The organism is Klebsiella sp. RIT-PI-d (assembly GCF_001187865.1).
In the GTDB taxonomy this organism is placed as follows: Bacteria; Pseudomonadota; Gammaproteobacteria; order Enterobacterales; family Enterobacteriaceae; genus Superficieibacter.
In genome coordinates this window covers 115,343-346,028 of record NZ_LGIT01000017.1, presented here as the reverse complement: position 1 = coordinate 346,028, position 230,686 = coordinate 115,343, and the positions used below count along the sequence as shown (strand labels likewise).

Genomic DNA, 230,686 nt, shown 5'->3' with positions numbered 1-230,686 from the left:
TGAAGTCCGTCCGCGTTTTGGCGTAATGCGTTCCCGCGAATTCCTGATGAAAGATGCTTATTCTTTCCATACTTCTCAGGACTCTCTGCAGGAAACTTACGACGCAATGTATGCGGCCTACAGCAAAATCTTTACCCGCATCGGGCTTGAGTTCCGTCCGGTTCAGGCTGATACCGGCTCGATTGGCGGCAGTGCATCTCATGAGTTCCAGGTGCTGGCGCAGAGCGGCGAAGATGATATCGTCTTCTCTGATACCTCTGATTATGCAGCCAATATCGAACTGGCCGAAGCCGTAGCGCCGAAAGCGCCGCGGGCGGCTGCGACTCAGGAAATGACCCTCGTCGATACGCCAAACGCTAAAACGATCGCCGAGCTGGTTGAGCAATTTGCTTTACCGATTGAGAAAACCGTTAAAACCCTGCTGGTGAAAGCGGTTGAAGGTAGCAGCGCTCCGCTGATCGCGTTACTGGTACGTGGCGATCATGAACTGAACGAAGTCAAAGCAGAAAAACTGCCGCAGGTTGCCAGCCCGCTGACGTTCGCCACGGAAGATGAGATCCGTGCTGTCGTTCAGGCAGGTCCGGGGTCTCTGGGGCCGGTCAATATGCCGATCCCGGTAGTCATCGACCGTACCGTGGCGGCAATGAGCGATTTTGCTGCAGGCGCTAACATTGATGGTAAGCACTATTTTGGCATCAACTGGGATCGCGATGTCGCAACGCCGACCGTTGCCGATCTGCGCAACGTGGTTGCAGGCGACGCCAGCCCGGATGGTCAGGGTACGCTGCTGATCAAACGCGGTATCGAAGTCGGGCATATCTTCCAGCTGGGAACCAAATATTCCGAAGCGCTGAAAGCCTCTGTTCAGGGCGAAGATGGCCGTAACCAGACGCTGACGATGGGCTGCTATGGTATTGGGGTGACCCGCGTCGTTGCAGCGGCGATTGAGCAGAATTTTGACGATCGCGGCATTGTCTGGCCAGATGCTATTGCGCCGTTCCAGGTGGCTATTCTGCCGATGAACATGCACAAGTCTTTCCGCATTCAGGAACTGGCTGAAAAACTGTATGCCGAACTGCGCTCACACGGCATTGACGTCCTGATGGACGATCGTAAAGAGCGCCCTGGCGTGATGTTTGCGGATATGGAGCTTATCGGTATCCCGCACACCATCGTACTGGGCGATCGCAACCTTGATAACGACGATATTGAATATAAGTATCGTCGTAACGGTGAAAAACAGCTGATTAAAACCGGCGACATTGTTGATTATCTGGTAAAACAGATTAAAGGTTAATTACCAGAAAAGGCCCTGATTTCAGGGCCTTTTTTTATCTACCTCGGGCAGCGCTTTCGCGTAGTCCCACAAAATAAGTACGACGCTATCGCAGGTTCACCTGAGAAGGCTTAATCGCCACACTTTTCATTGGTGCTAAACGCAATCGCCTTGTCCGCGGCGATCGCTTTTATCTCGTTGCCGCTTTTGACCTGCATCGTATAGTGCGCATCCATCGTCAACAGCAGTGGTCTGTTGCCGGTAACACCCGTCGCGGAATAATCATGCTCCAGTTGTGTATTCGGCACTACCGCAAGACGTTGACCGGTGGAGCAGTCGGTAAATTGACCGGCGCTGTACATTCCGCGCATCGCCATTGGCGTGACCGGCAAACTGGCCGTCACCGGTGTGAGCGTACGATTAAACTGCGATGCTACCGGCTGACCTTCACTGTCGAGCATTTCCAGCGCATTGCCTTTGACATGATAATACGACTTCTCACCCTGCGCGTCGGTCAAAACCAGTTTATCGGCGGTCCGCGCCCAGGTACCGTAGGTAGCAAATGAGGCATTTTTGTCTGCTGTTCCCAGGTAATGAAGATTCATCACCCAGCTTCCGTCCTTCTCCAGAAACAGAGAAGTTTCAATGCCTTCGCAGTCGGCACAGGGCAATATGCCACGCCAGCTTTGCTGCATCGGTTTTAATTCGGCCTGAACAGGTTGCAGTGAGTCAACATTAGAACGATGGTTACAGCCAATCAGACTCACCAGGGTCCAGGCTGCAACAGCTGCGAATATCGCTTTTTTCACCTTCTTTTCCTTATACTTTTATGCGGGCGTTCCTACTCCGGTGAACGCCTGACTTTTCCGCGCAGTGCTTTTACCGACGATTTTTGCGATTTCGACGTCAGCCTGCGCTCTTTTGATGCGCGCGTCGGACGCGTCGGACGACGGCTTTTCTGTACGACAGTTAGCGCCTGAATCACCGAAACCAGTCTCGCAATAGCCGCATCCCGGTTCATCTCCTGGGTTCGATGCTCCTGCGATTTAATGACGATGGTGCCATCATCGGTAATCAAATGATGGCTGGCGGCAAGAAGCCGCGCTTTATAATACTCTGGCAGCGTAGAGGCCCGGATGTCAAAACGTAAATGTATAGCTGTTGAGGTTTTATTCACGTTTTGCCCGCCTGCTCCCTGGGCGCGAATAGCCGTGATGGTAAATTCGTCTTCACCAAGCATAATACTGCCGGAAATAGCGATCATGCGGGCTGCTGCCAGGGCGTAAACTGAATTTCCAGCGTATTATCACTGTCTGAGAGCCAAATAGTCCCCTCCTGAATCGTCGCCTGTAGCGTCATAGTCCGCGTGGCGAAAGCGCTTAATTGTGCCAGCTGGGCGTCATCCAGAAACCAGATGCTCAGATTTTTAAAAGTAGCCAGTTTACTCTGATTTTGCTGCCACCAGATATCGGCCGCGCGGCTGTTATAGGTAAATAAAGCAACCTCAGCAGACTGGTTACAGGCTTTTTTTATCCGACGCTCGTCCGGCAGGCCCAGCTCTATCCATAAATCAATCCCGAGATGATCGTTACGTAGCCAGGCTTCTGGCTCATCTTCAGCACTCAGCCCGCGCGTAAACTGAAGACGCTCATTGGCATACTTAATCCACGCCAGCAAACGCAGCATCATACGTTCCTGCGTTTCAGAAGGATGACGAGCCAGAGTAAGCGTCGCATCAAGATAATGATGACGATCCATATCGGCTACATTAACTACCGCTTTATAAATTGTCGCTTTCAGCGCCATGAAACTGCTCCTTCAAAATGTAGCCGCTATTGTAGCGAAAATGTGGTCAAAAGACTGTTTCATGTGAGCCATACCTATTTTCATCGTGGTGAAATGACGCAGTGGGTTATGGTACAGTTGCCTTGCTAAACAAGGTTTATCTTCGTAGGCTTAAACTTACATCCACGGTGAAGTCGGAGCATTGACAGGAGGGAATGTGGAACAATATTGTGAGTTAGTACGCAAGCGGTATGCACAAATCGCCAGCGGAGATTTAGGGTATATTCCGGATGCGCTGGGTTGCGTACTTAAAGTACTCAATGAAATGGCTGCGGATGATGCCCTTTCAGAGTCGGTCAGAGAAAAGGCGGCGTATGCAGCCGCAAACTTACTGGTGAGCGATTATGTCAATGAATGAAACGTATCAACCCATCAATTGCGATGACTATGACAATCTCGAGCTCGCCTGCCAGCAGCATCTATTGCTGACGCTGGAAATGAAAGACGGTGAAGTGTTGACGGCAAAAGCGGCTGATGTAGTCTCGCGCAAAAATGTTGAATATCTGGTTGTTGAGGTGTCCGGGGCTTCCCGTGAACTGCGCCTTGATAAGATTACCAGCTTCAGCCATCCGGACATCGGTACCGTGGTGGTGAGTGAATCCTGATCCTGCTCGTCGTCGGGTAGCCAATGTTACCCGACGCTCTCTGGATAATGCATCAGCGTTACCCCTGTCCCGCCGTCAGCCTGCCCTTCCCGCGTCGTAAAATATCCCGCCGCTGCCACCAGCGTTTCACCATAAAACAGTAATGGAGTCGTATCGCGCAGCCAGGGAGCAACGCCCAGCTCCTGCCAGATTTTCTTTAGCTTACGTCCCCCGTTACGCCCGACGATGTGTAATGTCCCCTGCGCGGTGAAACGGACTGATACCGCTTCATGCGTCTGCGGCAGGCGCAGGTTACCACCACAAACCAGCGCCAGCTGTCCCAGACCATCGGGTAACGTTAAGGACTGACCTACATCCGGCCATGGCAAAACGGCCGTGGTCTGGCCCGGTAGCGGCTGGATCAACCAGAGTTTATGCTGATAACGGCGTAGCTCGAAAGCCCCGAGCCGCAGAGAAGGAGAAGCATCGTCCCTGGCCTGCACAATCTCCTGCCAAATCCGCGCGAGCATGTCACGTGATGGCATCGCCGCTCCTCGGCTTGCCAGCCAGCGGCGCAGCACGGCAGCACGAAATACCGGACTTTTGGTCGTCAGCGGCAGCAGGCTTAGCGCCCCTTTTTCATCTACCAGCGCCCGCAATTCGTCACCGAGCAGTTCATCCAGCAACTGTTCCTGCTCGGCACACAGCGCCGCGCTGCGCGCCGTAGCCTGCGCAAAATGCGGCCAGCGAGCATTTAACTGCGGCAACACCTGAAGACGCAGAAAATTGCGATCGTAGGCATCGTCCTGATTACTCTCGTCCTCAATCCAGCGCAGTTCATGCTCTGCAGCCCACTGGTTCAGCGCGTCGCGACTTTCCTCTAGTAAAGGCCGGATCAGCACGGTTCCCGAAAAGGGTGAAACACGAGCCATGGCGGAAAGCCCTGCCGGGCCGCTACCGCGCTTAAGTGCCAGTAAGAATGTCTCACATTGATCGTCAAGATGCTGAGCCGTCACCAGAACCTCCCCCGGCAGCAGCGCTTCACGAAAAGCCTGGTAACGCGCCTGTCTGGCGTGGGCTTCGTTTCCCAGTCCTTTATCAACTAACGTCACGCGCTCAACGATCAGCGGAATCTGCCACTGCTGACACATCTGCTGGCAGTGTGTGACCCAGTCATCGGCATACGGGCTTAACCCATGATGAATATGAATTGCACGCAGGGAAATATCCGGCGACTGCCTGCGCCAGCACACCATCTGATGTAGCAGAACGGTAGAGTCGAGGCCACCGCTGAACGCAATCAGGAACTGGCGGTGAGGATAAAGAGAATGGGCAATCGCTGGTGCTGTCATGATCGAACGAACTTAGGAAAGAGTGCCCGGAACGTTACCGGGCAATAGTCATATTGGCAAGCTTTACTGCTGGTATAACTCCAGCGGCAGACCATCGGGATCGTTAAAGAAGGTAAAACGCTTGTCGGTAAAAGGATCGACACGCACTGGTTCGCAGGCAACGCCGTGCGCGTGCAGATGATCCACCGCCTGCTCGATATTCTCCACGCTAAAGGCCAGATGGCGTAAACCACATGCTTCCGGACGACTCGGGCGCGCAGGTGGAGATGGAAATGAAAAAAGCTCAATCACATACTGGCCATTCAGCGCCAGATCGCCTTTCCAGGAGTCGCGTTCAGCGCGGTAAAACTCGCCCTGCAGGGTAAAGCCAAGAATATCGCAGTAAAATGCCTTACTTTTGGCATAGTCAGTAGCAATAATGGCAATATGGTGAACCTGTTTTAAACCCAGCATCGTCTTCTCCTTAACCTTTTGCAGCACGTTACTGTCCTGCTGATAACTCTGCAAGCCTTCAGGCACTTTTTAAGACTCTCACACGATATACGCCTTCTTCATCGCGCTTTGCGCCGTGAATATCGGTTTCAAATCCCGGATAATGACGGCCAATTGAACAAAGCATCAGCAGGAAATCAAGCACCGCGCGGCTCTCTTCAGTGATCATCTCGCCCGGCATCAGGAGCGGCACGCCCGGCGGATAGGGCAGGATCATATTTGCTGAAATGCGCCCTGTCAGTTTCTCCAGCTCGATCGTTTCAACATCGCCTCTGATTTGGCGCTGCCACGCCTGATGCGGGGTCATTTTCATCTCTGGCAGGACGTCAAATGCCCGCAGCATGAGTCTGGAGAGATCGTGCTGGCGGATTAAACGATGAATACCCTGGGCCAGATCCTGAATACGCATATTGCGATAAAAATCAGGATCTTCTGCATAAAGATCCGGCAGCATATTTTTCACGCGAAGGTTAAGATCGTAAGCGCGTTTGAATTCGGTAAGTCCACGCAGCAGTCCCATCGCCCGGGTTTTATCGATGCCGATGCTGAACAGAAATAGCAGGTTATAAGGCCCGGTTTTTTCCACCACCACGCCGCGTTCATCAAGGAATTTAGCCACCAGCGCAGCCGGTATTCCCTCTTCGCTCATGTGTCCCTGTTCATCCATCCCCGGCGTCAGAATAGTCACTTTAACCGGATCGAGGAACATATGGTCGGCATCTGCGTCGTTAAATCCGTGCCAGTTTTCACCGGGAGCCACAGGCCAGCATTCCGCGTCGTCCACGTCTTCCGGCTGCCAGATATCAAAAAACCAGCCTTCTGATTCTTCACGCAGCCGCTGTACTTCTTTACGAAAATGCAGCGCCCGTTCGACGGAACGATTGATAAGTCGTTTTCCCGGATTCCCACGCAGCATCGCCGCTGCTGTTTCGATAGAGGCCACGATCGGATAACTCGGCGATGTTGAGGTATGCATCATAAAGGCTTCGTTAAAGGTATCTTCGTCGTAGTCACCTTTAATATGGATAAGCGAGGCCTGAGAAAGCGCGGCCAGCATTTTATGCGTCGATTGTGTTTCGAAGATGACTTTTCCCGGCACGCGCTCGCCGCTCATGCCACTTTTCCCCTGATAGATTGGGTGGAAATGGGTATAAGGCACCCAGGCCGAATCGAAATGAATCGACGGTACATCCAGCGTTTGCTTGATCCAGTTAGTGTTATACAGCAGGCCGTCATAGGTCGAGTTGGTGATCACCGCGTGTACCGGCCACTGCGCCTGTGGCGTACTCGCCACTTTCTCACTGAGGCTGTCGCGGGTAAACTCACGTTTCGGAATGCCGCCGAGTATCCCCAGAGCGTTGCGGGTTGGTTTTAGCCACAGCGGGACGACATCACTCATCATCAGCAGATGAGCCAGCGACTTATGACAGTTACGGTCAATCAGCAGCGTACTTCCGGTCGGTGCAGCGTACATGCCGACAATTTTATTTGAGGTCGACGTGCCATTGGTCACCATATAGCTCTGCTCCGCGCCAAAGGTACGGGCAATATACTCTTCGGCTTCGAGATGTGGACCAGTATGATCAAGCAGCGATCCCAGCTCGGTGACTGAAATCGATACATCGGCTTTGAGCGTATTGCCACCGAAGAAATCGTAAAACAGGCAGCCTATCGGGCTTTTTTGATATGCGGTTCCCGCCATATGTCCGGGGGTACAGAAAGTGTATTTCCCCTCTTTGACATAATTGAACAACGCTTTGGTAAACGGCGGGGTAATATTGTCCAGGTACTCACCGGTATATTGATGAATACGCCCTGCAATATCATCAGCCACGCCGAGAGAATATTCGAAAAACCACAGTGCCATACGCATATCATGGACGCTGACGTCCATCGTCGAATGGGTATTAATGAACGCATACAGTGGAAGATATTCGTTGAGCTGGTTGATATCGCTGCATAAATCAACGGAGTACTCATCCCAGTCAAAAATGACGCCGCAGATACGCGGGTTATGCTCAATAAACTTCAGCAGATCGGAACTGTTTTGTGGCCAGATGATTTTAAAGCCCTGCGTAACAAGCGCACTCTCCAGCTCTTTGATTGGCTCGTCTTTGTAATAGACCCCGTGCGGGCCCATGATAGCTATGATATTCACGCGTTTCTCCTGAAAAACCATAGCTAATCATAGTAACAATCACGCCAGCGCGTTGCACTGGCGTGATTTATTTCATTACAGCGCTTTCCACGCATCCTGCCAGGCAATACCTGCACCAGGTTCATAGTAAGCCGGTGCAACATTACACCATGCGCCAGCCGGCAGCGGTTTGCACTGATACAGTACGCCGTGGTTATTAACGATATCGTCAGCTTTCCACTGCGTGGTCGCATTCCACGCCGGGTAAACCACGGAACCGTCTGCTGCAGCTTTCGCTTTTACGTTCAACGTATAGCTGGTCGTGCTGCTCAGCGAGCCGTCGCTCACTTTCAGACTAATAGCATACTGCGCATCCTGATCTTTCTCAGGCGCGTTGAACACGATAACTGATTTGTCCGCGCCGCTTACTGTCTGGCCATCTTGCGACATCCAGGTATAGGTAAGTTTGTCACCATTTGCATCAGTAGAGCCGGCACCGCTCAGGGAGACGGCGCTTCCTGCTTCAACTGCACCCACAGGACCAGCAATGTGTGCGACCGGCGCAACGTTGGCGGCAGGCGTCGGTGCTGGCTCAGGAGCAGGGGTCGGCTCTGGCTTCGCGTTGCCGCTATCATCAACGATGTTAACGTTGAAATAGTGCTGAACGCATTTGGTGTAATCACCTTCTTTGAAGGCAGTATACGGCGTTTGATAGCCCACCAGCTGGCAGGCGTTGGTTTTGCCGTCGGCCGTGTCTGCGCTCCATCCCCAATCCTGTTCCCAATAAATAGGCAGTGCGCCCGCACCGTATTCATCGAACTGCTTCATATTTTTGCAGCCCAGAACTTCATCAGCAGGCACCGGCACTTTCAGGTAGTTAGCAAACTCTTTGTAGTAGGCAATACGGTTGAGAGACTGCGCCATCTCGTCAGCGCCACCGCATTCTACGCCGCCGTTGATTATCTGAATGGTAACGCCAAAGCCGGTAACCAGCCCGTTCGCTTTGTCATGATCGTTTGGCTGCCAGGTACCATCAATAACGTGCAGCATGGACGGTTTCGGCGGCTGCGGATAAACAAAGAAGAAGACTGCGCTCGCCAGGTTCATCCAGGTGTCAGCAACCAGTTCAGGTTTGTCTAATAGCGGACGCACGTCGCCGTACATGGCGTCAGAGAACGGACCATAGTTGTAGTTATAGGAGAGCTGTTTTGCTCCACGACCGAAGTAGCTGACATAATCGCCATCTTTATCTTTTCCGCAAGGCCAGGTCTGTCCCTGCCACACATCCGGATTACATTCGCCGTTATAGCCGCCTTTCTGGCCTTCTACCCAACCCACTTCACGCAGGTACACCAGCGCCTGACGCCATTCTGGAATATCTCTCCAGCTTTCATGTCCACCCGTTTCCTGAGCAAAGTGGGCAAACATGGTTGCCAGTGTTTTGCGGCAAATCGCGTCGCTGTCACGACCATCAGTATAAGTACCGCAGACGGCCGGGAACTTACCGATGGCTTTCAGGAAGTTAAGATACGTGTATTCCGGCGCGCGCATCGGAAAAAGGAAATCCCAGTCTTTTTCGCTCAGAATGCTTTCAACGCGTTTTACGTTAGCCGGGTTTGCCGCACGTCCGACAGCAATTTTTTCTACCTCAGCATTATCAAGCGTCGCAATAGATGATTTGACTGCCGACATTAACGGGAAATCGGTGAGTGCCTTTTCTTTGGCAGCCAGTTCACTTGTTGTCATCGTTGCTGGTGCACTGTCGCCCAGTAATGCCGCATGCGCGGTTGATAAGCTGAGCAGGATCCCTGCCGCTACGGTGCTAAGCACCATTCTTTTTTGCAATGCCATATTCTTCTCCTTGATGGTATTCACTGCCGAATGCCTGGCAGCGATCGCAGTCTCAGGGAGAATCAGTCTCATTGACTAATCATATGGTCTCACTACATTCTCATTTTTTTGGCGTAAAAAAATCATAAAAAAAGGCCGGAAAATCCGGCCCTGAACGATGGTGTGAGTATAAAAATCAGGCGTAACCGTAGCTCATCAGACGATGATAACGGCGATTGAGCAAATCATCTTTACCCAGTACGTCGAGGTCGGCCAAATCTTCCAGCAATTGAGCTTTCAATGATGCAGCAATGGCTTCCGGATTACGGTGTGCACCACCCAGCGGTTCCGGAATGATTGAGTCGATCAGCTTCAACTCTTTCAGACGCGGCGCAATGATACCCATTGCATCAGCAGCCAGCGGTGCTTTATCAGCGCTTTTCCACAGAATAGAGGCACAGCCTTCCGGGGAGATAACGGAATAGGTGCTGTATTGCAGCATATTCACTTTATCGCCCACGCCAATCGCCAGTGCACCGCCGGAGCCACCTTCACCAATAACGGTACAGATGACCGGCACGCTCAGGCGTGACATTTCACGCAGGTTGCGTGCAATGGCTTCTGACTGACCGCGTTCTTCTGCGCCAACGCCGGGATAGGCACCTGGCGTATCAATAAAGGTGATGATGGGCATATTGAAACGCTCAGCCATCTCCATTAAGCGCAGCGCTTTACGGTAGCCTTCCGGAGCCGGCATCCCAAAGTTACGGCGAATTTTCTCTTTGGTTTCACGTCCTTTTTGATGACCAATGATCATCACCGGACGTCCGTCCAGACGCGCGATACCGCCGACAATAGCTTTATCATCAGCGTAAGCGCGATCCCCTGCCAGCTCATCGAATTCATCAAACGCCAGGCGGACATAATCCAGGGTGTAGGGGCGCAGCGGATGTCGCGCCAGTTGGGCTACCTGCCATGCGCCAAGATCGGCAAAGATTTTGCGCGTCAGCTCTACGCTTTTTTCGCGCAGACGATGCACTTCTTCGTCGATGTTAATATCCAGTTTCTCATCCTGACGGCTCACCGCAGTCAGAGAATCGATTTTCGCTTCCAGCTCTGCAATCGGCTGTTCAAAATCTAGGAAATTCAGACTCATAGTATTCCTGTATTAGTCAAACTCCAGTTCCACCTGCTCCGAACCAATGAGGCCACGGAGATCGTTAAGTAAACGATCGCTCGGAGAGACGCGCCACGTTGCGCCAAAGCGCAGCCGCGCACGCGCATCCGTCCTCTGATAGTAGAGATGTACTGGAATGGTCCCCGAGCGATGGGGTTCCAGAGACTGACGGAGTCGGTTTAAAAGCTGGTCATCAATTTGCCTGTCCGTCAGCGAGATAGCAAGCCCGCGAGCATATTTTTCACGAGCTTCGTCAATATCCATGACTTCACGGGCCATCATTTTAAGCCCGCCGCTGAAGTCATCAAAGCTGACCTGTCCGCTGACGATAAGTATGCGGTCGTTTTCCAGCAAATGCTGGTATTTCTCCAGCGCTTCGGTGAATAACATCACCTCCAGCCGCCCGGAACGGTCATCGATGGTGCAGATGCCGATGCGATTGCCGCGCTTGGTGACCATAACCCGCGAAGCAATGACGAGCCCCGCCGCCGTGGTCATTTTACCACGTTCGGTTGGATGCATGTCTTTTAGCCTCAGGCCGCCGACATAACGCTCAATTTCTTTCAGATACTGGTTGATAGGATGACCCGTCAGATATAAACCTAACGTTTCACGCTCACCTTCCAGTACCGTATGTTCCGGCCACGGCTGGCAGTTAGCATATGATTGCTCAATCTGCTCCGGTTCTTCTGCCAGCACGCCGAACATATCTGCCTGACCAATAGCCTCCGCTTTCGCGTGCTGATCGGCCGCTTTTAACGCGTCGCCAAGCGAATTCATTAGCGCCGCACGGTGTGGACCGAGGCGGTCAAATGCCCCGGACATAATCAACTTTTCCAGCACCCGACGATTCAGTTTCTTGGTATCAGTACGGGCACAGAGATCGAACAGCTCGCGGAAATAGCCGCCGTTATTACGCGCCTCGATGATAGCCTCAATTGGCCCCTCACCGACACCTTTAATCGCACCAATACCGTAGACAATTTCCCCGTCATCGTTGACATGAAAATGATACAGCCCTGAGTTAATGTCCGGCGGCAGGATTTTTAGCCCCATTCGCCAGCACTCATCGACCAGGCCGACCACTTTCTCCGTGTTGTCCATATCCGCGGTCATCACCGCCGCCATAAATTCAGCCGGATAGTGTGCTTTTAACCACAGCGTCTGGTAAGACACCAGCGCGTAGGCCGCAGAGTGCGATTTGTTAAAGCCGTAGCCGGCAAATTTCTCCACCAGGTCAAAGATTTTTATCGCCAGCTCGCCGTCCACCCCACGACTTCTGGCACCCTCTTCAAAGGTGCCGCGCTGTTTGGCCATCTCTTCCGGTTTTTTCTTACCCATCGCACGACGCAGCATATCCGCGCCGCCGAGCGTATAGCCGGACAGTTCCTGCGCGATCTGCATGACCTGTTCCTGATACAGAATAATGCCATACGTCGGTTCCAGTACCGGCTTAAGACACTCGTGCTGCCACTGGACATCCGGATAAGAGATCTCTTCACGGCCGTGCTTACGGTCAATAAAGTTATCTACCATGCCCGACTGCAGCGGACCGGGACGGAACAAAGCCACGAGGGCTATCATATCTTCGAAGCAGTCTGGTTGCAGACGCTTGATAAGATCTTTCATGCCGCGCGATTCAAGCTGGAAGACCGCCGTCGTTTCGGAGCGTTGTAGCATATCGAAACTTTTCTTATCTTCCAGCGGAATGGCGGCGATATCCAGCGGCGGCTCGCCGTTTTTCTCACGGCGCTTGTTAATCATCTCCAGCGCCCAGTTGATGATGGTCAGGGTACGCAGGCCGAGGAAGTCAAACTTCACCAGCCCTGCATACTCAACATCGTTCTTATCAAACTGGGTAACCGGGTGCAGCCCTTCTTCATCGCAATACAGCGGCGCGAAATCAGTAATTTTAGTCGGCGCAATGACCACGCCCCCGGCATGCTTACCGGCGTTGCGCGTGACGCCTTCGAGCTTACGCGCCATATCAATGAGCGCTTTAACTTCTTCGTCAGCCTCATAGATTTCCGGCAGCTGCGGCTCGGCTTCAAACGCTTTTGCCAGCGTCATGCCCGGATCGGGCGGCACCAGTTTGGAAATGCGATCGACAAAACCATACGAATGACCGAGCACGCGGCCCACGTCGCGAATAACCGCTTTCGCCGCCATCGTACCGAAGGTAATGATCTGCGATACCGCATCGCGACCGTACATCTCCGCGACGTGCTCAATAACCTGATCGCGCTTTTCCATACAGAAATCGACGTCGAAGTCGGGCATCGAAACACGTTCCGGATTAAGGAAACGTTCGAACAGCAGGTCAAATTCCAGCGGATCGAGATCGGTAATTTTCAGCGCATAGGCCACAAGCGAACCCGCACCGGAGCCACGACCTGGCCCGACCGGTACGCCGTTATCTTTTGACCACTGGATAAATTCCATAACGATCAGGAAGTAGCCGGGAAAACCCATCTGGTTGATCACCTGGAGTTCAATATCCAGACGCTCATCATAAGGTGGACGCTTTTCAGTGCGTACGGCTTCATCCGGGAACAGAAATTCGAGACGTTCCTCCAGCCCTTCCTTCGATTTCACCACCAGGAAATCTTCGGTGGTCATTTCACCGGTCGGAAACTGTGGCAAAAAATATTCGCCAAGCCGCACGGTGACATTACAGCGTCTGGCAATTTCGACGCTATTTTCCAGCGCTTCCGGAATATCGGCAAACAGTTCACACATCTCATCTTCGGAACGCAGATACTGCTGCGTGGAGTAGAGGCGAGGCCGTTTGGGATCGTCAAGGGTGTAGCCATCATGAATGGCAACGCGAATTTCATGGGCGTCAAAATCATCGGTGCTGATAAAACGCACATCGTTGGTTGCCACTACCGGCAGGCCACGCTCTTCTGCCAGTTGAATAGCCGCGTGAAGATAGCTCTCTTCATCTTGTCTGCCGGTGCGGATCAGTTCGAGGTAAAAGCGGTCCGGGAAGTGCTCTTCGTAAAAAGAGAGGCACTGATCGACCAGCGCGCTATTGCCGCGCATCACGCTACGCCCGACATCGCCCAGTCGCCCACCGGAGAGTAAAATCAATCCCTCACCCAGCTCTGCAAGCCACTCACGATCGATCCACGGCCCAAGTGCGCCATAGCCACGCTGATAGGCCCGCGAGATTAACAGCGTCAGATTTTGATAGCCGACGTTATTCATTGCCAGAACGGTAAGCTGGGTCATTTCGTCAGCCAGCAACTCGCTCTGGACGTGAAAATCTGCCCCAACAATAGGCTTAAGCCCTGCGCCGTGCGCCGCTCCGTAAAACTTCACCAGACCGCACAGGTTCATAAAATCGGTGATCGCCAGCGCAGGCATACCCATAGAGGCCGCCTTTTTTACCAGCGGCCCGGTTTTTGCCAGCCCATCGATCATGGAATAGTCGCTATGCACCCGCAGGTGAACGAAACGTGGTTCAGCCATTTGTAGAGAGATTCCGGTTTATTAAGTTACGTCACAAGAATCAGGACACCAGGCCCAGTGCGCGTTTTACAGGCGCAAAGCTACGCCGATGATGCTCTGTCGCACCATGCTCCACCAGTTTTTCAAGATGAAAAGCGGTTGGATAGCCTTTATGCTGCGCAAAGCCATATTGAGGAAAGGTCAAATCCAGCGCCGTCATTTCTGCATCACGCGTGACTTTAGCAATGATAGAGGCCGCACTAATTTCTGCCACTCGGCTGTCGCCTTTGACCACGGCCATGGAAGGCATGGCCAGCGCCGGACAGCGATTACCGTCGATCAGTACATACTCAGGCACAATACTTAACCCGGCAACGGCGCGCTGCATCGCCAGCATCGTCGCATGGAGAATATTGAGCTCATCAATTTCGTGCGGCTCGGCGCGTCCGAGACTCCAGCATAATGCCTTTTCGACAATCTCATCAAACAGCGCCAGACGACGTTTCTCGGATAACTTTTTTGAATCATTCAGGCCAACAATGGGTCGGGCGGGATCGAGGATCACCGCCGCGGTGACCACTGCGCCTACCAGCGGACCACGGCCGACTTCATCCACACCGGCGACCAGGTGCGTGTGTGGATAAACAAATTCTATCATGGGGCTAACTCCAGTACCGCATCGGCTGCCTGCTCATCGGCATTACAGCGGATCTGTTGATGCAGCTCGCGGAATGTGTCATGCATCACATGGCGGGTATGGCTGTTCGCCAGCAGCGGTAATAGCGCATCGGTGAGTTTTTGCGGTTCGCACTCTTCCTGCAGAAGCTCTTTGACCAGTTCCCGGCCGGCCAGCAGATTCGGCAGCGAAACATAATCCGTTTTAACCAGCCGCTTTGCCAGCCAGAAGGTAAAGGGCTTCATACGATATCCCACCACCATCGGGCATTTTGCCAGCATACACTCCAGCGCGGCGGTGCCGGATGCGAGCAGTGCGGCATCGCTTGCGACCATTGCTTCGCGGGCCATGCCGTCCAGCAGATGCACCGTAAGCGCCGGCGCAACGTCAGCCTTTATACGCTCAAACTGCTCGCGACGTTTCGCATTTGCCAGCGGCACGACCACTTCAAGGTCAGGATACGTTTCGCGCAATCGCTCTGCGGTACGCAGGAAATCGGCACTGAGCATCTCGACTTCTGCTCCGCGACTGCCGGGTAACAATGCCAGACAGCGGGCATGATGGGGGATCCCCAGAACATCGCGCGCCGCGTTCTTATCCGGATCAAGCGGCATTGCATCCGCCATGGTATGTCCGATGAAACGACAGGGTACGTTGAATCTGTCATAAAACGCTTTTTCGAAAGGCAGAAAAGCCAGCACCATGTTGGTGGATCTGCCTATTTTGAAAACGCGTTTCTGTCGCCATGCCCAGACGGACGGGCTGACGTAGTGAATGGTCTTAATGCCCTGCTTTTTAAGATTACCCTCAAGGGTGATATTAAAATCCGGCGCATCAATACCGACAAATACATCTGGCCTGAGATCCGTGAATCGACGGGTTAAATCGGCGCGAATATGCAGCAGGCGGCGTAAGCGACCAAGCACCTCGACAATGCCCATTACCGCCAGCTCTTCCATCTCATACCAGACTTCACACCCTTCTGCCTGCATACGGGGACCCGCCACGCCGACAAAACGCGCGTGCGGAACACGGGCTTTGAGCGCGCGGATGAGACCGGCACCAAGAATATCGCCGGAGGTTTCTCCGGCGACCAGGGCAATCGTTAATGGGCGAGGTTCAGCCATTAACGGATAAGACCGCGCGTTGAACGGGCGAAGAAATCAGTAAAGGCCTGCACTTGCGGATATTGTCCGGCCAGCTCAGCGATTTCTGGTTTAACCTCTTCCAGCGTTTTTCCGCTGCGGTAGAGCAGTTTGTAGGCATTACGGATAGCGGTAATCGCTTCCCGGCTAAACCCACGACGCTTCAGCCCTTCGATGTTGACACCGAATGGCGTAGCGTGGTTGCCCTGCGCAATGACATACGGAGGAACGTCCTGCGCCACACCGGAGCAGCCGCCGACCATCACATGTTCACCGATAATGCAGAACTGATGGACAGCCGTCATGCCGCCAATGATGACGAAGTCATCCAGCGATACGTGCCCCGCCAGCGTTGCGTTGTTGGCGAGGATACAGCGATTTCCGACGTTACAATCATGCGCGACGTGAGCGTTGATCATTAACAGGTTGTCGCTGCCCACCTTCGTCAATCCACCGCCCTGTACTGTGCCACGATGAATGGTGACGCTTTCGCGGATGCGGTTGCGATCGCCAATTTCTACCCGAGTCGGTTCACCAGCATATTTCAGATCCTGGTTAACTTCTCCAATAGAAGCGAACTGATAAATCTCGTTGTCGCGGCCAATTTTAGTGTGGCCATTCACAACAACATGGGATTTCAGTACGGTTCCCTCGCCGATTTCGACGTTGGATCCCACAATACAAAACGGGCCAATATGGGCGCTGGCACCGATAACGGCGCCCTCTTCCACAATGGCGCTCGGATGAATAAAGGCGGTATTATCAATCACGTATCAGGCCTCCCGGCTACGCGCACACATCATCGTAGCTTCGCAAACAACTTTACCATCAACCAGCGCCACGCCTTTGAAGCGGGTCAGGCCACGGCGGGTTTTCTCGAAAGTGACTTCCATGATCATTTGATCGCCAGGCACGACGGGACGCTTAAAGCGCGCTTCATCGATACCTGCGAAATAGTACAGCTCGCCCGGCTCCAGTTTCCCCACGCTTTTAAACGCCAGAATACCGGTAGCCTGTGCCATTGCTTCCAGAATCAGCACGCCAGGTAAAATCGGCTTGCCCGGAAAATGGCCCTGGAAAAACGGCTCGTTAACCGAGACATTTTTTACTGCGCGCAGAAAACGACCTTCTTCAAAATCCAGCACGCGGTCAACCAGAAGAAAAGGAAAACGGTGCGGCAGAAGCTCAAGAATCTCTTCAATATGCAGAGTATGAGTGTCAGTAGTCAAAATACTCTTCCTGTCTAAATATAATGAACAGCAATAATAACACGGCCCGTGGCAATCTGATGAATGCCAGCAGGCCGGAATGTACAGACGTTTTCGGGTGAAGCTTTAGTCTTGTTGATTGACCTTGCGTTCAATAGCTTTGAGACGCTTACTCATATCATCAATATTCATCACCAGAGCGGCGGTTTTACGCCATGTCTTATTGGGCTGCAGCGGGATACCGGATGAGTAGACGCCCGGCTCAGTAATAGGACGCATAACCATGCCCATACCGGTGACCGTCACCTTATCGCAGATTTCCATATGCCCGTTGATTACGCTGGCGCCGCCAATCATACAGTAACGGCCAATTTTCAGGCTGCCTGCCATGATAACGCCGCCCGCAACGGCGGTATTGTCGCCAATCACGACGTTATGTGCAATCTGACACTGATTATCAATAATCACCCCATTACCAATAAGGGTGTCATCCAGCGCGCCGCGATCGATGGTGGTACATGCGCCGATCTCGACGCGATCGCCGATAATAACGCGACCTAACTGCGGGATCTTCACCCAGTTACCGCGATCGTTCGCATAGCCAAAGCCATCAGAGCCGATTACGGTGCCGGACTGAACCAGGCAGTTTGCGCCAATCTCAATCTCATGGTAAATGCTAACGTTGGCCCACAGTCGGGTGCCCGCGCCGATTTTCGTCTTTTTACCAATGAAGCAACCGGCACCGATTACCACGTTATCACCCAGTACAACATCGGATTCGATAACGGCATTCGCACCGATCGACACGTTGTTGCCCAGTTGCGCAGTAGGATCGATAACGGCACCCGGCGCGATATTCTGCGCAGGCTGAGGTGTGGTATCAAGGATCTGAGCCATACGCGCATAGGTCAGGTAGGGATTTTTCACTACCAGCGCCGCGCTGTTGGCAAAAGGAAGATCGTCAGGGGTCATCACAACGGCGGACGCCTGGCAAGCCGCCAGGTGCTCACGGTATTTAGGATTTACCATGAAAGTGATATGACCTGCTTGAGCAGATTGCATGGACGCGACAGCGGTGATGACGATATCGCCATCACCGTGTAACTCTGCATCCAACTGCTGTGCTAAATCAGCGAGTCGAATTGAAGGCATTACTTATTTAACCTGTTTCAGCACATCAGCAGTGATGTCTTTAACATCGCTGCTGTTATAAGCAACGGTATTTGCGTCGACAACCAGGTCGATGCTCTGGCTGCTGGCAACAGATTTCACCGCGCTCTGAATGCGGGTAACCAGTTTGCCACGCTCTTCGTTAGAACGACGCGCACGATCTTTCTCAAATGCCTGCGCTTTCTGAGCGAAAGTCTGACGCTGCGCCATCACGTCTTTTTCCAGTTTGCTACGGTCAGAACCGGCTTTCATAGACTGCAAGCGCTGCATTTTGCTCTGCAGATCGCCTTCCATTCTCTGAAGCTCGGCTGCGCGGCCTTTAAACTCATTTTCCAGAGAGTTAGAAACACCTGTTTTCTGAGCCACCTGCTGGAAAAGACTACCCATGTTAACCACTGCAATTTTGTCTGCTGCCTGCGCAGAGGTAACCATTGCTAAACCGAGACCTGCCGCTAATAACCACTTTTTCACAATAAACTCCTTACCATCCCATTGATACCCGAAGGCACCGTTCTTTGCGTGACCAACCTACCCCTTACGGGAAAGGTTGATGTCAGCGCGACACTGCTATTGCATTCCTTTGCTGGGTGCAATTACCAGGTTTTACCTATGTTAAACTGGAACTGCTCTGCCTTGTCTCCATCGTACTTTTTAAACGGCTGGGCGTAGGAGAAGACCAACGGCCCCAATGGGGACATCCACTGTAATGCGATACCCGCAGACATACGGATATTATTCGGATCGCTGTAATCTGGCACATCTGATGGTGCTGAAGAGGTATCCCATTTGGTATCCCACACGGTACCCATATCCCAGAAGAACGAGGTTCGAACCGAGTTAGCATATTTTTCGCTGATAAACGGCGTTGGCGTGATGAACTCAAGGCTTGCCACTGCCATCGCGTTACCGCCTACCGCATCATTGGATTTACAGATATCCGTTGCGCCATTTTCTACCGCGCAATCATAGTCGTTATCGTTGTCGTAGTTATTAACCGAGTGCGGATAATAAACGGCTTTTGGACCGATCGTGTTCGACTGGAAACCACGCACGGTGCTGGAGCCACCGGCATAGAAGTTTTCATAGAACGGCAATTCTTTACTGCCTATGCCATCACCATAACCCACTTTAGTACGGCCCAGAACGACCCATTTATGGTCGTCGTCGATGGGTACGTAGGTTGCGGTATCCAGCGTGGCTTTGTAATACTGGTTATCAGAACCTGGAATAGTCACTTTACCATTCAGGTTGACACGCGAACCCTCAGTCGGGAAGAAGCCACGGTCCAGTTTGTTATAGGTCCAGCCATAGTTAAAGGTGAAATCGTCTGACTTGAAGCTGTTGTCTTCATCAGTGGTACTCGGGCGCTCACCCATCGATTCCAGATAACGCCACATTGCAACCTGCGGTTCCATATTGGACAGGGAGTTATGAACATAGCCCAGTCCGCCACGCAGCGTGTTGTACTCGTTAATCGGGAAGCCCAGCGTTAAATCGGTGCCATAACTTTTGTTGGTATAGCCAGACAGATCCGCATCGTCTGCTTTAAAGTCGTTATAGAACACACGACCGCCGAGGCTGACGCCGTCAACGGTGAAGTACGGATCGGTAACCGAAAGCTCTGTATAGGTCTGATAGTCATTCTTGGTTCCGTTGATACCAACGGAGTAGCCTGTACCTAACCAGTTATCCTGCTGTACCCCGGCCTGGAAGCTAACGCCGCTTTCGGTGCCGTAACCGACACCGAAGTTGAAGCTGCCGGTATTACGCTCTTTCACTTTATAAACTACGTCAACCTGATCCGGACGACCCGACACGCGCTGCGTATCGGTATCAACCGTTTCAAAATAGCCAAGACGGTTCAGACGCTCTTTACCCTGGTCAACGAGATCGCTGCCCAGCCACGCACCTTCCATCTGACGCATCTCACGACGCAGGACGGCATCTTTGGAGGTATCGTTACCTTCAAAGCGGATCTTGCGCACGTAGTAACGGTTGCCGGCGTCAACATTCACGCGCAGTTTTACCGTCTTGTCAGCATCGTTAATTTCCGGCTGCGACTGTACGCGCGGGTAGGCGTAACCATAGCGACCCAGAAGCTTTTTGATATCGTCTTCCATTTTGGTCACTTTGGTGCCGTTGTAGAGTTCACCCGGCTCAATTTTGGTCAGTCTTTCAATGTCAGTAGAATGACCGGCCAGATTACCGCTGACTTCAACGCTTTGCAGTTTATACTGATCGCCCTCGGTGATATTCACCGTCACGTAGATGCCTTTTTTATCCGGCGTCAGACTGACCTGGGTTGAATCAATATTGAAGCGCGCGTAGCCGCGGTCAAGATAGTAACTGCGCAGGGTTTCAAGATCGCCCGCCAGTTTCTGCTTCTGATATTTGCGATCGCCGACCACGTTCCACCACGGCACTTCATCACGCAGTTGGAAATGCGAGATCAGTTCTTCCGTACTGAAGGCTTTATTGCCGACAATGTTAATTTGTTGGATTTGTGCCGAGACACCTTCCTGGAAAACCAGCTTCAGGTCAACGCGGTTACGCGGCAGCGGTGTTACCACGGCTTTCACGCTGGCGCTGTATTTACCGACGCTGTAATAGAAGTCTTCCAGACCCTTCTCAATGTCAGAGAGAGTAGTACGGTCCAGTGATTCACCCACGCGTACGCCAGAGGCTTCAAGGTTTTGCTTGAGCATGTCGTCTTTCACCGATTTGTTACCGGAGAAAGTGATACTGGCAATGGTTGGGCGTTCTTTGACCTGAACTAACAGCGTATCGCCGTCGCGCAGGACACGAACATCCTCAAAGTTGCCGGTAGCAAACAGAGCACGGATGGTATTACTGATATCTTCATCATTTACCGTGTCGCCTGTGCGCACTGGCATACTGAGAAGGGCCGCACCAACGGCGACTCGCTGCAAGCCTTCGAAATGAATATCTTTCACTACGAAGCCGTCAGCACCGTATACGGTCGCGCTGCTAAACAGCAGCGACGCTATGAGCAACTTTTTCATCGCCATCGTTATTATGCATTCTTCCTAACACTCTCTCTTACAACCGAGAGAAATCATTGAAAAGTGCAAGCCCCATTAACAACACCAGCAAAATCGAGCCAATGCGATAAGTAAAGTCTTGAACTCGCTCGGATACCGGGCCGCCTTTTAGCTTTTCAATCGCTAAAAAGAGCAGATGACCCCCGTCAAGAACGGGCAGCGGGAACAGGTTTATAATGCCCAGATTCACACTGATGAGCGCAAGGAACATCAGATAAGGAACCACCCCATACTCCGCTGACATCCCAGCCCCCTGGGCGATAGAGATCGGCCCGCTGAGGTTGTTCAGTTTTAGATCACCGGTTATCAATTTTCCCAGCATTCTGACCGTTAGCGACATCAGCTGCCACGTTTTCTCCGTGGCCTGTGCGATGGCGCTGAATGGCCCATACTGGCGAACTGTTTTGTACTCGTCCGGAAGCGGGATAACTGTTGGTACAATTCCCGCAAACCCTTCAGCCTTATTACCCGGTTTTGTATCTGGTATTAAGGTTAATGACAAGGGGCTTCCCTGTCTTTCTATCTCAAGAGCCAATCCTTTACCAGGATGACTGCGCACCAGTGTGACTAATGTCGCCCATTGCGTCAGCGGCTGGCCATCGACTTTAACGATCCTGTCGCCGACTTGCAAACCCGCTTTTTGTGCAGCGGAGTCAGCCTGTACTTCTGCCAGCACAGATTCTATCTGCGCGCCGCGCGGACGTATACCCAAAGACGCAATTGGATCTTCCTTATCCGGAGCAAAATGCCATTCCCGTAAATCGAGAACTTTATTTTGCCGTTGATCGCTACCTACGGGCGCCACGCTGAGCGTCGTCTGTTCCTCGCCGATTTTTGCGACCAGTTCAAGACGAACGGCATCCCAGTCAGGCGTTTCGATACCGTCAACCGCTTTAAGTTCCATTCCTGGTGCAATTTGTGCTTCTGCTGCTACCGAACTGGGCGTTATTTCACCAATTACCGGACGAACGCCAGGCACGCCGATGATAAACACCAGCCAGTAGGCGAAAATGGCGAAGATGAAATTGGCGACGGGACCGGCAGCAATAACGGCCGCACGCTGGCCAACCGTTTTATTATTGAACGCGTAGTGGCGCATCTCCGGGGCAACCGGTTCAATGCGCTCATCCAGCATTTTGACATAGCCGCCCAGCGGAATAAGCGCGATAACGAATTCCGTACCCTGGCGATCGGTACGCCGCCACAACGCCGTACCAAAGCCAATAGAGAACCGCTCTACGCGAACGCCACAGCGGCGAGCAACCCAGAAATGGCCAAACTCATGCACCGTGATCAACACGCCCAGCGTAACGATGAACGCGGCCAGGTTCCAGAGAATGCTCAGCATAAAACCTTCCGTTAAACCATCCTGAAAACTAACAGCAGCAGGCAGGCAAAGACCGGTACCGCCGCCGTCAGGCTGTCGATACGATCAAGAATGCCGCCGTGTCCTGGGATCAAATGACCACTGTCTTTGATACCGGCTTCACGCTTAAACATACTTTCTGTCAAATCACCGAGCACTGATGCCAGTACGGCAACAATTGAGCAAATGAGCAGCGTAGCCGGTGCTACGTCCAGATTAGCCCATTGACCATAAGCCCAGGAGATAATGGCTGCGGTAAACAGTCCACCCAAAAAGCCCTGCCAGGTTTTACCCGGTGACACTTTCGGCGCCAGCTTATGCTTGCCAAATAGCTTGCCAAACATGTAAGCACCCGAGTCAGCGCCCCAGACGAGGATCATAACATAGAGTAGCCACAGTGCGCCGCTATAGGGATTAGTAGTGTAATGCCAGGCACGTAGCACCAGCATACCCCAGAAAAAAGGAATAATAGTGAGCACGCCGAAAATCAGACGCAGGGTTTTTGAGTGTCGCCATACCGCGGCTGAAGACGGATAAAATAACACCAGCACCAGCGCCACAATCCACCAGGCAAGTGAGGCCCAGAGCGACATTTCAATCACCGGCTGATGAATATTATTGTGGTATTCCGGTAGCATAAACAGCATCAGAGCCAGCAGCAAACCGCACAGTACGGCCAGCCACACACGCTGTGTTCTGGAGGTAAAACCGCTCAGTTGTCCCCACTCCCATGCCGCCAGCATACACACGACCAGCGTAACGATGCCGAAAGCCACGGGTGGCAGTAAAAATAGCGCCGCAATAACGACGGGTATTAATACAAAAGCAGAAATCAGGCGATACTTCAGCAAAAGCGACCCCCATCAGGCGTTGTCAACACCGGGCTCCGTGCCGCCGAAGCGACGCTCTCGATTGGCAAAGGCATGCAGCGCACCTTCAAAGTCTTGTTCATCGAAATCAGGCCAGAGAACATCTGTAAAGTAAAGCTCGGCATACGCAATTTGCCAAAGCAAAAAGTTACTGATGCGATGCTCCCCACCTGTCCTAATTACTAAATCTACAGGAGCCAGTTCATGCATACAGATTTGCTGACTTAGCATCTCTTCACTGATTTGGTCCGCACGGAGAAGTCCCTGCTGGACCTGAGAAGCAAGGTGCTGCACTCCCTGAATAATATCCCATCGTCCACCATAATTAGCCGCGATATTTAACGTCAATCCGGTATTTTTTTCGGTTAACGTTTCGGCTTTATGGATACGCTCCTGCAGACGAGGGTTAAAACGATTGATATCGCCGATAATACGCAAACGAACATTGTGGCGGTGCAGGCTTTTTACTTCGCTATCAAGCGCCCACACGAACAGCTCCATCAATGCACTTACTTCCTGCGCCGGACGATTCCAGTTTTCACTGCTGAAAGCGTAAAGGGTCAACGCATCAATGCCATTATTCGCGGCGAAAGAGACTGCGCGACGGACGGATTTTGCCCCGGCCTTGTGTCCGAAGGCCCGGATCTTGCCCTGTCTCTTCGCCCAGCGCCCATTGCCATCCATGATTATCGCGACGTGGCGGCAGCCATGCGCAGGCAAACTTTCGCCGATTGGTTGATTAGCAGACAACATAACGCGTTTTAGTCCATGAAAAGGGATTAGCGATGCTCCGGAATAGTGACGCTCTCTCGTAAAAAAGCCGTGTTTCATCACGGCTCGCCTGATAACAAACGATAAATTATCCGTCATCAGGTGGCGCAGACTATATCACTGAAGCACAGCGCTAACAAATACCACAACGACAGCGGTGTGGATTATGGTCAACACGTGAGTTGCCTGACCTGACGGTGGGCAATCTCACGCGCCATCGCATCAACGGCCAGCACATCCTCAATGCTCTGCGGCTCCGGTACGTTAACCGTCTCAAGCACAGCCAGATTCAGGGCGGCAATATCCGTAAAGCGGATCTGCGAGGCTAAAAACGCAGCCACAGCGATTTCATTCGCCGCGTTCAGCGCCGTTGTTAACGCCTGCCCCTGTTCAAATGCATCCATAGCCAGTTTCAGGCACGGATAACGATCGTAATCAGGCGCAGCAAAACTTAACTCGCTCAGCGCGCAGAAATCCAGCGGCTTCACGCCGGACGCGACGCGTGCAGGCCAGCCCATAGTATGAGCAATAGGCGTGCGCATATCCGGCTCGCCCAACTGAGCCAGTACACTGCCATCGCGATAGCGGACCATCGAATGGATAACCGACTGCGGATGGATAAGCACTTCCATCTGGCGTGCTGAAGCGTTAAAAAGCCAGCGTGCTTCAATGTATTCCAGACCTTTGTTCATCATGGTGGCCGAATCAACGGAGATTTTACGCCCCATTGACCAGTTCGGATGACGGCAGGCCTGATCCGGCGTCATTGCGACCAGTTCGGCAATTGCAGTCTCACGAAAAGGGCCACCTGACCCGGTAAGCAGAATGGATGAAACACCATTCTCTTCAAGGTCAGCGTATCCCAGGTTGTGTTGAATTGTTTCCGGCAAACTCTGAAAAATCGCATTATGTTCACTATCGACCGGTAACAGTTGCGCATTACTGTATTTTACCGCCTCCATGAACAGGCGTCCGCAGGTCACCAGTGACTCTTTATTCGCCAGCAGCACGGTTTTTCCGGCGCGGATCGCTGCAAGCGTCGGCACCAGCCCGGCGGCTCCAACGATTGCGGCCATAACTTGATCGACATCGCTCAGCGCCGCCATATCGCTGGCCGCCTGCTGACCACTGAGAACCTCGGTACGGCAGCCATGCTCGCTCAGCGCAAGCGTTAACGCCTGCGCGCTTTGCGCATCGTCCATCACCGCGTAACGGGGGGAGAATTCCAGACACTGCTGAGCCATGCGCTCAACGTTTTTGCCTGCCACTAAAGCCGTTATAGCGAATACATCGGGATTATGGCGAACTACGTCAAGCGTGCTGCATCCGATAGAGCCAGTCGAACCCAGAACGGTTAATTGCTTCATGAGGCGTCCAGAAAATAAAGAAGACGTTCACCACGTCGCATCGCGCGGGTGGCGTATAAAAAGCAAAACGCCGCCAGCAAAGCCCAAAAGCCCTCTGTACGGCGTTTACAGTATTACGGCAAATATCAGAACTGCATCAGTTCCGCTTCTTTTTCTGCCAGCGCCGCATCAACCTTCTTGATGGCGACATCAGTCATTTTCTGCACGTCTTCCTGCGAACGACGATCGTCGTCTTCGCTGATTTCTTTCTCTTTCAGCAGTGCTTTCACTTTGTCGTTTGCGTCGCGGCGTACGTTACGCACGGCGACACGAGCCTGCTCAGCTTCACCGCGTACAATTTTGGTCAGATCTTTACGGCGCTCTTCGGTCAGGGCCGGAAGCGGAACACGAATATCGCTACCCGCAGAGCTTGGATTCAGACCGAGATCGGAAGCCATAATCGCCTTTTCGACCGCTGCACTCAGGCTACGGTCGAAAACGTTGATTTTCAGGGTACGGGAATCTTCTACGGTCACGCTAGCCAGCTGACGTAGCGGGGTTGGCGCGCCATAATAAGGAACAACGATCCCGTCCAGCAGGCTTGGAGAAGCACGGCCAGTACGAATTTTGCTGATTTGGTTTTTAAATGCTTCAACGCATTTATCCATGCGAACTTCAGCATCTTTTCTGATTTCGTTAATCACGTTACGAATCCTTGAAAACTTGTCTCATACAGACCAGACGATAGCATTCCGCCAGGCAGATTTGCTAAGTATAGCCTTGTTTACATTATGCCACCGGGTAAGTGACCCACGTAATTAAAGCGGAATATTACCCGGATTTGGCCTCTACGGAAATTATTCCGTGATCAGTGTGCCTTCTTTTTCACCCATGACAACGCGGCGCAGCGCACCAGGCTTGTTCATGTTGAAGACACGAATCGGCAGTTTATGGTCACGGGCCAGCGTAAACGCCGCCAGATCCATGACTTTGAGTTCTTTATCCAGCACTTCATTATACGACAGCTGCTCGTACATGGTAGCGGTTGGATCTTGTGCCGGATCGGCAGTAAATACGCCATCAACTTTGGTCGCTTTCAGTACCACATCCGCTTCGATTTCAATCCCGCGCAGGCACGCGGCTGAATCGGTAGTAAAGAACGGATTGCCGGTACCGGCCGCCAGGATCACAACGCGGTTGTTACGCAGCAGGCTGATTGCTTCTGCCCAGCTATAGTTGTCGCACACGCCATTCAGCGGGATCGCTGACATCAGGCGGGCGTTCACATAGGCGCGGTGTAGCGCATCACGCATCGCCAGGCCGTTCATGACGGTGGCCAGCATGCCCATGTGGTCGCCCACAACGCGATTCATACCCGCTTTCGCCAGACCCGCACCACGGAACAGGTTACCGCCGCCAATGACTACACCCACCTGAATACCCAGTTCAACCAGTTCTTTGATTTCCTGAGCCATGCGGTCGAGTATGCTTGCATCAATACCGAAGCCTTCTGAACCCTGTAAGGCTTCGCCACTTAGCTTAAGCAGAATGCGTTTATAGACGGGTTTTGCATTGGTAGCCATGTTTCTTTCCTGAGACTGTCAACGAGTGAGATGAATGAATTCTGGCGACATTGTACGTCGCATTCCAGCGCCACCTCTATAAGGTTTGGCTGATTTTACAAGACGGGTGCAAAAAGAAGCCGCCCTCAGGCGGCTCCTTATAAAATTAAGACTGCTTGGACATTGCAGCAACTTCTGCTGCGAAGTCAGTCTCAACTTTCTCGATGCCTTCACCCACTTCAAAGCGGATGAAGCTTGTTACGTCAGCGTTATGCTCTTTCAGCAGCTGACCAACAGTTTTGCTCGGATCCATCACGAAAGGCTGGCCGGTCAGAGAAACTTCACCGGTGAATTTCTTCATGCGGCCTTCAACCATTTTCTCAGCGATTTCTTTCGGCTTGCCAGACTGCATGGCGATGTCCAGCTGAACCTGGTACTCTTTTTCTACCACTTCAGCAGACACGTCTTCCGGCTTAACGAATTCTGGCTTGCTTGCAGCAATGTGCATTGCCAGATGCTTAACCAGCTCTTCGTCAGCGCCAGTTGCAGCAACCAGAACACCGATACGCGCACCGTGCTGGTAGCTACCCAGGATATCGCCTTCCAGAGAAGAAACGCGACGGATGTTGATGTTCTCACCGATTTTAGCAACCAGTGCAACACGCTCTTCTTCGAACTGTGCTTTCAGAACTTCAACGTCAGTGATTTTGCCAGCAACAGCTGCGTCCAGTACTTTGTTAGCGAAAGCCTGGAAGCCAGCATCTTTAGCCACGAAGTCAGTCTGGCAGTTAACTTCCAGAATGATACCGTAGGTGCCGTCGATACGCGTGATGATCACGCCGTCAGCAGCAACGTTGCCTGCTTTTTTGGCTGCTTTGATTGCGCCAGATTTACGCATGTTTTCGATTGCCAGCTCGATGTCACCGTTAGCTTCGGTCAGTGCTTTTTTGCAATCCATCATGCCTGCGCTGGTACGTTCGCGCAGTTCTTTTACCAGGGATGCGGTAATTTCAGCCATTCTAAAATCCTCGGGAGATGATATCTGCCCGGCCACAGACCGCACAGATGTAAAAGTGAAAAAGGGGGCCATATACAGGCCCCCTAACCAAACGTGATACTACCTGGTCTATAAGGGCTCGAAAGAGCTTTCCTTATTACTCAGCTTCTACGAAGCTTTCTTCCGCCTGAGAAGCCAGATCCTGAGAACGGCCTTCACGAACGGTGGTCGCAACAGCGCTCAGGTACAGAGTAACAGCACGGATTGCATCGTCGTTACCCGGGATAACAAAGTCAACGCCATCCGGATCGGAGTTGGTATCAACGATAGCAAATACCGGGATACCCAGGTTGTTTGCTTCTTTGATAGCAATGTGCTCATGGTCAGCATCGATAACGAACAGAGCGTCCGGCAGACCGCCCATGTCTTTGATACCGCCCAGGCTGTTTTCCAGTTTGGCCAGCTCACGGGTGCGCATCAGCGCTTCTTTCTTGGTCAGCTTCTCGAAAGTGCCATCCTGAGACTGAGATTCCAGGTCTTTCAGACGTTTGATTGACTGACGAACGGTTTTCCAGTTAGTCAGCATGCCGCCCAACCAGCGATGGTTCACGAAGAACTGGTCGCAGCTGTTAGCAGCTTCTTTCACCGCTTCGCTTGCAGCGCGTTTAGTACCAACGAAAAGGATTTTACCTTTGCGAGAGGAGATCTTGTTCAGTTCAGCCAGCGCGTCGTTGAACATCGGTACGGTCTGCTCAAGGTTGATGATGTGAACTTTGTTACGTGCGCCGAAGATGAAAGGCTTCATTTTCGGGTTCCAGTAACGGGTCTGGTGACCGAAGTGAACACCAGCTTTGAGCATGTCGCGCATGGAAACAGTTGCCATGATTTAAAACCTCTATATAAAAGTTGGGGTTAAGCCTCCACGTATCCCATATTACCGACCCCAAAGGGCACCCCGGAATATGTGCCGATACGTGTGTGTTATTACACAAAGTGAGATTTGTCGCTTCCGTCCACCCTGTGTATTACAAATGGATCAGAAGTCCGGCGCGCTTTATACCATAAATTCGCTGCGGACACCAATAGTTGTTGGCGACATGTGCGCTTACTCATTCTCAATTTGGCAGGCGATGCCCCACGCTGTTAACATTGACATTACTAATACACAATTATTGTCGACACGCTCGACGCTACTGGACATCATCCATGGCTATTTCTATTAAGACCCCTGAAGACATTCAAAAAATGCGCGTTGCTGGCCGCCTGGCCGCCGACGTGCTGGAAATGATTGAGCCTTTTGTAAAACCGGGCGTGAGCACCGGTGAACTGGACCGCATCTGCAACGACTACATTGTTAATGAACAGAAAGCCGTTTCTGCTTGCCTGGGCTATCACGGGTTTCCAAAATCAGTGTGTATCTCTATTAATGAAGTGGTGTGCCACGGCATCCCTGACGACGGCAAACTGCTGAAAGATGGCGACGTGGTTAATATTGATGTCACCGTGATTAAAGATGAGTTCCACGGTGATACTTCGAAAATGTTTATCGTCGGTAAACCCACTATTCTGGGCGAGCGACTGTGCCGCGTTACGCAGGAAAGTCTGTATCTGGCGCTGAAAATGGTCAAACCTGGAGTGAACCTGCGCGAAATTGGCGCGGCAATTCAGAAGTTTGTTGAAGCAGAAGGCTTCTCCGTGGTGCGCGAATACTGCGGGCACGGTATCGGTCGCGGTTTCCATGAAGAACCGCAGGTACTGCACTATGACTCCAGGGAGACGGACGTGGTCCTGGAAGCAGGCATGACGTTTACTATCGAACCGATGGTCAACGCGGGCAAAAAAGAGATCCGCAGCATGAAAGACGGCTGGACGGTGAAAACCAAAGACCGTAGCTTGTCCGCACAGTATGAGCATACTATTGTGGTAAATGAGAATGGCTGCGAGATTTTGACGTTGCGTAAAGATGACACTATTCCTGCGGTGATCGCACACGACGCATAAAAGCAGCCGGAACAGCTGGCCTGATGTGGGTGACAAACCTGATTACTATTGCGAAGCCGGCTTACGCCGGCTTTTTTTGTGGTCATCATTTTTTCTTATAGGTGGCACAACGATGAGTTACATCCTTCCTGAACAGTATGCGAATACGGCGCTTCCTACCCTGCCCGGCCAGCCGGAACACCCGGGAGCGTGGCCAGAGAACGTGCTGGTATGCGCAGAAATAAAATCCCGCATCGATGATTTTCAGCGCTGGCTCGGTCAGGCTTTTGACAGCGGAATATCTGCTGAACAACTGATTGACGCGCGCACCGAGTTTATTGATCAGCTATTGCAGCGCCTGTGGCTGCACTATGGTTTCGGACAAATTGGCGATATCGCGCTGGTGGCGGTCGGAGGCTACGGTCGCGGTGAACTGCATCCACTTTCAGATATTGATCTGCTGATCTTAAGCCGTAAAAAGCTGTCAGACGATCACGCGCAAAACGTCGGCGAACTGCTTACCCTGCTGTGGGATGTAAAGCTGGAGGTAGGCCACAGCGTGCGTACGCTGGAAGAGTGCTTGCTGGAAGGACTTTCCGATCTGACGGTGGCGACTAACCTGATTGAAACGCGCCTGCTGATTGGCGATGTAGCCCTGTTTCTTGAACTGCAAAAGCATATTTTCAGCGAAGGTTTCTGGCCCTCAGCCACCTTTTTTGCCGGTAAGGTCGAAGAACAAAATGTGCGTCATCAGCGCTATCATGGCACCAGCTATAACCTTGAGCCAGATATTAAAAGCAGTCCCGGCGGACTGCGCGATATCCACACCTTACAATGGGTGGCTCGCCGTCATTTTGGCGCAACGTCGCTGGATGAGATGGTCGGCTTCGGCTTTTTAACCCAGGCTGAGCGTGCGGAACTGAACGAATGCCTGCACATTCTGTGGCGGATACGTTTTGCGCTGCATTTAGTGGTGACGCGTTATGATAATCGCCTGTTGTTCGACCGCCAGCTCAGCGTCGCCCGACGTTTGAATTACAGCGGCGAAGGCAACGAGCCGGTAGAACGCATGATGAAGGATTTTTTCCGCGCCACGCGTCGGGTCGGCGAGCTTAACCACATGCTGCTGCAACTGTTTGATGAAGCGATCCTCGCTCTGCCCGCCGATGAAAAACCACGGCCGATTGATGATGAATTTCAGCTGCGCGGAACCTTAATTGATCTGCGCGACGACACGTTATTTATCCGCGAGCCCCAGGCGATCCTGCGCCTGTTTTACACCATGGTACGCAACAGCGCGATCAGCGGAATTTATTCAACCACGCTGCGCCACCTGCGTCATGCCCGCCGTCATCTGACTCAACCGCTGTGCTATATCCCTGAAGCCCGCGCGCTGTTTTTAAGTATGCTGCGCCATCCGGGTGCCGTCAGCCGTGGATTATTGCCGATGCACCGTCACAGCGTACTGTGGGCCTATATGCCACAATGGTCGCATATCGTCGGTCAGATGCAATTTGATCTGTTCCACGCCTACACGGTGGATGAGCACACGATTCGGGTGATGCTAAAGCTGGAAAGTTTTGCCAAAGAAGAAACCCGGCAGCGTCATCCGCTGTGTGTTGATCTTTGGCCCCGACTGAATCATCCGGAACTGCTGCTGATTGCCGCCCTCTTCCATGACATAGCGAAGGGACGCGGCGGCGATCACTCGGTTCTCGGCGCACAGGACGTTCTGACGTTTGCCGAGCTGCACGGACTGAACTCGCGGGAAACCCAGCTGGTAGCCTGGCTGGTGCGGCATCATCTGCTGATGTCCGTCACGGCCCAGCGCCGGGATATTCAGGATCCGGAAGTCATTAAGCAATTTGCTGAGGAAGTACAGACGGAAAGCCGCCTGCGCTTTCTGGTCTGTCTGACCGTCGCAGATATCTGCGCCACAAATGAAACGCTGTGGAATAGCTGGAAACAGAGCCTGCTACGGGAACTCTATTTCGCGACCGAAAAACAGCTGCGTCGGGGCATGCAAAATACGCCTGACATGCGTGAACGCGTGCGGCATCATCAGCTTCAGGCGCTGGCGCTGCTGCGGATGGACAACATTGATGAAGAAGCGTTGCATCATATCTGGTCCCGCTGTCGCGCGAACTATTTCGTGCGCCACAGCCCAAACCAGCTGGCCTGGCACGCACGTCATTTATTGCAACACGATCTCAGCAAACCGATGATCCTGCTCAGCCCGCAGGCGACGCGCGGCGGGACCGAAATATTCATCTGGAGCCCGGATCGGCCTTATCTGTTCGCCGCCGTCTGTGCGGAACTGGACAGGCGTAATCTTAGCGTCCACGATGCGCAGATCTTCACCACCCGCGACGACATGGCGATGGATACCTTTATTGTCCTGGAGCCGGACGGCAGTCCGCTGTCGGCCGACCGTCATGACGCGATCCGGTTTGGTCTGGAGCAAGCCATCACACAACGTAGCTGGCAGCCACCGCAGCCGCGTCGACAGCCTGCCAAACTTCGTCACTTTACGGTTGATACCGAAGCCAACTTTTTACCAACGCACACCGATCGTAAATCGTTTCTTGAGCTGATTGCACTCGATCAACCTGGCCTGCTGGCGCAGGTCGGAAAAATTTTTGCCGATCTGGGAATTTCGCTTCATGGCGCCCGAATTACAACCATTGGTGAGCGAGTAGAAGATTTATTCATAATCGCTACGGCAGACCGGCGTGGACTTAATAATGCGCTGCAACTTGAGGTACAACAACGGTTGACAGCGGCCCTCAATCCAAACGATAAAGAGTAGTGTGTTTATTTATATGGAAAGAGTTTAACAATGCAGCAGTTACAAAACGTTATTGAAGCCGCTTTTGAGCGCCGTGCCGACATTACTCCGGCAAATGTGGATACCGTTACCCGTGAAGCGGTTAATCAGGTTATTTCCCTGCTGGACTCCGGCGCCCTGCGCGTCGCAGAAAAGATCGACGGCCAGTGGGTAACACATCAGTGGTTGAAGAAAGCGGTACTGCTCTCTTTCCGTATCAACGACAACCAGGTTATCGACGGAGCGGAAAGCCGCTACTTTGACAAAGTGCCGATGAAATTTGCCGAGTATGATGAAGCACGCTTTCAGAAAGAGGGCTTCCGCGTAGTGCCACCGGCGGCAGTTCGTCAGGGCGCATTTATTGCGCGTAATACCGTGCTCATGCCCTCTTATGTCAACATTGGTGCTTACGTAGATGAAGGCACAATGGTAGATACCTGGGCCACCGTCGGTTCCTGCGCGCAGATTGGTAAAAACGTGCACCTGTCCGGCGGAGTCGGTATTGGTGGCGTTCTGGAGCCGCTCCAGGCTAATCCGACCATCATCGAGGATAACTGCTTTATCGGCGCGCGTTCTGAAGTTGTTGAAGGCGTCATCGTCGAAGAAGGCTCCGTGATCTCGATGGGCGTTTATATTGGTCAGAGCACCCGCATCTACGATCGCGAAACCGGCGAAGTTCACTACGGTCGCGTTCCGGCCGGCTCAGTGGTAGTTTCCGGCAACCTGCCGTCAAAAGATGGCAAATACAGCCTGTACTGTGCGGTTATCGTGAAAAAAGTCGATGCGAAAACGCGTGGTAAAGTCGGTATCAACGAGCTACTGCGTACTATCGAGTAATCATCCGGAGCCGGGAGTAAAATACTTCCGGCTCTGTTTCTTAGCCCGCCCCATCCCACCCGTTTTCCGCTCATTGCTATTCACTCCCCGTCGACTTTCCGCTGCTCATATTTATTTCCTAAGACCCGGACGATCCTGATGAGTATTGCTAAGATAAAACAGGTAATTTTTTAAAAATTAAGCCATTATAAAACCCTGGGAAAGACGCTAACCTGCGATCCCACTATCACAAGACCTGATGCGCTAAATGTTAAGATAAGTAAAACTCACCGTTCTCTTTGAGGTACCGCTATGTACGACAATCTGAAAAGTCTGGGCATTACTAATCCTGATGAAATTGATCGTTACAGCCTCCGGCAGGAAGCCAACAACGACATCCTGAAAATCTACTTTCAAAAGGATAAGGGCGAATTCTTTGCCAAAAGCGTGAAGTTTAAATATCCGCGCCAGCGTAAAACCGTGGTTGCTGATGGTATTGGTCAGGGCTATAAAGAAGTACAGGAGATTAGCCCAAACCTGCGCTATGTTATCGATGAACTCGATCAAATCTGCCAGCGCGATCGCAGCGATGTCGATCTGAAACGTAAGATCCTCGACGATCTGCGTCACCTGGAGAGCGTAGTAGCTAACAAGATCACGGAGATTGAATCTGATCTGGAAAAGCTAACCCGCAATAAATAAGTTTCCGGGCCAGTAAATGGCCCGTTATTTTTTATTATTCTTTTTTTCAACGAAACCCTGTTAGCACATTTGAAATTTAGCGTATTCGTTAAGCCGACCCTCTTTTGTATTAAAAAAGGTCGACCTAATAACGGAAATTTATATCAGCAAAATTGTCTATGCTGACAGCGGCAGGGTTTAATGCTGTTCGTCCAGCTGTAGCGCAACGTACAGTAATAGCCGGTCATCAAAGTTACCCAGGTCCAGCCCGGTTAATTCGGAGATTCGGTTAAGACGATATTCCAGCGTATTACGATGGATAAATAACGCTTTTGAGGTGGCCAGCGGCTGCACATTATGACGAAACCACGCCTGTAATGTACGGCGCAATAAACCGTTATTATCCATTGCCTTAAGGCGCGTCAGCGGACGAGCCAGTTCATTCGCTTGCCAGCCGCCGCGCAGGCTATCGAGCAGCACCGGCAACATCAAATCCTGATAGAAATAACTGCGGTTTTCCGGCATCCGCTGTTTGCCAACCATTAAGGTAGTACGTGCAGTACGATACGAGCGGGCAATGCTGCCGGGACCGGTAAAAAAGTTGCCGAGCGCAACGCGAAAACGCAGCTGACCGTTCTCTTTCATTCGTGAAATAAGCTGTTCAACACGTTTACGATGGTCTTCAGCATCCCAGCGGCCAAACTGATTAAGCGCAGGTTTTAGCACTACCATTTCGGTCAATGAAACGATCGCGATGAGGTTGTTGCGCTCCGGGGTGGTGAGTGCACTCTGAAGCTGCTGAAGCTCTGCCATGGCGCTGTCGACGCCCAGCTGACCGCTATCAACCTCCAGAACGGCAACAACGCGCGGCTGATTAAGATCGATACCCAGCCTCTGCGCCCATTCGGTAAGCGCAGGCGTATGTTCCTCAGCCTGAATAAGATTCATCACCAGCTCTTCGCGCAGGCGGCTGTCCTGAGCGAGCAGGTGCATTAAGCGGGATTGCTCAAGCATCATTTCGGCGGTCATGCACACTAGTTCGCCGTATTTGCGTAGCGTTTCCGGTTCGCCGGTCAGGCCAATAACGCCGACGATTTCGCCCTCCAGACGCAGCGGCAGGTTTATCCCCTGACGTACGCCGTGCAGATGCCGCGCCACGGCATCATCGATATCGACAACCCGACCCTGAGAGAGCACCAGCAGTGCACCTTCGTGCAATTCCCCAATCCGCTCCCGATCGCCGCTGCCAATGATGCGTCCACGGGCGTCCATTACGTTAATATTGGTATCAATGATGCGCATCGTTCGCGCGACAATATCCTGCGCCATTTTGGTATCAAGATGCCAACCAGCCATAATTCCTCCCGTAAACAGCGCTCAAGCATAATGAAGATATTATACGGTCGCATTGTGCAAATGCACAAAGCCGGGCGGGGAAGTATGGAGTTGTGGAAAGGGTCACATATTAGAAGGGGAAAGGCCCTCCCCGTAGCGAGGAGGGCACACAGATTATTGCATCAACAGGTAAATAGACGTATCACCACGCTGAATGTTTAATGCCAGAACGCCAGGTTTGGCATCGAGGATTTTACGCAGGTCGGCAATGTTTTTCACCGGCTGCTGATTCGCACCCATAATCACATCGCCTTTTTTAAGGCCAATTTTTGCAGCAGGTGAATTTGCTTTTATGCTGCTTACCGTCACCCCTTTATCCTGGCCTGCATTGCTCATTTCAGCTCCTTCGATGCCGCTGAAAATGGTGCTGGAATCAACCTGGTTCTGGCTGCTCTGCTGCAGCTCCAGCGTCACGGTGACAGGCTTGCCGTCGCGCAGCAGTCCCAGCGTCACTTTGCTACCAATCGGCATAGTGCCGACCTGAGCGCGCATTGCAGCGAAGCTGCTGATCGGTTTGTCATTCAGGGAGGTGATCACATCACCTGCTTTGATACCCGCTTTCGCTGCCGCTGAATTTGGCATCACCTGGCTGACAAAGGCACCGCGCTGAGCGTCAACCTTCATCGCTTTTGCCAGCTCAGAGTTTAGCTCTGTCCCCATGATACCCAGTTCACCACGGCGGACCTGACCATACTCCACCATCTGAGCCGTCAGGCTTTTCACCATATTACTCGGGATTGCAAAACCAATACCGATATTGCCGCCGTCCGGCGCCAGTATCGCAGTGTTAATGCCAATTAGTTCGCCGTTCAGGTTCACCAGCGCGCCGCCGGAGTTACCGCGGTTAATCGCCGCATCGGTCTGAATAAAGTTCTCATAGTTTTCGGCATTCAGGCCGCTACGACCCAGCGCGGAAACGATCCCAGAAGTGACGGTTTCGCCAAGACCAAACGGGTTACCGATAGCGACCGTATAATCTCCGACACGCAGAGCGTCGGAGTCAGCAATTTTAATCGCCGTCAGGTTTTTCGGATCCTGAATCTGGAGTAACGCGATGTCGGAGCGTGGATCTTTGCCAACCATTTTCGCGTCAAGCTTACGGCCATCGCTCAGTTGCACTTTAATCGTGGTCGCGTTATCAACAACATGGTTGTTAGTCACCACGTATCCTTTGGCGGCGTCAATGATCACCCCGGAGCCCAACGCCATAAATTTTTGCTGCTGGCCTCCGCCGTTATCGCCCGGTCCACCCTGGCAGAAAGGTGAGTTCTGAAAAGGCGAACCGTCCTGGCAGAACGGCGAGTTATCACCGAAAAACTGCTGGAAATTACGCGACATACGTGGTGTATTAACGCTGGTACTGCCCTCAACGCTAATACTCACCACAGAAGGCATGATTTTTTCAAGCATGGGGGCAAGGCTCGGCATTTGCTGTGCAGTGGCCGCAGGAGAAGCGTTTGCGGGCGCTGATGACGCCGTTTCCGCTGCATTTGCAGCGACAGAGGACAATGCCAGACTTAAACTTAATGCCAGTGTACTCATTGCTAATGTGGTCTTTTTCATCTTTTTTCCGTCTCAATATCAGCTAAGATCAATCGCTGTGTCTAGTCCTGAGAGTCATTTTATAGCGCTAAGTTCCGGAACTGCACGACTGGAAAAAGTAAAAATTTATTGTCGGTCTTTACAATTCTCAACCTTATTCAACGGCCATTAATCGCCGATATTCATCCCAGGCATACAGATCGGTCATTCCACTAATATAGTCCTGAATCAGCCGACAACGATAATAATATTCCATGATCGGAAAATCTGCTGAATCGCGTTCGAGTTTGTTCACGGCATCAACGTAGGCCAGTCGATGGCAGGTCGAAAGTTTATTAAATAATCGAGATTCGATTGGCAAACGGCGCAGGCGTTCTTTTTCTACCAGTTCGCTGAAGTCAGTTAACGGCAATTGTAATAGCGGCTGATAAATCTCCAGTAGCCCACGAATAACGCGATAGCCCTGTAATTCCAGCTGTTCGACGTCAGGATGGCTAAAGACGTGCCTGACCGCGATATTTTTATACAACTCAAGGAGTTGGCTAAAATCGCTATCATCTTCCAGCAGCGCCTGATTAAATTCACCATCAAAAATTTGGGGTAGGTGCTCAATAAAGCGTGAGGCCGCGTGAGGCACCAGCTTATTAAGCGTATTTACCCGCAAATACATAAAGAACTGATCTTCAGCACTGCGGCTCAGCGAATTAGAGCGGGATTTCTCCCATGCATTTTCTACCACCAGCTCGAACAACGATCCTTTTTGATGCTCACCCCAGGCGTCATATAAATGTTGATAAAGCTGTTCAACATTAAAAATACGTTTTTCGACGGCATCTTCTAAATCAGCAACACAATATGAGATATCGTCTGCGGCTTCCATAATCCACGTTAGTGGAAAACGACTGTAAGGAGCCAGCTCCAGTTCCTGACGCAGCCGCTCAATATAGGCCTGCTCAGAAAGGTAGTAACCCGGTTTTTTCATCAGGTAAGAGTGTGAAGCGGGAATATCGCCTGCCCACCAGGCCGGTCGGGTATATTTTAGAATGCAGCCTACCTGCGCCCAGGTCAGGTTCATACGCAATAAGGCCTGCACCATGCGTATCCCCTGAGCGTTACCTTCAAAATGGCACAAATCCTGGCGCACGTTGCGGCGAAGATCGTTCAGCGTCTCCTCACCCTCACGCAAACGGAGGGTGATCGCCTGACAGCGATCGTCATCGAGCGCCTGGCTGGCAGCATCCGCAGGCTTCAGGCACTGACTAAACCAGTCGTTAATCGCCGCCTCACCAAAATGGCCGAACGGTGGATTACCGATATCATGCATCAGGCACGCCATCTCAACGATGCTTTCAAATGGTCCGGTCAGTTCATCAAGTCCGTAAGGAACCAAAAGATCCTGCTCTTTAAGACGGCTTAGTACTTCTTTCGCGATATAACGCCCGACCTGCTGAACTTCCATAGAATGGGTAAGCCGGGTACGTACTGCAGCATTACGTTCCAGCGGAAAAACCTGCGTTTTCTGCTGTAAGCGCCGGATCGCCGGTGAATTAATAATGCGTCCGCGATCGCTTTCAAAAATACGCAGGATTTCATGTTCCGTCTTCACCCCGACCGGCGAGCGATAACGACGATGCCAGTTAATTTTCCTGCGAAAATCGATGTGTGCCATATGCTCTCCCGCACGAGAAATGCGCTTCCCCTTACCCGCATGATAGACTATGCCTTTAAACATGACACATCGCGAGTAAATCAATGAAAATCGGCATTATTGGTGCAATGGAAGAAGAAGTTACGCTACTGCGTGACAAAATCGAGGATCGCCAGACGTTGACCTCAGGCGGATGCGAAATTTACACCGGTAAACTCCACGGCACCGAGGTTGCACTGCTGAAATCCGGGATCGGCAAGGTTGCTGCGGCGCTGGGAACCACGCTGTTGCTGGAACATTGCAAACCTGATGTCATTATTAATACCGGTTCTGCGGGCGGTCTGGCATCAACACTTCGCGTGGGTGATATCGTGGTGTCCGATGAAGTGCGCTACCACGATGCTGACGTCACTGCCTTTGGCTATGAATACGGTCAGATGGCGGGCTGTCCGGCAGCATTCCAGGCCGATCGGACGCTGATTGAGGCTGCTGAAGCGTGCATTAGCGAATTGAATCTGAACGCGGTTCGCGGGCTTATCGTCAGCGGTGATGCCTTTATTAATGGTTCAGTACCGCTGGCGAAAATTCGTCATCAGTTCCCGCAGGCGGTAGGTGTTGAGATGGAAGCGACGGCGGTTGCTCACGTTTGTCATAACTTCAACACGCCGTTTGTGGTCGTGCGGGCAATCTCAGACGTGGCCGATCAGCAATCTCATTTGAGTTTTGATGAGTTCCTGGTGGTGGCGGCTAAACAGTCCACGCTGATGGTCGAAACGCTGGTGCAGAAGCTGGCGCGTGGCTAATTTTTTACGCAAAGCAGCCGTCCTTCTGCTGCTGATCCCGGCATGGCTGCTCGCTGCGCCGAGGGTTATTTCGCTCTCGCCTGCCAATACCGAACTGGCCTTTGCTGCCGGGATCGTTCCGACAGGCGTTAGTAGCTACTCTGATTATCCTCCGCAGGCCGCTGAAATCGAAAACGTAGCCAGCTGGCAGGGAATGAATATTGAACGGATTGTTGCCCTTAAACCCGATATCGTTCTGGCCTGGCGCGGCGGCAATCCTGAACGTCAGGTGAATCAACTCTCCGCGCTCGGTATTCATGTCATGTGGATTGACAGTAACTCCATTGAACAAATCGCCGGGGCATTACGCCAGCTGGCGGACTGGAGTCCTGTACCTGAAAAAGCACAACAGGGCGCGCAGGCACTGCTGAATGACTATCAGGCACTTAAATCTCGTTACGCCGGCCACGCTAAAAAGCGCGTATTCATGCAATTCGGCATGACGCCTTTATTTACCAGTAATAACGCATCTATACAAAATCAGATTCTGGAAACCTGCGGTGGCGAAAATATTTTCGCCGACAGCCGCGTGCCGTGGCCGCAGGTCAGTCGTGAGCAGGTGCTGATGCGCCAGCCACAGGCCATTGTTGTCGCCGCGAACGCGGGCGAAATTCCGAAAATAACTCAGTTCTGGCAAAAACAGCTCAATATCCCGATTATTTCTCTTAACGGTGACTGGTTTGAGCGCCCAGGCCCGCGTATCATCCTCGCCGCAAAACAACTCTGCGATGCGCTCTCACAGGTAAATTAAGCATGCTGGTCTACTGGCTTGATATTATAGGTACAGCCGTGTTCGCCATCTCTGGCGTCCTGCTGGCAGGAAAATTACGTATGGACCCGTTTGGCGTGCTGGTGCTGGGGGTCGTCACCGCCGTCGGCGGCGGGACTATCCGGGATATGGCACTGGCGCACGGTCCGGTATTTTGGGTAAGAGATCCCACCGACCTGGTGGTGGCGATGGTCACCAGCATGTTGACCATTCTGCTGGTTCGCCAGCCGCGTCGCCTGCCCAAATGGATACTGCCGGTATTAGATGCCGTCGGCCTGGCCGTTTTCGTCGGTATAGGGGTGAACAAAGCGTTTCTGGCAGAAACCGGCCCGCTGGTAGCAGTGTGCATGGGCGTGCTTACCGGCGTTGGCGGCGGAATTATCCGTGACGTCCTGGCACGGGAAATCCCGATGATTTTACGCACCGAAATTTACGCTACAGCCTGTATTGCGGGCGGTATTGTCCATGCAACCGCGTTTTATAGCTTTGCCGTGCCGCTGGAAAGTGCCAGTATGATGGGAATGGTGGTTACGCTGGTGATTCGCCTGGCGGCGATCCGCTGGCATTTGAAACTGCCCACGTTTGCACTGGATTAACCGATTACGCTGCCCGAAAATGCTTCCGGGCAGGTCAGGATCATACGCTGAACGACGATCCGCACCCGCAGGTGCTTTTGGCGTTCGGGTTGGTAACGATAAAGCGAGAGCCTTCCAGCCCTTCAGTGTAATCAACCGCACCACCGACCAGATACTGTAAGCTCATCGGATCGACGACCAGACCAACACCCTGTTTTTCAATGGTCATATCGCCATCGTTGACCTGATCGTCAAAGGTGAAGCCATACTGGAAGCCGCTGCAACCACCACCGGTGATATAGACGCGCAGTTTCAAATTCGGGTTATCTTCATCAGCAATCAGGTTTTTTACTTTGCTGGCGGCTGCATCGGTAAATTGCAGGGGCAGCGCTACGTCATCACTCATTTTTTACTCCCAACGACATTGGTAATTGGGTAAATATTGACCCAACCATGTTTGGCATTATCTAATACCCTGGTAATTCGTTCAAGTATTCTCGCCTGTCGGCCGCACGGACTGTTCTGCTTCCTGCTTTGCCAGCGTTCGGGCAAGGATGGTGGAGTATAGCGGTTTTCCACCGACAAACTGGGCTAATAGTGTTGCGCCAAGGCAGGTAATAATCATTGGCAAAATGAGCTGATAGTTGTCTGTCATCTCCAGTACCAGTATCGTTCCCGTTAATGGTGCACGTACCGATCCCGCCAGCAGCGCCCCCATCCCGGCGATAGCGAACGTTCCGGCATCAAGATGATAGGCGGGAAAAATACCGGCAGCGGCCATGCCAAATGCCGTCCCCAGCAGCGTACCCAGCGCCAGCATTGGGGCAAAAATTCCGCCCGGCGCGCCGGAACAAAAGCACAGTAGTGTGGTCACCACGCGGGTGATGAAAATGACCAGCAGCACGCCGAGGGTATAATGCCCTGCCAGCGCCAGTGGGATCAGTGAAAAACCGCCGCCCGTCGCTTCAGGATCGACCAGGCCCATCACGCCGCACATTCCGCCGATCAACCCGCCCAGCAATACCCACTTTTTAATATTGCCGCCGTGAATACGGGCAAAAAGATCCTGGGTGCGTAATACCAGCATGTTGAACAGCGGGCCAACCAGACCAAAGATCATACCCAGCACCAGATACAGCCACAGCGTGTTGACCGGCGCATCACTCAGTTTACCCACGTCGATCACCGACCCCTGGCCGTTAAACAGGCGAAAGACGATGCTCGACATAATGACCCCGGTAAATACTGCCTTAATGGAAATCAGGCTATAGCGAAACTGAGGGCGCATTTCTTCGAGAATAAACAAAATCCCCGCCAGCGGTGCATTAAAGGCAGCCGACAGCCCTGCCGCCGCCCCGGTTGCCAGCAGCGTATGACGCGCTTCACCGCTGCGCAGCCGGGAAATATCCAGTACCATGCGGCCAATGTTACCGCCAATTTGCACCGTTGGGCCTTCACGACCCAGCACCATTCCGGCTCCGAGGGTGCCTATCCCGCCAATAAATTTGGCCGGCAATACCCGCCACCAGCGTACAGGGCGCAGCTCTTCCAGCGCGCCTTCGATTTCAGGAATGCCTGAACCGCCGGCCTCCGGGGCATAGCGCCGCACCAGAAAATAGCCGACCATGGCGAGCAATGCGGATAACATAAACGCCAGTGGCCAGCGCCAGACGCTGTCGCTGGCCGTTTCGGCAAGCAGGCTCAGTCGCATCGCCTGCATGCCATTAACGGCCCTTTCAAAAGCGACGGCCGCCAGGCCTGCAAGGATACCAACCAGGGCCGCCAGCAACAAAACGGCAAGGGGTGTTTTGTCGCGTCGTAATAGCTGACGGATTTGTTCACCGCGTCTTAAACGGCCAATGCGCTGGTTTTTCAGGGAGGTGTTTTCAACGTTCATGATTAATCATTTCAGGGTAAGACCAATTCCGGAACCGCATTGTACCCATGCATTGACTAAAAATCCCTCTTAAAACGTGTTGTTTCAATTGGGCAAAACTTTCGTAACCTTTCTGGAATACTTTAGAATAGAGTTGATTAACTTTTCGATAAACCGGGAACTATGCCATGAGCAATTCTGAAAACCTTTACAGCGCTGCACGCCGGGTGATCCCCGGCGGCGTCAATTCTCCTGTTCGCGCCTTTACCGGCGTCGGCGGCACGCCGCTGTTCATTGAGCGCGCCGACGGTGCCTGGCTGTATGATGTCGATGGCAAAGCCTATATTGACTATGTTGGCTCCTGGGGGCCGATGGTGCTGGGGCACAATCATCCGGCAATCCGTAATGCCGTCATCGACGCTACCCAGCGTGGATTGAGTTTTGGCGCGCCGACCGGCATGGAAGTAAAAATGGCCGAGCTGGTCACCGAACTGGTCCCCACGATGGACATGGTACGGATGGTAAACTCTGGCACCGAAGCCACAATGAGCGCGATTCGCCTGGCGCGAGGCTTTACCGGCCGGGACAAAATTATCAAATTTGAAGGCTGCTATCACGGTCATGCAGACTGCCTGCTGGTAAAAGCGGGTTCCGGCGCGTTAACGCTCGGCCAGCCTAATTCCCCCGGTGTGCCGGCTGATTTCGCGAAGCACACGCTGACCTGCACGTATAACGATCTTAGCTCGGTGCGCGAGGCATTCGAACAATATCCGCAGGATATCGCCTGCATTATTGTCGAGCCGGTAGCAGGCAATATGAACTGCGTGCCACCGCTGGCGGAGTTTCTGCCGGGCCTGCGTTCATTGTGCGATGAATTTGGCGCACTGTTGATTATTGATGAAGTGATGACCGGCTTCCGCGTCGCGCTGGCTGGCGCACAGGCTTATTACAATGTGGTTCCCGATCTGACGTGTCTGGGTAAAATCATCGGTGGCGGGATGCCGGTCGGTGCGTTTGGCGGACGTCGCGAGGTGATGGAAGCGCTGGCCCCGACCGGCCCGGTCTATCAGGCCGGCACGCTTTCCGGCAACCCTATTGCGATGGCGGCAGGTTTCGCCTGTCTGACTGAAGTTGCCCAGCCGGGTATTCATGAAACGCTGGATGCGTTAACGACGAAACTGGCTAATGGATTGCTGGAGGCTGCGCAGGATACGGGTATTCCGCTGGTGGTGAATCATGTAGGCGGAATGTTCGGGATTTTCTTTACTGAGGCAGCAGCGGTGACCTGCTACCAGGATGTTGTCACTTGCGACGTTGAGCGCTTTAAGCGATTCTTCCACCTGATGCTGGAAGAAGGCGTTTACCTGGCACCCTCTGCGTTTGAAGCCGGCTTTATGTCCGTGGCACACAGTGAAGACGATATTAATAACACTATTGACGCTGCGCGACGGGTGTTTGCGAAACTGTGAGTGTCTGGCCCTGAGGGTTGTGTAAAGGGGCATAACCAAGAGTGCATATCAGGACGTTTCCCCCTCACCTCACCCTCTCCCTGAGGATGGGGTGAGGGGGAAACAACGCCTGCCGGACTCACCCGCTACCGGCTTTGCTTTCTCAATAAATAGACAAAATACGGCGCGCCGATAAACGTTGAAAGCAGTCCTGCCGGGATCTGAAACGGAAACATCACCATTCTGCCGCACCAGTCGGCAAACACCAGAATCAAACCACCAACCAGCGCCGAGATAACAATATGCGGAATAGTGCGGCGGAATCCCATCATCCGGGCAATATGCGGTGCCATCAGACCAATAAAGCTTAGCGGCCCGATGGTCAGGGTGGCAGTAGCAGTTAGCGCCGAGGCGAGCAGCAGCAAGGCGATGCGCGACGGGGTTAATGCCACACCTACCGAGCGGGCTGTATCGCCGCCCAGCGGCAGGATGGTCAGCCAGCGGCTGCACAGCGGCACCAGCGCCAGCAGAATAATCATGATCGCAAAGGTTTGCACCGCCTGAAGCCCGGTAGCGCTGTAGGTGGAGCCGGAGATCCACGTCAGGATCTGCGCCATGCGCGGATCGCCGCTGGCTTGCAGCATCATCAGCAACATCGTAAACGCGGTACTGAGCGCCATCCCGGCCAGCAGCATGCGATGCGGGGAGAAACCGCCGCGTCCGGCAGCAAGCATAATGATCAGCAGCGTACCGGCCGCGCCGAGGCTGCCGGCCGGCAGCAGCCAGCCGAAGGCATTGCCGGGCACCAGAAACAGCATTAATACAATACCGAATGCCGCACCGGAGCTGATCCCCAGCACTTCCGGGCTGGCCATCGGGTTACCGGTCAGCCGCTGAATAATACAGCCCGCGACCGCCAGTAAGATCCCGGCGAACAACGCCACCAGAATGCGCGGCCAGCGCCACGGCATTAATTCACGCAGCATATCGCCGCTGGCCCACTGCCAGCCCTGCGCATCGCGCCCAAAAGCAAGTGCGGCAAACACCGCCAGCAGCAGAACGATAAGCCCGATCCCCACATAGCGCATCACATGCTGGCGCTCAATGGCAACAGTGTCTCCGGCGTTCATGGCCGGCGCGCTCATACTGCGCAGGCGCGGCAGCAACCATAGCAGCAACGGCGCACCGATAAGCGCGGTCACCGATCCGGTTGAGACTTCCATCCAGACCTGCGTCAGCCAGATAACCACCTGGTCGGAAAGCCAGAGGATCAGTGCCCCAATCAACGGGGCCAGCAGAAGGCGGGAAAGAAGCCGACGCGCGCCCAGCATTTTCGCCAGCAGCGGCGCAAACAGGCCGATAAAACCGATGATGCCCACCGCGTTAACCAGCAATGCGCTGATGACGATAGCCAGCGTTAGCGCCGCCAGCCGCGCCAGCGACAGTGCCAGACCAAGATTACGCGCCACGCCATCGTCCAGCCCCATCAGGGTTAACGGACGCAGTAACAGCACGGTCAGCATGACGCCGCCGAGCAGCTGCGGCCACAGCCGCTGAACAATGCTCCAGTCGGTCTGGGTCAGCGTACCGGTACTCCACAGGAACATACTCTGTAGCTGGTCGTGATGGAAAAGGACCAGAAGCTGATTAATTGCGCCGCAGTAGAGACTGACCACCAGCCCCGCGAGGATCAGCGTTACCGGCGAGAGCCGTTTACCCCATGCGACGCCAAACACCAGCGCGCCCACAATGCAGGCTCCCGCCAGAGCAGCAAATTGGGAGACCATTACGCCAGGAATAGCCCATAGCGCAATAATGGTCATGCCCAGTTGTGCGCCGGTTGCTACGCCAAGCGTGGTGGGTTCTGCCAGAGGATTACGCAGTACCTGCTGGAACAAAACCCCGACCAGTCCAAGACCGGCGCCGACCAGCAGAGATATCGCCAGACGCGGCAACAGGCTGTAGTGGAATAACATCTGCTCCACGACATCAATGTTGGGCGTCCACAGTGCCTCATGCCACTGCGCACGTGGCAGAGCCTGGGTGAGATTAAATCCGGTCAGCGCGAGGGAAATAATAAACAGTAATAGCAGCAGTCCCGCCGGTAAGGGGGCGATTTTAGGTTTCATGCTTTCCCTCCCAGCGCACTGTCCAGCACGCGGGCGAAGTGCATCGCAGAGAGCGTGGCACCGTAAAACCAGACGGCCGGAACGCGCTGAAAACGACCGCTGCGGACAAACGGCATGGATTGCCACAGCGGCGTGGCGGCCAGCTGGCGCATTTCCACGTCGTTACCGTGATCGAAGCATAATACATCCACATCTTTAAAAGCGGCCAGGCGATCGACGCCAATCGGCGTACTGCCCCAGAAAGTCGATTCGCCATGCCAGGCATTTTTAATACCGTAGCGATCGAGCACTTCCTGAAACAGACAGTTTTGCCCAAACACCAGTACATGCCGTACATCCATCACCGTGATCATCAGGAGCGGACGGTCGCCGCGCCCGGCAAAACGGGGGATCAAGGAATCAATAAAACTGTCAAAGTCGGCCAGATGTTGCGTGGCTTCTTTTTGACGACCAATAAGCTCAGCCATTTCCATCAGCGAACCGCGCGCTTTCGCCAGCGGTTTTTTACCGTCGCTAAAGGTAAATCCGCGCCCCGGTGCGATTTTTGCCAGCTGCGTATCCGAAGGACCGTAGCCTGCCGACCAGACCAGGAACGACGGTTTCATTTGCGCCAGCAGTTCAAGGTTCGGTTCAGTACGCAGCCCCACATCAATCACCGATTCCGGGAGGGAGGGATCGTTAACCCACAGATTGTAATTTTGCACGTCGGCGACGCCGTAAGGCATCACGCCCAGCGCCAGCAAAAGCTCGACCGGCAGCCACTCCAGCGCCACAATACGGTGCGGATCGACACCGCTCGCCCGGGCCGTATTCATGTGCCACATGAGCGGTGAGAGCGCCATCGCCGTCAGCAAGCGCCGACGCGTCATTGAAGTTAACATCGTCATCAGTAAACAAAGCTCACCGGAGCTGCCCCCGCTGGATGCGGCAGAATCCCCATTGGAATACCGTAAATTTGCTCCAGCGTGTCAGCCCGCATCAATGCTTCCGGCGTCCCCTGAGAAATCATTTCGCCGCCGCGCAGCGCTACCAGATAATCACAGTAGCGGGCCGCCATATTGATATCGTGCAGCACGGCAATGACCGTTAGCCCGCGCTGCTGGCTAAGACGATGTACCAGGGCCAGCACGTCGACCTGGTGCGCAATATCCAGCGCCGAGGTCGGTTCATCAAGAAGCAGGCAGCGGCTATCCTGCGCCACCAGCATGGCAATCCACGCCCGCTGGCGCTCACCGCCGGAGAGGCTATCCACCAGGCGGTGGGCCAGCGGTTTTAATCCTACCAGCGCGATGGCGTCATCGACTTTCTGCCGATCGGCAATGCCAAATCGTCCCAGCGCCCCGTGCCACGGATAGCGCCCGATAGCCACCAGTTCACGTACTGTCATCCCTTCTGCCTGCGGCAACTGCTGCGGCAAATAGGCCACTTTGCGGGCAAATGCCTTGCTGTTCCAGCTCATTAACGGCTGGCCATCAAGCAGAATATCTCCGTCTGAAGGCGGCTGATGGCGTCCGAGCATTTTAAGCAGCGTGGATTTACCGGATCCATTATGCCCAATAAGCCCGGTCACTTTTCCGGCCGGAAAGGTCAGCGAAAGTGGGTGCAGCAACGTCCGTCCCGGCACGCGGAACGTCACGTCAGACAGTGAGAATGTGGTATCGGGTTGGGAGATTTTTTCCTGCATGTTAGCCAACTTGACAGATAAAAAAGGGCACGCCGCAACGTGCCCTTAAAGGAGAATTAGAAACGGAAAGTCGCGGTGGCAACCACCTGACGCTCTGCCCCCCAATAGCATGCATATTCGCTATAACAGCTGGAGACGTATTCGCGGTCAAAGATGTTATTCACGTTGACGCCGACTGAAGAACCCGGCATTCCAAAGCGTGCCAGGTCATATTTTACCGTCGCATCTGCGATGGCATAATCCGCAACGTTGAATGACTGGTAAGCCTTTGGCGATGCGGCTGAATAGTAAGAAACGGTATTGCCAACATAGCGAGTACCTGCACCGACGGTCAGACCGCTCAGCGCCGTTTCGTGGAAAGTATAATCTGCCCACAGTGAGGCCATATTACGCGGAATCTCTGCCGGACGACGGCCTTCATACCAGGTATCGTGCGTGTATTCTGCATCGGTGTAGGTGTAGGACGCCGTCAGGTTGACGTTAGCCGATACCGCCGCTTTCGCTTCCAGTTCAACACCACGCGAGCGAATTTCACCCCCCTGCACGCTAAAGCCACTGGTTGGGTTCGCCGGATCGGCAGTCAGATTGTTGTTTTTGGTCAGCTGGAATACCGCTGCCGTGACGACAACAGGTCGATCTTTCGGTACGTATTTTACGCCCGCTTCATATTGCTTACCGCGTGACGGATCAAAGGGCTGACCGCCCTGGGTGACACCCGAGAGCGGCTCAAATGATTCGCTGTAGCTAAAGTATGGTGTAATACCATTATCAAACAGATAGTTAATACCCCCACGCCATGTAAATGCCCGATCGTTAATTTCAGCCGTCGTATCTGAGGAACGGGTCAACGTTGACGTTTTAGCAAAATCATAACGTCCGCCAAGAGTAAGCACCCACTTATCCCATTCCGCCTGATCCTGGGCATACAGGCCCGTTTGTTCCTGACGATTTAGCACGGCATAGGGGAAATTCACGTTGATATTCGCATTGTCGTGCTGCGGGTTAGTCATGCTGATAGGATCAGCGCTACCGTAGTCAGCATCAATATCGTTACGCATGCGCAGGTAATCAACACCCGTTAACAGAGTATGATCGACCGCGGCGGTTGCAAATGTAGACTGCAGCTGCGTATCAACGGTGAACGCGTTAAGATCTTCATCAGAGCGCACGTAGGCACGGCTGATTTGCGCCGGGGCGATATAGCCGTTGCCGTAAACAGAGCGATAGAGCGTATTAACTTTGGTATAGCGCAGGTTTTGACGCACGGTAAAGGTATCGTCAACCTGGTGCGAGAAGCTGTAACCGACCATTTTCTGGCGACGGGAGATCTTGTTATCCGCATCCCCTTCGTTAAAATCGGTCGGCAGTTTGTGCGCGTGTCCGTTGGCATCATAATAAGACGTTACGGTCCCTTCCCGCGGCAGCCAACCGTAATAGCCCGCATCGGGATCGCTCTGGAAGTTGCTCAGGAAAGTGAAATCCGTTTTATCGTCCGGACGCCAGCTAAAAGCAGGGGCAATCGCGTAGCGGGTGGATTTGACCCTCTCCTGCTGCGCATTTTCACTGTGCCCCAGTCCTGTCAGGCGGTATGACCATACGCCGTCGTCATCAATCGCATCGCTGAAATCAAACCCGGTTTGCCACAGGTTATCGGTACCCATTTTAAACTGAACTTCTTTCAGCGGCTCGGTAGTTGGACGCTTGCTGACCATGCTGACCACGCCGCCCGGATGGCTTTTACCGTACAAAACGGACGTTGGACCGCGCAGCAGTTCGACACGTTCAAGGAAATATGGGTCCATAGACACTTCAGAGTAGTTATCACCCTGTAGTTTCATACCATCCAGATACTGGTTGGTATTCACGGTAGTGGACGTGGTGAAGCCACGAATAGAAACCACATCATACGTTGTGGACGCACCGCGTGTCGCAAAGACGCCAGGCGTGTAAGCCAGCGCCTGCTTCACCGTATTCGGCTGCTTCATTTCTATCTCTTCACGCGTGACAACAGAAATAGACTGCGGTGTTTTTTCAATCGGCGTATCGGTTTTGGTGGCCGTTGCCGATCGCTTTGCGGCGATGGTCGGTGCCGGTCCCCAGGCGCTTTCCTGCGCGGCAGGTGCTGCGGTGACGGTGAGGGTTTCTTCTTTCGGTTCAACCGCTGCCTGTGCATAGACAGACATGCCGCTAACCGCTGTGGCTACTACAACTGCGAGTGCACGCAGTGAGGAGTTTGGCTGAGCAGTTTCAGGACGCGCCATGGGTATATCTCTGATAAAAAGTGAATGATAACGTAAACGAGAATTATTATTATGACCGCAGCATAATATTCGAAACGCTGAACGCATAGCAAGCAATATGCGCCCCTGGAAAAACTAAGGGGATAATAAATAACCAGATAAGCAGTGTGGCTTAGCAACAAGGCCTTCAGATATAAAAAAGCCCCCGATGGACGGCACCATCGGGGGCATCTACTCATGACACGTTAGTTACCGCCAAACATATCCTTAATCCAGCCGGCAACACCATCGCTCTCTTTTTTCTCCTGCTGAGGCGGCTGTTGCTGCTGCTGTTGTTGCTGTTGCTGCTGCTGTTGTTGCTGCTGCGACGACTGATCGAACGGGTTACCCTGCTGCTGTTGCTGCTGTTGCAACATTTCGCTCTGCTGGCACAGCGCCGTCGGATCGGAGGTCCAGACCGGCAGCACGCGCGATCCACCGCTGCACAGTAAGTTACCGCTGTCGTCCACGCCCATATCGACCACGTCTTCCGGCGGCGTCATTACCAGCGGGATCGGCGACTGGTTAGTCAGATAACGCTGATAGATGGACATCGCACCGCTGGCACCGTACAGCTTCGTTGGCTGGTTATTGTCCCGACCAACCCAGGTGATCACTACTTCACGGCCGTCAATTCCGGCAAACCAGGTATCCACATTATTGTTGGTGGTCCCGGTTTTACCTGCCAGATGCAGGCCAGGATATTTTGCCCCCAGTTGACGACCCGTTCCGCGCTGTACCACCTGCTGCATTGTCCACAAGGTCATGTAGGCAGCCTGAGCCGGAACCGCACGTTCGGCCTGCGGGAAGCTCTGATAAAGCACCTTACCATCTTCTGAAATCACCGAACGCAGAGCGGAAAGCGTTGCCCGGTTGCCGCCGCTGGCAATGGTCTGGAATGCCTGCGCCACTTCAATTGGCGTCAGGTTCAGCGCGCCCAGTAGCATCGCCGGAACCGGATGAAGCTGATCTTCCGGCACGCCCAGTTTTTTCCAGGTGTCCGTTACCGCCGGCAGGCCAAGGGTCATCCCCAGATTTACCGTAGGGACGTTCATGGAGCGCGTCAGCGCATCCACCAGCATCACCTGACCGCTGGCGCTGTACTGATGATCGTCGTTTTGCGGCGACCACACTTTGCCATTTGGCTGACGAAGGGCAAGCGGCGCATCGGCAATCCACGTGTTCAGACGGAAGCGGTTAGGCTGGCTTAACGCGGTTAAATAGGTTGCCGGTTTTGCCAGTGAACCAATCGAACGGCGGGCCTGCATCGCGCGGTTGTAGCCGGCAAACTGCGGCTCTGCACCACCGACCATCGCCCGGACTTCGCCGCTGAAACGGTCAACCACCACCATTGCGGTTTCCAGATCGGCAAGTTTGCGCTGTTTTTTCAGCACCGGAATGCCTTCGGTTGCCGCTTTTTCTGCCGCATCCTGAGCAACGGAGTCAAAGGTCGTAAAGATCTTCACGCCGGAGAGATCTTTGACTTTATCGCCCAGCTTCGCCTGCAGCTCCTGACGGACCATTTGCATAAACGCCGGCTGCGGAGAAATCACCCCACCGCGCGGCTGGACGCCCAGCGGACGAGCGCTCAGCATGTCGTACAGCTCCTGGTCGATCACCTGCTGCTGTTGCAGCAGACGCAGCACCAGATTGCGTCGTTCCAGCGCCAGTTTCGGATTGCGCCACGGATTGTAAATAGACGCGCCCTTCACCATACCCACCAGCAGAGCCTGCTGATCGAGACTCAGTTCTTCCACCGGACGGCCAAAGTAGTACAGGCTCGCCAGCGGGAAGCCGCGGATCTCGTTGTCGCCACTCTGACCGAGATAGACCTCGTTCATGTACAACTCAAGAATACGGTCCTTGCTGTAACGCGCGTCCATCAGCAGCGCCATATACGCTTCGTTCGCTTTACGGGCATAAGAGCGCTCGCTGGAGAGAAACAGGTTCTTCACCAGCTGCTGGGTCAGGGTACTTGCCCCCTGAACCGTTCGCCCGGCCGTCAGGTTGGCCAGTACAGCACGCCCGATGGAATACAGGCTCACGCCATCATGTTCATAAAAATGACGGTCTTCGGTTGCCAGTAAGGTATCGACCAGCAGGTCCGGAAAGCCGTTGCGCGGCACGAACAGGCGCTGCTCACCGTTAGGCGAGGAGAGCATCGTGATCAGGCGCGGATCGAGGCGGAAGAAACCAAACTGACGATGGCTCTCCATATTCTCGATGCTCTCCAGATGATCGCCGTCAAAGGTCAGACGCGCACGCACCTGGCCCTCTTTGCTGTCCGGGAAATCAAACGGACGGCGGATCATTTCGATGCTTTTCGCCTGCACGGTAAATTCGCCCGGGCGCGTCATCGCGGTCACCTGGCGATACTGGGTTGCCGTCAGCAGCTTGATCATTTCGTTTTTACTGATCGCCATATCCGGCTCAAGGTTAACCATGCGACCATACACCGCCGCAGGCAACTGCCAGACCTTGCCATCAATACGGCTACGGATTTTTTGATCCAGATAGACGCCGTAAATAGCAAACAGCACAACAAAGACGATAAATATTTTCAGCAGCAGCCACAACCAGCCGCGTTTGCCGCGACGCTTGCGCCCACCGCCATTGCCTTTACTCCGCGTTTTACGCGGCGGCGGCACATCATCTTCTTCATCGTCATAATCATCGTCATACTGCTGACGGCGAGTCACTTTTTGTTTTGCCGGACGCGCAGGTTTTCCTTTACGTCCAATCGGTTCGCGGTCATTCCCCGCCATGCTTTTTCTCCGCTACGTTCAGGCGTAATGCCTGATTCTCAGTCCTTCCTCCCGCAGGAGAAAGAAGAAATCTCTCAAATGTCATTGCTGCCGGATGGCAGCGTGGCCTTACCGGGTATTTAGCGCAACTACGAATACTTTTTTACACGTCGGGTCGGCGCCGTATTCGCCGGATCGTCAGGCCAGACGTGTTTCGGGTAACGCCCTTTCATCTCTTTTTGTACCTCACGGTACGCGCCCCGCCAGAACGCGCTTAAATCACGTGTGATTTGAAGCGGACGCTGCGCGGGAGATAATAGTTCAAGAACCAAAGGAATGCGCCCCCCGGCAATCGTTGGCGTACTGGCCTCGCCAAACATCTCCTGCATCCGCACCGCCAGCGCCGGAGGATTATCTTCATGATAGCGGATAGCGATCCGACTGCCTGTCGGCACAGTGTAATGCTCCGGCAGCTGACTATCCAGCCGCTGGCGGGATGACCAGTCCAGTAAATGCCCCAATGCCTGCGCGACATCCAGCGTCTTTAGCGCCCGCAGGGAGTGAATGCCTGACAGGACTGGCAACAGCCAGATCTCCATCGTTGCCAGCAGCGACGCGTCATCCACTTTCGGCCAGTTATCTTCCGGCAGCCAGGCGGCAGCGCAGTGTAACCGCAAACGCAGCTGTTGTGCCTGCGCCGTCCAGTTTAATACATTAAGTCCTTTTTCGCGGATGCCATTCAACATCGCCTGATGCAATTCTGCCTCTGACGGCTTCGCCAGCGGTTGAACGCTTAATGTAAGCTCGCCAATCCGGCTGCGCCGCAGGGCTTTCAGCGTTCCCTGCGCATCATCCCACTCTACCGTGTCCGACTGCTGTACCCGCGTCGGGCAGGCGGCGATAAATGTAGTGATATCCAGAGGCAGCGCCAGCAAAATACGTGCATCCGGCGAGGTGCTGCCCTGTAAAAGCAGCGGGGCTATCAGCCATTCATGGCGATTAAGAGGATCGTCGACGTCCAGCACGGCTCCCATCCCGTTTGCCAGCTGATAACGTCCCTCCTGCCCACGTCGACGGGCGATGCGATCGGCAAAACCGCTAGCCAGCAGTATCGCCAGCACATCGCTGTCGGGCTGACCACCTCTGCTGCCCAGCCGCTGGCATAATTGCTGAGTACGTTGTTGCCAGTGAGGCTGGCGGCGAGAAAATGCAAGATTAAGATCGACCGGCCCCCCGCGCGGCGGCTCTTCCAGGATCGCGGCCAGCATCGCTGCGCTGGTCACCTCATCAGCGTTACCGGCCACCGTCAGCATGGCAGCGAGGCGCGGATCGTTACCCAGCGCGGCCATCCGCTGACCGGAAACGGTCAGGCGTTCATTATCCAGCGCGCCAAGCTGCACCAGCAGTCTGCGGGCGGCCGCCAGGTTGGTTGCAGGCGGCGTGTCCAGCCAGGTAAGCTGATGGATATCGGCACAGCCCCACTGCAACAGATCCATTAGCAGGCCGGAAAGATCGCTGTGCAGGATTTCTGCCTCTCCCTGGGCTGCCGCACGCTCCGCCTGCTCTTTACTGATAAGATGCAGGCAAATACCCGGCTCCAGGCGCCCTGCTCGCCCTGCACGCTGCGTCATCGAGGCCTGGCTAATGCGCTGGGTGACCAGCCGCGTCAGGCCGGTACGCGGATCAAAGCGGGCCACGCGCTCCTGGGCACAATCTACTACCAGGCGAATACCTTCGATGGTCAAACTGGTTTCCGCAATATTGGTCGCCAGCACCACTTTGCGCTTTCCCTGCGCGGCGGGCAGGATGGCCTGACGCTGCTCTGACAGCGGCAGCGCACCATAGAGCGGACAGAGCAGCACATCGCCAGCAACGCGCTCTGCCAGCTGTTCCCGTACGCGCTGGATCTCACCGACGCCGGGCAGGAACAGCAGCAGCGAGCCGCTCTCCTCGCGCAGCAGTTCCGCCACGGCTACCGCCACCGCGTCGGCAAAACGCAGATGCGTCGGCAACGGCTGATAACGACGCGCAACCGCAAATGCGCGCCCGGCCGACGAAATTACCGGCGCATCGGGTAGCAATGCCTGAAGACGCGCATTATCGAGCGTCGCCGACATGATCAATAATTTCAAATCGTCACGCAGTCCCTGCTGAACGTCCAGCAGCAGGGCGAGGGCTAAATCAGCCTGCACGCTGCGTTCGTGAAACTCATCAAGGATCACCAGCCCAACGCCGTTAAGTTCGGGATCGTGCTGGATCATGCGGGTCAGTATTCCCTCGGTTACCACTTCAAGGCGGGTCGCCGGTCCGACGCAGCTTTCTGAACGCATCCGGTAACCGACGGTTTGTCCCGGCTTCTCATTGAGCAGTTCAGCGAGCCGCTGGGCGACATTACGTGCCGCCAGACGGCGCGGCTCCAGCAGCAAGATGCGGCCATTAATATCGCCGTGCTGCAATAGCTGAAGCGGCAACCACGTTGATTTTCCCGCCCCGGTGGGCGCATTAAGCAGAACGTGTGCCGCCGATTTTAGCGCACAAAGGAGATCGGGAAGAACGGCAGCAACCGGTAATGACGACACGCATGGCTCCAGAGGGTTAACATTCAGCGGCGGTCATTGTAGCATCGCCACAAACCATAACCGAGTATCCCTGATGTCTGAGTCGAAAAGGCTGTTTTTTGCCCTGCCGCTGCCGGACGAGATCCAGCAGCAGATTATTCACTGGCGTGCGGCTCACTTTTCTCCTGACGCCGGGCGTCCGGTCGCAGCGGCCAATCTGCATTTGACCCTCGCCTTCCTCGGCGAGGTCAGCGCGCAAAAGCAAAATGCGCTGACCTCGCTTGCTTCCCGTATTCATCAGCCGGGATTTACCCTGACGCTGGATGATGCGGGCCAGTGGCTACGCTCGCGTGTAGTCTGGCTGGGAACGCGCCAGCCGCCGCGCGGAGTTCTCCAGCTGGCAAATATGCTGCGTGCGCAGGCTTCCCGCAGCGGCTGCTGGCAAAGCTCGCAGCCGTTTCATCCGCATATCACCCTGCTGCGTGAGGCAAGCCAGGCGGTGGCTATTCCGCCGCCTGGCTTTCGCTGGTCGTTTCCGGTAACTGAATTTGTGCTCTATGAATCACAATTTATTCGCGGTCGCACCCGATACACCCCGCTGCTGCGCCTGCCGCTACAGCCCTGACAAGGAATCTGGATGGAATTCTCTCCCCCACTTCAGCCCGCCACGCTGATCCGGCGCTATAAGCGTTTTCTGGCTGATGTCGTCACCCCCAACGGTGTAGCCCTGACAATACACTGTCCCAATACCGGCGCAATGACCGGTTGTGCGACGCCTGGAGATACAATCTGGTATTCAACGTCAGAAAATGCTAAACGAAAATATCCGCATACCTGGGAAATTACTCAAACCCGGGAGGGGGCATTTATTTGTGTCAATACATTACGGGCTAATGTATTGACCAAAGAGGCAATACTGGCTGGGCGCCTGTTACCGCTCAGCGGCTATAATATTCTGAAAAGTGAAGTAAAATATGGCGCAGAGCGCAGTCGAATAGATTTCATGTTACAGGCAGAAGATCGCTGCGACTGCTATATTGAAGTTAAGTCGGTTACGCTGGCAGAGCAGAACAAAGGCTACTTTCCCGATGCGGTAACCGAGCGCGGCCAGCGGCATCTGCGTGAGTTGATGAGTGTCGCTAAGGGCGGCGAGCGGGCGGTGATGCTGTTTGCAGTGCTTCATTCAGCTATTACCTCTTTTTCACCCGCGCGGCACATTGATGCAACCTATGCGCGTTTGCTGACTGAGGCACAAAACAAGGGCGTAGAAATTCTCGCTTATAAAGCTGAGATTTCTGCTAATAATATGTTGCTGCAATTACCACTCCCCGTCACATTATAGTCAGTTGTGGGAATGGTTAAATTATGTTCTGGACTCGCGTGTAAATACGCTTTTCCTCACAGGGTTGTCAAGAGTGACGTTTAGATAATTGCTATCCGGAAAAGCTTCTGCTATTTATAGCGGCCTGATTTTCCCCCGACTAAGGGGATCGATAGTGCGTGTTAAGGAGAAGCAACATGCAAGAAGGGCAAAACCGTAAAACATCGTCCCTGAGTATTCTTGCCATCGCTGGGGTGGAACCGTACCAGGAGAAGCCGGGCGAAGAGTATATGAATGAAGCCCAGTTGGCGCACTTCAGACGTATTCTTGAAGCATGGCGTAATCAACTTCGGGACGAAGTCGATCGCACCGTTACCCACATGCAGGACGAAGCGGCAAACTTCCCGGACCCGGTAGACCGTGCCGCGCAGGAAGAAGAATTCAGCCTCGAACTGCGTAACCGCGATCGTGAACGCAAGCTGATTAAAAAGATCGAAAAAACCCTTAAAAAGGTGGAAGACGAAGATTTCGGTTTCTGCGAATCCTGCGGAGTTGAAATTGGTATTCGTCGTCTTGAAGCGCGTCCTACCGCCGATCTTTGCATTGACTGCAAAACGCTGGCTGAGATCCGCGAAAAACAGATGGCTGGCTAACAGCGCTGATATTTATGGCGGGAGTCTCTCCCGCCTTAACACTATCCATCACCTCGTACTATGTCTGACTCACACTATATTGGGCGCTTCGCCCCCTCGCCTTCCGGTGAACTGCATTTTGGCTCGCTAATAGCCGCACTCGGCAGCTATTTACAGGCGCGCGCCCGGCTGGGGATCTGGCGGGTTCGTATTGAAGATATTGATCCCCCCCGTGAAGTTCCCGGTGCCGCGAATACCATTTTGCGTCAGCTGGAACATTATGGTTTGCACTGGGATGGCGAGGTTATCTGGCAATCTCGTCGTCATGAGGCTTATCGCCATGCGCTGGAATGGCTACAACAGCAGGATTTAAGCTACTACTGCACCTGTACCCGTGCGCGGGTCCAGAGCGTCGGTGGGATTTATGACGGTCACTGCCGCCAGCGCCAGCAAACCGGTAAAAATGCGGCGGTGCGCCTGCGTCAGCAGCATCCGGTAATCTCTTTTTATGATAATCTGCGCGGCGAAATCCATGCGGACCCACGGCTGGCGCGGGAAGATTTCATTATTCATCGCCGTGACGGACTGTTTGCTTATAATCTGGCAGTGGTGGTTGACGATCGTTTCCAGGGCATTACAGAGATTGTGCGCGGGGCCGATCTGATTGAACCGACGGTACGGCAAATTGCGCTATACCAGCTGTTTGACTGGCCAGTTCCTGAGTATGTTCATTTGCCGCTGGCCTGCAATGAGCATGGCGATAAGCTCTCTAAACAAAACCATGCGCCAGCGTTACCGGAAGGCGATCCGCGCCCGGTAATTATCCAGGCATTGCGCTTTTTACATCAGCCGGATATCCATGCCTGGCAGGATCTCAGCGTGGAACAACTGCTTCGTCAGGCGAGTGACAACTGGTCACTTGCGCACGTGGCAGAAAATCCATCATTCTCAAACGCGCTACGCTGAGCTATGATTAGCCGCTATTTTTTGTTACACAACCGAGGTGCACTATTTTTACCCGAGTCGCTAATTTTTGCCGCAAGGTGCTCAACCGCGAGGAGAGCGAGACCCAACAGGTCGTCGCCCGTCCACATATGACGGTTATCCCGCGTGAACAGCACGCTATTTCCCGCAAAGATATCAGCGAAAATGCCCTCAAGGTACTTTACCGACTGAATAAAGCGGGTTATGAATCGTATCTTGTCGGTGGCGGGGTGCGTGACCTTCTGCTGGGCAAAAAACCTAAAGATTTTGACGTGACCACCAATGCCACGCCGGATCAGGTGCGTAAACTGTTTCGCAACTGTCGTCTGGTCGGTCGTCGCTTCCGCCTCGCTCACGTGATGTTTGGCCCGGAAATTATCGAGGTCGCCACATTCCGCGGGCATCATGAAGATACCCAGGCCGATCGCACTACCTCCCAGCGCGGACAAAACGGGATGCTGCTGCGTGACAACATCTTTGGATCAATAGAAGAAGATGCCCAGCGCCGTGACTTTACAATCAACAGCCTTTATTACAGCGTGGCCGATTTTTCGGTTCGCGATTACGTAGGCGGAATGCAGGATCTTGAGCAGGGCGTTATCCGCCTGATTGGCGATCCTGAGACACGCTATCGTGAAGATCCGGTACGCATGCTGCGCGCTGTGCGTTTTGCCGCCAAGCTTGGTATGACCATTAGCCCTGAGACGGCTGAACCTATCCCCCGTCTGGCCTCGTTAATGAACGATGTGCCGCCCGCGCGCCTGTTTGAAGAATCGCTTAAGTTGCTTCAGGCCGGCCACGGTTACGACACCTACGTTCTGCTGTGCAAATACAGTCTGTTTCAGCCGCTGTTCCCGAGCATCACCCGCTATTTCACCGAAAACGGTGATACGCCGATGGAGCGGATTCTGGCGCAGGTGCTCAAAAATACCGACAACCGCATTCAGAATGATATGCGCGTTAACCCGGCATTCCTGTTTGCCGCGATGTTCTGGTATCCGCTGCTTGAAATGGCACAGAAGCTGGCACAGGAAGGCGGTCTGGTGTGGCAGGATGCTTTCGCGCTAGCAATGAATGAAGTGCTGGATGAGGCGTGCCGTTCACTGGCTATTCCGAAACGCATTACGTCGCTGACGCGTGACATCTGGCTGCTGCAAATGCGCATGTCCCGTCGCCAGGGTAAACGCGCCTGGAAACTGCTTGAGCATCCCAAGTTCCGCGCCTCTTACGATCTCCTGGCCCTGCGCGCAGAGATCGAAAATAACGCCGAATTGCAGCGTCTGGTGAAATGGTGGGGCGAATTCCAGGTCTCTGCGCCGCCCGCGCAAAAAGATATGCTCAACAACCTCGATGATGAGCCTGAAGCACGCCGTCGCCATCGTCGTCCGCGTAAGCGCGCCCCGCGTCGCGAAGGCAGTGCATGACCCTCGCCTATATTGCCCTCGGCAGCAATCTGGCCTCTCCGCTGGAGCAGGTCAATGCTGCCGTAAAGGCCATCGGCGAGATCCCTGACAGCCGCATCGTTGCCGTCTCCTCTTTTTACCGCACCCCGCCGTTAGGTCCGCAGGATCAACCCGACTACCTCAACGCCGCCGTGGCGCTCGACACCGCCCTCTCCCCTGAAACGCTGCTCGGTCATACCCAGCGCATTGAGCTACAGCAGGGGCGTATCCGTAAAGCTGAGCGCTGGGGGCCACGCACGTTAGATCTTGATATTATGCTGTTCGGTGACTGCATAATTAATACCGCGCGCCTGACGGTACCGCATTACGATATGAAAAATCGTGGCTTTATGCTGTGGCCGCTGTTTGAAATCGCGCCGGATCTGGTTTTTGCCGATGGTCATCGTCTGCAACAGCATCTCACGCTTCTGGGCGCAGAAAAACCTGCTCGCTGGTAAATGCCCCTGGTCTTTTTAGCGATTATTGCTTCAGGGCAATAGTATTGCTTAAAATAATTGCTCCCCTGAATGTGACTGCTAGAATGCCGCTAAATATGGCCTTTACTTTCAGGACCCAGGATGAAACCTACTACTATTTCCCTGCTGCAAAAATGCAAGCTCGAGAAAAAACGCTTCGCTACCATCACCGCTTATGACTACAGCTTTGCTAAGCTATTTGCCGATGAAGGCATTAACGTTATGTTAGTCGGTGATTCGCTGGGTATGACGGTACAAGGCCACGACTCCACCCTGCCGGTGACCGTAGAAGATATTGCCTACCATACGCGGGCAGTACGCCGGGGCGCACCAAACTGCCTGCTGCTCTCTGATTTACCTTTTATGGCCTATGCCACGCCGGAACAAACTTTCGAGAACGCCGCCATCATGATGCGCGCGGGGGCTAATATGGTCAAAATCGAGGGCGGCTTATGGCTGGCAGATACCGTGAGAATGCTGGCCGAACGCGCCGTTCCGGTTTGTGGTCATCTCGGTCTGACGCCCCAGTCGGTAAACATTTTCGGCGGCTATAAAATTCAGGGCCGCGGCGATGCCGGGCAAGTTCTGCTTGATGACGCGCTGGCCCTCGAAGCGGCAGGTGCCCAGCTGCTGGTGCTGGAGTGTGTGCCGGTTGAGCTGGCTAAACGCGTAACAGAGGCGCTGTCGATTCCGGTCATTGGCATTGGTGCGGGTAACGTCACTGACGGTCAAATTCTGGTCATGCATGACGCCTTTGGCATTACCGGCGGCCATATTCCTAAGTTTGCGAAAAATTTCCTCAGTGAAGCAGGCGACATGCGCGCCGCAGTACGACAGTATATTGCTGAAGTGGAGTCCGGCGTCTATCCGGGCGAAGAACATAGTTTTCATTAAGGAGTCATGTTGTGCTGATTATTGAAACGCTACCGCTATTGCGCCAGCATATCCGTCGTCTGCATCAGGAAGGCCAACGTATTGCTCTGGTTCCCACAATGGGAAATCTTCATGACGGCCATATGAAGCTGGTTGATGAAGCCAAAGCCCGGGCCGACATTGTTGTTGTCAGTATTTTCGTTAATCCGATGCAGTTTGATCGTGCTGAAGATTTGGCGCGTTATCCGCGCACATTACAAGAAGACTGTGAAAAGCTTAACAAGCGTAAAGTAGATATCGTCTTCGCCCCTGCCTCACAGGAGATCTATCCCCACGGTACAGAGTCACAGACATTTGTCGACGTACCGGGCCTCTCCACCATGCTGGAGGGTGCCAGCCGTCCGGGTCACTTTCGCGGCGTATCAACCATTGTCAGCAAGCTGTTCAATCTGATCCAGCCGGACATTGCCTGCTTTGGTGAGAAAGATTTTCAGCAGCTTGCGTTGATCCGCAAGATGGTTGCTGACCTGGGTTATGATATTGACATTGTTGGCGTGCCTATCATTCGCGGTAAAGACGGTCTGGCGCTCAGTTCACGTAACGGTTATTTGACCGCAGAACAGCGAAAAATCGCGCCGGGCTTGTATAACGTCATGACCGGTATTGCAGAAAAACTGCAGGCTGGCGAACGTGAGGTTAAAGAGATTGTGGCGCTGGCTGAACAAGAGCTGAATGCCATCGGATTCCGCGCTGACGATATTCAGATTCGCGATGCTGACACCTTACTGGAGCTTCAGCACACCAGTAAAAATGCGGTGATCCTGATGGCGGCCTGGCTTGGCGAGGCGCGTTTAATCGACAACCAGTCCGTTACATTAACGCAGTAGACAGCTATGGTAAATCAGGCAATACTGCCTGAGAAATTTCTCAAAGCAGGTCCTACCTGCTTCATTATGGGTATGTTTTAAAGGTAATACTTATGATTCGCACTATGCTACAGGGCAAACTCCACCGTGTGAAAGTCACCCAGGCCGACCTGCATTATGAAGGCTCTTGCGCGATCGATCAGGATTTCCTTGATGCGTCTGGCATTCTTGAAAATGAAGCCATTGATATCTGGAATGTCACTAACGGCAAACGCTTCTCCACCTACGCCATTGCGGCGGAGCGCGGATCCAAAATTATCTCGGTCAACGGAGCCGCTGCACACTGTGCTGAGGTGGGCGACATCGTGATTATTGCCAGCTTTGTCACAATGTCTGATGAAGAAGCCCGTACCTGGCGTCCTAAAGTAGCCTACTTTGAAGGCGACAATGAGATGAAACGCACGGCCAAAGCCATTCCGGTTCAGGTCGCGTAGCTGATTATCCCTGCGGCTGATTGCCAATCAGCCGCGACATGGTTTCCAGCGAGTCCGTTCTTAAGATATATAAGCGTTTGAGCAAGAACGGATTATCCCCCGGTTTCACCTTCCCTTTCACCGTCGTTACCGCCAGATGAAAACCTGCATCTTCTGCCGCTTTAACCGCTTTAGCATCGTATCCACCAAACGGGTAGGACAGATAAAGCACATGCGGATTAAACTGCCCCAGCGCCCGCCGCGAGTGCTCGAAATCAAACAAAATATTGTGGTAGCTGCGGCTCAGTAATATCGGACGATGATAAACGTTTACCCGATGCAGAAAATGGGTATGCGACTGAAAATCAAATACGTCGGCGATCTCACGCAGTTCAGAAATACTCATAAACTGAAGCGCTTTTGCATTCCAGGTTTGCGGATGGCGTTTGATACGCGAAGAAATAATAAACGCGGTTGCCTTCATTCCATACTGTTTGAGGATGGGATACGCATATCGACTTACCGACTTCAGGCCATCATCGAATGTAATAACCACTGCCCGGCCAGGCAAATTAATGGTGTTACGTACGTACCCTTCCAGCTGATACAAAGTCAGCGTGGTATAGCCCATATCACGTAGCCAGGTCATCTGGTTACTGAACGCTCGTACTGACGTGGTGGTCGAGGTGTGACGGAAACGGGTGTTCTCTTCGTCACGCAAAATATGATGATAGGTCAGAACCGGGATGCCGTTATCAATCTGGGCATCAAGGGCGCTTATCCACGCCAGCCGATGACCAATGCGGATCTGAAACCAGGTCTGATTAAGCCTATCTTTAAGTTTACTGAGAATAGGGTAACGCAGGTTGCCGGTAAAAGTGCCAAATGGCGCGCTTCCGGCGGACGGCGCGTTGTATACCGGCGTGTCTTTCCAGGTGATCAGGTTTTGGTTACTGAGCGGCTTGTTTAAGTCCCCCAACCCGTCCTGCACGCGCTGCTTTCCCTGCACCGGTTCGAGATGGCCCTTATCAATAAAGCCTTTGCCGAAGGCAAACGCAAATTCATCATAGTCGGCAGACGTTGATTCTACCGCCAGGATTTGCCCGGCACGCACATTGCCAACCGTAACCACCCGGTCACCGATTTTGGACCAGATGACTGCATCTTCGGTCGTCTGCATGTAGCGAACGGGTAACTCAGCAAAAACGCTGCCGGAGATCAGCAGCAGTGAAACAATAATAGCGCGCATTATCATGGATAATTGTAACCAGGGAGAGAACCACCGGCGCTATTGTAACAAAAGCAGAATCAATACCAATGGTTATTACTCATACAAATCATGAAGCAGCACGAACGGCGGATTTTTTTGCTGCTGATGCCATAAGCTGGTGACGTCAGGCACCCCAGAAGAAACCACCCGATCACGGAAAGCCGAGCTGCTCAACGATCCGCGCAGAGGAATCATTTGTTCTAACAATGAATAGCTCACTCCCGAGATCACTTCACAGTCTGCATGTTTATGACTCATCAGGGCGGCAACCCGATAGGGCGCCGCGCCGGAAATGTCGGTCAGGAAGATAACGCCTTTACCAGAGTCGGTAGCGTGTAGCGCATCACACATCATCCGGCTCAGCATATTGGTACTTTGCCCCGGCCAGAAATTGACCGCCCGGCACTGCGCCAGGGTACCGTACTGCTTTTCCAGACGATAAAGCAGCTCCGCTGCTTTATCGTCATAACAGGTAATCACCCAACCTAACATCGCTCACCTCCTTTGCGGGAGGCAAGTTTATCAGGTTGAAGGATTGCAGGAGATGACAGGCATCAAAGGATACCTGCCATCATAAGCAGAAAGCCCTTACTAGCTGCGCAGCCCGCGCCCGCGCTGGATCAAATACCAGCACAGCAGATAAAACGCGATGATAAAGGCGACCAGTACCGCAAACGTTGTTACCAGCGGCACATCGTGAATGCCCAGGAAGCCGTAGCGGAAGCCGCTTATCATATACACAATCGGGTTCAGTTTTGACAGCGCCTGCCAGATAGGCGGCAGCAGCGTCAGGGAATAAAATACCCCACCGAGATAGGTTAACGGCGTCAGCACAAAGGTCGGGATCAGGCTGATATCATCAAAGCTTTTAGCAAACACCGCGTTAAGCAATCCTGCCAGTGAAAACAGGATCGCCGTAAGCGCCAGGGTCAGGGCAACGAACAGCCATGAATGGACCTGAAACGGCACAAAAAACAGAGAAATCGCCGTGACCAGTACGCCCACGCACAGTCCGCGCGCCACGCCACCGCCGACATAACCGATGATGATAATGTGCGTCGGCACCGGGGCAATCAGCAGCTCTTCAATATTGCGCTGGAACTTGGCGCTGAAAAAGGAGGAGGCAACGTTGGCGTACGCATTAGTGATAACCGACATCATGATCAGGCCCGGCACAATAAATTGCATATAGCTAAAGCCGTGCATTTCACCGATCCGTGAGCCAATTAAATTACCAAAGATAATAAAATAGAGCGTCATGGTGATGACGGGCGGTACCAGCGTCTGGATCCAGATACGCATAAAACGGTGAATTTCTTTCGCCCAGATGCTTTTTAATGCGACCCAATACAACTGCATCATGCGCGATCTCCTTGCTTATCGTGAACCAGTGAAACAAATAACTCTTCAAGACGATTCGCCTTGTTACGCATACTGAGCACCTGCACGCCCTGAGAGCTCAGCTGGCTAAATACGCTGTTAATCCCCTGCTCGCGCAGGACTTCAACCTCAAGCGTGGACGTATCCACCAGCCGATATTGATAGCCCTCAAGCTTCGGCAGCGGACTTTTTGGCGCTAAATCGAGGATAAAGGTTTCCGACTTCAGCTTGGCGAGCAGATTTTTCATGGAGGTGTTTTCCACCAGCTCACCGTTCTGGATAATGCCGATATTGCGGCACAGCATTTCTGCCTCTTCCAGATAGTGGGTGGTCAGAATAATGGTAGTGCCTTTGTCGTTTAAATCCTTTAAAAAACTCCACATTGAGCGGCGAAGTTCGATATCAACGCCTGCGGTCGGCTCATCAAGGATCAGCAGTTTTGGCTCATGCATGAGCGCCCGGGCAATCATCAAACGGCGTTTCATCCCGCCGGACAGCATCCGTGCACGTTCGTTGCGTTTATCCCACAGATCGAGCTGTTTCAGATACTTTTCGCTGCGCTCGACCGCATCTTTATGCTCAACGCCATAGTATCCGGCCTGGTGAACGACAATTTGTTGCACCGTCTCAAACGGGTTGAAGTTAAATTCCTGCGGCACCAGCCCAAGCTGGCGTTTAGCGTTGACGACGTCTTTTGCAAGATCGTAACCAAACACGCTTACCCGCCCCGAGGTTTTATTAACCAGTGAACTAATGATGCCAATGGTGGTGGATTTACCCGCGCCGTTAGGCCCGAGAAGCGCGTAGAAATCCCCCGCTTCTACCTGTAGGTCGATCCCGCGCAGCGCCTGTACGCCGCCGGGATAGGTCTTTTTAAGCTGCTCAATTTCCAGTGCAATGGTCATGAATTTTTACTTACCTTACGTTCTGACACTTTATATGTGGTTTAAATCATCCGGGAGTTGACCTATATTAGCCCAACGCAATTATCTGGTTACAGGTCGTTAACCTCCATGAAAGACATAGATACACTCATCAGTAACAATGCACTATGGTCAAAAATGCTGGTGGAAGAAGATCCCGGATTTTTTGAAACGCTGGCTCAGGCTCAAAAGCCACGTTTTCTCTGGATTGGATGTTCCGATAGCCGCGTTCCCGCTGAACGTCTGACTGGCCTTGAACCCGGCGAGCTGTTTGTTCACCGTAACGTGGCTAACCTGGTGATCCACACCGATCTCAATTGCCTCTCCGTCGTTCAGTACGCTGTCGACGTGCTGGAAGTTGAACACATTATTATCTGCGGCCACTACGGTTGCGGCGGCGTACAGGCAGCCGTGGAAAATCCGGAACTCGGTCTTATCGATAACTGGCTGCTGCACATTCGCGATATCTGGTTTAAGCATAGCTCCCTGCTGGGAGAAATGCCGCAGGAACGTCGTCTGGACACCCTGTGCGAGCTGAACGTGATGGAGCAGGTCTATAACCTCGGCCATTCGACCATTATGCAGTCTGCATGGAAACGTGGTCAGAAAGTAACGATTCACGGCTGGGCTTACGGCATTCACGACGGTCTGCTGCGCGATCTCGATGTGACCGCGACTAATCGCGAATCGCTGGAGCAGCACTACCGCAAAGGTGTTTCTAACCTGCGTTTAAAACACATCAACCACAAGTAATCGGCAGCCTGCGGCGTCGTACACGTTTCTGCCGGGCGGCATACGCTTGCCCGGCATTGTTTTCTGACGGCTTACTCGTCCAGCATTACCACTTTGCCGACATACGGCAGATGACGATAGCGCTGAGCGTAATCAATGCCGTAACCCACCACGAATTCATCCGGGATGGAAAAACCCACGAACTCTACCGGCACGTCAACCTCGCGGCGCGATGGCTTATCCAGCAGGGTACAAATCGCCAGCGACTTTGGCCCGCGCAGGCTTAAAATTTCCCGCACTTTCGACAGCGTATTGCCCGAGTCGATAATATCTTCAACGATCAGCACATCTTTGCCGCGAATATCTTCATCCAGATCTTTCAGGATTTTGACATCGCGGGTGGTGGACATGCCGCTGCCATAGCTGGAGGCGGTCATAAAATCGACTTCATGGGAAACCTGCACTTCACGGCACAGATCCGCCATAAACATAAACGAACCGCGCAGCAGGCCCACCAGCACCATTTCACTCCCGCTGTCTTTATAGCGTTCGGTGATCTGACGGCCCAGCTCAGCGATACGGGTTTTGATTTCCGTTTCCGGGATCATCACTTCAACAGTATGTTTCATTTAGCCAACCATATGATTTTCAGATAAATCACTCAACACCGCCGCCTCAGACAGCCGCATTGATCAGTAAGCGCCGTAGTATATCAGCAAAATAATTTTAACGGGCAATCGTGTAATAAAGCTCATTTTGTGATGACGATCACATATGTTAAATCCTATAATAAATTGCTACTAAAATATTAATTAATTGAAAGAGTATTCTTTTATGGCAGAGATAAAACCCCGTACGTCACGCATTCTGGTGACGTTGACAGCGCTGTTCGCCGTGTTCTGCGGACTGTATCTGTTGATTGGCGGTATCTGGCTGGTCGCAACAGGCGGCTCCTGGTATTACCCAATCGCAGGCCTTATCATGCTGGGCGTAGCCTGGCTTCTGTGGCGCGGCAAGCGTTCAGCGCTGTGGTTATATGCCGGGCTGTTGCTGGCGACCATGATCTGGGGCGTCTGGGAAGTCGGCTTTGACTTCTGGGCGCTGACCCCACGCTGCGACATTCTGGTGTTCTTTGGCATCTGGCTGATTTTGCCGTTTGTCTGGCGCCGGCTGATTTTCCCGTCTGCGGGCGCGGTTGCTGCACTGGTAGTGGTCCTGCTGTTAAGCGGCGGAATGCTGACCTGGGCTGGCTTTAACGATCCGCAGGAAGTCAGCGGCACGCTGCACGCGGATTCAACGCCTGCTGAGCCGATCTCAACGGTTGCCGATCAGGACTGGCCAGCGTATGGCCGTAACCAGGAAGGCCAGCGTTATTCTCCCCTCAAGCAAATCAATGCCGATAACGTTCACAAGCTGAAAGAAGCCTGGGTATTCCGCACCGGCGATTTCAAAAAAGAGAATGATTCTGGCGAGCTGACGAACGAAGTCACGCCGATTAAAGTTGGTGACACGCTGTACCTGTGTACTGCTCACCAGCGTCTGTTTGCGCTTGATGCGGCAACCGGTAAAGAGAAATGGCATTACGATCCGCAGCTCAATTCAACCCCTTCGTTCCAGCACGTAACCTGCCGTGGTGTCTCTTATCACGAAGCCAAAGCAGACAGCGCGCCGGCAAATGCAGTAGCAGATTGCCCGCGTCGTATCATTCTGCCGGTCAACGATGGTCGTCTGATTGCGCTGAATGCCGAGACCGGCAAACTGTGTGAATCCTTTGCCAATAAAGGCATTCTGAATCTGCAAACCAACATGCCGGATCAGACGCCGGGGCTGTACGAGCCAACATCGCCGCCGATCGTGACGGATAAAACTATTGTGATTGCCGGTTCGGTCACCGATAACTTCTCGGTGCGCGAAACCTCTGGCGTGATCCGCGGCTTTGACGTCAATACCGGCGATCTGCTGTGGGCCTTCGATCCGGGTGCGAAAGATCCGAATGCCATTCCGTCGGATGAACACACCTTTACCTTTAACTCGCCGAACTCGTGGGCACCTGCGGCCTATGATGCCAAACTGGATCTGGTCTATCTGCCGATGGGCGTCACCACACCGGATATCTGGGGTGGCAACCGTACGCCGGAGCAAGAACGTTACGCCAGTTCAATCGTGGCGCTGAATGCAACTACCGGTAAGCTGGCATGGAGCTATCAGACCGTTCACCACGATCTGTGGGATATGGATATGCCGTCCCAGCCGACGCTGGCGGACATTACGGTTAACGGTAAAACGGTTCCGGTGGTCTATGCCCCGGCGAAAACCGGCAACATCTTTGTGCTGGATCGCCGTAATGGCGAACTGGTGGTTCCGGCCCCGGAAAAACCGGTTCCGCAAGGTGCGGCAAAAGGTGATTACGTCACTAAAACGCAGCCGTTCTCCGATCTTAGTTTCCGTCCGAAGAAAGATTTGAGCGGCGCGGATATGTGGGGCGCGACAATGTTTGACCAGCTGGTCTGTCGCGTGATCTTCCAGCAAATGCGTTATGAAGGCATTTTCACTCCGCCATCAGAACAAGGCACGCTGGTATTCCCGGGTAACCTGGGGATGTTCGAGTGGGGCGGCATCTCTGTCGATCCAAATCGTCAGGTGGCGATTGCTAACCCAATGGCCCTGCCGTTTGTGTCGAAGCTGATGCCACGCGGCCCGGGTAATCCGATGGAACAGCCGAAAGATGCGAAAGGCAGCGGTACCGAAGCCGGTATTCAGCCGCAGTACGGCGTGCCTTATGGCGTTACGCTGAACCCGTTCCTGTCTCCGTTTGGTTTGCCGTGTAAACAGCCGGCCTGGGGTTATATCTCCGCGCTGGATCTGAAAACCAACGAGGTGGTATGGAAAAAACGTATCGGTACGCCGCGCGATAGCCTGCCGTTCCCGATGCCGTTTAAAGTGCCGTTTAACCTCGGTATGCCGATGCTGGGCGGTCCGATTTCCACTGCCGGTAACGTGCTGTTTATTGGGGCGACTGCCGATAACTACCTGCGTGCTTATAACATGAGCAACGGGGATAAGTTGTGGGAAGGCCGTTTACCTGCGGGTGGCCAGGCAACGCCGATGACCTATGAAGTGAATGGCAAACAGTATGTTGTCATTTCTGCGGGCGGTCACGGTTCGTTTGGTACCAAAATGGGTGATTATATCGTCGCTTACGCTCTGCCGGACGACGAGAAGTAAGGTATCCATCCCCCTCTTCCGCCGGAAGAGGGGGATCGGCGCTCAACAATGCCGGATGGCGGCACGGTGCTACACCGTAAAGCCCATCATCATGCCGGTATCTTCATGCTCAAGCAGGTGGCAATGCGCCATATAAGCGCACTCCTTTGGCGCGTCATGATTGAAACGGACCAGTACTTCACTGACGCCGCCGTTCACATTGACCGTATCTTTCCAGCCTGCGCGATGGGCTACGGGAGGACGACCGTTTTCAGACAGAATGCGGAATTGTGTACCGTGAATATGGAAGGGATGCAGCATCATGTCGCCCTCACCCGATATCACCCAGCGCTCAAACTGCCCTTTTTGCGCGGCAAACAGCGGCGTATCCATAGCAAACGCCTGACCGTTAATCCGGTTGGCGCTATGAAAATCGAACGCCTGACTGCCGTGGCCCATCGCGCCATGATCCATTGCACCATGATGCATGTTACCGTGATCCATTCCGCTCATCGCCTGCGCGCCGTATTTTTCCTGTAAGGCCTGCATTCCCATCATATCGAGCATCGGGTCCATAGAGAGCTGGAATTTACGCCGGGTAAGATCCGAAAGCGCAGGCAGCGCAGGAACCGTGACCAGCGAATCCGGGAGCGTCGCGGAGGCGGCAATGCGCAGCGGCTGCACGCGCAGTATCGGCTGTGGCCGGTCGAAAGGCGCGACGGCCATCCCCATTTGACTGACCGGTAAAGTCACCAGATCGAACGGTTTACCGTCCTGGGTATCCACCAGCACCTCAAAACGCTCGCCCATTAACATCGACAACTCAGTGACTTTGACCGGCTCCGCCAGCAGCCCGCCGTCGCTGGCAATCACATATAGCGGGCGCTTGTCGCTGGCGGCGACGTTCAGCGAACGCGCATTACAGCCGTTGAGCAGGCGTAATCTCAGCCAGCCTCGCGGGGCATTATGCTGGGGAAACGGCGCACCGTTAGCCAGAAGCGTATCGCCAAACCAGCCGACGGCAGCGGTCATCATATCCAGCTGATAATCTATTTCGCCGCTGGCGGTAAAACGCTTGTCCTGCACGATCACCGGTAGATCATCAATGCCCCACTGCTGCGGCAAACGCAGGCTGCGGCTGTCATCGTCATCAATGATGACCAGTCCTGCCAGCCCCATCGCCACCTGGCGCCCGGTTTTACCGTGCTGATGGGGGTGAAACCAGCAGGTTGCTGCCGGCTGATCGGGCGTGAATGTCACCGAACGCGACTCACCGGCTTTTATCACCCCCTGAGGGCCACCGTCGACAGCACCGGGCACTTCCAGCCCGTGCCAGTGAACCGTCGTCTCTTCTGTCAGGGTGTTGTGAATATCAACGGTAACCGCCTTTCCCTGACGCAGGCGGATCGCCGGACCCAGTAGCGCGCCGTTATAGCCCCAGGTAGCGCTGGTGACGGGGCCAAACGTCGATGTCCCTGCCTGAACACTCAGCCTGATGTGATTACGCGCATCGGCGGTTAACAGTTGCGGGATCGGCAGCGCCGGGCGTTCGGCAGCAAAGGCGGTTTTGCTCCAGAGAGGCAGTGCGCTAAACGCGCCAATAGCGGCGGAATATTTTAAAAAGTCGCGGCGTTGCATCGTATTTTCCTTATTGTCGGCAGGCGGTCTATGAGCTTAAACCCTCCCCTAACCGGAACGTCAAGTATAACTGTGATAATTAAGTTCACGCGCTATCATCAGGTGTGCTAACGTTGCATTTCCGTAAGCAGTGGTAGAAAGAATGAAGACTTTTTTCAGAATAATTGTTCCTGGAATGCTTTTAGCATTATCCACAAACAGCTATGCGCTGAGCGAATCTGAAGCTGAAGATATGGCCGATCTCACCGCCGTCTTTGTGTTTCTGAAAAATGACTGTGGCTACCAGAACTTACCTAATACCCAAATTCGTCGGGCGCTGCTCTTTTTTGCTCAGCAGAATCAGTGGGACCTGAGCAACTACGAAACCTACAACATGAAAACGTTAGGTGAAGACAGCTACCGCGACCTTAGCGGTATCGGTATTCCTACCGCCAAAAAATGTAAAGCGCTGGCTAAAGATTCCTTAAGCTTACTCGCCTACGTTAAATAGCCTCTCTTCGCTATACTCATTCTCTTTGTGGTGAAACATTGACCGTGCATACGCGGTCAATGTTAGCTATTATGTTGCGCCCATTTTTCATGGGTGTTAATGAGGGAGAATGGAATGAGCGATAACACCGCATGGCACGAAACGCTACACGATCAATTTGGGCAATATTTTGCTATTGATAACGTGCTGTACCATGAGAAAACCGATCATCAGGATCTGATCATTTTCGAAAACGCTGCTTTTGGTCGCGTCATGGCGCTGGATGGCGTGGTGCAAACCACCGAGCGCGATGAGTTTATTTACCACGAAATGATGACCCACGTTCCGCTGCTGGCGCACGGTCACGCGAAGCACGTGCTGATTATTGGCGGCGGCGACGGTGCAATGCTGCGGGAAGTGTCGCGGCATAAAAATATCGACACTATCACGATGGTGGAAATCGATGAAGGCGTGGTCTCTTTTTGTCGTCAGTATTTACCTAATCATAATGCCGGTGCCTATGACGATCCGCGTTTCACGCTGACCATCGACGACGGCGTTAATTTTGTTAATCAAACCACGCAAACTTTTGATGTCATCATCTCTGACTGTACCGACCCGGTCGGTCCCGGTGAAAGCCTGTTTACCTCGGCGTTTTATGAAGGCTGTAAGCGCTGCCTCAATCCGGGCGGCATTTTTGTCGCGCAGAACGGCGTCTGTTTTTTGCAGCAGGATGAAGCTATCGACAGCCACCGCAAGCTGGGTCAATATTTCGCTGACGTCAGCTTTTATCAGGCGGCGATCCCGACCTATTACGGCGGCATTATGACCTTCGCCTGGGCGACGGATAACGAGGCCCTGCGCACGCTCTCTACCGAAATTATTCAGGCGCGCTTTCATCAATCTGCGCTCACCTGCCGCTATTACAATCCGGCCATTCACACCGCGGCTTTTGCCCTGCCGCAATATTTGCAGGACGCCCTGTCCGCACCGCGATCCTAAGGAGGTGATAAAAATTGAAAAAACTGAAGCTGCACGGCTTTAACAATCTGACCAAAAGCCTGAGTTTTTGTATTTATGATATCTGCTACGTGAAAACGGCGGCAGAGCGCGATGGCTATATCGCCTATATCGACGAACTCTATAATGCCAACCGTCTGACCGAAGTGCTCACCGAGACGTGCTCGATTATCGGTGCCAATATCCTGAATATTGCCCGTCAGGATTATCAACCGCAGGGTGCCAGCGTCACGATCCTGGTCAGCGAAGAGCCGGTCGATCCGCAGTTAATTGATACTACCGAGCATCCCGGCCCGCTGCCTGAAGCCGTTGTTGCCCATCTCGATAAAAGTCATATCTGCGTTCACACTTACCCGGAAAGCCATCCTGAAGCGGGTCTGTGTACGTTTCGGGCAGATATTGAAGTATCGACCTGCGGCGTCATTTCGCCGCTTAAGGCGCTCAATTATCTGATCCACCAGCTTGAATCCGATATTGTCACCGTTGATTACCGCGTGCGCGGCTTTACCCGTGACGTGAATGGCATGAAGCATTTTATCGATCATGAGATCAATTCGATTCAGAACTTTATGTCTGAAGACATGAAGTCGCTGTATGACATGATGGACGTGAACGTTTATCAGGAAAATATTTTCCATACCAAAATGCTGCTTAAGGAATTTGATCTTAAGCACTACATGTTCCATACCCGGCCTGAAGATTTAACGGCAGATGAGCGCAAGGTCATCACCGACCTGCTGTGGAAGGAAATGCGCGAGATTTATTACGGTCGCAATATTCCTGCGATTTAAGCGTGCTGCGGAGCAAGGATGCCCCGCCCGGTTATTTTTGCTGCACGAACGTGCGGTAGGCGGCAACCACCTGAAGAAAGTCCTCTACACCACACAGCGACAGGCTTTCTTCATCGTAGTAGCTCATTCCCTCTTCCATTTCATCACCGGAAATCGCCAGTTGATTGGCGCGGATCATCACTTCTTCGTCATCCATCCACAGGGTGTACTCATGCCCGGTCCGCTGCCAGCTGCGTTCGCTGCCTTTTACTGCACGCGCCGCCTGTTCAACTTCATCCAGCAGGGCAAAATTCTCTTTCACCTCTTCGTTGAACCAGTGTCCGACCACTTCATGGCCCATTGACATCCGTACCTTTACCAGTCCGGTGACATCGCGCAAAAATTCGTATTCCATCATTTGTTCCTCTGCTGTCGCAATACGTCATTGCTGCATTGCCGTTGAGATTAATTATCGCAGCAGGGAGCAAGAAAAGCAGCGGGATAAGTGGAAGGAATGAAATAAAAAAACCCTTTCGTCAGGAAAGGGTTTTGTCAGTTGAGCCGGAAGTGAGGATTACACTGCGGTCTGGAAAATCACCCCGTCGGCTTTCTCGGTGTACTGTTCAAGCTGATCGAAGTTCAGATAACGATAGGTATCTGCGGCCGTCTTATCCACCTGGGCCACCGAGCTCAGGTACTCTTCCCGCGTTGGCAGACGTCCAATGAGCGCAGCAATTGCCGCCAGCTCCGCTGACGCCAGATACACATTCGCACCGGTCCCTAAGCGGTTCGGGAAGTTACGCGTAGAGGTGGAAACCACCGTCGACCCGTCTGCCACGCGCGCCTGGTTGCCCATGCATAGGGAGCAGCCCGGAATTTCGACACGTGCGCCGCTCTTACCAAAGATGCTGTAGTAGCCCTCTTCGGTAAGCTGAGCTGCATCCATACGCGTAGGCGGAGCCACCCACAGGCGAGTCGGCAGCTGGCCCTGATGCGCATCCAGCAGCTTGCCCGCCGCGCGGAAGTGACCGATATTGGTCATGCAGGAGCCGATGAATACTTCATCGATCTTCTCACCCGCCACGTCGGAGAGCAAACGCGCATCGTCCGGATCGTTTGGCGCGCAGAGGATCGGCTCATGAATATCGGCCAGGTCAATCTCAATGACCGCCGCGTATTCCGCGTCAGCATCCGCTTCCAGCAGTTGCGGGTCCGCCAGCCATTTTTCCATGCCCTGAATACGACGCTCAATGGTACGACGGTCGCCGTAACCCTCAGCGATCATCCACTTCAGCAGGACAATGTTAGAGGTCAGATACTCGGTGATCGGCGCTTTATCAAGCTTGATGGTACAGCCCGCAGCGGAACGCTCGGCAGAGGCATCGGCCAGTTCAAACGCCTGTTCGACTTTCAGCTCCGGCAGCCCTTCAATTTCAAGGATGCGCCCGGAGAAGATGTTTTTCTTGCCTTTCTTCTCAACGGTCAGCAGGCCCTGGCGAATGGCATACAGCGGAATGGCGTGAACCAGATCGCGCAGCGTAATGCCCGGCTGCATGGTGCCTTTAAAACGCACCAATACCGATTCCGGCATATCCAGTGGCATAACGCCGGTCGCTGCGGCAAACGCCACTAAACCGGAACCAGCCGGGAAGGAGATGCCTACCGGGAAGCGGGTATGGGAGTCACCGCCGGTGCCGACGGTATCCGGCAACAGCATACGGTTCAGCCAGGAGTGAATGATGCCATCGCCCGGACGCAGAGAGACGCCGCCACGGTTCATAATGAAGTCCGGCAACGTATGGTGAGTCGTCACGTCAACCGGCTTCGGATACGCCGCCGTATGACAGAAGGACTGCATTACCAGATCGGCTGAGAAGCCCAGACAGGCGAGATCTTTCAGCTCATCACGGGTCATCGGTCCGGTGGTGTCCTGCGAGCCAACCGAGGTCATTTTCGGTTCGCAGTATTCGCCGGGACGCACGCCGGTGACGCCACAGGCGCGGCCAACCATTTTCTGCGCCAGAGAGAAGCCTTTATCGCTGGCTTCAACCGCTTTTGCGATGCGGAAAACGTCGCTGTGCGGCAGGCCCAGCGCTTCACGGGCTTTAGTGGTCAATCCGCGACCGATAATGAGCGGAATACGACCACCCGCACGCACTTCGTCAATCAGCACGTCGGTTTTTAATTCAAAGGTTGCCAGCAGCTCATCACTATGATGATTGCGCACTTCCCCTTTGAACGGGTAAACGTCAATAACGTCGCCCATGTTCAGTTTGTTAACATCCACTTCGATTGGCAGCGCGCCCGCATCTTCCATGGTGTTAAAGAAAATAGGAGCGATTTTACCGCCCAGAACCACCCCGCCGCCGCGCTTATTCGGCACATTCGGGATGTCGTCGCCCATAAACCACAGTACCGAGTTGGTCGCAGATTTACGTGACGACCCGGTGCCCACCACGTCGCCGACGTAGGCCAGCGGGAACCCTTTTTGCTGTAATGCCTCGATTTGCAGGATCGGGCCAATGCTGCCGGGTTTATCCGGGAAAATGCCGTCGCGGGCGTTTTTCAGCATCGCCAGGGCGTGCAGCGGAATATCCGGGCGCGACCAGGCATCCGGAGCCGGAGAGAGATCGTCAGTGTTAGTTTCGCCGGTCACTTTGAAGACGGTAACGGTAATTTTTTCGGCCAGCGATGGACGTTTCAGGAACCAGTCAGCGTTTGCCCAGGAGAGCATTACCTGCTGCGCATGCAGATTACCCGCTTTGGCTTTTTCTTCTACATCATAGAAGTTATCGAACATCAGCAGGGTATGAGACAAGGCATTAACAGCAATCGGTGCCAGCGCGTCATTGTCCAGCGCCTCAATCAGCGGGTGAATGTTATAGCCGCCCTGCATGGTACCCAGCAGCTCTACGGCTTTTTCGGGGCTAACCAGCGGCGAATGGGCTTCACCTTTGGCGACGGCGGCCAAAAAGCCTGCTTTAACATAGGCGGCTTCATCAACGCCCGGCGGCACGCGGTTTATTAACAGATCTAACAGGAATTCTTCTTCGCCTTCAGGCGGATTCTTCAGCAGCTCAACTAACCCGGCCATCTGGGTTGCATCTAAGGGCTTCGCTACAATCCCTTCAGCGGCACGCTCAGCTACGTGCTTACGGTAATCATCTAGCACGACGGTTCTCCTCGCTCTCATTGTCATAGTGCGGCAGGCGTTCTCTTCACGCTCCTGTGAAACAGTAGTTTGTAGGGTAAATGCCCGGTACCGCAACGGGCAGAATAGCAGGATTTTAGTGGGGTGTTAATCTGTTTACAAAAAAGCAACATTAAATTATTGCTGAATCGTGAACAGAAATCGTGCGTGCGTCAAAATGGCATTTGCCGGGCAAAATGCCCGCCCGACAACGATTGTTCACACTCCATTTTGTCCGAATTCGATACGTCTATAGGCGATCCCTGTTTACGTCAAAAAACAATCAGGCCAGAGAATATACTCCGGGGATTGCTTACGCCATATGGCGCTGCTCTCTTACTGACAGGTATCATCTGATACCGGGAGTTCTGAATATGATATTGCGCTTTAAGCCTCATATTATTGCTTTAGCATGCAGTCTGGCGTTATGTGCAGCCGCCGGAACGCTGTATGTTAAAAGCCGGCAACCTGTAACCCCGCCTGAAAACGTGGCCGCTCCTGCACCTGCGGGTACCGATCCCGCGCCGGTTGCCACACCCGCATTTACCTCTGCCCAGATTGACCAGTGGGTCGCCCCTGTTGCGCTGTATCCTGATGCCCTGCTCTCTCAGGTGCTGATGGCATCAACCTATCCGGCAAACGTCGTCCAGGCCGTACAGTGGTCAAAAGACCATCCGACGCTTCAGGGCGATGCCGCCATCAACGCGGTAGCCAGTCAACCGTGGGATGCCAGCGTAAAATCGCTGGTGGCGTTCCCGCAGCTGGCGGCATTGATGGGGCAAGATCCCGAGTGGGTTGAGGATCTGGGGAATGCCTTTCTGGCCCAGCCGCAGGATGTGATGGACGCCGTGCAAAAGCTGCGCGCCCTGGCCCAACAGACCGGAACATTAAAATCCTCACCGCAGCAGAAAGTAACCAGCGAACCGGTGACAGCCAGTCCTGTATCAACGGATAGCGGCACCCGGACAATCGTACATACGTCATCACCGACGATCATTAAAATAGAACCGGCCGATCCGCAGGTCGTTTACGTTCCGACTTACAACCCGACAACGGTTTACGGTGCCTGGCCCAATACCGCCTGGCCGCCCGTCTACCTCCCGCCGCCTCCGGGGGAGCAGTTCGCCAGCAGTTTTGTGAAGGGCTTTGGGTACAGTCTGGGCGTGGCCACAACGTATGCGCTGTTCAGCAGTATCGACTGGGATCACGACGACCATCATCACCACCATGACGACGACGATCATCACCATCATGACGATCGCGGCTATTACAACGACGGAAACAGCCATAATGGCAATAACATCAATATCAACGTCAATAACTATAACCGCATCACGGGTGAACATCTGACCAACAATAACCGCGTCTGGCACCACAACCCGGCTTACCGCAATGGCGTTCCGTACGTGAACAATGCCCATCCTGTTAATGTCAGGGGCGGCTTAAGCGCTACCTCGTCCCGATCTGTAAACGGTCAGCGGCAGGCCGCACTGGCGCAATTACAGGAGAAAACCGGTCGTAATGCCGCGCCGCTTAACCGCGATGCCCGGCGCCAGGCTGCCTCAAAACAGCTTCAGCAGATCGCCCAACACAATAACTATCGAGGTTATGACATGAACAGCGCATCGCGCGATGCGTTGCGCACGCAGTCTTCACAACACCTTTCCACGGCGGCCCCGGTTCGGCAGCGGTTAAGTACTGCCACACCCGGGCAGCGCCAGCAGGTGCGGGGAAATGTGCAGCAGCGCCTTAACTCAGCCACGCCTGAACAACGCCAGCAGGTAACAGAGCGTGTTCAGCAGCGTCGGGAAAGCAATCGTGGCAGTGCATTAAGTGGTAACGACAGTCGCTCGCCCTCATGGCAATCACAACGCAGTCGCGGGAGCGAAAGCCGCAGATCGGAGCACAATTTCAGTAGTGAGCAGCGTTCAGCCATCCGGGAACGCGTTGCTGAACGCCGTCATCACTAAGGGGAAGAAATGAAAAAATTAACCATGTCCGGCGCACTCATGCTGCTGATGTTACCGGTGCTGGCTCAGGCTCAACAAACGTTCAGCACCCCTGAAAAAGCCGCAGAAACGCTGGTGGCCGCCATTTCTGCCCACGACCAGGCCGCTCTGGAACGGCTGCTGGGAGAGGAGTGGCAGCACTATTTTCCACCGGAAGGCGTCGATCCGCTGGCCGTAGAGCGTTTCTTACGCGACTGGAAAGTGAGCCATCATATCGAGCAGCAGGAAAATACCGCCCACATTAACGTGGGCGATGAAAACTGGCAGTTGCCGGTGCCTGTAGTTAAAACGGATGAAGGCTGGCACTTCGATATGCCAGCGGCGGCGGATGAGATCCTCACCCGAACTATCGGCCGCAATGAGCTGGGGGCGATAACCGCCATGCATGCGTGGGTCGATGCCGAACAGGACTATTTTCAGCAGAAGAGAATGTGGGCGCATAAGCTTATCAGCAGTGAAGGCCAGCAGGATGGACTGTACTGGCCCATTCAGCCGGGTGAAAACCCAAGCCCGCTGGGCCCGGCGTTTAGTCATGCGCAGCCGGGCGAAGGCTATCACGGCTACCGTTTCCGTATTTTGTCCGGTGAGCAGGACGGCAGTGTTGCGCTGATTGCCTGGCCGGCAATCTGGGGACAGACCGGGGTGATGAGTTTTATGGTCGACATGCAGGATCGCGTTTTCCAGCACAATTTCGGTGAGAATACCGATGTCAGCATACAAACGATAACCCGCTTCACAATCGATGACGGCTGGCAGGCAGTGTCACCCTGAGGCGAAACAACATGGGTACAGATCGCGCTATCGTTGTCGTTTTCTTTTCGTTTACAGTATCTTCACTGTAAGAACAGAATGCGATAACAAAGGACAGGGTCTTGAAGAAAGCAACATTTGACTGGCGCGGTCTTGAGGCCGCTGCGGTTGATCATATGGTGACAGCCGTGCGCCGGGTACGCGACGCCTGCCCCCATGAATCGCTTTACGGCGCTCTTTTCCACGCGTTCTATGGCGACGGTGAGTCAATCTATTGGCCCAGCCTCGCCGTGGGCAGCGAAGAGAGCCTGGCGCGTGTCGTCAGCGATTACCGGCAACGTGGTTCGCCTGCCACGGCGCAAGAACTACGCTGGTCACCTGCTGATTTACCGTATAACGTCGACCCTGATGCAGAACATGATGACTGGGCGCGAGCCTGCTGTACATTTGCCTCCCGCGACCGCACCTTCAGCGAATGGGAAGCCGTTTATGAACGCTTTTTGCACGTTTTTCCTCGTGCGGTAAAAAAGGCGCGCCGTCAGCTTGTGAGTGAAGGCGTAGTTGATAAACATTTCATTGCCGTCGCCGCCGACGAAGCGGGCGATCTGATCCCGCTGAGCCTGACAACTGCACAAATCTCGCGCCATTTCCCGGAATACGATATCGCAGCACAGGCCCGGCTGCGGCTGGCCGTCCTGCCGCAGCCGCAGCGCCTGGCAGAGCTGACCGCACATGCCGTAGGTGCAGCGGAAAACGGCGTGTTATATGGCGAATATGAGCAGCTTCTTAAGGCGTCAGGAAAAGAGGCTGTTCCTTTTCTGGCTGCCGTTATTCGCGGCGAGCAGCCGGGCAACGCGTGGAAAGCCAGTATGCTGCTGGCAGAAATCAACGAACCCACCGACGAGGCGATTGCCGCGCTGGTCAGCAAACTTGATGACGCGAAAGCAAGTAATAGCGATCGTTGCTGGGCAGCCTGCGCGCTGGCCCGCCTCGGACACATGCCATTGTTGACTGCGCGCGTGCCGCAATTGCCGCCAGGAATTGTCGCCCCCGGCCTGGCGGCACCCTATAGCGCATTCCGTGACAGAGGCCGTCATCCACCGCTGGATTATCGTCCTCTGGAAGCCGCGCTGGCACGCTATCCGCAACTCGCGGACGCCGTCGCAGAGGAACTGAGTCCAGGCTCCGGTTTTTGTACAATTGATAAACAGGAAAAAGAAGCAGCGCAGGCGGGATATGGTTCGTCCTGGGCGTTCATTCGTCAGCACGCAGCCTGGGTGCTGGAAACGCTGGAGGAAGGCTGAACCGGTAAGAAAATACGAACGCGGCCCGGGCACATCAAGGCGCATAAAAAAAGCGGCTGAATCAGCCGCTTTTTCTTTATTACCCGAAAATTACTTTTTCTTCGCTTTCGGGTTTGGCAGGTCGGTAATGCTGCCTTCAAACACTTCGGCTGCCAGACCTACAGACTCGTGCAGCGTCGGGTGCGCATGGATGGTCAGCGCGATATCTTCCGCATCACAACCCATTTCGATTGCCAGACCAATTTCACCCAGCAGCTCGCCGCCGTTGGTGCCGACAATCGCCCCGCCGATCACCCGGTGGGTTTCTTTGTCGAAAATCAGTTTGGTCACACCGTCTGCGCAGTCGGAAGCGATAGCACGGCCAGAAGCAGCCCACGGGAAGGTGGCAGTTTCGTAGCTAATGCCTTTCTCTTTCGCTTCTTTCTCAGTCAGGCCTACCCAGGCAACTTCTGGTTCAGTGTAGGCGATGGACGGGATCACTTTCGGATCGAAATAGTGTTTTTTACCGGCGATAACTTCAGCGGCAACGTGACCTTCGTGAACACCTTTGTGCGCCAGCATCGGCTGACCGACAATATCACCGATAGCAAAGATGTGCGGCACGTTAGTACGCAACTGCTTGTCTACGCGGATAAAGCCACGGTCATCCACTTCCACGCCGGCTGCGCCTGCGTCGAGGTTTTTACCGTTCGGTACGCGACCGATAGCCACCAGCACCGCATCGTAACGCTGCGGTTCAGCCGGGGCTTTTTTGCCTTCCATGGAAACGTAAATACCGTCTTCTTTCGCTTCAACGGCCGTTACTTTGGTTTCCAGCATCAGGTTGAATTTCTTGCTGATGCGCTTGGTGAAGACTTTAACGATGTCTTTATCTGCCGCCGGGATCACCTGGTCGAACATTTCGACCACGTCGATCTCTGAACCCAGCGCATCATAAACGGTAGCCATTTCCAGACCGATAATCCCGCCACCCATTACCAGCAGACGTTCCGGGACTGATTTCAGTTCCAGCGCATCGGTGGAATCCCACACGCGCGGATCGTTATGCGGAATAAACGGCAGTTCAATCGGACGAGAGCCGGCAGCGATGATCGCATTGTCGAAGTTGATCACGGTTTTGCCGTTTTCGCCTTCCACTTCCAGGGTATTGGCCCCGGTAAATTTACCCAGTCCGTTAACTACCTTCACTTTACGACCTTTCGCCATGCCTGCCAGGCCGCCGGTCAGCTGAGTGATCACTTTTTCTTTCCAGGTACGAATTTTGTCGATATCGGTTTTCGGCTCGCCGAAGACAATACCGTGCTCAGCCAGCGCTTTGGCTTCTTCGATAACTTTTGCAACGTGCAGCAGCGCTTTGGAAGGAATACAACCCACGTTCAGACAAACACCGCCGAGGGTGTTGTAACGTTCAACGATGACGGTTTCCAGACCTAAATCAGCGCAACGGAAGGCAGCAGAGTAGCCTGCAGGACCTGCCCCAAGTACCACGACCTGAGTTTTGATTTCAGTACTCATCATGACCTCTTATTGATTTCCGGCGGTCCAGGTACTTGTCGCCCTTCATCCACCGGGACGTTCTATCCGCCCGTATTTTACAAAATTGTTAACAATTTTGAAACAACAAACGGTTCACGAAAATCGGTTTTCACTCATAACCTCACGCACTTAATGAGATTACCAGAAAAAAGCCGGCCGTCAGGCCGGCTTGTCGATTACATCACCAGGCGGCGAATGTCGCTCAGGGTGTTGTTGATGATGGTAATGAAGCGTGCACCATCAGCACCGTCAATCACGCGGTGGTCGAAGGAAAGAGAAATTGGCATCATCAGACGCGGCATAAACTCTTTACCATTCCAGACCGGCTCCATCGCCGATTTAGACACACCGAGGATCGCCACTTCCGGCGCGTTAACAATTGGCGCAAAGTGGGTAGTTCCCAGGCCGCCGATGCTGGAGATAGTGAAGCAACCGCCCTGCATTTCGCCTGCGGTCAGCTTACCATCACGCGCTTTTTTGGAGATGACAGTCAGTTCACGGGACAGCTCGGTAATGCTCTTCTTGTTCACGTCTTTAAAGACCGGAACCACCAGACCATTTGGCGTATCAACCGCCACACCGATGTTGATGTATTTTTTCAGCGTCAGACGCTGTGCATCTTCGGACAGCGAGCTGTTAAAACGTGGCATCTGCTCAAGTGCCGCAGCAACGGCTTTCATGATGAATACCACCGGCGTGAATTTCACGTCCAGTTTACGTTTCTCAGCTTCGGCGTTCTGCTGTTTACGGAACGCTTCCAGATCGGTGATGTCGGTTTTGTCGAAGTGGGTAACGTGCGGGATCATCACCCAGTTACGGCTCAGGTTAGCACCAGAGATTTTCTGGATACGGCCCAGTTCCACTTCTTCAATTTCGCCGAACTTGCTGAAGTCCACTTTCGGCCACGGCAGCATACCCGGAATACCACCGCCTGCGGCAGCAGCAGGCGCTGACTCAGCGCGTTTAACCGCGTCTTTCACGTACGCCTGAACGTCTTCACGCAGAATACGACCTTTACGACCGGTGCCTTTGACTTTCGCCAGGTTTACACCGAACTCGCGCGCCAGGCGGCGGATCAGCGGGGTTGCATGGACGTAAGCGTCGTTTTCAGCAAACTCAGCTTTGCCTTCGGCTTTCGGCGCGGCAGCAGCAGGTTTGTCCGCTTTGGCGGCCGGAGCCGGAGCCGCAGCGTCTTGCTTAGCAGCCGGAGCCGCCGGCGCTGCGCCTTCCACTTCAAAGACCATAATCAGCGAGCCGGTAGACACTTTGTCGCCGGTGTTGATTTTGATTTCTTTAACGGTACCTGCGAACGGTGCCGGAACTTCCATAGAGGCTTTGTCGCCCTCTACGGTGATAAGCGACTGTTCAGCCGTTACTTTATCGCCAACTTTGACCATCACTTCGGTGACTTCAACTTCATCGCCGCCGATGTCCGGTACATTGACGTCTTTAGCGCCCGCAGCCGCTGCCGGAGCAGATGCCGCTTCTTCTTTCACCTGCGGCTTAGCGTCGTCTGCTGCCGGTGCTGCGCCTTCTGCGTCAAAAATCATGATCAGCGAGCCGGTAGACACTTTGTCGCCGGTGCTGATTTTGATCTCTTTTACGGTGCCTGCGAACGGCGCCGGAACTTCCATAGAGGCTTTGTCGCCCTCTACGGTGATAAGCGACTGTTCAGCTTCAACTTTGTCGCCAACTTTAACCATGATTTCGGTGACTTCAACTTCGTCGCCGCCGATATCCGGTACGTTAACGTCTTTTGCAGCCGTCGCCGCAGCCGGAGCCGCAGCTTTCGGCGCGTCTTTCTTCTCTTCGGCCTGAGCAGGCGCAGCGTCAGCTGCACCGTCGGCGGAATCGAACACCATAATCAGTGCGCCAGTCTCGGTTTTGTCGCCGACGGAGACTTTGATCTCTTTAACGACGCCAGCCTGCGGAGACGGGACTTCCATAGAGGCTTTATCGCCTTCTACGGTGATCAGCGACTGTTCTGCTTCAACAGTGTCGCCAACCTTGACCAGGATCTCGGTGATTTCAACTTCATCTGCCCCGATGTCCGGTACTTTGATTTCGATAGCCATGATTCTTTTACCTCTTACGCCAGACGCGGGTTAACTTTTTCTGCATCGATATTGAATTTAGTGATGGCTTCCGCAACCACTTTCGTATCGATTTCGCCACGTTTAGCCAGTTCGCCCAGCGCTGCTACAACCACATAAGATGCATCAACTTCGAAGTGGTGACGCAAGTTTTCACGGCTGTCAGAGCGACCGAAGCCGTCAGTACCCAGTACGCGGTAATCGTCAGCCGGTACATAAGTACGAACCTGCTCGGCGAACAGTTTCATATAGTCAGTGGATGCCACAGCAGGTGCATCGTTCATCACCTGAGCGATGTACGGAACGCGCGGGGTTTCCATCGGGTGCAGCATGTTCCAGCGCTCACAATCCTGGCCATCACGCGCCAGTTCAGTGAAGGAGGTCACGCTATAGACGTCAGAACCTACACCGTAATCTTTTGCCAGGATCTCTGCCGCTTCACGTACGTGACGCAGAATAGAACCGGAGCCTAACAGCTGAACTTTACCTTTGCTGCCATCGAGGGTTTCGAGTTTATAGATACCTTTACGGATACCTTCCTCAGCACCTTCCGGCATGGCTGGCATGTGGTAGTTTTCGTTCAGCGTGGTGATGTAGTAGTAAATATTTTCCTGCGCTTCACCATACATACGCACCAGACCGTCATGCATGATGACAGCAACTTCGTACGCGTAAGACGGATCGTAAGAAATACAGTTCGGGATAGTCAGCGACTGAATGTGGCTATGACCATCTTCGTGCTGCAGACCTTCGCCGTTAAGCGTTGTACGACCCGACGTACCACCGACCAGGAAGCCGCGAGCCTGCTGATCGCCTGCCTGCCAGCACAGGTCACCGATACGCTGGAAACCGAACATCGAATAGTAGATGTAGAACGGGATCATCGGCAGGTTGTTGGTGCTGTAAGAGGTCGCAGCAGCCAGCCAGGATGCGCCTGCGCCCAGCTCATTAATACCTTCCTGCAGGATCTGACCTTTCTCGTCTTCTTTGTAGTAAGCAACCTGCTCACGGTCCTGCGGAGTATACTGCTGACCGTTCGGGCTGTAGATACCAATCTGACGGAACAGACCTTCCATACCGAAAGTACGTGCTTCATCAGCAATGATCGGCACCAGACGATCTTTGATCGACTTGTTCTTCAGCATCACGTTCAGGGCACGAACGAAAGCGATAGTGGTTGAGATTTCTTTATTCTGCTCTTCCAGCAGCGGTTTAAAGTCCGCCAGCTCAGGCATTTCAAGCTTCTCGGAGAACTTAGGCTGACGCGCCGGCAGATAGCCTTTCAGCTTCTGACGCTGTGCGTGCAGGTAAGTGTGCTCTTCAGACCCTTCCGGGAAGGTGATGTAAGACAGGTTTTCGACCTGCTCATCGGACACTGGCACATTGAAACGGTCGCGGATATAACGCACGCCGTCCATGTTCATTTTTTTCACCTGGTGAGCGATGTTTTTACCTTCTGCGGTATCACCCATGCCGTAACCTTTGATGGTATGGGCCAGGATAACAGTCGCTTTACCTTTGGTGTCCTGCGCTTTTTTCAGTGCGGCGTAGACTTTCTTCGGATCGTGACCACCACGGTTCAGGGCCCAAATCTGATCGTCAGACCAGTCAGCAACCAGGGCAGCCGTTTCCGGGTATTTACCGAAGAAATGCTCGCGAACGTACGCGCCATTTTTGGATTTGAAGGTCTGATAGTCGCCATCTACCGTTTCCTGCATCAGCTGAAGCAGTTTACCGCTGGTATCTTTACGCAGCAGTTCATCCCAACGACCGCCCCACATCACTTTAATCACGTTCCAGCCAGCACCGGCGAAGATGCCTTCCAGTTCGTTGATGATCTTACCGTTACCGGTGACCGGACCATCCAGACGTTGCAGGTTACAGTTGATGATGAAGCACAGGTTGTCCAGTTTCTCACGGGTTGCGATGGTGATCGCACCTTTAGATTCTGGCTCATCCATTTCGCCGTCGCCGAGGAACGCGTAAACGGTCTGCTCAGAGGTATCTTTCAGGCCACGGTGTTCCAGATATTTCAGGAATTTAGCCTGGTAGATTGCACCGATTGGGCCAAGACCCATAGACACGGTCGGGAACTGCCAGAATTCCGGCATCAGTTTCGGGTGCGGATAAGAAGACAGACCTTTACCGTGAACTTCCTGACGGAAGTTATTCATCTGCTCTTCAGTCAGACGACCTTCAAGGAATGCACGTGCGTAAACGCCCGGAGAGATGTGGCCCTGGAAGTACACCAGATCGCCGCCGTCTTTCTCGTTAGCCGCACGGAAGAAGTGGTTGAAACACACTTCGTATACGGTTGCAGAAGACTGGAAAGACGCCATGTGGCCGCCCAGCTCCAGATCTTTCTTGGATGCGCGCAAAACGGTCATGATGGCGTTCCAGCGGATCGCTGAACGAATACGACGTTCCAGATCAAGATTACCCGGATATTCCGGTTCGTCTTCAACGGCAATAGTGTTTATATAGTTGCTGGCCCCTGCACCTGCCGCCACTTTCACGCCGCCTTTGCGAGCTTCAGAAAGCAGCTGATCAATCAGATACTGAGCGCGCTCAACACCTTCTTCACGGATGACCGATTCGATCGCCTGTAGCCAGTCGCGAGTTTCGATCGGATCCACGTCATTTTGGAGACGTTCTGACATGGGGGTATTCCTTATCTATCTAATACGTTGATTTATCTGGAACCTGTCCCATTGTGTTTTCAGCGGAAAGCACAATAAGACAGGTTCTGCGTTTAGTTGCCGCGCTCTAAATAGTGGCGCTATTGGTACAACATCTTCTGGTTCAGGTTCTGCCAGAAAAATCACTAATTCTTGCGTTGCTCAAGCCGACGCATTGACCGTTCACGACGGCTCTGTTCACGACTGCGGTCGAGCAAAATCTCTTCGATAAAGGCCAAATGACGATGTGACGCTTCGCGTGCGCGTTCCGGCTCACCGGCCATAATGGCTTCAAAAATGGTCGTACGGTGATTGCTGACCAGCGGGAGCATTTCCCGACGGGCGTACAACAACTCAAAGTTTTGCCGTACGTTTTGAGCCAGCATAGGCTCCATGCAGCGTAGCAGATGAAGCAAAACCACGTTATGGGCCGCTTCTGTGACGGCAATTTGATACTGAACGACAGCGTCGGATTCGGCGTCAAGATCGCCCGATTGCTGCGCCCGTTCGATGGCCTGATGCAGTTCGCTTATTCTCGCGCGATCGTCATCATTACTGCGCAGCGCCGCATAATAAGCGGCAATACCTTCCAGCGCGTGACGGGTTTCCAGCAGGTCGAACTGGGATTCAGGATGGTCGGACAGAAGCTCTACCAGCGGATCGCTGAAACTTTGCCACAGGCTACTTTGCACAAAGGTTCCCCCGCCCTGACGACGTAGCAGCAGGCCCTTTGCCTCGAGACGTTGAATCGCCTCACGCAGGGAGGGACGGGAAACGTCGAACTGTTTTGCCAGTTCGCGTTCAGGCAGAAGCTTTTCACCGGGGCGCAGCGTCCCCTCAAGGATGAGAAACTCCAGCTGCTGCTCTATCACGTCGGATAGCTTAGGTTGGCGGATTTTGCTGTAGGCCATTATTCCCTATCTTACGCCTTTTGCCCGAAGTCAATTGGTCTTACCAATTTCATATTCTTGACGCTAAAGTAACAAAGTATTCACCTTATGTCCATACAGGTTTTGATTCACATCATAAAACAGACCACATTTTAACAACCTTACAGAACTAACGTTTCAAAAATGTAACTTTGCACAAATGTTATGTTTACTCCTCAAGAGGTAGATTTAACGTTAACAACGCAGATTTATGCCTGCATGAACCGATTCAACTCCCCTAAAAATGGATAGTTATTCAAAAATACTAAATAGAAAGGGATCGGCCGGGCGGGTAATCTAAAAAGGGGGGAGTTTACAAATGGTTTCTTTTTATTCATCTGTTTTGCATCCCTGCATAAACCAGGTGCATTCCCACGCGCATACCATTATTGTGTGGATGTTAAAAGCACTCTGACCATAATTCAGATAACGCTTGTGTAAACAAATTAATACGAAAAGTGGAATTGCACACATACAAGCGCACGACAGCGTAACCCCACAATAGACATTTACGAGGTTCCAGAATGGAAGTTCAACAACATGGCGACCAGCTGAAGCGCGGGCTTAAGAACCGCCATATTCAGCTTATTGCACTGGGAGGCGCCATTGGTACAGGGTTGTTCCTGGGCAGTGCGTCCGTTATTCAGTCCGCAGGCCCCGGCATTATCCTCGGCTACGCCATCGCCGGTTTTATTGCCTTTCTGATCATGCGTCAGCTGGGCGAAATGGTGGTCGAAGAGCCAGTAGCCGGTTCTTTCAGCCACTTTGCCTATAAATACTGGGGCGGCTTTGCGGGCTTCGCCTCCGGCTGGAACTACTGGGTACTGTATGTCCTGGTCGCTATGGCTGAGTTAACGGCAGTGGGCAAATATATCCAGTTCTGGTGGCCGGAGATCCCGACATGGGCCTCAGCGGCGGTATTTTTTGTTGCTATCAATGCCATTAACCTGACTAACGTCAAAGTGTTTGGTGAAATGGAGTTCTGGTTCGCCATTATTAAGGTCGTTGCCGTCGTGGCAATGATCCTGTTCGGCGGCTGGCTGCTGTTTAGCGGTAACGGCGGCCCGCAGGCTACCGTGCGCAACCTGTGGGATCAAGGCGGATTTCTGCCGCACGGGATCGGCGGGCTGGTGATGATGATGGCGATCATTATGTTCTCTTTCGGCGGTCTGGAACTGGTCGGCATTACCGCCGCGGAAGCGGATAACCCGGAGCAGAGCATTCCTAAGGCCACCAACCAGGTTATCTACCGTATTCTGATTTTTTATGTTGGCTCACTGGCGGTGCTGCTGTCCCTGCTGCCGTGGACTCGCGTGACGGCTGATACCAGCCCGTTTGTACTCATTTTCCACGAACTGGGCGACACGTTCGTCGCGAATGCCCTGAACATCGTTGTATTAACGGCAGCGCTCTCGGTTTATAACAGCTGCGTCTACTGCAACAGTCGTATGCTATTTGGCCTTGCGCACCAGGGCAACGCGCCCAGAATGCTGATGAAAGTCGACAAACGTGGCGTACCGGTTAATACCATCCTCGTGTCGGCAGCCGTCACCGCCCTGTGCGTGTTGATCAACTACCTGGCACCGGATTCAGCCTTTGGCCTGCTGATGGCGCTGGTGGTCTCTGCGCTGGTCATCAACTGGGCAATGATTAGCCTTGCGCATATGAAATTTCGTCGCGCTAAACATCAGCAGGGCGTTACCCCGCGCTTCCCGGCATTGTTCTATCCGGTAGGTAACTGGATCTGCCTGCTGTTCATGGCGGCTGTGCTGGTCATTATGCTGATGACTGATGGGATGGCGATTTCGGTTTACCTGATCCCGGTCTGGATAGTGATACTCGGTATCGGCTACCTGTTTAAACAGAAACGGGCCAAAACGGCTAAAGCACAGTAACACGTCCCACACCCTTCATCCCGGCGGATGAAGGGTGTTATCTGCTTCACACTTTCGCTTCAATAGCAGTTCTGTCCATATCAGCGCCTCTATTCGGCAACGCAATTATTCTATAGCCAGCAAATAATTCTCCCGTCTACTAAGGGAGAGAATCTGGCAATGAACACAACTAAGCTGTCAGTAAAAGAGAAAATTGGCTATGGAATGGGTGATGCCGGATGCAACATTATTTTCGGCGCTATCATGCTGTTTGTTAACTATTTTTATACCGATATATTTGGTCTTGCCCCGGCACTGGTTGGCGTATTGCTGCTTTCTATCCGCGTCATTGATGCCATTACCGATCCGATTATGGGCGCATTATGCGATCGAACCCGCAGTAAATACGGTCGTTTTCGGCCGTGGCTATTATGGATCGCCTTTCCCTACGCGCTGTTTAGCGTGCTGATGTTTACCACCCCTGAATGGAGTTACAGCAGCAAAGTTATCTATGCGTTTGTAACCTACTTCCTGCTGTCGATCACCTATACCGCCATCAATATTCCCTACTGTTCGCTCGGCAGCGTCATTACTAACGATCCGAAAGAGCGGGTGGCCTGCCAGTCATATCGCTTCGTGCTGGTCGGTATTGCCACGCTGCTGCTGTCGCTGACGCTACTGCCGATGGCAGACTGGTTCGGTGGCGCAAACAAAGCGAAAGGCTATCAGATGGCGATGACCGTGCTGGCATTTATCGGTATGTGTATGTTTCTGTTCTGCTTCGCCACGGTTCGCGAACGCGTCCGCCCTGCCGTTCCCACCAATGACGAGCTAAAAAAAGATCTTAAAGACGTATGGAAGAACGATCAGTGGGTCCGCATTTTACTCCTGACGCTGTGTAACGTGTGTCCCGGTTTTATCCGCATGGCGGCAACCATGTATTACGTCACGTGGGTGATGGGACAAAGTACCCATTTTGCCACCCTGTTTATCAGCCTCGGCGTAGTGGGCATGATGATTGGCAGTATGCTGGCCAAAGTTCTCACCGACCGCTGGTGCAAACTGAAGGTCTTTTTCTGGACTAATATTGCGCTGGCGATTTTCTCCTGCGCCTTTTACTTCTTCGATCCCCATGCCACCATCACCATCGTGATCCTGTACTTCCTGCTTAACGTATTGCATCAGATCCCTTCCCCGCTGCACTGGTCGCTGATGGCGGACGTCGACGATTATGGCGAGTGGAAAACAGGTAAACGCATTACCGGCATCAGCTTCTCCGGCAACCTTTTTTTCCTCAAACTGGGGCTGGCGATTGCCGGGGCGATGGTCGGATTCCTGCTCTCCTGGTACGGTTATGATGCGGGCGCAAAAGCGCAGAACGAAACGGCGATAAACGGTATTGTACTGTTATTTACGGTTATTCCAGGCATCGGCTATCTGATCACCGCAGGCGTCGTGCGACTACTCAAAGTTAACCGCGAATTTATGCAGCAGATCCAGACGGATCTCGAAAAACGCCGGGTAAACTACCGCGAGCTTAATGTGTATCAGCAGCAACAATCGACTGAAAAAACAAGGAATGCCTGATGAAAAACTGGCCTAATCCCTTTATCGAACAGCGTGCCGATCCGTTTATTTTGCACCATGATGGCAGCTATTATTTTATTGCCTCCGTACCGCAATATGACAGACTGGAAATTCGTCGGGCGGCAAGCCTGGAGGCCCTGCCGGACGCCCTGCCGGTCACCGTATGGCGTAAGCCGGATACCGGTCCAATGAGTGAGCTTATTTGGGCGCCGGAACTGCACGCGATCGACGGAAAATGGTATATCTATTTTGCTGCCGCCCATACTCAGGCGCTTGATAGCCTCGGCATGTTTCAACACCGCATGTTTGTCCTGGAGTGTGCCGATGCCTGTCCGCTCAGCGGAACGTGGGTTGAAAAAGGCCAGGTTGTCACTCCCTTCGATACGTTCGCCCTTGATGCAACAACCTTTTTCCACCAGGGAAAACAGTGGTATTTGTGGGCGCAAAAAGCACCGGATATTGCCGGGAATTCGAATCTCTATCTTGCCAGGCTGGAAAATCCGTGGACGTTGAAAGGCGAGCCGGTCATGATCAGCCGGCCAGAATTTGACTGGGAATGCCGTGGCTTTTTAGTCAACGAAGGCCCTGCCGCCCTCTTTCACGGCGACAAACTGTTTGTCAGCTATTCGGCCAGTGCGACGGATGAGAACTACTGTATGGGACTACTGTGGATTGCGCTGGATGCCGACCCACTGGACGCGCAAAACTGGCACAAATCACCGCAGCCGGTGTTTCGTACCAGCGATGAAAACCGCCAGTTTGGGCCGGGGCATAACAGCTTTACCCGTACAACAGAGGGACAGGACGTGCTGGTCTATCATGCGCGAAACTATACGGAAATTGAGGGCGATCCGCTGTACGATCCTAATCGCCATACGCGTTTAAAACGTATTTACTGGCAGGACAACGGAATGCCAGACTTCGGCATTCCGCCCGCGGATACGCTCCAGGCCCCCCGGCATGCTGACTAAATCAGCGTACCGTAAATGGTCAGCAGGGCGACAATCACCACCAGCACAAACGACGTTTTCTTGGCCATCGACACCGCGGCTTTAGGTGTCTCAACCCGATCAACATGCGGCTCGCGCGCCAGAGAAAACTGCGCCAGCCGCGTCAGTACATGGTATTGAGAGGTATGTCGATCGCCCAGCGAGGCAAACCAGGCGGGCAGCGCTTTTTCACCGTGGCCGATCAGCGCATAGATAACCCCCACCAGCCGTACCGGGATCCAGTCCAGCACGTGAAGTATGGAATCAATGCCGGATTGCAGACGATGAAGCGGCGTTTGATAGCGGGCCAGCCACGACTGCCAGCCGCGCAAAAAAGCATAACCTACCAGCGGCACAGGTCCCCATACGCCGCCGACAATAAACCAGAAAAGCGGCGCCAGGTAATAGCGAAAGTTATTCCACAGTAGCGCATTTTGTAACTCACGCAGATACTCGCGCTCGCTGCAATCCGGCGGCACACCGTGGATAAGCGTAAGCTCGCTGGCCATTGTATCGCGTGCATGGCTGTCATTACGCGCGGCCGCTTTCAGATAGGCGTGATAATGCAAACGCACTTTTCCGGCCCCAATACATAAAAGCCCGATAAGTATCCATGTCACCAGCAGCGGCACGTTAAAAAACAGACCGTATAGCGCACGCAGCAGCAGGAAGGTGACCAGCATAATAGCGACAGTCATCAACAGGGTTCGCGCAACGGAGAAACGGCGGATCCGCCGGAATAGCACCTCCAGCCGGTGATCGAGGTGCCAGTGCTCCCCCAGCTTAAATAAGCGCTCGGCAATGAGTACCAGCAGCAAGGTAAAAAGCGTCATGGCATCTCCTTTTCTGACGGGGCGGTAACCAGAGCGCGAAACCTTGCCCAGTCAAATGCACGACCGGGATCTGTTTTACGCACCGGGGCAATATCGCAGTGTCCGGCCATATTGTCGATGATAGCCGGGTAAAGCTCAATCAGGGCGCGGGTGATGTTAGCCAGCTGTTGATATTGCACATCGGTATATGCCAGCGTATCCGTCCCCTCAAGCTCAATTCCAATCGAAAAATCGTTACAGCGTTCGCGCCCCTGATAGCAAGAAACGCCCGCGTGCCAGGCCCGCTTATTAAAAGGGACATATTGCACAATTTCGCCGTCGCGGCGAATAAGACAATGGGCAGAAACGCGCAGATGAGCAATGTCAGCAAAATAAGGATGGGCCCGGGCATCCAGCGTGCCGGTAAATAACGCGTCAATCCACGGACCGCCGAATTCGCCGGGCGGAAGACTAATATTATGCACCACCAGCAGCGAGGGATCTTCATCATTCGGGCGGCAGTCATAATGCGGGGACGGAACCCGCCGCGCTGCTGCCAGCCAACCCTCATGTAAATACATACAGAATCTCCTTATTGGTGGTGCGAATATGCGCTTCAGAGTAGCATGTTTCATCCTGATGCCTGGTGACCAATTTGGAGTTTTATCATGCCCGCACGCCGTTATAGCCCTGACAATCGACGTGACGCCCTTCTACAACGCATTAGTCTGGATATCCCGTCAACGGTTGCACACGCACTGCGCGAAGATTTAGGGGGCGACGTTGATGCCAATAACGACCTCACCGCACAATTACTGCCGCAAGAGAGCCGCTCTCATGCCGTCGTGATCACCCGTGAAAAAGGCGTGTTCTGCGGCAAACGCTGGGTTGAAGAAGTCTTTATCCAGCTTGCCGGCGATGGCGTTCACCTAAGCTGGCATGTTGAAGACGGCGATGATGTGGTTGCCGATCAACCTTTATTTGAACTGGATGGCCCTTCTCGCATGCTGTTAACCGGCGAGCGTACGGCGCTGAATTTTGTCCAGACGCTTTCAGGTGTCGCCAGCGAAGTTCGCCGCTATGTTGATCTGCTGGCTGGAACAAATACCCAACTACTGGATACGCGTAAAACGCTGCCGGGCCTGCGTACCGCACTAAAATACGCGGTTCTGTGCGGTGGCGGCGCAAATCATCGTCTCGGTCTGTCAGATGCATTTCTGATTAAAGAAAATCACATTATTGCCTCTGGCTCTGTACGTCAGGCCATTGAAAAAGCCTTCTGGCTGCACCCGGACGTACCGGTTGAAGTCGAAGTTGAAAACCTTAATGAACTGGATGAGGCGCTGAAAGCGGGAGCCGATATCATCATGCTCGACAACTTCACCACTGAGATGATGCGTGACGCGGTAAAACACACGCGCGGGCAGGCACAGCTTGAAGTCTCTGGTAACGTCACACATGAAACATTACGCGAATTTGCCGAAACCGGCGTGGATTTTATTTCGGTTGGTGCACTGACTAAACATATTCGCGCCCTCGACTTGTCGATGCGATTTCGCTAATCGCCGTGCCTGATGGCTCAACGGGCCTGCGGGCCCGTTTTTCGTTGTGCCTCGCAATCTACTGTAATCCCTCTGCAATACCGTTAAAAAGTCGGGAAGCCTGCTTCACGTTTTACGGTTTCGCGCTCGTCAAATAATCCTTCTGCTGCCAGAGTGCCCGCATTTAACAGGGAGCACACCATGAACAGACAGCAAGGATTCACCCTGATTGAGCTAATGGTCGTTATTGGCATTATTGCCATCCTTAGCGCTATCGGTATCCCCGCCTACCAGACTTATCTGCGCAAAGCCGCGCTGACCGACATGCTACAAACCTTTATCCCTTACCGCACCGCCATCGAACTCTGCGCGCTGGATCATGGAGGATTAGCCGACTGCGACGGCGGTAAAAATGGCATTCCCTCCCCCACCACCACCCGCTATGTAGCGGAAATGCAGGTGGCACAGGGAGTGGTGTCCCTGACTGGCCAGGAGAGTCTTAATGGCCTGAGCGTGGTAATGACGCCTGGCTGGGACAACGCCAGCGGCGTAAGCGGCTGGCAGCGAGTCTGTCATATTCAGCAGGACAGCACGCTTTTGCAGGCCTGCGAAGATGTATTCCGTTTCGATATACCGTAAGGAGACGCCATTATGAAACAGGAACAGCTTATTGCTTTATGTAAACGCTACCGGGCCGTACTGCTGGAAAGCGATGATGAAACGCTCAATATTGCCGTGGTGGGCGATCCCGGAAGCCAACTGCTGGATTCGTTACGCTTCGCCACCCAAAAGCGAATCGATATCGAGTGCTGGTCGCAGGAAAAGATGGATCAGCATCTGCTGCTCTCTTCTCAAACGCACCTGCCCGCAGTCAGTGACGGTGGCGGTACGGCGGTCGATGTGCTCAATCAGATTTTAGAACAGGCCCTCTTACAGCGGGCCTCCGATATCCATTTTGAGCCGCTTACAGACAAAATGCGCATCCGCTTACGGGTGGACGGCGTACTGCATGCATTAAAAGTCATCCCCTTTGCGCTGGTCGCGACCCTTATTGCGCGTTTGAAAGTGCTGGGTAATCTTGATATTGCCGAACGACGCGTACCGCAGGATGGGCAATTCAGCGTTGAGCTGGCCGGGAAATGGGTCTCCTTTCGGATTGCCACACTGCCGGGGAAAAACGGCGAAAAAGTGGTGCTTCGCCTGCTCCATCAGGTAGAGCAGGCGCTGGATATCCACCAGCTTGGCATGACGCTGCTCCAGCTTGAGGCCTTCAGCGATGCGTTAAAAACACCGCAGGGCTTGCTTCTGGTCACCGGGCCTACCGGCAGTGGCAAAACGGTAACGCTTTATAGCGCCCTTCAGTCACTCAATAGTCCGGCCGTCAATATCTGTAGCGTCGAGGACCCGGTAGAAATCCCGCTTGAGGGCATTAATCAAACACAAATTAACCTGCGCGCCGGGTTAACATTTCAAAACGTTCTCCGTGCTTTTCTGCGCCAGGATCCGGATATTATTATGGTCGGGGAAATTCGCGATGGCGATACGGCGGAAATTGCCATTAAAGCGGCACAAACCGGGCATCTGGTGCTTTCAACATTACACACCAACTCCACCACGGAGGCGCTGGTACGGTTGCAACAAATGGGCGTCGCACGCTGGATGCTCTCTTCATCGCTGCTGCTAGTGGTTGCTCAGCGTCTGGTACGCAAACTGTGCCCACATTGTCGAACGCTTACCGGCGAGCATACCGCCATACCGGCCACGCTGTGGAAACGGCCGCTACCCCGGTGGCAGGCAGAGGGATGCGATCGCTGTTATCACGGTTTCTATGGTCGGGCAGCCTTATTTGAAGTGTTGACTATTGAGGGTGAAAGCCGCCAGGCGCTTGCCAGCGATCTCAGCGCCGCCGCCCTCGAATCTCAGGCCCGGCGTGCTGGAATGACCACGCTATTTGAGAATGGCTGCCTGGCGGTAGAACAGGGTCTGACAACAGTAGAAGAGCTATTGCGCGTATTGGGAACGCCACATGACAACTAAGCAGCAGCTCTGGCAATGGCGCGGCCTGACTCGTGAAGGCGAAGTAAGAGAGGGCATCAGATGGGAGAACAGTCGTGCAGCAGTGTTAATGGCTGTCCAGCAACAGTTCATCACGCCAGTAAAACTCACACGCTGCGTAGTACGCCCTGCACTCTGGCGCAGCGAGTATCGCTGTGATGTGATTCGCCAGCTGGCGACGCTGCTTCATGCCGGACTCACTCTGCCGCAGGCGTTAGCCTTACTGGCGCAACAGCAACCGGGTAAACAGTGGCAGGCGCTGCTTCAGACGCTGGGCGATGAACTTGAGCGCGGCGTGGCCTTTTCTGGCGCACTTCAGCAGTGGCCACAGGTATTTCCCCCGCTGTGGCTGGCGATGATCCGCACCGGCGAGTTAACCGGCAAACTTGAACAGTGTTGCCTGCATCTGGCACAACAGCAGGAAGCACAGCTGCGGCTGGCGGCAAAAGTGCGCAAGGCACTGCGCTATCCACTGATTATTTTAACGCTGGCACTGGCAGTCGTTATGGCGATGGTATGCTGGGTACTTCCGGAATTCGCGTCAATTTACCAAACCTTTAATACGCCTCTTCCCGCATTAACACGAGGCGTTATGGCTTTTTCCGCTTTTATTCAACGCCGGGGATTACTGCTGCTGATGGTGCCGTCAGCAAGTGTTTTGCTCCTCAGCAAATTTCGTCACCATCCGGGCTGGCAGACAGTAAGGCAAAAATGGCTACTGAAATGCCCGATAGCAGGTAGCCTGATCCGCGGGCAAAAACTCAGCCACATATTCAGTGTTCTGGCGCTGACCCAAAGCGCAGGCATCGCTTTTTTACAGGGCCTGCAAAGTGCCAGTGAAACACTCGACTGCCCCTACTGGCAGCATATTTTACATCAGGCACATCAGGATATTTCTCACGGACTGCCAGTCTGGCAGGCGCTGGCTAAGAGCGGCGAGTTTAGCCCGCTGTGTTTACAGTTGATCAGAACCGGTGAAGCATCCGGCGCACTGGATATGATGCTTGAAGATCTCGCTCGTCACCACGGTGAAAAGACGCACGCGATAGCCGATAATCTGGCAGCACTGCTGGAACCAATACTATTGATTGTCACCGGCGTCATTATCGGCACCCTGGTGGTAGCGATGTATTTGCCCATTTTTCATTTGGGTGATGCCATGAGCGGAATGGGATAAGTGCGCTGGCGTGTGCCAGCGCAGAGCGATTACAGGCTGTTGAAGATGCGGTTTTCTTGTTCCTGCACGCGGATAAAGGTGGTGCGCTTGGTCAGTTCTTTCAGGCGAGAAGCCCCGACATAGGTACATGCTGAGCGCAAACCGCCGAGAATATCGCGTGCGGTATTCTCTACCGGGCCGCGCAACGGCAGCTTCACGGTTTTACCTTCAGCGGCACGATAGCCTGCAACGCCGCCCACGTGACGGTTCATCGCAGACTCAGAGCTCATGCCATAGAACAGCATAAATTTCTCACCGTCCTCTTCGACTACGGTCCCGCCGCTCTCTTCATGACCGGCCAGCATACCGCCAAGCATCACGAAATCGGCACCGCCACCAAACGCTTTTGCCACATCGCCAGGCATGGTACAGCCGCCGTCGCTGACAATCTGACCACCGAGGCCGTGAGCGGCATCAGCACATTCAATTACCGCTGATAGCTGCGGATAGCCAACGCCGGTTTTCACACGGGTGGTACAAACCGAGCCGGGTCCAATACCCACTTTCACGATATCTGCACCAGACAGGATCAGCTCTTCGCACATTTCGCCAGTCACAACATTGCCTGCACAGATAGTTTTATTCGGCCATGCTTCGCGTGCCTTACTTAAAAACTGCACGAAATGCTCGGAATAACCATTTGCCACATCAATACACACAAAGCTCAGTGCCGGATGAAGATTAAGAATTTGACTGATTTTTTCAAAATCCGCATTAGAGGTGCCGGTCGATACCATCACGTATTTAAGCACGTCTTCAGAAACGCTCTGGATAAACGCATTCCACTGTTCGGCCGTGTAGTGTTTATGAACCGCGGTCAGAATGCCAAACGACGCCAGCGCTTTTGCCATGCCAAACGTGCCCACGGTATCCATATTCGCGGCAATAATGGGTATGCCTGACCAGCGCAGACCGGAATGTTTAAAGGTGATTTCGCGCTCCAGTTCAACCTCGGAACGGCTTTTGAGGGTAGAGCGTTTTGGGCGGATAAGAACGTCTTTAAAACCTAATTTCAGATCTTCTTCGATACGCATGTAGGGTTCCTGGGGTTAAGGGCAATAGATAAAGCGCAACTCCAGTGACGTTATCATACGCACTAATGATGTCTGTGCAAGACTGCGATTTTCTCTTTTTTTACGCTACAATCCTATAAATTTACCTGGTGAAGGCTGAGAGAGCGATAACTATCTCTCGCCACGCATTCTCTTTTTTTAACCAATTGATTTATACCCTGAATAATTTAAGTTACGCCATGGCGGTCAGAATGAGCGAGATTAACTCGTGCAGACGTAACCTAAAATATGACCGGTAGAAAATATCAATGTATTCCAGGACTGGTTTTTATGAGGTATACGGTAGCGTTAACAGGCGGCATCGGCAGCGGCAAAAGTACAGTTGCGAACGCCTTTGCCCGAATGGGAATTAACGTCATTGATGCCGACATTATTGCCCGTCAGAGCGTAGAGCCCGGCACTCAGGCGCTTAACGCAATTGCCGACCGATTCGGTCCATCAATCCTTACCGCAGAAGGTGCGCTCAATCGTCGCCTTTTACGCGAACGTATTTTCGCCCATCCGGATGACAAAACATGGCTTAATGCGCTGTTACATCCGCTGATCCAGCAAGAGACCCAACGTCAGATTCATCAGGCAACATCTCCGTGGGTACTCTGGGTGGTGCCGTTACTGGTCGAAAACCGGCTATATAAGAAGGCTAATCGCGTACTGGTAGTCGATGTTTCTCGCGAGACGCAACTTCACAGAACCATGCAGCGTGACGGCGTGACGCGTGAACATGCTGAACAAATTCTCTCCGCTCAGGCAACGCGTGAAGAACGTCTTGCTGTGGCGGACGATGTCATTGATAACAATGGCGCACCGGATGCAATCGCATCGGATGTTGCCCGCCTGCACGCACAATATTTACAATACGCGGCGCAGGCTGTTTCACAGGAAAAAATGTAATGCATCATACCCATATCCTTTTTGAACATCCGCTTAATGAAAAGATGCGTACCTGGCTGCGCATTGAATTTTTAACCGAGCAGATGTCTACAGCGCTTCCGGTTAACGACTATGCGGGCGCGCTGCATTTTTTTCGTAATGTCGGCGATCTGCTGGACGTACTTGAACGCGGAGAAGTGCGTACTGAACTGCTTAAAGAGCTGGAGCGTCAGCAAAAAAAATTACAGGCCTGGACGGATGTTCCCGGCGTTGATGTGGACCGGATTGAATCCCTGCGTCAGCAGTTGAAAGCCTGCGGCAGTACGCTGATGTCAGCGCCGCGAATGGGTCAGTTGCTGCGTGAGGATCGTCTTATCGGCCTGGTCCGTCAGCGCCTGAGTATTCCTGGCGGCTGCTGTAGTTTCGACCTGCCGACACTGCATATCTGGCTTCATCTGCCGCAGGAACAGCGCGATCTACAGACCGGTCAGTGGCTCACCAGCCTGCAACCGCTGGTACAGGCGCTGACGCTGATTATGGATCTTGTGCGTAATTCAGCGCCGTTTCGCAAGCAAACCAGCCTGCATGGTTTTTATCAGGACAACGGCGAAGACGCCGATCTACTGCGGCTGAAATTACCGCTGGAAGGCCAGCTTTACCCGCAGATTTCAGGGCATAAAAGCCGCTTCGCGATCCGCTTTTTGCCGCTGGATAGTGAAAATGGTCAGATCCCCGATCGTCTCGATTTTGAACTGGCTTGCTGTTAAGGAGAGCATATGTCTGAAACTATGGTAGTTAATTGTCCGTGCTGCGGCAAAACAGTCACGTGGGATCAAAGCAGTCCTTTTCGCCCTTTTTGCAGTAAGCGCTGCCAGCTCATCGATCTTGGCGAATGGGCGGCAGAAGAAAAACGCATTCCCAGCGCGGGCGATCTGTCTGACAGCGACGACTGGAGTGAAGACAAGTCGTAGGACTTTAATTCGCTGACCTGCCGGGCGGCGGCTTCGCCTTGCCCGGCCTGTAATAACGCCTGCCCTACCTCTCACACCGTTCCCCGGAATTACGTCGCCGAAAACATCGCTGCCATACCTTCGCGCAACATAGGCCCGCGCAAGCGCAGTGCCGCCGGCATGTCACCGCCTGAAACTTAGTTTCCCTTAATCAGCTTCGCGATAATCGGTGTATTCGCTGGTGGGAAATCCTGCGGGTTTAATGCCTCCGCCGGCAGCCAGCGTCCCGGCTGTCCCTCTTTTCCCCATGGCTCGCCGTCCCAGTGTTCTACCAGCCAAAACCACAGCGTGATATGCCGATCCGGAAATTCGTACTCCAGCTTATCGAATAGCGACGCATCATGAGGCGTAATACCCACTTCTTCCTGTAACTCACGGATCAGCGCCTGCTCCGGCGTTTCGTTGGCCTCGATCTTCCCACCGGGAAACTCCAGCTTATTTGCCATATGCGCATCGGCTGCACGTTGCGTAATAAAAATCTCATTGTGTGCGTTACGGATAATACCTACCGATATTTGCAATCTTTTCATTATTTCAGGCTCATAAAAAAGGCGCAGATATCTGCGCCTTTCAGATTTGATTACGACCTTAGCTCAGACGGCCGTGACACTGTTTGTATTTTTTACCAGAACCGCACGGGCAGAGATCGTTACGCCCCACTTTGCGCTCGCCGGTTTGTTCCGCAATAGCTTCTGCGGCAAGGGTATCGTCGTCCTGATGACTAAACTGCTGCATCTGGGCCAGACGCTCAGATTCTTCACGGCGCTGTTGCTCCATTTCTTCCACTTCTTCCGGCATCCGCACCTGTACTTTGCTCAGGGTGCTAATCACTTCGTATTTCAGTGACTCAAGCATGGCCGCAAACATGGAGAAAGACTCACGCTTGTATTCCTGCTTCGGATCTTTCTGCGCGTAGCCGCGCAGATGAATACCCTGACGCAGGTAGTCCATCGCTGCCAGGTGTTCTTTCCACAGAGAATCAAGGGTTTGCAGCATGACGCCTTTTTCGAAATGGCGCATCATTTCGGCACCGACGACTTCTTCCTTACGCTGGTAGACCTCAATAGCGCTGGCCAGGATACGCTCACGCAGCGTTTCCTCGTGCAGCTCAGGCTCTTTGTCCAGCCATTCGGTAATCGGCAGTTCGAGTTCGAAATCGTTTTTCAGGCGCTCCTGCAGACCAGGAACATCCCACATCTCTTCCAGCGACTGCGGTGGAATATAGCTGTCGATGGTGGCCTTGAAGACGTCTTCACGGATGCTGTTGATGGTTTCGCTAACGTCAGAAATATCAAGCAGTTCGTTACGCTGGGTATAAATAGCGCGACGCTGGTCGTTTGCCACATCATCATATTCAAGCAGCTGCTTACGAATATCGAAGTTACGGCTTTCCACTTTACGCTGTGCGTTAGCGATGGCCTTCGTTACCCACGGATGCTCAATAGCTTCGCCCGGTTTCATCCCAAGTTTACGCATCATACCCGCCACGCGATCGGAGGCGAAAATGCGCATCAGAGCATCTTCCATCGACAAATAGAAGCGTGAAGAACCCGCATCACCCTGACGGCCAGAACGTCCGCGCAGCTGGTTATCGATACGACGCGATTCATGGCGCTCGGTACCAATAATATGCAGGCCGCCGGATGCCAGAACAGCGTCGTGACGCACTTTCCAGTCCGCTTTAATCTGCGCAATCTGTTCCGCAGTAGGTTCTTCCAGCGCGGCCACTTCTGACTGCCAGCTACCGCCCAGCACGATGTCTGTACCACGACCAGCCATGTTGGTGGCAATGGTTACCGCTGCCGGATAGCCTGCCTGAGCAACAATGTCTGCTTCACTAGCGTGGAATTTGGCGTTCAGAACGTTATGTTTAATACCGGCTTTTACCAGCTCTTCAGATACAACCTCAGATTTTTCGATCGAGATGGTTCCGACCAGTACCGGCTGTCCGTTCGCCGTACGCTCTTTGATGTCTTCAATAATGGCCTGGATTTTTTCCGCTTCGGTCATATAGACCAGATCCGCCATATCCTTACGGATCATCGGACGGTTCGTCGGAACGACCACCGTGTCCAGCTTGTAGATGGAGCTAAATTCGAAAGCTTCGGTATCCGCTGTACCGGTCATACCGGCCAGTTTCTCGTAAAGACGGAAATAGTTCTGGAAGGTAATAGATGCCAGAGTCTGGTTTTCGTTCTGGATCTCCACGCCTTCTTTGGCTTCAACGGCCTGGTGCAGACCATCTGACCAACGGCGACCCTGCATGGTACGACCGGTGTGTTCGTCAACGATAATAACTTCGCCATCTTTAACAATGTAGTCAACGTCACGGGTAAACAGCACGTGGGCGCGTAATGCGGCGGTAACGTGGTGCATCATCATGATATTGCCCGGCGAGTAAAGTGACTCACCCTCGGCCATGATGCCTTCATTTACCAGCAGCTCTTCAATCAGCACCAGTCCGCGTTCGGTCAGGTTCACCTGACGCGCTTTTTCGTCCACGGAGAAGTGGCCTTCACCCTGGAACGTGTCGGAGTCTTCTTTTTCCTGACGGATCAGATGCGGGATGATTTTGTTCATCTGCTTGTACATTTCTGAACTGTCTTCAGCCGGACCAGAGATGATCAGCGGCGTACGCGCTTCATCGATCAGAATGGAGTCAACTTCATCCACCAGCGCATAGTGCAGTTTACGCTGTACACGCTCTTCCGGGCTGAACGCCATGTTGTCACGCAGGTAGTCAAAACCGTATTCGTTGTTCGTTCCGTAGGTGATGTCTGAAGCGTAAGCCTCACGTTTTGCCGGTGCAGGCAAACCGGACATGTTAATGCCCACGCTCATGCCGAGGAATTCAAACAGCGGACGGTTGTTCTCGGCATCACGCTGTGCCAGATAGTCGTTGACGGTAACCACGTGAACGCCTTTACCAGACAGCGCATTAAGATATGCCGGCAGGGTTGCAGTAAGCGTTTTACCTTCACCAGTACGCATTTCTGCGATGCAGCGTTCGTTAAGTACCATGCCGCCCAGCAGCTGAACGTCAAAGTGGCGCATTCCAAAAACACGTTTGCTCGCTTCACGAACGACAGCAAATGCTTCCGGGATCAGGCTCTCTACGGTGGCACCTTTCGCCAGGCGCGTACGGAATTCGTCGGTTTTGGCTTTTAGCTCGTCATCGGAGAGCTTTTCCATTGCCGGTTCCATGCTGTTGATCAGGGAAACGGCTTTACGCATACGGCGCAGGGTACGATCGTTACGACTACCGAAAACTTTGGTTAATAAATTGATTAGCATATTAAAATCTCAAACGCCCCGCTCTGCGGAGTCAAAAAGTAGTTGAAGGAAAAAAGATTCAGCTAAGGCGTTGAGGTCCGGCGCGAATGCCCTGCGCCTGACGTATCCAGGCAGAGATACTAAAGGCGGATTGCGGTGCAAAAGAGGTGATAGCCACCTGTCGGACGATTGCAGGCGGCTGACTTTCCTGCGTCAACATCGCGCTAAGTGTATTAAGCAGTGCGATGTGATGTGCTTCGAGCGCCAGCGGCTCTTCAGCCACCGGCAGAACTTGCGGTGCCATAGCAAAAGAGAGGTGGCGAATAACCGTGCGAATGGCGTGCTGATGCCAGTAATCTACGGTAAACGCGGGGCGGCGATTGCCTTCCAGCAGCGCCAGATGCGTGAAACTAACGCCTGAGGGCTGATTATGACTACTTGCCGCTGCTTTCGCCGGCACTGCGGGTTCGGTATTGGCGAGCGCAGGCAGGCCAAAGCCAGCCGCGACCATCCCCAACAGGAGATGCGGCCAAAAATACCGTCTGCCTAACTGTCGCCAGCGCGTCAGTAACCCACTCACTTAATCCACCACTCTTTACTTGCCCAAGAGCCTGACGCTCTGAATTTCATATCCTGTAATGATATTACCATTAATGCCCGATCGCGACAGTAGTAATAAAGCTGGAAAGGTCATAAACAGAGCAAGAAAGCGGCAGTCGGCCTGGAGGATAATCTGAAATGGAATGTTACGGGGTGTAAAAATAGAAAACGACTGGTTTTCCTGGACGGAGAGGGTGCCAGGTCAACCAGTCGAATTTTAAGGCGTTATGCCAGTACCAGGGAAGGCGCTTTAAATGCCAGCGGCAATTCTGCGTCATCTTCGAAGGTGGCATATTCCCAGGCTTCCTGTTTTGCCAGGACAGCCTGTAGCAATTTGTTGTTCAGTGCATGACCCGACTTATAGGCGGTAAACGCGCCGATAATATTGTGACCGCACATGAACAGGTCGCCGATAGCGTCCAGCATTTTGTGACGAACAAATTCATCTTCAAAACGCAGACCGTCTTCGTTCAGTACACGATAATCATCTACTACGATGGCACAGTCGAAACTCCCGCCCAGGCACAAACCACGAGACTGTAAGTATTCGATATCGCGCATAAAGCCGAAAGTACGTGCACGGCTGATCTGACGCATGAAGGCGTCCGCAGAGAAGTTCATCGCGTAGCGCTGGTTGCTGGAATCAATCGCCGGATGGTTAAAGTCGATGGTAAAGTCCAACGAAAAACCATTGTACGGTTTGAATTCAGCCCATTTGTCGCCATCTTCAACGCGAACGGTCTCTTTAATGCGAACGAATTTCTTCGCGCAGTTTAGTTCGTCGATGCCTGCATCTAACAGCAGGTATACGAACGGAGCAGCACTGCCGTCCATAATTGGCACTTCAGGTGCATCAACATCAATAATGATGTTGTCGATACCCAGGCCAGCCAGTGCGGCATTCAGATGTTCTACCGTTGATATCCGCACGTCATGCTCATTAACCAGGCAAGTACAGAGCATGGTATCACGCACAGATTTGGCATCGGCCGGAAAATCTACCGGTGGATTCAAGTCGGTGCGACGATAGATGACCCCGGTATTTGCCGGCGCAGGGCGCAGCGTCAGCGTGACTTTTTTGCCGGTATGTAAACCGACGCCAGTCGCCTGAACGATACGTTTAAGTGTCCTTTGTTTGATCATCGTATAATCTCGCCAAATTACCTATCCAACCGAAGTGTACTATACATTCGGGCGAGCAGTTTAGCACAAAGAGCTAAGATGCCCAACTTCCAGTCAATTCTTAATCAGCCTGCTTACGCAAAAAGGCAGGAATATCCAAATAATCCGGCTCTTTTGCCTGAGAAGTGGTGTCGTTTACCGCCTTCGCCGCTGGCTTCTGCTCCTGAGTCAACGGAGCCATACCGTGTTGCTGATAGCGATCCAGCACCGGTTGTTGTGTCTGTTTGTTCGTCACCAGGGTAATTTCAGGACGTTTGTCCATGCCAATACCGGTGGCAACAACCGTCACGCGCAGTTCGTCGTTCATATCCGGGTCAAGAGAGGTACCGATAACCACAGTCGCATTATCTGAAGCAAATGCACGGATAGTGTTACCCACGGTTTCGAACTCATCAAGACGCAGGTCAAAGCCCGCCGTGATGTTAACCAGCACGCCACGTGCGCCAGACAGGTCGATGTCTTCCAGCAGCGGAGACGAGATAGCCATTTCTGCCGCTTCTTCCGCACGATCTTCACCGCTCGCCACGCCGGAGCCCATCATGGCGTAGCCCATTTCGGACATCACGGTACGCACGTCAGCAAAGTCGACGTTCATCAGACCCGGGCGGGTAATCAGCTCGGCGATACCCTGAACGGCACCTTTTAATACGTCGTTTGCGGCCCCAAAGGCGTCAAGCAGTGAAATGCCACGGCCCAGCACTTTCAGCAGTTTGTCGTTTGGGATCGTGATCAGGGAGTCAACGTGCTTGGACAGCTCGGTGATCCCCTGCTCAGCAAAAGCCATACGCTTTTTGCCTTCAAAATTGAACGGCTTGGTTACGACAGCCACGGTCAGGATGCCAAGGTCTTTGGCAACTTCAGCAACCACCGGCGCCGCGCCCGTACCGGTACCACCGCCCATGCCCGCAGCGATAAACACCATGTCTGCCCCGTCAAGCGCGGCACGTAAAGCTTCACGATCTTCGTCAGCGGCGTTGCGGCCGACTTCCGGATTAGCGCCAGCGCCCAGACCTTTGGTGATACCACCACCGATCTGAATCGTCTGACCCACTGCGGTTTTACGTAGCGCCTGAGCGTCGGTATTTACCGCGAAGAATTCAACACCTTCGATGCGCTCACGCACCATGTGTTCAACGGCATTGCCGCCACCGCCACCGACGCCGATGACTTTAATCACCGCGTCGTTGGTCAGTTCCATAGGTTCAAACATAGTTTCTCTCCGTTTTGTGCCTGTCGCCTGAGATCGCTAATTTTCTGCGTTCTCTTAAAAAAATCAAAATTCTTTTCGTAGCCAACTGTTAAGTCGTTTAATCCACGAGCCAACGGAGGCCGTTACTCGTTTTTCAACGTCTGCTTCACCATTTAAATGGGACTCTTTCCCGTAGTGCAGCAGGCCCACAGCCGTAGAATAATACGGCTCCTGGGCGTAATCCGTCAGTCCGGTAATATTCAGCGGCGCGCCGATGCGTACCTGCGTATGAAAAACGCGTTGCGCACAGGCCGCCAGACCTTCAATTTGCGCCGCGCCGCCGGTTAATACAATGCCTGCTGCAAGATGATGTTTCACGCCTTTTTCACGCAGCATTTCCTGCAGTTGCAAAATCTCTTCGTTTACCAGATTCAGCAGCTCGGTATATCGCGGTTCGATAACCTCAGCCAGGGTCTGGCGCTGCAGGCTGCGCGGTGGACGTCCCCCAACGCTTGGGACCTCCACGCTCTCGTCTTTACCGACGATAGAGCCAAACGCACAGCCATGACGAACTTTAATGGCTTCGGCATCGCTTGGCGGCGTACCGAAGGCATAGGCAATATCGCTGGTCACGACGTTCCCTGCATACGGGATGACTTTAGTGTGACGCAGCGCGCCGCCGGTATACACAGCGATGTCCATTGTACCACCGCCGATGTCAACCACACAGACGCCCAGCTCACGTTCGTCCTCAGTCAGTACAGAATAACTGGACGCCAGGCCGGCAAAGATCAGTTGGTCAACTTTTAAACCACAACGTTCAACGGCTTTGACGATATTTTTCGCCATATCGTTGTGACAGGTGATCAAATGCACTTTTGCCTGCATACGTACGCCGGATAATCCCACCGGATTTTTAATGCCTTCCTGATAATCGATGGCATATTCCTGAGGAATAACATGCAGTACCCGATGCTCATCACGCACGCGTACCGATTTTGCGGTATGCACCACGTTTTCGACATCTTCCTGCGTTACTTCTTCTTCTGAAATCGGCACCATGCCAATTTCGTTCTGACAGCTAATATGTTTACCTGAAAGCGCCAGATAAACCGAGGATATTTGACAATCAGCCATTAATTCTGCCTGATCGATAGCACGTTGCACGCATTTTACTACCGATTCGAGATCGTTTACCCCGCCTTTATCCATACCACGCGACGGGCAACTGCCCACGCCTATGATATTGACCATACCGTCGGGCAGAACCTCCCCTACCAAAGCGGCCACCTTCGCGGTGCCAATCTCCAGTCCAACTACCAGTTTTCTGTCCGTCGCCTTGATCATTATTGCTCTGCCTGTGCCTGATTCTGTTGTTGATTAGGTTCCTCAGCCGGTGCCGGTACCCAACCGACAGCCGCGCCCGAGTCATAGCGCAAATCAACGTAGCTAATCCGTTTGCCATCGGTCTGCGCTTGCTGTTGTAAAACTGGATACAGTTCTATAAAGCGCTCCAGACGTTTCATCGTATCACCGCGTCCCAGATTAAGCCTGATATCATTATTCAGGGTTAATTGCCAGGAGCGGCGCGCGGTCATCGCCGCCACTTTTAACGTGAACTTATCTTTTGCCAGCACCTTTCCCATATCGCGATAGCCTTGCAGTACTTCGTTTTCACTTCCTTCAGGGCCTGACAGCATGGGCAAATTAACTTTGCTGGTGCGATCTGACGGTACGCTGAAAGAGTTACCGTCGATATCGACCATATGCTGGTCATTCCATCGTGCTATCGGCACATATTCAACCAGATGAATCTTTAATTCATCCGGCCACTGCTTTCTGACGCTGGCCTGTTTAATCCAGGGCAGACGCTCAATCTGGCTCTGAATAATATTGACGTCCTGAGTCATAAACGTACCCGGAGCGCCCAGCGCCAGAATAGACTGCCGGATATCATCGTTGCGCGTGTAATGACGATCGCCGGTTAACACCAGTTTTGACAGGGGTAAACGCTGCGCATCGTCCATCCAGCCCAGAATCATCCAGCCGCTCATTAACACGGTACACAGCACCGCCAGCAGGAAAACGATACCTGCGAGGCGCGTTCCATTATTTCGCCGTGAAGAAGCGACTTCCTCTTCTTCACGGTTTCGCGTGTTCAGCGCAGCCTGCGACATATCAACCCGCCAGATCTAAAATACGAACTACCAGCTGCGAAAAACTCATTCCAGCCTGACGTGCCGCCATTGGCACCAGACTGTGGTTGGTCATACCCGGAGAGGTATTCGCTTCCAGCAGATAAAACTGGCCATCGCTGTCCAGCATAACGTCGATTCGTCCCCAGCCGCGACAGCCGAGGATATCCCAGGCATTCACAACCAGAGATTGCAATTTTGCTTCCTGCTCGCCATCAAGGCCGCTTGGGCAAAAATACTTTGTCTCATCAGAGAGATACTTAGCTTCATAATCATAGAAGGTTCCAGCGGGTTGAATACGAATTGACGGTAAAATTTCTTCACCCAGTATTGCAACGGTAAATTCTGGCCCGCTGAGCCATTTTTCGATTAAAACTTCATCATCATGCTGAAATGCCTGGGTTAATGCCGCGTGCAAAGCACTCGCTTCTGTGACCTTAGACATGCCAACGCTTGACCCTTCGCGGCTCGGCTTAACAATCAGCGGAAGTCCCAGATCGGCGATCCGCTGCTGGAGATCAGCAGAAAGCCCGTCAGCAAAGGTTTTACGCGTTAAAGCGACCCAGGGTGCAACCGGTAAATCGGCACCCTGCCACAGCAATTTGCTGCGCAGTTTGTCCATCGAAATAGCCGAGGCCATTACGCCGCTGCCGGTATAGGGAATTCCGGAAAGCTCCAGTAGTCCCTGCAAGGTCCCATCCTCACCTCCACGTCCATGTAAGGCAATAAACACTTTCTGAAAACCCATCTCTTTAAGATGGGTGATATCGGTTTCGCGTGGATCAACGGGCCAGGCATCAATGCCGGCTTCACGCAGCCCCGCCAGTACCGCCGCACCGGAATTGAGTGAGACTTCACGCTCTGCGGATGTCCCACCGAGCAGGACGGCTATCTTATCAACCACGATGCTCCTCCTCCTGAGTTTGCGGCTTCAATTTGATTTCCGATAAATTACGGGCGATTTTGCCTATATTTCCTGCACCCTGGACCAGAATGAGATCGTTACCGGTAAGGACCGGGGCCAGCATTTCAGCAACCTGCGCCGGATCGGAAACCAGAATCGGATCAACTTTACCTCGTCCCCGGATGGTCCGACACAGCGACCGGCTGTCCGCGCCCGGAATAGCGGCTTCTCCGGCGGAATAGACCTCCAGCATCAACAGCGCGTCGACCTGTGTCAATACCCTGGCGAAATCATCGTAGAGATCGCGCGTACGGGTAAATCGATGCGGCTGAAATAGCATGACCAGGTTTTTATCCGGCCAGCCTGCGCGCGCCGCTTTAATGGTGGCATCAACTTCGGTCGGATGGTGCCCATAATCATCAATAAGCATTGCCGTTCCGGGCTTGCCGTTGATCTCTTGCAGCGGATATTCTCCAAGGAAATCAAAGCGGCGGCCGGTACCCTGAAAGCTTTCCAGCGCACGCAGGATAGCCTCATCTTCAATGCCCTCTTCCGTCGCCACCGCGACCGCTGCGGCGGCATTCAACGCGTTATGGCGACCCGGCGCGTTAAGCGTTACGCGCAGTGCCGGTTTATCCTGACGCAGCAGCGTAAAGTGTCCCTGCGGTCCGTTTTGTTCGTAATCTTCGATGCGCACGTCTGCATCGTCACTGAATCCGTAAGTCGTGATTTGACGACCGACACGCGGCAACAGCTCACGGATCACCGGATCGTCCACGCACATGACCGCACGACCATAAAACGGCAGGTTGTGCAGGAAATTGATAAACGTCTGTTTCAGGTTTTCGAAGTCGCCCTGATAGGTGTCCATATGGTCGGCTTCGATATTGGTGACGACAGAGACCATCGGCTGTAGATGCAGAAATGACGCATCGCTCTCATCCGCTTCCGCAATTAAGTAGCGGCTGTGACCAAGACGCGCATGAACACCCGCCGCTTTAACCAGTCCGCCGTTGACAAAAGTCGGATCGAGTCCGGCCTCGGCATAAATGCTGGCAACCATCGCGGTGGTTGTGGTTTTACCATGCGTACCGGCAATCGCAATGCCGTGACGAAAGCGCATTAGCTCTGCCAGCATTTCTGCACGACGAATTACCGGAATACGCGCCTCGTGGGCGGCAACAATTTCCGGGTTATCCGCTGAAATAGCGGTAGATACTACGACCACGCTCGCGTCGAGCACGTTTTCCGGACGGTGATTAAAATAGATGGTCGCCCCGAGCGACGCCAACTGCTGCGTAACCGGATTAGGCGCCAGGTCCGATCCGCTAATCTGATAGCCTTCGTTAGCCAGAACTTCAGCAATACCGCCCATGCCAGCACCGCCGATGCCAACAAAATGAATATGCCGGACGCGACGCATCTCGGGCACAATTGAACGCAGTTTAGCCAGTTGTTGTGTATTCATTCTATAACGCCATAACTTCAATATTCACGCGGTGCGAACGGCACCGCCACAGTTAAGCCCGGGCTGCCAGACTCACTTCATTTGCTACACGTTCTGTCGCATCAGGAATAGAGGCCGCACGCGCGCGTTCAGCCATCGTGAGTAATGTTTCCCGATCCCATGCTGCCAGTGTTTCAACGATGGCCTCCACGGTAAATTGTGGCTGCTCAAGAATTTTCGCTGCGCCTGCTTTCTCAAGCGGCAGCGCATTCCAGTACTGCTGGCGATCTTTATGTTGAAACGGTACAAACAGCGCCGGGAGGCCAGCGGCGGCGATTTCGCTCACCGTCAGCGCGCCGGAGCGACAAACGACAACATCAGCCCATGCGTAAGCGGCTGCCATATCATCAATAAATTCGGTCACTTTATGCTGCGGCTGACCGACAGCGGCATACGCCTGCTCGACGGCAGCCTGTGAACCTTTCCCGCTCTGGTGCCAGACGGTAATAGTGTCACCCAGCTTAGCTGCCACCTGGGGCAACGTCTGATTTAAAACGCGCGCGCCCTGGGACCCCCCGACAACCAGCACCCGTACCGGACCTTCGCGTCCGGCCAGACGGGTCTGCGGCAGCGGAAGGGCCAGAACATCCGTACGTACCGGGTTGCCGACGACATCCGCATCAGGAAATGCACCGGGGAACGCCTGCATCACTTTTTTGGCAATTTTTGCCAGCCACTTATTGGTTAGTCCGGCAATGCCATTTTGCTCATGCAGAACGACCGGAATACCCAGCGACCATGCCGCCAGTCCGCCCGGACCCGACACGTAGCCGCCCATGCCCAGCACAACGTCTGGCTTAAACCGCATCATAATGGCACGCGCCTGACGCCAGGCATGGTAAATGCGCAGCGGCGCCAGCAGCTGGGCTTTAATGCCTTTGCCGCGCAGGCCCGAAATCTGGATAAAATCGATTTCAATACCGTTTTTTGGTACCAGGTCGGCTTCCATACGATCGGCGGTTCCCAGCCAGCGCACCTGCCAGCCCTGCGCCATCAGATGATGAGCGACGGCCAGTCCCGGGAACACATGTCCACCCGTACCGCCCGCCATCACCATTAACCGTTTGCCCTGACCGCTCATCGTTGACCTCGTGTAAACGCCTGGGCTTTTTCCAGACGCGTTTCATAATCTATGCGTAATAACATGATGATGGCCGTCGACATGATTAACAGACTCGACCCACCGTAACTGATTAATGGCAGCGTCAGGCCCTTTGTTGGCAGCATACCGGCGGCCGCCCCGACGTTTACCAGTGCCTGGAAGCTAAACCAGACGCCAATGGAACAGGCCAGAAAACCGGAAAAACGCTGATTAATTTCCAGCGCTTTACGGCCAATGGACATTGCGCGAAAAGCGACGAAGAATACCATCAACAGCGCCAGCGCTACACCGACATAGCCTAATTCTTCTCCGATGATGGCGAAGATGAAATCGGTATGTGCTTCCGGCAGATATTCCAGCTTCTGTACAGAGTTACCGAGCCCCTGGCCCCACAGTTCACCGCGGCCAAAGGCCATCAGCGACTGCGTCAGCTGATAACCGCTGCCAAACGGGTCCGCCCACGGATCCCAGAAGGCCGTCACACGACGAATACGATAGGGTTCTGCCAGGATCAGCAGAATGACCGCCGAGATACCCATACCGATAATCGCGATGAACTGCCACAGTTTCGCCCCGGCAAGGAATAGCATTGCCAGGGTCGTCACAAACAGCACGACCACGGTCCCGAGGTCCGGCTGGGCCAGCAGCAGGATCGCCAGCACAAAAATGACGCCCATCGGTTTTAAGAAGCCGCGTAAGTTGTTACGTACCTCATCCCCTTTGCGCACCAGATAGTTGGCGATATAACAGAACAGCGACAGTTTGGTCAGCTCGGCAGGCTGCACGCGCAGCAGGCCAAGGTCAATCCAGCGCGATGCCCCTTTTACCGAGCTGCCGACGACCAGCACCACCATTAGCATGATAATCGAGCCGAGCAGCATGGCCGTACTGTAGCGCTGCCAGAAATCCATCGGCAGGCGCAACGTAACCAGCGCCAGCAAAAAGGCCATTACCAGATACGCACCATCGCGTTTAGCAAAAAAGAAAGGATCGTTGGTCAGTCGTTGCCCGATAGGCATTGACGCCGATGTCACCATAATAAAACCGATCGCGGCAAGGCCAAATGTCAGCCAGACCAGCGTGCGGTCGTACATAATCAGGCTGTCTGCATCTTTTTGACGCGACGCCATTACCCAGCCTTTCATGGCCGTAAATAGCCAGGCGAGGATGCTGAACCCGGGCAGGCGCGGCATTTTCAGGCGTGGGAGGGATAAACGCATTAACCAAGCTCCTTCGCCAGGCGGGTAAAGATATCGCCCCGTTGTTCGAAATTTTTAAACTGATCGAGGCTGGCACAGGCGGGCGACAGTAATACCATGTCCCCAGGCTTAACCTGCGCAGCAATAAGGCGCATCGCCTGCTCCATCGTTTCGGTTTGTTCGGCGATGTCAGGACGTAATTCTGCCAGTTCCGCGCCGTCACGACCAAAACACCACAGGCGGATATTCTCACCGTTGAGATAGCGCTTCAGAGAGGAGAAATCGGCTGATTTTCCGTCGCCACCTAACAGCAGATGCAATGTACCTTTCACCTGCAACCCGTTAAGCGCCGCTTCCGTACTGCCCACATTGGTGGCTTTAGAATCGTTGATCCAGCGCACATCGTTATGCACCAGCGCGATTTGGAAACGGTGCGCCAGGCCGGTGAAGGTAGTCAGTGCTTTCAGGCTGCTGGCTCGCGGAAGATTAACAGCATCGGCCAGCGCCAGCGCGGCCAGGGCGTTGGTGTAGTTATGCTGCCCGGTGAGTGGCATTTCCGCTACATTCAGTACTTTCTCACCTTTCACGCGCAGCCAGACCTCGCCCTGCTGGCGGTTAAGATGATAATCACCGACGTCAACACCAAAACTCACACAGCGCGCATCGGCACCGCGGATGGGCATCGTCAGCGCATCGTCGGCGTTAACGACGCAGACCACAGCGTTTTCATAGACTTTCAGCTTGGCTGCCCGATACTGTTGCAGCCCCAGCGGATAGCGATCCATATGATCTTCGGTCACGTTAAGGATCGTCGCCGCTGCGGCTTTCAGACTGGATGTGGTTTCCAGCTGAAAGCTCGATAGCTCCAGAACGTACAGCTCACGTGCCGGGTCCAGCAGCATCAGCGCAGGCAGACCAATGTTGCCACCTACTCCGACATTAACGCCTGCGGCTTTCGCCATCTCACCTACCAGCGTGGTGACGGTGCTTTTACCGTTTGAACCGGTAATGGCGATGACCGGAGCCTGGGCTTCGCGGCAAAACAGTTCGATATCGCCGACAATTTCTACCCCGGCCTCAGCCGCTGCGCTGAGTGAGGGATGCGCAAGGGCAATACCAGGGCTGGCAACAATGAGATCTGCGGCCAGCAGCCAGTCGTCATTCAGCCCACCCAGATGGCTTTCGACACCTTCCGGCAGCTTATCCAGCCCGGACGGAGCAACACGCGTGTCCATTACGCGCGGCGTGACGCCACGCGCTATAAAGAAATCTACACACGACAGCCCGGTTAGCCCGAGGCCGATAATGACCACTTTTTTATCCTGGTAATCTGCCATGATTAACGTACCTTCAGCGTTGCCAGGCCAATCAGCACCAGCATCAGCGAAATAATCCAGAAGCGCACAATTACGCGCGGCTCGGGCCAGCCTTTTAGTTCATAGTGGTGATGGATCGGTGCCATACGAAAAATCCGCTGCCCGCGCAGTTTGAACGAGCCAACCTGCAGGATCACCGACAGCGTTTCGACCACGAACACGCCGCCCATAATGACCAGTAAGAACTCCTGACGCAGCAACACGGCGATAATCCCGAGCGCGCCGCCCAGCGCCAGTGAACCCACGTCACCCATGAAGACCTGCGCCGGATAAGTGTTAAACCACAGAAAGCCCAGACCCGCGCCAACAATGGCGGTGCAGACGATCACCAGTTCACCCGCATGACGCAGATAGGGAATATGCAGGTAGTTGGCAAAGTTCATGTTACCCGTCGCCCATGCGACCAGGGCAAAGCCACCGGCAACAAAAACGGTAGGCATAATCGCCAGGCCATCCAGACCATCGGTCAGGTTAACGGCATTGCCGGTACCGACGATCACAAAGTAGGCCAGCAGAATATAGAGAATGCCCAGCTGCGGCATAATGTCTTTAAAGAATGGCACTACCAGCTGCGTGGCGGGGGTGTCGTTGCCGACCAGATACAGTGCAAAGGCCACGCCCAGGGCGATAACTGACATCCAGAAATACTTCCAGCGGGCAATCAGTCCTTTGGTATCTTTGCGCACGACTTTGCGGTAGTCATCAACAAAGCCAATGATGCCGTAGCCTATCAGCACGATCAGCACGCACCAGACGTACGGATTAGACGGATAGGCCCACAGCAGCACCGAAATAACAATCGAGGTGAGGATCATGATCCCGCCCATGGTCGGCGTACCGCGTTTGCTAAAGTGCGATTCCGGGCCATCGTTGCGAACAACCTGACCAAAAGACAGTTTTTGCAGACGGGCGATCATGCGCGGACCCATCCATAAAGAGATGAACAGCGCGGTCAGCAGGCTGACAATGGCGCGAAACGTCAGATAAGAAAAGACGTTAAAGCCGGAATAATATTTGACCAAATGCTCGGCCAGCCAAACTAACATGTCCCATTCTCCTGTAAAGCATGTACCACCTCTTCCATGGCGGCACTGCGTGAACCCTTAACCAAAAGGGTAATAATCTGTTTTTCTGCAATCAGTTCTTTCAGGCGGGCGATCAGCGCCTGCTTGTCGGTGAAATGCTCACCCACCCCGCTGGCCTCACCGAGCGCCTGGCTTTGTTTGCCCACGCTGATCACCCGATCGACCCCTGCCGCCTTCGCCGCTTCGCCCACCTGAATATGACAGGCTTCGCTTTCGTCGCCGAGTTCGGCCATGTCGCCCACTACCATCACGCGGTAACCGGGCATGTCCGCCAGCACCTGGGCGGCGGCGGTCATGGACCCCACATTAGCGTTGTAGGTATCGTCGAGCAGAAGCTGGTTTTCCGCCAGCTGGACCGGGAAAAGACGTCCCGGTACGGCCTGTAATTTCGCCAGACCTTCTTTAACCGCGGCTAAGCCCGCCCCCACCGCCATCGACAGTGCCGCTGCCGCCAGCGCATTAGCGATGTTATGACGTCCCGGAAGCGGCAGCAGCACGTCGATACTGCCGACGGGGGTTTGCAGCGTGAATTCTGTGCCGTGTGAGGTCACGTGGATATTGGTTGCGGTGAAGTCACTGGTGGCAGCATTTGGCGAAAAGCGCCACACTTTGCGATCGCCAATGATCGTCTGCCAGTTGAGCCAGTCGTTATTATCGGCATTCATAATGGCAATGCCGTCAATCGGCAGGCCGGTGTAAATTTCGCCTTTCGCTTTTGCCACGCCTGCCAGCGAACCAAAACCTTCCAGATGCGCGGCGGCCAGATTGTTAACCAGCGCGGCTTCTGGCCGGGTAAGTCCGGTAGTCCAGGCGATTTCCCCCTGGTGGTTAGCACCAAGCTCAATGACGGCATACTGGTGTTCAGCGGTGAGACGCAGCAACGTCATCGGCACGCCGATGTCATTATTCAGGTTTCCGGCGGTATAGAGGGTATTGCCGCACTCGCTGAGGATCGCCGCCGTCATCTCTTTGACCGAGGTTTTGCCGGATGAACCGGTTAGCGCCACGACGCGCGTTGGCACCTGCTGGCGTACCCATGCGGCCAGCTCGCCAAAGGCGCGACGGGTATCGCTAACCACGACTTGCGGCAGATCGATGTCCAGCGCGCGGCTGACCAGCAGCGCCCCTGCTCCGCTCTCTTTTGCTTTGGCGGCAAAGTCGTGCGCGTCAAAGCGTTCGCCTTTTAGCGCCACAAACAGGCAGCCCGGCGTAATCGCGCGGGTGTCGGTGGTAACGGCATCAATGGTCAGATCATTACCCAGTAAGTTGCCTTTCAGAACCGAAGCCAGCTGACTTAGCGTTACCCGGATCATGCAATAACTCCCAGCAGACGTGCTGCGGTAACGCGGTCGGAGTAGTCCAGACGACGGTTGCCGACGATTTGATAATCTTCGTGACCTTTGCCCGCCAGCAGGACGACATCATTTTCTTTCGCCTGCATGATGGCGTGGGTCACAGCCTGAGCGCGCCCTTCCATCACTTTCGCCCGACCGGCATCAAGCATTCCGGCAAGAATGTCGTTAATGATGGCCTGCGGCTCTTCAGTACGCGGATTATCATCGGTTACTAGCGGGATATCCGCGAACTGCTCGGCAATGGCGCCCATCAGCGGACGCTTTCCTTTATCGCGATCGCCGCCGCAGCCGAAGACGCACCATAGCGTCCCCTTACAGTGCAGGCGTGCGGCCGCCAGCGCTTTTTCCAGTGCATCCGGCGTGTGAGCATAATCGACGACTACCGTCGGTTTACCCGGCGCGCTGAATACTTCCATGCGCCCGCATACCGGTTGGAGGCGCGCGGCGGTGTTCAGCAGGTCGCTAAGGAGATATCCCAGCGCCAGGAGAGTCGCCAGCGCCAGAAGCAGGTTACTGACATTAAACTCGCCCATCAGGCGGCTTTCGATTTCACCTTCACCCCATGAAGAGGCAAAACGGATCGTTGCCCCTCTGTCGTGATAATGGACGTCCACGGCTTTAAGCCAGCGGCCATGACAGTCAGGGTTGATGTGATCGGCCATTGACACCGCAACGGCGTCCGGCAGTTTCGTCAGCCAGCGGCGTCCGACTTCATCATCGGCATTGACGATGGCCTGTCCGAAGTGATGGGTCGAATACAGGAGCCATTTAGCGGCTTCGTAATGCTCCATATCGCCGTGATAATCGAGATGATCGCGGCTTAAATTAGTAAAAACAGAAGCCGAAAATTTCAGTGCCGACACCCGGTGTTGCACCAGCCCGTGTGAAGAAACCTCCATTCCGGCAAAGGTCGCGCCCTGCCCGACCAGATTTGCCAGCACCTGCTGAACATCAACAGCAGAGCCGGTAGTGTTTTCCGTCGGGCTGACGTTACCAAGTAAACCATTGCCGACAGTCCCCATCACCGCGCTGGTTTCGCCCAGCAACTGGCTCCACTGCGCCAGCAGTTGTGTGGTCGTGGTTTTACCGTTGGTGCCGGTTACGCCGACCAGACGCAGCTGTTCGGAAGGCTGATGATAAAAACGCCCGGCCAGTGCAGAAAGACGTTCGTTAAGCTGGCTAAGGTAGACAACGGGGATGCCGTGCATTTCACGCACTTCACCATCGGTTGCCTCACCTTTTGCCTCTGCAATAATGGCAGCCACACCTTGCGCTATCGCCTGCGGGATATATCGACGCCCGTCCGCCTGATGACCTGATACCGCCACAAAAAGATCGCCCGATGCCGCCGTGCGGCTGTCGAGTGTCATCTCACGCAGCGCCCGCGCAGGTAGTCCGGCTACCCACGGAGCAAGAAGGTCGCGCAAATTACGATCTGCCACCTGTACCCTCGCCTTGATTAGTTACAAAATCATTTTGTTCGCCCGTCGCCAGCGCATCCGGTTCAATGTTCATGGTACGCAGTACGCCGCCCATGATGGCACCAAACACCGGCGCGGAGACGGCACCGCCGTAGTATTTACCTGCCTGCGGGTCATTAATGACTACCACCAGCGCAAAACGCGGCTGGCTGGCTGGCGCGACGCCCGCGGTGTAAGCAATGTATTTGTTGATATAGCGGCCGTCGGGTCCGACTTTTTTCGCCGTACCGGTTTTAATTGCGATACGGTAGCCTTTAATCGCCGCTTTCACCCCGCCGCCGCCGGGCAATGCCACGCTTTCCATCATATGAACGACGGTGCGCACGGTGGCTTCCGGGAAGATACGTTCACCGGGAACCGGAGGATCAACTTTTGTGATCGACAGCGGACGATAGACGCCATAGCTGCCGATAGTTGCGTAGACACGCGCTAACTGTAACGGGGTTACCATTAGCCCGTAGCCGAAAGAGAAGGTGGCCCTCTCTATGTCAGACCACCGTTGTTTTTGAGGATATAAGCCACTGCGTTCCCCGACCAACCCCAAATTGGTCGCTTTTCCCAGTCCAAAACGTGAGTAAGTATCTACTAACGCTGAGGAGGGCATCGCTAACGCCAGCTTGGAAACACCGACGTTACTCGACTTCTGTAAGACTCCGGTGAGAGTCAGTTCGCTATAGCGCGCGACGTCTTTAATTTCATGGCCATTCACGCGGTATGGAACAGTATTCAGCACGCTATTTTCACGTACGACCCCGCGCTGTAGCGCGGTCATCACCACCATCGGCTTCACGGTGGACCCCGGCTCGAATACGTCAGTAATGGTGCGGTTACGCATCACATCCTTGGCCGTTCCGCTCAGGTTGTTTGGGTTATAAGAGGGACTGTTCGCCATCGCCAGCACTTCACCAGTGTTTACATCCACCAGTACCGCACTGCCGGACTCGGCTTTGTTAAAGGCCACGGCATTATTCAGCTCACGATAGACCAGCGCCTGCAAGCGCTCATCAATACTCAGCGCCAGGTTATGCGCGGCTTGGCTGTCGGTAGACGAGATATCTTCAATGACCCGACCGTAGCGATCTTTACGCACCACACGTTCGCCAGGCTGGCCGGTCAGCCATTTATCAAAGCTGCTTTCAACGCCCTCAATGCCCTGACTATCAATATTGGTAAAACCAATCAGATGCGCGGTCACTTCGCCGGAAGGATAGTAACGGCGCGACTCTTCCCGCAGATGAATGCCCGGCAGTTTGAGTTTTTTGATGTAATCGCCCAGATCCGGATTGACCTGACGAGCGAGATAAATAAAGCGGCCTTTGGGATTGGCTTTTACCCGGGCGGAAAGCTGATCGAGGGGCATTTTTAGCGCATCGGATAACGCTTTCCAGCGGCCATCAAGGGTAATGCCGCCCGCATCATGCAGCTCTTTAGGATCGGCCCACACGGCTTTCACCGGCACGCTAACGGCCAGAGGCCGGCCGGAGCGATCGGTGATCATGCCGCGAGAGGTGGAGACTTCCTGGACGCGCAGTGAGCGTAAGTCGCCCTGGCGCACCAGCATATCCGGAGCGATAACCTGTAGCCATGCCACGCGTCCAAGCAGGAAGGCCAGCGCAACCAAAATGCAGCCGCATAACAACGCAAAACGCCAACTGATAAAGTTGGCTGGTTCGTCCGGGCGTTTTAACTTAAGCGTCTTAGCCGCTGCTTTCATGCGTTACATTGGTCCTTATTTCTGTACCACGATATTTTCTTGCGAAGGATCGACATGCTGCATTTGCAGCTTATCCGTTGCGATCCGCTCTACCCGGCTGTGATCGCCAAGGGCATTTTCTTCGAGGATCAGGTTACGCCATTCAATGTCGAGTGCGTCACGCTCTACCACCATTTGCTCGCGCTGTGCCGTCAGCAAACGCGTATGGTGCGCGGTTGTCACGACGGTCACCGCCGAGATAATGATGCAAACAAAAAGACAGAGTGGCAGTTTGCCAAAGCGCAAAAGGTCGTTGCCAATAACGCCTGGCAGGGCATGACGCTCTTTGCTGACCATGGAGCCTTTAATTTTGTCTAAGGCTTCTGTCACTCTGGCGATCATGCGTCAGTCCTTTCCGCAATACGCAATACGGAGCTGCGGGCGCGTGGATTCTCAGCCACTTCTTCATCGCCCGGCATCAGCTTACCCAGCGCCCGAAGCTGTCGCCCGCCCAGCTTGCTGAGCTGCGCTTCGGTCATCGGTAACCCGTGCGGCACCTGCGGTCCACGGCTTTGCTCACGCATAAAGCGTTTAACAATACGGTCTTCCAGCGAGTGGAAACTGATAATAGAGAGACGACCGCCCGGGGCCAGCACCTCAATGGAGCTTTTCAGCGCCTGCTCAATCTCTTCCAGTTCGCTGTTTACCCAAATGCGCACGGCCTGGAAAGTACGAGTAGCGGGATGTTTAAACTTATCTTTTACCGGTGTTGCAGCGGCCACCACTTCAGCCAGAGCTTTGGTGCGGGTCATCGGTTCAATACGATTACGCTCGACAATAGCGCGGGCGATACGTTTAGCGAATCGCTCTTCACCAAAGGTTTTCAACACCCAGGTGATATCAGCTTCTTCCGCTTTCAGCAGCCATTCGGCGGCGGATTGCCCACGCGTGGGATCCATACGCATGTCCAGCGGGCCGTCACGCATAAAAGAAAAACCACGTTCAGCATCGTCAAGCTGCGGCGAAGAGACGCCGAGATCGAGGAGAATACCGTCGATTTTGCCGATAAGATCGCGTTCACGCACATAATCCGCCAGCGCGGAGAAAGGTCCATGAACAATAGAGAAACGAGGATCGTTGAAAGTCTGAGCCACAGCAATGGCTTCAGGATCGCGATCGATAGCGATCAGACGTCCCTGGGGGCCGAGTTGCCCGAGGATCAGACGTGAGTGTCCACCGCGCCCAAAGGTGCCATCAATATAAATACCATCCGGACGAATATTCAGGCCGTTAACGGCCTCATCCAGCAGAACCGTTTTGTGTTTAAAATTTTCCATCATTTTTATAAAGATAAGTCCTGCAACCGCTCCGATAGCTCTCCGGTAGCGGACTGCTCAGCGTCGATATCTTCCCTGACACGTTGATACCAGGCCGTTTCGTCCCACAGCTCAAACTTGTTGAACTGTCCAACCAGCATCACTTCTTTGGTCAGTCCGGCGTGCTGCCGTAAAACCGGCGCTATCAATAAACGGCCAGCGTTGTCCATCTGACATTCGCTGGCGTGTCCCAAAAGCAAACGCTGCACGCGGCGCTCAAGGGGATTCATGCCCGACAAGCGCGACAATTTACGCTCGATAATTTCCCATTCAGGCAACGGGTAAAGCAGCAGGCAAGGATGGTGGAGATCAATAGTACACACCATTTGACCGGAGGCGCTTTCAATCAGCATTTCCCGATACCGGGTCGGTACGGATAACCGCCCTTTGCTGTCCAGATTGACCTGTGCCGCACCACGGAACATGCCCGCTCACCTCTTTCGCCACTTTATCCCACAAATTCCCACCACGGGCAGTTTACGGAGCGGAGGAAAAGCTTGTCAAGCCAGCAAAAATACCGGAACAAGTAAAAAACCCGATTCAGGGAGTACATGTTGGCATTGATTAAATACCGGCCAATACATGAGGCAAATTAACGCTATGAATATTTGTAAGAAAAAAATGAGGTCCTTTCTTTGCACGGCAAAGAAATCGGGATCATCAAATAAAAATATAAAGTGTCAGTTTGCGACGCGAGCGGCATTTTAGGCCATTATCATCTTTGTTAACAGCACATCCTGGTAATTAACGTGTCCAACGTTGTACGCATCGCACAGTATTCGTACGTCTGCTATGGCAGAGGGTGAATACGAAGCTGAATTGCGCCGCAGGATGTAACAAAACAATACAGTAGAAATAGAAATTTACTGATTACGTCGATAATAGCCCGCCCGTTTTCGTTTCAGGTAAAAGCATAAATAAATCAACGATGGCGAAAATACGGAATTATCCGAAGGCAAAACAGAGGATGAGAATGGGCAATGCACGACTTAAAAATCAATAATCGTAAACTATAGTGCGATCCAGCAGCATAATTCTGCTGGATCAGGATAGCGTTAGCGCCGGTTCAGCACGCCGCGACGATAGAGGTTACGACGAATACGGCTAAGCCCCGGTTTTGGCTTACGCGGCTCATCAAGGCTTGCCAGCACAATTTCCAGCACCCGTTCTGCCACGTCACGATGACGCTGGGCAACCGCCAGGACAGGACACTGCAGGAAATCGAGCAGTTCATTATCACCAAAGGTTGCGATAGCCAGATCGGACGGCAGCTTACCGTCGCGGCGCAGGGTCACGTCCATCACACCCTGCAGCAGCGCAAATGAGGTAGTGAACAGTGCCTGAGGCATCGGATGGGTTTCCAGCCATTTCTCAAACAGCTGCGCTGCGGCTTCCCGTTCATAGCTGTTGGCGTACAAATAATGAACGTCACGCGGGTCGTCTTTCCAGGCAGTACGGAACCCCTGCTCGCGCAGAAAGCTTACCGACAGCTCCGGCAGCGCGCCTAAATAAAGTACGGTTTCCGCCGGGAAAGTGCGTAGCTCAGCGGCCAGCATTTCAGCATCATCCTGATCTGCGCCGACAACACTGGTGAAATGCTCACGATCCAGAGCGCGATCCAGGGCAACAATCGGAAAGGTGTCGTTTGCCCAGCGCTGATAAAAAGGGTGTTCAGGCGGCAATGATGTCGAAACGATAATGGCATCAACCTGACGCTGAAGCAGGTGTTCAATACAGCGCATTTCGTTATCAGGCTGATCTTCCGAGCAGGCGATCAGCAGCTGATATCCGCGTTGGCGCGCCTGGCGTTCAAGGTAGTTAGCGATGCGGGTGTAGCTGGTATTTTCCAGATCCGGGATCACCAGACCAATGGAGCGCGTGCGTCCTGCGCGTAGCCCTGCCGCCACCGCATTCGGGTGGTAGTTGTGCTCACGCACGACCGCCATGACTTTTTCAACGGTTTTATCGCTGACCCGGTACTGCTTCGCTTTACCGTTAATCACATAGCTGGCGGTAGTCCGTGAGACGCCGGCAAGCCGGGCGATTTCATCCAGTTTCACAATTGCCCCTTAAGAGAAAAGATACTCCATAACCTTTTTAAGGTTAAGATCCTTAACATGCTATGCGCAGAATAATCACATGGGCAACCGGTTTTCTATGCGTTCGTCCCGGTTTTGACAAAAAAAAGCCCGACCTGCGCATGTCGGGCTTTAATTATGTCGCTTTTCACCCTTAACGCATGATTTTATCGCCGCGTGAAAGCCCGACGATACCTGAACGTGCGACTTCTACGATCCGCGCGACATCACGCAGAGTAGCAAGAAAGGCATCCAGTTTATCGCTGGTGCCAGCCAGCTGCACCGTATAAATGGAGGGCGTAACGTCAATAATCTGTCCGCGAAATATCTCCGTATTACGTTTGACTTCTTCGCGGCCGTAACCGCTGGCCTGGACTTTCACCAGCATGATTTCACGCTCTACGTGCTGCCCCTGCCCCAGTTCGTTAACGCGCAAAACGTCCACCAGCTTGTGGAGCTGTTTTTCAATTTGCTCAATCACCTTTTCATCGCCGACGGTCTGGATCGTCATACGCGATAACGTGGGATCGTCCGTCGGCGCAACGGTCAGGCTTTCAATGTTATAACCACGCTGTGAAAAGAGGCCTATCACGCGCGACAGTGCGCCAGACTCGTTTTCCAGTAAAACCGATAATATCCGGCGCATAATCAGGTCCTCTCCGTTTTACTCAGCCACATTTCGTCCATTGCTCCCCCGCGGATCTGCATCGGGTAAACGTGCTCACTGCCATCAACAGTGACATCCACAAACACCAGACGACGGTTTTTCACCTGCTCCAGCGCCTCTGCAAGCTTCGCCTCCAGCTCATGCGGATGGTTTATCTGGATGCCGACGTGACCGTAGGCTTCTGCCAGACGGACAAAATCGGGTAACGATTGCATATAAGATTGCGAATGGCGGCCCGAATAGATCATATCCTGCCACTGCTTTACCATCCCGAGATAGCGGTTGTTCAGATTCAATACCAGTACCGGCACATCATATTGCAGCGCCGTTGACAGCTCCTGAATATTCATCTGGATGCTGCCGTCGCCGGTGACGCAAATCACGGTTTCGTCAGGTAGCGCCATTTTGACACCCAGCGCTGCCGGAAGGCCAAAGCCCATGGTGCCAAGCCCCCCGGAGTTGATCCAGCGACGCGGTTTATCGAACGGATAATAAAGTGCGGCAAACATCTGGTGTTGACCCACATCTGAGGTGACATACGCCTCTCCGTGGGTCAACCGCCAGACGGTTTCGATCACCGCCTGTGGTTTGATGCTTTCGCTTTGCGTGTCATATTTCAGGCACTGGCGGGCGCGCCACTGTTCAATGTTCTGCCACCAGTCGCGGATCTCATCAAGCGGTTGTGAGGCGGTTTCCTGATCCAGCAGTTCCAGCATTTGCTCCAGCACGCGACGAGCATCACCGACAATGGGAATATCTGCCGCCACGGTTTTCGAAATTGAGGTTGGATCAATATCAATATGCAGCACCGTGGCACTGGGACAATACTTCGCCAGATTATTGGTCGTACGATCGTCAAAACGAACGCCGACGGCAAAGATTAAATCCGAATGATGCATCGTCATATTAGCTTCATAGGTCCCGTGCATCCCCAACATCCCCAGCGCCTGGCGATGAGTCGCGGGAAAGGCCCCCAGGCCCATCAGCGAAGAGACTACCGGCAGATTGAGTTTCTCAATCAGCACACGCAACTGCGCATGACATTCTGCGTTTATCGCGCCGCCCCCCACATACACTACGGGTTTACGGGCGGCGATCAGCGTTTGCAGCGCGCGCTTGATTTGGCCTTTATGCCCCGAGGTGGTCGGATTGTAGGAACGCATACTGACCGAGTCAGGCCAGAGATAGGGATGTTTATTTGCGGTATTAAGGATATCTTTCGGCAGGTCGACCACCACCGGTCCAGGACGGCCGCTGGCGGCCAGCCAGAATGCTTTTTTCAATACGCCCGGAATATCTTCCGCTTTCTTAACCAGAAAGCTGTGTTTCACCACTGGACGAGAGATGCCCACCATGTCGCATTCCTGGAAAGCATCATAGCCAATAAGCGATGACGCTACCTGGCCGGAGAGAACGACCAGCGGGATAGAATCCATATAGGCGGTGGCGATACCGGTAATCGCGTTGGTTGCACCCGGGCCGGACGTCACCAGCACCACCCCCACCTCCCCAGTTGCCCGGGCGAGGCCATCCGCCATATGCACTGCCGCCTGCTCGTGACGCACCAGTACATGGTCAATTCCACCCACGGTATGCAGGGCATCATAGATATCGAGGACCGCGCCTCCGGGATAACCGAATACCTGCTTTACGCCCTGGTCAATAAGCGATCGGACGACCATCTCGGCTCCTGACAACATCTCCATGGTTTGCCTCCAGGCTTTTATTTTTTAATCAATGGCAGAATGCATTTCCCTGCTGGCGCCACTGCTTACTTTTATCTTGGTACTCTCTAACATAACCGCTTGATATGAGGCAGGCAATGAATTAGCAGGCGGCAATTTGGCGAATGAACAGAGGAAATAACACAAATCAGGTTAAACGCGAGATAAAGCTCGGGAGATAATAAGTGCAGATGTTCTTTGCTCGGTAGATTGGTAAAAATGCAGGAAAATATCCAATTTTTGTGACGCCGATGCATAACCGCTACCAGCATAACAAAATAATATTCTGCGAATCAGAGAATATAAAGAATAAACCGGACGCTCAGGCCCGGTTTAAAATGATGGCAAAAATTAGCGACGGCAGACTGATACCAGAAGCTCTTCCATCCACTGATGACCTTTATCACGCCCTGCGGCTTCATGCCAGGAGAGATAGCAGGTACGGCTGTTGAGCTTTAGCGGCAGCGGCTGGATTTGCAGTTCCATCTTGCCGCTGAAATCTTCTGCCAGCCAGCGCGGAGCAATACAAACCAGATCGGTTTTAGAAACAACATTCAGGACGCTGCTTAATGCCATGCCCTGGTAAGCAATACAGGACTGTTTTTCCGGCGTCTCATACCAGGGTGCGCTAAACGAGGCAAAGCGATCCAGCGCAACAACAGCATGTTCTTCGTGGTAAATATCATTTTCCAGCATCGGACCTTTCAGGCGCGTATGCTTTTTGCTGGCGACCAGCACCATTTCATCTTTAAATAAAGGCACACATGAAAATTCCGGACGACGGAAGTCTTCATAGCCAATAACGAATTCAGTTTCCTGATAACGTAGCTGATGCTCGGTATTTTGATTGAGTGAGGATTTAAATACCAGATGTATATTTGGCGCAATCTCTTCGACTTTATTATAAATAATAGACGTCAAATAATTATCCAGTGGACTACAAACGCAAAGATTAAAAATACGTTCGCTGCTGACAGGTTCAAACCCCGATCCCGGCAGTTCATTTTGTACCAGTTGCAGCGCCTGACGCACGGAGCCAAAAAGCTGAAATGCTCTCGCCGTGGGTTGAATGCCGCGACCATAGCGCACAAAAAGCTCATCATTAAACATAACCTTAAGGCGCGCAACGGCATTGCTCACCGCGGGCTGCGACATGCCCAGGGCATGTGCTGCACGGGTAATGTTTTGCTCCTGCATGACTGCATCAAATACAGTGAGGAGGTTCAAATCAACCATTCGAAGCTGAGGCTTAATGTCTTCAGGGGCTTGAGGATATTCTATTTTTTCGGCCTGCATATTTAACTCCAATGTCACACTAGTTCCCTTGCCATTACGCAGTGATAAATTCTATTTATATGATTTATCATGCATATAGAACTAGCAAAAGAGAAATATTTAATTTTAGGAATATATAAAGATCTGCGTGAGAGAAATTGATTTAAAAATCAGCCAGCAGAGACTAAACATTCATCCAATTCATAATCAATACTTGATGAATATAGTTTAATCATAAACACCATCAATACACAATCAGCCATCTGGTTAATAACATTTTAAGTATTACTTATGTTAGCTCTAATCACACACTCTTCGTTTACATTACATTATCAAAAAAAACTCAATCTGCTTAAACACTCGCACAGGGATTGGTAAATCACACCAAAATCAATAGAATAGAAACAGGCAAAATTACACATTCTGTTATCATTGTTACGTTGATGGTTTTACTGACAGAAAGATGATGGCCATATGTTTCTGATTAATTCCATTTTCCAGCACAATTAGCTAAATACTCTACTGGCGATAAACAGAAATGATGTCCGTTTTCAACCATAAGGGTTGACATCGCTTAGGCTATCAAGTACCACTAAAGGTATATTGTATTCATCTGGAGCATGGCTTAAATGATTCACACCACTCGCTTAACCGGTCTACTACTACTAAACGCATCTTTTCTGCGCGGTAGACTGGCGGGCGATAATCAACATTAAGCCTCTTCAGTCAGACAGAAACCCGCGCCAATGCGCGGGTTTTTTTATGCTCGTAGCAAGCGCCCCGGACAGACAACAAGGACTTAAACCATGAGCCAGCAAGTCATTATTTTCGATACCACGTTACGCGACGGTGAACAGGCGTTACAGGCAAGTCTGAGTGTGAAAGAGAAATTACAGATTGCCCTGGCCCTTGAGCGTATGGGCGTTGACGTAATGGAAGTCGGCTTCCCGGTCTCGTCGCCTGGCGATTTTGAATCCGTACAGACCATTGCACGTCAGATAAAAAACAGCCGCGTATGTGCTCTCGCTCGCTGCGTAGAAAAAGATATTGATGTTGCAGCAGAATCACTGAAAGTGGCTGAGGCATTCCGGATCCATACATTTATTGCAACCTCACCGATGCATATCGCCACTAAGCTGCGCAGCACGCTGGACGAGGTGATTGAACGCGCGGTTTATATGGTGAAACGCGCACGCAATTATACCGATGACGTAGAGTTCTCTTGTGAAGATGCAGGCCGCACGCCGATTGCCGACCTGGCGCGCGTAGTGGAAGCCGCGATTAATGCCGGTGCGAAAACCATTAATATTCCTGACACCGTGGGCTACACCATGCCTTTCGAGTTTGGCGGCATTATTAGCGGCCTGTACGAGCGCGTGCCTAATATTGATAAAGCGATTATCTCAGTACATACCCATGACGATCTGGGTCTGGGCGTCGGCAATGCACTGGCCGCCGTTCATGCTGGCGCACGTCAGGTGGAAGGCGCGATGAACGGTATTGGCGAGCGAGCAGGTAACTGCTCGCTGGAAGAAGTGATCATGGCAATCAAAGTTCGCCAGGATATTCTCAACGTCCAGACGCGTATTAATCATCAGGAGATCTGGCGCACCAGCCAGATGGTCAGCCAGATCTGCAACATGCCGATCCCGGCCAACAAAGCGATTGTTGGCACCGGTGCATTCGCCCACTCCTCCGGCATTCATCAGGACGGCGTGCTGAAAAATCGCTCCAACTACGAAATTATGACCCCGGAATCCATTGGTCTGAATCAGGTCCAGCTGAACCTGACGTCACGTTCAGGCCGGGCAGCGGTAAAACACCGGATGGATGAAATGGGTTATCAGGAAAGCGATTACAGCCTGGACAATCTGTACGATGCCTTCCTGAAGCTGGCTGATAAAAAGGGTCAGGTTTTTGACTACGATCTGGAAGCGCTGGCTTTCATTGGCAGACAACAGGAAGAACCGGAATATTTCCGCCTGGAGTATTTTAGCGTTCAATCCGGCTCTGCCGACATTGCTACTGCGGCGGTAAAATTGGGCTGTGGTGAAGAGATTAAAGCGGAAGCCGCTAACGGCAATGGTCCGGTTGATGCAGTCTATCAGGCCATTAACCGTATTACCGGTTATGACATTGAGCTGGTGAAATATAGCCTGACCGCAAAAGGCCACGGTAAAGATGCCCTGGGTCAGGTCGATATTGTGGCAAATTATAACGGTCGCCGCTTCCACGGCGTCGGATTAACTACCGACATTATTGAGTCGTCGGCGAAGGCAATGGTTCACGTATTGAATAACATCTGGCGGGCTGCCGAGGTCGAAAAAGAATTGCAGCGTAAAGCGCAAAATAAAGAGAACAACAAGGAAACCGTGTAATGTCGAAGAACTATCATATTGCTGTTTTACCGGGTGATGGCATTGGCCCGGAAGTGATGGCCCAGGCCCTGAAAGTACTGGATGCAGTCCGTAAGCGTTTTGATTTACGTATTACCACCAGCCACTATGATGTCGGTGGCATTGCGATTGACCATCACGGGAATCCGCTGCCGCAGGCGACCGTCGCCGGTTGTGAGCAGGCGGACGCCATTTTATTTGGTTCTGTTGGCGGCCCGAAATGGGAAAATTTACCGCCGGCGCAGCAGCCGGAGCGCGGCGCGTTACTGCCGCTGCGTAAACACTTTAAGCTGTTCAGCAATCTGCGTCCCGCTAAGTTATACCAGGGTCTGGAAGCCTTTTGTCCGCTGCGTGCGGACATCGCCGCCAACGGTTTTGACATTCTGTGCGTGCGTGAACTGACCGGCGGCATCTACTTTGGTCAACCCAAAGGACGTGAAGGCAGCGGTCAGCATGAGAAAGCATTCGACACCGAAGTCTATCATCGCTTTGAAATTGAACGCATCGCGCGCATTGCTTTTGAATCTGCCCGTAAACGCCGTCATAAAGTCACGTCGATCGATAAAGCCAACGTATTACAGTCCTCAATTCTGTGGCGCGAAATCGTCAATGAGATCGCCGGCGACTATCCGGATGTCGAACTGGCCCATATGTATATCGATAACGCCACGATGCAGTTGATTAAAGATCCGTCTCAGTTTGATGTACTGCTGTGCTCCAATCTGTTTGGCGATATTCTGTCGGACGAATGCGCGATGATCACCGGCTCCATGGGTATGTTGCCTTCTGCCAGCCTGAATGAAGAAGGCTTTGGTCTGTACGAGCCCGCTGGCGGCTCTGCGCCTGATATTGCCGGAAAAAATATTGCCAACCCGATTGCGCAAATTCTGTCGCTGGCGCTGCTGCTGCGTTATAGCCTGAATGCCGATGAAGCGGCAGGTGCTATTGAACAGGCAATTAATCGCGCGCTGGAGGAAGGTATCCGTACCGGGGATTTAGCCCACGGCGCGGCGGCGGTCAGTACTGATGAAATGGGTGACGTCATCGCCCGCTATGTTGCCGAAGGGGTATGATCATGGCTAAGACACTGTATGAAAAACTGTTTGACGCTCATGTGGTTTATGAAGCGCCAGAAGAAACCCCGCTGCTGTACATTGACCGCCACCTGGTGCACGAGGTGACCTCTCCTCAGGCATTTGACGGCCTGCGCGCGCACGGTCGCCCGGTACGCCAGCCGGCTAAAACGTTTGCCACCATGGATCACAACGTCTCAACGCAAACCAAAGATATCAATGCCTCGGGCGAAATGGCGCGTATTCAGATGCAGGAGCTGATTAAAAACTGCAATGAATTTGGCGTTGAGCTCTACGATCTCAACCATCCTTATCAGGGCATTGTCCATGTCATGGGGCCGGAACAGGGCGTGACTCTGCCCGGTATGACCATTGTATGCGGTGATTCCCATACGGCGACTCACGGTGCCTTTGGCGCGCTGGCGTTCGGCATCGGCACGTCAGAAGTTGAGCACGTGCTGGCAACGCAGACCCTGAAACAGGGCCGCGCCAAAACCATGAAAATTGAGGTTCAGGGTACGGCGGCTGCGGGCATTACTGCCAAAGATATTGTACTGGCGATTATCGGTAAAACCGGCAGTGCCGGCGGTACGGGTCACGTTGTTGAATTTTGTGGTGATGCTATTCGTGCGTTGAGCATGGAAGGCCGGATGACATTATGCAATATGGCCATCGAAATGGGCGCCAAAGCGGGACTGGTCGCGCCTGATGACACCACGTTTAACTATGTTAAAGGCCGATTGCACGCACCGAAAGGTGCGGATTTTGACAGCGCAGTCGCGTACTGGAAAACGCTGAAGACTGATGAAGATGCAACTTTTGATAGTGTGATCACGCTGGATGCCGCAGAGATCGCGCCGCAGGTAACCTGGGGGACAAACCCAGGCCAGGTCATCTCAGTTAATGAGATAATCCCTGACCCGACCTCCTTCAGCGATCCGGTTGAGCGCGCCAGCGCTGAAAAGGCACTGGCCTATATGGGTCTGAAGCCGGGTATCCCGCTGACCGAAGTGGCGATTGATAAAGTGTTTATCGGCTCCTGCACCAACTCACGTATCGAAGATTTACGCGCAGCGGCAGAGATCGCTAAAGGCCGTAAAGTGGCTTCAGGCGTGCAGGCGCTGGTGGTGCCAGGCTCTGGGCCGGTAAAAGCGCAGGCAGAAGCAGAAGGTCTGGATAAAATTTTTATAGAAGCCGGTTTTGAATGGCGTCTGCCAGGCTGCTCCATGTGTCTGGCCATGAATAACGATCGCCTGAACCCAGGCGAGCGATGTGCCTCTACCAGCAACCGTAATTTTGAAGGTCGTCAGGGTCGTGGCGGTCGTACTCATCTGGTCAGCCCGGCAATGGCCGCCGCTGCGGCGATTGCCGGTCGCTTCGCCGATATCCGCAGCATTAAGTAAGGAAAACATCATGGCAGAAAAATTTACTCAGCATACTGGCCTGGTGGTTCCACTGGATGCCGCGAACGTCGATACCGATGCGATTATCCCAAAACAATTTTTACAGAAAGTGACCCGCACCGGTTTTGGCGCGCACCTGTTTAACGACTGGCGTTTTCTGGATGAAGATGGTCAACAGCCTAATCCGGCGTTCGTGCTGAATTTTCCGCAGTATCAGGGTGCATCTATCTTGCTGGCACGTGAAAACTTCGGCTGCGGCTCCTCACGCGAACACGCGCCGTGGGCACTCACCGATTACGGCTTTAAAGTCGTTATCGCCCCGAGCTTTGCCGACATCTTCTATGGCAATAGCTTTAATAACCAGCTTCTGCCGGTGACCCTGAGTGAAGAGCAGGTTGATGCGCTGTTTACCGAAGTTCAGTCTCATCCGGGAACAACGTTTGAAGTTGATCTGCAAGCGCAGGTAGTCAAAGCGGGTGATAAGTCATACGGTTTTATCATCGACTCGTTCCGTCGTCACTGTATGTTAAATGGGCTGGACAGCATCGGGCTGACATTGCAGCACGACGATGCCATTGCGGCATATGAGCGTAGTCAGCCAGCGTTTATGGCGTAAGTTTAGGTTGTCATCAGGCAGGTTACCGATCTGCCTGATGAGACGTTACGTTGCTAATCTGAGCCTTGTTGAAAATTTGAAGATACTCACTGGAACTGTAAAGCGGAATAACCAGAAATGCCATTCCCGCCCCGCCCTGCTCATAATTCACCGCCATGTCGCCATTACGGGTGATAAAAATAGTATGGATCCACCACTGGCATCCGACACTCATATCCGGCTTGCAACTCCGGGTTTTTCTCAACAGACGGCCATCTTTCGTTAAATACATATACCTGAGATCGGTGTCAGACGGCTTTTCGGCGGATTCATCCAGCAGCATAAATGTTGTCTGGCGTCGTATTTTATTATCGGGATCCAGGGAAGAAACCTTGAGCGATTTTGCGGGGAAATTAAAGTGTAGCGTCAGCGTTGTGGCCTGACTGTCAGCAACATAGAAAAGTTCAGCAAGATCATCTGAGCCCCAATATCGCGCATCGGCCGGTTTTGTCGGTTTTGTGGTAAAGCGGTATTCATTTTTCTGGCGAATATCCTGACGGGCCGGATACTCCGCTTTAAATTGCGTTTTTTGCGGAGAAGACGTGAAGCATCCGGTAAGTAAAAACGCCAGCATAGTAGCGACAAGTGCGCGCATAGATGAAGTACCTGTTATTTCAACAATTATCTGTAAGCCTAATATAAAAGTTGCTCAGGCTCCAGTGAATCGGGATCGTTGATCGTATGTGCCGGATCGATATAAATTTGACTAATAGTGGCCAGCAGAGAGAGTCGCGCCGAAACTGGCATCGGATAACATCAGGGGAGAGCACACGAAAGAGGCAGGGTGAGTAGTCTTAAAAGCCCTGACCGTTGCAGCCAGGGCTTTTAAGGTACTACAAACTTCAGATTTAACATTAATGAACTTATTGGATTGTTACTACAATTTATACTGCTTTTAAATGCACCCGTTTACTACAGATAATATTGGGCATTAAAAATTAAAAACCTCCCGCCAGTTATCTTGTTGCACACTTGCCAGCTTTATCAGGAACATTAAGCATGGCCTCTTAAACAAGTACATCCCCCATCGCGACATAAACTCTTTGATGCGTTGCCTTATTACCGTTGCGCTTATCAACATACAATAACCGCAATTATTCACAATAATACGTGGCGTTACATCGTCGCGCATACACGACCATTTTGCTTCTCAGCACGGTTACTACGCGGCCTTAAAACATACTGCATCCCAAACTACATACTTCGAGGCCTTTATTGCAAAATGGTTTACCCCAGTACTTCTGAATAAACGCTAACTATTTCCGTGCTGTTAAGTTCTAATCTACACATTTAAAAAACAGAGTCAATACTGTTTTTTTAATCATGTTTATATTAACAGTTTATAGCGTATAAAACAGCTAAAACTCTTTTATCGCTTCGTTTTAACTTCTTATTTTTATACTCTTTTTTAACGTATCTACTCTCAGCTTCTTTAACGTCGATCGGGAGCTGGTCGTCATATAGAGAAGTAAAAGTTAATCGATAATGATCTGCATGCCTGCATACCAGACGCGATTGGTCAGAAGAAAGCCTGCTGCGCATTCCCTCCCCCTTACATCGTGTCAAAAGTTAAGCTTAGGGTTGCAATACGTTGCAATTGTGCATCCATTTATAAACACGATGTTACAATGATGTTTCGCGCTGCGGTAAAAACGACATTGTCGTCTGTGCGGTGCTTTTCACGTGTGCCGAGGCATACCATTTATAAAAGAAAAGAAAGCGATCTCTGGTAATTCGCAGCCGTTATGGACAGACGGATTTACCGACGCCAGATGGTGAGAACACTTTGTTTTTTCAGGAGAATTTTTTATGGCAGATTTATCACCCCGATCAGGAAAAGGTCTGGGCATCTGGTCAGTATTACTGGGGCTGGTACTGCTGGCAACCGGTCTGTACTTTACTATCGGCGGCGGCCAGCTTATCGCGGTAAATGGAAGCGTCTATTTCTTGCTTGCAGGTATCGTTACCCTGGCGTCAGCAATTCAATTTTTCCGCCGCAAATCCTCTGCGGTAGTGCTGTTTATTCTGGTTTTTGTCGGTACGCTCATTTGGGCACTGTTTGATGCTGGTTGGGCTTTCTGGCCGCTGGTATCACGCCTGATGGTCCCGTCTGGCCTGATGTTACTGGCATTTTTGACCTGGCCCGCCCTGCGTAAGCGGGAAGGCAAATCCTCGCTGGCGATGGTTTCATACGCTTTTTCCGCGCTGATCGCCATTGGGATGATTGGCACGCTGGTGCAGATGTTCCAGCCGCATCCTTCCGTCGTCTTTTCAGGTACAGAACGTCCGTTAATTCCGGTTGATAAACAGCAGCCACAGCAGGACTGGGACAACTACGGTCGCACGCCGGGCGGTGACCGTTTCGCCGCCATCGATCAGATCACCCGCGATAATGTAAAAGATCTGCAAGTCGCATGGACGTTCCGCACCGGCGACACGCCAGAAAGCCCGACAGGTAATGGCGCGGAAGATCAGCAAACCCCATTGCAGGTCGGCAATACGCTTTATCTTTGTACGCCGCATAACAATGTGATCGCCGTTGAAGCCGATAGCGGAAAGCAAATCTGGAAACGTGAAATTAATGCCCAGGCTGAAGTCTGGCCGCGCTGCCGCGGTCTGGCTTATTTTGATGCCACCAAACCGCTGATCCAGCCGAGTAAGCCAGGCTCCACGCCGGTGCCAGCAGCCGATCGGAACGCAGGCGATGTCTGCCAGCGTCGTATCCTGTTGAATACCATTGATGCCCGGCTGATCGCTATCAATGCGGATACCGGTGAATTCTGTGAAGGATTCGGTAACCACGGCATAGTGAATCTGAAAGAAGGACTGGGCGAAGCTCAGGATCCTAAATATCAGCTGACATCCGCGCCAACGCTTGCCGGAACCACAATCGTGGTCGGCGGTCGCGTGGCGGATAACGTCCAGACTGACATGCCCGGCGGCGTATTGCGCGGCTTCGATGTAATGACCGGTAAGCAACGCTGGGCCTTTGATCCGGGCAATGTGGACCCAAATGCCGTACTGATGCCGGAGCAAACCTATACCCGCAGTACGCCTAACTCGTGGGCGCCGATGTCTTACGATCCGGCGATGAACACTGTCTTTATTCCAATGGGCAGCTCGTCTGTTGATTTATGGGGTGCCAATCGTACCGCGCTCGATCATAAATACGGCGCGTCTGTTCTGGCCCTGGATGCGACAACCGGCAAAGAGAAGTGGGTTTATCAGACCGTGCATAACGATCTCTGGGACTTCGACCTGCCGATGCAGCCAAGCCTGGTAGACTTCCCGATGAAAGACGGCACCACGAAACCGGCAGTGGTTATCGGCGGAAAAACCGGCATGATCTTCGTACTGGATCGCGAAACCGGCAAGCCGCTGACTACGGTCGAAGAACGCCCGGTACCGCGCGGTAACATTCCGGATGAGCAGTATTCGAAAACGCAGCCGTTTTCAACGGAGATGCCGCAGATTGGCAATCAGACGTTGACTGAATCCGATATGTGGGGCGCAACGCCGTTTGACCAACTGGCCTGCCGCATTGCATTTAAATCGATGCGCTATAACGGTCTGTTTACGGTACCGGACACCGATAAATCCCTCAGTTTCCCGGGCTCGCTGGGCGGGATGAACTGGGGCAGTATCTCGTTCGATCCAAATAATAACTATATGTTCGTCAATGATATGCGCCTTGGGCTATGGGTTCAGATGATCCCGGCGGATACACAAAACATCGCGCGCGGCAGCAACGGTGGCGAGGCGATCAATACCGGTATGGGCGCAGTTCCGCTGAAAGGCACGCCATATGCGGTGAATAAAAATCGCTTTATGTCGCCGCTGGGTATTCCTTGCCAGGCACCGCCATTCGGTACCCTGTCAGCGATTGATATGAAATCGCGCCAAATCGTCTGGCAAGTGCCGGTCGGCACGGTGCAGGATACCGGACCGTTTGGGATCAAAATGCGGGCGCAAATGCCGGTCGGGATGCCGACGCTGGGGGGTACGCTGGCCACGCAAGGGGGACTGGTCTTTATCGCCGGTTCTCAGGACTACTACTTACGTGCGTTTAATAGCTCAACCGGTAAAGAAGTATGGAAAGCACGTCTGCCGGTAGGTAGTCAGGGCGGTCCGATAAGCTATGTCTCGCCGAAAAACGGTAAGCAGTACATTCTGATCTCCGCAGGCGGCGCGCGTCAGTCGCCGGATCGTGGTGATTATATAGTTGCTTATGCGCTACCGTAACAGGTAATGATATCGTGACGATAACCTGCGCCCCGGCGCAGGTTTTTTTATTCTCTCGGCCGACCTGGCACGGCACTGCCCTTTCACAATCCTCCTGACCATGTAGTATCCTGCGACCTTTCTGCGTTTAAGCTTTTGTGATTGCACGTAACATCGGCTATCGTCAGCATCAGAGACAGGCTTATGACGACAGAGATAAAAATGGATAAATCGGTTAGCGTTAAAAACATTACTTTTCGCGAAGGCGAGACGCTTATTTGTCTCCCTCTGGTCGGCAAATCTATTGCCGGGCTTGAGGTAGAAACACGTAATCTGGTCGCAGCGGGTGCTGATATTATCGAGTGGCGCGTCGATCGCTACGCGGAATTTGCTAACAATGAACATGTGATGGAAGCGTTGTCATCATTGCGCCCGGCACTGGCGCAACAACCGCTTATCTTTACCTTTCGCAGCAAAAAAGAGGGCGGTGAAGGCGAATTAACTGACGATGCTTACTTTGCGCTCAATCTGCGGGCCGTGAATAGTGGCATGGTAGACGTCATTGATATCGAGCTATTTAACGATGAGTCACGGATCCGTGAACTCGTCGAGGTAGCGCATGCCGCAGGAGTTAAAGTCATCATCAGCAGCCACGATTTTGCGCAAACGCCAGCTAAAGATGAAATCATTCATCGCCTGCGCCGGATGCAGGATCTGGGTGCCGACTTGCCTAAAATCGCCGTTATGCCCCAGTGCGCTGAAGACGTTTTACGTTTGCTTGATGCCACGTTAACCATGAAACAACAGTACGCTACACGCCCTCTTATCACCATGTCGATGGGAAAATTAGGCGGCGTGAGCCGGGTAATGGGCAGGCTGTTTGGCTCAGCAATGACCTTTGGTACCGCAGGAGATGTCTCTGCGCCAGGACAAATTGAAATCGGAAAACTGCGGGAGATGATGTCGATTCTGTCGTAAAAAGAGGATTGCCGCAACGTGCGCCTGTCCCGGCAGGCGAATGAAATAGCCTGATGGGACGGGGGTTGAGCACGCGGCAGCAACCCGACATATTTTTATACAGCAAGATGCCTGTACCATTCTATTTCAGACGCCACTCTTGCGATAAGTCTCTTATTATCGAAAACATTAAACAATCATTTTTAATAACATCCGGCTAGCGCAATAAATAAATATTGTTTTCTGACTAATATTTTTCAATTCCAGTTAGCGCCTGTATAAAATAGCCAGATATCGTGTGTAAAAGCAATAGAGGAATTGTGATAATCGCTTCATATCCGCTACCATGAAGCATTGATAGTGCTGAAATAATATTATCCGCAAAAACTACATTAAAATTTAGATCAAATTTCAAAAATCGCTCAATACCAGGCGTGGTCATTTACAAACAACCTCATGGTGTTTACAGTGCCTAAAAATATTCTAACTCCTTTTAATTTCTATATAGTAAGCAGGATATATTATATGCTCAGAATTATGAACGCACTGCAACACTCTTATAATATGATAATTGATACTATTACTGTCTCGCCAGTCCAGTCCGTTGAACAGTGGTTGGCTAATGCCCCTGTGGGAGAAAACAGAAAAATCATTGCCGATCTCATCAATGAGGCGCGCTATACAGGCACACTGATATTAAACGATTGTTACATGCAAAATATATCATCACTCCCCGAACTTCCTGAAGATATTAAATGCGTAATGATATTCGGCGCAAAAAAACTAACATCTTTGCCATCGCTTTCTGCGGTAACAAACTTAACTATAGAAGACTGTCCCAATACAGGAAATATGAAATTGCCTGATGGTCTGCAAGCCCTTACTTTAAGAAATGTTCATAATGTTCCGAAACTGCCTGAAGGACTGCCCCATCTTTCTCTTTACAAAACTACGTTGTCAGAATTCCCTGCAAATCTGTTAACTTTATCTATGAAAAAAGTCGAAGGGAAATTAAATATTTCAACACTATCGCATTTAAAAGAATTAAAAGCAGATAATTGCTCTGATCTCATTATTAATGAGTTACCGAAAAACTTAAAAAAATTAACTATTTGCGGTAGACTTGCCAGTAATCATTCAGAAAAACCTAACCATGATTATATCCCTGAATTGCCGGAGGGGTTATTAAAGCTATCTCTTATTAAACACCTTAGTATCTCAACATGCCCTTCTTTACCCAAGAGTGTAGAGTCATTAAATCTGGAATTATTAGATTTTGATACTCCTCAATCCTGCAACCTGCCTGAAAATCTTAAGTCACTGAATATCTGGAACTGCACTAATTTGGTACTACCAACGAAGCTGCCGGGAACGCTGATGGACATAAATATTCATAGTCAGGCATATGATAACTGGAGCGTTGAGCCTGAAGAACTGCCACCAGGAGTGAGGATCCATACAGCAAGAATAAATATAAACCCGAGATGTTATACTCGTCCAGATGTTAGTTTTAATGGTTTGTCAATGGAATCATCGTTATCTTTTAAATCCGGAGATATATTGTATGGTCTCCATTCCCCAAGAAATAAAGTATACAACGGTATTCATACTGTTGGTGGCGCAACCCGCAACGAAATTATTATACAAAATACTCTGACTAATGCTGTATGGGATCGCTACAGCCCTGAGAAATATAGTTCTGACGCTGTTATAAAACGAACACTGAGCGATCCTGAACGCGGCCTGTCATTTAAGGAATTTCTCGCCACGCACCCGCGATACGATGTTACAAGTGAGCAATTTTCTACGCTTTCCGCAACGGATAAATGGACAAAAACCAGTAAGGCCGGACTGGAATTTCAGACAAAAGTCAGACAACGTGGAGTCATTTTTTGTGTTGATAAGCTAATTGATTCGATTCCGGAAATTGCCACTAAAGATGATGAAAATCATGGTGATGCAATTACCGCTCATGAGCTCAGATGGATCTATCGTCATCGTCACGAAGAGAGTATTAAAAAGAATGTTTCATTCTCTTTAGGAGGCAGGCTCGTTTCTCATGATACGGTTTTTTCATTACGAGGATGGGACCTTTATCATCCTAAAAGTGAGCAACGAGCTCAACCGATCCCCCTGGCAGTTTAATCAGCAAGCCCGATCTTACCCGGTCGCGTTGCCCCTTCCTTTACGCGGCTGGTAATAACGAGTGTAATGAGCGAGATCGCAGTAATCGTCCAGTATACCGCCCCATGTCCATAGCCTTGCGCCAGCGCCCCCTGAAGCACACCCGCAAGGATCACCCCCGTCGAAATGCTGTTGGTAAATAATGTTGTGGCCGATCCTGCCCGGCCCGGCATCAAATCCTGAAACCATAACATGCCAATTCCGGCGACGATCCCGATAAATACAGCATTAAAAAGTTGCAGGATCAGGAGCGCCTGCTGACTATGGAAGACAGTAAGCCCGGCATAAAACAGCACGCCCGCCGTCACGGCAAGGATCATCATTTTGCGTTTACCGAAACGTTTGACATAAAAGCCCGCGAGGATCATTGCCGGGATCTCCAGCCCGGCGGCGGTGCCCATTAAGATCCCGGCAAGCTTGTCCGGCAGGCCTAAATCCTGGCTTATCCACAGCGGCATGTCGATGATATACATCGTGTTGCAGGTCCACATTAGCGTCGAGGCAATGAACAGCATGCGCACATTACTATTCTGCCAGCCGCTTACCTGGGTTATCGCTACCTCCGGGGATTGTTCAATCCTCGCAACCGACGGAAGGATCAGCGCAATCAGCAGCAGGCTAATTAAAAAAATGCCGGCGGCCACCGTAAACATGACGGTAAAACCGTAATTCAGCGCCAGCATAAAGGCCAGCGGCGGCCCGATAACCCATGCCAGGGAAAGCTGCGCGCGCATAATTGAGCTGAACATCACCACTTCACGCGCCGAGTTGTCGGCATATTCGCGCGCCAGGGCAAAAAGTTGCGGCATGGCGGTATTGGCCAGCGAAGCCAACAGCACGCCACAGGTTATAAGGGTGAGATAGTGTCGATTAAAGGCGAATAAGAGTGCGTTGCCCACCGCCATCAGGCAGCAAAACATAATTAACCGACGCCTGTCGCCCCGGCTGTCGGAGCGTTTTGCCAGCAGCAGGCTGATCGCAATTCCGCTGATTGCATTAACGGTGTAAAAAAGCCCAACCCAGAACGGCTCCGCGCCCACTTCACGGCTGAGAAAAAGACTTAGCGTGGGTGCCTGTAGCGCCCCCGCGATGCCCATCATAAATGCTACGATCATGAATGCGGTATAGACACCGTTAAACCGCCGAGCCATCGTCATTACCCAGAGCATGAAGCGTCCTTTATCAACTGAAGCAAAATGAACACGAAAAAAGCCAGCAGAAAGAATCTGCTGGCGGGTGATTTTACACCAATTCTCAGTCACACATGATATCTGCAAGTCGGTATCTGCTCATCGTTCAGGCGATGTTTTCTCCTGACGATGAACGGGATCAGAGACAGGGTTTGTAACGTCCCACTGCATCAATTCTTCCAGCAATGCGTATCGCTGCCGTGCACTCTGGCGGGCCAGCCAGCACACATCCTGTGTGGCAATGAAATAGCTCAGGTAAAACTGACGAATGAATGACTTCTGCATAATCCACCTCCTTGCTTCATCGCTAATGATTATTGGCTTAATATAGGGATAAATAAATTGCTGGGTTTTGAGCAGGAGTTCCTCTTTTATGTCATCTGGCCGTCTGCAACAACAATTCATCCGCCTGTGGCAATGCTGCGACGGCAAACCTCAGGCGACGACGCTGCATGAGCTGGCTGAATTACTGAACTGTTCACGTCGCCATATGCGTACCCTGCTGAATACCATGCAGGCGCGCGGCTGGTTGACGTGGGAAGCTGAAGCGGGACGCGGTAAACGCTCGCGCCTGACGTTTCTCTATACAGGACTGGCACTTCAGCAGCAGCGTGCAGAAGATCTGCTGGAGCAAGACCGCATCGATCAACTGGTACAACTGGTGGGCGATAAAGCCACGGTACGCCAGATGCTGGTGTCTCATCTGGGCCGTAGTTTCCGGCAGGGGCGGCATATTTTACGCATTCTGTATTATCGGCCGTTAAAGAGCCTGCTGCCCGGCACCGCCCTGCGCCGCTCAGAAATTCACATGGCCAGGCAGATATTCAGTTCCCTGACCCGGGTAAATGAGGAAAATGGGGAACTGGAAGCCGATATTGCCCACCACTGGCAGCAAATCTCCGCCCTCCACTGGCGATTTTTCGTGCGTCCAGGCATTCATTTCCATCACGGTCGCGAGCTGGAAATGGACGATATTATTACCTCTTTGCAGCGGATTAACGCCCTGCCGTTGTTTTCGCACATAGTGACTATTCATTCTCCGACCCCGTGGACGCTGGATATCCACCTCACTCAGCCAGATAACTGGCTTCCCTGGCTGTTGGGCCATACCGCGACGATGATCCTGCCGCGAGAGTGGGAAACGATGAATCAGTTTGCCAGACAGCCAGTGGGCACCGGCCCTTATGCCGTCGGGCGCAATAATCAGAATCAGCTCAAGATCCACGCGTTCGATGATTATTTTGGCTATCGGGCGCTGATTGATGAGGTAAATGTATGGGTACTGCCGGAAATCGGGGAGGAGCCGAACGGCGGCCTGACGCTTCAGGGCACCACGCATAGCGAAAAAGCGGTCGAAAGCCGTCTTGAGGAGGGCTGCTACTATCTGCTGTTTGACGCTCGTAGCCCGCTCGGCAGCAATCCGGCGGTCCGCCAGTGGCTCAGTCATATTTTCCAGCCAGCCAATATGCTCTATCACGCGGGTCCCCATTACCAGAGTACCTGGTTTCCGGCTTATGGACTGCTGCCACGCTGGCATCACAGCCAGAGCCGCACCTGTGAAAAACCTGCGGGTCTGGAAACCGTTACATTGACCTATTATCAGGATCATGTGGAGCACCGGATGATGGGCGGCATCATGAAGGCCCTGCTGGCAGAGCATCAGGTAAAGCTGGACATTAAAGAGCTGGAATATGAAGAGTGGCATCGCGGCGAAGTGGTGAGCGACGTCTGGCTTAACAGCGCCAATTTTACCCTGCCCCTTGATTTCTCTTTGTTCGCCTACCTTTATGAGGTCCCACTGATCCGCCACTGTATCCCGGCCGACTGGGAGGGAGATGCTTGTCGCTGGCGGGCAGGCGAACTCGATCCGGCGACCTGGAGCCAGCAGCTTCAGATTCATCAGCACATCGTCCCGTTGATCCATCACTGGCTGATCCTTCACGGGCAACGCAGTATGCGCGGTCTGCGCATGAATACGCTGGGCTGGTTTGACTTCAAATCCGCATGGTTTGCACCGCCGGAACCTTAATGCTTTCAGAAAGCGGGTAAAGTTATTACACTGTTAACGTTCTCAACGGGGTGCTGATAAAGCTGAGAAAATACCCGTCGAACCTGATCCGGATAATGCCGGCGAAGGGATTTGAGGCTGGTGCTCAAAATCCTTTGCCACCCATTTATTGAGGTGCAAAGTGTTAAAAAAATATCTGCCGTTATTGGCGCTGGTTGCTGCGCCCGTCTTCGCTAAACCCGTTCTGACGGTATACACCTATGACTCGTTCTCTGCCGACTGGGGACCAGGGCCGGTTGTCAAAAAGGCGTTTGAAGCCAGTTGCGATTGTGAACTGAAATTCGTGGCGCTGGAAGACGGCGTTTCGCTGCTCAACCGGCTGCGCATGGAAGGTAAAAACAGCAAGGCTGATGTGGTTCTTGGCCTTGATAACAACCTGCTGGAAGCGGCCATGCAAACGCATCTGTTCGCCAAAAGCGATGTTCCCACCGGCGCGGTAAACGTGCCCGGCGGCTGGACTAACGATACGTTTGTCCCCTTCGACTACGGTTACTTCGCCTTCGTCTATGACAAAACCAAACTCAAAAACCCGCCAAAAAGCCTGAAAGAACTGGTTGAAAGCGATCAGAAATGGAAGGTCATCTATGAAGATCCGCGCACCAGCACGCCGGGTTTAGGCCTGCTAATGTGGATGCAAAAAGTCTATGGCGATAAAACGCCGGCGGCCTGGCAGAAGCTGGCAGCCAAAACGGTCACCGTGACCAAAGGCTGGAGCGAGGCGTACGGGCTGTTTTTAAAAGGCGAGAGCGATCTGGTACTGAGCTATACCACGTCTCCGGCCTACCACATCATTGAAGAGAAAAAATCGCAGTACGCGGCGGCTGACTTTGCAGAAGGTCACTATCTGCAAGTTGAGGTTGCGGCGCGTACCGCCTCCAGCAAGCAGCCGGAGCTGGCAAAAAAATTCCTCGCCTTTATGGTTTCTCCGGCGTTCCAGAAAACCATCCCTACCGGCAACTGGATGTATCCGGTCACCGATGTGACCTTACCGGAGGGGTTTGCGGATCTGACAAAACCGAAAACCACGCTGCAATTTTCCTCACATGACGTCGCCCAGCAACGTGCGCAGTGGATTAGCGAATGGCAACGCGCCGTCAGCCGTTAATTGCCGGCTGGCTGATCCCTGGCCTTACTGCCGCCACCCTGATGGTGGCGGTGGCGATGGCGGCGTTTCTGGCGTTATGGGCCAGCGCACCGCAGGCGGCATGGGGCGCTCTGCTTCAGGACAGCTATCTATGGCATGTGGTGCGCTTTTCTTTCTGCCAGGCCTTTTTGTCGGCGCTATTCTCTGTCGTTCCGGCAATTTTTCTCGCCCGCGCGCTGTATCGCCGACGTTTTCCCGGCAGGCTAATTATGCTGCGGCTATGCGCAATGACGCTGATCCTGCCGGTGCTGGTAGCCGTATTTGGCATTCTCAGCGTGTATGGCCGCCACGGATGGCTGGCCTCGCTGTGCCAGCTACTCGGCGTAGAATGGACCTTCTCACCGTATGGCTTACAGGGCATTTTGCTGGCGCACATCTTTTTTAATTTGCCGATGGCCACGCGTCTGTTGCTCCAGGTGCTGGAGCAGATCCCCGGCGAACAGCGGCAGCTGGCGGCGCAGCTGGGCATGCGCGGCGTCGATTTCTTCCGCTTTATCGAATGGCCGTGGCTACGCCGACAAATCCCCCCGGTCGCTGCGCTGATTTTTATGCTCTGTTTTGCCAGTTTTGCCACCGTACTGTCGCTGGGTGGCGGGCCGCAGGCCACAACCATTGAACTGGCTATCTATCAGGCACTCAATTTTGATTATGATCCGGGCCGTGCGGCGATGCTGGCCGTGATCCAGATGATGTGCTGTCTCGGTCTGGTGCTTCTCAGCCAGCGTCTGAGTAAAGCAATTGTCGTCGGTAATACTCAACTTACTGGCTGGCGCGATCCTGATGATCGGCGCTGGAGTCGATTAGCCGACACGTTACTCATCGTCTGCGCTCTGCTACTGTTACTGCCGCCGCTGCTGGCGGTGATCGTTGAGGGGATAAACCGCGATCTGCCCGCTGTCCTGCGACAACCTGCGATGTGGCAGGCGCTGTGGACCTCGTTGCGGATTGCTCTCGCCGCAGGCGTACTGTGCGTGGTGCTGACCATGATGCTGCTGTGGAGCAGCCGGGAACTTCGCGCCCGCGCCCACCCGCTGGCAGGCCAGGCAATGGAGCTGTCCGGTATGTTAATTCTCGCCATGCCCGGTATCGTGCTGGCCACCGGCTTTTTTCTATTGCTCAATAACAGCGTGGGGTTACCGCAGTCCGCCGACGGTATCGTGATTTTCACCAATGCGCTGATGGCCATTCCCTATGCATTAAAGGTGCTGGAAAATCCGATGCGCGACATCACGGCACGTTACACCTTTTTATGCCAGTCGCTGGGAATAGAAGGATTTAACCGGCTGAAAGTGCTGGAATTCCGTGCTCTTCGCCGTCCTCTGGCGCAGGCGCTGGCCTTTGCCTGCGTACTGTCGATTGGCGATTTTGGCGTGGTGGCCCTGTTTGGTAATGACGATTTCCGTACGCTGCCCTTTTATCTTTATCAACAAATTGGGTCTTATCGCAGCCAGGAAGGGGCGGTCACCGCCCTGCTCTTACTGTTGCTTTGCTTTGCCCTTTTTACCGTCATTGAAAAACTTCCGGGACGTCATGCTGAAACTTACTGATGTAATCTGGCTTTATCAGCATCTGCCGATGCGCTTCAACGTCTCAATTAAGCAGGGTGAGCAGGTTGCCGTGCTGGGCCCCAGCGGTGCGGGGAAAAGCACGCTGCTTAATCTTATTGCCGGGTTCCTGACGCCGCAAAGCGGTACGATCCTTATTGAAAATAAAGACCATACCCGCACACCACCCGCGCGGCGTCCGGTATCGATGCTGTTTCAGGAGAACAATCTTTTTAGCCACCTGACGGTGCGGCAGAACATCGGTCTTGGGCTGGAGCCAGGGTTAAGGCTAAATGAGGCGCAGCGGCAAAAATTACAGCTGATTGCCAGTCAGATGAGCATAGAATCGCTGCTGGATCGTCTGCCCTCTGAACTTTCCGGAGGACAACGCCAGCGTGCTGCGCTGGCCCGCTGTCTGGTGCGGGAACAACCTGTCCTGCTACTGGATGAGCCATTCTCGGCACTCGATCCGGCGCTGCGCCAGGAGATGCTCAGTCTGGTCAGCGATGTCTGTCGTCGTCAACAATTGACGCTGTTGATGGTTTCACACAGCGTGGAAGATGCTGCGCGTATCGCATCTCGCTCGCTGGTAATTGCCGATGGCCGGATAGCATGGGATGGCGCGACCGCCGAGCTGGTCAGCGGCCGCGCCAGCGCTTCATCATTATTGGGTATTTCCCGTCACCACCCTGACTAAGATATCCGCGTAAACCGGCATAGACGGGTGGCGGATCGCCGCCGCCAGCGCGACCACCGCGATGCCGCTAACCAGCGGCGCAAGCCAGATGAGCCGGGTGCGGGGCAGCAGTTGCGAGAGCTTGCTGCTGCCGCTTTTTCCGCTGCGCCATAAGCGCCAGCACAGCCAGCCAGCAATCCACACCAGCAGCGCTGCCGCCAGCAGCAGCCATTTAAAGGTGCTGCTCTGCGCGTCGGCGGGGATATCGATGGCTGCCCCGGCAAGTATCCCCGGCAGGAAATAGACCGGTGGCCAGAACAGGCAGCCGATAATATTTGGCAGCAAAAATTTTCCAATCGGCAGGTCGAGCATCCCGGCGACCATCGGTACCAGCGGACGGGTTGGACCGACAAATCGCCCCACTAAAATAGTGAACATACTGTGTTGATGCAGCGCATGCTCGGTTTTATCCAGCAATGACTTGTTCTTCTTCATAAACGACCAGCGGTGCAGCGGCTTTTTAAAGCGCCAGCCCAGCCAGAACGAGATCCAGTCGCCCAGTAAACAGCCGACTATCCCCACCAGCCAGGCCTGCCAGAAGTTAACCTCTCCACTGCCAATCAGCGCGCCCAGCCCCGCCATCATGACCGTGCCGGGCAGGATCAGCCCCACCAGCGCCAGCGATTCAAGGAAGGCGACCAGCGCAATGGCAATCAGGGAGTAACTGGTTGATTGAGTGACAAAATGTTCCAGCAATGCTTGCATAATGTATCCGTCGGGATTTAAGAAGCAGCGATTCTGCGGAGCAGAGGCATACTTCGTCAAGACATCAATTGTCTGAATAGATTAACGGTTATGACAAGCGTCGACGGACTTCATTCACTTTTATTCACATCCTGAGCGGAATTCGCTGGGGCTGGCACCGGTGCATTTTTTAAAGACCCGGGAAAAATAGAGCTGATCCTCAAAACCAATATTACGCCCTACGCTGGCGATAGGCATTCGCGTAGTGCTCAGCAGAAATTTGGCCTGGCTGATGCGCTGATCCTCACGCCAGCTCAGCACGCTGACGCCTAACTGCTGGCGGAACAGATGCGACAGGCGGGAGGGGGAAAGGCAGACGTGCTGCGCTACGCTGGCGATATCAAAATGGCTATCGGAGAGATGATCGCTAATAAACTGGCAGGCCTCCCGTACCCGATGATCCAGCGGCGGATGCAGCGATTCATTCACGGCATCCATACGCCGTAACAGCAATTGTTCAAGAAGATTAATCGCCAGTAATTCGCTATAGCGTCCAGCGCCCTGCCCGCTATCAATAATTTGCGCAAACAGCTCGCGAAATATCGGTTCATGCGCCGCGTCCGGGCGATGAAATCCGGTCTGCGCAAAAATGGTCGGCCAGGCCAGCCACTCCTGCCAGTAGGCACGCGGACGGAAATAGACCCACTGGTGATACCACTCTTTTGCGTCAGGATGACGACCATAGTGGTGGATCTCGCCCGGTGGAAACAGCAGCATGTCACCCGGACGACACACAAAGCGCTGCTCGTGATTATCAATGACGCCTTCGCCGCGCACGGTCAGATTGAGGATATATCCCTTCATACCCAGCGGACGATCGATAAAGAAATCCAGATACCCGCCGGCGTCAATCGGCGTCAGTCCCGCCACAAGATGTGCATTAAATGAATAGCCGGGCAGGAGAGGATCGTTTTGCGTTTCAGCCATTACCTTTGCACTCCCGATAAAAATTTAGAAACCAATTGTCCATATTGCAATTTAGCGCATGAAACTCGGCGAAAGCGCCACCCTCATTACGGTGCTGCACACAAACCCCGCTTCAGAGAGGCTTTTACTGTTATCACAGGCTATATAAACGTTTTAAAGCAGTAACACGAGTGTCTATAAAGAGGATTGAAAAGTCCACATTGATTATTTGCACACCGTCACACTTTGCAACGCCACAGCAGTTTTATCCATAAGATTAGCGGTTCCAGCCTGACGCTTTTTTTCCCCACTCTCTACTGTTTCACCATCACTGTTTTTCTTGATGGAGTTAGACGATGGCGATTGCAATTGGCCTCGATTTTGGTAGTGATTCCGTACGCGCGCTGGCCGTAAATTGCGCCACTGGCGAAGAGATCGCCACGAGTGTGGAATGGTATCCGCGCTGGCAGGAGGGACGCTATTGCGATGGCCCGAATAACCAGTTTCGTCATCATCCGCGCGATTATATTGAGTCAATGGAGGCGGCCGTCAAACGCGTTCTGGCGGCGTTAACCGATGCTCAGCGCCAGGATGTGGTCGGCATTGGCGTAGACAGCACCGGCTCTACGCCAGCCCCTATTGATGCCGACGGCCATGTACTGGCGCTGCGTCCCGAATTTGCCGATAACCCGAACGCCATGTTCGTGCTGTGGAAAGATCACACCTCGGTTGAAGAGGCGGAGGAAATCACCCGCCTGTGCCACACGACAGGTAAAGAAGACTACTCGCGCTACATTGGCGGCATTTATTCCAGCGAATGGTTCTGGGCCAAGATCCTGCATGTTACCCGTCAGGACAGCGCGGTAGCTCAGGCGGCAGCCTCCTGGATCGAACTTTGTGACTGGGTACCTGCACTGCTCTCCGGTACGACCCGTCCGCAGGATATTCGCCGCGGCCGTTGCAGTGCCGGACATAAATCATTGTGGCATGAAAGCTGGGGTGGACTGCCTCCTGCCAGTTTCTTTGACGAGCTGGACCCGATCCTCAACCGGCACCTGGCGTGGCCGATGTTCAGCGAAACGTATACGGCCGATCTGCCCGTAGGCAACCTGAGTGCCGAATGGGCAGAGCGCCTTGGCCTCTCCCGGCAGGTGGTAATCTGCGGCGGTGCGTTTGACTGCCATATGGGCGCTGTCGGTGCCGGAGCACAGCCGAACACGCTGGTCAAAGTGATCGGCACGTCGACCTGCGACATTTTGATCGCTGACAAGCACAGCGTTGGCGATCGCACCGTTAAGGGTATTTGCGGTCAGGTTGACGGCAGCGTAGTCCCTGATTTTGTCGGAATGGAAGCCGGGCAATCGGCGTTTGGTGATATCTATGCCTGGTTTGGTCGCCTTCTGGGCTGGCCGCTGCACCAGCTGGCAGTGCAGCATCCTGAGCTGAAAGAGCAGATTGCAGTCAGTCAGAAACAGTTATTACCCGCGCTCACCGAAGCATGGGCAAAAAACCCCTCCCTCGATCACCTGCCGGTGGTGCTTGACTGGTTTAACGGTCGTCGCACACCCAATGCCAATCAGCGTTTGAAAGGTGTCATTACCGACCTGAATCTGGCAACCGATGCCCCGGCGCTGTTCGGCGGCCTCATCGCCGCTACCGCCTTTGGCGCACGCGCCATTATGGAATGTTTTACCGAACAGGGAATAGCCGTCAATAACGTGATGGCGCTCGGCGGCATTGCGCGCAAGAACCCGGTGATCATGCAGGCCTGCTGTGACGTGCTCAACCGACCGCTGCAAATTGTGGCCTCTGACCAGTGCTGCGCGCTGGGTGCGGCCATTTTTGCCGCTGTCGCCGCCGGTATTCATAGCGATATTCCTGCGGCACAGGCCAGCATGGCCAGCGCCGTAGAAAGTACTCTGCAACCGCGCCCTCAGCAGGCGCAACGCTTTGAACAGCTCTATCGCCGCTACCAACACTGGGCGGTCAGCGCTGAGCAGCAATACCTTCCTGAGCGCGCGCCTGAACCAACGGCGGCGGCTCACCAGACATCTCTGACCTGTTAAGGACATGACAATGACGATTTTTGATAATTATGAAGTGTGGTTTGTAATTGGTAGCCAGCATCTTTACGGCCCGGAAACGCTGCGTCAGGTGACACAGCACGCAGAGCACGTGGTGAACGCCCTTAACAGCGAAGGAAAATTGCCGTGTAAACTGGTACTGAAACCACTCGGCACCTCGCCGGATGAAATCACTGCGATTTGCCGCGATGCCAACTATGAAGATAAGTGCGCCGGCCTGATGGTCTGGCTGCACACGTTCTCTCCGGCAAAAATGTGGATCAACGGGCTGACCATCCTTAACAAACCGCTGCTGCAATTCCATACCCAGTTTAATGCCGCTCTGCCGTGGGACAGCATTGATATGGACTTTATGAATCTTAACCAGACCGCACACGGCGGCCGCGAGTTTGGCTTTATCGGTGCGCGGATGCGCCTGCAGCACAGCGTCGTTACCGGCCACTGGCAGGACAAAGACGCTCACCAGCGTATCGGTGCGTGGATGCGTCATGCGGTATCTAAACAGGATACCCGTCATCTGAAAGTCTGCCGCTTCGGCGACAACATGCGTGAAGTGGCGGTCACCGACGGTGATAAAGTCGCCGCACAGATTAAATTTGGCTTCTCGGTAAATACGTGGGCGGTGGGCGATCTGGTCCAGGTCGTTAATGCGGTAAGTGAGGGCGATATCAATGCGCTGATCGATGAATACGAAAGCAGCTATCGCCTGACGGAAGCGGCACAACTCCACGGTGACAAACGCCAGAACGTGATTGACGCGGCGCGCATTGAACTGGGCATGAAACGCTTCCTCGAAGAAGGCGGGTTCCACGCATTTACCACCACCTTTGAAGATTTACACGGCCTGAAACAGCTTCCGGGTCTTGCCGTGCAGCGTCTGATGCAGCAGGGCTACGGCTTTGCAGGCGAAGGCGACTGGAAAACTGCCGCTCTGCTTCGCATCATGAAGGTGATGTCAACCGGTCTGCAGGGCGGCACCTCATTTATGGAGGATTACACCTACCACTTTGAGAAGGGCAATGACCTGGTGCTCGGCTCGCATATGCTGGAAGTGTGCCCTTCTATTGCCACCGCTGAAAAGCCTATCCTTGACGTCCAGCCTCTCGGCATCGGCGGCAAAGCCGATCCGGCCCGTCTGATTTTCAATACCAACACCGGCCCGGCGATTGCCGCCAGTCTTATCGATCTTGGCGACCGCTTCCGTCTGCTGGTGAACTGTGTTGATTCGGTCGAAACCCCGCACGCGCTGCCGAAATTACCGGTAGCAAACGCCTTGTGGAAAGCTCAGCCGGACCTGCCGACGGCATCAGAAGCGTGGATCATCGCCGGTGGCGCGCACCATACCGTCTTCAGCCACGCGCTGACGCTGGACGATATGCGCCAGTTTACCGAGCTGCACGGCATTGAGATTGCGGTGATCGACAATGAGACTCGCCTGCCGGCCTTTAAAGATGCCCTGCGCTGGAACGAAGTTTATTACGGCTTAAAACGCTAAATGCGATGCCCGGCGGCGCTGCGCTTACCGGGCCTACAGACGATGAACAGGATATGTAGGCTAAATACGCGCTGCGCCATCCGATATGGAGAGCAATATGTTAGAAGATCTTAAACGTCAGGTGCTTGACGCGAATCTGGCATTACCAGAGCACAACCTGGTTACCCTTACCTGGGGAAACGTCAGCGCCGTCGACCGCGAACATGATGTTTTTATCATTAAGCCTTCCGGCGTCGATTATCGGGTGATGAAGGCCGAAGATATGGTGGTTGTCAGCCTGACGACCGGCAAGGTAGTGGAAGGCCATAAAAAACCCTCTTCGGATACGCCCACGCATCGCCTGCTGTATCAGGCTTTCCCAACTATTGGCGGCATTGTGCATACCCATTCACGCCATGCCACCATCTGGGCGCAGGCCGGGCAGCCCGTTCCGGCAACCGGTACCACTCATGCTGATTACTTCTACGGTGCAGTTCCCTGCACGCGCAAAATGACCGACGAAGAAATCAACGGTGAGTACGAATGGGAAACCGGCAATGTCATCGTCGAAACGTTTGAAAAACAGGGCATTGATGCCGCGCAGATGCCGGGCGTGCTGGTACATTCTCACGGTCCGTTTGCATGGGGCAAAAACGCTGAAGATGCGGTGCATAATGCGATAGTGCTGGAAGAGATCGCTTATATGGGCATCTTTTGCCGCCAGCTTGCACCAGAGCTTCCGCCGATGCAGCAAACGCTACTGGACAAGCACTACCTGCGTAAACATGGCGCTAAAGCGTATTACGGGCAATAAGCGCTATCAGCGTATGGCGTCTCGATCGGTTCACGCGGTAATATCCGGTGCTGACAGCGCGAAAAGCTGTACAAAAAATCAGTATTACGTCGGTAAAACGGCTATAATAATGGCTGATTTTATCGATGAGTATTGAGCGTGGCGCAGGCGCGAGAAGGCTTTATTTTAACCCGACACTGGCGGGATACCCCTCAGGGGACTGAAGTGACTTTCTGGCTGGCGACGGATGACGGTCCCCTGCACGTTACGCTGCCGCCCCAGGAGTCCGTTGCCTTTATTGCCGCAGAACACCTCTCCCGCGCGCAACAAACGTTACGCGGCGAGCAGGGTTTTCGACTGACGCCTCTTAAGCTTAAGGATTTTCATCGTCGTCCGGTTTACGGGCTTTATTGCCGCGCCCATCGCCAGCTCATGAACGTTGAAAAGCGGCTGCGCGAGAACGGCGTGACCGTATATGAAGCTGACGTACGCCCGCCCGATCGCTTTTTGATGGAGCGGTTTATTACCGCGCCGGTGTGGGTCGATGGCGACGAGCATGAGGGCACATTGATCAACGCCCGACTGAAGCCCAGTCCGCACTATCGTCCGCCGCTGAAGTGGGTATCGCTGGATATCGAAACCACCCGTCACGGCGAGCTGTACTGTATCGGCCTTGAAGGCTGCGGTCAGCGCGTGGTGTATATGCTCGGCCAGCCGACGGGCGGGACCCGGCCGCTCGACTTTCAACTTGAATACGTCGCCAGCCGTCCGCAACTGCTGGAAAAGCTGAACGCCTGGTTTGCTGAACACGATCCGGACGTGCTGATAGGCTGGAACGTGGTAGGTTTCGACTTACGAATGCTGCAAAAACATGCCGAACGTTACCGGATCCCGCTGCGGCTGGGGCGCGGTAACAGCGAGCTGGAATGGCGCGAGCACGGGTTCAAAAACGGCGTATTTTTCGCGCAGATGCACGGCCGGGTCATTATCGACGGCATTGATGCACTTAAATCTGCGTTCTGGAACTTCCCTTCCTTCTCACTGGAATCGGTCGCGCAGGAGCTGCTGGGTGAAGGTAAATCTATCGATAACCCCTGGGATCGCATGGATGAAATCGATCGCCGTTTTGCCGAAGATAAACCTGCATTAGCCACCTATAACCTCAAAGACTGCGAACTGGTGACGCGTATTTTCCATAAAACGGAGATCGTACCGTTTCTGCTGGAACGCGCCACTGTCAACGGCTTGCCGATCGATCGCCATGGCGGATCGGTCGCCGCGTTCAGCCACCTCTATCTCCCGCGGATGCACCGCGCGGGCTACGTCGCGCCCAACATGGGAGCAGTACCGCCGCAGGCCAGTCCCGGTGGCTACGTGATGGACTCCCGGCCCGGCCTGTATGATTCCGTGCTGGTGCTGGACTACAAAAGCCTTTATCCGTCGATTATTCGCACCTTTCTGATCGATCCGGTAGGGCTTATCGAAGGAATGGCGCAGCCCGTTCCTGAGCACAGTACTGAAGGCTTTCTCGACGCGTGGTTCTCCCGCGACACGCACTGCCTGCCGGAGATCGTTACCCAAATCTGGCACGGGCGCGAAGAGGCAAAGCATCATGGCAATAAGCCGCTGTCGCAGGCGCTGAAGATCATTATGAATGCCTTCTACGGCGTGCTTGGCACCAGCGCCTGCCGCTTTTTCGATCCGCGACTGGCTTCGTCCATCACCATGCGCGGCCATGCGATCATGCGTCAGACTAAAGAACTGATTGAAGCCGAAGGTTATGATGTGATCTACGGCGATACCGACTCCACCTTTGTGTGGCTCAAACGCCCGCACAGTGAAGATGAGGCCGCGCAGATAGGCCAGGCGCTGGTACAAAAAGTGAATGCGTGGTGGGCAACTGAGCTGAATAAATCGCAGTTGACCAGCGCGCTGGAGCTGGAATACGAAACGCATTTCTGCCGCTTTTTAATGCCGACGATCCGCGGGGCGGACACCGGGAGTAAAAAACGCTACGCCGGGCTGATTCAGGAAGGCGGTGAACAGCGCATGGTATTCAAAGGGCTGGAAACGGTGCGCACTGACTGGACACCGCTGGCGCAGCGCTTTCAGCAGGAATTATATCTGCGCATTTTCCGCCGTGAGCCGTATAAAGATTTCGTACGTGAAACTATCGACAAACTGATGGCTGGCGAGCTCGACAAGCAGCTGGTGTATCGCAAGCGGCTGCGACGTCCGCTGAGTGAGTATCAACGCAATGTGCCGCCCCACGTCCGTGCCGCACGACTGGCCGACGAAGAAAACGTCAAACGCGGCCGCGCGCCACAGTATCAAAATCGTGGGACAATCAAATACGTCTGGACGACCAGCGGTCCGGAACCCGTCGATTACCAGCATTCACCGCTGGATTATGACCATTACCTTACCCGGCAGCTGGAACCGGTAGCCGAAGGTATACTCCCTTTTATGGATGATAGTTTTGCTACACTAGTAACAGGGCAACTGGGGCTATTTTGATACGTGACGAATCCGTTGCCATCCAGTACCATAACGCCCTTTCCATTCCTGAACCCAGTTAAGACTGCTGCCGCCTTACCCCGGAAGCGGTCAGTTATTGCCTGCAATCAAAGAGATAGAGCCGAACATATATGCCTTTTACACTTGGTCAACGTTGGATCAGCGACACCGAAAGCGAACTCGGACTTGGTACTGTTGTCGCAATGGACGCACGTACTGTCACTCTGTTATTTCCGGCCACCGGAGAAAATCGTCTGTATGCACGCAGCGACTCTCCCGTAACCCGCGTGATGTTCAATCCTGGCGATACGGTAACAAGTCATGAAGGCTGGCAGTTGCACATTGATGACGTAAAAGAAGAGAATGGCCTTCTCGCCTACACCGGAACCCGTCTGGATACCGACGAGCAGGACGTGCTGCTGCGTGAGGTGTTTCTCGACAGCAAACTGGTGTTCAGCAAACCACAAGACAGGTTATTTGCCGGTCAAATCGATCGTATGGATCGGTTCTCGCTGCGCTATCGCGCGCGTAAATACCAGAGCGAGCAGTACCGTATGCCATACAGCGGCCTGCGTGGGCAGCGTACCAGCCTGATCCCGCATCAGCTTAACATTGCTCACGACGTCGGCCGTCGCCACGCGCCGCGCGTGCTGCTGGCAGACGAAGTGGGTCTGGGCAAAACCATTGAAGCCGGGATGATCCTGCATCAACAGCTGCTGTCCGGTGCCGCAGAACGTGTGCTGGTGGTTGTACCGGAAACATTGCAGCATCAGTGGCTGGTCGAAATGCTGCGCCGCTTTAATCTGCGTTTCGCGCTGTTTGATGATGAGCGCTATGCCGAAGCGCAGCATGATGCCGATAATCCTTTCGATACCGAGCAACTGGTGATCTGTTCGCTGGATTTTGTTCGCCGCAATAAGCAACGCCTTGAGCATCTGTGCGATGCCGAATGGGATCTGCTGGTCGTGGATGAAGCACATCATCTGGTGTGGAGCGAAGACGCGCCGAGCCGCGAATATACCGCTATTGAAGAACTTGCCGGGCGCATCCCGGGCGTACTGTTACTGACCGCAACGCCAGAACAGCTGGGAATGGAAAGCCACTTTGCCCGTTTACGTCTGCTGGACCCGGATCGTTTCCACGATTTCGCGCAATTCGTTGAAGAACAGAATAACTATCGTCCAGTCGCAGATGCGGTTGCCCTTCTTTTAGCGGGCAACAAACTGAGCGACAGCGAACTCAATATGCTCGGCGAACTGATTGGCGAGCAGGATATCGAGCCGCTGCTGCAAACGGCAAACAGCGAACGTGACGGTGCGCCAGCGGCCCGTCAGGAGCTGGTCGCCATGCTGATGGATCGTCACGGCACCAGCCGCGTACTGTTCCGTAACACCCGTAACGGGGTGAAAGGCTTTCCGAAACGCGAACTCAATACCATCCGGCTGCCGTTGCCGACCCAGTATCAGACGGCCATCAAAGTCTCTGGCATTATGGGTGCCCGTAAAAGCGCGGAAGATCGCGCCCGCGATATGCTATACCCGGAGCAGATTTATCAGGAATTTGAAGGCGATACCGGTACGTGGTGGAACTTCGATCCGCGTGTTGAATGGCTGATGGGCTACCTGACCAGTCACCGCTCGCAGAAAGTGCTGGTGATTTGCGCCAAAGCCGCCACTGCGCTGCAGCTGGAGCAGGTCCTGCGCGAACGAGAAGGTATTCGTGCGGCGGTCTTCCACGAGGGTATGTCGATCATCGAGCGCGACCGCGCTGCCGCGTGGTTCGGCGAGGAAGATAGCGGTGCGCAGGTGCTGCTGTGCTCAGAAATCGGTTCTGAAGGGCGTAACTTCCAGTTTGCCAGCCACCTGGTGATGTTCGATCTGCCGTTTAACCCGGACCTGCTGGAACAGCGTATCGGGCGTCTTGATCGTATTGGTCAGGCGCACGATATCCAGATCCACGTTCCGTATCTTGAGAAAACCGCCCAATCGGTACTGGTACGCTGGTATCACGAGGGCCTTGATGCCTTTGAACATACCTGCCCGACCGGGCGTGCGATTTACGACACGGTCTATCACGACCTGATTACCTATCTCGCTGCCCCGGAAAATACCGAAGGTTTCGACGATCTGATTAAAACCTGTCGCGCCCAGCACGACGCGCTGAAAGCTCAGCTCGAACAGGGCCGGGATCGCCTGCTGGAGATCCATTCCAACGGCGGCGAAAAAGCGCAGGCGCTGGCTGCCAGCATCGAAGAGCAGGATGACGATACCAACCTGATTGCCTTCGCCATGAACCTGTTTGATATCGTAGGTATTAATCAGGACGATCGCGGAGATAACCTGATTGTTCTGACGCCGTCCGATCATATGCTGGTGCCGGATTTCCCTGGCCTACCGGAAGACGGCTGCACCATTACCTTCGAGCGAGACATCGCGCTGTCACGTGAAGATGCGCAGTTCATTACCTGGGAACATCCGCTGATCCGTAACGGTCTGGATCTGATCCTGTCCGGTGATACCGGTAGCAGCACCCTGTCGCTGCTAAAAAATAAGGCCCTGCCGGTCGGTACACTGCTGCTGGAACTGATTTATGTGGTCGAAGCTCAGGCGCCGAAACAGCTGCAGCTCAACCGCTTCCTGCCGCCGACGCCGGTGCGTATGCTGCTGGACAAAAATGGCACCAATCTGGCAGCCCAGGTTGAATTTGAGACCTTTAATCGCCAGCTCAGCGCCGTTAACCGCCATACGGGCAGCAAACTGGTCAACGCGGTGCAGCAGGATGTTCACGCTATCCTGCAACAGGGCGAAGCGCAGATTGAAAAAGCCGCCCGCGCGCTGGTGGATGCGGCCCGCAGCGAGGCCGACGATAAGCTGTCTGCTGAACTGTCGCGTCTTGAAGCGTTGAAAGCTGTCAATCCGAACATTCGTGATGACGAACTGGCCGCTATTGACAGCAATCGCCAGCAGGTGATGGAAAGCCTGGCCCAGGCAGGCTGGCGTCTTGATGCGCTGCGTCTGATTGTCGTCACGCATCAGTAACGGACTCAAAGAATGGGGATGGAAAACTACAATCCGCCGCAGGAGCCCTGGCTTATCATCCTGTATCAGGATGATCATATCATGGTGGTCAACAAGCCGAGCGGCTTGTTGTCCGTGCCGGGACGCCTTGAGGAACACAAAGACAGCGTCATGACGCGCGTTCAGCGTGACTATCCGCAGGCCGAATCCGTGCATCGTCTGGATATGGCCACCAGCGGCGTGATTGTGGTCGCGCTGACCAAAGCCGCCGAGCGAGAGCTAAAACGACAGTTCCGCGAGCGCGAGCCGAAAAAGCAGTATGTCGCCCGGATTTGGGGACATCCGGCTAAAGCGGAGGGTCTGGTGGATCTGCCGCTGATTTGCGACTGGCCCAACCGGCCTAAGCAAAAGGTCTGCTTTGAAAGCGGTAAAGCGGCGCAGACCGAATATCAGGTGGTAGATTACGCGACAGATAACACCGCTCGCGTGGTCCTCAGGCCCATTACTGGCCGCTCTCATCAGCTGCGCGTGCATATGCTGGCGCTGGGGCATCCGATCCTCGGCGACCGTTTCTATGCGACGTCAGAAGCGCTGGCGTTAGCGCCGCGTCTGCTGTTGCACGCTGAGATGTTGACCATCACCCATCCGGCATACGGTACTCCGATGACGTTTAAGGTTCCGGCTGATTTCTGAGTCGTGATCATCCTCACCCCTGCCCTCTGCCTGAGGGTGAGGGGGGAGACTCCCCCACCTTATTTAAATCCTTTCTGCTCTTTAACCAGTTCGTACGCGCTCTGGATCTCCTGCGCTTTCTGCTTCGCCATCTCCATCATTTCCGGTGGGAGACCTTTCGCCACCAGCTTATCAGGATGATGCTCGCTCATCAGCTTACGGTAGGCGCGCTTGATGGTCATGGCGTCATCACCGGGCTTCACGCCCAGCACATTGCAGGCATCTTCCAGCGTCGGACCGCGCTGCGGCTGCTGCCAGCTGCCGCCTGACTGCTGTTGGTACCCGCCACCAAATTGTGCGCCGCCCTGCATCATACGCAGGAACTGATCGAACTGAGTGCGTGAAATTCCCAGCTCTTCAGCGATAACGTACAAAACTTCACGCTCGTTAGGATGCAGTTGACCGTCGGCAAAGGCGGCCTGAATCTGAATTTCCAGAAACATCCGAATCAAATCGGCACGACCAAAGCAAATACTGCGGAAAGCGCGCATTTTTTCGCGTAGCGGATAGTTATCGGCTTTTCCCACGCGAAATGCCTGCTGCGCCGCGCTGCGGGAGTCGCCATGAAGATTCATGCGATCCATAAACACGCTGGCGATGTGGATATCCGCCTCTGTTACTCTTCCTTTCGATTTGGTTAAGTGTCCCATTACTTCAAAGGTCGTGGCGAAAAACAGCGATTGTCGCTCTTGCTGGTTGGTAAACCAGTTCAGCCGACGGCTTCGCGCCTTGTCAAACATATGGCCTATCAGTAGTCCAAGCACGGCACCCCAGAAGCCGCCGCCCATCATTAACGCTACCGCTACGCCAATCACTTTGCCCCAATACTGCATATACTCCCCAAATCGTCATGCCTGTGACTAAAATATGTTTTATCATACCCGTCATTCTATGCCGTGCCTAACATAAGGCATGAAACGGGCAGGATTAAGACTAGCGCGATCCGAATGAGTAAGTTAGTCTCTGACCGTTTGCTAGTCGCTACGCCACTGATGACGGAACAACACATAAAACGTATGAAAAAACGTATTCCCACCCTTCTGGCCACCATGATCGCCAGCGCCCTGTATAGCCACCAGGGTATGGCCGCCGATCTCGCCTCGCAGTGTATGCTGGGCGTGCCGAGCTATAACCGTCCTCTGGTGCAGGGCGAGCCAAACGAATTGCCAGTTACCATTAATGCTGATCATGCCAAAGGAAATTATCCCGATGATGCAGCATTTACCGGCAATGTGGACATTAATCAGGGCAATAGCCGTCTGCAGGCTGATGAAGTACAGCTTCATCAGAAAGAGGTTGCCGGTCAGCCGCAACCGGTTCGTACCGTTGATGCACTGGGTAACGTGCACTACGACGATAACCAGGTGATCCTGAAAGGGCCAAAAGGCTGGGCTAACCTGAACACCAAAGACACTAACATCTGGGAAGGTGACTATCAGATGGTGGGACGTCAGGGTCGCGGTAAAGCGGATCTGATGAAACAGCGTGGCGAAAACCGTTATACCATTCTGGAAAACGGTACGTTTACCTCCTGTCTGCCGGGTTCGAATACCTGGAGCGTGGTCGGTAGCGAAGTGATCCACGACCGTGAGGAGCAGGTTGCAGAAATCTGGAATGCCCGCTTCAAACTGGGTCCGGTGCCCGTTTTTTACAGCCCGTACCTGCAATTACCGGTAGGTGATAAACGCCGCTCAGGTTTCTTGATCCCCAATGCCAAATACAGCAGCAAGAACTATTTTGAGTTTACCCTGCCGTATTACTGGAACATTGCGCCGAACATGGACGCCACCATCACGCCGCACTACATGCATCGTCGTGGCAATGTGATGTGGGAGAACGAATTCCGCTATCTGTCTCAGGCGGGAGCAGGTCTGATGGAGCTGGATTATCTGCCATCAGATGACGTGTATCAGGACGATCACGACAAAGAGGGTAGCCGCCATCGCTGGTTGTTCTTCTGGCAACATGCCGGCGTTATGGATCAGGTCTGGCGCTTTAATGTCGACTATACCAAAGTCAGCGACTCGAACTATTTTAACGACTTTGACAGCAAATACGGATCCAGTACCGACGGCTATGCGACACAAAAATTCAGCCTCGGCTATGCGGTGCAGAATTTTGACGCGACGGTATCAACCAAGCAGTTCCAGGTCTTTAGCGATCAAAATAATAGCAGCTACTCCGCTGAGCCACAGCTTGACCTTAACTATTATCAAAACGACGTCGGTCCGTTTGATACCCGTATTTATGGTCAGGCCGTGCATTTCGTGAATACCGAAAGCAATCAGCCCGAAGCAACGCGTTTGCATCTGGAGCCGACCATCAATCTGCCGCTGTCTAACGGCTGGGGAAGCATTAATACCGAAGCCAAATTGCTGGCAACGCATTATCAGCAGACCAATCTGGACACCTATAACCGCAACAATACCAATCAGCTCGATGAGTCGGTTAACCGTACCATGCCGCAGTTCAAAGTCGACGGTAAGATGGTTTTTGAGCGCGATATGCACCTGGCCGAGGGTTATACCCAAACGCTGGAGCCGCGCGCGCAGTATCTGTACGTGCCGTATCGCGACCAGAGCCGCATTAATAACTACGACTCGTCGCTACTGCAATCCGACTATACCGGTTTGTTCCGCGACCGCAGCTATGGTGGTCTTGACCGTATCGCATCGGCAAACCAGGTGACGACCGGCCTGACCTCGCGAATTTATGATGATGCTGCCGTGGAACGTTTTAACGTTTCCGTTGGTCAAATCTACTACTTCACCGAATCGCGTACTGGTGATGACGCTAACATTAAGTGGGAAGATGACGACAAGACTGGTTCTCTGGTCTGGGCGGGCGACACCTACTGGCGTATCTCCGATCGCTGGGGTCTGCGCGGCGGTGTGCAATACGATACGCGTCTGGACAACGTTGCCACCAGCAGCAGCAGCATTGAATATCGTCGCGATCAGGATCGTCTGTTACAGCTGAACTATCGTTATGCCAGCCCGGAATATATTCAGGCGACGCTGCCATCATACGCAACGTCGGATGAATACAAAGCAGGTATCTCGCAGGTCGGTGCAGTGGGTAGCTGGCCAATTGCCGACCGTTGGTCGTTCGTTGGCGCATGGTACTTTGATACTAACGAGAAAAAAGCGGCTGACCAGATGGTGGGCGTGCAGTACAACTCTTGCTGTTATGCGATCCGTGTCGGTTATGAACGCAAACTTAACGGCTGGGAAAACGATCAAAGCGTGTACGATAACGTCATCGGCTTTAATATTGAACTGCGTGGCCTGAGTTCGAACTATGGTCTGGGCACACAGCAGATGCTGCGCTCGAACATTTTGCCTTACCGTAGCTCTCTGTAATGCAGTTGTTTGAACATGTACTCCGCATTGCGGTTAATTGAAATGGAAAATGTATGAAGAACTGGAAAAAGCTGCTTCCTGCTTTCGCCCTCGCACTGGTGGTGAATTCAGCGTTCGCTGCCCCTCAGGTTGTCGATAAAGTAGCAGCCGTCGTCAACAACGGCGTCGTTCTGGAAAGTGACGTCGATGGGCTGATGCAGTCGGTCAAGATGAACGCGGGTCAGGCCGGGCAGCAGTTGCCGGATGACGCTACGCTGCGCCACCAAATTCTCGAGCGTTTGATCATGGATCAAATTATCCTGCAAATGGGGCAAAAGATGGGGGTGAAAATCTCCGATCAGCAGCTTGACGAGGCCATTGCTAATATCGCTAAGCAGAACAACATGACGCTGGATCAGATGCGTAGCCGTCTGGCCTACGACGGTCTGAACTACAGCACTTATCGCGGCCAGATCCGCAAAGAGATGACTATCTCTGAAGTGCGCAATAACGAAGTTCGTCGTCGCGTTACCGTACTGCCGCAGGAAGTGGATTCTCTGGCTAAACAGATTGGCAATCAGAACGATGCCAGCACTGAACTTAACCTGAGCCATATTCTGCTGCCGCTGCCGGAAAACCCGTCTTCTGAGGAAGTGAGTACCGCGCAGGAACAGGCAAATTCCATTATTGAACAGGCCCGTAACGGCGCTGACTTCGGCAAACTGGCAATCAGCTACTCTGCCGATCAGCAAGCGCTTCAGGGCGGGCAAATGGGCTGGGGCCGGATTCAGGAGCTGCCGGGGCTTTTCGCTCAGGCGTTAAGCACCGCGAAGAAAGGCGATATTATCGGACCTATTCGTTCAGGCGTCGGCTTTCACATCCTGAAAGTGAACGACATGCGCGGCCAGAATCAGAATATTTCCGTGACCGAAGCCCATGCACGTCACATTCTGCTAAAACCGTCGCCGATCATGACCGACGATCAGGCTCGGGTGAAACTGGAAGAAATCGCAGCGGATATCAAAAGCGGTAAAACCACCTTTGCCAACGCAGCTAAAGATTTCTCTCAGGACCCCGGTTCAGCTAATCAGGGTGGCGATCTGGGTTGGGCTACGCCTAACATGTACGATCCGTCTTTCCGCGATGCGCTGATGAAACTGAACAAAGGCCAGATGAGTGCACCAGTACATTCTTCTTTCGGCTGGCACCTGATCGAACTGCTGGATACGCGCCAGGTTGATAAAACCGACGCGGCGCAGAAAGATAAAGCTTACCGGATGTTAATGAACCGTAAGTTCTCAGAAGAAGCGGCCACCTGGATGCAGGAACAGCGCGCAACGGCTTACGTTAAAATTCTGAGTAACTAATGGCGCCTATTCACCGCGTGGTAATCACTCCCGGCGAACCTGCCGGGATTGGTCCCGATCTTGTCGTCCAGCTTGCGCAGCGCGAATGGCCCGTTGAACTGGTTGTTTGCGCCGATGCGACACTGTTAACAGACCGGGCAGCGATGCTCGGTCTGCCGCTTTCTCTGCTCCCGTGGTCGCCCTTGCAACCTGCGCGCCCGCAACGCGCCGGAACCCTGACGTTATTACCTGTCCCACTGCGCGCCCCCGCGATCGCCGGGCAACTTAGTGTGGAAAATGGGCATTATGTAGTAGAGACGCTCGCACGCGCCTGCGATGGCTGTCTGAGCGGTGAATTTGCCGCGCTGATCACCGGCCCCGTACATAAGGGCGCGATCAACGATGCCGGCCTTCCCTTCACCGGGCACACGGAATTTTTCGAAGCGCGCGCCCAGGCACCCAAAGTCGTGATGATGCTGGCCACTGAAGAACTGCGCGTGGCGCTGGCAACGACGCATCTGCCGCTGCGCGATGTGGCCGATGCAATCACCCCGGATCTGCTGCGTGATGTCATTGCAATTTTGCATAGCGACTTACAACATAAGTTTGGCATTGCGAAGCCGCACATCCTGGTGTGTGGCCTGAACCCGCATGCCGGGGAAGGCGGTCATATGGGTACTGAAGAGATCGACGTGTTGATCCCGGTACTGGAAGAAATGCGGGCGCAGGGCATGAATCTGAGCGGGCCACTGCCGGCTGACACGTTATTTCAGCCAAAATACCTTGATAATGCAGATGCGGTGCTGGCGATGTACCACGATCAGGGTCTGCCCGTGCTAAAATACCAGGGCTTTGGGCGCGGCGTTAATATTACGCTTGGCCTACCCTTTATTCGAACTTCCGTTGACCACGGTACCGCGCTTGAACTGGCGGGCCACGGGAAAGCGGATGTCGGTAGTTTCATTACGGCGCTTAATCTCGCCATCAAAATGATTGTTAATAGCAAATGAATAATCGAGTCCATCAGGGCCACTTAGCCCGTAAACGCTTCGGGCAGAACTTCCTCAACGATCAATTCGTGATCGACAGCATTGTATCGGCCATTAATCCGCAAAAAGGCCAGGCTATGGTTGAAATCGGCCCCGGTCTTGCCGCACTGACCGAGCCGGTTGGTGAACGTCTGGATAAAATGACGGTCATTGAGCTGGACCGCGATCTGGCTGCGCGTCTGCAAACGCACCCGTTTCTCGGGCCGAAGCTGACGGTTTACCAGCAGGATGCGATGACCATGAACTTCAGCGAGCTGTCAGAGACGCTGGGTCAGCCGCTGCGGGTGTTCGGCAACCTGCCTTACAATATTTCTACCCCGCTGATGTTCCACCTCTTTAGCTATACTAACGCCATTGCTGACATGCACTTTATGTTGCAAAAAGAAGTGGTCAATCGACTGGTTGCAGGACCAAACAGTAAAGCGTATGGTCGATTAAGCGTCATGGCACAATATTATTGTCAAGTGATCCCGGTACTGGAAGTTCCGCCGACCGCCTTTACGCCTGCGCCAAAAGTCGATTCCGCGGTTGTCCGTCTGGTACCGCATGCCGTGATGCCACATCCGGTAAAAGAAATTCGCGTGCTGAGCCGTATTACGACCGAAGCCTTCAACCAGCGTCGTAAAACTATCCGTAACAGTCTCGGCAACGTGTTTAGCGTTGAGGTACTGACGGAGCTGGGTGTCGATCCCGCTATGCGTGCCGAGAATATCTCGGTTGCGCAATACTGCAAGCTGGCTAATTATCTGGTCGATAACACGCCACCTAAAGAGAGCTAACCGATGATTAATTCGCCCCGAGTTTGCGTACAGGTCCAGAGCGTCTACATTGAGGCGCAGTCCTCTGTCGAAGATGAGCGCTACGTTTTTTCCTATACGGTGATTATTCGTAATCTGGGGCGACATCCGGTTCAGCTTTTAGGCCGTTACTGGTTAATTACCAATGCCAACGGTCGTGAAACTGAAGTACAGGGCGAAGGTGTGGTCGGCGTTCAGCCTCACATCGCGCCCGGAAGTGAATATCAATATACCAGCGGTGCCGTACTCGAAACGCCTCTCGGCACAATGCAGGGCCACTACGATATGATCGATGAAAATGGTAATGCGTTCACCATCGATATTCCCGTTTTCCGACTCGCTGTCCCTACTCTGATCCATTAAAACTATGTCGACATATCTGATTGGCGATGTTCATGGTTGCTACGATGAACTGATCGCGTTGTTAAAGCAGGTAAACTTTACCCCTGAGCAAGACACTCTCTGGTTAACGGGCGATTTGGTTGCCCGGGGTCCCGGCTCGCTGGACGTCCTGCGTTTCGTCAAGTCGCTTGGTGATAGCGTACGCATGGTACTCGGCAACCACGATTTACATCTTCTGGCCGTTTTTGCAGGCATTAGCCGTAACAAACCTAAAGACCGTATTTCGCCGCTGCTTGACGCACCGGATGCCGATGAACTGATTAACTGGCTACGCCGCCAGCCGCTGCTTCAGGTCGATGAAGAGAAAAAGCTGGTGATGGCGCACGCGGGTATTACCCCTCAGTGGGATCTGCCGACCGCTATTGCCTGCGCGCGCGATGTCGAAGCCGTACTGGCCAGCGACTCCTATCCTTTCTTCCTTGATGCCATGTATGGTGACATGCCAAACAACTGGTCTCCTGAACTGTCAGGCGTAGCCCGGCTGCGCTTTATCACCAATGCGTTTACCCGTATGCGGTATTGCTTTCCGAACGGCCAGCTGGATATGTACGCCAAAGAAGCGCCGGAAAATGCACCTGCACCACTCAAACCCTGGTTTGCCATTCCGGGACCGGTGAGTGAAGCGTACAGCATTGTGTTTGGCCACTGGGCATCGCTGGAAGGAAAAGGCACGCCGGAAGGCGTCTACGCGCTGGATACCGGCTGTTGCTGGGGCGGCGATATGACCTGCATGCGCTGGGAAGATAAGCAGTACTTTGTTCAGCCGTCAAACCGGCAGATGGATCCTGACGCAGGTGAGGCGGTAGCCTCATAACAGGCCGCCTGACTGGGCAACAAAAAGCCCCGCGTGCGGGGCTTTTGCTTAACGACGTTCCAGCACTTCAAAACAGTAGCTGTGTGAGTTCTGCTCATCTGCATCATGAAACTCGCTAAAAACGGATTCCCATTCATCCGGCTCGTAGTCCGGGAAATGGGTGTCACCTTCTACTTCAGCATCAATATGCGTCAAATAAAGCTTATGTGCTTTAGGCAGGAACTGTTCGTAAACGCGCCCGCCGCCTATCACCATAATTTCTTCGGCATCGCCGCAGGCAGCAATCGCTTCATCAACAGATTTCACCCACTGCACGCGATCGTCGGTGCCTGGCTGGCTGCTGATAACGATATTTTTACGCCCTGGCAGCGGGCGACCGATAGATTCCCAGGTCAGGCGACCCATCACCACTGGCTTGTTCAGCGTAGTGCGTTTAAACCAGGCGAGATCTGCGGGCAGATTCCACGGCATAGCATTTTCCATGCCGATGACGCGATCTACCGCTAACGCCGCAATCAAACTGATCATTGAAGTTTTCCCGGATACTAAAAATTTGTCGTCACTATACGTAAAGCCTAATCTTTCGTCGACTGGCTACACGGTAAAGAACGGGAAATTTTTCATTGTTGTGAAAAGGGCATAGTCCTGCTGTTGCCCTCCCCTGTCTCTGTACAAGATTTTACGCATAATTATTATGCTACGGTATAAAAGAAGTTAGAGATATGCGCTTTTTTCTGTACCGCTGGGTATGCCTGTAGTCCCGTCATTTCCCTGCATCAACGATAACTGGTGGCATAGACGATGAACATTGACGAACTAAAAGCAGCGTAAAGCGGTTTAATCTCAGGTATTGATATAAATAAATTACATATATTAAGATAGGTTAAAGTTATATTTTAGAAAATTACTATATACATAGCTGGGTGAATAATTAATAATTTTATACATATCAGTAATAATTCACCTCCTCTCAATTGACCAATCTTCAATTTAACATGATTGTCATTGCCTCTCTCGCAAACGGATCTGTATATGAGCAATAAGAAATTTGAATTAAATAGAATTACAAAAACCCTCAGTTGTTTTTTTCCTGCCTTTTTAATATTCACACCAATAATTAGTTCAGCGGCAACTATTGATAAGTCGACATCCCTCCCGCAAACCTTCGCCACGGATAAAAGCTACACGATTAACAAAGACGTCACAATTTCCTCCCCTGATACTATCCCGGCCGTTACTGTCTCAGGCCATGCAACGGAAATGGTGACTAATGATGGAAATATTTCCGGTAGCGGTAACGGATTAGCAATCGATACCGAAGCGCAAAGCATCACCATTAATAATGAAGAAGGCGCAACTATTACCTCTGCGTCGGGCAATGCCGTCAATATTGAGTCTATGCTCGGCCAATTTAATAATAGTGGTAAAATTTCCGGCGCTGAACATGGAATATTTGTGAGTGAAAATACATCCGCACTGACGCTGACTAACGCCGTAAGCGGGATCATCGAAGGTAAAACTGGTATCAGCGTAGGTGCCGGGATCGGTATTCATAATGAAGGCATTATTTCCGGTTCCGGGGGAGATGGGATCCTTCTGACCGGCGGTAATTCTAAAATCACTAATACCGGAACGATTAACGGTACAACCAATGGTATTGAAATTACCGCCAGTGCTAAAGCTGACATTGCCAACTCAGGGTTGTTAGGTGGCGGTGATACGGCAATTTTATTCGCCAGCAGCAAAAATAATACGTTGACCCTTGATACCGGCTCAGTACTCAATGGTGATGTAGTTTCAACCTTATCGACAGGCAATACCGTCAGGCTGCTTGGAACGGGTACTGAGGACAGCAATTTTATTGGCCTGAATGATGACGATGGTTTCGCATCAATGATAATGGATGGCGACAACTGGACCCTGACGGGTGACATAGACATTATTGGGTCCGGAAACTCTCTGCAGATAAATAGCGGCGAGCTTACGCTGTCAGGGGCGGTCACCAATAGCGAGGGGACAACATGGGTTGCTGAGAATGCCTCGCTGCAATTGGGCGATGGGCAAAGTACAGCAAGCCTTAGCGGAGAGTTGACCAATAATGGCACCGTCATCTTCAATCAGGGCGTTGATTCACGTTTCGCAACCGGTATCACTGGCAGCGGAAGCGTCGAAAAAAAAGATGCCAACAGGCTGACGCTGACGGGAAATAATAGCTATACAGGTAATACCACGCTATACAGCGGCACTACGCTGGTTGCTGAAGGCGCAACGCTTGGCGTCAGCGGCAGCAGTGCAAGCATCACTATTGAGAACGGCGCGCAGTTTGCGTCCGCAGGCGAGGTTAATAACAATATTAACGTTCTCAGGGGCGGCACACTGGCAGCGTGGAATGCCATCAGTGGGAACATAACATCTACGGCAACAGGCGCTGATACCATCAATGGTAATGTAAGCAACAGCGGTACTCTGCTTCTTGCAGCTCAGGACAATAGTGTGGGTAATGACTTCACGATTATCGGCGATTACACCGGGTCTGAAGGTAGCACAATCGTGATGAACAGTGAGCTGGGTGACGACAACGCGCCGACGGATCACTTAACGATTACCGGCAGCAGTTTCGGCCAGTCAGGGGTAAGCATTACTAATATCGGCGGAATGGGCGCACAAACCGTCAACGGTATGGAAGTGGTTAGCGTAGGGGGGAACTCTGACGCCACGCTGTCATTGACGCGTCCCGTTGTTGTTGGCGCATGGGAATACAGCCTTAATCAACATAACGACGGTAACTGGTATCTGGAATCGATTGTAAATCCTGATGACCAGGATGGCAATGACGATAGCGGTGGTAATAATGACAGCGGTGGCAATGACGACAGCGGTGGCAATGACGGCAGCGGTGGTAATGACGACAGCGGTGGTAATACCGACAACGGTGGCGACAATGTCCCTGAAGTTATGGCCCCGGAAGTAGGAGCCTATTTAGGTAACTATCTGGCTGCTCAGAGTATGTTCCTGCAAAAGCGTGACGATCGCGATCAGCTTACCTTCCGTAACAAAGAGGATTTGAATACCTGGATGTACGTCAAAGGTCACTATCATGAAAATGATGCAGGCGGCGATAAAGTTAACTATGACACTACCGCAACCGTCCTGCAGATCGGCAGCGATTTCCTCAGCAAGCCAATGGATACCGGCGTTTTACACGCTGGCGCGATGTTTGGTGCTGGTCAGGCAAAAACCCATTCCAGCGCTAAAAATAATAAGCGTGATGCTGAAGGTAAAGTGGATGGTTTTAACGCCGGTCTGTATGCCACCTGGCAGGAGGATGAGAATCTGCGGCTGGGCAGCTACATAGATACCTGGGCCTCTTATAGCTGGTATAACAATAAAGTAACCAGCGATCGTAACGATGAAGATTACGACAGTGAGGGCTTTGCTGTGTCTATGGAAGTTGGCCACGCATGGATTGTAGCATCCGAAAATGAACGGACCTGGAAAATTGAACCGCAGGCACAGCTCATTTATAGCTATCTGGACCAGGACGATCATACGGATAAAGATGGCGTGCGCATCTCGACCAAAGACAATGACAGCATACTCGGTCGTCTCGGAGTGAAATCCAGCTACTTCCAGCAGAAAGATGTTAAAGCGTGGCAACCGTATGTTGCAGTAAACTGGCTGAAAGGCGCAGGTCAGAACGACGTCACATTTAACGATGAGAGCGTCAGCAATGATACTCCCGACGACCGCGGTCAGCTAGAACTGGGCGTTACCGGAAATCTGAGTGAAAGCACCACCATTTCACTGCGCGCAAGCGGTGAATGGGGGGAAAATAGCTACGCGGCCTATGGTGGCCATGTTCTGCTGAACCACCGCTGGTAATTCCTGCCAACAAAAAAGCAGCGGTCGGACCGCTGCTTTTTTATCTGTCAATCGCTATGCCAGTGCAGGTAAACCCCGCCATTACATAGCCATCACAAAATGCTTAATTATCGAGTTCATTCATTCCTTTAACCTGATCGCGGTTAATTTGCTCGGTTTTACCGGTTTCAGCATTTTCATAGGAAACCAGACCGGTATCGCTGTCCACTTCTGGCTTGCCATCGGTCACAATCGTTTTGCCATCGGTAGTCTTAACGGCCTGGTTAGAGGAACAACCGGCGACGGTTAACAGGGCTGCGGCAGCAAAAAGTGAAGAGATAAAAAGATTCTTGCGCATGGTGTACTCCCTTGCTTTCAGTTGGATTTGATTACTTACCTGATTATTTTAGATTAAATTACTGAAAGCGGACGGAAAACCAGACGGTTCCGAAGTCGGGCACCTGGACGCGCAGGTGCCTTTCCGAAAAGCTACTTTTTCAGCTCAAGAATAGAACTCATCATGGTGAAGTGCAGTGTGTTCATGACCTCATAATACTTTGTTGTTTCCTCGCCGCCGGTTTTAAGCTTGCGCCACTTCTCCCGATTCTGTTTTTCAAATTCTTTCCGTAAATCCTGCTGCTCGCTTGCCGATTCTGCATGAATAAAAGCGGTATAGATTTTAGTGGCATCCTCCAGGTTTTGCTGTAGCTCGGGCGAGGTAAAATGCGCGGTGACGTCAGGCGCCTGATAGCGTGACTCGGTAATGCGGGTAAGCTGGTTATAATCAGTGGACGGCGAAAATTCATTGGCATAATAATGCTGAAAATCGTCGACCCGGAAAATTTTAGTTTTGTAATTGTCTTTCGACGTTGAAGACATGGATTCCGGGAAAGCTTCTGTCGGCCCCAGATCCCAGTTACGGTTAAAATTATCAATAAATAGCTCGCTACCCAGATCGTTAAACGGACCTGTAACGGTTTGGCCGTTGATCGTAAGGGTGTGGACATCACTGCTTTCACTGCCAGGCGTGGTTCCTTCAGCCAGATATTTTTGCACAACGTACACATAGCGCGTGCGGGTTGGGTTAATTAAACCGCTTATCCCGGAATTTGATGAGGCATCAAAGACGCTAAACTTGACGTTGTCGCCATTTTCCAGCGCCAGCGTATGTTGCCCGGCATCCAGCTTGATATTGTGCGTTTCTTTCGCCGGAATAGTTATTTTTTCATTGTCGATTGAAACAGCAATCGGTTTCCCGGTGGGATTATCAATAATGAACTCTTTATTATCCCCAAAGCAGGCAGTTAAGGTAATACAGGCCCCAAGCAGCAACGTTCTTTTTAACACGTATTTCTCCTTCAACGTAAAAACGGGATTCGTTTAATTAAACGGTTTTAATGGTAAAGGAAGACTGCAAAAACGTGGGAAAAATTAACCTATTAAAACCAGGGGGAACACAATAAAAAAGCCAGCTTGCGCTGGCTTTTAATCGGTATTTTACGGCTTATTTTTGGATCTGCGCGTGCATCTCCTGTACCGATGTAACTTTCTCAGTCGCATCGGCATTAAGCGCCATCGCAGTGGCGAAACCGCCGTTCAGGGTGGTGTCATAATGCACTTTATACTGAAGTGCACTCCGGCGGATAAGCCTGGAGTCTTCAATTGCCTGACGACCTGCGGTGGTATTAATGATGTAGGTATATTCGCCATTCTTAATGCGATCCTGAATATGCGGACGCCCTTCATGCACTTTATTGACCAGACGCGGGTTAATCCCGGCTTCGCCCAGTACCACTGCCGTACCATGGGTCGCATCCAGTTCGAAGCCCTGTTTAAGCAGTTTCGCCGCCAGGTCCACCACCCGCTCCTTGTCACCTTCACGAACGGAAAGCAGCGCGCGCCCCTGTTTCTTCATGGTCGAGTTGCTGCCCAACTGGGCTTTGGCAAAAGCTTCGGCAAAAGTACGGCCTACGCCCATCACTTCACCGGTAGAGCGCATTTCTGGCCCCAATAGCGGGTCAACGCCGGGGAATTTGTTAAACGGTAAGACCACTTCTTTCACTGAATAATAGGGCGGGATGATTTCTTTGGTTACGCCCTGTTCGGCAAGTGATTTTCCGGCCATCACGCGAGCCGCCACTTTCGCCAGCGGTACGCCGGTAGCTTTAGAGACAAACGGCACGGTACGCGCGGCGCGCGGGTTAACTTCAATCAGGTACACTTCATTGTCTTTCACCGCAAATTGCACATTCATTAAACCGCGCACCTGCAATTCGAAAGCCAGTTTCTGCACCTGCTGACGCATTACGTCCTGAATTTCCTGGCTCAACGTATAGGCAGGCAGCGAACAGGCTGAGTCACCAGAGTGTACACCCGCCTGTTCAATATGCTCCATAATGCCGCCAATCAGCACCATTTCGCCGTCGCAGATGGCATCCACATCGACCTCGACCGCATCGTCAAGGAAGCGATCCAGCAGTACCGGGGCATCATTAGAGACGCTGACCGCGGTCAGGAAGTAGCGACGCAGGTCGGTTTCGTCGTAGACGATTTCCATTGCCCGACCGCCAAGCACATAAGAAGGACGCACCACCAGCGGGTAACCAATTTCTTTCGCTTTCTCTACTGCCATTTCGATAGCGGTCACGGTAGCGTTGGCCGGTTGCTTCAGTTTCAGGCGATCTACGGCCTGCTGGAAACGCTCACGGTCTTCCGCACGGTCAATCGCGTCCGGGCTGGTACCGATAACCGGTACGCCTGCGGCTTCCAGCGCACGCGCCAGTTTCAGCGGCGTCTGACCGCCGTACTGTACGATAACGCCTTTTGGTTTTTCGATGCGTACGATTTCCAGCACGTCTTCCAGCGTTACCGGTTCGAAGTACAAACGATCGGAGGTATCGTAATCGGTAGAAACCGTTTCCGGGTTACAGTTGACCATAATGGTTTCATAACCATCTTCACGTAGCGCCAGCGATGCGTGGACGCAGCAGTAGTCAAATTCAATGCCCTGGCCGATACGGTTTGGACCGCCGCCAAGCACCATAATTTTGTCACGATCGACCGAAGGGTTCGCTTCGCACTCGTCTTCCCAGGTGGAGTACATATACGCCGTATCCGTGGCAAATTCTGCTGCACAGGTATCAACACGCTTATACACCGGGTGTAGGTTGTACTGGTCGCGCAGCTTGCGCACTTCAGACTCGCGCACGCCTGCCAGCTGAGCCAGACGAGCATCAGCAAAGCCTTTACGTTTTAACTGACGCAGGAAATCCGCGTTCAGACCAGTGATGCCGACCTCTGCAACCTTCTCTTCCAGTCGAACCAGTTCTTCGATTTGCACCAGGAACCAGCGGTCGATATTTGTCAGATTGAATACGCCATCGACCGAGAAACCGGCGCGGAAAGCATCAGCGATATACCAGATACGCTCTGCACCTGCATCTTTCAGCTCGCGGCGGATTTTGGTCAGCGCATCGGCATCATCAAGATTGACTTTCGGATCCAGCCCGGTCGCACCTACTTCAAGACCGCGCAGGGCTTTTTGCAGCGATTCCTGCTGCGTACGGCCAATCGCCATCACCTCACCCACCGATTTCATCTGGGTGGTCAGACGGTCGTTGGCGCCGACGAATTTTTCAAAGTTAAAGCGCGGAATTTTTGTCACAACGTAATCGATGGAAGGCTCAAATGAGGCCGGAGTGCGACCGCCGGTAATATCATTCATCAGCTCGTCGAGGGTGTAACCCACCGCCAGCTTGGCGGCAACTTTGGCTATTGGGAAGCCGGTCGCTTTTGATGCCAGCGCTGAAGAACGGGAAACGCGCGGGTTCATTTCGATAACAATCAGGCGACCATCTTTCGGATTTACCGAGAACTGTACGTTAGAGCCGCCGGTTTCAACGCCAATTTCACGCAGCACCGCCATCGAGGCGTTACGCATGATTTGATATTCTTTATCGGTCAGGGTCTGAGCTGGCGCAACCGTAATAGAATCGCCGGTATGGATCCCCATGGCGTCGAAGTTTTCGATGGAGCAAACGATAATACAGTTATCATTTTTATCGCGCACCACTTCCATTTCATACTCTTTCCAGCCAATCAGCGACTCATCAATCAGCAGCTCTTTGGTCGGAGAAAGATCCAGTCCACGCTCGCAAATCTCTTCAAACTCTTCGCGGTTGTACGCAATGCCGCCACCGGTACCGCCCATGGTAAAGGACGGGCGAATAATGCAGGGATAGCCCACATCGGCGGCCACCGCCAGCGCTTCTTCCATAGTGTGAGCAATGCCGGAACGTGCGGTATCAAGGCCGATTTTTTTCATCGCGACGTCGAAACGACGACGATCTTCGGCTTTATCAATGGCGTCGGCAGTGGCACCAATCATGGTGACGCCAAATTCGTCGAGTACGCCCTGACGTTCCAGCTCCAGCGCGCAGTTCAGTGCTGTCTGGCCGCCCATCGTCGGCAGAACGGCATCCGGGCGCTCTTTTTCAATGATCTTACGCACGACTTCCCAGTGGATTGGCTCAATATAGGTTGCATCGGCCATTTCCGGGTCGGTCATGATGGTTGCCGGATTGGAGTTCACCAGAATGACGCGGTAACCCTCTTCGCGCAGCGCTTTACACGCCTGTGCACCGGAGTAGTCAAATTCACACGCCTGACCGATGACAATCGGGCCAGCGCCAAGGATCAGGATGCTTTTAATATCTGTACGTTTTGGCATTTTCTTTTCGGCTCCTGATTATTTGGCGACAGAACGGTATTGCTCAATTAAGGCGATAAAGTGGTCAAACAGCGGTGCGGCATCATGCGGACCTGGGCTGGCTTCCGGGTGCCCCTGGAAGCTGAATGCCGGTTTATCCGTACGGTGAATTCCCTGTAATGTGCCATCAAACAGCGAGGTATGGGTTACGCGCAGGTTGGCAGGCATTGACGCTTCATCGACCGCAAAGCCGTGGTTTTGCGCAGTGATCATCACGGTATTATTGTCTATATCTTTAACCGGATGGTTGCCGCCATGATGACCAAATTTCATTTTCACGGTTTTCGCCCCGCTGGCCAGAGCCAACAGCTGATGCCCCAGGCAGATACCAAAAACAGGAATATCCGTCTCAAGGAAGGTTTTGATCGCACTGATAGCGTAATCGCACGGTGCCGGATCGCCCGGACCGTTAGAGAGGAAAATGCCGTCAGGACCCATTTTCAACACCTCTTCAGCCGGCGTTTGGGCTGGTACAATGGTCAGGCGGCAGCCGCGGTCGACCAGCATACGCAAAATATTGCGCTTGGCACCATAGTCATAAGCCACAACGTGGAAGGACAGTTCCTGTTCTGGTGTAGCCTCTGGCAGTTCACCTGCCAGGGTCCAGCTTCCCTGCGTCCAGCTGTAGGTTTCAGCCGTGGTCACTTCTTTTGCTAAATCCATCCCGTTCAATCCCGGGAACGCTTTCGCCTTCTCCAGCGCCAGTTGCGCATCCAGATTATCACCGGTAATGATACAACCGTTCTGTGCACCTTTTTCACGCAGCAGGCGAGTGAGTTTGCGGGTATCGATATCGGCAATGGCAACGATGTTGTGACGCTTGAGGTAAGAAGAGAGGTCTTCGGTACTGCGGTAGTTGCTGGCAATCAGCGGGAGATCCCGAATAATTAGCCCCTGAGCATGTACCCGGGAAGATTCTTCATCGGCCTGATTGGTGCCGACATTGCCGATATGGGGATAAGTAAGAGTGACGATTTGGCGGGAGTAGGAAGGATCAGTGAGGATTTCTTGATAACCGGTCATTGAAGTATTGAAAACGACTTCCCCAACCGCCGAACCTGTTGCCCCGATGGCCCGACCGTAAAACTGGGTTCCGTCTTCCAGAACCAATAGCGCTGACTTAATCAAAACACCCTCCAGAGAATATTCACTCACTTTATCTGCATATTAATTCATAATTAACGCCTGAATCAATGCAAATTTCGTTTACCGGTGGATTTCTGGCAAACGGCGGCATTCTGAAGATAAGTCAGCATGAAGTCAACTCTAAACGTTATTTAAATGTTATTTTTGCCATGTCCGGCAACAATATCTATTTCCATCCATATAAAGTATGAAATCTTTCATTACGTAAACGCTTGCGCATAAGATAAAACGCGACAACAGTCTGAACAGGTAGCTATGGCGAAGGATAAAGGCTTTTGAAGGTAAGAACCGGAGGGAAAATCGATTTTAATTTATTCTTTTAAGAATTTAAGACAATAAAAGCAATGAAACATGAAAAACCAGGGCGATACCTGTACCGCCCCTTTTACAATCAAACTATTACGATAAAAAAAATTGCATATAAATGGGAGAAAACTCTATAAATTGTTTAACCCCAGAACATCTTTCATATCAAAAAGACCTCTCTCTCTCGATTTTAGCCACAATGCGGATTTAATAGCACCATTCGCGAAAGTCATACGGCTGGAGGCTTTATGCGTAATTTCTATACGCTCGCCAATATCGGCAAACATCGCTGTATGTTCACCAATGATGTCACCTGCCCGCACGGTGGCAAAACCGATGCTTCCCGGTATGCGTTCACCCGTATGCCCTTCTCTGCTATACACCGCACAATCAGCAAGATTTTTATCCAGCGCCTGAGCGATAACTTCCCCCATCGCCAGTGCCGTGCCTGACGGGGCATCCACTTTATGGCGATGATGCGCCTCTGTGATTTCAATATCGGTATAATCGCCCATTACTTTTGCGGCTTTCTCAAGCAGCTTTAGCATAACATTAACCCCGACGCTGAAGTTGGCAGCAAACACAATGCCAATATCCTGCGCCGCATCCCGGATTGCCTGTTTACCCACCTCATCAAAACCGGTCGTGCCAATCACCATCCCTTTACCGTGCTTACGACAAAATGCCATATGCGCCAGTGTTCCTTCCGGGCGGGTGAAATCGATCAGGATATCGAAATCGTCTTTAACAGTTTCAAGGCTACTTTGCACTGCTACGCCTGCTTTCCCGGCTCCCGCTAACTCCCCGGCGTCACTCCCCAGCAAGGAGGACCCTTCACGCTCCAGCGCTGCGCCAAGTTGCACCCCTTCCATCGCCATTGTGGCTTCGATTAACTGCCGTCCCATGCGGCCACCGGCACCCGCAATGGCCACGCGGATCTGTCCATCATGCATAGCTATTCTCTTTTGTTAATTTTACGTGAATCATTTTCAGATTAACCAGCCAGTTACCCTACCGCCAGTCGAAAATGCTGATAATTAGAATTTAATGATAATCAGCAAGTGATATCAGTAAAAGCTATATTGCGGTTGCCATCCGCGCGCTCAATCCTGCAGGCACAGGCAAGGCGTTTTTTGGTATTTCTTATTTCGAAAAGAAGATAGCCTTTCGCACCATAGGCTAAATATTTGTTAAAACAGAGGCACTGCATGCAAATTCGTGGACACCGCGTCAGCATTCCTTCATTGAACCTGCACATCGGCAAAAGGGTAGGACATTTAATCAGCCGTCTGGCCAGTCATTTCACTGGCGTGCGTAATAACAGTCAATCTTTTGGCAAAACATCGCCGACGAAATGGCGCTACGAAAAAAATCCTTCACAAACGTCCGCAGCCAATGCCGTTAAAACCCAGGAAAACCATTCCGGGGCACCCTCGAGAGAGTATTGTATCGCCATTAAAAATGCCTGCCAGGGTATCAGACAAATGGCAAATGATGGGAATATGTACGGTGAATTTCGAGTCAGTCCTCAAAAGGATCAAACCGATACGCCATCAAAAGTCATAGATCTGATCAATCAGACTGACAGCAACGGTAATGTTGCTACCGGAGTCGGGGCTTTGTTAAAAAAATTTGTCAAAGATCAGTGTGCTTTTACACTCGAAACAGGTAATGGACCAGGGCAGGGTGACGTGTTTATGCAACTTTTTCAGCAAAAGCTGGAGAGTCTACATGGAGATGTTAAGGAGGCAGTTCTGGAAGTTCTCGCTACCTGTGGGGAGGTTCTTATTCACCATGATACAGCCGCATTAAAGGAATTCGATACCAGATGCATAACTATGCTTTGCGATTCCATCGCAGTTATACCTCTGAATAAAGACAAAACAGATCAAGCCTGGTACACCGTAAGTCAGGAAGGCAAAACTGCATTTGCCAACTTTTGTAAGGCGTTAGCGGCTAAAGAATATGGTTCAGAGTCCATATGCTAACAGTTCAATCCTTCGTTTAACTGAACTCCCCTCATTGCTTTTTTAACCACGAGGGGGGAACGAGATTATTTTACATCTACACGCAGTTCTTTCGGAACTTCAAAAATGATGTTCTCTTCACGTCCTTCCAGCGGGATGGCCTCTCCCCCGCCAAGCTGCTGGAGACGCGCAATCACCTGCTGAACCAGGATATCCGGAGCCGATGCGCCTGCGGTTACACCAACACAACTGGCCGCGCTCACCCACGTCTCCTGAATGTCGCTCGCATCGTCAATCAGATAAGCAGCCTTACCCATACGCTGGGCCAGTTCGGCCAGACGGTTCGAGTTAGAGGAGTTCTTCGAGCCGACAACCAGCACCACGTCCGCCTGCTCTGCCAGCGTACGCACGGCTTCCTGACGGTTAGTCGTGGCGTAGCAGATATCATCTTTACGCGGCCCGACGATTTTTGGAAAACGCTCGCGCAGGGCATCAATGACGTCCGAGGTATCATCCACTGACAGTGTGGTCTGAGTCATAAAGGACAGTTTGCCATCGTTTTTAACATTCAGCGTGGCGACATCGGCCGGTGACTCGACCAGATACATTCCGCCTTCCTGATTGCTGTACTGCCCCATTGTACCTTCAACTTCCGGATGACCCGCATGGCCGATGAGAATGGACTCTTCACCGCGACGGCTGGCGCGGGCAACTTCCATATGCACTTTAGTGACCAGCGGACAGGTAGCGTCAAATACGGTTAAATCACGGCCTTTGGCTTCGTTACGTACAGCCTGAGAAACGCCGTGCGCAGAGAAAATCAAAATAGCGCCATCCGGTACTTCGCTGATTTGTTCGATGAAAATCGCTCCACGCTGGCGCAGGCTGTCGACTACGTAGCGGTTGTGCACCACTTCGTGACGGACATAAATCGGCGCGCCGTAAATGGTCAGTGCATTTTCAACAATGCTGATAGCGCGGTCTACGCCAGCGCAGAAGCCACGCGGGTTGGCCAACAGGATCTGCATTTCAGGCCTCCAGTACCGGTTCGACTTCCAGTACTTCTATATCAAAGTGAACGGTTTGCCCGGCCAGCGGATGGTTGAAATCGACGGTGATCGAATCGCCGTTAATTTCGCGGATCACGCCCGGCATTTCACTGCCATCCATTGCGGTAAAGAGCATAATCGCCCCGATCTCTGGCTCTCCTGCATCCATAAATTCACGACGCGAGAAATATTGAATAAGATCCGGACTGGTAATACCAAACGCCGCATCCGGCTCAAGAGAAAACGTCGTTTTATCGCCTTCCTTCAGCCCCAGTAAGTGCTGCTCCAGCCCCTCAGAAAGTGACGCATCACCGAGACGAAAGAGCGCAGGTTTACCGTTATTGCGGGTTGACTCCGCCGTGGAGCCATCTTCAAGCTTCAGCGTGAAATGCACCAGCACCGCGCTGTTACTCTGTACAGATTTAGACATGCAGATTGCTCACTTGTTTTATCCGGCAGCACAGGGCAGTCCGAATGGATAAGGTAGCGCAAATAACGCCAGCGTATTCAACCCCTGTGCCCGACGGCGCTACGCTTACCAGGCTTGCAAAGACCTGATAAGCGCATTGCACCCGGCATTAAAGATTAAGCCTGCCTCTCGACAGCTTTTTTCGGCAGAAAACCTTCCAGCACAATCAATACAGCACCAATACAGATGGCGCTATCGGCAAGATTAAAGGTGGCAAAGTGCCAGTTGCCGACGTAAAAATCGATCATGTCGACAACAAAGCCATGCCACAGACGATCAAACAGATTACCCAGTGCGCCACCAATGATGAGTGCATAGGCAATATTGTTCAGCTTTTGCGTGGCTTTAGTACGATACATCATCACCGCCAGGATCACGCTGATACCAATAGCGATACCCGCAAAGAACCAGCGCTGCCAGCCGCCGCTATCCGCCAGAAAACTAAAGGCTGCGCCATAGTTACGCGCATAATGCAGATTAAGCGACGGGAACAGTGACACCGTATCCCCCAGAGCAAAGTTCTGGAGGATCAGGTATTTACTGCCCAGATCGATAATCAGCACGACTACCACCAGCCACAGCCAGCGTAGCCCTGTTGAAAAGATCGGTTTACTCATCAGGCGAACTTACGTTTTTCGCCGTCACCGGCGACGTTAACAACACAGCGTCCGCAAATTTCTGCGTGTTCCGCTACCTTACCGACGTCCTGAGTGTAATGCCAGCAACGCGGGCACTTCTCACCTTCGGCTTTGCTCAGGGAGACTTTCAGGCCCTTAAGCAATTCGCTCTGCTGGGCATCAGCAGACGCGTCGGCATAATCTGCCACCTGCGCCCCGGAGGTCAACAGGACAAATCGTAATTCGTCGCCCAGCGCAACCAGTTTAGCTGCCAGTTCAGGTTCAGCAAACAGCGTAACGCTGGCTTCCAGGGAACCCCCTACTTTCTTGTCGGTACGCGCCTGTTCAATAACCTTATTGACTTCACTACGCACTTTCAGCAGGTCGGCCCAGAAGCCGTTGTTCATCGCTTCCGTTTCAGCAAGACCAAACAGACCCTGGTACCACTCACCGGTAAAGACATACTGCTCACGTTCACCTGGCAGATAACCCCAGATTTCGTCAGCGGTGAAGGACATGATCGGTGCCATCCAGCGGACCAGGGCTTCTGCTATATGATACAGCGCGGTCTGACAGCTGCGACGCGCCACGCTATCCGCTTTAGCGGTGTACTGGCGGTCTTTAATGATGTCGAGATAGAAAGAGCCCATTTCAACCGAGCAGAAGCGCATCAGACGCTGTACGACTTCGTGGAAATCGTAGCTTTCATACGCTTTGAGGATATCGTCCTGCGCATCCTGCGCACAACCGACAGCCCAGCGATCCAGGACCACCATCTCTTCCGGTTTTACCATGTCTTTCAGCGGATCAAACCCGTTCAGGTTAGCCAGCAGGAAGCGCGCGGTATTACGGATACGACGATAGCTGTCAGCAGCGCGCTTGAGGATCTCATCAGATACGGCCATTTCGCCCGTATAATCAGTAGAAGCGACCCACAGACGCAGGATATCGGCGCCCAGCTTATTCATTACATCCTGCGGAGAGACGGTATTACCGATGGATTTGGACATCTTACGGCCCTGGCCATCGACGGTGAAGCCATGCGTCAGCACCTGACGATAAGGCGCTTTGCCTTTCATCGCGGTGGAAATCATCAGGGACGACATAAACCAGCCGCGGTGCTGATCGGAACCTTCAAGATACATGTCTGCCGCATGACCGGAAAATTCCGGACGCACGTCGACGACAGAAGAGTGGGTCGAGCCGGAGTCAAACCAGACGTCGAGAGTATCCGGCACTTTGACATAGTTGTCCGCATCGTCGCCGAGAAGATCACGGCTATCGAGATCCCACCATGCCTGAATACCGTCCGCTTCTACCCGCTTCGCCACTTCTTCCATCAGTTCCAGGGTGCGCGGATGCAGTTCTTCGGTATCTTTATGCACGAACAGCGACATCGGGACGCCCCAGGTACGCTGACGGGAGATACACCAGTCAGGGCGGTTAGCGACCATGGATTCGATGCGCGCCTGGCCCCAGTCAGGGATCCACTGCACTCCTTTGATTTCAGACAGCGACTGTGCGCGCAGACCTTTCTGATCCATGCTAACGAACCACTGCGGGGTCGCACGGAAAATGATAGGTGTTTTGTGACGCCAGCAGCACGGATAGCTGTGCTGCATTTTTTCGACGTGCAGCAACGCGCCTTTTTCCGTCAGCAGCGCAATTACAATGTCATTAGCTTTGAAGACGTTCACACCGTCCAGTGTCGGGTATGTGCCCGGCAGATAAGTCCCGTCAGGACCAACCGGGTTCGCCACTTCAAGACCATATTTCTGACCGATGACATAGTCGTCCGGGCCGTGGCCTGGTGCGGTATGAACAGCACCGGTACCGGCATCCAGCGTCACGTGATCGCCCAGGATCGCCGGGACGTCGAAGCCCATGAACGGATGGGTAAAACGCAGCAGTTCAAGATCGGCACCTTTTACACAGCCCAGCACGGTGTAATCAGCCACGCCAATGCGCTGCATCACGCTCTCAACCAGATCTTTCGCCAGGATCACCGCCTGACCGTCGAGTTGTACGAGCGCATAGTCGAAATCCGGTGCCAGAGAGATCGCCCGGTTAGCCGGAAGCGTCCACGGCGTGGTGGTCCAGATAACCAGCGAGATTGGGCCATTCACCTCGGCAACGCCAAACTTCGCTTTAACCGCTTGTGGATCTGCGGCATGGAACGCAACGTCAATTGATGGCGACGTTTTGTCATAATATTCGACTTCCGCTTCTGCCAGCGCAGAACGGCAATCGACACACCAGTGCACTGGCTTCGCGCCTTTGTGCAGGTGACCATTGCCGATGATTTTACCCAGTGCACGGATGATGTTAGCTTCGGTTTTGAAGTCCATGGTCAGGTAAGGATGCGACCAGTCGCCGAGCACGCCCAGACGGATGAAATCTTTACGCTGCCCCTCAACCTGCGTTGCCGCGTATTCGCGGCACTTGGCGCGGAATTCAGCCGCGGTGAATTTCTCACCCGGCTTGCCAAATTCCTGCTCTACTTTCAGTTCAATCGGCAAACCATGGCAGTCCCAACCCGGCACATAAGGCGAGTCAAAACCCGTCAGGCCTTTCGACTTGACGATAATATCTTTCAGAATCTTGTTAACCGAGTGACCAATATGAATGCTGCCATTCGCATAAGGAGGGCCATCATGCAGAATGAAGGTTTTTTTACCTTTTTTGGCCGCACGAATGATGCCGTACAGATCATCATCAGTCCAACGCGCCAGCATTCCCGGTTCGCGTTTGGCGAGATCGCCACGCATCGGGAACCCTGTTTCCGGCAAATTCAGGGTTGATTTAAAGTCACTCATCAGATTCTCAGTTCCGTATTTTTACGTAGGCAATTAAGCCGGTTTTGTTAGCCCAAAAAAATCCCGGGCGGTTAACTCATCACGCGCAATTTGCGCTTTTAGCTCGTCCAGCGACGAAAATCGCTGCTCACTGCGTATTTTTTTACGCAGTATCACATCTATATGGCGACCATACAGGTCCATTACAACGTCCAGCAAATGCACTTCCAGTTGCTGGCGCACGCCCGCAACGGTTGGACGGGTGCCAATATTGGCGACGCCAAAAAAAGGCCGCTCACCGAGCCCCATGACTTCAACGGCATAGACGCCTTTCACCGGGGAGACCTGACGGCGCAGCGGCACATTGGCGGTCGGAAAACCAATAGTGCGCCCCAGCGCATCGCCGTGGACCACCCGCCCGGAAATCGTATAGGGGTGTCCAAGCAGGCTTTCTGCAAGATTCAGATCGTCAGCGGCCAGCGCCTGACGCACAGCGGTACTGCTAATCCGTATTCCGCCCTCACAGAAGGTCTGGGTGCTGGTGACATCAAAGCTAAATTCCACGCCCGCCTTCTGTAATAACAAGAAATCACCCTGTCGACCAGCGCCAAAACGGAAATCATCGCCAACGGCAAGAAACTGCACCCCAAGCCGATCAACCAGCAGGTCGCTAATAAACGCCTGCGCGGTCAGGGCGGCAAAGCGGCGATCAAAACGCAGGCAGAGGACGTAATCAACGCCGCACTCGGCAAGATAGCCCAGCTTTTCACGCAGTCGGGTCAGGCGAGCTGGCGCTTTATCAGCGGCAAACAGTTCGAGCGGCTGCGGTTCGAAAATCATCACCACAACCGGGAGCTTGCGAGCCTGTCCTTCGGCACGAAGGTTTTTTAGCAGCGCACGGTGTCCGCGATGCACACCGTCGAAATTACCAATAGTTAGCACGCACCCGCGCGGGGCCTGGCTGAGGTTATGTATGCCGCGTATCAGCTTCATCTCTGGCTCAAAACAGTGAAAATCGTCGGATTATACCTTGTACAGGAGGCTACGTTAACCTGCGATTGTATCCTAAAGCATAATGGAGGGCGGATTTCATCAACCTTACCGCCGAATGCAGGAAAATCTGTCGCTGGTATGTGAATTTTATGGCAGAAAAGCTGTATTCACGCTGCACAAGCTGGTAGAATCCTGCGCCATCACACGTAACGAGCGCCGCAATAATAACGGCGCTTATTTGCACAAATCCATTGACAAAAGAAGGCTAAGAGGGCATATTCCTCGGCCTTTGAATTGTCCATAAAGATCACATTTGGGAGTTGGACCTTGGCTAATATCAAATCAGCTAAGAAGCGCGCCGTTCAGTCTGAAAAGGCTCGCAAACACAACGCTAGCCGTCGCTCTATGATGCGTACTTTCATCAAGAAAGTATACGCAGCTATCGAAGCTGGCGACAAAGCTGCTGCACAGAAAGCATTTAACGAAATGCAACCGATCGTGGACCGTCAGGCAGCTAAAGGCCTGATCCACAAAAACAAAGCTGCGCGCCATAAAGCAAACCTGGCCGCTCAGATCGGCAAACTGGCTTAATCGCCTGATTGCTATTGCTGTTGCTTTGTGAAAAACCCGCTGAATGGCGGGTTTTTTTATGCCTGTTGTTCAGCAGGCGACGGGCAGATAAAAAAAGGCCCTGAATTCCTCCAGGGCCTCAGACTGCTGGCAAGCGTTATACCATGGGTATCATGCCCGACGGCGTTTTGCTCGCACAGGGTATCTCTTAACGCTTTTGTAAATGCTTAGTGATTAGTAAGTACCCAGATCGGTCCAGACATCGCCCTGGTTGCAATTCTGATCCGGCCGATCGCCACAGGACCACCATTTTACCTGGTAGTTATGCCCTTTCCAGCTAACGATTTCGAATTCGCCCCAGGTTGCACCGTAAACGGTATCAGACTTCCACACTGGGTGAGGTGCGTCAGGATCGGCATCTTCCGCCGGTTCTTCTGGTTCGATATAGTCATCTTCATTGTCATAGTCGTAGTCGTATTCATCGTCCTCGTCAGGCTCGATGTCAGAAGATCCCGGAATGACAGAGAGAACAAAACGCTGCTGAGTTGACGGCTCGTTTTTAGAATCACGCACGAACAGTGAGAAGATAAAGTTATTTTGTACATCTACTTTCGGTACGTTGAATTCAATGCATTCTGTCGTTTTATCTTCAACATCAATATCTGCAGGGACGCCCCAGCTGTAGGTCAGTGCATCATTGTCCTCATCAGAGGAGTTAGCACCAGACAGACGAACACGTGAGCCTGCGACGATCAACATTTCAATCGCTGCTTTAGGTGCATGGTTTACTGCTGGAACGATGTCGTCTTCTTTTTCGTCATCGCTCCGATCTTCGTTCCCATCTGTTTGATCTTCGTCTTCTTCTTGTTCATCTTTAGGCTCAACGTTGATGCCTTCGAAGTAAAACGGGTCCATATCGATGACTTCTTTAATTATCTCATAGCCCAGACCTTCACGCGCGGCGTTAACCAGCACGCCGTTATCCTGATCAATAGTCCAGGTAAACACGCCACCCAGACCACGCTCTGCAGCATATTCGCCTTTTGATTTAACGGTACGCGGCGTATCCAGAGAGATGAACAGTCTGGACTCCGGGTTGTACAGATAGTCAGCATCTGCAACCCGATCGGTGTACACGTTGAAACCGTTACGGCCTTTCTGGTTTTCCAGATCCAGGTAGTTGTAAATCAGGTCATACCATTCACTCGTGCCGGACTCAAAAGAACCGGTGGTCGTGCCTTCACCCGGGTTATAGGAACCTTCCAGCGGCGAAAAGCTGGTGATTTCAGTGTTACGGCCGTTACGGCTGTAACCGGCATAACCGATGTTGATACGCTCGGCCGGGAAACCTTCTGCCAGCAGGTAATCAACGATAGTTTCTACAGACCATCCGCCTGCGGTCAGCGCTTTCTGGTTGGTATGGTGAGCCAGAGTTTCTGCCCACGGCGTACCGAAGAAGTCATAAGTCATCACGTTGATGTAATCCATACCGGCATTCATCATTGTGGTGAGGTCAATAAACTCCATTTTTGCAACAACTGCAGAAGCGGCGATAGAAATTTTAACGTCGCTACGGCCTGCCGCATCAAGTTGCTTACGGACTTCGGCAATCAGCAGCGCAAAGTTAGCGCCATCTTCCGGACCGTGCGGGTTACCTGCACCTTCGTCGTTCGGGTATTCCCAGTCCAGATCCACGCCATTGAACATCGGGAACTGTTTGAACAGTTTGACCATGCCTTTTGCAAAGATTTTACGGGAAGCATCTTTGGAGGCGGTTTCATGGAAACCGTTACTCATGGACCAGCCGCCGATGCTCATCGACAGTTCCAGATTGTGGCCCTGTTTTTTCGCTTTTGCCTGCAGGTCACGCAAGCCACCGAGGAAGCCTTTGGTATTAGCCTGAGTAACGGTTTTCGGATCAACATCCCAGCCGCTTACGGTGTGACCAACGTTAACATAGCTCTGGAAATCGCCCCACGGATCGAGAAATGTCGGTTCATATTTTACTTTACCGCACAGTTCTGCTGCTTCAGCAACGACATCACGGTACTGGGTATCAACTTTATGAAAGCCGACGATACCAACGAAACCGGCAATAATTTTGTCATAAGCAGTGGGTGAAACGTTGGCCAGATCGTAACCACGTCCACGCTCGGTCGGGGTATCAATGCCCTGCAAACGGGCGTCGTACTGGGACCAGTCAGTAAAATAACCAAATACTTTTGGTTTTTTAGCATTCGCTTTGTATTGGTTATAAACCGGTTTAGCGACGCGGGCAGAAGTGTAGCTATATTTGCTGTCTTCTGTTACTGGATTAAAACCGTCTGCCGCATTACTGGTTTCGGTCAACGTATCGCTCTTGATTAATTTACTTGTTGCCATGTTAGTTCCTTTTGCATGTGTTAAGGCCACAATTTGTGTGCCTATTAGATAATTTACAAATAACCACGCAAACGCTAATCACAAAGCAGCATCAATAAATAGCCAGACGAAGAGTGATAAATTGATTTAAAAGTGGGTAATAATAAGGCGGCCCGGAAGCCGTCTCAGATAGATAAATTAATCATAAACAACAAGTAATAATGTAAGCTGCTTGTCCTCATCAAGAAATGTTTTTTGTATTGTCGCGTTTGGCGATGTAATAGCAGTATTCAAATTTTCGATGATAATATGACGCTCAAGTTTATTTTTTCTTTGGCACATAATCATCGGCAGGCTTATTTCCTGCCAGCAACCGGACTCCACAACTGCGCCCTTAAAATAAAAATTACCGCCAGCGGTAGCAAAACGCGATGCATAACAGCATACGACCAATAATATGCCTGAAATGACTGGCCTGACAAACATCATAGATAACACTCCTTTGCGTGCATCCGGCATCATTTATATCATTAATGCCCATGATAAAATCATCTCCGCAACATATAACCGGGAAGCCTTCCCGGCCTCCCTTAATGATTAACCTTTTGCTTTTTGAATCGCCATCAGCAGCATATCCTGCGATGTACTGCCGGGAATTACGGTAATTTGTTTCACGTCTGGATTGCTTGCCTGCGGCATCACCACAAATGCAGGCGTTCCGGAAAAGCCCATATGCTGTGCCAGAGAACGGTTGACCATTAGCGCATCGTGAACTGGACCATTATCCTGCATATCTTTAACCGCGGCGATCTGCCCGGCGGTTAAATAATGCTGCGCGCTATTCAGAATGTCCTGTACGGATAAATCACCTTCAACTTTTCCTGATGCGTAAAGCGCGTTATGCCAGGCGAGGTAAGCGTCACCGCCTTTATTCAGCCAGATTTGCTCGCCAATACGGGCAGCCAGACCGGAGGCTGGCCAGCGGGAAGCAAAAATAGGAAACTCTTTAAAAATAAAGCGTACATCCGGGCTCATCTTCATGACCTCCTCGACGACCGGAGCCATTTTGCTGCACCATGCGCACTGGTAATCAAAAAACATCACCACAGCCGCTTTCGCTTTTTTCGGTCCGACAGAAGGACTTTCCGTAGACAGTAAATCCGCCTGGTATTGACGCGCCAGCTGCACATACGCCTGCTGCTGCGCTACCTGCTGGCGCTGATGCAGACTTTCGCTGGCAGCGACCAGGAATTCAGGATGATCGGCCAGATAAGTCGCCATGACTTCACCCATTTTATCCGGGTGAGCGATAAAATAATTTTCTGCAATCTGACCAATCTGCGCCTGCTGGTCAGGGGTAAATGGTGCATTTTCCGCAGCATTTACACCTGAAGCTACACCCGCCACTGCCAGCAATAATGCCAGCTGGCGCATTTTTAACGATTTATAGATCATAACGAACGTCTCTTTCCATGTCGTTGAAGGTAATTATTGACTCAGGTTTTAGCGATCGTCTGCACATCCGCTTTATGCGGTGGCATTACGCCGCCATAGTCGTTGAGAGCTTGCCACTGAAGCAGACAGGGCGATACATGCTGGCACCACGCCAGTTGACGTGATGTGAAAGGCGCAACAACGCCAGCATTATCAATGGGTTTACCATTGGCAAGAACATTAAAAAGCGTAATGTAGAACGGCGTAGGATTGCTCACCGTTACGCCTGCAGACGATCGGGACCAGCGCAGGTGACCATAAGCCCGTTGCGGATCGCCCTGCAGACCTCTGGGGCGATAAATCAGCTTAAGTGCTGAGCGAATCGCCATCTGCACGCTGAAGGGCTCGGCTCGCCCGGCCGGTATTGTTGCCACACTCAGGGTAAAAAGACTTTCCCGATCGGCAGGAAGTGGTACGGCAGTACGAATAAGGCGAATTTTATTTTCCTGTCCGGCGGCAAGTTCAAATAACGGCGGCGTAATGACAAACGGTGCTTCCGAAAACACGACGGTGTCAGCTCCCGGCCATCGTTGTGCAGAAAAAATTTTGCTGTTGATCAACCAGGCCTGCGCTGACACGTTGCGTATCGGCACGTCGATGATGTTTTTTCCTTCAGGATAAATAAAGCGCGTGCCGCCAATAATCACGCCGGCCTGCACCGTTGTCCCAAACATCAGCAGAATAAAAAGGACGAATTTATGCATAGGTTAAAATGAATGTCGCTGACGCATTAGCGGTGCCGGCAACGACCGCCTGACCATTGGCAACATAACGCGCGTAGAAGTTAAGCTGGGCTAATGACTGTCCCCCGATCAGCGTTTTCCTCTGGCTCAGATCGCCAATCGGGATGGGACTTTTATCGTCATTGTAGAGCGCGATAGCTACCCCTGAGGCATTGTCCGCGCCCGCCGTCAGCGCCAGAAGATCGGGATTCTGGCTGTCCGGCGTACCGCTGAAGCTGACCGTCACGCCGCTGGCGGTGCTGCCGCAGTTTTCAAGCGTAATGGTAAATTGCTGGTAAGCAGCTCCTGCCCCTGCCTGATAAAACTGGCGGTTAGAGACGCTGCCCATACTCACCATAATATTCTCCGAGTCGGGAGACAGCGTGCAGGTATTATCAGTAATAGTGCCAGTAATATAAACTCGCCCGGAGTGCGCCTGCACAACGCAAGACATTGCAAGTATCAGTATCAGAAAATAGTTCATTGCCTGTCCTTATTGATAATCCAGATCGAAATACATTACTGCGGTAGCATTACCTGACGTGACCTTTGGAAGCGTAGATTTATAGCGAATATAAAAGGAGAGCGTGTTTCTCCCCGCTTTCAGGGGATAAACCACCGAACTGCTGTTATTAATGTTGACGGGATCCTGATTGTCATCGAGGATCTCAATGCCCACACCGGTGGCCATTATGTTTTCATTACCCATTCCAGTATCGGTTAATGCTAAAAGCGAAGGATCGTTACTGTCCGCCTCGCCGCTAAACCATATTTTTGTCCCGCTGATCCCACGTGAGCAGCTCCTCAGATTAATATTAAAAGGTTTAAATTTCGTAACCGTACCGACAGACGGGAAGTCATCAATGGGAAACTGGCCGAGATCGATACTTTGGCTCAAACTGGAGAGATCGACATCACAGGTTTGTGCCTGAATAGTGCCCGTAAACTCAAGGTTATAATTGTTGTCGTCAGCCAGGCTTACGCCACAGTGAAGTCCAATAAGCAGCAGACTGTTCTTAAGCCATCTCAGGTTGTTCATTTAATCAAAGTCCACTCGCAGGTTTGCCAGAGACGTAAAGGTCCCCTCCACTGGCGTTTCTCCGGTGGTACTAACGGGGTAAGCCTGAAGCTGAATATTGGCATTGCCCGCGGCATCGGTGGTAAACGGTACGGCGCTGGATGCATCATTGGGCGTCAGAATAGCGCCCTGATCGCTGGTGACAACTATCCCGACATCCGGGTTATCCGATGCAATTGACCGGGAAAAATGTGCATCCGGCGTCGCCAGTAAACGCATACTTAAATTGACCTGAGCGTTAGTGCCGTTACATTTCACCGGAACATTAAATGATTTTGCCCGTACGTCGATCGGCTTTTCACCCGCATGAGTAAAGCCACCACTATTGAGGGTGCCAAAATCGACGAGGATGGTTTGCCCGGCATTGATTTCACAGCTCTGCGGCACCGTGACGCTGCCGCCATAGTTAATGGTATAAACTACCTTTGACAGCGGATCGTCACTGGTGGTCGTCACATATACGTTAAACATCGTTTTGTTGGGAATAATAACCGTGCCAACGAATGACTTAACGATCTTAAGCTGGAATAACATTCTGGAGTCATGAATATAAAACGGCGTACCGTTGTTTACGTTCTCGTCATATTGCATAGAGACATAATCAACTGGCGGAAAAATATTTCCAGCCGCTGAGTCCTGAAATTCCATAGCGCCTTCGAGATAATCAGTATCCAGTTTTAAATATTTCCAGGGGCCGCTAGTTTCCACCACGGTTGAAGGCGTAACATAAGAACGAAAGATATGGCTATCAGGTGCGCTCCCTGGCGGGCAGGTTGCCTGTACATTGATATTCTGGCTTTTAGTCAACTGGACCACCTGACCGGATCCGTTCTGTGTAGACGTTAACGTGCGACTAAGATCATAATTTATGGCTGTCGGTGTACCGTTTGTATTTTGACAGATTTGGGCAAAACCACTATTTGTCAGCAACAAACCGGCGAATAATAAAAAACGTGGATTCATTTAATTGCACTCTACCTTTTGCCGCACCAGTGGTTGCTGAGTTTCAGGAAGTTGATAATGCGCCACGCAGCGCTGTTGCGGTCCCTCCCCCCACTGTACGGTTAGTGTTCCATGGGGAGGTAAACCGGATAAGTAAACTTCTCCCCCGTCCCCGACAATCGTTTCCCCATCAATATCATCTCGCGTTACCGTGGCGCCAAAAGGAACGGGTTTTCCAGGATGGAATAGCGTAAGTAAGGCGCGCTCACCTACGTGTGCTTTAAATGATGCACGCACCAGCGCACCTTCTGTTGGAACAACATTAGTAACAGCGTCGTCGACATCTACATTGTCCGCCATAGAATCGACATCCAGCGCCATACGATTCTGGCGATACGTTGTGGCATAGGGGACCACGGCGTAACCTCGCCAGTCGGTATGGACACCAGGCTCTCCGTCGACCCTGACATTACTCGCCCCGGGCGCAGCGATAAGCACGTTCGTGTTGCCGAGTGGCTGGCTAAAGGTAATACCATGGGCATGGGCAACAATGCCGCCGTTCAGACCGTAGTTCATCTGCCGGTAACCACCGTTATCACTGCGGTTATAACCCACGTTCGCATTACCGTATGCGCCGTCATACTCTACGCTGGCGTTACCGCTGGAGCCGGCACCGTGGTTCTGATACCCCTGCTGAATACTGTAATTCAGGTTGTTATCATCCAGCAGCGTGCCGTTAATTCCGGTATTCTGCGTAACGTTGTGCTGTCTATCGGTGCTGGCACTATAAGTGGCATACACGTTGTGATGATGCCCGACGCCATAGTCCGCTTTTGATAACCACTGACTCAGCGGCAGCGACAGGCTGAGAGCAAAAATCCGATCGCTTTCGCTTTCTCCAGGCGATTTGGTGTAGTTGTAACTCAGGCTCCAGTTAATGCTCTCCAGCATGCCGCTAAAGCCGATTTGCAGCAGAGAATTGGTTTCATCGGTATGCCAGTAGCTTTGCTTACTGCCGGTAAAATAGACCGACCCCATCATTCCCAGCGGCTGGGAAAGGTTAATCTGCACTTTGCCGCGTTTGGTGTAATAAAGGCTGTAGTAATCCTGCCATTTCGGCGCGTCATCATTATTCTCATCGTCGCGGTCGGTACGGCCCTGCATATGTTGCCAGGCTGTTTCATCCAGCGTATAAAAGCCCGACGTCGAATAGCGATAACCCATTAGTTGTATATGGGTTCCGACCCTCTCCAGCGATTTTGCATACAGTACACGTACCGATTGTCCCTGATGTGAACTGCCATCAACCAGCGTGCTGTTCGCCTGAGTAATGTCTGCCGACAACGCACCGAGATCGCCAAGGTTAACGCCACTTCCCAGCGCGGCGGCCGTATAGTTATTAGCAAGCTGAGTGCCGCCATACAGCGTAAAACCATGCGGCAAGCCCCAAAGCAGCGTGGCCTGCGCGAAATTGACCTCTTTCTTCTGACTACTATTGTCACGGTATTTAGCCAGCGTTGCGGCGTACTTCATCCGGCCTTCACGCTGAAGCGTCGGTACCGCAGAGTAAGGCACAACGTAGCTGTGCAACGTACCATCGGACTCTTTCACTTCGACGGTGAGATCGCCACTTGATGATGTTGAATAGAGATCGTTGATGGTAAACGAACCCGGCGGTACATAGCTTTGATAGATGATGTAGCCATTTTGTTTGATAGACACTTGCGCGTTTGAGTTAGCGATACCGTGGATAGTCGGGGCAAAGCCTTTCATACTGTCCGGCAGCATATTGTCATCAGAGGCGATTTGCAGACCGCGAAAAGGCAGACTGTCGAACACATCGGCCGGGGTATAACTGTCTCCGGCAGTTAACTCACTTTTCAGCGCAATAATATCGCGCTCGACATAAGTACTGATGTGCTGCAGCTTACTTTTATTTTCTTCGCTGTCGCTGTTGTCATTCCAGGTCGAATAATCCCGTAGTCGCCATGCTCCCAGATTCAACCCGCTATTTAAGCCCAGAAAGTAGTTATTACTGTCAATGCCGCCTTTACTACGATCCCGACTATTAGCTCCGGTAAAGTTGTAGTTCAACATCAGCGCGTTAATACCTTCGTCCCACTGTTCAGGAGGAATGTAGCCCCGGGCATAATTGTTCAACGCCGCCTGAGGAATACTGACGTCCAGCCGCTGCTGAGTAAAATCAAAATGCGTGGAGGCGGCCGGGATCGCGGAATCAATGTCAATACAGCTTTCTGCCGGTGCACGGGCGAGAGCAGGAAATGCCTGAAGATCTACCCCCATTTGCGTCAGCGCGCCTGTGGTCAGGCAGGCACTCAGGCCGGTATCATCACGCAGTGCCTGTACTGCGCCGGACAATACCGGCTTCGTCGTGATAAAACGGACATCACGGCTGGCAAAGAAAGTTTTGTTCAAATAGACGTCGACCCGGTAGGTACCGGGTGCCTGCCCATTGCGTTCAAAATGAGAAAGATCCGCCACTGCGGCCGGATCGTCCGAAAGAAAGGCGGGGTTAAAATAATTTTCGGCCCGGCCCGCAGCGGGCGTAAGTACACTTGCCAGCGCCAGTGCCAGCGGGCTTCGCCAGCAGCGCGCAGCAGGGTTCTGCTTAATACGTTTCATAACGTTAACGGCTGGTGCAGGTCTGCGAAGGCGTATCCGCGCCGAAGTCATTGACCGTTTCGAATTTTACTCGCCCATCGCCGGGCGCATTAAGGATCAGGCTGCCTTTTGGCGGCACCATAGTATTGGTTTGCTTAACATTGCCGATGTACAACTCCACCAGCGAGATATAATAAGGCGACGGGTTAAAGAGCGTAACGTGACCATTTTCCAGATGGCAACGCATCGCCGCTGGCGCATCAACAGAGGAAGAAGGCAGATTTGCAGGCCGAATGAACAGTTTAATAACGCTCTGAGTGGCGATTTGCAGTACATTGCCCTGCAGTTTATGTTTATCGACTGACGGGATAGCTTTACTGTTTAAGTAAAATACGCTTTCACGATCCGTGGGCAGCGCCGGTCCGACATACATAATCCGCAACACGTTCTCGTTTTTAGGATGAATGACAAACAGCGGCGGCGTCACCACAAAATCGGCAGATTTAGTCCCATCGGCATTAGCTACCCATGACTGGATCAAAAATACGTTGCTGGCTGAAGAGTTGTTTACGGGCAAGGATACCTGCTTGTCACCCTGCGGGTAGATTACGCGTGTCGCACCCAATGCTACACCCCCCGCCCACGCTTTCACCGTCGTACCCATCATAATGACACTTAGCATCAGCACCGGTGTAAAGGCAATGGCCCGCGAAACAAGCCGGAGTAACAGGTCTTTTTTCATCTTAATTGTTCTTTTCTATCTGGCCTGTGCTGCATCCTTGCAAAAACATGTTCATCGCCTTCCCCAGCGGATGAAGGCGCAAAATTACAGGATCAGGAGTAAACCATGCTGAAGGTCGCTGTCGCCGCTACGTTACCGGCCGTTGCTTCACCTGTTGCAATGTAATCCACGCTCAATGGAACGGTATTTTCACCGTTGATCAGCGTGATCGAAGAGGACGTGTCACCAACGTTCAGGGTTTGACCGTCTGGCCCGTACAGTTGCAGAGCGACATTCGTCGCAGAGCCCGCGCCAGCGGTGTTCGCCAGTGAACCCGGCTGAGTCGAGTCTTCCTGGCCGTTAAAAATAACTGCGGCATTCTGGCTGACGGAAGTATCACAGTCTTCCAGCTTAATGTTGAAGTCTTCTTTCTGGTTAGCCACCATACCTGCAGTGGTTAACTTGCTGGAACGAACCTGACTCAGGGTCACGGTCTGATCAATGGAGTCAGCAGATACGGAACATGCCGCGTCAACAACCTGGCCGACAAAATTGACGGTGCCGCCGTTAACGGTGGCAATATCGCCGGGTTCTGCCATTGCTGTTCCGCTAGCGGTGATGGCAGTGACAACCATCGCGAATAAGTACTTTTTCATATACCCTCTGATAATCTTAATTATGTTGATAGTGACTCTCTCGTTAAATATCTGAGCAATGGCCCACCCGCCAGCCAGCATATTTCTTATACGTTCTGATATAAGAAGAGAAAGAATTCGGCAAACCGGATTCCGGTCGTCATTATTTTTGGTCAATACGCTTTTCGATGTTAAAAATCGGAAAAGATATTTTGGATAGCGCTTTTCAGATTTCAATTTAATTATTGCTAACAACGACTTGAGGTGCAACACCCATGGAATACCTTTAAAGGACCAATCGTAACCCGTTGATATATAGAGATTTAAATTTAAACACTTTTAATAGCACAATCATTGTATTGACTTCGTGGTGGTATTATGCTGATCGCTGTATATATTTCATTTACCCGCAATCAGATTCTGCCTAATAGGCATCTGGCAGTTTTTTTAGCCCGACTAACTTTCCTGAGTCAATAACGATATAGTCACCTTTCTTAAGTTCAGAAAGTATTTTCATGATGCGGCTTTTTGATAATTTAGTCCGACGTTGAATGAAATTGAGAATAGTTATCTGTTGCCGAAATTCCGTCGGATAAGCCCATAGTTCAATCAGTAGCGTTCTTACTTTCAAATAGGAATCAACACCAACTATCTCCTCTGCATGTGCACTTAACGCCACTAAACGCTGCGCGAGAATACAGGCGATATCATACCAGAGTGCCTGCTCATCGGCGATGCGCCTGAAATCACTTTGTAAAATACTATACCCTTCACATGCCGTCTCAGCCCATATATCGTGCTGATGCCATTCCGCAACATCATAAATACTGGCATAACAATCCGTTAATCCCATCACGTTAGGTGCAAATGCAATGCATATTTGACGCTGACTCTTATGATGACAAAATGAAACGATACCTTTTGTCAGAAGAAAAATTCTGGTGCCTTCCTTTTCCTGTCTTAATGGAAAAATCTCACCCTTAGCAAGAGATAGCGGCGTGGCGAAAGGAATTAAGTGGTGTAACAAGTGCTCAATTGTACTTAAGGGCTTAGATTTTTGCGAAAAATTAAAGAAATGCAATGAATTATCGTCGTTGTTTTCTGTATTTTTTAAATTCATTTTCGGTTAGCAGCATTATTTAAAGGATTAAGATAATGCTTAAAATCAAATCGATCAATTTACTATAACTTAAATCAACTTATAGCTAAGCTTACATCTTATTTAAATCAGGGATAAAACATCAATCATTCAATTATAACCGGCGTTACTATTGACTAAGCATAACTACCCTAAGATAACCCTTAACATAAAATCATTAAAAATTTTACAGAAACGTTCAGTCATTTATTTATAACGGCCCGTAAGCTTATCCTTAGGACCGTTAATATCTTTAACGAAAAACAGAACGTAGCGTGATTAAACCAGATAACATGGCGCGGCATAATACTCGCGCATTTTATCTGCCAGCCAGCCTCCGTCTTCGCCATTGGAATGAATAGTGGCGATGCTCACGGTTGAACCGCCGCCCCACAAGACAGAGAAGACGTTATACTCCGGCAGATTCAACGCCTGCATTTGTCCCCAGTCGTAACCCGCATCTTTGCGCAGAAAATCCCCTACCGTCGCTACACCGTACGTTGCTTTATTGAAAGCAATATTTTTTAGGGTAGCCGATATCATTTCAACGTCAGTGCCGATACGCTTATCCCCCATGAAGAAAGAGCCGCCTGATGCAAAATGACTCTCGCTGATTTTTGAGATACCCTCTTCCGCCGTTGGCATATGCCCGCCAGGAATTTGCCAAAGCATGGCGGGTTTATTCAGATCTTTCGCGGCCTGCCTGACCATACCAAGATAGTTGAGCCAACAGGTGGCATTCCAGCCATAATGCGCCAGCGCATCCGGGCTGAAGCAATCGCGCTCAAATTTATCGAATGCAATAAAATCAGGGACGTAGTTGCCGTCATAAACGCCAAGTTCGTTGATAAAGCTGGCAATTTGCTTGCCCTGATCCTGTGGATCGGCATTTTCACGCAATACCCAGTCAGCCGTACCGGTTGACCAGACGTTAGTCTGCCAGCCAAACGCAACATCCGGCGCAAACTGATGAACAATGTAGTTAATTGCCTGAACATAGCCATACAGATCGTTGCTCAATACCGGAAGCGCAGGGATACTGTAGTGAAGCACTGGCGCGAGTGCTTTTACCGCTTCCGCAAGCTGGGCGTTAACCGGTATGCTATTTTTCTGTCTTACCGCCTGATAGCCATAAGGTTCCTGCTGCATTGCGCCGAGAAAATCCGGATTCAGAACGAAAGTTGCCGGAACAGGATGGGCATCATCTTTATAAGACTGTGCAGCCTGACACTGAGTAATTAAATTACCGAAATGATTACATAACTTCTGATTATCCTGAAGATCGCTCACGGCGCTGCCGCCACTGGCATTGGCGGTATACACCACCATTACTGGCATCACCGAACGCCCGGATTCTTTTTCGATCTGCCGCACCAGCGGGACTGTTTTGTGGATCGGCAACAGATCGTAGTCAAGGAAGCCGTCACTGTTAAGATCCATTTCTTTTGCAGGAATAGCATCGCCACCGCCGTCGAATCCGTCATACTTAAACAATGCGCTAACAGGAACATCCCGATACAACGCCGGTGTCTCAGCCGCATTCACGGTAACGCCGCCATGAGCAACATAATCAGGCCAGCCGCGCACCTGTAATGTCACGCCCTTTTCGAAACTGAGCGTAATGACATTACTGTTTTGCAGCAACCGCAGTGCCTCGTTGTTTTCACACTGCCAGATAGCGCCATCAGAATGTACATCGGCAACCTCAACAGCATACATGCCCGGTGCAACGCGCATGGGGAATGACTGCTGCTGACTATGGCTTTCAAGGGTCAGCAGATACTGATATTCCCCCTTCCCGCTTCCACTGCGTAAACGATAATGCTGTGCGGTTGTTCCTTTTGGCAGGCCCAGGACCGTCGCCTTCACATCGACAAAACCCACGGTATCAATATTTTTCTGCTGGTAACCAACGTTAACGACGGTTTCGTGTCCTGCTTGCGGAATTGCCACTGTAGCGTGAGAGGGAGAGCTAATTGACTGGTTATTGAAACAGGCAGATAGCAGACGAACCTCATAACGTTGCGCCGCGGTTAAGCGGGTAACGCGTAATTCTTTGCCCGCAACAAGAGTGACAGTACGCTCGACAACATTATGACTGTTCCACAGCTCTGCGCTAATCACGCCGCCGTTACAGGAGGGGATATCCAGCTTAAGTATGATGGCAGCAAAGAGAACTGCTGGCTGATACGCTATCTGACATTGCTGGCTATCCTGTATGGAATCAAGCGTGACATTCAGCGTCTCCTTCAGCGGGGCAATATGCATATCATCATTTTGCAGATCGGAAATGTTGATAATGTATTGACCGGCCATGAGATCGGTCACGGTTAAAGTCTGACCCCATTCACCGATATAATTTTTAAGCGTGCCATCCGGATACACGAGATCGAATGCAGGCTTCAGCGTTGTTGTTTCTGACTGAGCAGGAAAGATAAATTCTATTTGCCCCTGACGGCCGGGATCGTGTGCCAGCGTCGCCTGCAAATCATTAATCACCACTGGGGTTTGTGTTGCTGCCAGATAAAAATCCAGCCCGGCAGATTTCCCTGCACCCAGCTTCATAGGGCTGTCATTATTAATAGTAATACTATTTTTTTCGGCAGGCCAGCCACCGTCGCTACCCAGCTTAATCGGCTGATTGCCCGTAAGTGTGCCGCTGAATGAACTGTAGGGATCGGGATGCGCGCTGGCAGTAAACGTTATTTTTAGCTGGTTCAGGTCAATGGCCGAGGTATAACCGTTTTTCAGCGTTAATGATACGCGTTGATACCAGCTGTTAGCGTTAATGTCACTGGCTGTCAGCGTGATGCCCTCGCCAAAGGCAGGTTCAGGTACAGGCTGAGGTTCTGATTCTGGTGCTGGTTCTGGTTCTGGTGCTGGTCTAATGTCATCTTCTGGCTCTGGCTGCAGATCCTCATCGTCATCTTCCGGGATCATATCTGTCGGTTCAGATGCCAGCGTCAGGGTAAATTCTGACAACGTTACCGGAACTTTTGCCGCAGCAAGGCTAAAAAAAAGTTCACCACTTTGTCCCGGAGCCAATAACAATGCACCACTATTATTAATGGTCATATCGATCGCATTCGATCGTCCCTGCGGCTGTTCGCGCAAAGTTAAGGGCTGATTTCCCCGCAGATCGCCGCCAAAATTCCCCCACGGATCGGGATGCCCTGAGGCAATGAAATGAATAATGGCGTGGTTAAGATCAACTGTATTATTAGTGCTATTGGTCAATGTCAGCGTGACCTTTTGATACCAGCTCTGCGTATCGAATGCGCTACTCTTAATTGAAATAGCCGACATAATAAATCCTCTATCCTTAGTGGAAAAAGGCCCCGAATTATCGAGGCCCTGGCGTTAACTAAATACAAGTAGCATTAACAAGATGGTTAATTAGTAGGCCCCGAGATCGGTCCATGCACCGCCTGCTCCGCAGTTCAGGTCTGGCTGGTCGCCACAAGACCACCAGTTCACCTGATAGTTATGGCCTTTCCAGCTAACGGTTTCGAAGATTCCCCAGTTTGCGCCATACACTTTATTAGAGTCCCACTCAGCATAAGGTGCCGTTTTGTCGTCTGCCGGCGTCTCATCTTCCGGCTCAGGAATAATGTCGTCGTCCTGAGGTTCAGGAATGATGTCTTCATCTGTCGGTTGTGCATCAGCCAGCGGCGCGACAACATTCAGCACAAAACGTTGCTGAGTTGAAGGTTCATTCCAGCAGTCACGAACAAACAGGGTAAACTGGAACTGAGTTTCTTCAGTCACTTCCGGAACAACGAACTCGATCACTTCAGCCGTTTTATCAGCGACGGTGATGGCAACAGGAACGCCCCAGCTGAAAGTCAGTGCGTCTTTATCTTCATCGGACGATTTCGCGCCGGACAACTGAACGCGTGAACCACCCACAACGCGCATTTCAATCGCCGCTTTTGGTGCATGATTGACCTTCTGGCCTTCGTCTTCGTCTTCGTCTTTCGGTTCAACATTGATGCCCTCAAAGTAGAACGGCTCCATGTCGATAACTTCTTTGGTCAGCTCATAGCCCAGACCTTCACGCGCGGCGTTAACCAGCACGCCGTTGTCCTGATCAACAGTCCAGGTAAATACGCCGCCCAGGCCTAATTTAGCTGCATATTCGCCTTTCGCTTTTACACTGCGCGGAGTGTCCAGAGACATGAACAGTTTAGATTCCGGGCTATACAGGTAGTCAGCATCTGCAACCCGATCGGTATAAACGTTAAAGCCGTTACGGCCTTTCTGGTTTTCCAGATCCAGGTAGTTGTAAATCACGTCATACCATTCAGAGGTGCCGGATTCGAAAGAACCGGTAGTTTCGCCTTCGCCAGGGTTATAAGTGCCTTCCAGCGGAGAGAAACTGGTGATTTCAGCATTGCGACCATTACGGGTATAACCGGCATAACCCACGTTGATACAGTCAGCCGGGAAGCCTTCTGCCAGCAAATATTCAATCACGGTATCAACACCCCAACCGCCTGCGGTCAGCGCTTTCAGGTTGGTATGGTGAGTCAGGGTTTCTGCCCACGGCGTACCGAAGAAGTCATAAGTCATTACGTTAACGTAATCCAGACCCGCTTCACGCAGCGTGTTCACACCTGCATAAGCCAGGTTCGCGACAACAGCAGAAGATGCGATAGAGATAACGACATCAGAGCGGCCTGCCGCAGTCAGCTGTTTACGGACTTCAGCGATCATTAGCGCGAAGTTTGCACCATCTTCCGGGCCGTAAGGATTACCCGCGCCTTCTACGTTCGGATATTCCCAGTCCAGATCCACACCGCTGAACATCGGGAACTGTTTGAACAGTTTAACCAGACCTTTAGCGAAGGTTTTACGGGATGCATCAGTGGATGCCATTTCATGGAAGCCGTTACTCATGGACCAGCCGCCGATGCTCATGGACAGTTCCAGGTTATGGCCCTGCTGCTTCGCTTTTGCCTGCAGATCGCGCAGACCACCGAGGAAGCCTTTAGTGTTAGCCTGAGTAACGGTTTTCGGATCAACATCCCAGCCGCTTTCGGTATGACCGACGTTAACATAGCTCTGGAAATCGCCCCACGGATCGAGGAAAGTCGGCTCATACTTCACTTTACCGCACAGTTCTGCTGCTTCAGCAACCACGTCACGGTACTGGCCATCGACTTTATGGAAACCAACAATGCCAACAAAACCGGCGATAATTTTGTCATAAGCGGTAGGTGATACATTAGCCAGATCGTAACCACGGCCACGCTCAGACGGAGTATCAATGCCCTGTAAACGGGAATCGTACTGAGACCAGTCAGTGAAATAACCGAATACTTTTGGTTTTTTCGCATCAGCTTTGTACTGGTTATAAACCGATTTAGCTACACGAGCAGATGTATAGCTAAATTTGCTAACGTCAGTCGCTGGGTTAAATCCGTCTGCAGCGTTACTGGTTTCTGTAAGGGTATCACCCTTAATTAATTTGCTCTGAGTCATGTTAATTTCCTTTTAATTTAAATTTTGTCGCAGGTCGTTCTGCGGAGCCCATAATCCGCCGGCATCGGCCAAATGGCTAATCACAAAACATCACATATTCAGTTGATACCTAAATCACTAAAATAATGAGACTACAGAGATAAAAGCCTCTTTCTCATCATGCTAACAGCCCTGCATAGCGTTAGTAGAAACGTGTCACGCCCACCCTATTAAATTTCATTTAAAAGCGAATTAAATCGCATTTAAAAGGAGGCATTTTTCGTGAGCGATCTCCTTTTTCTCATTTTTCTCATTTTCAAAATAATAAAACACATGAGAAACTATGGAATGAGTAAATCCTTATAATTAATATTAAAAGCACACAAAACAGGATGTGATTTTCTAAAGGATGATGTTATGAAAACCTATATAATCAATAACAATTGTATCTACAATGAAAGGAATAATGAGTTAAGGAGCATCTCAAACTCGCTGGTTGTTAAAATGACAGCAATGCGTGCGAGATGCCTTAGCTTCATCATTGAAAACTCACAAATGGAAGTTATTGAACGTCAACTGCTCACAACCGCATTATGGGGAAGTCGCGGAAACTTTGTTAACGATGCAAACCTGACACAAATCCTTTACTTAATTCGCCGGGATCTAAAATCATTGGGTGTGAATGATTTTTTAATTACGGTTCCACGAAAAGGGATTCAGGTCAATAGTCAAATCCCGGTAAAATCGATTAATAAGGAAGTTAATAAAGGTTGGCAAATGTTGTTCAAACCGTCAACAAAGATCATGGCGACCGTTATTACTGCGGTAGCCGTCGCCGTCGCGTGCTACTTTACGACTCGCTGATAATTTTAAGGGAATAAAATGAATCCAGTAATTGATGGGATTTTAATAACTGAAGGTGGCTATGCCAATCATCCGAATGATCGCGGAGGAGAAACAAACTGGGGAATTACAGAAAAAACGGCGCGTGCAAACGGTTATAATGGTAGTATGCAGGACATGACGCGCATTGATGCTTACGCTATTCTCGAAAATGAGTACTGGATAAGACCGGGTTTTGATCTTATTTCACAAGTTTCATGGCCAGTCGCATTTGAGCTTTGCGATGCCGCCGTTAATATTGGTCCCCGTCTGCCCTGCCTGTGGCTTCAGCGCTGGCTTAACGTACTGAATCGCGAACAAAAAAATTATAATGATATCAACGTCGACGGTCAGATTGGGCCACGTACGGTGGAAGCGCTGAAAGCATTCCTCAGCTGGCGCGGGGACGAAGGAATGCATGTGCTGGTTGAGGCGCTTAATTGTAGTCAGGGCGCATATTATCTGAATATCACAGAACAGCGCCCGCAAAATGAAGACTTTATCTACGGGTGGATTAAAAACCGTGTAGCATAATAATATAAAAAATGGATCGGCATATAAATAAAACAAATAAGGCTCAAATGAGCCTTATGCTACTATTTTATAATAATGTTATCTTTCATCGTTTTTTTGATATTTTCGCCGATAAATTTGAGAATTGGCCCAGCAAAAATCCCCCCGATGCCTGCTGATAATAACACCATATTGAAGCTAAAGCCTTTTTCTACGGCCACTGCGCTTAATAAAAAACTGGTAAAACACGAAATAACAATCTGATTTAAACAACTCATTACTGCTTTGTGAAAACCTTCAGGCTTCTTCTTACCAGATTTAAGTAGAAAACTGACAAAACCACCCCAGGCACCTGTAGCAATCACAGTGGTCAGGATTTCCATTTCAAGCAGTACAACTTCGGATGTTTCAATATGATTAGAAATTGACATTTTAACCTCCTGTATTTAAATTAACACAAAGAAATTTAAACGAATAAAAACTAAAACAATAATCAATCTATATCATCGGGTAATAGATTTGCTGATGATATAACGGGATAAATCTCTTAACGTCTGAATGAGGAAAGTGTGTGAAACATATCCACAAGCTCCTTGATATCCTTTTTCTTATTACTTTTCTTATTCCATGAAGCATAAACATTAAGGTTTTTAAATACTAACTCAGGAGGCGGCTGCACCATTTTGATGGCATAACGGCGCTGATTTATATAAAATTGAGCCAGCTTTAAAGGCATGAGGGCGATCAATGAGGTTCTCTCGATGATACTGATAATACCGCTGATAGAATCACTGCCGTATCCCCTCATGCGTGCCCCTTTATATATATCATGTTCCTTATGTAACTCGTTATCATTAATCATAATCGGTGAGAAAATACCAGATTGATAGATAGCATGACGGGCTGAATAGAAATTATGCAGGCTCAACTGTTTCAATTCACTAAGAAGATTATCAGCGCTACAGATACAGACGAAGTTTTTAAATTTGTCAATAAGTTGATTATCAATCGCCGGGTTGACAATCGCTTTAGGACTAATAATAAGATCGCAATCGCCGGTGTTTAACAGATGCTCCATATCATGTTCAGTCATGTTGCGTGAAGAAAAATGATGGAGGGAAAATCGTTCAAAAATATCATCTTCATACAATTGCGAAAGATAATAGCTTTCAACAATTTCACTACCTAAAATAGTAATTTTAGGATTTTTAATAGTACCGGGCTCAATAGTTAGCGTACCTTTAACCAGCTCCATTGCATGCCGGAAGGCTTGATGGATCTCAAGCGCTTTGGTCGTAGGGATCAGGCCATCTTTACCTCTGATAAAGAGCTCCTGCTCATAAAACTCCTGTAAACGACTTAATGCCAGGGAAATAGCGGCCGGTGTTACCGACAACCTTTTAGCGGCTTTCGTGGCGTTACCTGCCGATATGACAGCATCGAGCACTTTGATCAGATTATAATCAAATTCCTTGTTGTCACTTTTCGAGCCCATCCATTGTCAGCCTCTGAAATTTAAAAAATGCAATATAGATAATACTCATAAGAATGCAAATAACAGTTTATCAAAAGATAAATAAATCTTGCTGATGAGATTATGGCGTTTGTTGAGAACAATTAATCCACAAAATAGCTTCACTTGAACAACATATATATTTAGCTAAAAAATATCATTTTTAACAAATTTGAGACTATGGCTCTGTTCTATACCACAGGGGGAATTGAGCGCCTCTATTAATATGAACATGAATAATGCCAGGTTCGGCGGACACATCGAGAATAGAATGATGGGCATAAAAAAGCCCGGGGCAGGACCCGGGCTTCTACATAGGTAAATGATATTAGCGAGTCAAATCATCAAAAAACTTCTTCACACCATCAAAGAAACTTTTGGATCGCGGGCTATTGTGCTCTCCGGTTGGGCCGCCGAAGCTATCCTGCAAATCTTTTAACAACTGCTTCTGCTTTTCGTTAAGGCCCACAGGAGTCTCCACGACGACACGGCATAACAAATCGCCCTGCGCTCCGCCGCGTACTGACTTCACGCCTTTACCGCGCATACGGAACAGTTTGCCGGTCTGGGTTTCGCCCGGGACTTTCAGTTTCACGCGGCCATCCAGCGTCGGCACTTCAATTTCACCGCCCAGCGCTGCCATCGCAAAGTTAATCGGTACTTCGCAATACAGATTATTTCCTTCACGCTCAAAAATAGGATGCTGTTTTACCTGCACCTGAACATACAGATCCCCGGCCGGTGCGCCATGCTCGCCGGCTTCACCTTCACCAGTCAGACGAATACGGTCGCCCGTATCAACCCCTGCCGGAATTTTAACGGACAGCGTTTTGCTTTTCTCTACGCGGCCGTGACCGTGGCATTTGGTACACGGATCTTTAATTAACGTCCCGCGTCCCTGACAGTGCGGACACGCCTGCTGAACCGCGAAGAATCCCTGACGCATCTGTACCTGACCGGAACCGTGACAGGTCGGGCACGTCTGCGGCTGGGTACCTTTTTTAGCGCCGCTACCGTGGCAGAGATCGCACTCTTCCAGCGTCGGGATACGGATCTCTTTAGTCACGCCGCGTACGGCCTCTTCGAGCGTTAGATCCATGTTATAGCGCAGGTCTGACCCGCGCGAAGCACGCTGACGACCACGCCCCCCACCAAAGATATCGCCAAAAACATCACCGAAGATATCGCCAAAATCAGCACCGCCGCCAAAACCGCCGCCGCCGCCCATGCCACCCTGCTCGAATGCCGCGTGGCCATATTGATCGTAAGCAGCACGTTTCTGCGCATCGGTCAGAATTTCATATGCTTCTTTAATTTCTTTGAATTTGGCTTCGGCCTCTTTGTCACCCTGGTTACGGTCCGGATGAAACTTCATGGCCAGGCGCTTATACGCCTTCTTGATTTCACGCTCATCCGCCGTTTTCGGAACGCCTAAAATCTCATAATAATCTTGCTTTGCCATTGGTATTTTCAGCCCCTTAACATACGAGCACGGGCGGAGAGGAAACCTCTTCGCCCGTGCTGATTAATTACCCTGCATCAGGGCGATTATTTTTTATCTTTAACTTCTTCGAACTCAGCATCGACCACATCGTCGTCTTTAGCGGTGTCCTGAGAAGCGTCAGCACCAGCCTGCTGCTGTGCGTGCTGCTGCTGGGCGATTTCCATCAGCTTCTGAGAAGCCTGCGCCAGCTCCTGCATCTTCGCTTCGATATCGGCTTTGTCTTCGCCTCTCAAAGACGTTTCCAGCGCGCTCAGTGCGGTTTCAATAGCCGTTTTGTCATCTGCTGGCAACTGGTCACCTGCTTCTTCAACCTGCTTGCGGGTGCTGTGCAGCAGATGATCGCCCTGGTTACGCGTCTGAACCAGCTCTTCGAACTTACGGTCTGATTCAGCATTTGCTTCCGCTTCACGAACCATTTTTTCGATTTCAGCTTCATTGAGCCCAGAAGACGCCTTGATGGTGATTTTCTGCTCTTTACCGCTGTTTTTATCTTTTGCGGAAACGTGCAGAATACCGTCGGCATCAATATCGAAGGTGACTTCGATCTGCGGCATACCGCGCGGTGCCGGGCTAATACCATCGAGGTTGAACTGACCCAGATCTTTGTTATCCGCGGCACGTTTACGTTCACCCTGCAGCACATGGATGGTTACCGCAGACTGATTATCTTCAGCGGTAGAGAACACCTGGCTGTGCTTGGTCGGGATAGTGGTATTTTTGCTGATCAGTGCAGTCATGACACCGCCCATAGTTTCGATACCCAGCGACAGCGGAGTAACGTCCAGCAGCAGTACGTCTTTAACTTCACCCGTCAATACACCACCCTGAACAGCCGCACCGATAGCAACGGCTTCATCCGGGTTAACGTCTTTACGCGGCTCTTTACCAAAGAATTCAGCCACTTTCTTCTGAACCATTGGCATACGCGTTTGACCACCAACCAGGATAACGTCCTGGATTTCAGATACGGACAGACCCGCATCCTGCAGCGCAACTTTCAGCGGCTCAATAGAACGGTTGACCAGGTCTTCGACCAGGCTTTCCAGTTTCGCACGCGTCACTTTGATGTTCATATGTTTTGGACCAGACGCGTCTGCGGTAATGTACGGCAGGTTAACGTCAGTCTGCTGTGCAGAAGACAGCTCAATTTTCGCTTTTTCTGCGGCTTCTTTCAGGCGCTGCATAGCCAGCGGATCGTTACGCAGGTCAATGCCCTGATCTTTCTTAAACTCGTCAACGAGGTAGTTGATCATGCGGCTATCGAAGTCTTCACCACCCAGGTGGGTGTCACCATTGGTCGCCAGAACTTCAAACGTTTTTTCGCCGTCAACTTCGTCGATTTCGATAATAGAGATATCGAAAGTACCACCGCCGAGGTCGTAAACCGCGATAGTACGGTTGCCAACTTCTTTATCCAGACCATAAGCCAGCGCTGCTGCGGTCGGTTCGTTGATGATACGTTTTACTTCCAGACCTGCAATACGGCCGGCGTCTTTGGTCGCCTGACGCTGAGCGTCGTTAAAGTAAGCAGGAACGGTGATAACTGCTTCCGTTACCGGTTCACCCAGGTAATCTTCAGCTGTTTTCTTCATTTTTTTCAGTACTTCAGCAGAGATCTGCGGCGGAGCCATTTTCTGGCCCTTCACGTCGATCCATGCATCGCCATTGTCAGCACCGATAATTTTGTACGGCATGATGGCTTCATCACGCTGTACTTCTTCGTCCTGGAAGCGACGGCCAATCAGGCGTTTGATCGCAAACAATGTGTTTTGCGGGTTTGTCACTGCCTGACGTTTAGCCGGCTGACCAACAAGAGTTTCACCATCCTGGGTATAAGCAATGATAGAAGGCGTGGTGCGATCGCCTTCGGCGTTCTCCAGCACGCGTGCTGTTGTGCCGTCCATAATCGCTACACAAGAGTTGGTAGTACCCAGGTCGATACCAATAATTTTACCCATCTAAACGTCTCCACTAAAAATTCAGTCAACATGTGGTTGTGAACCTGTAATAAGGGCGAAACGTGCCGTTTCAACTGCCTTAATTCGTTTTTTTTCAGGCTCATTCACTGCGGTTGAGTACAAGATGGGGTCGCTATGTCCGGCATCAAGGGGGGAGATGAAAAAATTTTTGCGCGAGCCCCGTCAGGTGGTACCCGTACCATCACGCCGCTGTAAGCGTCACTGGACACGGTTTACCGCGTGGCGCGGGCCTGGGTAGCCCGGCTAGCGCGGCATTTAATAGCCTCAAAGCCGTTAGCGGGACCGCCTGGCGCGTTACTATTCCGGCCGTATTGCGGATAGCCTGCCTGCGCAGACTTATTGCGGTTCAGCACTCCTGATACGTCCCTGCGACAGGGGTAAAAAATCCTCTTTTTACCCCGGGTAGATCATAGACAGCGTACTTATGCCCGATTATGATGCTGCGCCCGCTTTTAAGTGGGTTTGCTGGGCAAATCTTTTTCACTCTACATTTATACGTTTTTTGAGGAATTATGGGCAACACTAAGTTGGCTAATCCGGCTCCGCTGGGCTTGATGGGTTTTGGCATGACCACTATTTTGCTGAACCTGCACAATGCGGGGATTTTCCCCTTCGACGGTATTATTCTGGCGATGGGTATTTTTTACGGTGGTATTGCACAGATTTTTGCAGGTCTGCTGGAATTTAAAAAAGGGAACACGTTTGGTCTGACGGCCTTTACCTCTTACGGTTCTTTCTGGCTAACGCTGGTGGCAATCCTGCTCATGCCAAAAATGGGCCTGACCGATGCCCCTGACGCGCAGTTCCTCGGCGCTTACCTGGGTCTGTGGGGCGTATTCACACTGTTTATGTTCTTCGGTACGTTGAAGGGCGCAAGAGTGTTGTCATTTGTCTTCCTGAGCCTGACCGTACTGTTTGCCCTGCTGGCTGTTGGCAATATTGGTGGTAACGAAGGCATTATCCACATTGCTGGCTGGGTAGGTCTGGTCTGTGGTGCAAGCGCAATTTATCTGGCGATGGGTGAAGTACTGAACGAGCAGTTTGGCCGTACGGTATTACCGATTGGCGAGAAGCATTAATCATGTCTCTGGCGGGTACCTTAAGCGTACCCGCCATTCACACGCGGGATCACGAACGCTGTAATACCTCTTGTACCCGCCCCTTTCTCACGTCCTGTTTCAACAGTATGCCGAGCACGATCCCTACAAGTGACAATCCCAAAATGTACCAGGCCGGGGCCATGGGTGAAACGCCCATTAGCATGGTGACGGCAATCGGCGTCAGACCACCAAAAATGGCATACGAGACATTGTAGGAAAATGAAATACCGGAGAAACGCACGGTGGGTGGAAAAGCATTGACCATCACGTAAGGTACCGCCCCTACTACTCCGACACAAAGCCCCACCAGACCGTATAATAAAAATAGCTGTTGGGGATAGAGGCCGGCAAAGTGATAAAACACCCAGCTGGAGCCTCCCAGCATGACGCTGCCCGTAATAAACGTCTTACTGGCACCAAAGCGATCGGCCGCCAGCCCGGCAAGCAGACAGCCAATGCAGAGCATGATCGTCGCAATACTATTCGCTTTCAGGGTTACTGCAGGCGCAAAGCCATATTGCTTTTGCAACCATACCGGCGACATCAGGATCACCACCACAATTCCCGCAGATAATAGCCAGGTGAGCAGCATTGAAACCATCACCGCTTTCTTGTGCCGGACAATAACGGATTTCACCGGCAGCTCCTGCGCCAGGATTTTACGCTGCTGCATCTCAAGAAAAACCGGCGTTTCCTGCAGCCAGCGGCGTAAGTACATGGCTATAAGGCCAAATGCACCTCCCAGCAAAAACGGCAGACGCCAGCCGATATCATGAAGCGTTTGCTGGCTCATCGTCGTGTTGACGAGAGTAGCCACAACCGATCCCAGTAAGATCCCGACCGTCAGGCCCGCGGTCAACGTGCCGCAGGCGATACCGATGCGTCCTTCCGGCACATGCTCGGCAACGAAAACCCATGCGCCTGGAACTTCGCCACCAATAGCCGCGCCCTGGAGGATACGCATGAGTAGTAGTAGCAATGGGGCAGCTAATCCAGCCGTGGCGTAGGTCGGTAGCAGGCCAATTGCCAGCGTCGGCAGGGCCATCAATAAGATGCTCAAGGTAAACATCTTTTTACGCCCGACCAGATCGCCAAAGTGGGCCATGATAATTCCGCCTAGTGGCCGGGCCAGGTATCCGGCAGCGAAGATGCCGAACGTCTGTACCTGGCGCAGCCACTCAGGAATATCGGCAGGGAAGAAAAGTTCACCGACGACCGCAGCAAAGAAGACGAAGATAATAAAATCATAAAACTCCAGCGCTCCGCCGAGGGCGGCGAGCGTGAGCGTTTTATAATCCTGGCGATTCAATGTGCGTATAGTTGTCGACATAGACGACCCTTTATCATCGGGAAGAAGATGTCCACCATAACATGTAAACTAAAAATTACTGCACAGTAAATAAATCAATACCAAAATAGTCACCGCGTTAAAAAGACAGCGGTAAAACCTGCTATAAAATCCCTACTTTCTCGCGCTTTTTGGCCTAAAAGCGGCGATTACCTTACTGTTCGTTTCGACATATGGCCCCTCCAGCAACTGTATACAATACGGTACACTTGCGAAGATACCCGGCACAGAGACGTTGCCTTCCGCATCTTTCACCCCTTCCAGCGTTTCCTGAATAGATTTAGGCTGCCCGGGCAAATTCAGGATCAATGCCTGCTTGCGGATCACCCCCACTTGGCGGGAAAGGATTGCGGTCGGAACAAATTGCAGGCTGATTTGCCGCATTTGCTCACCAAAGCCGGGCATTTCGCGATCGGCCACCGCCAGTGTGGCATCCGGCGTAACGTCACGACGGGCCGGGCCGGTTCCACCGGTCGTCAGTACCAGGTGGCAACTCATTTCATCTACCAGCTCGCAGAGCGTTTGCTCAATGATACTTTGCTCATCGGGAATTAAACGCGTCTGAATTTCATAAGGGGTGGTTAGCGCGGTCTCCAGCCAGGCTTCGAGTGCCGGAAGACCTTTGTCCTGATAGACGCCGCTGGAAGCGCGATCGGAAATAGAAACTAAGCCAATGCGTAACGTGTTCATCATTACTCTCTTCTGGAAGGCATTTTCCCGAAATAATACACGCGAACGTCACGTAATACGACGCATCAACGCAGGCTGCGACTGACATTTCACGGGGAAGTACACAAAACGCCAGGCGATTTTGTATAAACACGCACAACGCATTCCCCGACATGGAGATGAACCGATGACGATGGCAGAGCACCTGGACGATATTGGCCTTAGAAAAGGCATTGAGCAGGGTAAGCGGGCTGGCGAACGTGAAGCGAGGTTAAAGATTGCACGTGCGATGCTGGAAAACGGGTTTGATGAGCAGACGGTTATCGCATTGACCGGGATTGCAGAAGAAGAGTTTTCGTTACTGCGTCACGCCGCTGCACGCCGATCCATAAAATAAAACGTTGGCCGGTAGTGGCTACCGGCCATCATGATTACAGCAGATCGCCGATCATTTTTTCCAGTTTTTCCTGGTCTACAGCAAACTTGCGGATACCGTCGGCCAGTTTATCAACTGCCATCGGGTCCTGGTTGTGCTGCCACAGGAACTGCGCTTCGGTAATGCGTTCCGGACGGGCTTTGACTTCACCGTTAAACGACAATTTACGCTCAATAGTGCCTTCGCTTTCTGCCAGCTCTTTAAGCAATGCTGGAGCAATGGTCAGACGATCGCAGCCCGCCAGCTCCAGAATTTCACCGAGGTTACGGAAGCTTGCACCCATCACGACCGTTTCGTAGCCGTGCTGTTTGTAGTATTCGTAGATCTCTGTCACTGACACCACGCCCGGATCTTCTGCTGGCGCGTACTCTTTTTTATCGGTATTGGTTTTGTACCAGTCAAGAATACGACCAACAAATGGCGAAATCAGATAAACGCCCGCTTCCGCACACGCGCGAGCCTGCGCAAAAGAGAATAGCAGCGTCAGGTTACAGTTGATGCCTTCTTTTTCGAGCTGTTCTGCGGCACGAATACCCTGCCAGGTTGAAGCCAGTTTGATCAAGATACGGTCATTACTGATACCCGCATCGTTATACAGCTTAATCAGACGCTTAGCTTTTACGATAGAAGCTTCAGTGTCATAGGAAAGACGCGCATCCACTTCAGTTGAAATACGGCCCGGAACCAGCTTAAGAATTTCCAGTCCGATATTCACCGCCAGTTTATCGCTGGCATCAACGATTTGCTGGGCGTGGTCGCTGCTTTGGCTACGCGCCCAGGTTACGGCATCGTCAATCAGCTTGCGGTATTCAGGAATTTGCGCAGCGCCAAGGATCAGAGAAGGGTTGGTTGTTGCATCCTGCGGCTGATACAGCTTCATTGCCGCGATATCTCCGGTGTCAGCCACCACGGTGGTGTACTGACGCAGGGAGGTCAATTTGTCCGTCATGATAGAGTTTCTCTTTAAACAGCTTGTTAGGGGGATGTAACCGGTCTGCCCTGATAATATCACGACCCACTCTCAGCGCAACCGCGACGGTATGACCTTACAGAGTGTGATAGACTCCGCCGATGTATTACCGGACAGGCAATTCCTGTCCCATAAGTGGTAGCGCTTACATTAGCGTACCGGCATAAACAAGAGGACGTTTAATGCCTGATTTTCTACAGTTTATTAACGACGTCATTTGGGGATCGATGATGATCTATCTGCTGGCGGGCGCCGGCATATGGTTTACTTTCCGTACAGGCTTCATTCAGTTTCGCTATCTGCGCCACTACAGTAAAAGTCTGAAAAACAGTCTCACCCCTCAGCCAGGAGGATTAACCTCTTTCCAGGCGCTGTGTACCAGTCTTGCCGCGCGCGCAGGTAGTGGAAATCTGGCTGGGATCTCGCTGGCTATCGCCACAGGCGGCCCGGGAGCCATCTTCTGGATGTGGATCTCCGGCCTCACCGGCATGGCCATCAGCTTTGCTGAATGCTCGCTTTCTCAGCTTTATAAACAGCGTGATGCCGCAGGGCAATTTCGTGGTGGACCGGCGTGGTATATGGCGCATGGGTTAGGAATGCGCTGGATGGGCATCCTTTTTTCGCTGTTTTTACTGCTCTCTTACGGCCTGGTTTTTAATACTATTCAGGCAAACTCTGTTGCCAGTGCCCTCAATTACGCCTTTACGATGCCCTCGCTGGTCACCGGCATCATTCTGGCTGTGCTGATTCTGTTAATAATAACCGGAGGGTTGCGCAGGGTTGTAAGAATGATGCAATGGCTGGTACCGGTAATGGTGATTTTCTGGGTGGCCACGAGCCTGTTGATTAGCACATGGCATATTGCCGCCCTGCCAGAGACGATTGCCACCATCGTGAAAAGCGCGTTCGGCTGGCATGAAGCGGCAGCGGGTGCGGCCGGGTATACGGTAAGTCAGGCGCTTACCAGCGGTTTTCAGCGCGGCATGTTTTCTAATGAAGCCGGGATTGGTTCTACGCCCAATGTTGCCGCTGCTGCCTCTTCATGGCCTCCACACCCGGCGGCACAGGGCATTGTGCAGATGATTGGCGTGTTTATTGATACCTTTATTCTCTCAACCTGTAGTGCTCTGATTGTCCTGCTGGCAGGTCCGAATACCCTGCATACTGCTGCCGACGGTATCCAGCGCATTCAGCAGGCAATGGTCATGCTTATTGGCGATGCTGGTCCCGGATTTGTCGCCATTGTGGTGGCGCTATTGGCTTTCACATCTATTGTGGGAAATTATTTGTATGCGGAGAATAATTTAGTTTTTCTGCGTCTTGATACGCCATGGGCGCGACGGGCCCTGCGTGCCACAACATTCATCATGATTGTCGCTGGATCGCTGCTCAGCTTTCCACTGGTATGGCAATTGGCCAATATTGCAATGGCATTGATGGCCCTGACTAATCTGACCGCCATTCTGCTGCTGTCACCCGTCGTGCGTCTTATTGCCAATGACTATTTGCGCCAGCGCAAATTAGGCGTGCGCCCGGTATTTGATCCGCAACGTTATCCGGATCTTCATCAGCAACTGACATCGGGAGCATGGGACAACCTGCCAAAGCAATAGTATGGCAATCACAGTCATCGCCGACTTGCAGCCTTTTTTTTGCTAAAGTCGGGCAATAATAATATGCCGTAAGGATTAACGATGCTGATTCTGATTTCACCTGCAAAAACGCTGGATTACCAAAGCCCGCTTGCCACGAAAAATTTTACGCAGCCTGAACTGCTGGACCATTCACAACAGTTGATTGAGGTTGCGCGTAAGCTGACGGCAGCACAAATTGCCAGTTTAATGAGTATCAGCGACAAGCTTGCCGATCTGAATGCCACTCGCTTTCACGACTGGCAACCTGAGTTTACGCTGGAAAATGCCCGCCAGGCGATCCTCGCCTTTAAAGGCGATGTTTATACCGGTCTTCAGGCGCACACATTCAGTGAGACAGACTTTGACTTTGCCCAGCAACACCTGCGAATGCTCTCTGGCCTGTACGGCGTTCTGCGTCCGCTGGATCTGATGCAGCCCTACCGTCTGGAGATGGGTATCCGTTTTGCCACTCTCCGGGGTAAGGATCTTTATCAATTCTGGGGCGACATCATTACCGATAAGCTGTCAGAAGCTCTGGATGCCCGGCACGATCGGGTGATCGTTAACCTGGCGTCAGAGGAGTATTTTAAAGCGGTTAAGCCGAAAAAACTGAATGCCGTCATCATAAAGCCCGTTTTCCTGGACGAAAAGAACGGTAAGTTCAAAGTAATCAGTTTTTATGCCAAGAAAGCGCGTGGTCTGATGAGCCGCTTCATAATTAAAAATCGCCTGACGACGCCTGAGCAGCTTCGCGAATTTAATGAGGAAGGCTATGTCTTTGATGAAGAAGCGTCAGTAAACGGCGAGCTGGTCTTTAAACGCCGCGAGCACGCGGTGTAAATCGAAGACACCCACGGCAGACCATAAAAAAACCGGGCAAACGCAGCGTTGCCCGGCGTTAAATGGACTAATGGCTTAGCCTCTTGCCATCATCAACTGGCGCAGAGCGGCAAAATCTGCAGGCAAAGTGTGCGATAACAGCGGTAAATCGGCCCTTTCCGCAAGTTCCGCAGGCAGCGGCAGCGTTTCACCCAGAATCGTTTCCACGCTTTCTTTAAATTTTGCCGGATGCGCAGTGCCAAGGAACAGTCCGTATTCGCCTGGTTGCAACTGGTCGCGCAGCGCGCGATACGCAATGGCCGCGTGCGGCTCGGAAATATAGCCAAGCGCCCGAAGTTCGTGCATTGCCGCTTTTGTAGTCTCATCATCTACCGCCGCGTAGCCCAGCTCATTAAGCCGCCAGATTTTACGCCGGAAAATCTCCTCCACCCGCGGCCAGTTGTTTGGCTGGCTGACGTCCATTGCATTCGACAGGGTTGCCTGCGTGGCGTTTGGCTCCCATTTGCCCGCATGCAGAAAACGCGGCACCGTGTCGTTAGCATTGGTTGCGGCAATAAAGCGTTTAACCGGTAGCCCCAGCGATTTCGCCAGCAGCCCGGCCGTGAGATCGCCAAAATTACCGCTGGGAACGGAGATCACCAGCTGATTACGCGCCTCCTGCGGGAGTTGCGCCACGGCTTCGAAGTAGTAGCAAATCTGCGCCAGCAGACGGCTGATATTGATCGAGTTGGCCGAGTTTAACCCCAGCGCGGCTTTCAACTCTTCATCATCAAATGCCTGTTTTACCAGGGCCTGACAGGCATCGAAATCGCCGTCAATCGCCACGGTTTCAATGTTGCCACCCAGCGTACAGAATAATTTTTCCTGCAACGGACTGATTTTGCCGCGGGGATAGAGGATCACGACCCGTACGTTTGGCAGGCCATAGAAAGCATGGGCCACTGCCGCACCGGTATCGCCGGACGTCGCGGTCAGAATAGTGACCGGCTTATCTCCGCTGATATGGGTTAGCATTTGCGCCATAAAACGTCCGCCAAAATCTTTAAATGCCAGCGTCGGCCCGTGGAATAGCTCCAGACAGCCGATGTCTTCTGTCACCGGCTTCACCGGTGCCGGAAAAGTAAATGCCGCACCGATACGTTGTTTAAGTACGGTAGACGGGATCTCATCGCCGATAAATGCACTAAGAATTTTTGCGCTGCGGCTGACAAAATCCTCAGTCAGCATTTCATCAATTTCCGTCAGGCTAAATTCAGGCAGATCGTGCGGAAAAAACAGTCCCTGCTGCTTGCCCAGCCCTTGGGTAACGGCCTGAGCAAAGCTAACCTGCTCGTTATGATCTTTAAGGTTATAGAGTTTCATTAGTTATCCTACGACTCGTGCGCCTGCCGTATCCAGCTGGCAAATATGAACAAAGCCTTCCTGATTCTGGAGATAGTGTTTACCCAGCCAGTCTGCCACACGTTGTGCGGTCCCGGCTTTATCGCACAGCGCAAATAACGTCGGACCGGAACCGGAGATACCGCAGGCCAACGCTCCCATCTCCGTTACGGCCTGACGTGCGTCATTAAAGCCGGGCAGCAGTTTGGCGCGATAGGGCTCAGCAATCACATCTTTCATCAGTTTCGCGGCCAGCAGCGGCTGGCGCGAATAACAGGCGTGAATGAATCCAGCCAGGTGGCGACCGTGTGCAATACAATCCTGGCGGCGATATTGCGCGGGCAGGATCGCACGCGCTTCGGCGGTAGAAACGACAATACCCGGATAGGCCAGCACCCATAGCCACTCATCAAAGCCTGGCACCTGCTCGCTGATAATGCCGTTTTCTTCGATCATCAACTGCATGCCACCGAGAAAACAGGGAGCGACGTTATCATAATGGACGCTGCCGGAGATACGCCCCTCCAGTTCCCCCATTAATGCCAGCATCCGCGTATCATTCAGCGGCTTGCCGCAGTATTCATTCATGGCAACCAGCGCCGCCACTACCGAACAGGCGCTGGAGCCAAGACCGGAACCAATCGGCATGTTTTTTTCCAGCGTCATGGTTACCGGCACCGTTTTGCCAATCTCCTGACAAAAGCGCTCCCAGCATTGATAAACAATATTCTCACGGGGTTCAGCCGGCAGTTTATTGGCGAAACGGCCTTTATTCTCGACGCTGAAACGCTCTGCGGCTTCAACCGCAACGGTATCGCCCAGCAGGGAGCCGTCGATGGGCGTTACCGCCGCGCCCAGCACGTCAAATCCGACGCTCATATTGGCACTTGAGGCCGGGGCATAAACTTTAACCATGTCAGACTCCTAACTTCCATGAAAGCGTACGCAGCAGGTCAGCAAATACCCCTGCCGCCGTGACGTCGTTACCTGCACCGTAACCGCGCAGCACCAGCGGGATGGGCTGATAATAGTGACTATAAAATGCCAGCGCATTCTCACCATTTTTCACTTTATACAGCGGATCATTGCCGTCTACTTCGGCAATTTTTACCCGACAGACGCCATCTTCTTCGATATTGCCAACATAGCGCAGAACCTTACCTTCATCACGCGCTTTTGCCACGCGAGCGGAGAAACCGTCATCCAGCTGTGGCAACCGCGCCATAAAACTGTCGGTATCTCCGGAGGCATCAAAGCTCTCCGGCAGCACGGACTCAATCACCATATCACTCAGTTCAAGACTGCGGCCGGTTTCACGCGCCAGAATAAGCAGCTTGCGCGCAACGTCCATTCCGGACAGATCGTCGCGCGGGTCCGGCTCGGTATAGCCCATTTCGCGTGCTATACGGGTCGCTTCCGACAGACTCATCCCCTCATCGAGCTTGCCAAAAATAAATGACAGCGAGCCGGAAAGGATCCCGGAGAAGTGCTGAAGCTCATCGCCGGCATTCAGCAGGTTCTGTAAGTTCTCTATCACCGGAAGCCCGGCGCCGACGTTGGTATCGTAGAGAAATTTACGTCGTGAATGCCCGGCGGCATGGCGCAGCTGATGGTAATAATCCATTGACGAGGTATTCGCCTTTTTATTCGGCGTTACGACGTGGAAACCTTCGCGCAGGAAATCAGCATACTGATCGGCAACGATTTGACTGGAGGTACAATCAACAATGACCGGGTTAAGCAGATGATATTCTTTGACCAGACGAATCAAACGCCCCAGGTTGAAGGGGTCTTTCGCATCCGCCAGTTCATTCTGCCAGTTTTCCAGATTCAGACCGTGAACGTTAGTGAGTAGCGCCTTTGAGTTTGCTACGCCGCAAACGCGTAAATCAATATGCTTACCTTTCAGCCATGCCTGCTGGCGTTTGATCTGCTCGAGCAGTGCCCCGCCCACGCCGCCCACGCCAATCAGGAACACTTCGATCACCTGATCGGTGTTAAACAGCATCTGATGCGTTACGCGCACGCCGGTCGTCACATCATCGTTATTGACTACCACCGAAATAGAGCGCTCGGAGGAGCCCTGCGCAATGGCGACAATATTAATATTGGCACGCGCCAGCGCGGCAAAAAATTTGGCCGAGATACCGCGCAGGGTACGCATTCCATCCCCCACCACCGAAATGATCGCCAGACGCTCCATAATGGCCAGCGGCTCAAGCAAGCCTTCTTTTAGTTCAAGGTAAAACTCATCGCGCATTGCCCGCTGCGCGCGCAGGCAGTCGGCCTGAGGCACACAAAAGCTGATGCTGTATTCGGAAGAGGACTGGGTGATTAATACTACTGAAATTCCGGCGCGCGACATGGTGGCAAATACTCGCGCGGCCATGCCGATCATACCTTTCATTCCCGGGCCGGAAACGTTAAACATCGCCATATTATTCAGATTGGAGATGCCTTTTACCGGCAGACCATCTTCATTGCCATTCGCGCCGATCAGCGTACCCGGCGCCTGAGGGTTGCCGGTATTCTTAATCAGGCACGGAATTTGAAATTGAGCGATCGGCGCGATGGTGCGCGGGTGCAGGACTTTTGCACCGAAATAAGACAGCTCCATAGCTTCCTGATAAGACATGGATTTGAGCAGACGTGCGTCCGGCACCTGGCGCGGATCGCAGGTATAGACACCGTCAACATCGGTCCAGATCTCACAGCAATCGGCACGCAGACAGGCTGCCAGCACCGCCGCGGAATAATCGGACCCGTTCCGGCCCAGCACCACTAACTCGCCTTTCTCATTACCTGCAGTAAAGCCGGCCATTAAAATCATATGGTCTGCCGGGATTTGACTTGCCACAATACGGCGTGTGGATTCAGCAATATCAACCGTTGACTCCAGGTAGTGCCCGACCGCCAGCAGTTTTTCAACAGGATCGATAACCGTCACATTATGCCCGCGCGCCTGTAACAGCCCCGCCATAATGGCAATCGACAGTTTTTCACCCCGACAAATAAGCGCGGCGTTGACGCTGTCCGGGCACTGATTCAGCAAACTAATACCATGCAGGACATGTTTAATCTGGGCGAACTCGTACTCAACGACGGTTTTTAGCTGAGCAAGGGGAAAATCAGCCTGAGCATCGGCGAGACCCTGGAGCAGATCGGCAAAGATACGTTCAGCATCGCTAATATTGGTCAGCGTATCTTGCCCACTAATGGTTTTTTCAATCATCGCCACCAGGTGGTTGGTGATTTTTGCCGGGGCAGAGAGAACGGTCGCAACCTGCCCCTGCCTGGCATTACTCTCCAGAATATCGGCAACCCGCAGAAAGCGTTCTGCATTTGCCACTGATGTACCGCCAAACTTCAACACTCGCATGGTAATGACCCCTTGATTTTTTTGCGAAAAAAAAGCCCGCACTGTTCGGTGCGGGCTTTTTTCTGTTTTTCCTGTACGCGTCAGCCCGCACCATTACCTGTGGTAATTGTGATTGTGGTAATGGTGGTTGTGCTGATGCGGATCATGATGTTGTTTGCTCTGTCATTGTTATCTGTCTGTCCTGTATACCTGTATTGGTTAAAGTATCTGCCTGGCTAAGTCAATTTATTTTTAAATTGATCACACTTTCCAGGCAATGCGGATACCACCAAAAAAGGAGCTAATTGTAACCGCCCTGCGCAATAACAGCGTCGAAATCCAGCATTAAAATATAAATAAGTAAATTTATTTAGAATATTACTCCGCAAGCTTTTTTTCGATATCGTGGAGTAAACGGTGCAGCATGGCCGTATCACGCTGCTGCAATAACCCTATCCGCTGCTGTAGCCAGTCGGCTAATTTGTCATCGTCTGCCACCCCCAAAGTCTGTAGCAGATTGGAAAAACGTGAACGCAGGGCATTCAGTTGATTCTCATCGCTGCCCGTAGCGTGGGAAACACGCTGTTGCATCAGTGGCGCTAATTGATAACAGAATACCATTACCGCCTGGCCCAGGTTAAGCGAGGGATAATCCGCAACCATCGGCACGCCGGTGAGAATGTCGGCCAGCGCCAGCTCGTCATTGGTTAAACCCGAATCCTCCCGTCCAAAAACCAGTGCCGCGTGCGTTAACCATTCAGCTTTTTCTTCCAGAAGCGGCACAAGCTCTGCCGGCGTTGCGTAGTAATGATATTTTGCCCGGCTTCGCGCCGTGGTTGCCACCGTAAAATCCACGTCGTGCAGGGCCGCGCTCAGGTCAGGATACGTCGTCAGGTTATCCAGAATATCGGTAGAGCCGTGTGCCACGCGACGTGCCGCAGGGTGAAGGTGCGCTTCGCTGTCAACGATACGTAACTCGCTGAATCCCATCGTTTTCATCGCCCGGGCCGCTGCGCCAATATTTTCGGCTCTGGCAGGAGCCACCAGTACAATGGTTAATCGCATTTCAGATCTCTTCTTAATCAGTTTGATCGCCAAAAGGCGTTTCTTATCGAGCTTATTTTTCTTCGATAATTTACAATGTTGCAACAATCATCACGATATTGTCTTTTACCATTCTTAAAAGAAGCTAAACTGTTTCAAAGCGGTTAGTGAATGTAGTATGTTAACAGAACACGCTTATCTACATGTTTATTATTGTTATTTATATTTTGTATGTATTGATCGCTTTAAATTCATTGTACTTATAAGTTATCAACAGTAACTAGTTGAGTTGTTGAAAGATTGTGATTTACGCTAGCATTTCGCTGCAGGAGTTTCTGCAAAATGTTAACGTGCTACAATTGAACTTGATATATGTCAACGAAGCGTAGTTTTATTGGGTGTCTGCTGTCTCCTGCCCTGTTATGTTGCTGTTAAAATGGTTAGGATAACAGCCGTTTTTGACACTGTCGGGTTCAGAGGGAAAGTACCCACGACCAAGCTAATGATGTTGTTGACGTTGATGGAAAGTGCATCAAGAACGCAATTACGTACTTTAGTCTTGTTATGCTGCGCATGTTAATTTTCACCATGCACTAGCCAGGTCAGGGACTTTTGTACTTCCTGTTTCGATTTAGTTGGCAATTTAGGTAGCAAACCATGCAGATCCCGCACATTCTGATCGTTGAAGACGAGTTGGTAACACGCAACACGTTGAAGAGTATTTTCGAAGCGGAAGGTTATGATGTTTTCGAAGCCACCGATGGCGCGGAAATGCATCAAATCCTCTCCGAGTACGACATTAATCTGGTGATTATGGACATCAATTTACCGGGCAAAAATGGCCTGTTGCTGGCGCGTGAACTGCGCGAGCAGGCAAACGTTGCCCTGATGTTCCTGACCGGTCGCGATAACGAAGTAGATAAAATTCTCGGCCTCGAAATTGGTGCCGATGACTATATTACCAAACCGTTTAACCCTCGCGAACTGACTATCCGTGCTCGCAATCTGCTGTCGCGTACCATGAATCTCGGTAGCGTTAGTGAAGAGCGCCGCAGTGTTGAAAGCTATAAGTTCAACGGATGGGAACTGGACATCAACAGCCGCTCGCTGGTCAGCCCTGGTGGCGATCAGTACAAGCTGCCGCGCAGTGAATTTCGTGCCATGCTTCACTTCTGTGAAAATCCGGGCAAAATTCAGTCACGCGCTGAGCTGCTGAAGAAAATGACCGGTCGCGAACTGAAACCGCACGATCGTACGGTTGACGTCACGATCCGCCGTATTCGTAAACATTTCGAATCGACGCCGGATACGCCGGAAATTATCGCCACAATCCATGGTGAAGGCTATCGTTTCTGCGGCGATCTGCAGGAATAATGGCAAAAAAAGCGCCGCAAAGCGGCGCTTTTTTATTTCCACAGCCTTAATTCATCATCACCTGTTTCAGCATTAACCGCTTTTTTCCCGCGCGTATAAACGTTACTCCAGTCCACGTTTTTGGTCAGCAGCATAATGGCGCTTAGCGCAATAAACAGCACGCCGCTTCCCAGCAATAATGCGTTTTCCTCTGAGCGTAGCAATTGCCACATCACCCCATCCAGTACCAGTAGTGCACCGGTAAACAGCAGGCTCCGTTTCCAGCCTTTCATTACCGCCTGCAAATAAAAGGCATTCAGTGCCGCACTCACCAGACTGGCGCAAATCCAGGCTGGCGTAAAACCAGTACGCTCTGAAAGCGCCAGCAAAATCAGATAGAACATAACCAGCGAGAGACCTACCAGCAAATATTGCACTGGATGCAGCCGTAATAACGTTAGCGTTTCAAACACAAAGAATGCCATAAATGTCAGGCCAATCAGCAAAATAGCATATTTTGTCGCCCGATCGGTCAGCTGATATTGATCCGACGGTGTGGCAATATTGACGCTAAAAGCCGGTAATCCTCGCCAGTTGACATCGATACCGCGCAAAAAGTGGCTATCGAGGTTATTCGCAAACCACGAGCTTTGCCACTGGGCCTGAAATCCTGTGGTGGCGATGTCACGTTTAGTGGGAAGGTAATTACCGGCAAAACCCGGATGCGGCCAGTTGCTGGCAAGTGAAAGCTCACTGTTACGTCCAATCGGTACCAGCGCAAATGTGCCGGTTCCGCTCAGGTTTAGCGATAGCTCAATACTTAACTTATCGCCATTGAGTGCAGTAGAAGGCAGCGGAATATGCACGCCCTGCTCATTGATCAACTTGCCCGCACCGGGCTCCGCATTAAATTGTTCGCCGTTGACGATAGCTGGCCCCACATGGCCAATTCCTCGAGCATCCCCAACGCTCAATACGATGAAAGGCTCGCCGACAATCGTTCCGGCGTTGATCAGATCTTTAAGTCGGGACGGATCAAAATCCGCTTTAAATGAAAGATCGCCATGCCAGACCTTGCCGTCATAAATGCCAATTTTTCGCGACTCTACGTCCTGACTTCCTTTAACCATCAGCGATTCCGGAAGCCAGAAATGGAGGTTCGTGCGCTTTTCGTGTACCTGCTCAGTCGTACCGTCACCGCGCTCACGCATGACGGTGTACATCTCCGTCACCGGGATCGCAATCAGCGGTCCGATGACTTTCTGTGGGCCGCTGGTGCTTTGCCGTAGCGTTGTTTCAACATCATCCCGGTAATTTGCCCGCTCGGTAATAACGCTATGAAGCAGCGTTAACGGGATTAACAGCAATAACATGCAGCCAGCCAGGGTCAGAATTTTAATAAAAATCGGTGATTTCAACATAGTATGCTCCTCTGTAATACAGAGAGCATAAAAGCGCTATGTGAGGTGACGCTGAAGCTATGTGAAGCGACGGTGAAGTGTCAGCGTTGCTTCGGTACCGCACGGTGAGAGATTGACTAACGTGATGCTTCCGCGATGCAGGCGCGCAACCTCGCGTACGAAGGCCAATCCCAGCCCACTACTCTTGTGCCCATCTTCACGCGGCAAGGAATAAAAGCGTTCGAAAAGTCGATCGATGGCATAAACAGGTACTCCGCTCCCGCTGTCGGTGACGCGGATAAGGACCTTTTCTTCCTGCGGCTGCGCCGTAAGCGCAATCAGGCCGCCAGCCGGGGTAAAATCGATGGCGTTATCCAGCAGATTCCCCAGCGCCTCAGCCAGCAGTTCTGCCTCCCCGGCCACCAGAAGATCGGTTTCATGGCATTCAAATGTCAGCCTTTTTCGTTCCATCTGGATGCCGCGCGATTCACAGAGATCGAGAAACAGCATATTGAGCGAAACCGTGTCGGGCAGAATTTCAATGCGACTTTCAACTTTGGCCTGCAACAACAGTTTTTCCACCAGCGCCTGCATTCGGGCATTTTGGGTCAGAATATTATGGGTAAAACGCGCGGCGACGGCGGGCGGAGGCATCTCCTGGAGGATCTCAGCGGCCCCGCGAACAGCCGCCAGCGGACTTTTTAATTCGTGGGTCAGGGCGTGAACATAATGTTCAATATAATTTTTTCCCTCGAGTTTTACCCGCATACTTTCCAGCGCGCTGGCCAATTTGCGCAGCTCGCTGCTGCCGACGTCAGGCAAAGGAACCGGCTGCTCAAGGGTGACGGAATCTGCATAGCGTACCAGCTTGCTAATGGAGCGGTTAATCCACCATACCATCAGGCCGCCGATCATCAGGGCAATCCCCAGCAGCGCACCACCAGCCCACAGAATGCGCCGTTCACTGCGTTTAATAACCGGGGTCATGGTATTATTGGCTTTCCCGATGCTCAGTACGCCCACTATTTTTCCGTTATGCATTATCGGTGCGGCGACATACATAACGGTGCTGTCGGGATCGTCAGGGTCGCTTTTAGTGCTGCGTGCGCCGTACTGACCCCGTAGCGTTAACCAGACATCATTCCAGCGCGAATAATCCTGCCCTGTCGCACGTCCGGCAGAGTCAAATAACACTTTGCCCTGCGCATCAGTCATATAAAGGTGATATTCATTACGTACTTTTTCGATACCGCTGATATTGGCCTTGATAGGCCGATCGTGCAGATCGACAAATGCTTTCGCCAGCCGTCCGTGCTGTGTATTTCCCGTCAGTAAATCCTCTTTCGCCAGTTCAGCCATCAGCGTGGCGGTATCAATCAGCGTTCCCTCCATGGCGCGCCGCACGCCGGGCTTTACTTCCTGGACAAAAATGGAAAAAACAAACCAGCCGGCGACGGCGACAATGAGAAAGTAGCCCAGCAGCAACCGCATTCCCATGCGCATTAATGAATACCCAGACTGTAACCCAGACCGCGATGTGTATTGACCGGAGAAAGCTCAGCATTCACCAGACGCAGTTTAGCGCGCAGCGTTTTGATATGCGTATCGACGGTGCGATCAAAACTTTCCTGCGCATCGACCCATACCCGATCCATGAGTTGCTGACGAGAGAAGACCTGACCTGGCGACTTCAGCAGCGTTTTTAGCAACAAATATTCATAGCGAGTAAGCTGTAGCGTTTGTCCGCACCAGCGGATATTCGCACCGGTTTCGTTAAGCTCAAACAGCCCAATACGCTGAAGCGCGGGCGGCTCGAAGCTTTTTTGCAGGCGCCTGAGTACCACACGTACCCGGGCGCACACCTCGCGCGGGGAGAAAGGTTTAGCAATATAGTCATCCGCCCCCATCTCCAGCCCCAGCAGTTTATCAACCTCATCATTGCGCGCCGTGAGAAACAAAAGCGGCAGCGTGGAATGACTGGCCTGCAGTTGTCGACACAATTCAAAACCGCTGATATCCGGCAGGCCAATATCCAGAATGATCAGATCCGGCACCTGATCCCGTATTGCCTCAAGCACCGGCAGACCGCGCTCAAACGCACTTACCGCAAATCCCTCCTGCTGCAGCGTATAGATAAGCGTTTCTGCAATGCTGACTTCATCCTCAACTAACCAGATTAACGGCGGCATAAAGTGTCCCTGTTACTCTCTCCACGGCATGATGGGTACGGCACTTAACGCATTTTTTGGCGAGCCTTCGACAACTTTATCTGAGTAGGCCAGATACGCCAGTGTGTTACGTTTTGCATCGTAGAACCGTACCACCTGCAATTTCTTAAAGACCAGCGACGTTCGTTTCTGGAAAACCACATCGCCCTGCGTTTTGCCAGATTTTATCTTATCGCTCAGTTCGACTGGCCCTACCTGCTGGCACGAAATCGCCGCATCGGCGGTATCTTCTGCCAGCCCCAGGCCGCCTTTGATGCCGCCCGTTTTGGCGCGGCTGATATAACACGTTACGTTTTTGACATCCGGATCGTCAAAGGCTTCAACCACAATTTTATGGTCAGGGCCGAACATTTTGAATACCGTGTCCACCGACCCGACTTCTTCAGCGTGTGCGAACGGCACGCAGGTGACCAGCAGTACGGGAAGAATTAAGCTCTTATATTTCATATTGTTACTATTTCCAAAGATTTAACAGCGTGATTATTCAACATTTCTAAATAAACTGTTTATAGATCACAGGATTAGAAAGATCATCTTTTCTTTCGAGCTTCAATCGCATTTAATCGCAAAAAAAACACTGAATGCTAAAACACCAAAAAATGCTATTATCCGCTACTGAGTATCAGGCACATGCATTTATGGATGAGGACATTGTATGGATCAGGCTGGGATCATTCGCGATCTACTTACCTGGCTGGAAGGTCATCTTGACCAGCCCCTGTCACTTGATAATGTGGCGGCAAAAGCTGGCTATTCCAAGTGGCATCTACAGAGGATGTTTAAAGATGTCACCGGTCATGCCATTGGTGCTTATATCCGTGCGCGTCGCTTGTCAAAATCAGCCGTTGCTTTGCGTCTGACCGCGCGTCCTATTCTTGATATTGCCCTTCAGTACCGGTTTGATTCACAGCAGACGTTTACCCGCGCGTTTAAAAAACAATTTACGCTGACGCCCGCGCTTTATCGCCGCTCGCCGGACTGGAGCTCTTACGGTATGCGCCCACCGCTGCGCCTGTCTGAGTTCAGTATGCCTCATTATGAATTTGTGACGCTGCAGCCGACAGAGATGGTCGGTGTTACCCAGAGTTACACGTGTAAACTGGAAGAAATTTCTGATTTCCGCAACCAAATGCGGATTCAGTTCTGGCGGGATTTCCTCGGCAATTCGCCGTCTCTGCCGCCCGTACTGTACGGTTTACACGAGCCGTGCCCGAGTTCTGAAAAAGAAGATGAGCAGGAAGTGTTCTACACCACCGCATTAACCCCTGACATGATCAATGGTCATATGCACAATACCCAGGCAGTAAAACTGGAAGGCGGAGAATACGTTCAGTTTACCTATGCAGGACCGGGTACTGGCCTGCAGGAATTTATCCTGACCCTCTATGGCACCTGTATGCCTATGCTGGGCCTGACGCGCCGTAAAGGCCAGGATATTGAACGCTTCTTCCCGCAGGATGAAGCCCGGAACCAGGCTCCGCCTATTCAGCTTCGCTGCGAATACCTGATCCCAATCCGCCGTTAACGCTGCAATTCGTCCAGCGCAGGGGCATCAAGATGAGAAACATCCCCTGCCGTCTCAACGACCCAGCCCGACGCCAGCCACGGACTTTGCTGATAATCAATCCGCGAGATCGAACAGTTACGCAGGCGCAGGCGACGTTCCGCCCAGGCGGGCAGGCCAAGAATGGTGCTGACCAGGCAGCCGAGCGCCATGCCGTGACTGACCAGCAGCGGGCGACTTCCCTGCGGCAACGCCAGACACTCTGTCAGTGCCGCGTGCATACGATCACTGAGTTCCTGCATGGATTCTCCCTCTGGAATACGACCGTCTGACGTTCCGTTAACCAGCTGGCGACGCCACGCTTCT

194 protein-coding genes, 2 pseudogenes, 1 riboswitch and 1 other annotated feature (2 of these 198 cut by a window edge) are annotated in these 230,686 nt (G+C 52.4%); of the genes and pseudogenes, 74 read left to right on the top strand and 122 right to left on the bottom strand.

The features are described from left to right. Positions 1-1,297, top strand: the 3' portion of a protein-coding gene (proS, locus tag AC791_RS18900) for a proline--tRNA ligase (protein WP_049842022.1). Its footprint begins 422 nt before the window's first position; only the last 1,297 of its 1,719 coding nucleotides appear in the window; its start codon lies off the left edge, out of view; it ends in the stop codon at positions 1,295-1,297. Between the two features lie 110 nt (positions 1,298-1,407). Here proS and nlpE read toward each other — a convergent pair whose 3' ends face one another. Genes nlpE through AC791_RS18885 form a run of 3 tightly spaced genes read right to left on the bottom strand, consistent with a single transcriptional unit; the run spans position 1,408 to position 3,082 of the window. Beyond that, complete coding sequence (gene nlpE / locus AC791_RS18895; protein ID WP_049842021.1) at positions 1,408-2,085, bottom strand: envelope stress response activation lipoprotein NlpE; 678 nt, start codon at positions 2,083-2,085, stop codon at positions 1,408-1,410. A gap of 32 nt (positions 2,086-2,117) precedes the next feature. Further along, the gene (arfB, locus tag AC791_RS18890) at positions 2,118-2,540 is read right to left on the bottom strand and encodes an alternative ribosome rescue aminoacyl-tRNA hydrolase ArfB (RefSeq protein WP_049842020.1); all 423 of its coding nucleotides are present in this window, start codon (positions 2,538-2,540) and stop codon (positions 2,118-2,120) included. Further along, complete coding sequence (locus AC791_RS18885; protein WP_049842019.1) at positions 2,537-3,082, bottom strand: YaeQ family protein; 546 nt, start codon at positions 3,080-3,082, stop codon at positions 2,537-2,539. The genes arfB and AC791_RS18885 overlap by 4 nt, the downstream gene beginning before the upstream one ends. 196 nt (positions 3,083-3,278) lie before the next feature. Here AC791_RS18885 and AC791_RS18880 point away from each other — a divergent pair, with 196 nt between their 5' ends. Together AC791_RS18880 and rof are read left to right on the top strand one after the other, a co-directional pair. After that, positions 3,279-3,479 (top strand): YaeP family protein, encoded by a 201-nt coding sequence (locus AC791_RS18880; RefSeq protein ID WP_049842018.1) that lies wholly within the window; start codon positions 3,279-3,281, stop codon positions 3,477-3,479. Next, positions 3,466-3,726, top strand: a complete 261-nt coding sequence (gene rof / locus AC791_RS18875) for a Rho-binding antiterminator (RefSeq protein ID WP_049842017.1) — start codon at positions 3,466-3,468, stop codon at positions 3,724-3,726. The genes AC791_RS18880 and rof overlap by 14 nt, the downstream gene beginning before the upstream one ends. 26 nt (positions 3,727-3,752) lie before the next feature. Here the strand turns inward: rof and tilS are convergent, their stop codons facing one another. The 21 genes from tilS to rpsB form a co-directional block, all read right to left on the bottom strand. Continuing rightward, positions 3,753-5,057: a tRNA lysidine(34) synthetase TilS gene (tilS, locus tag AC791_RS18870; protein ID WP_049842016.1), complete on the bottom strand. Its 1,305-nt coding sequence runs from the start codon at positions 5,055-5,057 to the stop codon at positions 3,753-3,755. A gap of 63 nt (positions 5,058-5,120) precedes the next feature. After that, the gene (locus AC791_RS18865; RefSeq protein ID WP_049842015.1) at positions 5,121-5,510 is read right to left on the bottom strand and encodes a VOC family protein; all 390 of its coding nucleotides are present in this window, start codon (positions 5,508-5,510) and stop codon (positions 5,121-5,123) included. 58 nt (positions 5,511-5,568) lie between these two features. Then, positions 5,569-7,707: a lysine decarboxylase LdcC gene (ldcC, locus tag AC791_RS18860; RefSeq protein WP_049842014.1), complete on the bottom strand. Its 2,139-nt coding sequence runs from the start codon at positions 7,705-7,707 to the stop codon at positions 5,569-5,571. A gap of 75 nt (positions 7,708-7,782) precedes the next feature. Beyond that, a complete protein-coding gene (locus AC791_RS18855; protein WP_049842013.1) occupies positions 7,783-9,537 on the bottom strand; it encodes a chitinase in 1,755 nt (584 codons plus the stop codon). A 175-nt stretch (positions 9,538-9,712) separates the two neighbouring features. After that, complete coding sequence (accA, locus tag AC791_RS18850; protein ID WP_049842012.1) at positions 9,713-10,672, bottom strand: acetyl-CoA carboxylase carboxyl transferase subunit alpha; 960 nt, start codon at positions 10,670-10,672, stop codon at positions 9,713-9,715. A gap of 12 nt (positions 10,673-10,684) precedes the next feature. Beyond that, entirely contained in the window at positions 10,685-14,167 is a 3,483-nt protein-coding gene (dnaE, locus tag AC791_RS18845; RefSeq protein ID WP_049842011.1) for a DNA polymerase III subunit alpha, read from the bottom strand. A gap of 40 nt (positions 14,168-14,207) precedes the next feature. Then, positions 14,208-14,804, bottom strand: a complete 597-nt coding sequence (gene rnhB, locus AC791_RS18840; RefSeq protein ID WP_049842010.1) for a ribonuclease HII — start codon at positions 14,802-14,804, stop codon at positions 14,208-14,210. Beyond that, complete coding sequence (gene lpxB / locus AC791_RS18835; RefSeq protein ID WP_049842009.1) at positions 14,801-15,949, bottom strand: lipid-A-disaccharide synthase; 1,149 nt, start codon at positions 15,947-15,949, stop codon at positions 14,801-14,803. The genes rnhB and lpxB overlap by 4 nt, the downstream gene beginning before the upstream one ends. Next, positions 15,949-16,737 carry an acyl-ACP--UDP-N-acetylglucosamine O-acyltransferase gene (lpxA, locus tag AC791_RS18830; protein WP_049842008.1) on the bottom strand — a complete coding sequence of 263 codons (789 nt, stop codon included), beginning with the start codon at positions 16,735-16,737 and terminating at the stop codon, positions 15,949-15,951. The genes lpxB and lpxA overlap by 1 nt, the downstream gene beginning before the upstream one ends. 3 nt (positions 16,738-16,740) lie before the next feature. Beyond that, complete coding sequence (fabZ, locus tag AC791_RS18825; protein WP_049842007.1) at positions 16,741-17,196, bottom strand: 3-hydroxyacyl-ACP dehydratase FabZ; 456 nt, start codon at positions 17,194-17,196, stop codon at positions 16,741-16,743. A gap of 105 nt (positions 17,197-17,301) precedes the next feature. Beyond that, positions 17,302-18,327 carry a UDP-3-O-(3-hydroxymyristoyl)glucosamine N-acyltransferase gene (gene lpxD / locus AC791_RS18820; protein WP_049842006.1) on the bottom strand — a complete coding sequence of 342 codons (1,026 nt, stop codon included), beginning with the start codon at positions 18,325-18,327 and terminating at the stop codon, positions 17,302-17,304. Between the two features lie 3 nt (positions 18,328-18,330). Next, a complete protein-coding gene (skp, locus tag AC791_RS18815; protein WP_049842005.1) occupies positions 18,331-18,816 on the bottom strand; it encodes a molecular chaperone Skp in 486 nt (161 codons plus the stop codon). Between the two features lie 122 nt (positions 18,817-18,938). Continuing rightward, on the bottom strand, positions 18,939-21,374 hold the full coding sequence (gene bamA, locus AC791_RS18810) for an outer membrane protein assembly factor BamA (protein ID WP_049842004.1): 2,436 nt from the start codon (positions 21,372-21,374) through the stop codon (positions 18,939-18,941). Between the two features lie 31 nt (positions 21,375-21,405). Further along, complete coding sequence (gene rseP / locus AC791_RS18805; protein WP_049842003.1) at positions 21,406-22,755, bottom strand: sigma E protease regulator RseP; 1,350 nt, start codon at positions 22,753-22,755, stop codon at positions 21,406-21,408. A gap of 11 nt (positions 22,756-22,766) precedes the next feature. Then, positions 22,767-23,624, bottom strand: a complete 858-nt coding sequence (gene cdsA, locus AC791_RS18800; protein WP_049842002.1) for a phosphatidate cytidylyltransferase — start codon at positions 23,622-23,624, stop codon at positions 22,767-22,769. Between the two features lie 12 nt (positions 23,625-23,636). Beyond that, positions 23,637-24,395, bottom strand: coding sequence for a (2E,6E)-farnesyl-diphosphate-specific ditrans,polycis-undecaprenyl-diphosphate synthase (gene ispU, locus AC791_RS18795; protein WP_049842045.1), 759 nt, complete (start codon positions 24,393-24,395; stop codon positions 23,637-23,639). Between the two features lie 188 nt (positions 24,396-24,583). After that, positions 24,584-25,780, bottom strand: a complete 1,197-nt coding sequence (gene ispC / locus AC791_RS18790; RefSeq protein WP_049842001.1) for a 1-deoxy-D-xylulose-5-phosphate reductoisomerase — start codon at positions 25,778-25,780, stop codon at positions 24,584-24,586. A gap of 125 nt (positions 25,781-25,905) precedes the next feature. Beyond that, positions 25,906-26,463, bottom strand: a complete 558-nt coding sequence (gene frr, locus AC791_RS18785) for a ribosome recycling factor (RefSeq protein ID WP_049842000.1) — start codon at positions 26,461-26,463, stop codon at positions 25,906-25,908. A 153-nt stretch (positions 26,464-26,616) separates the two neighbouring features. Beyond that, on the bottom strand, positions 26,617-27,342 hold the full coding sequence (pyrH, locus tag AC791_RS18780) for a UMP kinase (protein ID WP_049841999.1): 726 nt from the start codon (positions 27,340-27,342) through the stop codon (positions 26,617-26,619). 145 nt (positions 27,343-27,487) lie between these two features. Then, a complete protein-coding gene (gene tsf / locus AC791_RS18775; protein WP_049841998.1) occupies positions 27,488-28,339 on the bottom strand; it encodes a translation elongation factor Ts in 852 nt (283 codons plus the stop codon). 136 nt (positions 28,340-28,475) lie between these two features. Next, on the bottom strand, positions 28,476-29,201 hold the full coding sequence (gene rpsB, locus AC791_RS18770) for a 30S ribosomal protein S2 (protein WP_049841997.1): 726 nt from the start codon (positions 29,199-29,201) through the stop codon (positions 28,476-28,478). Between the two features lie 323 nt (positions 29,202-29,524). Here rpsB and map point away from each other — a divergent pair, with 323 nt between their 5' ends. The 4 genes from map to AC791_RS18750 all read left to right on the top strand — a co-directional run bounded on the left by map (position 29,525) and on the right by AC791_RS18750 (position 34,643). After that, a complete protein-coding gene (gene map / locus AC791_RS18765) occupies positions 29,525-30,319 on the top strand; it encodes a type I methionyl aminopeptidase (RefSeq protein WP_049841996.1) in 795 nt (264 codons plus the stop codon). Between the two features lie 112 nt (positions 30,320-30,431). Further along, on the top strand, positions 30,432-33,107 hold the full coding sequence (gene glnD, locus AC791_RS18760) for a bifunctional uridylyltransferase/uridylyl-removing protein GlnD (RefSeq protein ID WP_049841995.1): 2,676 nt from the start codon (positions 30,432-30,434) through the stop codon (positions 33,105-33,107). Positions 33,108-33,137: 30 nt separating this feature from the next. Next, positions 33,138-33,962, top strand: coding sequence for a 2,3,4,5-tetrahydropyridine-2,6-dicarboxylate N-succinyltransferase (gene dapD, locus AC791_RS18755; protein WP_049841994.1), 825 nt, complete (start codon positions 33,138-33,140; stop codon positions 33,960-33,962). A gap of 291 nt (positions 33,963-34,253) precedes the next feature. Next, the gene (locus tag AC791_RS18750) at positions 34,254-34,643 is read left to right on the top strand and encodes a DUF3461 family protein (protein ID WP_049841993.1); all 390 of its coding nucleotides are present in this window, start codon (positions 34,254-34,256) and stop codon (positions 34,641-34,643) included. 177 nt (positions 34,644-34,820) lie between these two features. Here AC791_RS18750 and cdaR read toward each other — a convergent pair whose 3' ends face one another. From cdaR to dgt, 3 genes are all read right to left on the bottom strand, one after another. Beyond that, entirely contained in the window at positions 34,821-35,978 is a 1,158-nt protein-coding gene (cdaR, locus tag AC791_RS18745) for a DNA-binding transcriptional regulator CdaR (RefSeq protein WP_049841992.1), read from the bottom strand. Positions 35,979-36,131: 153 nt separating this feature from the next. Next, positions 36,132-37,580, bottom strand: coding sequence for a serine endoprotease DegP (degP, locus tag AC791_RS18740; protein ID WP_049841991.1), 1,449 nt, complete (start codon positions 37,578-37,580; stop codon positions 36,132-36,134). Between the two features lie 133 nt (positions 37,581-37,713). Beyond that, the gene (dgt, locus tag AC791_RS18735) at positions 37,714-39,228 is read right to left on the bottom strand and encodes a dGTPase (RefSeq protein WP_049841990.1); all 1,515 of its coding nucleotides are present in this window, start codon (positions 39,226-39,228) and stop codon (positions 37,714-37,716) included. Between the two features lie 83 nt (positions 39,229-39,311). On the opposite strand from dgt, the gene mtnN reads away from it, so the two are divergent. The 3 genes from mtnN to AC791_RS18720 are packed head-to-tail and all read left to right on the top strand — an operon-like array spanning position 39,312 to position 41,414. Then, on the top strand, positions 39,312-40,010 hold the full coding sequence (mtnN, locus tag AC791_RS18730) for a 5'-methylthioadenosine/S-adenosylhomocysteine nucleosidase (protein WP_049841989.1): 699 nt from the start codon (positions 39,312-39,314) through the stop codon (positions 40,008-40,010). Continuing rightward, complete coding sequence (btuF, locus tag AC791_RS18725) at positions 40,003-40,800, top strand: vitamin B12 ABC transporter substrate-binding protein BtuF (protein WP_049841988.1); 798 nt, start codon at positions 40,003-40,005, stop codon at positions 40,798-40,800. The genes mtnN and btuF overlap by 8 nt, the downstream gene beginning before the upstream one ends. Positions 40,801-40,802: 2 nt before the next feature. Continuing rightward, a complete protein-coding gene (locus AC791_RS18720) occupies positions 40,803-41,414 on the top strand; it encodes a TRIC cation channel family protein (RefSeq protein ID WP_049841987.1) in 612 nt (203 codons plus the stop codon). A 40-nt stretch (positions 41,415-41,454) separates the two neighbouring features. Here AC791_RS18720 and erpA read toward each other — a convergent pair whose 3' ends face one another. Then, positions 41,455-41,799 carry an iron-sulfur cluster insertion protein ErpA gene (gene erpA / locus AC791_RS18715; RefSeq protein ID WP_049841986.1) on the bottom strand — a complete coding sequence of 115 codons (345 nt, stop codon included), beginning with the start codon at positions 41,797-41,799 and terminating at the stop codon, positions 41,455-41,457. Positions 41,800-41,880: 81 nt separating this feature from the next. Then, positions 41,881-43,290 (bottom strand): H(+)/Cl(-) exchange transporter ClcA, encoded by a 1,410-nt coding sequence (gene clcA, locus AC791_RS18710; protein ID WP_049841985.1) that lies wholly within the window; start codon positions 43,288-43,290, stop codon positions 41,881-41,883. Between the two features lie 167 nt (positions 43,291-43,457). Here clcA and hemL point away from each other — a divergent pair, with 167 nt between their 5' ends. After that, positions 43,458-44,738: a glutamate-1-semialdehyde 2,1-aminomutase gene (gene hemL, locus AC791_RS18705; RefSeq protein ID WP_049841984.1), complete on the top strand. Its 1,281-nt coding sequence runs from the start codon at positions 43,458-43,460 to the stop codon at positions 44,736-44,738. A 125-nt stretch (positions 44,739-44,863) separates the two neighbouring features. On the opposite strand, the gene fhuB is transcribed toward hemL, so the two are convergent. The 6 genes from fhuB to hrpB all read right to left on the bottom strand — a co-directional run bounded on the left by fhuB (position 44,864) and on the right by hrpB (position 56,132). Continuing rightward, positions 44,864-46,846 carry a Fe(3+)-hydroxamate ABC transporter permease FhuB gene (fhuB, locus tag AC791_RS18700; protein ID WP_049841983.1) on the bottom strand — a complete coding sequence of 661 codons (1,983 nt, stop codon included), beginning with the start codon at positions 46,844-46,846 and terminating at the stop codon, positions 44,864-44,866. Further along, positions 46,843-47,733: a Fe(3+)-hydroxamate ABC transporter substrate-binding protein FhuD gene (gene fhuD / locus AC791_RS18695; protein WP_049841982.1), complete on the bottom strand. Its 891-nt coding sequence runs from the start codon at positions 47,731-47,733 to the stop codon at positions 46,843-46,845. The genes fhuB and fhuD overlap by 4 nt, the downstream gene beginning before the upstream one ends. Further along, positions 47,733-48,530 (bottom strand): Fe3+-hydroxamate ABC transporter ATP-binding protein FhuC, encoded by a 798-nt coding sequence (fhuC, locus tag AC791_RS18690; protein ID WP_049841981.1) that lies wholly within the window; start codon positions 48,528-48,530, stop codon positions 47,733-47,735. Before fhuC ends, fhuD begins: the two co-directional genes overlap by 1 nt. A 56-nt stretch (positions 48,531-48,586) precedes the next feature. Then, entirely contained in the window at positions 48,587-50,791 is a 2,205-nt protein-coding gene (gene fhuA / locus AC791_RS18685) for a ferrichrome porin FhuA (protein WP_049841980.1), read from the bottom strand. A gap of 224 nt (positions 50,792-51,015) precedes the next feature. Beyond that, positions 51,016-53,574: a bifunctional glycosyl transferase/transpeptidase gene (mrcB, locus tag AC791_RS18680; RefSeq protein ID WP_049841979.1), complete on the bottom strand. Its 2,559-nt coding sequence runs from the start codon at positions 53,572-53,574 to the stop codon at positions 51,016-51,018. Positions 53,575-53,702: 128 nt separating this feature from the next. Continuing rightward, a complete protein-coding gene (hrpB, locus tag AC791_RS18675) occupies positions 53,703-56,132 on the bottom strand; it encodes an ATP-dependent helicase HrpB (RefSeq protein ID WP_049841978.1) in 2,430 nt (809 codons plus the stop codon). A 73-nt stretch (positions 56,133-56,205) separates the two neighbouring features. On the opposite strand from hrpB, the gene thpR reads away from it, so the two are divergent. The 9 genes from thpR to panD all read left to right on the top strand — a co-directional run bounded on the left by thpR (position 56,206) and on the right by panD (position 63,199). Next, entirely contained in the window at positions 56,206-56,736 is a 531-nt protein-coding gene (gene thpR, locus AC791_RS18670) for an RNA 2',3'-cyclic phosphodiesterase (RefSeq protein WP_049841977.1), read from the top strand. Between the two features lie 12 nt (positions 56,737-56,748). Next, complete coding sequence (gene sfsA / locus AC791_RS18665; RefSeq protein WP_049841976.1) at positions 56,749-57,453, top strand: DNA/RNA nuclease SfsA; 705 nt, start codon at positions 56,749-56,751, stop codon at positions 57,451-57,453. A gap of 176 nt (positions 57,454-57,629) precedes the next feature. Further along, positions 57,630-58,085, top strand: coding sequence for an RNA polymerase-binding protein DksA (dksA, locus tag AC791_RS18660; RefSeq protein WP_002463986.1), 456 nt, complete (start codon positions 57,630-57,632; stop codon positions 58,083-58,085). A gap of 60 nt (positions 58,086-58,145) precedes the next feature. Continuing rightward, positions 58,146-59,030, top strand: coding sequence for a tRNA glutamyl-Q(34) synthetase GluQRS (gene gluQRS, locus AC791_RS18655; RefSeq protein WP_049841975.1), 885 nt, complete (start codon positions 58,146-58,148; stop codon positions 59,028-59,030). Between the two features lie 44 nt (positions 59,031-59,074). Beyond that, positions 59,075-60,472 carry a polynucleotide adenylyltransferase PcnB gene (pcnB, locus tag AC791_RS18650; protein ID WP_072094408.1) on the top strand — a complete coding sequence of 466 codons (1,398 nt, stop codon included), beginning with the start codon at positions 59,075-59,077 and terminating at the stop codon, positions 60,470-60,472. Further along, positions 60,469-60,948, top strand: coding sequence for a 2-amino-4-hydroxy-6-hydroxymethyldihydropteridine diphosphokinase (gene folK, locus AC791_RS18645; RefSeq protein WP_049841973.1), 480 nt, complete (start codon positions 60,469-60,471; stop codon positions 60,946-60,948). The genes pcnB and folK overlap by 4 nt, the downstream gene beginning before the upstream one ends. Positions 60,949-61,068: 120 nt before the next feature. Further along, the gene (panB, locus tag AC791_RS18640) at positions 61,069-61,860 is read left to right on the top strand and encodes a 3-methyl-2-oxobutanoate hydroxymethyltransferase (protein ID WP_049841972.1); all 792 of its coding nucleotides are present in this window, start codon (positions 61,069-61,071) and stop codon (positions 61,858-61,860) included. Positions 61,861-61,871: 11 nt separating this feature from the next. Further along, on the top strand, positions 61,872-62,726 hold the full coding sequence (gene panC / locus AC791_RS18635) for a pantoate--beta-alanine ligase (RefSeq protein ID WP_049841971.1): 855 nt from the start codon (positions 61,872-61,874) through the stop codon (positions 62,724-62,726). Between the two features lie 92 nt (positions 62,727-62,818). After that, positions 62,819-63,199 carry an aspartate 1-decarboxylase gene (gene panD, locus AC791_RS18630; RefSeq protein ID WP_023178331.1) on the top strand — a complete coding sequence of 127 codons (381 nt, stop codon included), beginning with the start codon at positions 62,819-62,821 and terminating at the stop codon, positions 63,197-63,199. Positions 63,200-63,203: 4 nt separating this feature from the next. Here panD and AC791_RS18625 read toward each other — a convergent pair whose 3' ends face one another. From AC791_RS18625 to AC791_RS18610, 4 genes are all read right to left on the bottom strand, one after another. After that, complete coding sequence (locus AC791_RS18625; protein WP_416202313.1) at positions 63,204-64,427, bottom strand: polysaccharide deacetylase family protein; 1,224 nt, start codon at positions 64,425-64,427, stop codon at positions 63,204-63,206. Positions 64,428-64,502: 75 nt separating this feature from the next. Next, a complete protein-coding gene (locus AC791_RS18620) occupies positions 64,503-64,940 on the bottom strand; it encodes a PTS sugar transporter subunit IIA (RefSeq protein ID WP_049841969.1) in 438 nt (145 codons plus the stop codon). 99 nt (positions 64,941-65,039) lie between these two features. Then, entirely contained in the window at positions 65,040-65,810 is a 771-nt protein-coding gene (locus AC791_RS18615; protein ID WP_049841968.1) for an ABC transporter permease, read from the bottom strand. Next, complete coding sequence (locus AC791_RS18610; RefSeq protein ID WP_049841967.1) at positions 65,807-66,733, bottom strand: ABC transporter ATP-binding protein; 927 nt, start codon at positions 66,731-66,733, stop codon at positions 65,807-65,809. The genes AC791_RS18615 and AC791_RS18610 overlap by 4 nt, the downstream gene beginning before the upstream one ends. 108 nt (positions 66,734-66,841) lie before the next feature. On the opposite strand from AC791_RS18610, the gene can reads away from it, so the two are divergent. Then, a complete protein-coding gene (can, locus tag AC791_RS18605) occupies positions 66,842-67,504 on the top strand; it encodes a carbonate dehydratase (protein ID WP_049841966.1) in 663 nt (220 codons plus the stop codon). A gap of 71 nt (positions 67,505-67,575) precedes the next feature. Here the strand turns inward: can and hpt are convergent, their stop codons facing one another. Continuing rightward, the gene (hpt, locus tag AC791_RS18600) at positions 67,576-68,112 is read right to left on the bottom strand and encodes a hypoxanthine phosphoribosyltransferase (protein WP_049841965.1); all 537 of its coding nucleotides are present in this window, start codon (positions 68,110-68,112) and stop codon (positions 67,576-67,578) included. 205 nt (positions 68,113-68,317) lie between these two features. On the opposite strand from hpt, the gene AC791_RS18595 reads away from it, so the two are divergent. Continuing rightward, positions 68,318-70,708 (top strand): glucose/quinate/shikimate family membrane-bound PQQ-dependent dehydrogenase, encoded by a 2,391-nt coding sequence (locus AC791_RS18595; protein ID WP_049841964.1) that lies wholly within the window; start codon positions 68,318-68,320, stop codon positions 70,706-70,708. A gap of 69 nt (positions 70,709-70,777) precedes the next feature. Here AC791_RS18595 and cueO read toward each other — a convergent pair whose 3' ends face one another. Next, entirely contained in the window at positions 70,778-72,325 is a 1,548-nt protein-coding gene (gene cueO, locus AC791_RS18590; protein ID WP_049841963.1) for a multicopper oxidase CueO, read from the bottom strand. Between the two features lie 142 nt (positions 72,326-72,467). On the opposite strand from cueO, the gene AC791_RS18585 reads away from it, so the two are divergent. From AC791_RS18585 to speD, 3 genes are all read left to right on the top strand, one after another. Then, positions 72,468-72,815, top strand: a complete 348-nt coding sequence (locus tag AC791_RS18585) for a YacC family pilotin-like protein (RefSeq protein WP_049841962.1) — start codon at positions 72,468-72,470, stop codon at positions 72,813-72,815. A 114-nt stretch (positions 72,816-72,929) separates the two neighbouring features. After that, positions 72,930-73,796 (top strand): polyamine aminopropyltransferase, encoded by an 867-nt coding sequence (speE, locus tag AC791_RS18580; RefSeq protein ID WP_049841961.1) that lies wholly within the window; start codon positions 72,930-72,932, stop codon positions 73,794-73,796. Between the two features lie 14 nt (positions 73,797-73,810). After that, the gene (speD, locus tag AC791_RS18575; protein ID WP_049841960.1) at positions 73,811-74,605 is read left to right on the top strand and encodes an adenosylmethionine decarboxylase; all 795 of its coding nucleotides are present in this window, start codon (positions 73,811-73,813) and stop codon (positions 74,603-74,605) included. 31 nt (positions 74,606-74,636) lie between these two features. Here speD and yacL read toward each other — a convergent pair whose 3' ends face one another. After that, on the bottom strand, positions 74,637-74,999 hold the full coding sequence (yacL, locus tag AC791_RS18570) for a protein YacL (protein ID WP_049841959.1): 363 nt from the start codon (positions 74,997-74,999) through the stop codon (positions 74,637-74,639). 159 nt (positions 75,000-75,158) lie between these two features. After that, positions 75,159-77,756: a bifunctional aconitate hydratase 2/2-methylisocitrate dehydratase gene (gene acnB / locus AC791_RS18565; RefSeq protein ID WP_148677839.1), complete on the bottom strand. Its 2,598-nt coding sequence runs from the start codon at positions 77,754-77,756 to the stop codon at positions 75,159-75,161. A 392-nt stretch (positions 77,757-78,148) separates the two neighbouring features. Between acnB and AC791_RS18560 the strand changes: the two genes are divergently transcribed. The 3 genes from AC791_RS18560 to AC791_RS18550 all read left to right on the top strand — a co-directional run bounded on the left by AC791_RS18560 (position 78,149) and on the right by AC791_RS18550 (position 81,837). Continuing rightward, positions 78,149-79,744, top strand: a complete 1,596-nt coding sequence (locus AC791_RS18560) for a DUF3300 domain-containing protein (RefSeq protein WP_049841957.1) — start codon at positions 78,149-78,151, stop codon at positions 79,742-79,744. Positions 79,745-79,753: 9 nt separating this feature from the next. Next, positions 79,754-80,554, top strand: a complete 801-nt coding sequence (locus tag AC791_RS18555; RefSeq protein WP_049841956.1) for a DUF2950 family protein — start codon at positions 79,754-79,756, stop codon at positions 80,552-80,554. 101 nt (positions 80,555-80,655) lie between these two features. Next, positions 80,656-81,837 (top strand): DUF4303 domain-containing protein, encoded by a 1,182-nt coding sequence (locus AC791_RS18550; protein ID WP_049841955.1) that lies wholly within the window; start codon positions 80,656-80,658, stop codon positions 81,835-81,837. 90 nt (positions 81,838-81,927) lie between these two features. Here the strand turns inward: AC791_RS18550 and lpdA are convergent, their stop codons facing one another. The 4 genes from lpdA to pdhR form a co-directional block, all read right to left on the bottom strand. Beyond that, complete coding sequence (gene lpdA / locus AC791_RS18545) at positions 81,928-83,352, bottom strand: dihydrolipoyl dehydrogenase (protein ID WP_049841954.1); 1,425 nt, start codon at positions 83,350-83,352, stop codon at positions 81,928-81,930. 197 nt (positions 83,353-83,549) lie between these two features. Then, positions 83,550-85,448 (bottom strand): pyruvate dehydrogenase complex dihydrolipoyllysine-residue acetyltransferase, encoded by a 1,899-nt coding sequence (aceF, locus tag AC791_RS18540; protein ID WP_049841953.1) that lies wholly within the window; start codon positions 85,446-85,448, stop codon positions 83,550-83,552. 14 nt (positions 85,449-85,462) lie between these two features. Continuing rightward, positions 85,463-88,126: a pyruvate dehydrogenase (acetyl-transferring), homodimeric type gene (gene aceE, locus AC791_RS18535; RefSeq protein ID WP_049841952.1), complete on the bottom strand. Its 2,664-nt coding sequence runs from the start codon at positions 88,124-88,126 to the stop codon at positions 85,463-85,465. Between the two features lie 164 nt (positions 88,127-88,290). Then, the gene (pdhR, locus tag AC791_RS18530; RefSeq protein WP_049841951.1) at positions 88,291-89,055 is read right to left on the bottom strand and encodes a pyruvate dehydrogenase complex transcriptional repressor PdhR; all 765 of its coding nucleotides are present in this window, start codon (positions 89,053-89,055) and stop codon (positions 88,291-88,293) included. A 542-nt stretch (positions 89,056-89,597) separates the two neighbouring features. Here pdhR and aroP point away from each other — a divergent pair. From aroP to AC791_RS18515, 3 genes are all read left to right on the top strand, one after another. Continuing rightward, a complete protein-coding gene (gene aroP / locus AC791_RS18525) occupies positions 89,598-90,968 on the top strand; it encodes an aromatic amino acid transporter AroP (RefSeq protein WP_049841950.1) in 1,371 nt (456 codons plus the stop codon). A gap of 159 nt (positions 90,969-91,127) precedes the next feature. Next, on the top strand, positions 91,128-92,534 hold the full coding sequence (locus AC791_RS18520) for an MFS transporter (protein ID WP_049841949.1): 1,407 nt from the start codon (positions 91,128-91,130) through the stop codon (positions 92,532-92,534). After that, a complete protein-coding gene (locus AC791_RS18515) occupies positions 92,534-93,505 on the top strand; it encodes a family 43 glycosylhydrolase (protein WP_049841948.1) in 972 nt (323 codons plus the stop codon). Before AC791_RS18520 ends, AC791_RS18515 begins: the two co-directional genes overlap by 1 nt. On the opposite strand, the gene ampE is transcribed toward AC791_RS18515, so the two are convergent. Both ampE and ampD read right to left on the bottom strand, forming a co-directional pair. Next, positions 93,502-94,356 (bottom strand): beta-lactamase regulator AmpE, encoded by an 855-nt coding sequence (gene ampE, locus AC791_RS18510; RefSeq protein WP_049841947.1) that lies wholly within the window; start codon positions 94,354-94,356, stop codon positions 93,502-93,504. The genes AC791_RS18515 and ampE overlap by 4 nt on opposite strands. Beyond that, positions 94,353-94,916, bottom strand: coding sequence for a 1,6-anhydro-N-acetylmuramyl-L-alanine amidase AmpD (gene ampD, locus AC791_RS18505; RefSeq protein ID WP_049841946.1), 564 nt, complete (start codon positions 94,914-94,916; stop codon positions 94,353-94,355). The genes ampE and ampD overlap by 4 nt, the downstream gene beginning before the upstream one ends. Positions 94,917-95,003: 87 nt before the next feature. Between ampD and nadC the strand changes: the two genes are divergently transcribed. The 4 genes from nadC (at position 95,004) to hofC (ending at position 99,108) form a co-directional block, all read left to right on the top strand. Beyond that, on the top strand, positions 95,004-95,897 hold the full coding sequence (gene nadC, locus AC791_RS18500) for a carboxylating nicotinate-nucleotide diphosphorylase (protein WP_049841945.1): 894 nt from the start codon (positions 95,004-95,006) through the stop codon (positions 95,895-95,897). Positions 95,898-96,077: 180 nt separating this feature from the next. Continuing rightward, positions 96,078-96,515, top strand: coding sequence for a prepilin peptidase-dependent pilin (gene ppdD / locus AC791_RS18495; RefSeq protein WP_049841944.1), 438 nt, complete (start codon positions 96,078-96,080; stop codon positions 96,513-96,515). Positions 96,516-96,527: 12 nt separating this feature from the next. After that, entirely contained in the window at positions 96,528-97,913 is a 1,386-nt protein-coding gene (gene gspE, locus AC791_RS18490) for a type II secretion system protein GspE (protein ID WP_049841943.1), read from the top strand. Continuing rightward, positions 97,903-99,108: a protein transport protein HofC gene (gene hofC, locus AC791_RS18485; RefSeq protein WP_049841942.1), complete on the top strand. Its 1,206-nt coding sequence runs from the start codon at positions 97,903-97,905 to the stop codon at positions 99,106-99,108. Before gspE ends, hofC begins: the two co-directional genes overlap by 11 nt. Before the next feature lie 29 nt (positions 99,109-99,137). Here hofC and AC791_RS18480 read toward each other — a convergent pair whose 3' ends face one another. Next, positions 99,138-100,181, bottom strand: a complete 1,044-nt coding sequence (locus AC791_RS18480; protein ID WP_049841941.1) for a GMP reductase — start codon at positions 100,179-100,181, stop codon at positions 99,138-99,140. A 309-nt stretch (positions 100,182-100,490) separates the two neighbouring features. Here AC791_RS18480 and coaE point away from each other — a divergent pair, with 309 nt between their 5' ends. The 3 genes from coaE to yacG are packed head-to-tail and all read left to right on the top strand — an operon-like array spanning position 100,491 to position 102,061. After that, on the top strand, positions 100,491-101,111 hold the full coding sequence (gene coaE, locus AC791_RS18475) for a dephospho-CoA kinase (protein WP_049841940.1): 621 nt from the start codon (positions 100,491-100,493) through the stop codon (positions 101,109-101,111). Next, on the top strand, positions 101,111-101,857 hold the full coding sequence (zapD, locus tag AC791_RS18470; protein WP_049841939.1) for a cell division protein ZapD: 747 nt from the start codon (positions 101,111-101,113) through the stop codon (positions 101,855-101,857). The genes coaE and zapD overlap by 1 nt, the downstream gene beginning before the upstream one ends. Positions 101,858-101,866: 9 nt before the next feature. Further along, positions 101,867-102,061 carry a DNA gyrase inhibitor YacG gene (yacG, locus tag AC791_RS18465; RefSeq protein WP_049841938.1) on the top strand — a complete coding sequence of 65 codons (195 nt, stop codon included), beginning with the start codon at positions 101,867-101,869 and terminating at the stop codon, positions 102,059-102,061. A 176-nt stretch (positions 102,062-102,237) separates the two neighbouring features. Here yacG and mutT read toward each other — a convergent pair whose 3' ends face one another. From mutT to leuO, 23 genes are all read right to left on the bottom strand, one after another. Beyond that, positions 102,238-102,630 (bottom strand): 8-oxo-dGTP diphosphatase MutT, encoded by a 393-nt coding sequence (gene mutT / locus AC791_RS18460; protein ID WP_049841937.1) that lies wholly within the window; start codon positions 102,628-102,630, stop codon positions 102,238-102,240. A gap of 58 nt (positions 102,631-102,688) precedes the next feature. Then, entirely contained in the window at positions 102,689-105,394 is a 2,706-nt protein-coding gene (gene secA / locus AC791_RS18455) for a preprotein translocase subunit SecA (protein ID WP_049841936.1), read from the bottom strand. A 58-nt stretch (positions 105,395-105,452) separates the two neighbouring features. Next, positions 105,453-105,953, bottom strand: coding sequence for a secA translation cis-regulator SecM (gene secM / locus AC791_RS18450; RefSeq protein ID WP_049841935.1), 501 nt, complete (start codon positions 105,951-105,953; stop codon positions 105,453-105,455). A 245-nt stretch (positions 105,954-106,198) separates the two neighbouring features. Continuing rightward, positions 106,199-107,116 (bottom strand): UDP-3-O-acyl-N-acetylglucosamine deacetylase, encoded by a 918-nt coding sequence (lpxC, locus tag AC791_RS18445; RefSeq protein WP_049841934.1) that lies wholly within the window; start codon positions 107,114-107,116, stop codon positions 106,199-106,201. Between the two features lie 100 nt (positions 107,117-107,216). Continuing rightward, positions 107,217-108,365 carry a cell division protein FtsZ gene (ftsZ, locus tag AC791_RS18440; protein ID WP_049841933.1) on the bottom strand — a complete coding sequence of 383 codons (1,149 nt, stop codon included), beginning with the start codon at positions 108,363-108,365 and terminating at the stop codon, positions 107,217-107,219. 63 nt (positions 108,366-108,428) lie between these two features. Beyond that, on the bottom strand, positions 108,429-109,691 hold the full coding sequence (gene ftsA, locus AC791_RS18435; protein WP_049841932.1) for a cell division protein FtsA: 1,263 nt from the start codon (positions 109,689-109,691) through the stop codon (positions 108,429-108,431). Next, positions 109,691-110,521, bottom strand: a complete 831-nt coding sequence (gene ftsQ, locus AC791_RS18430) for a cell division protein FtsQ (RefSeq protein ID WP_049841931.1) — start codon at positions 110,519-110,521, stop codon at positions 109,691-109,693. Before ftsQ ends, ftsA begins: the two co-directional genes overlap by 1 nt. 1 nt (position 110,522) lies before the next feature. Beyond that, positions 110,523-111,443, bottom strand: coding sequence for a D-alanine--D-alanine ligase (locus tag AC791_RS18425; RefSeq protein WP_049841930.1), 921 nt, complete (start codon positions 111,441-111,443; stop codon positions 110,523-110,525). Then, positions 111,436-112,911 carry a UDP-N-acetylmuramate--L-alanine ligase gene (gene murC / locus AC791_RS18420; protein ID WP_049841929.1) on the bottom strand — a complete coding sequence of 492 codons (1,476 nt, stop codon included), beginning with the start codon at positions 112,909-112,911 and terminating at the stop codon, positions 111,436-111,438. The genes AC791_RS18425 and murC overlap by 8 nt, the downstream gene beginning before the upstream one ends. Before the next feature lie 52 nt (positions 112,912-112,963). Continuing rightward, complete coding sequence (gene murG, locus AC791_RS18415) at positions 112,964-114,031, bottom strand: undecaprenyldiphospho-muramoylpentapeptide beta-N-acetylglucosaminyltransferase (RefSeq protein ID WP_049841928.1); 1,068 nt, start codon at positions 114,029-114,031, stop codon at positions 112,964-112,966. Then, positions 114,028-115,272 (bottom strand): cell division protein FtsW, encoded by a 1,245-nt coding sequence (gene ftsW / locus AC791_RS18410; RefSeq protein ID WP_049841927.1) that lies wholly within the window; start codon positions 115,270-115,272, stop codon positions 114,028-114,030. Before ftsW ends, murG begins: the two co-directional genes overlap by 4 nt. After that, a complete protein-coding gene (gene murD / locus AC791_RS18405; RefSeq protein ID WP_049841926.1) occupies positions 115,272-116,588 on the bottom strand; it encodes a UDP-N-acetylmuramoyl-L-alanine--D-glutamate ligase in 1,317 nt (438 codons plus the stop codon). Before murD ends, ftsW begins: the two co-directional genes overlap by 1 nt. A 2-nt stretch (positions 116,589-116,590) precedes the next feature. Then, positions 116,591-117,673, bottom strand: coding sequence for a phospho-N-acetylmuramoyl-pentapeptide-transferase (gene mraY / locus AC791_RS18400; protein WP_049841925.1), 1,083 nt, complete (start codon positions 117,671-117,673; stop codon positions 116,591-116,593). Continuing rightward, positions 117,667-119,025, bottom strand: a complete 1,359-nt coding sequence (murF, locus tag AC791_RS18395) for a UDP-N-acetylmuramoyl-tripeptide--D-alanyl-D-alanine ligase (protein ID WP_049841924.1) — start codon at positions 119,023-119,025, stop codon at positions 117,667-117,669. Before murF ends, mraY begins: the two co-directional genes overlap by 7 nt. After that, complete coding sequence (gene murE / locus AC791_RS18390; RefSeq protein ID WP_049841923.1) at positions 119,022-120,509, bottom strand: UDP-N-acetylmuramoyl-L-alanyl-D-glutamate--2,6-diaminopimelate ligase; 1,488 nt, start codon at positions 120,507-120,509, stop codon at positions 119,022-119,024. Before murE ends, murF begins: the two co-directional genes overlap by 4 nt. Continuing rightward, on the bottom strand, positions 120,496-122,262 hold the full coding sequence (locus tag AC791_RS18385; protein ID WP_049841922.1) for a peptidoglycan glycosyltransferase FtsI: 1,767 nt from the start codon (positions 122,260-122,262) through the stop codon (positions 120,496-120,498). The genes murE and AC791_RS18385 overlap by 14 nt, the downstream gene beginning before the upstream one ends. Before the next feature lie 15 nt (positions 122,263-122,277). Then, the gene (gene ftsL, locus AC791_RS18380) at positions 122,278-122,643 is read right to left on the bottom strand and encodes a cell division protein FtsL (RefSeq protein ID WP_049841921.1); all 366 of its coding nucleotides are present in this window, start codon (positions 122,641-122,643) and stop codon (positions 122,278-122,280) included. Further along, the gene (rsmH, locus tag AC791_RS18375) at positions 122,640-123,581 is read right to left on the bottom strand and encodes a 16S rRNA (cytosine(1402)-N(4))-methyltransferase RsmH (RefSeq protein WP_049841920.1); all 942 of its coding nucleotides are present in this window, start codon (positions 123,579-123,581) and stop codon (positions 122,640-122,642) included. The genes ftsL and rsmH overlap by 4 nt, the downstream gene beginning before the upstream one ends. A 2-nt stretch (positions 123,582-123,583) precedes the next feature. Continuing rightward, positions 123,584-124,042: a division/cell wall cluster transcriptional repressor MraZ gene (gene mraZ, locus AC791_RS18370; RefSeq protein ID WP_049841919.1), complete on the bottom strand. Its 459-nt coding sequence runs from the start codon at positions 124,040-124,042 to the stop codon at positions 123,584-123,586. Positions 124,043-124,672: 630 nt separating this feature from the next. Continuing rightward, entirely contained in the window at positions 124,673-125,677 is a 1,005-nt protein-coding gene (gene cra, locus AC791_RS18365; protein ID WP_049841918.1) for a catabolite repressor/activator, read from the bottom strand. A gap of 172 nt (positions 125,678-125,849) precedes the next feature. Beyond that, on the bottom strand, positions 125,850-126,341 hold the full coding sequence (gene ilvN, locus AC791_RS18360; protein ID WP_049841917.1) for an acetolactate synthase small subunit: 492 nt from the start codon (positions 126,339-126,341) through the stop codon (positions 125,850-125,852). 2 nt (positions 126,342-126,343) lie between these two features. Then, positions 126,344-128,068, bottom strand: a complete 1,725-nt coding sequence (ilvI, locus tag AC791_RS18355; protein ID WP_049841916.1) for an acetolactate synthase 3 large subunit — start codon at positions 128,066-128,068, stop codon at positions 126,344-126,346. A gap of 369 nt (positions 128,069-128,437) precedes the next feature. After that, positions 128,438-129,400, bottom strand: coding sequence for a transcriptional regulator LeuO (gene leuO, locus AC791_RS18350; protein ID WP_148677838.1), 963 nt, complete (start codon positions 129,398-129,400; stop codon positions 128,438-128,440). 590 nt (positions 129,401-129,990) lie between these two features. Here leuO and leuL point away from each other — a divergent pair. The 5 genes from leuL (at position 129,991) to leuD (ending at position 134,849) form a co-directional block, all read left to right on the top strand. Beyond that, positions 129,991-130,077, top strand: a complete 87-nt coding sequence (gene leuL / locus AC791_RS20995) for a leu operon leader peptide (protein WP_148677841.1) — start codon at positions 129,991-129,993, stop codon at positions 130,075-130,077. A 90-nt stretch (positions 130,078-130,167) separates the two neighbouring features. Beyond that, complete coding sequence (leuA, locus tag AC791_RS18345; RefSeq protein WP_049841914.1) at positions 130,168-131,739, top strand: 2-isopropylmalate synthase; 1,572 nt, start codon at positions 130,168-130,170, stop codon at positions 131,737-131,739. Continuing rightward, a complete protein-coding gene (gene leuB, locus AC791_RS18340; protein ID WP_049841913.1) occupies positions 131,739-132,830 on the top strand; it encodes a 3-isopropylmalate dehydrogenase in 1,092 nt (363 codons plus the stop codon). Before leuA ends, leuB begins: the two co-directional genes overlap by 1 nt. A gap of 2 nt (positions 132,831-132,832) precedes the next feature. Next, positions 132,833-134,233: a 3-isopropylmalate dehydratase large subunit gene (gene leuC / locus AC791_RS18335; protein WP_049841912.1), complete on the top strand. Its 1,401-nt coding sequence runs from the start codon at positions 132,833-132,835 to the stop codon at positions 134,231-134,233. Between the two features lie 10 nt (positions 134,234-134,243). After that, a complete protein-coding gene (leuD, locus tag AC791_RS18330) occupies positions 134,244-134,849 on the top strand; it encodes a 3-isopropylmalate dehydratase small subunit (protein WP_049841911.1) in 606 nt (201 codons plus the stop codon). Between the two features lie 22 nt (positions 134,850-134,871). On the opposite strand, the gene AC791_RS18325 is transcribed toward leuD, so the two are convergent. Then, positions 134,872-135,483 carry a hypothetical protein gene (locus AC791_RS18325; protein WP_049841910.1) on the bottom strand — a complete coding sequence of 204 codons (612 nt, stop codon included), beginning with the start codon at positions 135,481-135,483 and terminating at the stop codon, positions 134,872-134,874. Between the two features lie 1,214 nt (positions 135,484-136,697). Here AC791_RS18325 and AC791_RS18320 point away from each other — a divergent pair. Both AC791_RS18320 and aroD read left to right on the top strand, forming a co-directional pair. Beyond that, positions 136,698-139,130 (top strand): glucose/quinate/shikimate family membrane-bound PQQ-dependent dehydrogenase, encoded by a 2,433-nt coding sequence (locus AC791_RS18320; protein ID WP_049841909.1) that lies wholly within the window; start codon positions 136,698-136,700, stop codon positions 139,128-139,130. Positions 139,131-139,331: 201 nt separating this feature from the next. Continuing rightward, positions 139,332-140,087, top strand: coding sequence for a type I 3-dehydroquinate dehydratase (aroD, locus tag AC791_RS18315; RefSeq protein WP_049841908.1), 756 nt, complete (start codon positions 139,332-139,334; stop codon positions 140,085-140,087). Positions 140,088-140,313: 226 nt separating this feature from the next. Here the strand turns inward: aroD and AC791_RS18310 are convergent, their stop codons facing one another. Next, positions 140,314-140,508 carry a hypothetical protein gene (locus AC791_RS18310; RefSeq protein ID WP_049841907.1) on the bottom strand — a complete coding sequence of 65 codons (195 nt, stop codon included), beginning with the start codon at positions 140,506-140,508 and terminating at the stop codon, positions 140,314-140,316. A gap of 83 nt (positions 140,509-140,591) precedes the next feature. On the opposite strand from AC791_RS18310, the gene AC791_RS20240 reads away from it, so the two are divergent. Next, positions 140,592-142,211, top strand: a complete 1,620-nt coding sequence (locus AC791_RS20240) for a hypothetical protein (RefSeq protein WP_049841906.1) — start codon at positions 140,592-140,594, stop codon at positions 142,209-142,211. On the opposite strand, the gene AC791_RS18300 is transcribed toward AC791_RS20240, so the two are convergent. Together AC791_RS18300 and sgrT are read right to left on the bottom strand one after the other, a co-directional pair. After that, positions 142,208-143,419, bottom strand: a complete 1,212-nt coding sequence (locus tag AC791_RS18300) for a sugar efflux transporter (protein ID WP_049842044.1) — start codon at positions 143,417-143,419, stop codon at positions 142,208-142,210. The genes AC791_RS20240 and AC791_RS18300 overlap by 4 nt on opposite strands. Positions 143,420-143,539: 120 nt before the next feature. Further along, the gene (gene sgrT / locus AC791_RS18295; protein ID WP_049841905.1) at positions 143,540-143,725 is read right to left on the bottom strand and encodes a glucose uptake inhibitor SgrT; all 186 of its coding nucleotides are present in this window, start codon (positions 143,723-143,725) and stop codon (positions 143,540-143,542) included. Positions 143,726-143,813: 88 nt separating this feature from the next. On the opposite strand from sgrT, the gene sgrR reads away from it, so the two are divergent. From sgrR to thiQ, 4 genes are all read left to right on the top strand, one after another. Further along, positions 143,814-145,469: an HTH-type transcriptional regulator SgrR gene (sgrR, locus tag AC791_RS18290; protein ID WP_049841904.1), complete on the top strand. Its 1,656-nt coding sequence runs from the start codon at positions 143,814-143,816 to the stop codon at positions 145,467-145,469. A gap of 36 nt (positions 145,470-145,505) precedes the next feature. Beyond that, a riboswitch (TPP riboswitch) is annotated at positions 145,506-145,597 on the top strand. Positions 145,598-145,629: 32 nt separating this feature from the next. Next, on the top strand, positions 145,630-146,613 hold the full coding sequence (thiB, locus tag AC791_RS18285; protein ID WP_049841903.1) for a thiamine ABC transporter substrate binding subunit: 984 nt from the start codon (positions 145,630-145,632) through the stop codon (positions 146,611-146,613). After that, entirely contained in the window at positions 146,589-148,199 is a 1,611-nt protein-coding gene (gene thiP / locus AC791_RS18280) for a thiamine/thiamine pyrophosphate ABC transporter permease ThiP (RefSeq protein ID WP_049841902.1), read from the top strand. Before thiB ends, thiP begins: the two co-directional genes overlap by 25 nt. After that, positions 148,183-148,893, top strand: a complete 711-nt coding sequence (gene thiQ, locus AC791_RS18275; protein ID WP_049841901.1) for a thiamine ABC transporter ATP-binding protein ThiQ — start codon at positions 148,183-148,185, stop codon at positions 148,891-148,893. Before thiP ends, thiQ begins: the two co-directional genes overlap by 17 nt. Here the strand turns inward: thiQ and AC791_RS18270 are convergent. Both AC791_RS18270 and araC read right to left on the bottom strand, forming a co-directional pair. Then, entirely contained in the window at positions 148,861-149,637 is a 777-nt protein-coding gene (locus AC791_RS18270; RefSeq protein WP_049841900.1) for a DedA family protein, read from the bottom strand. The genes thiQ and AC791_RS18270 overlap by 33 nt on opposite strands. A 120-nt stretch (positions 149,638-149,757) precedes the next feature. Further along, complete coding sequence (araC, locus tag AC791_RS18265; protein ID WP_049841899.1) at positions 149,758-150,603, bottom strand: arabinose operon transcriptional regulator AraC; 846 nt, start codon at positions 150,601-150,603, stop codon at positions 149,758-149,760. Positions 150,604-150,938: 335 nt separating this feature from the next. On the opposite strand from araC, the gene araB reads away from it, so the two are divergent. From araB to rluA, 6 genes are all read left to right on the top strand, one after another. Continuing rightward, positions 150,939-152,648, top strand: coding sequence for a ribulokinase (gene araB / locus AC791_RS18260; RefSeq protein ID WP_049841898.1), 1,710 nt, complete (start codon positions 150,939-150,941; stop codon positions 152,646-152,648). A 10-nt stretch (positions 152,649-152,658) separates the two neighbouring features. Then, complete coding sequence (gene araA, locus AC791_RS18255; protein ID WP_049841897.1) at positions 152,659-154,161, top strand: L-arabinose isomerase; 1,503 nt, start codon at positions 152,659-152,661, stop codon at positions 154,159-154,161. A gap of 97 nt (positions 154,162-154,258) precedes the next feature. After that, positions 154,259-154,954, top strand: a complete 696-nt coding sequence (gene araD, locus AC791_RS18250) for an L-ribulose-5-phosphate 4-epimerase (RefSeq protein WP_049841896.1) — start codon at positions 154,259-154,261, stop codon at positions 154,952-154,954. 138 nt (positions 154,955-155,092) lie between these two features. Beyond that, positions 155,093-157,450 (top strand): DNA polymerase II, encoded by a 2,358-nt coding sequence (gene polB, locus AC791_RS18245; RefSeq protein WP_049841895.1) that lies wholly within the window; start codon positions 155,093-155,095, stop codon positions 157,448-157,450. A gap of 131 nt (positions 157,451-157,581) precedes the next feature. Next, a complete protein-coding gene (rapA, locus tag AC791_RS18240; RefSeq protein ID WP_049841894.1) occupies positions 157,582-160,488 on the top strand; it encodes an RNA polymerase-associated protein RapA in 2,907 nt (968 codons plus the stop codon). 12 nt (positions 160,489-160,500) lie between these two features. After that, the gene (gene rluA, locus AC791_RS18235) at positions 160,501-161,160 is read left to right on the top strand and encodes a bifunctional tRNA pseudouridine(32) synthase/23S rRNA pseudouridine(746) synthase RluA (RefSeq protein ID WP_049841893.1); all 660 of its coding nucleotides are present in this window, start codon (positions 160,501-160,503) and stop codon (positions 161,158-161,160) included. 59 nt (positions 161,161-161,219) lie between these two features. On the opposite strand, the gene djlA is transcribed toward rluA, so the two are convergent. Continuing rightward, positions 161,220-162,032: a co-chaperone DjlA gene (gene djlA / locus AC791_RS18230; RefSeq protein ID WP_049841892.1), complete on the bottom strand. Its 813-nt coding sequence runs from the start codon at positions 162,030-162,032 to the stop codon at positions 161,220-161,222. Between the two features lie 183 nt (positions 162,033-162,215). Here djlA and lptD point away from each other — a divergent pair, with 183 nt between their 5' ends. Genes lptD through apaH form a run of 6 tightly spaced genes read left to right on the top strand, consistent with a single transcriptional unit; the run spans position 162,216 to position 168,948 of the window. Next, positions 162,216-164,561 (top strand): LPS assembly protein LptD, encoded by a 2,346-nt coding sequence (gene lptD / locus AC791_RS18225; RefSeq protein WP_049841891.1) that lies wholly within the window; start codon positions 162,216-162,218, stop codon positions 164,559-164,561. 53 nt (positions 164,562-164,614) lie between these two features. Further along, positions 164,615-165,907 carry a peptidylprolyl isomerase SurA gene (surA, locus tag AC791_RS18220; protein WP_049841890.1) on the top strand — a complete coding sequence of 431 codons (1,293 nt, stop codon included), beginning with the start codon at positions 164,615-164,617 and terminating at the stop codon, positions 165,905-165,907. Next, positions 165,907-166,896 (top strand): 4-hydroxythreonine-4-phosphate dehydrogenase PdxA, encoded by a 990-nt coding sequence (gene pdxA / locus AC791_RS18215; RefSeq protein ID WP_049841889.1) that lies wholly within the window; start codon positions 165,907-165,909, stop codon positions 166,894-166,896. The genes surA and pdxA overlap by 1 nt, the downstream gene beginning before the upstream one ends. Next, entirely contained in the window at positions 166,893-167,714 is an 822-nt protein-coding gene (rsmA, locus tag AC791_RS18210; protein WP_049841888.1) for a 16S rRNA (adenine(1518)-N(6)/adenine(1519)-N(6))-dimethyltransferase RsmA, read from the top strand. The genes pdxA and rsmA overlap by 4 nt, the downstream gene beginning before the upstream one ends. Before the next feature lie 3 nt (positions 167,715-167,717). Next, on the top strand, positions 167,718-168,095 hold the full coding sequence (apaG, locus tag AC791_RS18205) for a Co2+/Mg2+ efflux protein ApaG (protein ID WP_049841887.1): 378 nt from the start codon (positions 167,718-167,720) through the stop codon (positions 168,093-168,095). 4 nt (positions 168,096-168,099) lie between these two features. After that, a complete protein-coding gene (gene apaH / locus AC791_RS18200) occupies positions 168,100-168,948 on the top strand; it encodes a bis(5'-nucleosyl)-tetraphosphatase (symmetrical) ApaH (protein ID WP_049841886.1) in 849 nt (282 codons plus the stop codon). A 48-nt stretch (positions 168,949-168,996) separates the two neighbouring features. On the opposite strand, the gene folA is transcribed toward apaH, so the two are convergent. Then, positions 168,997-169,476: a type 3 dihydrofolate reductase gene (gene folA / locus AC791_RS18195; protein ID WP_049841885.1), complete on the bottom strand. Its 480-nt coding sequence runs from the start codon at positions 169,474-169,476 to the stop codon at positions 168,997-168,999. A gap of 504 nt (positions 169,477-169,980) precedes the next feature. Here folA and AC791_RS18190 point away from each other — a divergent pair. Then, positions 169,981-172,830, top strand: coding sequence for an autotransporter outer membrane beta-barrel domain-containing protein (locus AC791_RS18190; protein WP_049841884.1), 2,850 nt, complete (start codon positions 169,981-169,983; stop codon positions 172,828-172,830). A 103-nt stretch (positions 172,831-172,933) separates the two neighbouring features. Here AC791_RS18190 and AC791_RS18185 read toward each other — a convergent pair whose 3' ends face one another. The 5 genes from AC791_RS18185 to dapB form a co-directional block, all read right to left on the bottom strand. Next, entirely contained in the window at positions 172,934-173,167 is a 234-nt protein-coding gene (locus AC791_RS18185; protein WP_049841883.1) for a YgdI/YgdR family lipoprotein, read from the bottom strand. A 131-nt stretch (positions 173,168-173,298) separates the two neighbouring features. After that, entirely contained in the window at positions 173,299-174,156 is an 858-nt protein-coding gene (locus AC791_RS18180) for a hypothetical protein (protein ID WP_049841882.1), read from the bottom strand. 157 nt (positions 174,157-174,313) lie between these two features. Continuing rightward, positions 174,314-177,538, bottom strand: coding sequence for a carbamoyl-phosphate synthase large subunit (gene carB, locus AC791_RS18175; protein ID WP_049841881.1), 3,225 nt, complete (start codon positions 177,536-177,538; stop codon positions 174,314-174,316). An 18-nt stretch (positions 177,539-177,556) separates the two neighbouring features. After that, complete coding sequence (gene carA, locus AC791_RS18170) at positions 177,557-178,705, bottom strand: glutamine-hydrolyzing carbamoyl-phosphate synthase small subunit (protein ID WP_049841880.1); 1,149 nt, start codon at positions 178,703-178,705, stop codon at positions 177,557-177,559. 455 nt (positions 178,706-179,160) lie between these two features. Then, a complete protein-coding gene (gene dapB, locus AC791_RS18165) occupies positions 179,161-179,982 on the bottom strand; it encodes a 4-hydroxy-tetrahydrodipicolinate reductase (RefSeq protein WP_049841879.1) in 822 nt (273 codons plus the stop codon). A gap of 255 nt (positions 179,983-180,237) precedes the next feature. Between dapB and AC791_RS18160 the strand changes: the two genes are divergently transcribed. Further along, entirely contained in the window at positions 180,238-181,017 is a 780-nt protein-coding gene (locus tag AC791_RS18160) for a hypothetical protein (RefSeq protein ID WP_049841878.1), read from the top strand. Positions 181,018-181,082: 65 nt separating this feature from the next. Here AC791_RS18160 and ispH read toward each other — a convergent pair whose 3' ends face one another. The 5 genes from ispH to ribF all read right to left on the bottom strand — a co-directional run bounded on the left by ispH (position 181,083) and on the right by ribF (position 186,919). Further along, complete coding sequence (gene ispH / locus AC791_RS18155; protein ID WP_049841877.1) at positions 181,083-182,024, bottom strand: 4-hydroxy-3-methylbut-2-enyl diphosphate reductase; 942 nt, start codon at positions 182,022-182,024, stop codon at positions 181,083-181,085. Position 182,025: 1 nt separating this feature from the next. Beyond that, complete coding sequence (fkpB, locus tag AC791_RS18150; protein WP_049841876.1) at positions 182,026-182,475, bottom strand: FKBP-type peptidyl-prolyl cis-trans isomerase; 450 nt, start codon at positions 182,473-182,475, stop codon at positions 182,026-182,028. A gap of 155 nt (positions 182,476-182,630) precedes the next feature. Then, a complete protein-coding gene (gene lspA, locus AC791_RS18145) occupies positions 182,631-183,131 on the bottom strand; it encodes a signal peptidase II (RefSeq protein ID WP_049841875.1) in 501 nt (166 codons plus the stop codon). Further along, the gene (gene ileS / locus AC791_RS18140; RefSeq protein ID WP_049841874.1) at positions 183,131-185,947 is read right to left on the bottom strand and encodes an isoleucine--tRNA ligase; all 2,817 of its coding nucleotides are present in this window, start codon (positions 185,945-185,947) and stop codon (positions 183,131-183,133) included. The genes lspA and ileS overlap by 1 nt, the downstream gene beginning before the upstream one ends. 33 nt (positions 185,948-185,980) lie before the next feature. Further along, entirely contained in the window at positions 185,981-186,919 is a 939-nt protein-coding gene (gene ribF / locus AC791_RS18135; protein WP_049841873.1) for a bifunctional riboflavin kinase/FAD synthetase, read from the bottom strand. A 327-nt stretch (positions 186,920-187,246) separates the two neighbouring features. Here ribF and rpsT point away from each other — a divergent pair, with 327 nt between their 5' ends. Beyond that, positions 187,247-187,510: a 30S ribosomal protein S20 gene (rpsT, locus tag AC791_RS18130; protein WP_049841872.1), complete on the top strand. Its 264-nt coding sequence runs from the start codon at positions 187,247-187,249 to the stop codon at positions 187,508-187,510. 213 nt (positions 187,511-187,723) lie between these two features. Here the strand turns inward: rpsT and AC791_RS18125 are convergent, their stop codons facing one another. The 13 genes from AC791_RS18125 to AC791_RS18065 all read right to left on the bottom strand — a co-directional run bounded on the left by AC791_RS18125 (position 187,724) and on the right by AC791_RS18065 (position 204,686). Further along, positions 187,724-189,871 carry a glycosyl hydrolase family 18 protein gene (locus AC791_RS18125; RefSeq protein ID WP_049841871.1) on the bottom strand — a complete coding sequence of 716 codons (2,148 nt, stop codon included), beginning with the start codon at positions 189,869-189,871 and terminating at the stop codon, positions 187,724-187,726. 177 nt (positions 189,872-190,048) lie between these two features. Beyond that, positions 190,049-190,339 carry a hypothetical protein gene (locus AC791_RS18120; RefSeq protein WP_049841870.1) on the bottom strand — a complete coding sequence of 97 codons (291 nt, stop codon included), beginning with the start codon at positions 190,337-190,339 and terminating at the stop codon, positions 190,049-190,051. A 108-nt stretch (positions 190,340-190,447) separates the two neighbouring features. Further along, positions 190,448-191,305, bottom strand: coding sequence for a DsbA family protein (locus AC791_RS18115; RefSeq protein ID WP_049841869.1), 858 nt, complete (start codon positions 191,303-191,305; stop codon positions 190,448-190,450). A gap of 41 nt (positions 191,306-191,346) precedes the next feature. Further along, entirely contained in the window at positions 191,347-192,048 is a 702-nt protein-coding gene (locus AC791_RS18110) for a fimbria/pilus periplasmic chaperone (protein ID WP_049841868.1), read from the bottom strand. Beyond that, on the bottom strand, positions 192,041-192,550 hold the full coding sequence (locus AC791_RS18105) for a fimbrial protein (RefSeq protein ID WP_049841867.1): 510 nt from the start codon (positions 192,548-192,550) through the stop codon (positions 192,041-192,043). The genes AC791_RS18110 and AC791_RS18105 overlap by 8 nt, the downstream gene beginning before the upstream one ends. A gap of 9 nt (positions 192,551-192,559) precedes the next feature. Then, positions 192,560-193,105 carry a fimbrial protein BcfE gene (locus tag AC791_RS18100; RefSeq protein WP_049841866.1) on the bottom strand — a complete coding sequence of 182 codons (546 nt, stop codon included), beginning with the start codon at positions 193,103-193,105 and terminating at the stop codon, positions 192,560-192,562. Continuing rightward, positions 193,106-194,107 carry a fimbrial protein gene (locus tag AC791_RS18095; protein ID WP_049841865.1) on the bottom strand — a complete coding sequence of 334 codons (1,002 nt, stop codon included), beginning with the start codon at positions 194,105-194,107 and terminating at the stop codon, positions 193,106-193,108. Further along, positions 194,108-196,729 carry a fimbrial biogenesis usher protein gene (locus AC791_RS18090; protein WP_049841864.1) on the bottom strand — a complete coding sequence of 874 codons (2,622 nt, stop codon included), beginning with the start codon at positions 196,727-196,729 and terminating at the stop codon, positions 194,108-194,110. 4 nt (positions 196,730-196,733) lie between these two features. Further along, positions 196,734-197,390: a fimbria/pilus periplasmic chaperone gene (locus tag AC791_RS18085; RefSeq protein WP_322842791.1), complete on the bottom strand. Its 657-nt coding sequence runs from the start codon at positions 197,388-197,390 to the stop codon at positions 196,734-196,736. A gap of 152 nt (positions 197,391-197,542) precedes the next feature. Further along, positions 197,543-198,085, bottom strand: a complete 543-nt coding sequence (locus AC791_RS18080; protein WP_049841862.1) for a fimbrial protein BcfA — start codon at positions 198,083-198,085, stop codon at positions 197,543-197,545. A gap of 403 nt (positions 198,086-198,488) precedes the next feature. Beyond that, positions 198,489-199,184 carry a winged helix-turn-helix transcriptional regulator gene (locus tag AC791_RS18075; protein WP_049841861.1) on the bottom strand — a complete coding sequence of 232 codons (696 nt, stop codon included), beginning with the start codon at positions 199,182-199,184 and terminating at the stop codon, positions 198,489-198,491. Positions 199,185-199,481: 297 nt separating this feature from the next. Next, positions 199,482-202,508 carry a hypothetical protein gene (locus AC791_RS18070; RefSeq protein ID WP_049841860.1) on the bottom strand — a complete coding sequence of 1,009 codons (3,027 nt, stop codon included), beginning with the start codon at positions 202,506-202,508 and terminating at the stop codon, positions 199,482-199,484. Between the two features lie 90 nt (positions 202,509-202,598). Beyond that, entirely contained in the window at positions 202,599-204,686 is a 2,088-nt protein-coding gene (locus tag AC791_RS18065) for a glycosyl hydrolase family 18 protein (protein ID WP_049841859.1), read from the bottom strand. A gap of 396 nt (positions 204,687-205,082) precedes the next feature. On the opposite strand from AC791_RS18065, the gene AC791_RS18060 reads away from it, so the two are divergent. Next, on the top strand, positions 205,083-205,529 hold the full coding sequence (locus AC791_RS18060; RefSeq protein WP_049841858.1) for a winged helix-turn-helix domain-containing protein: 447 nt from the start codon (positions 205,083-205,085) through the stop codon (positions 205,527-205,529). Positions 205,530-205,547: 18 nt separating this feature from the next. Continuing rightward, positions 205,548-206,081 carry a glycoside hydrolase family 108 protein gene (locus AC791_RS18055; RefSeq protein ID WP_049841857.1) on the top strand — a complete coding sequence of 178 codons (534 nt, stop codon included), beginning with the start codon at positions 205,548-205,550 and terminating at the stop codon, positions 206,079-206,081. 62 nt (positions 206,082-206,143) lie between these two features. Here the strand turns inward: AC791_RS18055 and AC791_RS18050 are convergent, their stop codons facing one another. The 4 genes from AC791_RS18050 to dnaK form a co-directional block, all read right to left on the bottom strand. Beyond that, entirely contained in the window at positions 206,144-206,491 is a 348-nt protein-coding gene (locus AC791_RS18050) for a phage holin family protein (RefSeq protein WP_049841856.1), read from the bottom strand. A gap of 116 nt (positions 206,492-206,607) precedes the next feature. Continuing rightward, positions 206,608-207,555: a LysR family transcriptional regulator gene (locus AC791_RS18045; protein WP_049841855.1), complete on the bottom strand. Its 948-nt coding sequence runs from the start codon at positions 207,553-207,555 to the stop codon at positions 206,608-206,610. A 346-nt stretch (positions 207,556-207,901) separates the two neighbouring features. Next, positions 207,902-209,035, bottom strand: a complete 1,134-nt coding sequence (gene dnaJ / locus AC791_RS18040; RefSeq protein ID WP_049841854.1) for a molecular chaperone DnaJ — start codon at positions 209,033-209,035, stop codon at positions 207,902-207,904. A gap of 86 nt (positions 209,036-209,121) precedes the next feature. Then, positions 209,122-211,035: a molecular chaperone DnaK gene (gene dnaK / locus AC791_RS18035; protein WP_049841853.1), complete on the bottom strand. Its 1,914-nt coding sequence runs from the start codon at positions 211,033-211,035 to the stop codon at positions 209,122-209,124. Positions 211,036-211,238: 203 nt separating this feature from the next. On the opposite strand from dnaK, the pseudogene AC791_RS20840 reads away from it, so the two are divergent. Next, a pseudogene (locus AC791_RS20840) lies at positions 211,239-211,415 on the top strand (hypothetical protein); the annotation flags it as partial. A gap of 153 nt (positions 211,416-211,568) precedes the next feature. Beyond that, positions 211,569-212,135: an acetate uptake transporter gene (gene satP, locus AC791_RS18030; protein WP_049841852.1), complete on the top strand. Its 567-nt coding sequence runs from the start codon at positions 211,569-211,571 to the stop codon at positions 212,133-212,135. Between the two features lie 49 nt (positions 212,136-212,184). Here the strand turns inward: satP and AC791_RS18025 are convergent, their stop codons facing one another. Both AC791_RS18025 and mog read right to left on the bottom strand, forming a co-directional pair. Continuing rightward, on the bottom strand, positions 212,185-213,486 hold the full coding sequence (locus AC791_RS18025) for an MFS transporter (protein WP_049841851.1): 1,302 nt from the start codon (positions 213,484-213,486) through the stop codon (positions 212,185-212,187). 132 nt (positions 213,487-213,618) lie between these two features. Further along, on the bottom strand, positions 213,619-214,194 hold the full coding sequence (mog, locus tag AC791_RS18020) for a molybdopterin adenylyltransferase (RefSeq protein ID WP_049842043.1): 576 nt from the start codon (positions 214,192-214,194) through the stop codon (positions 213,619-213,621). Positions 214,195-214,360: 166 nt separating this feature from the next. On the opposite strand from mog, the gene AC791_RS18015 reads away from it, so the two are divergent. After that, positions 214,361-214,570 carry a hypothetical protein gene (locus tag AC791_RS18015; protein ID WP_049841850.1) on the top strand — a complete coding sequence of 70 codons (210 nt, stop codon included), beginning with the start codon at positions 214,361-214,363 and terminating at the stop codon, positions 214,568-214,570. Between the two features lie 34 nt (positions 214,571-214,604). Here the strand turns inward: AC791_RS18015 and tal are convergent, their stop codons facing one another. Next, positions 214,605-215,558 carry a transaldolase gene (tal, locus tag AC791_RS18010; RefSeq protein WP_049841849.1) on the bottom strand — a complete coding sequence of 318 codons (954 nt, stop codon included), beginning with the start codon at positions 215,556-215,558 and terminating at the stop codon, positions 214,605-214,607. 203 nt (positions 215,559-215,761) lie between these two features. Between tal and AC791_RS18005 the strand changes: the two genes are divergently transcribed. After that, on the top strand, positions 215,762-217,192 hold the full coding sequence (locus AC791_RS18005) for an alanine/glycine:cation symporter family protein (RefSeq protein ID WP_049841848.1): 1,431 nt from the start codon (positions 215,762-215,764) through the stop codon (positions 217,190-217,192). Between the two features lie 81 nt (positions 217,193-217,273). Beyond that, positions 217,274-218,053, top strand: a complete 780-nt coding sequence (gene yaaA / locus AC791_RS18000; RefSeq protein WP_049841847.1) for a peroxide stress protein YaaA — start codon at positions 217,274-217,276, stop codon at positions 218,051-218,053. A gap of 75 nt (positions 218,054-218,128) precedes the next feature. On the opposite strand, the gene thrC is transcribed toward yaaA, so the two are convergent. From thrC to yjjY, 6 genes and pseudogenes are all read right to left on the bottom strand, one after another. After that, positions 218,129-219,415: a threonine synthase gene (gene thrC, locus AC791_RS17995; protein WP_049841846.1), complete on the bottom strand. Its 1,287-nt coding sequence runs from the start codon at positions 219,413-219,415 to the stop codon at positions 218,129-218,131. A 3-nt stretch (positions 219,416-219,418) separates the two neighbouring features. Beyond that, the gene (gene thrB / locus AC791_RS17990; RefSeq protein WP_049841845.1) at positions 219,419-220,348 is read right to left on the bottom strand and encodes a homoserine kinase; all 930 of its coding nucleotides are present in this window, start codon (positions 220,346-220,348) and stop codon (positions 219,419-219,421) included. Position 220,349: 1 nt separating this feature from the next. Further along, a complete protein-coding gene (thrA, locus tag AC791_RS17985; protein ID WP_049842042.1) occupies positions 220,350-222,812 on the bottom strand; it encodes a bifunctional aspartate kinase/homoserine dehydrogenase I in 2,463 nt (820 codons plus the stop codon). Between the two features lie 25 nt (positions 222,813-222,837). Beyond that, positions 222,838-222,957: a sequence feature (Thr leader region), on the bottom strand. After that, positions 222,893-222,958 (bottom strand): thr operon leader peptide, encoded by a 66-nt coding sequence (gene thrL, locus AC791_RS20485; RefSeq protein ID WP_103678381.1) that lies wholly within the window; start codon positions 222,956-222,958, stop codon positions 222,893-222,895. It overlaps the preceding feature by 65 nt. 211 nt (positions 222,959-223,169) lie before the next feature. Beyond that, positions 223,170-223,856, bottom strand: a complete 687-nt coding sequence (locus AC791_RS17980; RefSeq protein ID WP_049841844.1) for a tRNA/rRNA methyltransferase — start codon at positions 223,854-223,856, stop codon at positions 223,170-223,172. 399 nt (positions 223,857-224,255) lie between these two features. Beyond that, positions 224,256-224,393 (bottom strand): annotated as a pseudogene (gene yjjY, locus AC791_RS20480) (protein YjjY); the annotation flags it as partial. A 99-nt stretch (positions 224,394-224,492) separates the two neighbouring features. On the opposite strand from yjjY, the gene arcA reads away from it, so the two are divergent. Beyond that, the gene (arcA, locus tag AC791_RS17975; protein WP_049841843.1) at positions 224,493-225,209 is read left to right on the top strand and encodes a two-component system response regulator ArcA; all 717 of its coding nucleotides are present in this window, start codon (positions 224,493-224,495) and stop codon (positions 225,207-225,209) included. Positions 225,210-225,241: 32 nt separating this feature from the next. Here the strand turns inward: arcA and creD are convergent, their stop codons facing one another. Genes creD through creA form a run of 4 tightly spaced genes read right to left on the bottom strand, consistent with a single transcriptional unit; the run spans position 225,242 to position 229,263 of the window. Beyond that, a complete protein-coding gene (gene creD / locus AC791_RS17970) occupies positions 225,242-226,609 on the bottom strand; it encodes a cell envelope integrity protein CreD (RefSeq protein ID WP_049841842.1) in 1,368 nt (455 codons plus the stop codon). Positions 226,610-226,666: 57 nt separating this feature from the next. Then, a complete protein-coding gene (creC, locus tag AC791_RS17965) occupies positions 226,667-228,091 on the bottom strand; it encodes a two-component system sensor histidine kinase CreC (RefSeq protein WP_049841841.1) in 1,425 nt (474 codons plus the stop codon). Further along, positions 228,091-228,777, bottom strand: coding sequence for a two-component system response regulator CreB (creB, locus tag AC791_RS17960; RefSeq protein ID WP_049841840.1), 687 nt, complete (start codon positions 228,775-228,777; stop codon positions 228,091-228,093). The genes creC and creB overlap by 1 nt, the downstream gene beginning before the upstream one ends. Positions 228,778-228,789: 12 nt before the next feature. Further along, positions 228,790-229,263 (bottom strand): protein CreA, encoded by a 474-nt coding sequence (gene creA / locus AC791_RS17955; protein WP_049841839.1) that lies wholly within the window; start codon positions 229,261-229,263, stop codon positions 228,790-228,792. A 208-nt stretch (positions 229,264-229,471) separates the two neighbouring features. Between creA and robA the strand changes: the two genes are divergently transcribed. Then, positions 229,472-230,341, top strand: a complete 870-nt coding sequence (gene robA / locus AC791_RS17950; RefSeq protein ID WP_049841838.1) for an MDR efflux pump AcrAB transcriptional activator RobA — start codon at positions 229,472-229,474, stop codon at positions 230,339-230,341. On the opposite strand, the gene gpmB is transcribed toward robA, so the two are convergent. Further along, positions 230,338-230,686, bottom strand: the 3' portion of a protein-coding gene (gene gpmB, locus AC791_RS17945; protein ID WP_049841837.1) for a 2,3-diphosphoglycerate-dependent phosphoglycerate mutase GpmB. The gene runs 299 nt beyond the window's last position; the window shows 349 of its 648 coding nt (coding positions 300-648); its start codon lies off the right edge, out of view; the stop codon is at positions 230,338-230,340. The genes robA and gpmB overlap by 4 nt on opposite strands.

Coding starts and splice junctions, on each gene's coding strand:
- fhuA (WP_049841980.1), bottom strand. CDS start 50,791: ATGGCGCGTCCTGAAACTGCTCAGCCAAACTCCTCACTGCGTGCACTC.
- AC791_RS18075 (WP_049841861.1), bottom strand. CDS start 199,184: ATGAATTTAAAAAATACAGAAAACAACGACGATAATTCATTGCATTTC.
- yaaA (WP_049841847.1), top strand. CDS start 217,274: ATGCTGATTCTGATTTCACCTGCAAAAACGCTGGATTACCAAAGCCCG.
- AC791_RS18015 (WP_049841850.1), top strand. CDS start 214,361: ATGACGATGGCAGAGCACCTGGACGATATTGGCCTTAGAAAAGGCATT.
- AC791_RS18325 (WP_049841910.1), bottom strand. CDS start 135,483: ATGCGCGCACTTGTCGCTACTATGCTGGCGTTTTTACTTACCGGATGC.
- AC791_RS18050 (WP_049841856.1), bottom strand. CDS start 206,491: ATGTCAATTTCTAATCATATTGAAACATCCGAAGTTGTACTGCTTGAA.
- dnaE (WP_049842011.1), bottom strand. CDS start 14,167: ATGGCTGAACCACGTTTCGTTCACCTGCGGGTGCATAGCGACTATTCC.
- ilvI (WP_049841916.1), bottom strand. CDS start 128,068: ATGGAGATGTTGTCAGGAGCCGAGATGGTCGTCCGATCGCTTATTGAC.
- AC791_RS18720 (WP_049841987.1), top strand. CDS start 40,803: ATGCTGGTCTACTGGCTTGATATTATAGGTACAGCCGTGTTCGCCATC.
- dapB (WP_049841879.1), bottom strand. CDS start 179,982: ATGCATGATGGACAGATCCGCGTGGCCATTGCGGGTGCCGGTGGCCGC.
- AC791_RS18555 (WP_049841956.1), top strand. CDS start 79,754: ATGAAAAAATTAACCATGTCCGGCGCACTCATGCTGCTGATGTTACCG.
- AC791_RS18610 (WP_049841967.1), bottom strand. CDS start 66,733: ATGACCATTGCACTGGAAATTGAGCAGCTTAAAAAGACCTATCCCGGC.
- ftsZ (WP_049841933.1), bottom strand. CDS start 108,365: ATGTTTGAACCTATGGAACTGACCAACGACGCGGTGATTAAAGTCATC.
- AC791_RS18560 (WP_049841957.1), top strand. CDS start 78,149: ATGATATTGCGCTTTAAGCCTCATATTATTGCTTTAGCATGCAGTCTG.
- hofC (WP_049841942.1), top strand. CDS start 97,903: ATGACAACTAAGCAGCAGCTCTGGCAATGGCGCGGCCTGACTCGTGAA.
- panD (WP_023178331.1), top strand. CDS start 62,819: ATGATTCGCACTATGCTACAGGGCAAACTCCACCGTGTGAAAGTCACC.
- ileS (WP_049841874.1), bottom strand. CDS start 185,947: ATGAGTGACTTTAAATCAACCCTGAATTTGCCGGAAACAGGGTTCCCG.
- mog (WP_049842043.1), bottom strand. CDS start 214,194: ATGAACACGTTACGCATTGGCTTAGTTTCTATTTCCGATCGCGCTTCC.
- creD (WP_049841842.1), bottom strand. CDS start 226,609: ATGTTGAAATCACCGATTTTTATTAAAATTCTGACCCTGGCTGGCTGC.
- rsmA (WP_049841888.1), top strand. CDS start 166,893: ATGAATAATCGAGTCCATCAGGGCCACTTAGCCCGTAAACGCTTCGGG.
- thiP (WP_049841902.1), top strand. CDS start 146,589: ATGGCAACGCGCCGTCAGCCGTTAATTGCCGGCTGGCTGATCCCTGGC.
- dnaJ (WP_049841854.1), bottom strand. CDS start 209,035: ATGGCAAAGCAAGATTATTATGAGATTTTAGGCGTTCCGAAAACGGCG.
- AC791_RS18515 (WP_049841948.1), top strand. CDS start 92,534: ATGAAAAACTGGCCTAATCCCTTTATCGAACAGCGTGCCGATCCGTTT.
- rnhB (WP_049842010.1), bottom strand. CDS start 14,804: ATGATAGAATTTGTTTATCCACACACGCACCTGGTCGCCGGTGTGGAT.
- AC791_RS18595 (WP_049841964.1), top strand. CDS start 68,318: ATGGCAGAGATAAAACCCCGTACGTCACGCATTCTGGTGACGTTGACA.
- AC791_RS20240 (WP_049841906.1), top strand. CDS start 140,592: ATGCTCAGAATTATGAACGCACTGCAACACTCTTATAATATGATAATT.
- AC791_RS18065 (WP_049841859.1), bottom strand. CDS start 204,686: ATGACTCAGAGCAAATTAATTAAGGGTGATACCCTTACAGAAACCAGT.
- robA (WP_049841838.1), top strand. CDS start 229,472: ATGGATCAGGCTGGGATCATTCGCGATCTACTTACCTGGCTGGAAGGT.
- degP (WP_049841991.1), bottom strand. CDS start 37,580: ATGAAAAAGACCACATTAGCAATGAGTACACTGGCATTAAGTTTAAGT.
- ppdD (WP_049841944.1), top strand. CDS start 96,078: ATGAACAGACAGCAAGGATTCACCCTGATTGAGCTAATGGTCGTTATT.
- lpxC (WP_049841934.1), bottom strand. CDS start 107,116: ATGATCAAACAAAGGACACTTAAACGTATCGTTCAGGCGACTGGCGTC.
- ftsL (WP_049841921.1), bottom strand. CDS start 122,643: ATGATCGCCAGAGTGACAGAAGCCTTAGACAAAATTAAAGGCTCCATG.
- AC791_RS18320 (WP_049841909.1), top strand. CDS start 136,698: ATGGCAGATTTATCACCCCGATCAGGAAAAGGTCTGGGCATCTGGTCA.
- ampD (WP_049841946.1), bottom strand. CDS start 94,916: ATGTATTTACATGAGGGTTGGCTGGCAGCAGCGCGGCGGGTTCCGTCC.
- AC791_RS18090 (WP_049841864.1), bottom strand. CDS start 196,729: ATGAAACGTATTAAGCAGAACCCTGCTGCGCGCTGCTGGCGAAGCCCG.
- aceF (WP_049841953.1), bottom strand. CDS start 85,448: ATGGCTATCGAAATCAAAGTACCGGACATCGGGGCAGATGAAGTTGAA.
- ftsA (WP_049841932.1), bottom strand. CDS start 109,691: ATGATCAAGGCGACGGACAGAAAACTGGTAGTTGGACTGGAGATTGGC.
- creA (WP_049841839.1), bottom strand. CDS start 229,263: ATGAAATATAAGAGCTTAATTCTTCCCGTACTGCTGGTCACCTGCGTG.
- AC791_RS18080 (WP_049841862.1), bottom strand. CDS start 198,085: ATGAAAAAGTACTTATTCGCGATGGTTGTCACTGCCATCACCGCTAGC.
- panB (WP_049841972.1), top strand. CDS start 61,069: ATGAAACCTACTACTATTTCCCTGCTGCAAAAATGCAAGCTCGAGAAA.
- ispC (WP_049842001.1), bottom strand. CDS start 25,780: ATGAAGCAATTAACCGTTCTGGGTTCGACTGGCTCTATCGGATGCAGC.
- AC791_RS18085 (WP_322842791.1), bottom strand. CDS start 197,390: ATGCTAAGTGTCATTATGATGGGTACGACGGTGAAAGCGTGGGCGGGG.
- creC (WP_049841841.1), bottom strand. CDS start 228,091: ATGCGCATGGGAATGCGGTTGCTGCTGGGCTACTTTCTCATTGTCGCC.
- AC791_RS18585 (WP_049841962.1), top strand. CDS start 72,468: ATGAAGACTTTTTTCAGAATAATTGTTCCTGGAATGCTTTTAGCATTA.
- lptD (WP_049841891.1), top strand. CDS start 162,216: ATGAAAAAACGTATTCCCACCCTTCTGGCCACCATGATCGCCAGCGCC.
- AC791_RS18620 (WP_049841969.1), bottom strand. CDS start 64,940: ATGTTAGGTTGGGTGATTACCTGTTATGACGATAAAGCAGCGGAGCTG.
- speE (WP_049841961.1), top strand. CDS start 72,930: ATGAGCGATAACACCGCATGGCACGAAACGCTACACGATCAATTTGGG.
- mtnN (WP_049841989.1), top strand. CDS start 39,312: ATGAAAATCGGCATTATTGGTGCAATGGAAGAAGAAGTTACGCTACTG.
- arfB (WP_049842020.1), bottom strand. CDS start 2,540: ATGATCGCTATTTCCGGCAGTATTATGCTTGGTGAAGACGAATTTACC.
- thpR (WP_049841977.1), top strand. CDS start 56,206: ATGTCTGAGTCGAAAAGGCTGTTTTTTGCCCTGCCGCTGCCGGACGAG.
- AC791_RS18100 (WP_049841866.1), bottom strand. CDS start 193,105: ATGAACAACCTGAGATGGCTTAAGAACAGTCTGCTGCTTATTGGACTT.
- lpxD (WP_049842006.1), bottom strand. CDS start 18,327: ATGCCTTCAATTCGACTCGCTGATTTAGCACAGCAGTTGGATGCAGAG.
- folA (WP_049841885.1), bottom strand. CDS start 169,476: ATGATCAGTTTGATTGCGGCGTTAGCGGTAGATCGCGTCATCGGCATG.
- AC791_RS18855 (WP_049842013.1), bottom strand. CDS start 9,537: ATGGCATTGCAAAAAAGAATGGTGCTTAGCACCGTAGCGGCAGGGATC.
- erpA (WP_049841986.1), bottom strand. CDS start 41,799: ATGAGTGATGACGTAGCGCTGCCCCTGCAATTTACCGATGCAGCCGCC.
- secA (WP_049841936.1), bottom strand. CDS start 105,394: ATGCTAATCAATTTATTAACCAAAGTTTTCGGTAGTCGTAACGATCGT.
- sgrT (WP_049841905.1), bottom strand. CDS start 143,725: ATGCAGAAGTCATTCATTCGTCAGTTTTACCTGAGCTATTTCATTGCC.
- araA (WP_049841897.1), top strand. CDS start 152,659: ATGACGATTTTTGATAATTATGAAGTGTGGTTTGTAATTGGTAGCCAG.
- AC791_RS18045 (WP_049841855.1), bottom strand. CDS start 207,555: ATGGGCTCGAAAAGTGACAACAAGGAATTTGATTATAATCTGATCAAA.
- dgt (WP_049841990.1), bottom strand. CDS start 39,228: ATGGCACACATCGATTTTCGCAGGAAAATTAACTGGCATCGTCGTTAT.
- dnaK (WP_049841853.1), bottom strand. CDS start 211,035: ATGGGTAAAATTATTGGTATCGACCTGGGTACTACCAACTCTTGTGTA.
- carB (WP_049841881.1), bottom strand. CDS start 177,538: ATGCCAAAACGTACAGATATTAAAAGCATCCTGATCCTTGGCGCTGGC.
- dksA (WP_002463986.1), top strand. CDS start 57,630: ATGCAAGAAGGGCAAAACCGTAAAACATCGTCCCTGAGTATTCTTGCC.
- cdaR (WP_049841992.1), bottom strand. CDS start 35,978: ATGGCTGGTTGGCATCTTGATACCAAAATGGCGCAGGATATTGTCGCG.
- araB (WP_049841898.1), top strand. CDS start 150,939: ATGGCGATTGCAATTGGCCTCGATTTTGGTAGTGATTCCGTACGCGCG.
- coaE (WP_049841940.1), top strand. CDS start 100,491: ATGAGGTATACGGTAGCGTTAACAGGCGGCATCGGCAGCGGCAAAAGT.
- murF (WP_049841924.1), bottom strand. CDS start 119,025: ATGATCCGGGTAACGCTAAGTCAGCTGGCTTCGGTTCTGAAAGGCAAC.
- rapA (WP_049841894.1), top strand. CDS start 157,582: ATGCCTTTTACACTTGGTCAACGTTGGATCAGCGACACCGAAAGCGAA.
- zapD (WP_049841939.1), top strand. CDS start 101,111: ATGCATCATACCCATATCCTTTTTGAACATCCGCTTAATGAAAAGATG.
- ftsQ (WP_049841931.1), bottom strand. CDS start 110,521: ATGTCGCAGGCTGCGCTGAACACGCGAAACCGTGAAGAAGAGGAAGTC.
- leuL (WP_148677841.1), top strand. CDS start 129,991: ATGATTCACACCACTCGCTTAACCGGTCTACTACTACTAAACGCATCT.
- tilS (WP_049842016.1), bottom strand. CDS start 5,057: ATGACAGCACCAGCGATTGCCCATTCTCTTTATCCTCACCGCCAGTTC.
- AC791_RS18300 (WP_049842044.1), bottom strand. CDS start 143,419: ATGCTCTGGGTAATGACGATGGCTCGGCGGTTTAACGGTGTCTATACC.
- tal (WP_049841849.1), bottom strand. CDS start 215,558: ATGACGGACAAATTGACCTCCCTGCGTCAGTACACCACCGTGGTGGCT.
- yacG (WP_049841938.1), top strand. CDS start 101,867: ATGTCTGAAACTATGGTAGTTAATTGTCCGTGCTGCGGCAAAACAGTC.
- yacL (WP_049841959.1), bottom strand. CDS start 74,999: ATGGAATACGAATTTTTGCGCGATGTCACCGGACTGGTAAAGGTACGG.
- dapD (WP_049841994.1), top strand. CDS start 33,138: ATGCAGCAGTTACAAAACGTTATTGAAGCCGCTTTTGAGCGCCGTGCC.
- AC791_RS18070 (WP_049841860.1), bottom strand. CDS start 202,508: ATGTCGGCTATTTCAATTAAGAGTAGCGCATTCGATACGCAGAGCTGG.
- AC791_RS18005 (WP_049841848.1), top strand. CDS start 215,762: ATGCCTGATTTTCTACAGTTTATTAACGACGTCATTTGGGGATCGATG.
- clcA (WP_049841985.1), bottom strand. CDS start 43,290: ATGAACGTTGAAAACACCTCCCTGAAAAACCAGCGCATTGGCCGTTTA.
- AC791_RS18615 (WP_049841968.1), bottom strand. CDS start 65,810: ATGATGCAGTTGTATTGGGTCGCATTAAAAAGCATCTGGGCGAAAGAA.
- gluQRS (WP_049841975.1), top strand. CDS start 58,146: ATGTCTGACTCACACTATATTGGGCGCTTCGCCCCCTCGCCTTCCGGT.
- thiQ (WP_049841901.1), top strand. CDS start 148,183: ATGCTGAAACTTACTGATGTAATCTGGCTTTATCAGCATCTGCCGATG.
- fhuC (WP_049841981.1), bottom strand. CDS start 48,530: ATGCAGGAAAAAATCTCCCAACCCGATACCACATTCTCACTGTCTGAC.
- ispU (WP_049842045.1), bottom strand. CDS start 24,395: ATGTTGTCTGCTAATCAACCAATCGGCGAAAGTTTGCCTGCGCATGGC.
- AC791_RS18185 (WP_049841883.1), bottom strand. CDS start 173,167: ATGCGCAAGAATCTTTTTATCTCTTCACTTTTTGCTGCCGCAGCCCTG.
- rof (WP_049842017.1), top strand. CDS start 3,466: ATGTCAATGAATGAAACGTATCAACCCATCAATTGCGATGACTATGAC.
- thrB (WP_049841845.1), bottom strand. CDS start 220,348: ATGGTTAAAGTTTATGCCCCGGCCTCAAGTGCCAATATGAGCGTCGGA.
- ftsW (WP_049841927.1), bottom strand. CDS start 115,272: ATGCGTTTATCCCTCCCACGCCTGAAAATGCCGCGCCTGCCCGGGTTC.
- ilvN (WP_049841917.1), bottom strand. CDS start 126,341: ATGCGCCGGATATTATCGGTTTTACTGGAAAACGAGTCTGGCGCACTG.
- AC791_RS17980 (WP_049841844.1), bottom strand. CDS start 223,856: ATGCGATTAACCATTGTACTGGTGGCTCCTGCCAGAGCCGAAAATATT.
- AC791_RS18115 (WP_049841869.1), bottom strand. CDS start 191,305: ATGATCTATAAATCGTTAAAAATGCGCCAGCTGGCATTATTGCTGGCA.
- araC (WP_049841899.1), bottom strand. CDS start 150,603: ATGGCTGAAACGCAAAACGATCCTCTCCTGCCCGGCTATTCATTTAAT.
- leuB (WP_049841913.1), top strand. CDS start 131,739: ATGTCGAAGAACTATCATATTGCTGTTTTACCGGGTGATGGCATTGGC.
- fhuD (WP_049841982.1), bottom strand. CDS start 47,733: ATGACGATGTTAACTTCAATGACGCGTCGGCGCTTGCTGACGGCGATG.
- AC791_RS18520 (WP_049841949.1), top strand. CDS start 91,128: ATGAACACAACTAAGCTGTCAGTAAAAGAGAAAATTGGCTATGGAATG.
- sgrR (WP_049841904.1), top strand. CDS start 143,814: ATGTCATCTGGCCGTCTGCAACAACAATTCATCCGCCTGTGGCAATGC.
- murG (WP_049841928.1), bottom strand. CDS start 114,031: ATGAGCGGTCAGGGCAAACGGTTAATGGTGATGGCGGGCGGTACGGGT.
- rpsB (WP_049841997.1), bottom strand. CDS start 29,201: ATGGCAACTGTTTCCATGCGCGACATGCTCAAAGCTGGTGTTCACTTC.
- map (WP_049841996.1), top strand. CDS start 29,525: ATGGCTATTTCTATTAAGACCCCTGAAGACATTCAAAAAATGCGCGTT.
- gspE (WP_049841943.1), top strand. CDS start 96,528: ATGAAACAGGAACAGCTTATTGCTTTATGTAAACGCTACCGGGCCGTA.
- fhuB (WP_049841983.1), bottom strand. CDS start 46,846: ATGAAACCTAAAATCGCCCCCTTACCGGCGGGACTGCTGCTATTACTG.
- murC (WP_049841929.1), bottom strand. CDS start 112,911: ATGAATACACAACAACTGGCTAAACTGCGTTCAATTGTGCCCGAGATG.
- murD (WP_049841926.1), bottom strand. CDS start 116,588: ATGGCAGATTACCAGGATAAAAAAGTGGTCATTATCGGCCTCGGGCTA.
- AC791_RS18190 (WP_049841884.1), top strand. CDS start 169,981: ATGAGCAATAAGAAATTTGAATTAAATAGAATTACAAAAACCCTCAGT.
- djlA (WP_049841892.1), bottom strand. CDS start 162,032: ATGCAGTATTGGGGCAAAGTGATTGGCGTAGCGGTAGCGTTAATGATG.
- AC791_RS18865 (WP_049842015.1), bottom strand. CDS start 5,510: ATGCTGGGTTTAAAACAGGTTCACCATATTGCCATTATTGCTACTGAC.
- apaG (WP_049841887.1), top strand. CDS start 167,718: ATGATTAATTCGCCCCGAGTTTGCGTACAGGTCCAGAGCGTCTACATT.
- sfsA (WP_049841976.1), top strand. CDS start 56,749: ATGGAATTCTCTCCCCCACTTCAGCCCGCCACGCTGATCCGGCGCTAT.
- AC791_RS18125 (WP_049841871.1), bottom strand. CDS start 189,871: ATGGCAACAAGTAAATTAATCAAGAGCGATACGTTGACCGAAACCAGT.
- ispH (WP_049841877.1), bottom strand. CDS start 182,024: ATGCAGATCCTGTTGGCCAACCCGCGTGGCTTCTGCGCTGGCGTAGAC.
- AC791_RS18120 (WP_049841870.1), bottom strand. CDS start 190,339: ATGATGTTTGTCAGGCCAGTCATTTCAGGCATATTATTGGTCGTATGC.
- AC791_RS18885 (WP_049842019.1), bottom strand. CDS start 3,082: ATGGCGCTGAAAGCGACAATTTATAAAGCGGTAGTTAATGTAGCCGAT.
- AC791_RS18480 (WP_049841941.1), bottom strand. CDS start 100,181: ATGCGTATCGAAGAAGATCTGAAATTAGGTTTTAAAGACGTTCTTATC.
- thrA (WP_049842042.1), bottom strand. CDS start 222,812: ATGCGAGTGTTGAAGTTTGGCGGTACATCAGTGGCAAATGCAGAACGC.
- surA (WP_049841890.1), top strand. CDS start 164,615: ATGAAGAACTGGAAAAAGCTGCTTCCTGCTTTCGCCCTCGCACTGGTG.
- lpdA (WP_049841954.1), bottom strand. CDS start 83,352: ATGAGTACTGAAATCAAAACTCAGGTCGTGGTACTTGGGGCAGGTCCT.
- AC791_RS18110 (WP_049841868.1), bottom strand. CDS start 192,048: ATGCATAAATTCGTCCTTTTTATTCTGCTGATGTTTGGGACAACGGTG.
- mutT (WP_049841937.1), bottom strand. CDS start 102,630: ATGAAAAGATTGCAAATATCGGTAGGTATTATCCGTAACGCACACAAT.
- araD (WP_049841896.1), top strand. CDS start 154,259: ATGTTAGAAGATCTTAAACGTCAGGTGCTTGACGCGAATCTGGCATTA.
- rseP (WP_049842003.1), bottom strand. CDS start 22,755: ATGCTGAGCATTCTCTGGAACCTGGCCGCGTTCATCGTTACGCTGGGC.
- aceE (WP_049841952.1), bottom strand. CDS start 88,126: ATGTCAGAACGTCTCCAAAATGACGTGGATCCGATCGAAACTCGCGAC.
- AC791_RS18160 (WP_049841878.1), top strand. CDS start 180,238: ATGCAAATTCGTGGACACCGCGTCAGCATTCCTTCATTGAACCTGCAC.
- accA (WP_049842012.1), bottom strand. CDS start 10,672: ATGAGTCTGAATTTCCTAGATTTTGAACAGCCGATTGCAGAGCTGGAA.
- arcA (WP_049841843.1), top strand. CDS start 224,493: ATGCAGATCCCGCACATTCTGATCGTTGAAGACGAGTTGGTAACACGC.
- AC791_RS18095 (WP_049841865.1), bottom strand. CDS start 194,107: ATGAATCCACGTTTTTTATTATTCGCCGGTTTGTTGCTGACAAATAGT.
- rluA (WP_049841893.1), top strand. CDS start 160,501: ATGGGGATGGAAAACTACAATCCGCCGCAGGAGCCCTGGCTTATCATC.
- can (WP_049841966.1), top strand. CDS start 66,842: ATGAAAGACATAGATACACTCATCAGTAACAATGCACTATGGTCAAAA.
- aroP (WP_049841950.1), top strand. CDS start 89,598: ATGGAAGTTCAACAACATGGCGACCAGCTGAAGCGCGGGCTTAAGAAC.
- leuC (WP_049841912.1), top strand. CDS start 132,833: ATGGCTAAGACACTGTATGAAAAACTGTTTGACGCTCATGTGGTTTAT.
- AC791_RS18055 (WP_049841857.1), top strand. CDS start 205,548: ATGAATCCAGTAATTGATGGGATTTTAATAACTGAAGGTGGCTATGCC.
- bamA (WP_049842004.1), bottom strand. CDS start 21,374: ATGGCGATGAAAAAGTTGCTCATAGCGTCGCTGCTGTTTAGCAGCGCG.
- mrcB (WP_049841979.1), bottom strand. CDS start 53,574: ATGGCGGGGAATGACCGCGAACCGATTGGACGTAAAGGAAAACCTGCG.
- rsmH (WP_049841920.1), bottom strand. CDS start 123,581: ATGATGGAAAATTTTAAACACAAAACGGTTCTGCTGGATGAGGCCGTT.
- AC791_RS18750 (WP_049841993.1), top strand. CDS start 34,254: ATGTACGACAATCTGAAAAGTCTGGGCATTACTAATCCTGATGAAATT.
- glnD (WP_049841995.1), top strand. CDS start 30,432: ATGAGTTACATCCTTCCTGAACAGTATGCGAATACGGCGCTTCCTACC.
- aroD (WP_049841908.1), top strand. CDS start 139,332: ATGGATAAATCGGTTAGCGTTAAAAACATTACTTTTCGCGAAGGCGAG.
- apaH (WP_049841886.1), top strand. CDS start 168,100: ATGTCGACATATCTGATTGGCGATGTTCATGGTTGCTACGATGAACTG.
- AC791_RS18060 (WP_049841858.1), top strand. CDS start 205,083: ATGAAAACCTATATAATCAATAACAATTGTATCTACAATGAAAGGAAT.
- AC791_RS18310 (WP_049841907.1), bottom strand. CDS start 140,508: ATGACCACGCCTGGTATTGAGCGATTTTTGAAATTTGATCTAAATTTT.
- lspA (WP_049841875.1), bottom strand. CDS start 183,131: ATGAGTAAACCGATCTTTTCAACAGGGCTACGCTGGCTGTGGCTGGTG.
- satP (WP_049841852.1), top strand. CDS start 211,569: ATGGGCAACACTAAGTTGGCTAATCCGGCTCCGCTGGGCTTGATGGGT.
- lpxB (WP_049842009.1), bottom strand. CDS start 15,949: ATGGCTGAACCTCGCCCATTAACGATTGCCCTGGTCGCCGGAGAAACC.
- leuA (WP_049841914.1), top strand. CDS start 130,168: ATGAGCCAGCAAGTCATTATTTTCGATACCACGTTACGCGACGGTGAA.
- cueO (WP_049841963.1), bottom strand. CDS start 72,325: ATGCAACGCCGCGACTTTTTAAAATATTCCGCCGCTATTGGCGCGTTT.
- nadC (WP_049841945.1), top strand. CDS start 95,004: ATGCCCGCACGCCGTTATAGCCCTGACAATCGACGTGACGCCCTTCTA.
- mraY (WP_049841925.1), bottom strand. CDS start 117,673: ATGTTAGTTTGGCTGGCCGAGCATTTGGTCAAATATTATTCCGGCTTT.
- ampE (WP_049841947.1), bottom strand. CDS start 94,356: ATGACGCTTTTTACCTTGCTGCTGGTACTCATTGCCGAGCGCTTATTT.
- AC791_RS18105 (WP_049841867.1), bottom strand. CDS start 192,550: ATGAACTATTTTCTGATACTGATACTTGCAATGTCTTGCGTTGTGCAG.
- AC791_RS18270 (WP_049841900.1), bottom strand. CDS start 149,637: ATGCAAGCATTGCTGGAACATTTTGTCACTCAATCAACCAGTTACTCC.
- leuD (WP_049841911.1), top strand. CDS start 134,244: ATGGCAGAAAAATTTACTCAGCATACTGGCCTGGTGGTTCCACTGGAT.
- AC791_RS18625 (WP_416202313.1), bottom strand. CDS start 64,427: ATGCGCGCTATTATTGTTTCACTGCTGCTGATCTCCGGCAGCGTTTTT.
- AC791_RS18385 (WP_049841922.1), bottom strand. CDS start 122,262: ATGAAAGCAGCGGCTAAGACGCTTAAGTTAAAACGCCCGGACGAACCA.
- tsf (WP_049841998.1), bottom strand. CDS start 28,339: ATGGCTGAAATTACCGCATCCCTGGTAAAAGAACTGCGCGAACGTACC.
- pdhR (WP_049841951.1), bottom strand. CDS start 89,055: ATGGCCTACAGCAAAATCCGCCAACCTAAGCTATCCGACGTGATAGAG.
- pyrH (WP_049841999.1), bottom strand. CDS start 27,342: ATGGCTACCAATGCAAAACCCGTCTATAAACGCATTCTGCTTAAGCTA.
- folK (WP_049841973.1), top strand. CDS start 60,469: ATGACCCTCGCCTATATTGCCCTCGGCAGCAATCTGGCCTCTCCGCTG.
- pdxA (WP_049841889.1), top strand. CDS start 165,907: ATGGCGCCTATTCACCGCGTGGTAATCACTCCCGGCGAACCTGCCGGG.
- thrC (WP_049841846.1), bottom strand. CDS start 219,415: ATGAAACTCTATAACCTTAAAGATCATAACGAGCAGGTTAGCTTTGCT.
- mraZ (WP_049841919.1), bottom strand. CDS start 124,042: ATGTTCCGTGGTGCGGCACAGGTCAATCTGGACAGCAAAGGGCGGTTA.
- hemL (WP_049841984.1), top strand. CDS start 43,458: ATGAGCAATTCTGAAAACCTTTACAGCGCTGCACGCCGGGTGATCCCC.
- creB (WP_049841840.1), bottom strand. CDS start 228,777: ATGCCGCCGTTAATCTGGTTAGTTGAGGATGAAGTCAGCATTGCAGAA.
- AC791_RS18025 (WP_049841851.1), bottom strand. CDS start 213,486: ATGTCGACAACTATACGCACATTGAATCGCCAGGATTATAAAACGCTC.
- hpt (WP_049841965.1), bottom strand. CDS start 68,112: ATGAAACATACTGTTGAAGTGATGATCCCGGAAACGGAAATCAAAACC.
- fkpB (WP_049841876.1), bottom strand. CDS start 182,475: ATGTCTAAATCTGTACAGAGTAACAGCGCGGTGCTGGTGCATTTCACG.
- ribF (WP_049841873.1), bottom strand. CDS start 186,919: ATGAAGCTGATACGCGGCATACATAACCTCAGCCAGGCCCCGCGCGGG.